Annotated in this window: 194 protein-coding genes, 8 tRNA genes, 1 other RNA gene and 1 pseudogene; 93 read left to right on the top strand and 111 right to left on the bottom strand. The window is 65.5% G+C overall.

Going from position 1 to position 230,686, the window contains the following annotated elements:
* Position 1: 1 nt before the first annotated feature.
* From clpX to BMZ19_RS09685, 6 genes are all read right to left on the bottom strand, one after another.
* Positions 2–1,282 carry an ATP-dependent Clp protease ATP-binding subunit ClpX gene (gene clpX, locus BMZ19_RS09710; RefSeq protein ID WP_090310336.1) on the bottom strand — a complete coding sequence of 427 codons (1,281 nt, stop codon included), beginning with the start codon at positions 1,280–1,282 and terminating at the stop codon, positions 2–4.
* A 108-nt stretch (positions 1,283–1,390) separates the two neighbouring features.
* A complete protein-coding gene (gene clpP, locus BMZ19_RS09705) occupies positions 1,391–2,029 on the bottom strand; it encodes an ATP-dependent Clp endopeptidase proteolytic subunit ClpP (protein ID WP_090310334.1) in 639 nt (212 codons plus the stop codon).
* A gap of 91 nt (positions 2,030–2,120) precedes the next feature.
* On the bottom strand, positions 2,121–3,431 hold the full coding sequence (gene tig, locus BMZ19_RS09700) for a trigger factor (protein WP_090310333.1): 1,311 nt from the start codon (positions 3,429–3,431) through the stop codon (positions 2,121–2,123).
* Between the two features lie 210 nt (positions 3,432–3,641).
* Positions 3,642–3,726, bottom strand: a tRNA-Leu gene (locus BMZ19_RS09695).
* Between the two features lie 51 nt (positions 3,727–3,777).
* Positions 3,778–3,853: transfer RNA gene (locus tag BMZ19_RS09690), tRNA-His, on the bottom strand.
* A gap of 32 nt (positions 3,854–3,885) precedes the next feature.
* Positions 3,886–3,962: transfer RNA gene (locus BMZ19_RS09685), tRNA-Arg, on the bottom strand.
* 274 nt (positions 3,963–4,236) lie between these two features.
* Between BMZ19_RS09685 and folD the strand changes: the two genes are divergently transcribed.
* Positions 4,237–5,091 (top strand): bifunctional methylenetetrahydrofolate dehydrogenase/methenyltetrahydrofolate cyclohydrolase FolD, encoded by an 855-nt coding sequence (gene folD, locus BMZ19_RS09680; protein ID WP_090310331.1) that lies wholly within the window; start codon positions 4,237–4,239, stop codon positions 5,089–5,091.
* 106 nt (positions 5,092–5,197) lie between these two features.
* Here folD and BMZ19_RS09675 read toward each other — a convergent pair whose 3' ends face one another.
* The 9 genes from BMZ19_RS09675 to ppsA form a co-directional block, all read right to left on the bottom strand.
* Entirely contained in the window at positions 5,198–6,184 is a 987-nt protein-coding gene (locus BMZ19_RS09675) for an OmpA family protein (RefSeq protein WP_090310329.1), read from the bottom strand.
* Between the two features lie 105 nt (positions 6,185–6,289).
* The gene (gene sigX, locus BMZ19_RS09670) at positions 6,290–6,880 is read right to left on the bottom strand and encodes an RNA polymerase sigma factor SigX (protein ID WP_090310327.1); all 591 of its coding nucleotides are present in this window, start codon (positions 6,878–6,880) and stop codon (positions 6,290–6,292) included.
* Between the two features lie 102 nt (positions 6,881–6,982).
* A complete protein-coding gene (locus BMZ19_RS09665) occupies positions 6,983–7,807 on the bottom strand; it encodes a mechanosensitive ion channel family protein (protein ID WP_090310325.1) in 825 nt (274 codons plus the stop codon).
* Between the two features lie 3 nt (positions 7,808–7,810).
* Complete coding sequence (locus BMZ19_RS09660) at positions 7,811–8,059, bottom strand: CrfX protein (RefSeq protein ID WP_090310323.1); 249 nt, start codon at positions 8,057–8,059, stop codon at positions 7,811–7,813.
* A 57-nt stretch (positions 8,060–8,116) separates the two neighbouring features.
* The gene (locus tag BMZ19_RS09655) at positions 8,117–9,115 is read right to left on the bottom strand and encodes a zinc transporter ZntB (RefSeq protein ID WP_090310321.1); all 999 of its coding nucleotides are present in this window, start codon (positions 9,113–9,115) and stop codon (positions 8,117–8,119) included.
* 65 nt (positions 9,116–9,180) lie between these two features.
* The gene (rraA, locus tag BMZ19_RS09650; RefSeq protein ID WP_090310319.1) at positions 9,181–9,666 is read right to left on the bottom strand and encodes a ribonuclease E activity regulator RraA; all 486 of its coding nucleotides are present in this window, start codon (positions 9,664–9,666) and stop codon (positions 9,181–9,183) included.
* A 15-nt stretch (positions 9,667–9,681) separates the two neighbouring features.
* Positions 9,682–9,822 carry a hypothetical protein gene (locus tag BMZ19_RS22365; RefSeq protein WP_170847735.1) on the bottom strand — a complete coding sequence of 47 codons (141 nt, stop codon included), beginning with the start codon at positions 9,820–9,822 and terminating at the stop codon, positions 9,682–9,684.
* Between the two features lie 65 nt (positions 9,823–9,887).
* The gene (locus BMZ19_RS09645; RefSeq protein WP_090310317.1) at positions 9,888–10,847 is read right to left on the bottom strand and encodes an alpha/beta fold hydrolase; all 960 of its coding nucleotides are present in this window, start codon (positions 10,845–10,847) and stop codon (positions 9,888–9,890) included.
* Positions 10,848–10,921: 74 nt separating this feature from the next.
* Positions 10,922–13,291 (bottom strand): phosphoenolpyruvate synthase, encoded by a 2,370-nt coding sequence (ppsA, locus tag BMZ19_RS09640; RefSeq protein ID WP_090310315.1) that lies wholly within the window; start codon positions 13,289–13,291, stop codon positions 10,922–10,924.
* 166 nt (positions 13,292–13,457) lie between these two features.
* Here ppsA and ppsR point away from each other — a divergent pair, with 166 nt between their 5' ends.
* A complete protein-coding gene (ppsR, locus tag BMZ19_RS09635; RefSeq protein WP_090310313.1) occupies positions 13,458–14,276 on the top strand; it encodes a posphoenolpyruvate synthetase regulatory kinase/phosphorylase PpsR in 819 nt (272 codons plus the stop codon).
* Positions 14,277–14,342: 66 nt separating this feature from the next.
* Here ppsR and prpD read toward each other — a convergent pair whose 3' ends face one another.
* The 6 genes from prpD to BMZ19_RS09605 form a co-directional block, all read right to left on the bottom strand.
* Positions 14,343–15,827, bottom strand: coding sequence for a 2-methylcitrate dehydratase (prpD, locus tag BMZ19_RS09630; RefSeq protein WP_090310310.1), 1,485 nt, complete (start codon positions 15,825–15,827; stop codon positions 14,343–14,345).
* A gap of 140 nt (positions 15,828–15,967) precedes the next feature.
* The gene (gene prpF / locus BMZ19_RS09625) at positions 15,968–17,146 is read right to left on the bottom strand and encodes a 2-methylaconitate cis-trans isomerase PrpF (RefSeq protein WP_090310308.1); all 1,179 of its coding nucleotides are present in this window, start codon (positions 17,144–17,146) and stop codon (positions 15,968–15,970) included.
* 111 nt (positions 17,147–17,257) lie between these two features.
* Positions 17,258–19,861 (bottom strand): Fe/S-dependent 2-methylisocitrate dehydratase AcnD, encoded by a 2,604-nt coding sequence (acnD, locus tag BMZ19_RS09620; protein ID WP_090310306.1) that lies wholly within the window; start codon positions 19,859–19,861, stop codon positions 17,258–17,260.
* A gap of 78 nt (positions 19,862–19,939) precedes the next feature.
* Positions 19,940–21,067 (bottom strand): bifunctional 2-methylcitrate synthase/citrate synthase, encoded by a 1,128-nt coding sequence (gene prpC / locus BMZ19_RS09615; protein WP_090310305.1) that lies wholly within the window; start codon positions 21,065–21,067, stop codon positions 19,940–19,942.
* Between the two features lie 88 nt (positions 21,068–21,155).
* Positions 21,156–22,067 carry a methylisocitrate lyase gene (gene prpB / locus BMZ19_RS09610; protein WP_090310303.1) on the bottom strand — a complete coding sequence of 304 codons (912 nt, stop codon included), beginning with the start codon at positions 22,065–22,067 and terminating at the stop codon, positions 21,156–21,158.
* Entirely contained in the window at positions 22,064–22,786 is a 723-nt protein-coding gene (locus tag BMZ19_RS09605; protein WP_090310301.1) for a GntR family transcriptional regulator, read from the bottom strand. Before BMZ19_RS09605 ends, prpB begins: the two co-directional genes overlap by 4 nt.
* Before the next feature lie 275 nt (positions 22,787–23,061).
* Between BMZ19_RS09605 and rloA the strand changes: the two genes are divergently transcribed.
* The 4 genes from rloA (at position 23,062) to pabB (ending at position 27,569) form a co-directional block, all read left to right on the top strand.
* Positions 23,062–23,592 (top strand): retropepsin-like aspartic peptidase RloA, encoded by a 531-nt coding sequence (gene rloA, locus BMZ19_RS09600; protein ID WP_090310299.1) that lies wholly within the window; start codon positions 23,062–23,064, stop codon positions 23,590–23,592.
* Between the two features lie 5 nt (positions 23,593–23,597).
* Positions 23,598–25,124: an osmotic stress tolerance membrane protein RloB gene (rloB, locus tag BMZ19_RS09595; RefSeq protein WP_090310297.1), complete on the top strand. Its 1,527-nt coding sequence runs from the start codon at positions 23,598–23,600 to the stop codon at positions 25,122–25,124.
* Between the two features lie 4 nt (positions 25,125–25,128).
* Positions 25,129–26,115, top strand: coding sequence for an alpha-L-glutamate ligase-like protein (locus tag BMZ19_RS09590; RefSeq protein WP_090310295.1), 987 nt, complete (start codon positions 25,129–25,131; stop codon positions 26,113–26,115).
* Between the two features lie 101 nt (positions 26,116–26,216).
* Positions 26,217–27,569, top strand: a complete 1,353-nt coding sequence (gene pabB, locus BMZ19_RS09585; RefSeq protein WP_090310293.1) for an aminodeoxychorismate synthase component I — start codon at positions 26,217–26,219, stop codon at positions 27,567–27,569.
* Between the two features lie 56 nt (positions 27,570–27,625).
* On the opposite strand, the gene thrH is transcribed toward pabB, so the two are convergent.
* Positions 27,626–28,243 carry a bifunctional phosphoserine phosphatase/homoserine phosphotransferase ThrH gene (thrH, locus tag BMZ19_RS09580; protein ID WP_090310291.1) on the bottom strand — a complete coding sequence of 206 codons (618 nt, stop codon included), beginning with the start codon at positions 28,241–28,243 and terminating at the stop codon, positions 27,626–27,628.
* Positions 28,244–28,478: 235 nt separating this feature from the next.
* On the opposite strand from thrH, the gene BMZ19_RS09575 reads away from it, so the two are divergent.
* Together BMZ19_RS09575 and BMZ19_RS09570 are read left to right on the top strand one after the other, a co-directional pair.
* Entirely contained in the window at positions 28,479–29,216 is a 738-nt protein-coding gene (locus tag BMZ19_RS09575; RefSeq protein WP_090310290.1) for a phosphoadenylyl-sulfate reductase, read from the top strand.
* 176 nt (positions 29,217–29,392) lie between these two features.
* Positions 29,393–29,575 carry a PA1571 family protein gene (locus BMZ19_RS09570; protein ID WP_090310288.1) on the top strand — a complete coding sequence of 61 codons (183 nt, stop codon included), beginning with the start codon at positions 29,393–29,395 and terminating at the stop codon, positions 29,573–29,575.
* Here BMZ19_RS09570 and pdxB read toward each other — a convergent pair whose 3' ends face one another.
* Positions 29,576–30,718, bottom strand: a complete 1,143-nt coding sequence (gene pdxB, locus BMZ19_RS09565) for a 4-phosphoerythronate dehydrogenase PdxB (RefSeq protein ID WP_090310286.1) — start codon at positions 30,716–30,718, stop codon at positions 29,576–29,578.
* A gap of 127 nt (positions 30,719–30,845) precedes the next feature.
* Between pdxB and BMZ19_RS09560 the strand changes: the two genes are divergently transcribed.
* The gene (locus tag BMZ19_RS09560; RefSeq protein ID WP_090310284.1) at positions 30,846–32,231 is read left to right on the top strand and encodes an MATE family efflux transporter; all 1,386 of its coding nucleotides are present in this window, start codon (positions 30,846–30,848) and stop codon (positions 32,229–32,231) included.
* 22 nt (positions 32,232–32,253) lie between these two features.
* Here the strand turns inward: BMZ19_RS09560 and tusA are convergent, their stop codons facing one another.
* On the bottom strand, positions 32,254–32,493 hold the full coding sequence (gene tusA, locus BMZ19_RS09555; protein WP_090310282.1) for a sulfurtransferase TusA: 240 nt from the start codon (positions 32,491–32,493) through the stop codon (positions 32,254–32,256).
* A 139-nt stretch (positions 32,494–32,632) separates the two neighbouring features.
* Between tusA and acnA the strand changes: the two genes are divergently transcribed.
* Complete coding sequence (acnA, locus tag BMZ19_RS09550) at positions 32,633–35,305, top strand: aconitate hydratase AcnA (RefSeq protein WP_090310280.1); 2,673 nt, start codon at positions 32,633–32,635, stop codon at positions 35,303–35,305.
* A gap of 72 nt (positions 35,306–35,377) precedes the next feature.
* Here acnA and BMZ19_RS09545 read toward each other — a convergent pair whose 3' ends face one another.
* Positions 35,378–36,022, bottom strand: coding sequence for an alpha/beta family hydrolase (locus BMZ19_RS09545; protein WP_244517148.1), 645 nt, complete (start codon positions 36,020–36,022; stop codon positions 35,378–35,380).
* 117 nt (positions 36,023–36,139) lie between these two features.
* Here BMZ19_RS09545 and ccoN point away from each other — a divergent pair, with 117 nt between their 5' ends.
* The 11 genes and pseudogenes from ccoN to fnr all read left to right on the top strand — a co-directional run bounded on the left by ccoN (position 36,140) and on the right by fnr (position 47,200).
* Entirely contained in the window at positions 36,140–37,582 is a 1,443-nt protein-coding gene (gene ccoN, locus BMZ19_RS09540; RefSeq protein WP_090310276.1) for a cytochrome-c oxidase, cbb3-type subunit I, read from the top strand.
* Entirely contained in the window at positions 37,582–38,193 is a 612-nt protein-coding gene (ccoO, locus tag BMZ19_RS09535) for a cytochrome-c oxidase, cbb3-type subunit II (RefSeq protein ID WP_090310275.1), read from the top strand. The genes ccoN and ccoO overlap by 1 nt, the downstream gene beginning before the upstream one ends.
* 6 nt (positions 38,194–38,199) lie before the next feature.
* Positions 38,200–38,382, top strand: a complete 183-nt coding sequence (locus tag BMZ19_RS09530) for a cbb3-type cytochrome oxidase subunit 3 (protein ID WP_090310273.1) — start codon at positions 38,200–38,202, stop codon at positions 38,380–38,382.
* Positions 38,379–39,293 carry a cytochrome-c oxidase, cbb3-type subunit III gene (gene ccoP, locus BMZ19_RS09525; protein WP_090310271.1) on the top strand — a complete coding sequence of 305 codons (915 nt, stop codon included), beginning with the start codon at positions 38,379–38,381 and terminating at the stop codon, positions 39,291–39,293. The genes BMZ19_RS09530 and ccoP overlap by 4 nt, the downstream gene beginning before the upstream one ends.
* Positions 39,294–39,529: 236 nt before the next feature.
* Positions 39,530–40,948 (top strand): cytochrome c oxidase accessory protein CcoG, encoded by a 1,419-nt coding sequence (ccoG, locus tag BMZ19_RS09520; protein WP_090310269.1) that lies wholly within the window; start codon positions 39,530–39,532, stop codon positions 40,946–40,948.
* 14 nt (positions 40,949–40,962) lie between these two features.
* Positions 40,963–41,469: a FixH family protein gene (locus tag BMZ19_RS09515; RefSeq protein ID WP_090310267.1), complete on the top strand. Its 507-nt coding sequence runs from the start codon at positions 40,963–40,965 to the stop codon at positions 41,467–41,469.
* Positions 41,470–41,477: 8 nt separating this feature from the next.
* Positions 41,478–43,911, top strand: a pseudogene (locus tag BMZ19_RS09510) (heavy metal translocating P-type ATPase); the annotation flags it as partial.
* A 52-nt stretch (positions 43,912–43,963) separates the two neighbouring features.
* Positions 43,964–44,197, top strand: a complete 234-nt coding sequence (ccoS, locus tag BMZ19_RS09505; protein ID WP_090310263.1) for a cbb3-type cytochrome oxidase assembly protein CcoS — start codon at positions 43,964–43,966, stop codon at positions 44,195–44,197.
* Positions 44,190–44,906 (top strand): sulfite exporter TauE/SafE family protein, encoded by a 717-nt coding sequence (locus tag BMZ19_RS09500; protein ID WP_090310261.1) that lies wholly within the window; start codon positions 44,190–44,192, stop codon positions 44,904–44,906. The genes ccoS and BMZ19_RS09500 overlap by 8 nt, the downstream gene beginning before the upstream one ends.
* A gap of 79 nt (positions 44,907–44,985) precedes the next feature.
* Positions 44,986–46,368 carry an oxygen-independent coproporphyrinogen III oxidase gene (gene hemN, locus BMZ19_RS09495; RefSeq protein WP_090310259.1) on the top strand — a complete coding sequence of 461 codons (1,383 nt, stop codon included), beginning with the start codon at positions 44,986–44,988 and terminating at the stop codon, positions 46,366–46,368.
* 88 nt (positions 46,369–46,456) lie between these two features.
* Positions 46,457–47,200: a fumarate/nitrate reduction transcriptional regulator Fnr gene (gene fnr, locus BMZ19_RS09490; protein ID WP_090310258.1), complete on the top strand. Its 744-nt coding sequence runs from the start codon at positions 46,457–46,459 to the stop codon at positions 47,198–47,200.
* A gap of 100 nt (positions 47,201–47,300) precedes the next feature.
* Here the strand turns inward: fnr and recR are convergent, their stop codons facing one another.
* The 4 genes from recR to ffs all read right to left on the bottom strand — a co-directional run bounded on the left by recR (position 47,301) and on the right by ffs (position 50,738).
* Positions 47,301–47,900, bottom strand: a complete 600-nt coding sequence (recR, locus tag BMZ19_RS09485) for a recombination mediator RecR (RefSeq protein WP_090310256.1) — start codon at positions 47,898–47,900, stop codon at positions 47,301–47,303.
* Between the two features lie 175 nt (positions 47,901–48,075).
* The gene (locus BMZ19_RS09480; protein WP_090310254.1) at positions 48,076–48,402 is read right to left on the bottom strand and encodes a YbaB/EbfC family nucleoid-associated protein; all 327 of its coding nucleotides are present in this window, start codon (positions 48,400–48,402) and stop codon (positions 48,076–48,078) included.
* A gap of 9 nt (positions 48,403–48,411) precedes the next feature.
* Positions 48,412–50,427 carry a DNA polymerase III subunit gamma/tau gene (gene dnaX, locus BMZ19_RS09475; protein WP_090310252.1) on the bottom strand — a complete coding sequence of 672 codons (2,016 nt, stop codon included), beginning with the start codon at positions 50,425–50,427 and terminating at the stop codon, positions 48,412–48,414.
* A 214-nt stretch (positions 50,428–50,641) separates the two neighbouring features.
* An RNA gene (ffs, locus tag BMZ19_RS09470) (signal recognition particle sRNA small type) lies at positions 50,642–50,738 on the bottom strand.
* Positions 50,739–51,046: 308 nt separating this feature from the next.
* On the opposite strand from ffs, the gene BMZ19_RS09465 reads away from it, so the two are divergent.
* The 17 genes from BMZ19_RS09465 (at position 51,047) to BMZ19_RS09385 (ending at position 75,131) form a co-directional block, all read left to right on the top strand.
* Entirely contained in the window at positions 51,047–53,974 is a 2,928-nt protein-coding gene (locus BMZ19_RS09465) for a hybrid sensor histidine kinase/response regulator (protein WP_090310250.1), read from the top strand.
* Positions 53,975–55,619: 1,645 nt separating this feature from the next.
* Complete coding sequence (locus tag BMZ19_RS09455; protein ID WP_090310247.1) at positions 55,620–56,162, top strand: polysaccharide biosynthesis/export family protein; 543 nt, start codon at positions 55,620–55,622, stop codon at positions 56,160–56,162.
* A gap of 31 nt (positions 56,163–56,193) precedes the next feature.
* Complete coding sequence (locus BMZ19_RS09450) at positions 56,194–58,452, top strand: GumC family protein (protein WP_212633211.1); 2,259 nt, start codon at positions 56,194–56,196, stop codon at positions 58,450–58,452.
* A 37-nt stretch (positions 58,453–58,489) separates the two neighbouring features.
* Entirely contained in the window at positions 58,490–59,215 is a 726-nt protein-coding gene (locus BMZ19_RS09445; protein WP_090310244.1) for a tyrosine-protein phosphatase, read from the top strand.
* 117 nt (positions 59,216–59,332) lie between these two features.
* A complete protein-coding gene (tviB, locus tag BMZ19_RS09440; protein WP_090310242.1) occupies positions 59,333–60,610 on the top strand; it encodes a Vi polysaccharide biosynthesis UDP-N-acetylglucosamine C-6 dehydrogenase TviB in 1,278 nt (425 codons plus the stop codon).
* 34 nt (positions 60,611–60,644) lie between these two features.
* On the top strand, positions 60,645–61,700 hold the full coding sequence (locus tag BMZ19_RS09435) for an NAD-dependent epimerase/dehydratase family protein (RefSeq protein ID WP_090310241.1): 1,056 nt from the start codon (positions 60,645–60,647) through the stop codon (positions 61,698–61,700).
* A complete protein-coding gene (locus tag BMZ19_RS09430) occupies positions 61,697–62,878 on the top strand; it encodes a lipopolysaccharide biosynthesis protein (RefSeq protein ID WP_090310239.1) in 1,182 nt (393 codons plus the stop codon). The genes BMZ19_RS09435 and BMZ19_RS09430 overlap by 4 nt, the downstream gene beginning before the upstream one ends.
* 37 nt (positions 62,879–62,915) lie before the next feature.
* Positions 62,916–64,355: a hypothetical protein gene (locus tag BMZ19_RS22360; RefSeq protein ID WP_170847734.1), complete on the top strand. Its 1,440-nt coding sequence runs from the start codon at positions 62,916–62,918 to the stop codon at positions 64,353–64,355.
* Positions 64,352–65,518 (top strand): glycosyltransferase, encoded by a 1,167-nt coding sequence (locus BMZ19_RS09425; RefSeq protein WP_170847733.1) that lies wholly within the window; start codon positions 64,352–64,354, stop codon positions 65,516–65,518. The genes BMZ19_RS22360 and BMZ19_RS09425 overlap by 4 nt, the downstream gene beginning before the upstream one ends.
* Positions 65,519–65,528: 10 nt before the next feature.
* The gene (locus BMZ19_RS09420; RefSeq protein WP_090310237.1) at positions 65,529–66,878 is read left to right on the top strand and encodes a phenylacetate--CoA ligase family protein; all 1,350 of its coding nucleotides are present in this window, start codon (positions 65,529–65,531) and stop codon (positions 66,876–66,878) included.
* Positions 66,879–67,031: 153 nt separating this feature from the next.
* The gene (locus BMZ19_RS09415) at positions 67,032–68,159 is read left to right on the top strand and encodes a glycosyltransferase family 4 protein (protein ID WP_090310235.1); all 1,128 of its coding nucleotides are present in this window, start codon (positions 67,032–67,034) and stop codon (positions 68,157–68,159) included.
* Positions 68,156–68,749, top strand: a complete 594-nt coding sequence (locus BMZ19_RS09410; RefSeq protein ID WP_090310233.1) for a sugar transferase — start codon at positions 68,156–68,158, stop codon at positions 68,747–68,749. Before BMZ19_RS09415 ends, BMZ19_RS09410 begins: the two co-directional genes overlap by 4 nt.
* 53 nt (positions 68,750–68,802) lie before the next feature.
* Positions 68,803–69,813 carry a GNAT family N-acetyltransferase gene (locus BMZ19_RS09405; RefSeq protein WP_170847732.1) on the top strand — a complete coding sequence of 337 codons (1,011 nt, stop codon included), beginning with the start codon at positions 68,803–68,805 and terminating at the stop codon, positions 69,811–69,813.
* A 75-nt stretch (positions 69,814–69,888) separates the two neighbouring features.
* Entirely contained in the window at positions 69,889–70,860 is a 972-nt protein-coding gene (locus tag BMZ19_RS09400) for a polysaccharide deacetylase family protein (RefSeq protein WP_090310230.1), read from the top strand.
* A complete protein-coding gene (locus BMZ19_RS09395) occupies positions 70,860–71,639 on the top strand; it encodes a formyl transferase (RefSeq protein WP_090310228.1) in 780 nt (259 codons plus the stop codon). Before BMZ19_RS09400 ends, BMZ19_RS09395 begins: the two co-directional genes overlap by 1 nt.
* A 189-nt stretch (positions 71,640–71,828) precedes the next feature.
* The gene (locus BMZ19_RS09390) at positions 71,829–73,004 is read left to right on the top strand and encodes a DegT/DnrJ/EryC1/StrS family aminotransferase (RefSeq protein ID WP_090310226.1); all 1,176 of its coding nucleotides are present in this window, start codon (positions 71,829–71,831) and stop codon (positions 73,002–73,004) included.
* A 99-nt stretch (positions 73,005–73,103) separates the two neighbouring features.
* Complete coding sequence (locus tag BMZ19_RS09385) at positions 73,104–75,131, top strand: acyltransferase family protein (protein ID WP_170847731.1); 2,028 nt, start codon at positions 73,104–73,106, stop codon at positions 75,129–75,131.
* Between the two features lie 61 nt (positions 75,132–75,192).
* Here BMZ19_RS09385 and BMZ19_RS09380 read toward each other — a convergent pair whose 3' ends face one another.
* The 3 genes from BMZ19_RS09380 to BMZ19_RS09370 are packed head-to-tail and all read right to left on the bottom strand — an operon-like array spanning position 75,193 to position 80,048.
* The gene (locus BMZ19_RS09380; protein ID WP_090310223.1) at positions 75,193–76,374 is read right to left on the bottom strand and encodes a DUF1501 domain-containing protein; all 1,182 of its coding nucleotides are present in this window, start codon (positions 76,372–76,374) and stop codon (positions 75,193–75,195) included.
* A gap of 1 nt (position 76,375) precedes the next feature.
* Positions 76,376–77,953: a DUF1800 domain-containing protein gene (locus BMZ19_RS09375; RefSeq protein WP_090310220.1), complete on the bottom strand. Its 1,578-nt coding sequence runs from the start codon at positions 77,951–77,953 to the stop codon at positions 76,376–76,378.
* A 43-nt stretch (positions 77,954–77,996) separates the two neighbouring features.
* The gene (locus BMZ19_RS09370; RefSeq protein ID WP_090310218.1) at positions 77,997–80,048 is read right to left on the bottom strand and encodes a polysaccharide biosynthesis protein; all 2,052 of its coding nucleotides are present in this window, start codon (positions 80,046–80,048) and stop codon (positions 77,997–77,999) included.
* 236 nt (positions 80,049–80,284) lie between these two features.
* Between BMZ19_RS09370 and rfaH the strand changes: the two genes are divergently transcribed.
* The 24 genes from rfaH to BMZ19_RS09265 all read left to right on the top strand — a co-directional run bounded on the left by rfaH (position 80,285) and on the right by BMZ19_RS09265 (position 104,788).
* Entirely contained in the window at positions 80,285–80,812 is a 528-nt protein-coding gene (gene rfaH, locus BMZ19_RS09365) for a transcription/translation regulatory transformer protein RfaH (protein WP_090310216.1), read from the top strand.
* A gap of 254 nt (positions 80,813–81,066) precedes the next feature.
* On the top strand, positions 81,067–82,530 hold the full coding sequence (locus BMZ19_RS09360; RefSeq protein WP_090310214.1) for an MBL fold metallo-hydrolase: 1,464 nt from the start codon (positions 81,067–81,069) through the stop codon (positions 82,528–82,530).
* Positions 82,531–82,641: 111 nt separating this feature from the next.
* Positions 82,642–83,217, top strand: coding sequence for a hypothetical protein (locus BMZ19_RS09355; RefSeq protein WP_090310212.1), 576 nt, complete (start codon positions 82,642–82,644; stop codon positions 83,215–83,217).
* 95 nt (positions 83,218–83,312) lie between these two features.
* Positions 83,313–84,473 (top strand): outer membrane beta-barrel protein, encoded by a 1,161-nt coding sequence (locus BMZ19_RS09350; protein ID WP_170847730.1) that lies wholly within the window; start codon positions 83,313–83,315, stop codon positions 84,471–84,473.
* Between the two features lie 75 nt (positions 84,474–84,548).
* Positions 84,549–85,088 (top strand): polysaccharide biosynthesis/export family protein, encoded by a 540-nt coding sequence (locus BMZ19_RS09345; protein ID WP_090310210.1) that lies wholly within the window; start codon positions 84,549–84,551, stop codon positions 85,086–85,088.
* A 3-nt stretch (positions 85,089–85,091) separates the two neighbouring features.
* Positions 85,092–87,335, top strand: coding sequence for a GumC family protein (locus tag BMZ19_RS09340; protein WP_090310208.1), 2,244 nt, complete (start codon positions 85,092–85,094; stop codon positions 87,333–87,335).
* 185 nt (positions 87,336–87,520) lie between these two features.
* Positions 87,521–87,943 carry a nucleotidyltransferase substrate binding protein gene (locus BMZ19_RS09335; RefSeq protein WP_090310206.1) on the top strand — a complete coding sequence of 141 codons (423 nt, stop codon included), beginning with the start codon at positions 87,521–87,523 and terminating at the stop codon, positions 87,941–87,943.
* The gene (locus BMZ19_RS09330; RefSeq protein WP_090310204.1) at positions 87,940–88,251 is read left to right on the top strand and encodes a nucleotidyltransferase domain-containing protein; all 312 of its coding nucleotides are present in this window, start codon (positions 87,940–87,942) and stop codon (positions 88,249–88,251) included. The genes BMZ19_RS09335 and BMZ19_RS09330 overlap by 4 nt, the downstream gene beginning before the upstream one ends.
* Before the next feature lie 14 nt (positions 88,252–88,265).
* Positions 88,266–88,991 carry a tyrosine-protein phosphatase gene (locus BMZ19_RS09325; RefSeq protein WP_090310202.1) on the top strand — a complete coding sequence of 242 codons (726 nt, stop codon included), beginning with the start codon at positions 88,266–88,268 and terminating at the stop codon, positions 88,989–88,991.
* A 70-nt stretch (positions 88,992–89,061) separates the two neighbouring features.
* Positions 89,062–89,748, top strand: coding sequence for a hypothetical protein (locus tag BMZ19_RS09320; protein ID WP_139214654.1), 687 nt, complete (start codon positions 89,062–89,064; stop codon positions 89,746–89,748).
* Between the two features lie 261 nt (positions 89,749–90,009).
* The gene (locus tag BMZ19_RS09315; RefSeq protein ID WP_280142150.1) at positions 90,010–91,401 is read left to right on the top strand and encodes an undecaprenyl-phosphate glucose phosphotransferase; all 1,392 of its coding nucleotides are present in this window, start codon (positions 90,010–90,012) and stop codon (positions 91,399–91,401) included.
* A 109-nt stretch (positions 91,402–91,510) separates the two neighbouring features.
* Entirely contained in the window at positions 91,511–92,650 is a 1,140-nt protein-coding gene (wecB, locus tag BMZ19_RS09310) for a non-hydrolyzing UDP-N-acetylglucosamine 2-epimerase (RefSeq protein ID WP_090310198.1), read from the top strand.
* Positions 92,647–93,744 carry a glycosyltransferase gene (locus BMZ19_RS09305; RefSeq protein WP_139214653.1) on the top strand — a complete coding sequence of 366 codons (1,098 nt, stop codon included), beginning with the start codon at positions 92,647–92,649 and terminating at the stop codon, positions 93,742–93,744. The genes wecB and BMZ19_RS09305 overlap by 4 nt, the downstream gene beginning before the upstream one ends.
* The gene (locus BMZ19_RS22110) at positions 93,735–94,961 is read left to right on the top strand and encodes a polysaccharide biosynthesis protein (protein ID WP_139214652.1); all 1,227 of its coding nucleotides are present in this window, start codon (positions 93,735–93,737) and stop codon (positions 94,959–94,961) included. Before BMZ19_RS09305 ends, BMZ19_RS22110 begins: the two co-directional genes overlap by 10 nt.
* Entirely contained in the window at positions 94,946–95,881 is a 936-nt protein-coding gene (locus BMZ19_RS22105; protein ID WP_170847729.1) for a nitroreductase family protein, read from the top strand. The genes BMZ19_RS22110 and BMZ19_RS22105 overlap by 16 nt, the downstream gene beginning before the upstream one ends.
* Positions 95,878–97,134 carry a polysaccharide pyruvyl transferase family protein gene (locus BMZ19_RS09300; protein ID WP_090310193.1) on the top strand — a complete coding sequence of 419 codons (1,257 nt, stop codon included), beginning with the start codon at positions 95,878–95,880 and terminating at the stop codon, positions 97,132–97,134. The genes BMZ19_RS22105 and BMZ19_RS09300 overlap by 4 nt, the downstream gene beginning before the upstream one ends.
* 4 nt (positions 97,135–97,138) lie before the next feature.
* Positions 97,139–98,335, top strand: a complete 1,197-nt coding sequence (locus BMZ19_RS22100) for a hypothetical protein (RefSeq protein ID WP_139214650.1) — start codon at positions 97,139–97,141, stop codon at positions 98,333–98,335.
* 1 nt (position 98,336) lies between these two features.
* Positions 98,337–99,464 (top strand): DUF1972 domain-containing protein, encoded by a 1,128-nt coding sequence (locus tag BMZ19_RS09295; protein ID WP_170847728.1) that lies wholly within the window; start codon positions 98,337–98,339, stop codon positions 99,462–99,464.
* Positions 99,465–99,478: 14 nt separating this feature from the next.
* A complete protein-coding gene (gene rfbB / locus BMZ19_RS09290; protein WP_090310191.1) occupies positions 99,479–100,546 on the top strand; it encodes a dTDP-glucose 4,6-dehydratase in 1,068 nt (355 codons plus the stop codon).
* Between the two features lie 123 nt (positions 100,547–100,669).
* Complete coding sequence (gene rfbA / locus BMZ19_RS09285) at positions 100,670–101,548, top strand: glucose-1-phosphate thymidylyltransferase RfbA (RefSeq protein ID WP_090310189.1); 879 nt, start codon at positions 100,670–100,672, stop codon at positions 101,546–101,548.
* The gene (rfbC, locus tag BMZ19_RS09280; protein ID WP_090310186.1) at positions 101,545–102,087 is read left to right on the top strand and encodes a dTDP-4-dehydrorhamnose 3,5-epimerase; all 543 of its coding nucleotides are present in this window, start codon (positions 101,545–101,547) and stop codon (positions 102,085–102,087) included. Before rfbA ends, rfbC begins: the two co-directional genes overlap by 4 nt.
* Positions 102,088–102,089: 2 nt before the next feature.
* The gene (gene rfbD / locus BMZ19_RS09275) at positions 102,090–102,965 is read left to right on the top strand and encodes a dTDP-4-dehydrorhamnose reductase (protein WP_090310184.1); all 876 of its coding nucleotides are present in this window, start codon (positions 102,090–102,092) and stop codon (positions 102,963–102,965) included.
* Between the two features lie 102 nt (positions 102,966–103,067).
* Complete coding sequence (locus BMZ19_RS09270; RefSeq protein ID WP_090310182.1) at positions 103,068–104,444, top strand: phosphohexomutase domain-containing protein; 1,377 nt, start codon at positions 103,068–103,070, stop codon at positions 104,442–104,444.
* Entirely contained in the window at positions 104,441–104,788 is a 348-nt protein-coding gene (locus BMZ19_RS09265) for a VanZ family protein (RefSeq protein WP_090310180.1), read from the top strand. The genes BMZ19_RS09270 and BMZ19_RS09265 overlap by 4 nt, the downstream gene beginning before the upstream one ends.
* A gap of 45 nt (positions 104,789–104,833) precedes the next feature.
* Here the strand turns inward: BMZ19_RS09265 and BMZ19_RS09260 are convergent, their stop codons facing one another.
* The gene (locus BMZ19_RS09260) at positions 104,834–106,189 is read right to left on the bottom strand and encodes an O-antigen ligase family protein (RefSeq protein ID WP_090310178.1); all 1,356 of its coding nucleotides are present in this window, start codon (positions 106,187–106,189) and stop codon (positions 104,834–104,836) included.
* A 113-nt stretch (positions 106,190–106,302) separates the two neighbouring features.
* Between BMZ19_RS09260 and BMZ19_RS09255 the strand changes: the two genes are divergently transcribed.
* The 3 genes from BMZ19_RS09255 to BMZ19_RS09245 all read left to right on the top strand — a co-directional run bounded on the left by BMZ19_RS09255 (position 106,303) and on the right by BMZ19_RS09245 (position 107,854).
* On the top strand, positions 106,303–106,659 hold the full coding sequence (locus BMZ19_RS09255) for a VanZ family protein (RefSeq protein ID WP_244517145.1): 357 nt from the start codon (positions 106,303–106,305) through the stop codon (positions 106,657–106,659).
* 199 nt (positions 106,660–106,858) lie between these two features.
* The gene (locus BMZ19_RS09250; RefSeq protein WP_090310176.1) at positions 106,859–107,254 is read left to right on the top strand and encodes a group II truncated hemoglobin; all 396 of its coding nucleotides are present in this window, start codon (positions 106,859–106,861) and stop codon (positions 107,252–107,254) included.
* Positions 107,255–107,521: 267 nt separating this feature from the next.
* Complete coding sequence (locus tag BMZ19_RS09245) at positions 107,522–107,854, top strand: hypothetical protein (protein WP_090310174.1); 333 nt, start codon at positions 107,522–107,524, stop codon at positions 107,852–107,854.
* Between the two features lie 91 nt (positions 107,855–107,945).
* Here BMZ19_RS09245 and BMZ19_RS09240 read toward each other — a convergent pair whose 3' ends face one another.
* The gene (locus BMZ19_RS09240) at positions 107,946–109,115 is read right to left on the bottom strand and encodes a p-hydroxyphenylacetate 3-hydroxylase oxygenase component (RefSeq protein ID WP_090310172.1); all 1,170 of its coding nucleotides are present in this window, start codon (positions 109,113–109,115) and stop codon (positions 107,946–107,948) included.
* Positions 109,116–109,610: 495 nt separating this feature from the next.
* On the opposite strand from BMZ19_RS09240, the gene msrB reads away from it, so the two are divergent.
* Entirely contained in the window at positions 109,611–110,129 is a 519-nt protein-coding gene (gene msrB / locus BMZ19_RS09235) for a peptide-methionine (R)-S-oxide reductase MsrB (RefSeq protein ID WP_090310170.1), read from the top strand.
* Between the two features lie 2 nt (positions 110,130–110,131).
* Positions 110,132–110,806, top strand: coding sequence for a peptide-methionine (S)-S-oxide reductase MsrA (gene msrA, locus BMZ19_RS09230; RefSeq protein WP_090310168.1), 675 nt, complete (start codon positions 110,132–110,134; stop codon positions 110,804–110,806).
* 6 nt (positions 110,807–110,812) lie between these two features.
* Here the strand turns inward: msrA and BMZ19_RS09225 are convergent, their stop codons facing one another.
* Positions 110,813–111,649 carry a CvfB family protein gene (locus tag BMZ19_RS09225; protein WP_090310167.1) on the bottom strand — a complete coding sequence of 279 codons (837 nt, stop codon included), beginning with the start codon at positions 111,647–111,649 and terminating at the stop codon, positions 110,813–110,815.
* Positions 111,650–112,068: 419 nt separating this feature from the next.
* On the opposite strand from BMZ19_RS09225, the gene BMZ19_RS09220 reads away from it, so the two are divergent.
* The 4 genes from BMZ19_RS09220 (at position 112,069) to BMZ19_RS09205 (ending at position 114,458) form a co-directional block, all read left to right on the top strand.
* Entirely contained in the window at positions 112,069–112,278 is a 210-nt protein-coding gene (locus BMZ19_RS09220) for a cold-shock protein (protein ID WP_090310165.1), read from the top strand.
* A gap of 95 nt (positions 112,279–112,373) precedes the next feature.
* The gene (locus BMZ19_RS09215; RefSeq protein ID WP_090310163.1) at positions 112,374–113,381 is read left to right on the top strand and encodes an MsnO8 family LLM class oxidoreductase; all 1,008 of its coding nucleotides are present in this window, start codon (positions 112,374–112,376) and stop codon (positions 113,379–113,381) included.
* A gap of 176 nt (positions 113,382–113,557) precedes the next feature.
* A complete protein-coding gene (locus BMZ19_RS09210) occupies positions 113,558–113,743 on the top strand; it encodes a hypothetical protein (RefSeq protein ID WP_090310161.1) in 186 nt (61 codons plus the stop codon).
* 4 nt (positions 113,744–113,747) lie between these two features.
* Positions 113,748–114,458: an rRNA pseudouridine synthase gene (locus tag BMZ19_RS09205; RefSeq protein ID WP_090310159.1), complete on the top strand. Its 711-nt coding sequence runs from the start codon at positions 113,748–113,750 to the stop codon at positions 114,456–114,458.
* A gap of 19 nt (positions 114,459–114,477) precedes the next feature.
* Here BMZ19_RS09205 and BMZ19_RS09200 read toward each other — a convergent pair whose 3' ends face one another.
* The 10 genes from BMZ19_RS09200 to smc all read right to left on the bottom strand — a co-directional run bounded on the left by BMZ19_RS09200 (position 114,478) and on the right by smc (position 128,246).
* A complete protein-coding gene (locus BMZ19_RS09200) occupies positions 114,478–115,629 on the bottom strand; it encodes a PQQ-dependent sugar dehydrogenase (protein WP_244517144.1) in 1,152 nt (383 codons plus the stop codon).
* Entirely contained in the window at positions 115,626–116,015 is a 390-nt protein-coding gene (locus BMZ19_RS09195) for a DUF488 domain-containing protein (RefSeq protein WP_090310157.1), read from the bottom strand. Before BMZ19_RS09195 ends, BMZ19_RS09200 begins: the two co-directional genes overlap by 4 nt.
* A gap of 54 nt (positions 116,016–116,069) precedes the next feature.
* Positions 116,070–116,390 carry a PA3694 family proteiin gene (locus BMZ19_RS09190; protein ID WP_090310155.1) on the bottom strand — a complete coding sequence of 107 codons (321 nt, stop codon included), beginning with the start codon at positions 116,388–116,390 and terminating at the stop codon, positions 116,070–116,072.
* A 46-nt stretch (positions 116,391–116,436) separates the two neighbouring features.
* Entirely contained in the window at positions 116,437–117,729 is a 1,293-nt protein-coding gene (locus tag BMZ19_RS09185; RefSeq protein ID WP_090310153.1) for a flavohemoglobin expression-modulating QEGLA motif protein, read from the bottom strand.
* Positions 117,730–117,742: 13 nt separating this feature from the next.
* Positions 117,743–118,294: a hypothetical protein gene (locus BMZ19_RS09180; protein ID WP_090310151.1), complete on the bottom strand. Its 552-nt coding sequence runs from the start codon at positions 118,292–118,294 to the stop codon at positions 117,743–117,745.
* Positions 118,295–118,434: 140 nt separating this feature from the next.
* A complete protein-coding gene (gene lysS / locus BMZ19_RS09175; RefSeq protein WP_090310149.1) occupies positions 118,435–119,940 on the bottom strand; it encodes a lysine--tRNA ligase in 1,506 nt (501 codons plus the stop codon).
* A gap of 131 nt (positions 119,941–120,071) precedes the next feature.
* A protein-coding gene (prfB, locus tag BMZ19_RS09170; RefSeq protein ID WP_139214649.1) for a peptide chain release factor 2 occupies positions 120,072–121,167 on the bottom strand; the annotation gives its coding sequence in 2 pieces (ribosomal slippage) (positions 120,072–121,094 and positions 121,096–121,167; 1,095 coding nt in all).
* A gap of 81 nt (positions 121,168–121,248) precedes the next feature.
* On the bottom strand, positions 121,249–123,621 hold the full coding sequence (gene ligA, locus BMZ19_RS09165; protein ID WP_090310145.1) for an NAD-dependent DNA ligase LigA: 2,373 nt from the start codon (positions 123,619–123,621) through the stop codon (positions 121,249–121,251).
* Between the two features lie 69 nt (positions 123,622–123,690).
* Entirely contained in the window at positions 123,691–124,611 is a 921-nt protein-coding gene (zipA, locus tag BMZ19_RS09160; protein ID WP_090310142.1) for a cell division protein ZipA, read from the bottom strand.
* A 146-nt stretch (positions 124,612–124,757) separates the two neighbouring features.
* Positions 124,758–128,246: a chromosome segregation protein SMC gene (smc, locus tag BMZ19_RS09155; RefSeq protein WP_090310140.1), complete on the bottom strand. Its 3,489-nt coding sequence runs from the start codon at positions 128,244–128,246 to the stop codon at positions 124,758–124,760.
* A 502-nt stretch (positions 128,247–128,748) separates the two neighbouring features.
* On the opposite strand from smc, the gene BMZ19_RS09150 reads away from it, so the two are divergent.
* From BMZ19_RS09150 to BMZ19_RS09145, 3 genes are all read left to right on the top strand, one after another.
* Positions 128,749–129,501 (top strand): response regulator transcription factor, encoded by a 753-nt coding sequence (locus BMZ19_RS09150; protein WP_170847727.1) that lies wholly within the window; start codon positions 128,749–128,751, stop codon positions 129,499–129,501.
* 160 nt (positions 129,502–129,661) lie between these two features.
* Entirely contained in the window at positions 129,662–129,796 is a 135-nt protein-coding gene (locus BMZ19_RS22790; protein ID WP_280142149.1) for a hypothetical protein, read from the top strand.
* Between the two features lie 76 nt (positions 129,797–129,872).
* Positions 129,873–130,721, top strand: coding sequence for an ion transporter (locus BMZ19_RS09145; RefSeq protein WP_090310136.1), 849 nt, complete (start codon positions 129,873–129,875; stop codon positions 130,719–130,721).
* Positions 130,722–130,800: 79 nt separating this feature from the next.
* Here BMZ19_RS09145 and BMZ19_RS09140 read toward each other — a convergent pair whose 3' ends face one another.
* Positions 130,801–131,643, bottom strand: a complete 843-nt coding sequence (locus tag BMZ19_RS09140) for a hypothetical protein (RefSeq protein WP_090310134.1) — start codon at positions 131,641–131,643, stop codon at positions 130,801–130,803.
* A 199-nt stretch (positions 131,644–131,842) separates the two neighbouring features.
* Here BMZ19_RS09140 and guaD point away from each other — a divergent pair, with 199 nt between their 5' ends.
* Entirely contained in the window at positions 131,843–133,153 is a 1,311-nt protein-coding gene (guaD, locus tag BMZ19_RS09135; protein ID WP_090310132.1) for a guanine deaminase, read from the top strand.
* Positions 133,154–133,227: 74 nt separating this feature from the next.
* Here the strand turns inward: guaD and ccmI are convergent, their stop codons facing one another.
* The 14 genes from ccmI to BMZ19_RS09065 form a co-directional block, all read right to left on the bottom strand.
* Positions 133,228–134,430: a c-type cytochrome biogenesis protein CcmI gene (gene ccmI, locus BMZ19_RS09130; protein ID WP_090310130.1), complete on the bottom strand. Its 1,203-nt coding sequence runs from the start codon at positions 134,428–134,430 to the stop codon at positions 133,228–133,230.
* Positions 134,427–134,984 (bottom strand): cytochrome c-type biogenesis protein, encoded by a 558-nt coding sequence (locus BMZ19_RS09125; RefSeq protein ID WP_090310128.1) that lies wholly within the window; start codon positions 134,982–134,984, stop codon positions 134,427–134,429. The genes ccmI and BMZ19_RS09125 overlap by 4 nt, the downstream gene beginning before the upstream one ends.
* Positions 134,981–135,523: a DsbE family thiol:disulfide interchange protein gene (locus BMZ19_RS09120; RefSeq protein ID WP_090310126.1), complete on the bottom strand. Its 543-nt coding sequence runs from the start codon at positions 135,521–135,523 to the stop codon at positions 134,981–134,983. Before BMZ19_RS09120 ends, BMZ19_RS09125 begins: the two co-directional genes overlap by 4 nt.
* Entirely contained in the window at positions 135,520–137,493 is a 1,974-nt protein-coding gene (locus tag BMZ19_RS09115; RefSeq protein ID WP_090310124.1) for a heme lyase CcmF/NrfE family subunit, read from the bottom strand. Before BMZ19_RS09115 ends, BMZ19_RS09120 begins: the two co-directional genes overlap by 4 nt.
* Positions 137,490–137,972 (bottom strand): cytochrome c maturation protein CcmE, encoded by a 483-nt coding sequence (gene ccmE / locus BMZ19_RS09110; RefSeq protein ID WP_090310122.1) that lies wholly within the window; start codon positions 137,970–137,972, stop codon positions 137,490–137,492. Before ccmE ends, BMZ19_RS09115 begins: the two co-directional genes overlap by 4 nt.
* Positions 137,969–138,145, bottom strand: a complete 177-nt coding sequence (gene ccmD, locus BMZ19_RS09105) for a heme exporter protein CcmD (RefSeq protein WP_090310120.1) — start codon at positions 138,143–138,145, stop codon at positions 137,969–137,971. Before ccmD ends, ccmE begins: the two co-directional genes overlap by 4 nt.
* The gene (locus BMZ19_RS09100; RefSeq protein WP_090310117.1) at positions 138,142–138,885 is read right to left on the bottom strand and encodes a heme ABC transporter permease; all 744 of its coding nucleotides are present in this window, start codon (positions 138,883–138,885) and stop codon (positions 138,142–138,144) included. The genes ccmD and BMZ19_RS09100 overlap by 4 nt, the downstream gene beginning before the upstream one ends.
* Positions 138,886–138,920: 35 nt before the next feature.
* Complete coding sequence (ccmB, locus tag BMZ19_RS09095; protein WP_090310115.1) at positions 138,921–139,592, bottom strand: heme exporter protein CcmB; 672 nt, start codon at positions 139,590–139,592, stop codon at positions 138,921–138,923.
* Complete coding sequence (gene ccmA, locus BMZ19_RS09090) at positions 139,585–140,232, bottom strand: cytochrome c biogenesis heme-transporting ATPase CcmA (protein WP_280142148.1); 648 nt, start codon at positions 140,230–140,232, stop codon at positions 139,585–139,587. The genes ccmB and ccmA overlap by 8 nt, the downstream gene beginning before the upstream one ends.
* A gap of 175 nt (positions 140,233–140,407) precedes the next feature.
* Positions 140,408–141,250, bottom strand: a complete 843-nt coding sequence (locus BMZ19_RS09085; RefSeq protein WP_170847736.1) for a P-loop NTPase — start codon at positions 141,248–141,250, stop codon at positions 140,408–140,410.
* Positions 141,251–141,282: 32 nt separating this feature from the next.
* On the bottom strand, positions 141,283–142,755 hold the full coding sequence (locus BMZ19_RS09080; protein WP_090310111.1) for a sigma-54-dependent transcriptional regulator: 1,473 nt from the start codon (positions 142,753–142,755) through the stop codon (positions 141,283–141,285).
* A 164-nt stretch (positions 142,756–142,919) separates the two neighbouring features.
* Positions 142,920–144,275 carry an MFS transporter gene (locus BMZ19_RS09075; protein ID WP_090310108.1) on the bottom strand — a complete coding sequence of 452 codons (1,356 nt, stop codon included), beginning with the start codon at positions 144,273–144,275 and terminating at the stop codon, positions 142,920–142,922.
* Positions 144,276–144,398: 123 nt separating this feature from the next.
* Positions 144,399–145,742, bottom strand: coding sequence for a glutamine synthetase family protein (locus tag BMZ19_RS09070; protein ID WP_090310106.1), 1,344 nt, complete (start codon positions 145,740–145,742; stop codon positions 144,399–144,401).
* Positions 145,743–145,843: 101 nt separating this feature from the next.
* Complete coding sequence (locus BMZ19_RS09065; protein ID WP_090310104.1) at positions 145,844–150,709, bottom strand: NAD-glutamate dehydrogenase; 4,866 nt, start codon at positions 150,707–150,709, stop codon at positions 145,844–145,846.
* Positions 150,710–150,869: 160 nt separating this feature from the next.
* On the opposite strand from BMZ19_RS09065, the gene BMZ19_RS09060 reads away from it, so the two are divergent.
* The 11 genes from BMZ19_RS09060 (at position 150,870) to BMZ19_RS09010 (ending at position 165,640) form a co-directional block, all read left to right on the top strand.
* On the top strand, positions 150,870–151,835 hold the full coding sequence (locus BMZ19_RS09060; RefSeq protein ID WP_090310101.1) for an AAA family ATPase: 966 nt from the start codon (positions 150,870–150,872) through the stop codon (positions 151,833–151,835).
* Positions 151,836–151,842: 7 nt separating this feature from the next.
* Positions 151,843–152,790, top strand: coding sequence for a DUF58 domain-containing protein (locus tag BMZ19_RS09055; protein ID WP_090310099.1), 948 nt, complete (start codon positions 151,843–151,845; stop codon positions 152,788–152,790).
* Complete coding sequence (locus BMZ19_RS09050; RefSeq protein ID WP_090310098.1) at positions 152,787–153,290, top strand: DUF4381 domain-containing protein; 504 nt, start codon at positions 152,787–152,789, stop codon at positions 153,288–153,290. The genes BMZ19_RS09055 and BMZ19_RS09050 overlap by 4 nt, the downstream gene beginning before the upstream one ends.
* A complete protein-coding gene (locus tag BMZ19_RS09045) occupies positions 153,283–154,293 on the top strand; it encodes a vWA domain-containing protein (RefSeq protein WP_090310095.1) in 1,011 nt (336 codons plus the stop codon). The genes BMZ19_RS09050 and BMZ19_RS09045 overlap by 8 nt, the downstream gene beginning before the upstream one ends.
* Positions 154,290–156,050, top strand: coding sequence for a tetratricopeptide repeat protein (locus tag BMZ19_RS09040; protein WP_090310093.1), 1,761 nt, complete (start codon positions 154,290–154,292; stop codon positions 156,048–156,050). Before BMZ19_RS09045 ends, BMZ19_RS09040 begins: the two co-directional genes overlap by 4 nt.
* 8 nt (positions 156,051–156,058) lie before the next feature.
* The gene (locus BMZ19_RS09035) at positions 156,059–157,744 is read left to right on the top strand and encodes a BatD family protein (protein WP_090310424.1); all 1,686 of its coding nucleotides are present in this window, start codon (positions 156,059–156,061) and stop codon (positions 157,742–157,744) included.
* Positions 157,745–157,880: 136 nt separating this feature from the next.
* A complete protein-coding gene (locus BMZ19_RS09030; protein WP_090310091.1) occupies positions 157,881–159,215 on the top strand; it encodes a purine-cytosine permease family protein in 1,335 nt (444 codons plus the stop codon).
* 113 nt (positions 159,216–159,328) lie between these two features.
* On the top strand, positions 159,329–160,504 hold the full coding sequence (locus tag BMZ19_RS09025) for a hypothetical protein (protein WP_090310089.1): 1,176 nt from the start codon (positions 159,329–159,331) through the stop codon (positions 160,502–160,504).
* 220 nt (positions 160,505–160,724) lie between these two features.
* Complete coding sequence (gene capB, locus BMZ19_RS09020; protein WP_090310087.1) at positions 160,725–162,470, top strand: caprolactamase subunit beta; 1,746 nt, start codon at positions 160,725–160,727, stop codon at positions 162,468–162,470.
* Between the two features lie 21 nt (positions 162,471–162,491).
* The gene (capA, locus tag BMZ19_RS09015) at positions 162,492–164,576 is read left to right on the top strand and encodes a caprolactamase subunit alpha (protein ID WP_090310085.1); all 2,085 of its coding nucleotides are present in this window, start codon (positions 162,492–162,494) and stop codon (positions 164,574–164,576) included.
* A gap of 98 nt (positions 164,577–164,674) precedes the next feature.
* Complete coding sequence (locus tag BMZ19_RS09010) at positions 164,675–165,640, top strand: AraC-like ligand-binding domain-containing protein (RefSeq protein ID WP_090310083.1); 966 nt, start codon at positions 164,675–164,677, stop codon at positions 165,638–165,640.
* A 167-nt stretch (positions 165,641–165,807) separates the two neighbouring features.
* On the opposite strand, the gene BMZ19_RS09005 is transcribed toward BMZ19_RS09010, so the two are convergent.
* From BMZ19_RS09005 to glaH, 4 genes are all read right to left on the bottom strand, one after another.
* Positions 165,808–166,251 carry a GNAT family N-acetyltransferase gene (locus BMZ19_RS09005; RefSeq protein WP_090310081.1) on the bottom strand — a complete coding sequence of 148 codons (444 nt, stop codon included), beginning with the start codon at positions 166,249–166,251 and terminating at the stop codon, positions 165,808–165,810.
* A gap of 116 nt (positions 166,252–166,367) precedes the next feature.
* Positions 166,368–167,735: an aspartate aminotransferase family protein gene (locus BMZ19_RS09000; RefSeq protein WP_090310078.1), complete on the bottom strand. Its 1,368-nt coding sequence runs from the start codon at positions 167,733–167,735 to the stop codon at positions 166,368–166,370.
* A 40-nt stretch (positions 167,736–167,775) separates the two neighbouring features.
* Positions 167,776–169,005, bottom strand: coding sequence for an L-2-hydroxyglutarate oxidase (lhgO, locus tag BMZ19_RS08995; RefSeq protein WP_090310075.1), 1,230 nt, complete (start codon positions 169,003–169,005; stop codon positions 167,776–167,778).
* Between the two features lie 229 nt (positions 169,006–169,234).
* Positions 169,235–170,209 carry a glutarate dioxygenase GlaH gene (gene glaH / locus BMZ19_RS08990; protein WP_090310072.1) on the bottom strand — a complete coding sequence of 325 codons (975 nt, stop codon included), beginning with the start codon at positions 170,207–170,209 and terminating at the stop codon, positions 169,235–169,237.
* A 178-nt stretch (positions 170,210–170,387) separates the two neighbouring features.
* Between glaH and csiR the strand changes: the two genes are divergently transcribed.
* The 4 genes from csiR to BMZ19_RS08970 all read left to right on the top strand — a co-directional run bounded on the left by csiR (position 170,388) and on the right by BMZ19_RS08970 (position 173,910).
* Positions 170,388–171,095 (top strand): DNA-binding transcriptional regulator CsiR, encoded by a 708-nt coding sequence (gene csiR, locus BMZ19_RS08985; protein ID WP_090310069.1) that lies wholly within the window; start codon positions 170,388–170,390, stop codon positions 171,093–171,095.
* Between the two features lie 149 nt (positions 171,096–171,244).
* Entirely contained in the window at positions 171,245–172,801 is a 1,557-nt protein-coding gene (locus tag BMZ19_RS08980) for a diguanylate cyclase domain-containing protein (protein ID WP_090310067.1), read from the top strand.
* Positions 172,802–172,841: 40 nt separating this feature from the next.
* Positions 172,842–173,162 (top strand): hypothetical protein, encoded by a 321-nt coding sequence (locus BMZ19_RS08975; protein WP_090310065.1) that lies wholly within the window; start codon positions 172,842–172,844, stop codon positions 173,160–173,162.
* A 301-nt stretch (positions 173,163–173,463) separates the two neighbouring features.
* Entirely contained in the window at positions 173,464–173,910 is a 447-nt protein-coding gene (locus BMZ19_RS08970) for an SRPBCC family protein (protein ID WP_090310062.1), read from the top strand.
* On the opposite strand, the gene BMZ19_RS08965 is transcribed toward BMZ19_RS08970, so the two are convergent.
* From BMZ19_RS08965 to BMZ19_RS08940, 6 genes are all read right to left on the bottom strand, one after another.
* Positions 173,911–174,627 carry an ABC transporter ATP-binding protein gene (locus tag BMZ19_RS08965; RefSeq protein WP_090310059.1) on the bottom strand — a complete coding sequence of 239 codons (717 nt, stop codon included), beginning with the start codon at positions 174,625–174,627 and terminating at the stop codon, positions 173,911–173,913.
* Positions 174,624–175,499, bottom strand: a complete 876-nt coding sequence (locus BMZ19_RS08960; protein WP_090310056.1) for an ABC transporter ATP-binding protein — start codon at positions 175,497–175,499, stop codon at positions 174,624–174,626. Before BMZ19_RS08960 ends, BMZ19_RS08965 begins: the two co-directional genes overlap by 4 nt.
* Positions 175,496–176,773: a high-affinity branched-chain amino acid ABC transporter permease LivM gene (gene livM, locus BMZ19_RS08955; protein WP_090310053.1), complete on the bottom strand. Its 1,278-nt coding sequence runs from the start codon at positions 176,771–176,773 to the stop codon at positions 175,496–175,498. The genes BMZ19_RS08960 and livM overlap by 4 nt, the downstream gene beginning before the upstream one ends.
* Before the next feature lie 2 nt (positions 176,774–176,775).
* Positions 176,776–177,690 (bottom strand): ABC transporter permease subunit, encoded by a 915-nt coding sequence (locus tag BMZ19_RS08950; RefSeq protein WP_090310050.1) that lies wholly within the window; start codon positions 177,688–177,690, stop codon positions 176,776–176,778.
* A gap of 140 nt (positions 177,691–177,830) precedes the next feature.
* A complete protein-coding gene (locus tag BMZ19_RS08945; RefSeq protein WP_090310046.1) occupies positions 177,831–178,955 on the bottom strand; it encodes a branched-chain amino acid ABC transporter substrate-binding protein in 1,125 nt (374 codons plus the stop codon).
* Between the two features lie 216 nt (positions 178,956–179,171).
* Positions 179,172–180,395: a benzoate/H(+) symporter BenE family transporter gene (locus tag BMZ19_RS08940; protein WP_090310043.1), complete on the bottom strand. Its 1,224-nt coding sequence runs from the start codon at positions 180,393–180,395 to the stop codon at positions 179,172–179,174.
* Between the two features lie 132 nt (positions 180,396–180,527).
* Between BMZ19_RS08940 and BMZ19_RS08935 the strand changes: the two genes are divergently transcribed.
* Positions 180,528–181,418: a LysR family transcriptional regulator gene (locus BMZ19_RS08935; RefSeq protein ID WP_090310039.1), complete on the top strand. Its 891-nt coding sequence runs from the start codon at positions 180,528–180,530 to the stop codon at positions 181,416–181,418.
* Here BMZ19_RS08935 and BMZ19_RS08930 read toward each other — a convergent pair.
* From BMZ19_RS08930 to BMZ19_RS08865, 14 genes are all read right to left on the bottom strand, one after another.
* Positions 181,384–181,692 carry a hypothetical protein gene (locus tag BMZ19_RS08930; protein WP_090310036.1) on the bottom strand — a complete coding sequence of 103 codons (309 nt, stop codon included), beginning with the start codon at positions 181,690–181,692 and terminating at the stop codon, positions 181,384–181,386. The two genes, BMZ19_RS08935 and BMZ19_RS08930, sit on opposite strands and share 35 nt — an antisense overlap.
* Positions 181,685–183,346 carry a hypothetical protein gene (locus tag BMZ19_RS08925; RefSeq protein ID WP_090310033.1) on the bottom strand — a complete coding sequence of 554 codons (1,662 nt, stop codon included), beginning with the start codon at positions 183,344–183,346 and terminating at the stop codon, positions 181,685–181,687. The genes BMZ19_RS08930 and BMZ19_RS08925 overlap by 8 nt, the downstream gene beginning before the upstream one ends.
* Before the next feature lie 2 nt (positions 183,347–183,348).
* A complete protein-coding gene (locus BMZ19_RS08920; protein WP_090310030.1) occupies positions 183,349–184,500 on the bottom strand; it encodes a VWA domain-containing protein in 1,152 nt (383 codons plus the stop codon).
* Positions 184,493–186,898: a DUF5682 family protein gene (locus tag BMZ19_RS08915; RefSeq protein ID WP_212633210.1), complete on the bottom strand. Its 2,406-nt coding sequence runs from the start codon at positions 186,896–186,898 to the stop codon at positions 184,493–184,495. The genes BMZ19_RS08920 and BMZ19_RS08915 overlap by 8 nt, the downstream gene beginning before the upstream one ends.
* Positions 186,882–187,994, bottom strand: a complete 1,113-nt coding sequence (locus BMZ19_RS08910; RefSeq protein WP_090310028.1) for an ATP-binding protein — start codon at positions 187,992–187,994, stop codon at positions 186,882–186,884. The genes BMZ19_RS08915 and BMZ19_RS08910 overlap by 17 nt, the downstream gene beginning before the upstream one ends.
* On the bottom strand, positions 187,994–190,867 hold the full coding sequence (locus BMZ19_RS08905; RefSeq protein WP_090310025.1) for a DUF4132 domain-containing protein: 2,874 nt from the start codon (positions 190,865–190,867) through the stop codon (positions 187,994–187,996). The genes BMZ19_RS08910 and BMZ19_RS08905 overlap by 1 nt, the downstream gene beginning before the upstream one ends.
* Positions 190,868–191,128: 261 nt before the next feature.
* Complete coding sequence (locus tag BMZ19_RS08900) at positions 191,129–194,182, bottom strand: DUF4132 domain-containing protein (RefSeq protein ID WP_212633209.1); 3,054 nt, start codon at positions 194,180–194,182, stop codon at positions 191,129–191,131.
* Positions 194,183–194,576: 394 nt separating this feature from the next.
* Positions 194,577–195,683: a saccharopine dehydrogenase family protein gene (locus tag BMZ19_RS08895; protein ID WP_090310022.1), complete on the bottom strand. Its 1,107-nt coding sequence runs from the start codon at positions 195,681–195,683 to the stop codon at positions 194,577–194,579.
* Between the two features lie 170 nt (positions 195,684–195,853).
* Positions 195,854–198,511: an aminopeptidase N gene (gene pepN / locus BMZ19_RS08890; RefSeq protein ID WP_090310018.1), complete on the bottom strand. Its 2,658-nt coding sequence runs from the start codon at positions 198,509–198,511 to the stop codon at positions 195,854–195,856.
* An 11-nt stretch (positions 198,512–198,522) separates the two neighbouring features.
* Positions 198,523–199,353 (bottom strand): DUF2797 domain-containing protein, encoded by an 831-nt coding sequence (locus BMZ19_RS08885; RefSeq protein ID WP_090310015.1) that lies wholly within the window; start codon positions 199,351–199,353, stop codon positions 198,523–198,525.
* On the bottom strand, positions 199,353–199,616 hold the full coding sequence (locus BMZ19_RS08880; protein WP_090310012.1) for a YeaC family protein: 264 nt from the start codon (positions 199,614–199,616) through the stop codon (positions 199,353–199,355). Before BMZ19_RS08880 ends, BMZ19_RS08885 begins: the two co-directional genes overlap by 1 nt.
* Before the next feature lie 29 nt (positions 199,617–199,645).
* Positions 199,646–200,512 carry a rhomboid family intramembrane serine protease gene (locus tag BMZ19_RS08875; RefSeq protein ID WP_090310009.1) on the bottom strand — a complete coding sequence of 289 codons (867 nt, stop codon included), beginning with the start codon at positions 200,510–200,512 and terminating at the stop codon, positions 199,646–199,648.
* Positions 200,509–201,480, bottom strand: coding sequence for a metallophosphoesterase (locus BMZ19_RS08870; RefSeq protein WP_090310420.1), 972 nt, complete (start codon positions 201,478–201,480; stop codon positions 200,509–200,511). The genes BMZ19_RS08875 and BMZ19_RS08870 overlap by 4 nt, the downstream gene beginning before the upstream one ends.
* 2 nt (positions 201,481–201,482) lie before the next feature.
* Positions 201,483–202,370 carry an NAD(+) kinase gene (locus BMZ19_RS08865; RefSeq protein ID WP_090310006.1) on the bottom strand — a complete coding sequence of 296 codons (888 nt, stop codon included), beginning with the start codon at positions 202,368–202,370 and terminating at the stop codon, positions 201,483–201,485.
* Positions 202,371–202,474: 104 nt separating this feature from the next.
* Between BMZ19_RS08865 and BMZ19_RS08860 the strand changes: the two genes are divergently transcribed.
* A complete protein-coding gene (locus tag BMZ19_RS08860) occupies positions 202,475–203,434 on the top strand; it encodes a DUF1853 family protein (protein ID WP_090310418.1) in 960 nt (319 codons plus the stop codon).
* A gap of 13 nt (positions 203,435–203,447) precedes the next feature.
* Here BMZ19_RS08860 and BMZ19_RS08855 read toward each other — a convergent pair whose 3' ends face one another.
* The 19 genes from BMZ19_RS08855 to leuC all read right to left on the bottom strand — a co-directional run bounded on the left by BMZ19_RS08855 (position 203,448) and on the right by leuC (position 223,863).
* Positions 203,448–204,362, bottom strand: coding sequence for a 1-aminocyclopropane-1-carboxylate deaminase/D-cysteine desulfhydrase (locus BMZ19_RS08855; RefSeq protein WP_090310003.1), 915 nt, complete (start codon positions 204,360–204,362; stop codon positions 203,448–203,450).
* A gap of 29 nt (positions 204,363–204,391) precedes the next feature.
* Positions 204,392–205,777, bottom strand: a complete 1,386-nt coding sequence (locus BMZ19_RS08850) for a chromosome partitioning protein ParA (protein ID WP_090310000.1) — start codon at positions 205,775–205,777, stop codon at positions 204,392–204,394.
* Between the two features lie 599 nt (positions 205,778–206,376).
* A tRNA-Asp gene (locus tag BMZ19_RS08845) sits at positions 206,377–206,453 on the bottom strand.
* Between the two features lie 103 nt (positions 206,454–206,556).
* Positions 206,557–206,633, bottom strand: a tRNA-Asp gene (locus BMZ19_RS08840).
* Positions 206,634–206,677: 44 nt separating this feature from the next.
* Positions 206,678–206,753, bottom strand: a tRNA-Val gene (locus BMZ19_RS08835).
* Positions 206,754–206,865: 112 nt separating this feature from the next.
* Positions 206,866–208,077 (bottom strand): O-succinylhomoserine sulfhydrylase, encoded by a 1,212-nt coding sequence (locus tag BMZ19_RS08830; protein WP_090309997.1) that lies wholly within the window; start codon positions 208,075–208,077, stop codon positions 206,866–206,868.
* A 124-nt stretch (positions 208,078–208,201) separates the two neighbouring features.
* Positions 208,202–209,707: an amidophosphoribosyltransferase gene (purF, locus tag BMZ19_RS08825; RefSeq protein WP_090309993.1), complete on the bottom strand. Its 1,506-nt coding sequence runs from the start codon at positions 209,705–209,707 to the stop codon at positions 208,202–208,204.
* Positions 209,708–209,732: 25 nt separating this feature from the next.
* Positions 209,733–210,260, bottom strand: a complete 528-nt coding sequence (locus BMZ19_RS08820; protein WP_090309991.1) for a CvpA family protein — start codon at positions 210,258–210,260, stop codon at positions 209,733–209,735.
* A gap of 80 nt (positions 210,261–210,340) precedes the next feature.
* Positions 210,341–210,916 carry an SPOR domain-containing protein gene (locus BMZ19_RS08815; protein WP_090309988.1) on the bottom strand — a complete coding sequence of 192 codons (576 nt, stop codon included), beginning with the start codon at positions 210,914–210,916 and terminating at the stop codon, positions 210,341–210,343.
* 30 nt (positions 210,917–210,946) lie between these two features.
* A complete protein-coding gene (gene folC / locus BMZ19_RS08810; RefSeq protein WP_090309986.1) occupies positions 210,947–212,239 on the bottom strand; it encodes a bifunctional tetrahydrofolate synthase/dihydrofolate synthase in 1,293 nt (430 codons plus the stop codon).
* Positions 212,236–213,132, bottom strand: a complete 897-nt coding sequence (gene accD / locus BMZ19_RS08805; RefSeq protein ID WP_090309983.1) for an acetyl-CoA carboxylase, carboxyltransferase subunit beta — start codon at positions 213,130–213,132, stop codon at positions 212,236–212,238. Before accD ends, folC begins: the two co-directional genes overlap by 4 nt.
* Before the next feature lie 265 nt (positions 213,133–213,397).
* A complete protein-coding gene (locus BMZ19_RS08800) occupies positions 213,398–214,018 on the bottom strand; it encodes a phosphoribosylanthranilate isomerase (protein ID WP_090309980.1) in 621 nt (206 codons plus the stop codon).
* A gap of 86 nt (positions 214,019–214,104) precedes the next feature.
* Positions 214,105–214,956 (bottom strand): tRNA pseudouridine(38-40) synthase TruA, encoded by an 852-nt coding sequence (truA, locus tag BMZ19_RS08795; protein WP_090309976.1) that lies wholly within the window; start codon positions 214,954–214,956, stop codon positions 214,105–214,107.
* A 2-nt stretch (positions 214,957–214,958) separates the two neighbouring features.
* On the bottom strand, positions 214,959–218,150 hold the full coding sequence (locus tag BMZ19_RS08790) for a motility hub landmark protein FimV (protein WP_090309973.1): 3,192 nt from the start codon (positions 218,148–218,150) through the stop codon (positions 214,959–214,961).
* A gap of 135 nt (positions 218,151–218,285) precedes the next feature.
* On the bottom strand, positions 218,286–219,278 hold the full coding sequence (locus BMZ19_RS08785) for an aspartate-semialdehyde dehydrogenase (protein ID WP_090309970.1): 993 nt from the start codon (positions 219,276–219,278) through the stop codon (positions 218,286–218,288).
* 181 nt (positions 219,279–219,459) lie between these two features.
* Complete coding sequence (gene asd / locus BMZ19_RS08780; protein ID WP_090309965.1) at positions 219,460–220,572, bottom strand: aspartate-semialdehyde dehydrogenase; 1,113 nt, start codon at positions 220,570–220,572, stop codon at positions 219,460–219,462.
* Positions 220,573–220,632: 60 nt separating this feature from the next.
* Entirely contained in the window at positions 220,633–221,715 is a 1,083-nt protein-coding gene (leuB, locus tag BMZ19_RS08775) for a 3-isopropylmalate dehydrogenase (protein WP_090309962.1), read from the bottom strand.
* Positions 221,716–221,779: 64 nt separating this feature from the next.
* Positions 221,780–222,427 (bottom strand): 3-isopropylmalate dehydratase small subunit, encoded by a 648-nt coding sequence (gene leuD / locus BMZ19_RS08770; RefSeq protein ID WP_090309959.1) that lies wholly within the window; start codon positions 222,425–222,427, stop codon positions 221,780–221,782.
* A gap of 11 nt (positions 222,428–222,438) precedes the next feature.
* Positions 222,439–223,863 (bottom strand): 3-isopropylmalate dehydratase large subunit, encoded by a 1,425-nt coding sequence (gene leuC / locus BMZ19_RS08765; protein WP_090309957.1) that lies wholly within the window; start codon positions 223,861–223,863, stop codon positions 222,439–222,441.
* A gap of 123 nt (positions 223,864–223,986) precedes the next feature.
* On the opposite strand from leuC, the gene BMZ19_RS08760 reads away from it, so the two are divergent.
* Positions 223,987–224,874, top strand: a complete 888-nt coding sequence (locus BMZ19_RS08760; protein ID WP_090309954.1) for a LysR family transcriptional regulator — start codon at positions 223,987–223,989, stop codon at positions 224,872–224,874.
* Positions 224,875–224,979: 105 nt separating this feature from the next.
* Here the strand turns inward: BMZ19_RS08760 and BMZ19_RS08755 are convergent, their stop codons facing one another.
* The 8 genes from BMZ19_RS08755 to BMZ19_RS08720 all read right to left on the bottom strand — a co-directional run bounded on the left by BMZ19_RS08755 (position 224,980) and on the right by BMZ19_RS08720 (position 230,686).
* A complete protein-coding gene (locus BMZ19_RS08755) occupies positions 224,980–225,960 on the bottom strand; it encodes a tRNA dihydrouridine synthase (protein ID WP_090309951.1) in 981 nt (326 codons plus the stop codon).
* A gap of 95 nt (positions 225,961–226,055) precedes the next feature.
* Positions 226,056–226,499 carry an acyl-CoA thioesterase gene (locus BMZ19_RS08750; protein ID WP_090309947.1) on the bottom strand — a complete coding sequence of 148 codons (444 nt, stop codon included), beginning with the start codon at positions 226,497–226,499 and terminating at the stop codon, positions 226,056–226,058.
* Positions 226,496–227,146 (bottom strand): bifunctional 4-hydroxy-2-oxoglutarate aldolase/2-dehydro-3-deoxy-phosphogluconate aldolase, encoded by a 651-nt coding sequence (locus BMZ19_RS08745; RefSeq protein WP_090309942.1) that lies wholly within the window; start codon positions 227,144–227,146, stop codon positions 226,496–226,498. Before BMZ19_RS08745 ends, BMZ19_RS08750 begins: the two co-directional genes overlap by 4 nt.
* A gap of 2 nt (positions 227,147–227,148) precedes the next feature.
* A complete protein-coding gene (gene edd, locus BMZ19_RS08740; RefSeq protein ID WP_212633212.1) occupies positions 227,149–228,960 on the bottom strand; it encodes a phosphogluconate dehydratase in 1,812 nt (603 codons plus the stop codon).
* Between the two features lie 127 nt (positions 228,961–229,087).
* A complete protein-coding gene (locus tag BMZ19_RS08735) occupies positions 229,088–229,771 on the bottom strand; it encodes a 6-phosphogluconolactonase (protein WP_170847725.1) in 684 nt (227 codons plus the stop codon).
* A 70-nt stretch (positions 229,772–229,841) separates the two neighbouring features.
* Positions 229,842–230,249, bottom strand: coding sequence for a bacteriohemerythrin (locus tag BMZ19_RS08730; protein WP_090309933.1), 408 nt, complete (start codon positions 230,247–230,249; stop codon positions 229,842–229,844).
* Positions 230,250–230,495: 246 nt separating this feature from the next.
* Positions 230,496–230,571, bottom strand: a tRNA-Glu gene (locus BMZ19_RS08725).
* A gap of 39 nt (positions 230,572–230,610) precedes the next feature.
* A tRNA-Ala gene (locus BMZ19_RS08720) sits at positions 230,611–230,686 on the bottom strand.

Genomic DNA, 230,686 nt, shown 5'->3' with positions numbered 1-230,686 from the left:
CTCACGCCTCTGGCGCGGCCTTGGCAGGTAGCTCGCTGCTCTCGTAAATCAGCAGCGGCTTGGAGGTCCCTTCGATCACGCTCTCGTCGATGACCACCTTGCTGACGTCGGTGGCCGAGGGGATCTCGTACATGGTGTCCAGCAGGATCCCTTCGAGGATCGAACGCAGACCACGGGCACCGGTCTTGCGCTCCAGGGCCTTGCGTGCCACGGCATGCAGGGCATCGGTGCGGAATTCCAGCTCGACGCCTTCCATCTCGAACAGGCGCGCGTACTGCTTGGTCAGTGCGTTCTTAGGCTCGGTGAGGATCTCCATCAGGGCCTTCTCGTCCAGCTCCTCGAGCGTGGCGATCACCGGCAGGCGACCGACGAACTCGGGAATCAGACCGAACTTGACCAGATCGTCCGGCTCCACCTCGCGCAGCGCCTCACCGACCTTCTTGCCGGTATCCTTGCTGCGCACCTCGGCGTTGAAGCCGATGCCGCCCTTGGTCGAACGGCTCTGGATGACCTTCTCCAGACCGGCAAAGGCACCACCACAGATGAACAGGATATTGCGCGTATCGACCTGCAGGAATTCCTGCTGCGGATGCTTGCGCCCACCCTGCGGCGGTACCGAGGCGACGGTGCCCTCGATCAGCTTGAGCAGGGCCTGCTGCACCCCCTCACCCGAGACGTCGCGGGTGATCGAAGGGTTATCCGACTTGCGCGAGATCTTGTCGATCTCGTCGATGTAGACGATACCCATCTGGGCCTTCTCCACATCGTAGTCGCACTTCTGCAGCAGCTTCTGGATGATGTTTTCCACGTCCTCGCCCACATAGCCGGCTTCGGTCAGCGTGGTCGCATCGGCGATCGTGAATGGCACGTTGAGCAGGCGCGCGAGAGTCTCGGCGAGCAGGGTCTTGCCCGAGCCGGTCGGCCCGATCAGCAGGATGTTGCTCTTGCCCAGCTCGACATCGTCCTTCTTCTCTTTCTGGCTGAGACGCTTGTAGTGGTTGTACACCGCAACCGCCAGAACCTTTTTCGCACGCTCCTGACCGATCACGTACTGATCGAGGATGCTGCTGATTTCCTTGGGCGCCGGCAACTTGTTGGCGTTGCTCTCAGCCTGGGCCTCCTGCACCTCCTCACGGATGATGTCGTTGCACAGGTCGACGCACTCGTCGCAGATAAAGACCGAGGGACCAGCGATCAGCTTGCGTACTTCGTGCTGGCTCTTGCCGCAGAAGGAACAGTAAAGCAGTTTGCCGGTGTCCTCGCCGTTGCGGGTGTCTGTCATTCGATCAATCCAATCCGGTAGGCATGAACACAAGATGGAGACAATCGCGGGCTTTTTCAAGCCCGCGAAACGGCCGGTAACATCCCGGCCTGGGGCATGCAGGGGTTGTCAGACGGGCAGCTGGCGCTTGTTCAGCACCTGGTCGATCAAGCCGTACTTGACCGCGTCCTCGCCACTCATGAAGTTGTCGCGATCGGTGTCGCGGGCGATCACGTCCATCGGCTGGCCGGTGTGCGTCGACAGGATGCGATTCAGGCGATCACGAATGGTGAGAATCTCGCGGGCATGGATCTCGATATCCGAAGCCTGGCCCTGGAAGCCACCCAGCGGCTGGTGGATCATCACCCGCGAGTGCGGCAGGCAGTAGCGCTTGCCGGCGGCACCCGCCGTCAGCAGCAGGGAGCCCATGCTGCAGGCCTGACCGATGCAGATGGTCGAGACGTCCGGCTTGATGAACTGCATGGTGTCGTAGATAGACATGCCCGCAGTCACCGAGCCGCCCGGCGAGTTGATATAGAGATGGATATCCTTGTCCGGGTTCTCGGCCTCGAGGAACAGCATCTGGGCCACCACCAGGTTGGCCATGTAGTCCTCGACCTGGCCGACCAGAAAAATCACCCGCTCCTTGAGCAGGCGCGAGTAGATGTCGTAGGCACGCTCGCCGCGCGCCGACTGCTCGATCACCATGGGTACCAGGCCGCCGGCGGCCTGCACATCGAACTGCGACTCAAAAGAATTGCGGAACATTCTGGCTCACTCCCTATATCAATCGTGTCCTAGAGACGCATAAGCCAGCTCTGAGGCTGGCTTATGGAGGACTCTACAAGTGCAGTGGGCTTTACTCGGCTTTCGGAGCTTCCGCCGGCTTCACCGCATCCTCGTAGGAGACCTGCTTGTCGGTGACATTGGCCTTTTGCAGGACAGTATCCACGACTTGTTCCTCCAGAACAACCGAGCGAACCTCGTCCAGCTGCTGGGCGTTCTTGTAGTACCAGGCCACGACCTGCTCCGGCTCCTGATACGCGGAAGCCATTTCCTCGATCAGCTCGCGCACGCGGGCTTCGTCCGGCTTGACTTCGAACAGCTTGACCACTTCAGCGACGATCAGACCCAGCACCACGCGGCGCTTGGCCTGCTCTTCGAACAGCTCGGCCGGCAGTTGCTCGGGGTTGATGTTGCCACCGAACTGCTGCACAGCCTGCACACGCAGACGGTTGACCTCGTTACCGATCAGCGCCTTCGGCACCTCGACCGGGTTGGCCGCCAGCAGACCTTCCATCACCTGGTTCTTGACCTTGGACTTGATGGCCTGGCGCAGCTCGCGCTCCATGTTCTTGCGCACTTCGGCGCGGAAGCCGTCGACGCCGCCTTCCTTGACGCCGAACTGGGCGAAGAACTCTTCGTTCAGCTCCGGCAGCTTCGGCTCAGCAACCGCGTTGACGGTAACGGTGAACTCGGCAGCCTTGCCGGCCAGATCCAGGTTCTGGTAGTCCTCGGGGAAGGTCACGTTCAGCACGCGCTCTTCACCGGCCTTGGCACCGACCAGCCCCTCTTCGAAGCCCGGGATCATGCGACCGGAACCCAGCACCAGCAGGGTACCCTGGGCACTGCCACCAGCGAAGGCTTCGCCATCGATCTTGCCGACGAAGTCGAGGTTCAGCTGATCGCCATTCTGTGCTTCGCGCTCGACAGCCTCGAAACGGGTGTTCTGCTTGCGCAGGATCTCGAGCATGTTATCGACGTCGGCATCGGTCACGTCAGCCTGCAGACGCTCGACAGCGATGGTCTCGAAACCGGCAACCTGGAACTCGGGGAACACTTCGAAGGTGGCGACATACTCGAGCGCTTGGCCTTTTTCAAAGGCCTTCGGCTCGACGGACGGTGCGCCAGCCGGATTCAGCTTCTCCTGCACCACGGCCTCATAGAAGGTGGCCTGGATCAGGTCGCCCAGAGCTTCCTGACGAGCGGAGTCCTCGTAGCGCTGGCGAATGATGCTCATCGGCACCTTGCCGGGACGGAAACCTGCGATCTTGGCGCGACGGGCGGTCTGCTGCAGACGCTTGTTGACTTCGGTCTCGATGCGCTCGACGGGCACGCCAACGGTCATGCGACGCTCGAGAGCGGAGGTGGCTTCAACAGAAACTTGCATGGATGATCCTCGTTGCACAGACAAAGCCGGCCCTGCCGGCCCCATAAATAGGGCATGCATTCTATTAGGTGATCACACAGAAGTCACCCGGCGGGCAACAGAAAAGGCACAGACCAGGAAACGACTGGGAGGCGACATCCCTAAGGCGCTACGGGAGCGCCTCGGCGATGCTGGCCTGGACACCCGAATACGGATGCAGCGACCGAATGATGGTGCGGACGGAGAGACTCGAACTCTCACACCTTGCGGCACTGGAACCTAAATCCAGCGTGTCTACCAATTCCACCACGTCCGCGCTATTGGAGCAGAAACGAAAACGCCAGGCTAGGCCTGGCGTTTCGGAATATGGGGTGGACGATGGGAATCGAACCCACGACACCAGGAGCCACAATCCTGTGCTCTACCAACTGAGCTACGCCCACCATATTGCATCACTTGTGCCAGACAGCCTCATTGGCGCGCCCGGCAGGACTCGAACCTGCGACCATCCGCTTAGAAGGCGGATGCTCTATCCAGCTGAGCTACGGGCGCGTTTGTGGCTGCAACCCACTAGCCGGATTCGAAGAGCTTTATCTCTCCTCGAGGTGGCTAATCACCGAGCTTGCCTTTGCTTTCGTTTGGGGCTTTGCTCGTCAAGCGGGGCACATGTTATCCATGAGTCTTCTTCCCGTCAACGATTTTTTTGAAAATTTTCAAGCACATAGGTAAGGCCGCCGGATTTGCGCGCCGGCTGCCTTTGCCCGACCGCCGCCCCGTGCGAGAATGCCCCACCTTTTTAACTGACTCTCACGGTTCTCCAAGCGTCATGACCGCACAACTGATCGACGGTAAAGCCATCGCCGCCCGCCTCCGCCAACAGATCGCCCAGCGCGTAGCCGAGCGCCGCCAGCAAGGCCTGCGCATTCCCGGGCTGGCCGTCATTCTGGTCGGCAGCGATCCAGCCTCCCAGGTTTACGTCGCCCACAAGCGCAAGGACTGCGAGGAAGTCGGCTTCCTTTCCCAGGCCCACGACCTCGACGCCAGCACCTCCCAGGAAGAACTGCTCAACCTGATCGACCGACTCAACGCCGATCCGGCCATTGACGGCATTCTGGTGCAACTGCCGCTGCCCGCGCACCTGGATGCCTCGCAACTGCTCGAGCGCATCCACCCAGACAAGGATGTCGATGGTTTCCACCCGTTCAACATCGGCCGCCTGGCCCAGCGCATGCCGGTTCTGCAGCCCTGCACACCAAAAGGCATCATGACCCTGCTGCACAGCACCGGAGTCGACCTGCACGGTCTGCATGCCGTGGTCGTCGGCGCCTCCAACATCGTCGGCCGCCCGATGGCGCTCGAACTGCTGCTGGCCGGCTGCACCACCACCGTGACCCACCGCTTTACCCGCGACCTGCCCAGCCACCTGAGCCAGGCCGACATAGTGGTGGTGGCCGTCGGCAAGCCCGGGCTGGTCAAGGGCGAGTGGATCAAGGAAGGCGCCATCGTCATCGACGTCGGCATCAACCGCCAGGCCGATGGCCGCCTCGTCGGCGACGTCGAATTCGCTCCCGCCGCCGAACGCGCCAGCTGGATCACCCCGGTACCGGGCGGGGTCGGCCCGATGACCCGCGCCTGCCTGCTGGAAAACACCCTTTACGCCGCAGAGCAGCTGCACGACTGACACTCTTCCACGCGACTGGCGCCCCTGCAACGGAGCGCCAGCCGAAGAAGCAAAAATAAAAAAACCCGGCCTAAGCCGGGTTTTTTTTCGAAGCCGATCTAGCCGATTACTGCTGGACCTGAGCTTCCACTTCCGCTTCCACGCGACGGTTCACTGCGCGACCAGCGTCGGTAGCGTTGTCAGCCACCGGACGGGACTCACCGTAACCTACCGAGCTGACGCGAGCATCGGCAACACCGTACTGGTTGACCAGCACGTCACGCACGGCAGCGGCGCGACGCTCGGACAGCTTCTGGTTGTAGGCATCGGTGCCGACGGAGTCGGTGTGACCTTCAACGGTGGTGGAGGTCTGCGGGTACTGGTTCATGAACTCAGCCAGGCTCTGGATGTCGGCGTAGCTTTCTTCCTTCACCTTGGACTTGTCGAAGTCGAACTTCACATCCAGCTCGACGCGCACGACTTCCGGAACCGGCTCTTCAGCCACCGGAGCCGGCTCTTCGACCGGAGCTGCTGCGACCGGAGCCGGAGCCGGAGCCTGGCCACCACCGAAGTTCAGACCGACGCCCACGCCCGCCATCCACTCGGAGTCGCCCTGGTCGATGTTGTGCATGCCATCGATGCCAGCCTTGGCGAAGACATTCTCGGTGAAGTAGTACTTCACGCCCGCACCGAGGTTGGCGAAGGTGCTGTTGTTGCGACCGCTGCGATCAGGCTGACCGATGCTCTGGTGAGCGGCGCCAGCGGAAAGGTAGGGACGCAGGCCCACACCCGGGGTACCGAAGTGATAGACCGCATCGAGGGAGCTCAGGCTGCCCTTGATGTCCTTGTGGCCGCCACCAGCAACCGGATCGTCGGAGGTCACGTCGCTGTAGACACCATGCGACAGATTGAGGGAAACGTCGTCGGTCAGGAAGTAACCGATACCGGCACCGTAGAGCTCGCCTTCGTCTTCGAAGCCGCGCTGGCTATCGCTCAGGTAGTGCTTGCCGAAAGCTTCCACCTCGACTGCGCCCTGGCCTTGGGCCAACGCACCAATGGAAGAAGCGGCAACCAGAGAGCCAATGACTACACTCAAAGTGTTTTTCAGTTTCATCCGTTAAATCCCCAGCGAGAAAATTTGTTAGCTGCCCTGATATGACACGCAGCTAGGTCTTAAGTTTAACACGCGCCTGCCAAACCATAGAATTTTCTCCGCGACTCATTCCACAGTTGTATCGGCAAACTTCTCGCGCAGCCGATCAAGAGCGCGCTTGTAGCGCATCTTGGTGGCACTCAAGCCCATGTGCATGATGTCGGCGATCTCCTGGAATTCGAGCTCGGCCACAAAGCGCAAAACCAGAATTTCCCGGTCAATCGGATTGACATGCACCAGCCAGCGGTCAAGGCCGCCCCGCTCCTCCGTCTTCGGCGTCTTCTCTTCGGAGGCTTCCTCCTGGGGGTCGAGACTGAGCGCATCCAGCAGGCGCCGCTTGCGCCGTTCCTTGCGGTACTGGGTGATGCATTCGTTGTAGGTGATGCTGTACAGCCAGGTCTTGAACTTCGACTTACCCTCGAAGTTTTTCAGCCCGTAGAGGACCTTGAGCATGACTTCCTGACACACATCATCGGCGTCGCGGTCGTTGCCCAGATAACGCGCGCATACATTGAACAATGTGCGCTGGTAGCGGCGCATGAGTTCTTCGTAGGCGCGAGTGACATGAAACAGCTCCACACGAGCATGCTGCACGAGCTCCTCATCGGTGAGCTCGTGGGCGTCGTAGCGCTGGTACAGGGAGTGGGGCTTGTTCAAGCGAGGCAGACCGGCTGCGGATCGGATAAGGACAACCTGCGCCTGGCGCAGGTGCCGGGATGACCGCTTAATCTAGCAGAAATGGAGGGGAAAAGCCCCGCCTCAGCGACTGACAACCCGTCGCGTCAGCAGCAGGCGATTACACAGCGTAACCAGCTTACCGTCGTCGGTCAGCAAGATGGTCTTGACTGTACCGATCTCTTCGATCACCCCCTCAACATCGCCAACACGAATCTGCTGGCCGACTTCGTACAGCTCGCGCAGGTAGATGCCGGCAATGATCTGCCCGACCACCTCGCGACTGCCCAGGCCCAGCGCCAGCGCCAGCGCCAGTCCGACCGAGGCCAGCACGATGGCAATCACGATATTCAGCAGGTCGGTCTTCACCTCCAGCTGGCCGATGGCCACTGAGATACTGATGATGATCACCAGCCCCTGAGCGATCCGCCCGAGGCTGCTGCCGTACTCGAGCCCGACCCCATCCGCCGCGCCGCGCACCAGCCGGCCAGCCAGTTGCGCCAGCAGCACGCCGGCCAACAGGACCAGCGCAGCGCCAAACACCTTGGGCAGATAGAGCGCGAACAGGTCGAGCGTCGCCGAAACCCGCTGCAGACCAAGCGACTCGGCGGCCGACACCAGGAACACCAGCAGCACGAACCAGTAGATGATCTTGCCGACCAACGTGGACACGGGCGCACGAACTCCACCCCGCTCGAGCAGCTTGGTCAGCCCCGCCCCCGCCATCAGCCGGTCCAGGCCGATCTTGGCCAGCAGCTTGGAGAACAGCGCATCGAGCAGCTTGGCGACGATGAAACCGAGCAGCGCCACCACCAGCGCGCCCAGCAGATTGGGGATGAAACCGGCCAGCTTGCTCCACAGGGTGCTCATGGCGCTCAGCAGGCTTTGCGTCCAGATATCGAATTCCATGTTTCATTCAGCCTTATGCGCTTGCTGCGCAGCGGGATGCAGTCGACGGGTGGCCGGCACCTTGCGTGCGGTGCCGCTATCGAGGCCGATCATCAGCGCCTCGAACCAGTGCCCCAGCAGAGCGAACAGATCGCCGGCGCCGGTCTGACGATTGGCGGCCTTGAGCACGCGATCCAGTCGGGCGCTGTCAGCCGACTCGGCCGGGGCGCCCCTGAGCAGATCACGCAGGGATTCTTCGAAGGGATCGTGCATGTGTCGACCTCTTGCGGTGTGTCAGTTCAAGACGCCACGGCCACTGAGCGGGTCACATCAGAGCCAGCGCAACCGGCGAAACAACCACCACTGGAACGCCGCCATACCGCCGATCAATACACAGGCGACCACGAAGCCATACGGATGCTCGGAGCCTGGAATACCGCCGACATTGATGCCAAGCAAGCCGGTCACGAAGCTCATCGGCATGAAGAAGCCGGTGACGATGCCGAGCATGTACATGGTGCGATTCATCCGCTCGGTGACCCGCCGATGCTCGGCCTCCTGCAGCAGGCTTACCCGCTCGCGCACCAGATCGAGTTCCTCGAGGTGACGGGTCAGCCGATTGTGCAGCTCGTTCCAGTAGTCGGTGTCATCGGTGACGAACCAGGGCAGCGGGGTGCGCACCAGTTGCGCATAGATCTCCCGTTGCGGGGCCAGGTAGCGACGCAGACTCGCCGCCTGCCGACGCAGGGTCAGCAGCAACTGGCGGTCGGGCATCTTCTTTTCATTCTGCTCGAGGGCATCCTCGAGATCGTCGATCTGCTCGGCAACACCTGCGACCAGCAGATCCACGCCATCGGTCAGCGCCTCGGCGAGAAACAGCATCACTTCCGAGACCGTCTTCGGCCCTTCGCCGCTCTCGAAGGCGTCGCACAAGGCCCCCGCCGCCTTGACCGGGCGCATGCGCAGGGAAATGACCTGGCGGGCATCGGCATAGATCCGCAGCGCCACCATGTCTTCCGGCGCAGCACCGGGGTTGAGGTTGACCCCGCGCAGAAAAAGCAACAGGCGCTCCCGACCCAGCGGCACCAGTCGCGGCCGGGTCGCCTCCTCCAGCAGCAGATCGCAGGCGAACTCGTTCAAACCGCTGGATTCGCGCAACCACTGCTGCGCCTGCGGCACGCTGCGGTCCCAGTGCAGCCAGAGGCTTTCCTGCGGACGCAGGTCGAGCACCTCCAGCTCGTTGCGCTGGATCCTGCGCGCACCACCCTCGCCGTCCAGCACGAAACCGTAGACCAGCCCGCGCTCGTTGCTTCCCTCGTAAGACTGCATGGCCTCTCCAGCCGCACCGGCGCCCTCCGGCACGCGCACTGCAGGCCGAAGGAGACCGCACCCGGTTACTCGGGCATCTTCAGCTCTTCGTGGGCAACGATGATGCCGTTGTTGTCGGCATAGATGTAGTGGCCCGGCGTGAAGGTCACGCCAGCGAAGGTGACTTCGACGTTGAGGTCGCCGATACCGCGCTTTTCGGTCTTCATCGGATGGGCGGCCAGGGCCTGCACGCCGAGATCGGTCTGCGCGAGCACGTCCACGTCACGGACGCAGCCGTACACCACAATGCCTTCCCAGCCGTTCTTCGCCGCCTTCTCGGCCAGCATGTCGCCGAGCAGGGCACGCCGCAGCGAGCCGCCACCATCGACCACCAGCACCTTGCCACGACCATCCAGCTCGACCTGGTCCTTGACCAGCGAGTTGTCCTCGAAGCACTTGATGGTGACGATCTGGCCACCGAAGGAGTCGCGGCCGCCGAAGTTGCTGAACATCGGCTCGACAACGTCGACATAGGGGTAGGCATCGCACAGATCGGGGGTCACGTATTGCATGTCAGGTTCCTTGCGTTAGAGATCGACGCTGATGCGGTCGCCGTAGTCCGGCGACAGCCGCAGCAGCGGCGAACGGACAGCATTGATGGCACGACCACTCACCCGCTGGCAGGCCATGCCGTGACGCGGCGCTCCCGGCCACAGCGAGCAGGCCATCGTCCTGTCGATCCTAGCCAGATCTGCACGGAGTGGAAACTAGGCAAACGTATGGGATGGCCTGTTCAACGCCGCTCCGGCAGCCGCTGATGGCGCAACCAGTACTCCAGCAGCGGCCAGACCTCGTTGTGGGCGTTGCCTCCCAGCAGCATGGCGGCCCGCCCATAATCCTCGGCAAAGCCTTCAGCGCGCCCCAGGCAGAGATACTCGCGCAGCGGCGAGCCAAAGCGCTCGAGCAACTGACGGCAGGCCGCGGGCGGAGCGCTGCGGTCCGCCGCACCGGCCAGCGCCAACACCGGAATCGTCACCTCGACCAGGCCCGCCGCCCAGTCCTGGCGCCCCTCGCCGAAGCGGCCGAACCAGCGCAGGTTTTCGCGCACCATCCCCGCCGGCTCCTCCTCGTAGCCCTCCCCCGGACCCACCCAGCCGGCAACCACCTGCTCGCGCCGGCGCAGCAGCAGGCGCGCCGCCCAGATCAGTGGTGGCAGCTCGAGCACCCCGTGCAAGCGACTGATCTGGCTGCCGCACAGGGTCAGCGAGGCCAGCTGCGCCGCTGCCAGGTACCCGCCACCCAGCGCCGCCGCCAAGACCAGCCCGCCCTGCGCGTGTCCCAGCCAGTGCGCCGGAGCGGCACACTGCTCGCCGACGAAAGCGGCAATCGCCGGCAGATCGTAGCGCGCATAGTCGGCCACCCGGTTGTCGCGGTACAGCCGATTGCGCGGCGACAGGCCATGACCGCGCATTTCCGCCAGCCAGACGTCGAAACCCGCGCGCGCCAGCCAGGCACCCAGACCCTGCCCACCCGTGGTGTACCAGACGCGCCGGTTGGCGAAGCTGCCATGCAGCAGCACCACCGGCACACCGCGCGCACCGTCATGCCCGGCCCGACCCAGACGAGTCAGGGCCAGCTCGACCGACGGGTCGGGACTGTTGTTGGGCTTGAGGAGATAGACGTCTTCGGTCAGGTCGCCGCGCAACTCGGCGCTGATCAGGGCGACGGGAAAGAGTTTGCTGCTGCTCTGCATGCTGTTCTTTTTTCTATTACACACAAAAAAGGGCGGGATTGCCCCGCCCTCTTGTTACCTGCTCAGAACGACTGTCAGGCCTGGCCTTCCGCCAGGAAGAACCAGGTATCGAGCACCGAGTCCGGGTTCAGCGACACACTGTCGATGCCCTGCTCCATCAGCCAGCGGGCCAGATCCGGATGGTCGGACGGGCCCTGACCGCAGATGCCGATGTACTTGTCGGCCTTGCGGCAGGCCTGGATGGCGCTGGACAGCAGCTTCTTGACCGCCGGATTCCGCTCGTCGAACAGGTGGGCGATGATCCCGGAGTCGCGATCCAGACCCAGGGTCAGCTGGGTCAGGTCGTTGGAGCCGATCGAGAAGCCGTCGAAGAACTCGAGGAATTCCTCGGCCAGCAGCGCGTTGGACGGCAGCTCGCACATCATGATCACGCGCAGGCCGTTTTCGCCGCGCTTGAGGCCGTGGCTGGCGAGCAGGTCGATGACCTGCGAGGCCTCGCCCAGGGTGCGCACGAACGGGATCATGATCTCGACGTTGGTCAGGCCCATCTCGTTGCGGACCTTCTTCATCGCCCGGCACTCGAGCTCGAAGCAGTCACGGAACGACTCGCTGATGTAGCGCGAGGCGCCACGGAAGCCGAGCATCGGGTTCTCTTCTTCCGGCTCGTACAGCTTGCCACCGATCAGGTTGGCGTATTCGTTGGACTTGAAGTCCGACATGCGCACGATGACCTTCTTCGGCCAGAAGGCCGCGGCCAGGGTACTGATGCCCTCGACCAGCTTCTCGACGTAGAAGCCGACCGGGTCGTCGTAGCCGGCGATGCGCTTCTCGACGCTGTCCTTGATCTCCGCCGGCAGGCTGGCGAAGTTGAGCAGCGCCTTGGGGTGCACGCCGATCATGCGGTTGATGATGAATTCCAGACGGGCCAGGCCGACGCCCTCGTTGGGCAGCTGGGCGAAGTCGAAGGCACGGTCCGGGTTGCCGACGTTCATCATGATCTTGAACGGCAGATCGGGCATGGCGTCCACCGAGTTCTGGCGGATGTCGAAGCCCAGCGCACCTTCGTAGATCAGGCCGGTGTCGCCTTCGGCGCAGGACACGGTGACCTGCTGGCCGTCCTTGAGCACGCTGGTGGCGTTGCCGCAGCCGACCACTGCCGGAATGCCCAGCTCGCGGGCGATGATCGCCGCGTGGCAGGTACGCCCGCCACGGTTGGTGACGATGGCGCTGGCGCGCTTCATGATCGGTTCCCAATCCGGGTCGGTCATGTCGGAAACCAGCACGTCGCCCGGCTGCACCTTGTCCATCTCGGCGATGTCGTGGATCACCTTGACCGGACCGGCGCCGATGCGCTGGCCGATGGCACGGCCTTCGACCAGTACCTTGCCCTTTTCCTTGAGCAGGTAGCGCTCCATGACATTGACGTTGGAGCGGCTCTTCACGGTTTCCGGACGGGCCTGGACCACGTACAGCTGACCGTCGTCGCCATCCTTCGCCCACTCGATGTCCATCGGACGACCGTAGTGCTTCTCGATGATCAGCGCCTGCTTGGCCAGTTCGGTGACTTCGGCATCGCTCAGCGAGAAACGGGCGCGATCGGCGCGATCGACGTCGACCACCTTGACCGACTTGCCGGCCTTGGCCTCGTCGCCGTAGACCATCTTGATCGCCTTGCTGCCCAGGTTGCGGCGCAGGATGGCGGGACGGCCGGCTTCGAGGGTCGGCTTGTGCACATAGAATTCGTCGGGGTTCACCGCGCCCTGCACCACGGTCTCGCCGAGACCGTAGGCACCGGTGATGAACACCACGTCACGGAAACCGGACTCGGTATCCAGGGTGAACATCACCCCGGCGGTACCGGTTTCCGAACGCACCATGCGCTGCACGCCGGCGGACAGGGCGACCAGCTTGTGGTCGAAGCCCTGGTGCACGCGGTAGGCGATGGCACGGTCGTTGAACAGGGAGGCGAACACTTCCTTGGCCGCGCGGATCACGTTGTCGACGCCGCGGATGTTGAGGAAGGTTTCCTGCTGGCCGGCGAAGGAAGCGTCCGGCAGGTCTTCGGCGGTGGCGGAGGAGCGCACGGCCACGGCCATGTTCGGGTTGCCGGCGGACATCTCGGCGAAGGCCTTGCGGATGTCGGCATCCAGTTGGGCCGGGAACTCGGCGTCCATCACCCACTGACGGATCTGCGCGCCGGTCTTGGCCAGGGCGTTGACGTCGTCCACGTCCAGCGCGTCGAGCGCGGCATGGATACGGTCGTTCAGGCCGCTCTGATCGAGGAAGTCACGGTAGGCCTGGGCCGTAGTGGCGAAACCGCCGGGTACGGAAACACCCGCGCCGGCGAGGTTGCTGATCATCTCGCCCAGGGAGGCATTCTTGCCCCCTACGTGCTCGACGTCATGGTTGCCGAGCTTATCGAGGGAAACTACGTACTCTGCCAAGGTGACTTCTCCCCTAAGGTGTGTGCAGAAACCGCTTTTCATTCGAACCCGTGCTTGTGGCCGGGCCCGGGAAAATAAGTAAAAATGCCGTCAAGACGGCGGAGGGCCAAACACAGCCACTCCATAATTGTCGGGAATGATTCCCATCTTCTAGACCAGGGCGCCCATGAAACGCACCGCTTTCTTCATTTCCGACGGCACCGGTATCACCGCCGAGACGCTTGGCCAGAGTCTGCTGGCGCAGTTTGAAAACATCAACTTCCACAAACTGACCCGACCATACATCGATACGGCGGAAAAAGCGCAGGCCATGGTACAACAAATCAATGCAGCTGCCGAGGCAGACGGGGTGCGGCCGATCATCTTCGACACCATCGTCAACCGCGACATTCGCGAGGTGCTCTCGCACTGCAACGGCTTCATGGTCGACATCTTCTCGACCTTCCTGTCGCCACTGGAACAGGAACTGGCCTCGCACTCCTCCTACACCGTGGGCAAGTCGCACTCGATCGCCCACAACCCCAACTACATGGAGCGCATCGACTCGGTGCACTTCGCCCTCGACAACGACGACGGCGCGCGCACCCACTACTACGGCAAGGCCGACCTGATCCTGGTCGGCGTGTCGCGCTGCGGCAAGACCCCGACCTGCCTGTACATGGCCCTGCAGTACGGCATCCGTGCCGCCAACTACCCGCTGACCGAAGACGACATGGAGCGCCTGCAACTGTCTGCCGCGCTCAAGGAACACAAGAGCAAGCTGTTCGGCCTGACCATCGATCCTGACCGCCTGGCGGCGATCCGCAACGAGCGCAAGCCCAACAGCCGCTACGCCAGCTACGCCCAGTGCGAGTTCGAGGTGCGCGAGGTGGAAAACCTGTTCCGCCGCGAGAACATCCCCTTCATCAACTCCACGCACTTCTCCGTGGAAGAGATCGCCGCCAAGATCCTGGTGGAAAAGGGTGTCGAGCGGCGTCTCAAGTAACAGCCCCGTTCGCACGCCCCCTCACAAGGGACCCGGAAAACTCCGGGTCTGTTTTTGTCTTGCCCATCAGATCACCCACAGATCCATGAAGCGGTTGACCGCAGTGGCCTCGAGGGCAGCCTGGTCCTTGCACAGCGCGAAGATCCGGGCGCAGCGCTGCGCCGGGAAGCGGGTCGCCAGGTTGGCCTTGAACTTCTCCTCCAGCAGCGGGATGCCCTCTAGGCGGCGGCGACGATGGCCTATCGGGTACTCGACCGCCACCTGCTCGGTGCTCGAACCATCCTTGAAGAATACCTGCACGGCGTTGGCGATGGAGCGCTTGTCGGCCTCCAGGTACTCGCGGGTGTAGTGCTCGTCCTCGACGATCACCATCTTGTCGCGCAGCTCGTCGATGAGCGGATGGGCGGCGTGGAAGTCATCCTCGTAGTGCTCGGCGACCAGATTGCCGAAAGCCAGCGGCACGGCAGTCATGTACTGGATGCAGTGGTCGCGATCGGCCGGGTTGGCCAGCGGGCCAACCTTGGAGATGATGCGGATCGCCGACTCGTGGGTGGTGATGACGATCCGGTCGATGTCGTGCAAGCGATCCTTGACCTGCGGGTGCAGCCTGACCGCCGCTTCACAGGCGGTCTGCGCATGGAATTCGGCCGGAAAGCTGATTTTGAACAGCACGTTCTCCATCACGTAGGTGCCGAAGCCCTGCGGGAAGCTGAACTGGCGCTTGCCTGCCGGCTTGAGGGCCAGATCCTTGTTGGTGTGGCTGAACAGCACATCGTAGAAACCCCACTGCGGCGCGGTCAGCACGCCCGGGATACCCATCTCGCCACGAATGGCGATGTCGGCCAGGCGTACGCCTCGACTGGAGGCATCGCCGGCAGCCCAGGACTTGCGCGAGCCGGCATTCGGCGCGTGACGGTAGGTACGCAGTGCCTGGCCGTCGACGAAGGCGTGCGACAGGGCGGACAGCAGCTGCTCGCGGTTGGCGCCCATCAGCTTGGCGCAGACGGCGGTGGAAGCCACCTTGACCAGCAGCACGTGGTCGAGGCCGACACGGTTGAAGGAGTTTTCCAGCGCAATCACACCCTGGATCTCGTGGGCCATGATCATCGCTTCCAGCACGGTGCGCATGGTCAGCGGGGCCTCGCCCCGGGACACGCACTGCTGCGCAAGATGGTCGGCCACGGCAAGGATGCCGCCGAGATTGTCGGACGGATGGCCCCACTCGGCCGCCAGCCAGGTGTCGTTGTAGTCCAGCCAGCGCACGCTGGCGCCGATGTCCCAGGCCGCTTTGACCGGATCGAGACGGAAACTCGTGCCCGGCACGCGCGCGCCATTGGGCACAACGGTGCCCTCGACGAGCGGGCCGAGGTGCTTGCTGCACTCGGGAAAGCGCAAGGCCAGCAGACCGCAGCCGAGAGTATCCATCAGGCAGTTACGGGCAGTGTCCAGCGCCTCGGCAGACTCGATCCGATAGCTCAGTACGTAGTCGGCAATGTCCTGCAGGACCTGGTCGTAGTCGGGGCGAATGTTCAGATCAAAGGTGGCAGACATCTTGGTGCGTCCTCCTTCGGCGGGGGCGGAGAAAAATCAGCCCCCTGGCTGATAACCCCGTACGCATCCTGGCAACGAGCGTTTCGCTGGGAGGGCGTCCGGGGAACCAGAGGCAACTCAGGATTCAGCAGTAGCACACCTCAGAAGGTATCGCCCGGCACACGTACCCAGCCTTCCATCAGCACGCGGGCGCTGCGGCTCATCACCGCCTTGGTTACCGTCCACTCACCGTTGACGATCTCAGCCGCCGCACCGACCCGCAGGGTGCCAGACGGATGGCCGAAGGTCACCGCTTCGCGCTGGCCGCCACCGGCCGCCAGGTTGACCAGGGTGCCCGGCACCGCCGCCGCCGTGGCGATGGCCACCGAGGCGGTGCCCATCATGGCGTGATGCAGCTTGCCCATCGACAGGGCGCGCACGCAGACGTCGATGTCGCTGGCCGCCACGGTCTTGCCGCTGGAGGACACGTAGTCGGTGGCCGGCACCACGAAGGCGATCTTCGGCGTGTGCTGACGGACGACCGCTTCGGAAATATCCGCGATCAGGCCCATCTTCACCGCGCCGTAGGCACGCATGGTCTCGAAGCGCGCCAGCGCCTCGGCATCGCTGTTGATGTCCTTCTGCAGCTCGGTACCGGTGTAGCCGATATCGGCGGCATTGACGAAGATGGTCGGAATGCCGGAGTTGATCAGAGTGGCCTTGAAGGTGCCGACGCCCGGCACTTCCAGCTCGTCCACCACATTGCCGGTGGGGAACATCGAGCCTTCGCCGTCGGCCGGGTCCATGAACTCGATCACCACCTCTGCGGCCGGGAAGGTCACACCATCCAGCTCGAAATCGCCGGTTTCCTGCACCTCACCGTTGGTGATCGGTACGTGGGCGATGATGGTCTTGCCGATGTTCTTCTGCCAGATGCGCACGGTGCAGATGCCGTTGTGCGGAATGCGCGCGGCATCGACCAGACCGCCAGCGATGGCGAAGGCGCCGACCGCAGCGGTCAGGTTGCCGCAGTTGCCGGACCAGTCGACGAACGCCTTGTTGATCGCCACCTGACCGAACAGGTAGTCGACATCGTGATCAGGCTGCTCGCTCTTGGCGACGATCACGGTCTTGGAGGTACTGGAAGTCGCACCACCCATGCCGTCGATCTGCTGGCCGTACGGATCGGGGCTGCCGATCACGCGCAGCAGCAGCTGGTCACGCGCCGCGCCCGGCACCTGGCAGGCTTGCGGCAGGTCCTGCAGACGGAAGAACACACCCTTGCTGGTGCCGCCACGGATATAGGTGGCCGGAACCTTGATCTGGGGTAGATGAGCCATGGGAGTCTTGTCCTCATGAAACCGTGCTGCCGTACGGCAGCACAGGAAAGAAAATGCGCGGGACTGCCCGCCGCCCTGCCCTACGGCACAGGGCGGCGGGCAGCCGCGGGGTCAGGCCTGGCCGAGGAAGTCCTTGGCGAAGCGCTGCAGTACGCCGCCGGCCGCGTAGACCGAGACCTCTTCGGCGGTGTCCAGACGGCAGGTGACCGGCACTTCGACGCTTTCGCCGTTCTTGCGCTGGATGACCAGGGTCAGGTCGCAGCGCGGCGAGATGTCGCCCTTCACGTCGAAGGTTTCGGTGCCGTCGATGTTCAGGGTCAGGCGGTTGACACCCGGTTTGAACTCCAGCGGCAGCACGCCCATGCCGACCAGGTTGGTGCGGTGGATGCGCTCGAAGCCTTCAGCGACGATGGCCTCGACCCCGGCCAGACGCACGCCCTTGGCGGCCCAGTCACGCGAGGAGCCCTGACCGTAGTCGGCACCGGCGATGATGATCAGCGGCTGCTTGCGCTCCATGTAGGTTTCGATGGCTTCCCACATGCGCACGACCTGGCCTTCCGGCTCGATGCGCGCCAGCGAGCCCTTCTTCACCTTGCCGTCGACCACGGCCATCTCGTTGACCAGCTGCGGGTTGGCGAAGGTGGCGCGCTGGGCGGTCAGGTGGTCGCCGCGGTGGGTGGCGTAGGAGTTGAAGTCCTCCTCCGGCAGGCCCATCTTGGCCAGGTACTCGCCAGCGGCGCTGTCGAGCAGGATGGCGTTGGACGGCGACAGGTGGTCGGTGGTGATGTTGTCCGGCAGCACGGCCAGCGGACGCATGCCCTTGAGGCTGCGCTCACCGGCCAGCGCGCCTTCCCAGTACGGCGGACGGCGGATGTAGGTGGACATCGGACGCCAGTCGTACAGCGGGCTCTTGGCCTCTTCCACGGCGCCCAGGTCGAACATCGGGATGTAGACCTGCTTGAACTGCTCCGGCTTCACCGAGGCGGCGACGATGGCGTCGATTTCCTCGTCGCTCGGCCACAGATCCTTCAGGGTGATCGGGTTGCCGCTCCGGTCGGTGCCCAGCACGTCCTTCTCGATGTCGAAGCGCACGGTACCGGCGATGGCATAGGCGACCACCAGCGGCGGCGAAGCGAGGAAGGCCTGCTTGGCGTACGGGTGGATACGGCCGTCGAAGTTGCGGTTGCCGGACAGTACGGCGGTGGAGTACAGGTCGCGGTCGATGATTTCCTGCTGGATCTGCGGGTCCAGGGCGCCGGACATGCCGTTGCAGGTGGTGCAGGCGTAGCCGACGATGCCGAAGCCGAGCTTTTCCAGTTCCGGCAGCAGGCCGGCGTCTTCCAGGTACAGCTTGGCGACCTTGGAGCCCGGGGCGAAGGAGGTCTTCACCCACGGCTTGCGCACAAGGCCCAGCTCGTTGGCCTTCTTGGCCAGCAGACCGGCGGCGACCACGTTGCGCGGGTTGGAGGTGTTGGTGCAGCTGGTGATGGCGGCGATGATCACCGCGCCATCCGGCAGCAGGCCTTCGGCCTCTTCGGCACGGGCAGCTTCCAGCTTGGCTTCGTCGGCAATGCCACGCTCGTGCAGGGCCGAGGTCGGCAGGCGACGGTGCGGGTTGGACGGGCCAGCCATGTTGCGCACCACGGTGGACAGGTCGAATTCCAGCACGCGCTCGTAGTCGGCGCCAACCAGCGCATCGGCCCACAGGCCGGTGGTCTTGGCGTAGTTCTCGACCAGGGCTACCTGCTCCGGCTCGCGACCGGTCAGCTTGAGGTAGTCGATGGTCTGCTGGTCGATGTAGAACATCGCCGCGGTGGCGCCGTATTCCGGGCACATGTTGGAGATGGTCGCGCGGTCGCCGATCGACAGGCTGGCCGCACCCTCGCCGAAGAACTCGACGTAGGCACCGACCACGCGCTCCTTGCGCAGGAACTCGGTCAGCGCCAGCACGATGTCGGTGCAGGTGATGCCGGGCTGATGCTTGCCGCTCAGCTTGACGCCGACGATGTCGGGCAGGCGCATCATCGAGGCGCGGCCGAGCATCACGGTTTCCGCTTCCAGGCCACCGACGCCGATGGCGATCACGCCGAGGGCGTCGACGTGCGGGGTGTGGCTGTCGGTGCCGACGCAGGTATCCGGGAAGGCGACGCCTTCGCGGGCCTGGATCACCGGCGACATCTTCTCCAGGTTGATCTGGTGCATGATGCCGTTGCCGGCCGGGATCACGTCGACGTTCTTGAACGCGGTCTTGGTCCACTCGATGAAGTGGAAACGGTCCTCGTTGCGACGATCCTCGATGGCGCGGTTCTTGGCGAACGCCTCCGGGTCGAAGCCCGGGGCTTCCACGGCCAGCGAGTGGTCGACGATCAGCTGGGTCGGCACCACCGGGTTGACCTTGGCCGGGTCACCGCCCTGCTCGGCAATCGCATCGCGCAGGCCGGCCAGGTCGACCAGTGCGGTCTGACCGAGGATATCGTGGCAGACCACGCGGGCCGGGTACCACGGGAAATCCAGGTCACGCTTGCGCTCGATGATCTGCTTCAGCGAGTCGGTCAGCATGGTCGGATCGCAGCGGCGTACCAGCTGCTCGGCCAGCACACGGGAGGTGTACGGCAGCTTGTCGTAGGCACCCGGCTGGATGGCTTCGACGGCCGCGCGGGTGTCGAAGTAGTCCAGCTGGGTACCGGCCAGGGCTTTGCGATATTCAGTATTCATGGGGCGGAGACTCACGCGGATAACGATCGTTTGAGGAACCGGCAGGAGAGCCCCTTGTAGGGGCTCTCCCGTTCCAGATCAGCGCTGCGCCAGCGGCGGCACGGCGCGCGGCTCGACGCCGATGTACTCGGCACTCGGGCGGATGATGCGGTTGTTGGCACGCTGCTCGAACACGTGGGCGGCCCAGCCGGTGACCCGCGAGCAGACGAAGATCGGGGTGAACAGCTTGGTCGGGATGCCCATGAAGCGGTAGGCCGAGGCGTGGTAGAAGTCGGCGTTGGGGAACAGCTTCTTCTGTTCCCACATGACGGTGTCGATGGCCACGGACACCGGGAAGATCACGGTATCGCCCACTTCGTCGGCGAGCTGCTTCGACCAGACCTTGATCACCTCGTTGCGGGGGTCGGACACGCTGTAGATCGCGTGGCCGAAGCCCATGATCTTGTCCTTGCGCGCCAGCATGGCCAGCGTGCCGGCAGTGGCCTCCTCCGGCGAGGAGAACTTCTCGATCATCTCCATCGCCGCCTCGTTGGCGCCGCCGTGCAGCGGACCACGCAGGGTGCCGATGGAGGCGGTAACGCACGAGTACAGGTCGGACAGGGTCGAGGCGCACACGCGACCGGCGAAGGTCGAGGCGTTGAACTCGTGCTCGGCATAGAGGATCAGCGACACATTCATCACCTTGCGGTGCAGTTCGCTGGGCTTCTTGTCGTGCAGCAGGGCGAGGAAGTGGCCGCCCAGGTCGGCTTCGCCGGTGACGCAGTCAATGCGCACACCCTGATGGCTGAAGCGGTACCAGTAGCACATGATCGCCGGGAAGGCGGCGACCAGGCGGTCGGTGATGTCGCGTTGCTCGTCGAAGCTGTGCTCCGGCTCCAGGTTGCCGAGCATCGAGCAGCCGGTGCGCATCACGTCCATCGGATGGGCGTCGGCCGGAATGCGCTCGAGCACTTCTTTGAGTGCCTGCGGCAGGTCACGCAGGCCCTGCAGGCGCTGCAGGTAGGCATCCAGCTGGGCGGCAGTGGGCAGTTCGCCGTAGAGCAGCAGGTAGGCGACTTCCTCGAACAGACAGTCCTTGGCGAGCTCGCGGACATCATAGCCGCGATAGGTCAGACCGGCGCCTTCCTTGCCTACGGTGGACAGGGCAGTCTGTCCGGCAATCTGGCCACGCAGCCCGGCACCACTCAGAACTTTTGCTTCAGCCATTGTTGTGTTCCTCTTTATTGAATTTCTTGGCGGATACAGCAGCTTCAAACGGGAGCCTCACGCTCAAGGCTCGAATTTCCCAACGGTTTCAGCAGTCGCGCTTCGGACCCAGCTTGCCCTGACCCTTCTGGGCGAACAGCTGGTCGAGTTTCTGCTCGTAGTCGTGGTAGCCGAGGAAGTCGTACAGCTCGGCGCGGGTCTGCATGATCGGCACCACGTCCTTCTGGGTGCCCTGCTCACGGATGGCCTGATAGACCTTGAGCGCGGCGGCGTTCATCGCCCGGTAGGCGCCGCAGCAGTACAGGATCATGTCCACGTCCACCGAAGCCAGCTCGTCGCGGGTGAACAGCGGGGTGTGGCCGAACTCGGTGATGTTGGCGAGGATCGGCACGCCGACCGCCTTGCGGAACTCCTTGTACATCGCCAGCTCGGTCATCGCCTCGGGGAAGATCATGTCGGCACCCGCCTCGACGTAGGCGCAGGCGCGGTCGATGGCAGCCTGCAGGCCCTCACCGGCCAGGGCGTCGGTACGCGCCATGATCACGAAGCTGTCGTCGCGACGGGCATCGACGGCGGCCTTGATGCGGTCGACCATCTCCTCGGTGCTGACCACTTCCTTGCCCGGACGATGGCCACAGCGCTTGGTGCCGACCTGGTCCTCGATGTGCACGGCAGCCACGCCGGCCTTCTCGAACGAGCGGATGGTGCGGGCGATGTTGAAGGCGCCGCCCCAGCCGGTGTCGATGTCGACCAGCAGCGGCAGGGTGGTGGCGTCGGTGATGCGGCGGGCATCGATCAGCACGTCTTCCATGGTGCTGATGCCAAGATCGGGGATGCCCAGCGAGTTGGCCGCCACGCCGCCGCCGGAGATGTACAGCGCCTTGAAGCCGGTGGCTTCGGCCATGCGCGCGGCATAGGCGGTGATCGCACCAGCGATCTGCAGCGGGGACTCGCTGGCGACGGCTTCACGGAACTTCTGGCCGGGGGTCTTGTGGCTCATGACTTACCTCGTTGCGGGGTGTTCTTGTGGGTCGCGTCCTGGAAGTGACGCGCGACGTTACGCTTGGAGGCCGCGATGTGGCGGCGCATCAGCAGCTCGGCCAGTTCGCCGTCACGGTCGGCGATGGCATCGAGAATGCGGTGGTGCTCGACGAAGGCCTGGCGCGGCCGGTTCGGGGTGGTGGAGAACTGGATGCGGTACATACGCACCAGCTGGTACAGCTCGTTGCACAGCAGGTTGCTGAGCGTCTGGTTGCCGCTGCCCTGGATGATGCGATAGTGGAAGTCGAAGTCGCCTTCCTGCTGGTAATAGCCGATACCCGCCCGGAACGCCTCGTCGCGCTGGTGGGTTTCCAGCACCTGGCGCAGCTCGTCGATCTCGTCCAGGGACATGCGCTCGGCCGCCAGGCGGCAGGCCATGCCTTCCAACGACTCGCGAATCTCGTACAGCTCGATCAGTTCGGCCTCGCTGAGCGATACCACGCGCGCACCGGCATGTGGCACCCTGACCAGCAGGCGCTGCCCCTCCAGGCGGCGGATCGCCTCGCGCAGCGGGCCGCGACTGATGCCGTAGGCGCGCGCCAGCTCGGGCTCGGAGATCTTGCTGCCCGGAGCGATGTCGCCACGCACGATGGCCGACTGGATGCGCCGGAACACATGATCCGAAAGGGTGCCGGACTCATCGTCCACAATGGGAGCTTCTGCTAGCGCGTCCATCATAATTGTCGACACATCTCAGGGTTTGATGGGTAAAAAACTAGGGCAGTGCTCGATTAATGTCAAACCCCCTTAGACGATTGTCGACAATCGGCCCGAAAGGCTGTCGGGCGGCCATGATTCTTGCTAGCTCCACGCGCCGCCCCAAATCCCGGCGCCAAGCCCCCGCCGCGACTGTCGCCGGGCTATCGGCTGCATGCTAGAATGCCGCCATTTGAACGGCAGCCAACCGCTGCCCTCGCCTCCATGGCCCCATCACGCTTCATCACCCAGGACCTATGAGACTCAAGCCCCTTGTCTTGCTACTCAGCCTGCTGATGCCCTGCGGCCTTAGCCTTGCTGCCGAAAAAAACGTTTACGGCCTCAACGAATATGCCAGCCTTCCGGAACTCGACGACGTTCTGGCTGCCAAACTCGACACCGGCGCCAAGACCGCCTCGCTTGGCGCCCGCAACATCAAGCGTTTCAAGCGCAACGGTGATACCTGGGTCCGCTTCAACATCGGCAGCGACGACACCGCACCGATCGAGAAACCGTTGGCGCGGATCAGCAAGATCAAGCGGCGAGCCGGCGATTTCGACCCTGACGAAGGCAAAACCTATACTGCGCGGCCGGTGATCGAACTGGATGTCTGCATGGGCAACACGCTACGCACCATCGAAGTGAACCTGACCGACCGCAGTGCGTTCCAATACCCGCTCCTGATCGGCTCCGAGGCCCTCAAACGCTTCGGTGCCCTGGTCGACCCCAGTCTCAAATACGCGGCCGGCAAGCCCGGCTGTTCCAACGCTGCACACTCGGACGAGTAACCTCGATGCGCTCCCTCACTTTGCACCTGAAAGTCCTCATCGCCATATTGGTGAGTCTGGGCGTGGCGATCACCGCCTACCAGATTTTCGTTCTCGGCATCCCGGTCACCGAGGCGGAAACCGACAACGTCTGGAACATCGACGCCAAGGTCGACTTCCAGGCCAACCCGCGCGATCCGGTCAAGGTGCAGATGTTCGTACCGCCGCTGGTTCAGGACTTCGTCAGTCTCAACGAGAGCTTCATCTCCAACAACTACGGCGTCAGCGTCAATAATGTCGACGGCAACCGCCGCGTGACCTGGTCCGCCCGCCGCGCCAGCGGCCCGCAGACTCTTTACTACCGCATGGTGCTGACCCAGCGCTTTGCCGCGGAAAAGCCCCTGGATAAAGGGCCGATCTACCGCGAGAGCCTGCCGATCGCCGGCCCCGAGCAGATCGCCGCCGAGGCCCTGCTGGCGCCCATCCGCCAGCATTCGGCCGACGTCGAGACCTTCATCAGCGAGACCATCAAGCGCGTCAACAACCTCAACGACGACAACGTCAAGCTGCTGCTGGCCGGCGACACCTCGGTCACCAATCGCGCTCGGGTGATCGACCTGCTGCTGTCCATCGCCCACGTGCCGCTGGAGCGGGTCAACACCATCCGCCTGATCGCCGACCAGCCCCAGAGCCCCGAGCTGTGGCTGCGCAGCTTCAATGGCGAGAACTGGCTGTACTTCAACCCCGACAATGGCCAGCAGGGCCTGCCGCGCGACCGCCTTATCTGGTGGCTGGGTGACGGCGAACTGGTCAAGGTCGACGGCGGCAAGCAGCCGCAGGTCAGCTTCACCCTCAACACCAGCGAGCTGAACGCCATCCGCCTGGCCAAGCAGTCCGACGCCTCGGCCGATTCGGGCTTCCTCGAATACTCGCTCTACGGCCTGCCGCTGCAGACCCAGCAGACCTACCAGATCATGATCATGATCCCGATCGGCGTGCTGGTGATCCTGATCCTGCGCAACCTCGGCGGCCTGCAGACCCTCGGCACCTTCACCCCGGTACTGATCGCCCTCGCCTTCCGCGAGACCCAGCTGGGCTTCGGCATCATGCTGTTCACCATCATCACCGCGCTGGGCCTGTCGCTGCGCTCCTACCTCGAGCACCTCAAGCTGCAGATGCTGCCACGCCTGTCGGTGGTGCTGACCTTCGTGGTGGTGCTGATCGCGGTGATCAGCCTGTTCAGCCACAAGCTCGGCCTCGAGCGCGGCCTGTCGGTGGCGCTATTCCCGATGGTGATTCTGACCATGACCATCGAACGCCTGTCGATCACCTGGGAAGAGCGCGGCGGCGGCCATGCCTTCAAGGTCGCCGTCGGCACCCTGATCGCCGCCACCCTGGCGCACCTGCTGATGAGCGTTCCGGAGCTGACCTACTTCATCTTCACCTTCCCGGCCGTGCTGCTGATTCTGGTGGGCTTCATGCTGGCGATGGGTCGCTACCGCGGCTACCGCCTGACCGAGCTGTTCCGCTTCAAAGCCTTCCTCAAGGATTGATGCCATGTTCGGTCTGATCAAAACCTGGAAGGCCCTGCACGCCAAGGGCATCATGGGCATCAACCGGCGCAACGCGGACTACGTGCTGAAGTACAACAAGCGCAGTCTGTATCCGGTGGTGGACGACAAGATCCTCACCAAGGAGCGCGCCATCACCGCCGGCATTCACGTGCCGGAGATGTACGGCATCATCTCCACCGAGAAGGAGATCGAGAAGTTCGACGAGATCATCGCCGGACACAACGATTTCGTGATCAAGCCGGCGCAGGGCGCCGGCGGCGACGGCATCCTGGTGATCGCCGACCGCTTCGAGGGCCGCTTCAAGACCGTCTCCGGCAAGATCGTCAGCCGCGACGAGATCGAACAGCAGCTGTCCAGCATCCTCTCCGGCCTGTACTCGCTGGGCGGCGGCCGCGACCGCGCGCTGATCGAATACCGGGTCACCCCCGACCCGATCTTCAAGAGCATCAGCTACGAGGGCGTGCCGGACATCCGCATCATCGTGCTGATGGGCTACCCGGTGATGGCCATGCTGCGCCTGCCGACCCGCCAGTCCAACGGCAAGGCCAACCTGCACCAGGGCGCCATCGGCGTCGGTGTCGACCTGGCCACCGGCATCACCCTGCGCGGCACCTGGCTGAACAACAAGATCACCAAGCACCCGGACACCACCAACGCGGTGGACGGCGTGCAGCTGCCCAACTGGGACGGCTTCATGAAGCTGGCTGCCGGCTGCTACGAGCTGTGCGGTCTGGGTTACATCGGTGTCGACATGGTGCTCGACCAGGAGAAGGGACCGCTGATCCTGGAGCTCAACGCCCGCCCGGGCCTGAACATCCAGATCGCCAACGACTGCGGCCTGACCCATCGCGCCCATGCCGTGGAAGAACGCCTGGCCGAACTGAAGGCCAAGGGCATCGAGGAAACCCCGGAGCAGCGCGTGCGCTTCTCCCAGGAGCTGTTCGGCCATATCAAGCCGGTCGAGCTCTGATCCACTGCGGGCGCCTACCAGGCGCCCGCTTCTCCACAACCCCACGCATCCTGCCCCGCCCCTGCGTTAGAATCCCGGCTTGCGATCGTTCGAGCCTAGCCATGCCCACCTGCTGCGTTCACCTCCTGCCCTACCACGCCGATCCCCGCGCGCGCTTCGCCCTCGTGCGGGCCGCTCCCGGCGCCTGTCTGCTGGACGGCGGTCGACCAGGCGCCGATCGCGGCCGCTTCGACCTGTTCAGCGCCTGGCCCGAGCAACACTTGCAACCGGCCGCCAACGAGAACGGCCGGGCATTCCTCGCCCGCTGCCGAACGGCTCTCGCCGGCCTGGGCCGCGCCGAGGCGCCGGAGCACTGCGAGCTGCCGTTCACCGGCGGCCTGCTCGGCTACCTCGGCTATGACTTCGGCCGCCGCCTGGAGCGCCTGCCCGCGCAGGCGGTCGCTGACCTGCAACTGCCCGAGGCCACCTTCGGTCTGTATGCCTGGGCACTGGTCAGCGATCACCAGCGCCAGACCTCGCAGCTGGTGTTCCACCCCAGCCTGCCCGAGCAGCGCCGTGGCGAGCTAATCGCCTTGTTCGAGGCGCACGGCACGCCCGCCACGCCCGGCGAGTTCCGTCTGCTGACGCCCTTTGCCGCCGACCTCGACGCCGGCCAGTATCGGGCCGCCATCGAACGCATCCAGGCCTACATTCGCGCCGGCGACTGCTACCAGGTGAACTTTGCCCAGCGCTTCCAGACGTCCTGGCAGGGCGACCCGTGGGCGGCCTACTGCGCCCTGCGCGACGCCTGCCCGACTCCCTTCGCCGGCTATTTAACCCTGGACGACGGCGCGATCCTCAGCCTGTCGCCGGAGCGCTTTCTCAGCGTGCACCAGGGGCAGGTCGAGACCCGGCCGATCAAGGGCACCCGGCCGCGCGGCCGCGACGTCGCCGAGGACAAGGAACTGGCCGCCGAGCTGCTGGCCAGCCGCAAGGATCGCGCGGAAAACCTGATGATCGTCGACCTGCTGCGCAACGACCTCGGCCGCAGCTGTCGCATCGGCTCGGTGCGGGTACCGGAACTGTTCGCACTGGAGAGCTATCCCAACGTGCACCACCTGGTCAGCGCAGTGACCGGCGAGCTGGCTCCCGATCTGGACGTCTTCGACCTGCTGGCCGGCAGCTTCCCCGGCGGCTCGATCACCGGCGCGCCGAAGATCCGCGCCATGCAGATCATCGACGAACTGGAGCCGACCCGGCGCTCGATCTACTGCGGCTCGCTGCTGCACATCGACAGCCGCGGCGAGATGGACAGTTCGATCTGTATCCGCACCGTATTGCTGCAGCATGGCCAGGCCAGCTGCTGGGGTGGCGGCGGCATCGTCATGGACTCCGAGTGGCAGGCCGAGTACGAGGAGTCGAAGACCAAGGTGCGCGTGCTGCTGCAGACCCTGGAGCGACTTTCCGGTTTCTAGGCGCCAGAAACGACAAGACCCGCACGGGGCGGGTCTTGTCACGGTACAGCTGAGGCTTACAGGCTCAGCTCGCGCACCGAGGCCTTGAGGAACTCGCGCTTGAGATCCTCGTAGGTGTGCACCGCCGGGAACTGCGGGAACTCGCGGATCACGTTGTCCGGCGCATGGAACAGGATGCCGGAGTGGGCTTCGCTGAGCATGGTGGTGTCGTTGTACGAGTCGCCGGCGGCGATCACCCGGTAGTACAGGCTCTTCAGGGCGATGACCGACTGACGCTTGGGATCCTTCTGGCGCAGCTGGTAGTCCACCACACGATCGGTCTCGTCGGTGATCAGCTTGTGGCACAGCAGGGTCGGGAAACCGAGTTGGCGCATCAGCGGCTGGGAGAACTCGTAGAAGGTGTCGGAGAGGATCACCACCTGGAAGCGCTCGCGCAGCCAGTCGACGAACTCCACCGCGCCTTCCAGCGGCTGCAGGGTGGCGATCACTTCCTGGATGTCGCGCAGCTTCAGGCCGTGCTCGTCCAGGATGCGCAGACGCTGCTTCATCAGCACGTCGTAGTCGGGAATGTCGCGGGTAGTCGCCTTGAGCGCGTCGATTCCGGTTTTTTCGGCAAAGGCGATCCAGATTTCCGGGACCAGCACACCCTCGAGATCAAGACAGGCGATTTCCACAGGGCACTCCTCGATTGAACAGGCAGAAATTGAGGCGGCACTCTAGCGAGTTGACCGGCGAGGCGCAACGCGGCGCGCCCCTGGGCGCCGAAAAAGCCGGGTGCACGCGACGAACCGCGACGACCTCATATTCCCAATGGTTAGCACTCCAGCACAATTTGGTTATTTCAGCGCATAAACACCTTGCTGTTACCATCGCAGCAACGCATTAGCCCCGAATCGACCGGACACCCCGATGAGCCAGACTTTCGATGTTGCCGCCCTGGCGGCCGCCTACGCCGACAAATCCCCGCAGGAAGTGCTCAAGCTCGCCTTCGAGCATTTCGGCGACGACCTGTGGATCTCCTTCAGCGGCGCCGAGGACGTGGTGCTGGTGGACATGGCCTGGAAGCTGAACAAGAACGTCAAGGTATTCAGCCTGGATACCGGCCGCCTGCACGCGCAGACCTACCGCTTCATCGAGCAGGTGCGCGAGCACTACGGCATCTCCATCGAGGTGCTGTCCCCGGATCCGCGCCTGCTCGAACCGCTGGTGCGCGAGAAGGGCCTGTTCAGCTTCTACAAGGATGGCCATGGCGAGTGCTGCGGCATCCGCAAGATCGAGCCGCTCAAGCGCAAGCTGGCCGGCGTCGCCGCCTGGGCCACCGGCCAGCGCCGCGACCAGAGCCCCGGCACGCGCAGTCAGGTCGCCGTGCTTGAAGTGGACGGCGCCTTCTCCACGCCCGACAAGCCGCTGTACAAGTTCAACCCGCTGGCCAACATGAGCAGCGCCGAGGTGTGGGGCTACATCCGCATGCTGGAGATCCCCTACAACCCGCTGCACGAGCAGGGCTTCATCAGCATCGGCTGCGAACCCTGCACCCGCCCGGTGCTGCCCAACCAGCACGAGCGCGAAGGCCGCTGGTGGTGGGAAGAGGCCACCCACAAGGAGTGCGGGCTGCACGCCGGCAACCTGATCGCCAAGGACTCCTGATCGGCAAGAGCCAAGGTCGTGCCGCATGGGGCGTTGGCCGCTGGCTCCGCAAAGCCCGGCCGCCGCAACGGCCGGGCTTTCTGCCCTTGGCGGCCTGCATATCCACCGCGGCTGTAACCACTGTTTAATCTGAGCGGCCTAGACTGCCTGGCATCGGCAGATCAGGAGAGACCGCCATGCACCGCGAACAACAGCCGCAATCCAGCACCACCCAGATCGCACGGAAGCTGCGTCACCTCAACCTCGGCGCGATCATCGACGCCCAGGGCCGGGAAATTCCGATCACCGAGCAGATGATCCTGCAGGCCTGCCGCCAGCTGGAGCGCGATGCCCAGCCGCGCCGCCGCCTGTTCGGCTGATCAGACCAGCTGTACGCCCAGCGCCGCCAACTGGCGGCGCAATTGTTTGGCCTCCCCCGTCACCCGTACCCGCAGCTCAGGCAATTCGCGGCGCATCGGGTAGTGCTTGCGCAGGGCATCGAAGCCCGTGCGGCGTGCCTCGGCATCACCGAGCAGGCTGCGCCGGAAGGCGGCATCGTCCAGGCGCGGGTCGTAGACGGCACGGCAGACCGTGGCCAGCGCCCAGACCGGATCGGCCTGCTCGTGCAGCACCAGCTCGCTCAACCAGGCCGGGGGCAGCAGCTGGGCCAGATTGACCGCTGGCGCCTCGCCACGCCACGCGCAGAAGGCCTGATAGATCTGCTCGGTACCGCGCAGCTTGCCATCCAGGCTGTAGCCGGCGATGTGCGGGGTGGACAGACGGCACAGCGGCGCCAGCTCGGCATCCACCTGCGGCTCGCCCTCCCAGACATCCAGCACCGCCTCAAGATCGGCACCGCCCTGCAGGTGGGCCTTGAGCGCGGCGTTGTCGACTACCGCGCCGCGGCTGGCGTTGATCAGCCAGCAGCCGGGCTTGAGTTGCGCCAGCCGCGCCGCGTCGAGCAGATGCCAGGTGGCATCGGCCCCGTCGCGGGTCAGCGGGGTGTGCAGGCTGATCACGTCGCAGCGGCGGATGATTTCCTCCAGAGCAACGAATTCGCCGCCCTCGCGCGCCTGGCGCGGCGGATCACAGACCAGCACGTTCCAGCCCAGACCACGCAGCAGCTCGACCAGCCGGCCGCCAACCTGACCGGCGCCGACCACGCCGTAGGTACGCGCCGCCAGATCGGTGCCATGACGCTCAGCCAGGGCCAGCAGCGCGCCGAGCACGTACTCGACCACGCCGCGGGCATTGCAGCCCGGGGCGCTGGACCAGGTGATACCCGCCTCGGCGAAGTACGCCAGGTCCAGATGATCGGTGCCGATGGTGCAGGTGCCGACGAACTTCACCGCCGAGCCCTCCAACAGCGCCCTGTCGACGCGGGTCACCGAGCGCACCAGCAGCACATCGGCGTCGGCCACGGCGGCGCGGTCGATGGCGCGGCCGGGCAGGCGGCGGATCTCGCCGAAGGAGGCGAAGAAGGGATCGAGCAGCGGGATGTTTTCGTCGGCCAGCAGGCGCATGGGAGTGTCCGTCGGAAGGTCGGGAAGTTGCCGCCACTTTACCCCATCGGCACGATCGGCGCGGCCCTGAGCTGGCCCCATTTCGGTGCACGGCGTAGACTGGTCAGCTGTTTGTCGAGGTCTGTCGATGTCCGCCCTGCTCGCTTCACTCGCCCCCTCCCGTAGCCGCCGCAGCCTGGACGAAGTCAAGGCGCTGCTCGCCCTCGCCGGCCCGATCATGGTCGCCCAGCTGGCCAACACCGCCATGGGCTTTGTCGATACCGTGATGGCCGGCCGGGTCGGCCCGCGCGATCTGGCGGCCGTGGCGCTGGGCAACTCGATCTGGGTTCCGATGCTGCTGCTGATGGGCGGCATCCTGCTGGCGACCACCGCCAAGGTGTCACGCAAGGTCGGGGCCGGGACCTACGTCCTGATCGGTCCGCTGGTGCGCCAGGCGCTGTGGCTGGCGCTGACCATCGGCCTGATCGCCGCCGCGCTGCTGCTCTGCGCCGAGCCGATACTGGTGCTGATGCAGGTGGAGGCCTCTCTGCGTACGACGACCATGGGCTACCTGCAGGCCGTGGCGCTCGGCTTTCCGGCCCTGGCGCTGTATCAGGTACTGCGTGGCTTCAGCGACGGCCTGGGCAGCACCCGGCCAACCATGGTTATCGGCCTGCTCGGCCTGCTGCTGAACATCCCGCTCAACTACATCTTCATCTACGGCAAGCTCGGCCTGCCGGCCATGGGCGGCGTCGGCTGCGGCTGGGCCACGGCCCTGGTGCTGTGGTTCATGCTCGGCGCCATGCTGTGGTGGGTACACTGGGCGCCGGTCTACCGCTCCAGCCAGCTGTTCGAGCGCCTGGAATGGCCGCAGTGGCCGGAGATCCGCACGCTGCTGACACTCGGCCTGCCGATCGGCATCGCCATCTTCGCCGAGGCCAGCATCTTCTCGGTGATCGCCCTGCTGATCGGCAGCCTGGGCGCCAGCGTGGTGGCCGGGCATCAGGTGGCGCTGAACTTTTCCTCGATGGTGTTCATGATCCCGTACTCGCTGGCCATGGCCACCACGGTAAGGGTCGGCCAGGCGCTGGGACGCGGGGCGCCGCGCGATGCGCGCTTCTCCGCCGGCGTGGCGATGGCCACGGCGCTGGTCTATGCCTGCCTGTCCGCGAGCCTCATGTTGCTGCTGCGCGCGGACATCGCCCGGCTGTACACCCCGGACACCGAGGTGCTCGCCGTGGCCAGCGCGCTGCTGATGTACTCGGCGCTGTTCCAGTTCTCCGACGCCATCCAGGTCACCGCCGCCGGTGCCCTGCGTGGCTACCACGACACCCGTGCGACCATGCTGATCACCCTGCTGGCCTACTGGGGCATCGGCCTGCCGATCGGTTACAGCCTGGGCCTCAGCGAGCTGCTCGGCCTGCCCAGCGGCCCGGCCGGACTGTGGCAGGGCCTGGTGATTGGCCTGACCTGCGCCGCCGTGCTGCTCGGCGTGCGCCTGCAGCGCATTGCGCGGAGCGCGGTACGGTCCTAACGGGAGCGCGCAGCAGCCGCCCTCAGTCGGCCTTCTTGCGAATCCAGTACAGGTAGGTACCCGCCTCTTCCTGCTGCTCGAGCAGCTCGTGGCCGAGGAACAGGCAGAACTTGGGGATGTCGCGACGGGTCGAGGGGTCGGTGGCGATTACCTTGAGCAGGCCGCCGGCTGGCAGGTCGCGCACCTTGTTGTGCAGCATCATCACCGGTTCGGGGCAGTTGAGGCCGGTGGCATCGAGAATGGCGTCGGGTTGCTGGGACATGGGGAACTCCGCGTGACAGGCCGGCATTGTCGCGCAAAGCGCCGGCGCGGCCAACCGCACGGCAGCCGGCGAGAGGACGGACTAGGCTTGTGAATCAGCCCGCGCCGTCCGCCGCGCATCCCGACTGGAGGACACCAGCATGTCCCACCCGGACAGTTTCAACTGCCGACGCAACCTTGAGGTCGACGGCCGCACCTACCAGTATTTCAGCCTGCCCGACGCCGCGCGCAACCTCGGCGATATCAGGCAACTGCCCGTCTCGCTCAAGCTGCTGCTGGAGAACCTGCTGCGCTGCGAGGACGGCCGCAGCGTGACCGCCGCCGACTGCCGGGCGGTGGTGGAGTGGCTGCACAAGCGCAGCTCGGAGCAGGAAATCCAGTTCCGTCCGGCGCGCGTGCTGATGCAGGACTTCACCGGCGTGCCCGGGGTGGTCGATCTGGCCGCCATGCGCGATGCCATGGCCCGCGCCGGCGGCGATCCGCAGAAGATCAATCCGCTGTCGCCGGTGGACCTGGTGATCGACCACTCGGTGATGGTCGACCGCTTCGCCGACCCCAGCGCCTTCGCCGACAACGTGGCCATCGAGATGCAGCGCAACCACGAGCGCTATGCCTTCCTGCGCTGGGGCCAGCAGGCCTTCGCCAACTTCCGGGTGGTGCCGCCGGGCACCGGCATCTGCCACCAGGTCAATCTGGAGTACCTCGCCCAGGTGGTGTGGAGCCACGACGACGACGGCGCCACCCTCGCCTATCCGGACACCCTGGTCGGCACCGATTCGCACACCACCATGATCAACGGTCTGGGCGTGCTCGGCTGGGGCGTCGGCGGCATCGAGGCAGAGGCGGTGATGCTCGGCCAGCCGCTGTCGATGCTGATTCCCGAGGTGGTCGGCGTGCGCCTGGTCGGCAAGCTGCGCGAGGGCGTCACCGCCACCGACCTGGTGCTGACCGTCACCGAACTGCTGCGCAAACGCGGCGTGGTGGGCAAGTTCGTCGAATTCTACGGCCCCGGCCTCGACAACCTGCCGCTGGCCGACCGCGCCACCATCGCCAACATGGCCCCGGAATACGGCGCCACCTGCGGCTTCTTCCCGGTCGACGGGGTCACCCTCGACTACCTGCGCCTGTCCGGCCGCGAGCCGCAACGCATCGCCCTGGTCGAGGCCTATTGCAAGGCCCAGGGCCTGTGGCGCGAGGCGGGCGACGAGCCGACCTTCAGCGACAGCCTGACCCTGGACCTGGCCAGCGTACAGCCCTCGCTGGCCGGACCGAAGCGCCCGCAGGACCGCGTCGCCCTGGAGGACATCCGCGCCCAGTTCGACCTGCTGCTGGAGCTGAGCGGGCGCAAGGCCGAGCTGGACACCGACTTTGTCGTCGCCGGCGAGCACTACGGACTGCACCACGGCGACGTGGTGATCGCCGCCATCACCTCCTGCACCAACACCTCCAACCCCAGCGTGCTGATGGCCGCGGGGCTGCTGGCCAGGAAGGCGGTGGAGCTCGGTCTGAGCCGCAAGCCCTGGGTCAAGTCGTCGCTGGCGCCAGGCTCCAAGGTGGTCACCGACTACCTGGCCAAGGCCGGCTTGACGCCCTACCTCGACCAGCTCGGCTTCAACCTGGTCGGCTACGGCTGCACCACCTGCATCGGCAACTCCGGGCCGCTGCCGCCGGCCATCGCCGACTGCGTGAGCGCCAACGACCTGATCGTCAGCTCGGTGCTGTCCGGCAACCGCAACTTCGAGGGACGCGTGCATCCGCAGGTCAAGGCCAACTGGCTGGCCTCGCCGCCGCTGGTGGTGGCCTTCGCCCTGGCCGGAACCACGCGCATCGACCTGACCCGCGAGCCGCTGGGTACCGGCAGCGATGGCCAACCGGTGTATCTGCAGGACATCTGGCCGAGCGATGCCGAGGTGGCCGCGGCGGTCGGCACGGTGGCGGAGGCCATGTTCCGCCACCATTACGCCGATGTATTCAGCGGCGATGCCGCCTGGCGGGCGATCGCCGTCAGTCCCGGCGCCACCTACCCCTGGGATCCGGCCTCCACCTACATCAAGCACCCACCGTTCTTCCAGCATATCGACCAGCCCGCGGCAGCGCTGGCCGACATCGAGAATGCGCGCGTCCTCGCCCTGTTCGGCGACTCGATCACCACCGACCACATCTCCCCGGCCGGCAGCATCAAGCCCAGCTCGCCGGCCGGCCTCTACCTGCAGGGCCTCGGCGTGGCACCGGCCGACTTCAACTCCTATGGCGCACGCCGCGGCAACCACGAGGTGATGATGCGCGGCACCTTCGCCAACATCCGCATCAAGAACGAGATGCTTGGCGGCGAGGAAGGCGGCAATACCCTGCACCAGCCGTCCGGCGACAAGCTGTCGATCTTCGACGCCGCCATGCGCTACCAGGCCGATGGCGTGCCGCTGCTGGTGATCGCCGGCAAGGAGTACGGCACCGGCTCCTCGCGCGACTGGGCGGCCAAGGGCACCAACCTGCTCGGGGTCAAGGCGGTGATCGCCGAAAGCTTCGAGCGCATCCACCGTTCCAACCTGGTCGGCATGGGCGTATTGCCCTTGCAGTTCGTCGCCGGGCAGAACCGCCAGAGCCTGGCGCTCAACGGCAGCGAACGCCTGAGCATCCACGGCCTGGCCGCCGGGCTCAAACCGCGGCAACGTCTGATTGTGGAGCTGCTGCGCGCCGATGGCACCGAGGAGCGCTTCGAGGTGCTGTGCCGCATCGATACCGCCATCGAGCTCGACTACTTCAAGGCCGGCGGCATCCTCCACCACGTGCTGCGCCAGCTGCTGGCCGGCTGAGTCCAGCCACGCGGCACGGTCACTTTCCCGCATAGGGAGCGCCATGCGCAGCGAGCGAGCCGCCTGACACCCCTACGCTGGCCTCACCGGGCCGCCAAGGAAGGCGGCGACTGCCTCGGCCGTGCGCTGCAGATGCTGGGCATGGGTGAAACCGGAGGCCTTGAGCGGCTTGAGGTCGTGATCGGCCGACTCCAGCCACAGCAGCCGGATCGCCGGCGAAAGGCTGTAGCCGGCGACCCGCTCGCGGTTTCCCAGTGCATCGCGCTCGCCCTGCACGATCAGGGTCGGCGTGCGCAAGGCGGCCAGATGCTCGACCCGCGGCTTCTCCGGCTTGCCGGCGGCATGGAACGGATAGCCCAGGCAGACCAGTGCGGTCGGCGCCAATTCGTCGGCCAGCAGGCTGGCCATCCGTCCGCCCATCGACTTGCCGCCGATGGCCCAGCTACCCGGCTCACGGGCATTCACCTCACGCCAGACCTCGCGCCAGCAGTAGAGCAGGCGCGCCTGCGGATTGGGCGGCCGCTTGCCGCCATCCCGGCGCCGGTCGGCCATGTAGGGGAACTCGAAACGCACCACACGCACGCCGCACTCGGCCAGCCGCACGGCCATCTCGTTCATGAACGGACTGTCCATCGGCGCACCGGCGCCATGGGCCAGGATCAGCCGTACATGCTCCCCGGCGACCGGCCCTGACCACAAAAGTTCGGAAAAACTCATGCAAAAAACCTCACACGCCCTAGGGCTTTGATTTGTATCAACATCTATCCAGAGCGCTTTATCCATCCTGACGCTGATCTTTCTCCGATCAAGCCCATTAGTCGTGGAACCTCGAAAATGAGCACAGCAAACCTCAGGACTGCTTATAACTACAAGGTGGTCCGCCAGTTCGCCGTAATGACGGTGATCTGGGGGATCGTCGGTATGGGACTCGGCGTACTTATCGCCGCCCAACTTGTCTGGCCGAACTTGAACTTCGACCTACCTTGGACCAGCTTCGGTCGCTTGCGACCCTTGCACACCAACGCGGTAATCTTCGCCTTCGGCGGTTGCGCGCTGTTCGCCACCTCCTTCTACTCGGTACAGCGCACCTGCCAGACCCGCCTGTTCGGCGGTCCGCTGGCCAGCTTCGTGTTCTGGGGCTGGCAACTGGTGATCCTGCTCGCCGCGATCACCCTGCCGCTCGGCTTCACCTCCTCCAAGGAGTACGCCGAACTGGAGTGGCCGATCGACATCCTGATCACCATCGTCTGGGTTTCCTACGCGGTGGTGTTCTTCGGCACCGTCATGCAGCGCAAGACCCAGCACATCTACGTCGGCAACTGGTTCTTCGGCGCCTTCATCCTGGTCACGGCGATGCTGCACCTCGTCAACAACCTGGAACTGCCGGTCAGCTTCATGAAGTCGTACTCGGTCTACAGCGGCGCCACCGACGCCATGGTCCAGTGGTGGTACGGCCACAACGCCGTGGGCTTCTTCCTGACCACCGGCTTCCTCGGCATGATGTACTACTTCGTGCCCAAGCAGGCCGAGCGTCCGGTGTACTCCTACCGCCTGTCCATCGTCCACTTCTGGGCGCTGATCACCCTGTACATCTGGGCCGGCCCGCACCACCTGCACTACACCGCCCTGCCGGACTGGGCCCAGTCCCTCGGCATGGTGATGTCGATCATCCTCCTCGCTCCGAGCTGGGGTGGCATGATCAACGGCATGATGACCCTGTCCGGCGCCTGGCATAAGCTGCGCCACGACCCGATCCTGCGCTTCCTGGTGGTCTCCCTGGCCTTCTACGGCATGTCCACCTTCGAAGGCCCGATGATGGCCATCAAGACCGTCAACGCCCTGTCCCACTACACCGACTGGACCATCGGCCACGTCCACGCCGGCGCGCTCGGCTGGGTTGCCATGGTGTCGATCGGCTCGCTGTACCACCTGCTGCCGAAAGTCTTCGGCCGCAAGGAAATGCACAGCATCGCCCTGATCAACACCCACTTCTGGCTGGCCACCATCGGCACCGTGCTGTACATCGCCTCCATGTGGGTCAACGGCATCGCCCAGGGCCTGATGTGGCGTGCAGTCAACGAAGACGGCACCCTGACCTACTCCTTCGTCGAAGCGCTGGAAGCCAGCCACCCGGGCTTCCTGGTTCGCGTGATCGGCGGCGCCTTCTTCCTCACCGGCATGCTGCTGATGGCCTACAACGTATGGCGCACCGTGAGTGCCGCCAAGTCGGCTGAAATGACTGCGGCCGAGCAGTTCGTGGTTCAAGGAGCCCATTGATGAACAAGCACGAAATCATCGAGAAGAACATCGGCCTGATGGCGCTGCTGATGGTTCTCGCCGTCAGTATCGGCGGTCTGACCCAGATCGTTCCGCTGTTCTTCCAGGACGTGGTCAACGAGCCGGTGGAGGGCATGAAGCCCTACACCGCGCTGCAGCTGGAAGGCCGCGACATCTACATCAAGGAAGGCTGCGTGGGCTGCCACTCGCAGATGGTGCGTCCGTTCCGCGCCGAAACCGAGCGCTACGGCCACTACTCGGTCGCCGGTGAAAGCGTCTACGACCACCCGTTCCTGTGGGGCTCCAAGCGTACCGGTCCGGACCTGGCCCGCGTCGGCGGCCGCTACTCCGACGACTGGCACCGCGCCCACCTGTACAACCCGCGCAACGTGGTGCCCGAATCGAAGATGCCCTCCTACCCCTGGTTGGTGGAGCACAAGCTGGACGGCAAGGACACCGCCTCCAAGATGACGGCGCTGCGTACCCTGGGCGTTCCCTACACCGAGGAAGACATTGCCGGCGCCCGCGACGCGGTCAAGGGCAAGACCGAAATGGACGCGCTGGTCGCGTACCTGCAGGTCCTCGGCACCAGCCTCAAGAACAAACGGTAACGCGCCATGGATATCGGGACTCTGCGTGGATTGGGTACTGCCATCGTATTTATCGCCTTCGTGGTGCTGCTGATCTGGGTATTCGGCCGCTCCAAGAAGAGCTTTGACGAAGCGGCCAACCTGCCCTTCGCCGATGAGCCCAAGTCCGAAAAGCGTGAAGAAGAAGCTTCCAGGAGTAAGCACGAATGACCAGTTTTTGGAATTGGTATGTCACCATACTCAGCCTCGGCACCATAGTGGCGCTGACCTGGCTGCTGTTGGCGACCCGCAAGGGCCAGCGTCCGGACACCACCGACCAGACGATGGGGCACACCTTCGACGGCATCCAGGAGTATGACAACCCGCTGCCCAAGTGGTGGTTCATGTTGTTCATCGGCACCGTGGTGTTCGCCCTCGGCTACCTGGTGCTCTACCCGGGCCTGGGCAACTGGAAAGGCGTCCTGCCGGGCTACGAGGAAGGCTGGACCGGCGTCAACCAGTGGAAGAAGGAAATGGCCCGCGCGGACGAGCAGTACGGTCCGCTGTACGCCAAGTACGCCGCCATGCCGGTGGCCGAAGTGGCCAAGGACGAGCAGGCCCTGAAAATGGGTGCCCGCCTGTTCGCCTCCAACTGCTCCGTCTGCCACGGCTCCGACGCCAAGGGTGCCTACGGCTTCCCGAACCTGACCGACCACGACTGGCTGTACGGCGGCGAAGCCGACACCATCAAGACCACCATCATGGGCGGCCGTCAGGCCGCCATGCCGGCGTGGAAGGACATCCTCGGCGAGGAAGGCATCAAGAACGTCGCCGGCTACGTGCGCAGCCTGTCCGGCCTGAAGAATCCGGAAGGCATCGACCTCGCTGTCGGCCAGAAGACCTTCGCCACCAACTGCGCCGTCTGCCATGGCCCGGAAGGCAAGGGCGTGCAGGCCATGGGCGCCCCCAACCTGACCGACCGCACCTGGCTGTATGGCTCGGGCTTCGCCCAGGTCCAGCAGACCCTGCGCTATGGTCGTAACGGCAAGATGCCGGCGCAGAAGGACATGCTCGGCAACGACAAGGTCCACCTGCTGGCGGCCTACGTGTACAGCCTGTCGCAGAAGGCTGCGCAGCAGTAAAACCTTGCTGCAGGCCAGAACGCCGCTTTCCGGTTACCGGAAAGCGGCGTTCTCATTTGTGGGGACATGAAACGACACAACCTGCCCTCGCCAGATACCCCACGAGGTATTGCGCGACCACCCGTCGCATGCACACCCAATCCATTAGGCGTACCATTGCAGGGAAGGTGAAATGAACCCGATCGGTTACGACTGGTTGGGGGCGCCTACTTCTCCAGCTGTGGTAGAGACGACCGATGAGCGACAAGATCCCCGTTCAGGATGTAACCCCTCCCTCCCCTGCCAAAAAAGGCGAAAGTGTCGATCTCTACGCCAAGCGCGAGCAGATCTACACCAAGGCCTTCACCGGACTGTTCCGCAATATCCGTCTGGTCAGCGGTGCCTTTCTGTTCCTGATGTTCTTCGGCACCGCCTGGCTCAACTGGGGTGACCGCCAAGCCGTCTGGTGGAACCTGCCGGAGCGCAAGTTCTACATCTTCGGCGCCACCTTCTGGCCACAGGACTTTATGTTGCTGTCCTGGCTACTGATCATCTGCGCCTTCGGCCTGTTCTTCATCACCGTGTTCGCCGGCCGCGTCTGGTGCGGCTACACCTGCCCGCAGAGCGTATGGACCTGGGTGTACATGTGGGCGGAGAAGGTCACCGAGGGTGACCGCAACCAGCGCATGAAGCTCGACAAGCAGCCGATGAGCACCGAGAAATTCCTGCGCAAGGCCGCCAAGCACTCCATCTGGCTGGGCGTGGCCCTGCTAACCGCACTGACCTTCGTCGGTTACTTCACCCCGATCCGTCAACTGACGGTCGACCTCTTCACCTTCAACATCGATGGCTGGGCGCTGTTCTGGGTCGGCTTCTTCACCCTGGCCACCTACGGCAACGCCGGCTGGCTGCGCGAGCAGGTGTGCATCCACATGTGCCCCTACTCGCGCTTCCAGAGCGTGATGTTCGACAAGGACACCCTGATCGTCTCCTACAACGAGAAGCGTGGCGAGCGCCGCGGCCCGCGCAAGAAGGATGCCGACTACAAGGCCATGGGTCTGGGCGACTGTATCGACTGCAAGATGTGCGTGCACGTCTGCCCGACCGGCATCGACATCCGCAACGGCCTGCAGATCGCCTGCATCGGCTGCGCCGCATGCGTCGACGCCTGCGACAGCATCATGGACAAGATGAACTACCCCAGGGGTCTGGTCGGCTACACCACCGAGCACAACCTCAACGGCCACAAGACCCATATCGTCCGCCCGCGTCTGATCGGTTACGCCATTGCCCTGCTGATCATGACGGGCGCCTTCGCCACCGCGCTGTACATGCGCCCGCTGGCCGAACTCGACGTCATCAAGGACCGCGTGCTCTACCGCGAGAACGAGGAAGGCCGCATCGAGAACGTCTACACCCTGAAGATCATGAACAAGGATCAGCGCGACCACGTCTACACCATCGACGTCTCCGGCCTCGACGGTCTGGTCTTCGAAGGGCGTCGCGAGGTCAAGGCAGTGGCGGGCGAAATCCTCTCCGTCCCGCTGGAGCTGTCCATCGATCCGGAGCAACTGCCTTCCAGTACCAACGAGATTCTCTTTACAATTCAGGCCGCCGACATTCCCGGCAAAACCTTCGACGCCGAAAGCCGCTTCATCGGCCCAAGCGTCCGCTGATATAGAGAGTGAACATGCAACAGCCCGAGATCACCAGCCGCTGGTACAAGCAGTTCTGGGCCTGGTTCGTCATCGCCCTTCTGGCCATCTCGGTGGTGCTGGGGGTGTCGCTGGTGATCCTGTCGGTGCGCACGGCCGATACCCTGGTCGCCGACAACTACTATGACGTCGGCAAGGGCATCAACACTTCGCTCAAGCGCGAGCAGCTGGCCAAGCGCCTCGGCATGCAGGCCAGTCTCGTTCTCGACGAGCACACCGGCACCGCCGAGTTGCGCCTGAGCGGCATCAGCCAGCCGAGCCAACTGGTGCTCAACCTGATCTCGCCAACCCAGCCGGAGCGTGACCGCCGGATCATTCTCCAGCCGGCCGACGGCGAGGCCGGGCTGTACCGCGGCCAGATGCAGGACGCCGTCAGCGGCCGTCGTTTCGTCGAGCTGCTCGGTAAGGAAGGCGGCGAAGACTGGCGCCTGTACCACGAGATCGTTCTCGAGGACCGTCGCCCCGTGCAGCTGCTGCCCTGACCTGCGTCATGGCCACGCCCCTGCCCTGCTTCCACTGCGGGCTGCCGGTTCCCGACGGCAGCCCGTATCACGCCCAGGTGCTCGGCGAAGCACGCGCCATGTGCTGTCCCGGCTGCCAGGCAGTGGCCGAGGCCATCGTCGCCGGCGGCCTGGAAGGTTACTACCGCCACCGTAGTGAAACCGCCGCCAATCCCGAAGCCCTCCCCAAGGCCCTGGCCGACGAGCTGGCGCTGTACGACCGCGAGGACGTGCAGCAGGGGCTGGTCAGCCATGCCGGCGAGCAGGCGGAAACCTGCCTGCTGATCGAAGGCATCAGCTGCGCCGCCTGTGGCTGGCTGATCGAGCACCACCTGAAGAAGCTGCCCGGCGTCAGCGAGGCCAACCTCAACCTGTCCAATCACCGCCTGCAGGTGCGCTGGAACGATGCCAGCCTGCCGCTCAGCCAGTTGCTCGCCGAGCTGCGCCGGATCGGCTATGCCGCCCATCCCTACCAGGCGGATGCCGCAGCCGAGCAGATGCACCGGGAAAACCGCAAGGCCATGCGCCAGCTCGGCGTCGCCGGCCTGCTGTGGATGCAGGTGATGATGGCGACCATGGCCACCTGGCCGGAATTCAACCTCGATCTCAGCGCCAGTTTCGATGCCATCCTGCGCTGGACCAGCCTGTTCCTCACCACGCCCATCGTCTTCTACTGCTGCGGCCAGTTCTTTCGCGGCGCCCTGCGCGACCTGCGCACCCGCCACCTGACCATGGACGTCTCGGTATCACTGGCCATCGGCGGCGCCTATGCCGCCGGTCTGTGGTCGACCATCACCGGCCAGGGCGAGTTGTATTTCGACGCCGTGGGTATGTTCGCCCTGTTCCTGCTCGCCGGACGCTATCTGGAGCGCCGCGCCCGCGAGCGCACCGCCCAGGTCACTGCCCAGCTGGTCAACCTGCTGCCGGCCTCCTGCCTGCGCCTGGACGAACAGGGCCACAGCGAGCGCATCCTGCTCAACGAACTGCAGCTGGGCGACCAGGTGCTGGTGCCGCCCGGCGCCGTGGTGCCGGCCGACGCGCTGATCCTCGCCGGCCAGTCGAGCATCGACGAGTCGCTGCTCACCGGCGAATACCTGCCGCAGCCACGCAGCGCCGGCCAACAGGTCACCGCCGGCACCCTGAACGTCGAAGGCCCGCTGACCGTGCGGGTCGAGGCGCTGGGCAACGACACCCGCTTGTCCGCCATTGTCCGCCTGCTCGAGCGCGCCCAGGCCGACAAGCCGCGCCTGGCCCAGCTCGCCGACCACGTGGCGCAGTGGTTCCTGGTGGTGGTGCTGCTCACCGCCGCGGTGATCGGCCTGGTCTGGTGGCAGATCGACAGCGAACGGGCATTCTGGATCGTCCTCGCCCTGCTGGTCGCCACCTGCCCCTGCGCGCTGTCGCTGGCCACCCCGACCGCGCTGACCACCGCCACCGGCAGCCTGCACAAGCTCGGTCTGCTGGTCACCCGCGGCCATGTGCTGGAAAGCCTCAACCAGATCGACACCCTGATCGTCGACAAGACCGGCACCCTCACGGAAGGGCGCCTGACCCTGCGCGAGGTGCGCGTGCTCGGCGCGCTGGACAGCCAGACCTGCCTGAGCCTAGCCGCCGCTCTGGAAAGCCGCTCGGAACACCCGATCGCCCGCGCCTTCGGCCGCGCCCCGCAGGCTGCCGAAGGCGTGCACAACGAGCCTGGCAAGGGGCTGCAGGGCGAAGTCGGCGGGCGTCGCCTGCGCATCGGCGAGCCCGGCTTCGTCTGCCAGCTCGGCGACCAGCCGGCACCGGCCATGCCCGATGAACCCGGTCAGTGGCTGCTGCTCGGCGACGAGCAGGGCCCGCTCGCCTGGTTTCGCCTCGACGATTGCCTGCGCAATGACGCCCACCAGCTGGTCGACGCCGCTCACCAGCGTGGCTGGCAGGTCCTGCTGCTCTCCGGCGACAGCTCGCCGATGGTCGCCAGCGTGGCCAGCGAACTGGGCATCGATGACGCCCGCGGCGGCCTGCCCCCGGATGCCAAGCTGGCCGTGCTGCACCAGCTGCACCAGCAGGGCCGGCATGTGCTGATGCTCGGTGACGGCGTCAACGACGTGCCAGTATTGGCTGGTGCCGATATCAGCGTGGCCATGGGCAGCGCCACCGACCTGGCCAAGACCAGCGCCGACGCAGTGCTGTTGTCCAACCGCCTCGATAGCCTGGTGCAGGCGTTCGACGTCGCCAAACGCACTCGCCGCATCATCGTCGAGAACCTGGCCTGGGCCGGCCTGTACAATGGCCTGGTGCTGCCATTCGCCGCCATCGGCTGGATCACCCCCGGCTGGGCCGCCATCGGTATGTCGCTCAGTTCGCTGGTGGTGGTGGTCAACGCCCTGCGCCTGAGCCGGGTGACCGGCAGCAGCCAACCGGTGGCCACCGCCATCGGCCATGTTCCCGAAAACCTGGCCGCCACCAGCCGCACCTGACCCGGAGTCTTGCGATGTCTGCACTCTACCTGCTGATCCCGGTTGCCGTGGTGCTGGTCGGCCTGGCCATCTGGATGTTTTTCTGGGCCGTGGACAGTGGCCAGTATGACGACCTCGACGGCCCGGCCCACAGCATCCTGTTCGACGACGAAGACCCCAAGCACCAGGCCGGCATCGACGAGGCCAGCGCCAGCAAACCGGCCGGCGACGCCCCGGAGCCAGCCGACCGGGAACCGCCGCGTGACTGACCTGCTGCCCCTGCTGGCCTCGGCACTGATTCTCGGCCTGCTCGGCGGCGGCCACTGTATCGGCATGTGCGGCGGCCTGATGGGCGCGTTGACCCTGGCGATCCCCGCCGAGCAGCGCCAGCGCCGTCTGCAGCTGCTGCTGGCCTACAACTTCGGCCGCATCGCCTCCTACACCGTCGCCGGCCTGCTGGTCGGCGCCGCCGGATGGGCCGTGGCCAGCGGCCCGGCGGCCACCGTGCTGCGCGGCATCGCCGGCCTGCTGCTGATCACCATGGGGCTGTACCTGGCCGGCTGGTGGAGCGGCCTGACCCGCATCGAAGGACTCGGACGGATCCTGTGGCGGCGTATCGAGCCGCTGGCCCGTGGCCTGCTGCCGGTGCACAATGCCCCTCGCGCCCTGTTGCTTGGCGCCCTGTGGGGCTGGCTGCCCTGCGGCCTGGTCTACAGCACCCTGCTGTGGGCGGCCAGCCAGGGCGATGCCTTCGACAGTGCGCTGCTGATGCTGGCCTTCGGCCTCGGCACCCTGCCGGTGCTGCTCGCCACTGGCCTGGCCGCCGAGCGCCTGACCGCCCTGCTGCGCCGCCGTGGCGTGCGCATCGCCGGCGGCCTGCTGGTAATCCTGTTCGGCCTGTGGACCCTGCCCGGTCCCCACCAGGCCTGGCTGATGGGCCACGGCGGCGGTCACACCAGCGCACAACCCGCACACTGAAGCGGTTGATGCAAATCAACACCCCTCCAACGCCCGGACTCTAGACTGCAACGCAAGTCTGATAATCCGGGACATCCGCATGCTCGACGCCATCCGCTGGGATACCGACCTGATCCGCCGCTACGATCTGGCCGGGCCACGCTATACCTCCTATCCCACCGCCGTGCAGTTCCACGACGGCATCGGTGCATTCGACCTGCTGCATGCCTTGCGTGACAGCGCCCAGGCCAAGCGTGCTCTGTCGCTGTACGTGCACCTGCCGTTCTGCGCGCACATCTGCTACTACTGCGCCTGCAACAAGGTCATCACCAAGGACCGCGGGCGCAGCGCGCCCTACCTGCAGCGCCTGCTGCGCGAGATGGAGCTGGTCAGCCGTCACCTCGATCCCGATCAGGTGGTCGAGCAACTGCACTTCGGCGGCGGCACACCGACCTTCCTCAGCCACGACGAGCTTCGCCAGCTGATGGCCGGCCTGCGCCAGCACTTCAACCTGCTCGACGACGACAGCGGCGACTACAGCATCGAGATCGACCCCCGCGAGGCCGACTGGGCCACCATGGGCCTGCTGCGCGACATTGGCTTCAACCGCGTCAGCCTCGGCGTGCAGGACTTCGACCCGGCCGTGCAGCGCGCGGTCAACCGCCTGCAGACCCTCGAGGAGACCCGCGCCATCCTCGAGGCCGCACGCACCCTGCAGTTCCGCTCGGTCAACATCGACCTGATCTACGGCCTGCCGCTGCAGACTCCCGACTCCTTCGCCAAGACCGTCGACGAAGTGATCGCCCTGCAGCCCGACCGTCTGTCCGTATTCAACTACGCCCATCTGCCCGAGCGCTTCCCGCCGCAGCGCCGGATCAACGCCGAGGACCTGCCCAGCCCGGGCACCAAGCTGGAAATGCTCCAGCGCACCATCGAGCAACTGACCCGCGCCGGCTATCGCTACATCGGCATGGACCACTTCGCCCTGCCCGACGACGAGCTGGCCATCGCCCAGGAAGAAGGCACCCTGCAGCGCAACTTCCAGGGCTACACCACCCACGGCCACTGCGACCTGATCGGCCTGGGCGTCTCCTCGATCAGCCAGATCGGCGACCTCTACTGCCAGAACAGCAGCGATATCGGCGACTATCAAAACACGTTGGACAACGGCCAGCTGACCACCCGCCGTGGCCTGCACTGCAACAACGACGACCGCATCCGTCGTGCCGTGATCCAGCAGCTGATCTGCCACTTCAGGCTCGACTTCGCCGCCATCGAGGAGCAGTTCAACATCGATTTCCGCGGCTACTTCAACGACATCTGGCCGACTCTGGAGAGCGCCGCCAGCGACGGCCTGATCCGCCTCGACGAACAGAGCATCGACATCACTGCCGCCGGCCGCCTGCTGGTACGCTCGGTGTGCATGTTGTTCGACAGCTACCTGCCGCTGCAGAGCACCCAGCGCTTCTCCCGCGTCATCTGAGCCAAATGGTCGCGCTCACGCACTGGCAGCACCCGGCGGGCTGGGGTACCCTTGCCAACAATTTAGTTGTGTAGGTAAGGACCCCACCATGACAGCCGGCCAAGACACCATCAAGGCGCGCAACCTGCCGCAAGCACACTGCAAGGAATGCAGTCTCGCCCCCCTGTGCCTGCCGCTGTCGCTGAACCTCGAAGACATGGACGCGCTGGACAACATCGTCAAGCGTGGCCGGCCACTAAAGAAGGGGGAGTTCCTGTTCCGCCAGGGCGACACCTTCACCTCGCTGTTCGCCGTGCGCACCGGCGCGCTGAAGACCTTCAGCGTCACCGATGGCGGCGAAGAGCAGATCACCGGTTTCCACCTGCCCAGCGAGCTGGTCGGCATGTCCGGCATGGACGCCGAGGCCTATCCGGTTTCCGCCCAGGCCCTGGAAACCACCTCGCTGTGCGAGATTCCCTTCGAGAAGCTCGACGAACTGTCCGTGCAGCTGCCGCAACTGCGTCGCCAGCTGATGCGCATGATGAGCCGCGAGATCCGCGACGATCAGCAGATGATGCTCCTGCTGTCGAAGAAGACCGCCGACGAGCGCATCGCCACCTTCCTGGTCAACCTTTCCGCCCGCTTCCGCGCCCGCGGCTACTCGGCCAACCAGTTCCGCCTGGCCATGTCGCGCAGCGAGATCGGCAACTATCTGGGACTGGCGGTGGAGACCGTGTCGCGAGTGTTCACCCGCTTCCAGCAGAACGGCCTGCTGCAGGCCGAAGGCAAGGAAGTGCAGATTCTCGACTCCGTCGAGCTGTGCAGCCTGGCCGGTGGGCGCCTGGAGGGCTGACCTTCCCGCTCCGAGTCAAGAACGCCCGGGTCAGCGTGCTGCCCCGGGCGTTTTTGCAACTGCTGGCTTGCGATGGCGGGACACGCCGCGAGGTCAGCCCTCAGAGCCCGATCGGCCTGCGTCCGGCCATGGCATGGGTCAGGGTGCCGCCATCGACCATTTCCAGCTCGCCGCCCAGTGGCACCCCATGGGCGATGCGCGATACGGTGAGGCCGCGCGGCGCCAGCATCTGGGCGATGTAATGGGCGGTGGCCTCGCCCTCCACCGTGGGATTGGTGGCCAGGATCACTTCGCTGAAGGCGCCCTGCGCGATGCGCTCTTCCAGCTCCGGGATGCCGATGGCCTCCGGGCCCAGGCCGTCCAGCGGCGACAGATGGCCCTTGAGCACGAAATAGCGGCCGCGATAACCGGTCTGCTCAACGGCAAACACATCCATCGGCCCCTCCACCACGCACAGCAACGTATCGTCGCGCCGCGGATCACTGCACTGCGGGCATAGCCCGTCCTCACTCAGGGTGCGGCACTGCCGGCAATAGCCGACCCCCTCCATGGCGCGGGTCAGCGCCTGCGCCAGGCGCAGGCCACCGCTGCGGTCGCGCTCGAGCAACTGCAGCGCCATGCGCTGGGCGGTCTTCTGCCCCACTCCAGGCAGAATGCGCAGGGCGTCGATCAACTGGCGAATCAGGGGGCTGAAGCTCATGGGGAGGAACTCACGGAAAGACTGGGAGACGACACCCAACCCAGTAGGAGCCAGCTTGCTGGCGATTCGTTCGGCATGAAAAAACGCCAGCAAGCTGGCTCCTACTGCAGGGCATGGAGCGAGGGTGCCCTCACCCGGCCCTCTCCCGCTGTCGGGAGAGGGCGAGAGATGCCGATCAGAACGGCATCTTGAAGCCCGGGGGCAGCTGCATCCCGGCGGTCATGCCGGCCATCTTGTCCTGATTGTTCTGCTCGATCTTGCGCACGGCATCGTTCACCGCCGCGGCAATCAGATCCTCGAGGATCTCCTTGTCTTCCTGCATCAGGCTGTCATCCAGGGAAACGCGCTTGACGTCATGGCGACCGGTCATCACCACGCTCACCAGACCGGCACCGGACTGACCGGTCACCTCGGCGTTGGCCAGCTCTTCCTGCATCTTCTGCATCTTTTCCTGCATCTGCTGGGCCTGCTTCATCAGCCCGGCCATGCCACCTTTCATCATGGGATCACCTCAATTTTCCAGGGGTACGATAGTGCCGTCGCGGATCACCGCGGCGAATTGGTCCATCATCTGCCGAACCAGCGGGTCGGCATGAATCGATGCCTCGGCCTCGCGCTGCCGCTCGCCGCGCTGGCGGGCAGCGGCCTGAGCCGGGGTTTCCTGCTCGGGCCGGACGATATCGATCTGCAGAGTCAATGCACGTCCATGATAGCTGCTCAGCGCATCGCTCAGGCGACGCTGCTGACTGGCGTTGAACAGCGCACTCTGCCCCGGGTCCAGATGCAGATGCCAGCGATCGCCGTCCACCGCCACCAGCGTGCAGTTGGCCGCGATGCTGGCGGTCATGCCGGCCAGACCGAGCTTGGGAAATAGCTCCAGCCATTCGGCGGCCAGGCCGGTGGCCGGCATGGCGGCAGGCTGCGGCTCTTCGACAGGCGGGGCTGCAGGTACTGCGTACTCGTCGACTGGCTGCATGCTTTCCAGATAGGCATAGGCATCCACGTCGATCGCGTCGTAGTCGTCGCCGTCATCGGCCGGCTCCTCCGCGGGCTCCGCCGCAGCCGCCTCCGCATGGCCCATGGCGATATCGTTGGCGACCGTTGCGGGCAGCGCGGCGACCACCTCCTGCGGAGCGGGCTCGGCAACACGGGGGTTAGCCACCACCTCGCTGCATACCGGGGGGGCGGCAGGTGCCGTGCTCGGCCGCGGCACTGGCGCAGCGGTATCCCAGGGCACATCCACCGGCTCGACCGGGGCGACCGGGGCGACCGGCGCAGCCTCGCGAGCAACCGGCTCGACAAGTGGCAGACGCGGAGCGGGAGGCTCGGCAACAGGTAGTGCGGCCCGTTCAGCCGCAGGTCCGGCCACCGGCGCCGGGGAATCAGTCGTGGCCTGACTGATCCCCGTCGGCTTTAGCGGTGTATCCGGCGCCCTCGCCGCATCCGCTGGTCGGAAGGCCAGCATGCGCAGCAGTACCATCTCGAAGCCGCTGCGCGGATCCGGAGCCAGCGGCAGGTCGCGTCGACCGATCAGCCCCATCTGGTAATAGAACTGTACGTCTTCGCCCGGCAGGGCGCCGGCCAGCGCCAGCACCCGGTCGCGATCACCCTGGCCGTTGTCCACCGCATCCGGCAGGACCTGGGCGATGGCCACCCGGTGCAGCACATTGAGTATCTCGGCCAGCACCCCGGCCCAGTCCGGCCCCTGTTCGGCCAGATGACGCACCGCCTCGAGCAGCGCGCGCGCGTCACCCTCCAGCAACGCCTGCAGCACGCCGTAGACCTGGCCATGATCGAGGGTGCCGAGCATCGCCCGCACATCGGCAGCCAGCACCTTGCCCTCGCCGAAGGCAATCGCCTGATCGGTCAGGCTCATCGCGTCGCGCATCGAGCCGTCAGCAGCGCGGCCGAGCAGCCACAGCGCATCCACCTCGAAGGGGATCTGTTCGACGCTCAGCACGTGGCTGAGGTGCTCCACCACCCGCTCCGGCGGCATGTTCTTCAGGGAGAACTGCAGGCAGCGCGAAAGGATGGTGACCGGCAGCTTCTGCGGGTCGGTGGTGGCGAGCAGGAACTTGACGTGCGGCGGAGGTTCTTCGAGGGTCTTGAGCAAGGCGTTGAACGAGTGCGTGGAGAGCATGTGCACTTCGTCGATCAGGTAGACCTTGTAGCGCCCGCGGCTCGGCGCGTACTGCACGTTGTCGAGCAGTTCGCGGGTGTCCTCGACCTTGGTGCGGCTCGCGGCGTCGACCTCGATCAGGTCGACGAAGCGCCCCTCGTCGATTTCCCGGCATACCGAACACTCGCCGCAGGGTGTCGAGCTGACACCCTGCTCGCAGTTCAGGCACTTGGCCAGGATGCGCGCGATGGTGGTCTTGCCCACCCCGCGGGTGCCGGTGAACAGATAGGCATGGTGCAGGCGCTGATTGTCGAGCGCGTTGATCAGGGCCTTGAGCACATGGGTCTGGCCGACCATTTCACGGAACGAGCGCGGACGCCACTTGCGGGCAAGGACCTGATAACTCATCGAATCTGTTCGCTGCGACTGTTAAGCGTGGGGCGTCATGCTAGCGAAGCGCGGGATAAATTGCACCCGACCTCGAGACGAGGGACCTGGAGCTGTGGCAAACCTGCGAACTGGATCTGCGCACTGACATGCCCCTTGCAGGCTCGGTGCGGACTGCCGCGCCTGGGGCGGGCACCCCGGGAAGCGAGTTTTCCAGGGGCAGAAATGGAGATGGCCCCGCCAGCCACACTCCGGCACACGATGTCACCGCTGTGGCTGCTCCCTTCCGGGCCTGACCAGGTTGACGGCTAATCGTTGCGGAGGGACCGACAGGGCCACCATAACGTACCCGCCTTGCAGCGAGCGGGGCCATTGTAGCGACTCGCGCCCAAGTTACAACCCGGCAAGCGAAAAACAGCCGCTCGGGCTCGCCAGCCGGCATTTCCACCAAGCAGAAAGACCTCACCGAAGGCAACATGACGGAATTCAGTTATGCAAATTACGTCACAAAACTGACGCTTTGAATTATCATAAACGCATAAAGGCATCCGCCAGCCCGCAAAGGTGGTGCGCCACGAACTGAAAAAGCGATTTTCTTGCCTGCGCAGCCCCCAACCCAGAGCGCTCGAGACCCCTAGGTATGCAGGAACACCCGAAAACCTCCCTCCGCGGCTGGATGTGGCGAGCATTCGTACAAAGCGCGCTGATCCCGCTGGTACTGGTCGAAACCGTACTGATCGCCGCCTACCTGCTGACCAACAGCTCGATCCGCGAAGCGCAGATCGACCACCTGCGCGAAACCGCCCTGAGCGATCTGCAGACCGCCGCCCAGCAGGAAGCCCAGCTGGTCAGCGAGCGCCTGGCCACCATCGGCAAACTCACCGACCTCTATCGCGAGCAGGTCGGCAGCGTCCTGCTGCGCAAGGAATACCTGGTCGACGAACTCGAGCGCCAACGCCACGCGCGCACTCCGGATGGCGTGCTCTACACCAAGACAGATGACGGACGCGCCGCCTCCTTCTATGCCAACAGCACCCCGGCGGAGCAGCAGGACCTCGACCGCGTCCTACGCCTGGCCCAGCTCGACCCATTGATGAAAAGCCTGCAGGCCTCCAACAAGCTGATTGCCTCGCTCTACTTCAACACCTGGGACAGCTACAACCGGATCTATCCGTGGTTCTTCACCCCGGAGCAGTACCCGCACGACATGGTCATCCCCGACTACAACTTCTACTATCTGGCCGACGCCCGCCACAACCCGCAGCGCAAGGTGGTCTGGACCGACATCTACGTCGACCCGGCCGGACATGGCTGGATGATGTCCGCCTTGGCGCCGGTCTACCGCGGCGACTTCCTGGAAGGCGTGGCCGGCCTCGACATCACCGTCGACAGCATCCTCAAGGAAATCGCCGGACTACAGGTGAGCTGGAACGGCTACGCCATGCTGGTCAGTGGCGAGCTGAACATCATGGCCCTGCCGCCACAGGGCGAGCAGGACTTCGCCCTCGCCGAACTGACCGAGCACTCCTACGACGAAGCCATCCGTCAGGAAATCTTCAAGCCGGCCGACTTCAACCTGGCCAAGCGCGTGGACAGCGCCCACCTGGCCCAGGCCATCAGCCGCAGCCAGACCGGCATCGAGTCCCTCAACCTCGACGGCCAACCGAAACTGGCCGCCTGGGCGACCATCCCGGAAACCGGCTGGAAACTCATCACCGTGGTCGACGAGGCGGCGATCTTCAGCAAGACCAACGCCCTCGCCGCCCGCTACCAGCAGATCGGCTACCTGCTGATCGCCGGCATGGTCCTGTTCTACCTGCTGTTCTTCGCCGCCATGTGGCTGCGTTCGCGCCAGCTCAGCCACCAACTGCAGCAACCGATGAACGGCGTCACCGGCATGATGGCGCAGATTGGCCAGGGCCACTGGAGCCCTGCACGCGCGCATTCGGACATCACCGAACTCGACCAGATGGCCACGGCCGCCGCCGCCATGGGCGAACAGCTGGCCCATAGCGAAACCACCCGCCAGCAGGCCCAGGGCCAGCTGGAACTGGTGCTCGACTCCACCACCGAAAGCCTCTGGACAATCGACCTCGTCCGGCGCAGCGTCCATATTCAGGGCCGCTTCATCGAGCGTTTCGGCCTGAGCGGGCCGGACATGGCGCTGGACAGCTTCTACGCCCGGGTTCACCCCGACGACGTGGAAGCCGTCATCATCTGCCACGAACACCCCGAGCAGCGCCCTGGCGACGATTACACCATTGAATACCGCTTCAGCGACCACAGTGGCATCTATCACTGGCTGCTCAGTCGAGGTCGCGTGGTCAGCAGCGACGGCGACGGCCATATCCAGCGCCTGGCGGGCACCCACGTCGACATCGACGTCCTCAAGGCCTCCCAGGAAGCCCTCCGCGAGGCCAGCCAGCAGGCCCAGGCCGCCAACATCGCCAAGACCCGCTTCCTGTCGAGCATGAGCCACGAGCTGCGCACCCCGCTCAACGCCGTGCAGGGCTTTGCCCAGATGATCCAGCTGGAGCTGCTCGACCGCCCGGAAGAGGCCGGCCTGAGCCAGTACGCCGGCGAAATCCTCGGCGCCAGCAACCACCTGTGCATGCTGGTCGACGACATCCTCGACCTGGCCCACATCGAAGCACAGAAGACCAGCGTGAGCCTGGAAACCGTCGACGCCCGGCAGATCATGAGCGAGTGCATCGAACTGGTCCGCCCTCAGGCCCGGGAACACCACCTGCACCTGGAAACCCACCTGCCCGAAGGCAGCCTGCTGGTTCGCGCAGAGCCGCGCCGGCTGCGCCAGACCCTGCTCAACCTGCTGAGCAATGCGGTGAAATACAACCGTCCGCACGGCCACATCTCGCTCAGCTACAAGACCACCCCGACCAGCCTGCGGCTGATCGTCGAGGACACCGGTTTCGGCATCAGCGAAGACAAACAGGCCCTGCTGTTCAAGCCGTTCCAGCGCCTCGGCCATGAAAACAGCACGATCAAGGGCACCGGCATCGGCCTGGTCCTCAGCCGCGAACTGGCCGAACTGATGAACGGCAAGCTCGGCTTCAGCAGCGAGCCGGGTATCGGCAGCACCTTCTGGATCGAACTCCCGTTCAGCCCGACCCTGCAAAGGGAAACGACCCAAGGGAGCCCCGCACAAAACCATGGCGCCCCGCCGCTGCGCATCCTCTACGTGGAGGACGACCACGCCAGCCAGGTCCTGGTGCAAAAGGCCCTGGCGGACATCGGCGATGTCGACGTGATGGAAAACGGCCTAGAGGCCCTGCACTGGGTCACCGAGAACCCGCCGGAACTGCTGCTGCTCGACATCGACCTGCCGGACCTGCAGGGCGACAGCCTGCTGCGCAGCCTGCGCAAGCATGCCCGCACCAGCGAGCTGCCGGTAATCATCATCAGCGCCGGGGCGCTGCCGGAAGACCTGGCCATGGTCAGCGACCTCAACGTCGCCAGCTACCTGACCAAGCCGCTGAAGATCCAGCTCCTGCGGGATGCGGTGTTGCGGATCGGCATTCAGCGCCATATCCCCACCAGCATCCAGTAGCGGTTTACCGGCACAAGCTCCGAGGGATACCTGCCATTGGTGAAAGAACGAATGCTATATGCCAAGGCACATAGCATTCCATTTTGTATGCTTGGCGAGACTGAAACGCACATGGGCGATGCCACTACAACATAAGCTCCACATACTCATGACACGCGATACGAATTTATTTTTTCAAGCCAATCAACAGCTTGAGTGCGCATCTAAAAAATTGCCCGCGCCGCGCAGCGATCACCAGACCAAAGACAAAATCAACACCAGAAGATAATGAAAAATAAACAAGCCCCTACAGCAACCCACAGCAAAGGGCCGAAACCAACAAATCTCAGCCACAAAAAATCAATCAAAAAAAAAAACAACGCAATCAACAATACGGTGAAAACACCAAACAACCCACACCATAAATCCGTATCACTTGAAAACAAAAAACCAGAACTCCATCCATACTTTATTCTATAAAAAACATATCCAAGACAAAGTCATCCGCACAATTCGCCGAGTGCACGACGAATGCACAAGCGCAAACAAGCCTTGCGCCAGTGCAGCGGCCAACCTCTGGTTTTCAATGCAAAAAACCGGATACGCAGGCGCAACTACCCCACCTATTCAAAGCTCATCCCTGAAGCCTGATCGGAAGTCCAGGCAGACTTCATTGCCCCTCGAGCGACACCCTCATCCCCTTCCCCTCACATATCCGTGCGTCCAAACAGAATAGCCCACTGCGCGTCAAAAAATGGACCAATCGTCAGCTCGAGCACAAAACCCAAACACAGCAACGTCGACTTTACGACTCAAAAAGCCGCACTACACTCCGTCCATAGGCACACCACCCACTATTCCCTGATGGGCAAGTCGTCCAACCCAAATAACTCTCGCACTCAAGAAACAGCGAAAAATCTTGTGGCGGTAGCGTGCCTGAATGACGTTGTCAAATAGCAACCACCGGGTAACCGACCAAGTGCAGCGCCTCATTCGAGTCATGACCATCGCCCGCTGCCGACATACATCACGGCCCGCGCACATACCGCTTGTCGCGTGTTATCTAGCGCGCCAGCAGCGCATGAGAATTGATGATCTAGCCTTCAGATGACCGTCTGGTTTGCTCGCGAGGACATTCGATATGCGCAAGACTCTGAACACTCTATCCCTGGCACTGGCGCTGACCGCACCCTTGGCGCTTGCGGCCCCTGCAGCGCCGAGCGACCTGACGGCAGCGGGCAGTTTCCTCCTCGCCGCCAACAACGAGAAGGCCAATACCCAAACGAGCCAAGGCACGCCGGCAACACCAGCCACGCCAGCCAATCCGGCTACACCGGCGAGTCCGGGCTCACAAGGCACTCCCGCGACTCCCGCGACTCCGGCCACCCCGGCGACTCCGGCAATGCCCAAAGCAAGCCGAAGCTGACGTGGACAACCGTAGAGTTGATGGCCACAGGGGCGGCCAGTAAAGCTGGCAGCCCCCCCTCCCACAGACGAATGCAAAGCGAGGACGATATCGACAAGATCAGCTCCACCTGCTTCAGACCACATCGTATTGAGATCACCAGCAATTCCGGCCAGTAACTCCAGCAGTCGATGCAGCAAGTTTTCGGGAGCTGACGACAGCTCTGTTCACGACCTGGCTTCAACAGGGAGACCGTGCCTCATGATTCTCCGCCATTACATTCTGACTCTGTGCCTGAGCCTGCTCCTTCCGCTCAGCAGCGGCGTGCTGGCCGAAACCGACTCCACCTACAAGTTGGCCTCGGGTGATGTCATCAGCATCAGTGTCTTCGGCGAGCCAGACCTGAGCTTCGCAGAGGTCCGCCTCAACGATGCGGGCATCTTCTCCTACCCATTCCTCGGCGACGTGCGGGCTGGAGGCAAGATGGCTTCCGAGATCGAGCGCACCCTCACGGAGCGTCTCAAGGGTAGCTATCTGATCGATCCCCGGGTGTCGGTCAGCATTCTCAAATACCGCGAGTTCTTCATCAGCGGCGAAGTGAAAACCCCTGGTGGCTATGCCTTCCAACCAGGTCTGACCCTTCGCCGTGCCGTGGCGCTGGCAGGCGGCCTGACCGAACGCGCGTCGGAAAACCGCATCACCATCATCCGCGACCAAGACCCCGAGCGCAGGCCGGAACCCGCCACACTCGACACCTTGGTGATGCCGGGCGACACCATCACCATCGACCAGGGTTTCTTCTGATTCTTTTGAGCAGGGGCTCCCAGAAATGGACATGACTGTCAGTGCCAGAGAACGCAACTGGATTGCCCAGCGTCTGGCAAATGACGCTCCAGACATACTGCAGATATGGCAGATCCTCTGGCGGCGCAAGTGGAGCATTCTCGCACTGGTGCTCATCGTCATGATGGTGACTGCGTTGGGGACCTTCGTCATAACCCCAACCTACCGCGCCACCAGCACCCTGCTGATCGAGCACAAATCAGCCAACGTTGTCTCCATCGAACAAGTCTACGACCCCGAAGGTATGGGTAACGAATATCTGCTGACCCAGTTCGAGCTGCTCAAGTCTCGCGCCCTCGCTGAGCGCGTGGTCAAGAAATTGAACCTGACCACACATCCCGAATTCGACCCACGCCAGCAGCCAGAACCACTAATCGACATTGGCGGCCTGCTGGCCAGCTTCAGCATCGGCGAGGCCATTCCAGTCATCCTGCCGGAAGACCTGGAAGAAGGTGTCGACCCGACCGAAGCGAAGATTTTCGACGAGGTCACCAAGACCTTCATGAAGCGCGTCAGCATTGCACCACTCGGCAAGAGCCAGCTGGTCCAGTTGCAGGTCGAAATGGCCGACCCGCGCATGGCAGCCAAAGCTGCCAACGCCATGGCCAACGGCTTCATCGAGGGCCAGCTGGACGCGACCATGGAGATGTCCATGACCGCTACCAACTGGATGAACACCCGCATGCTGGAGCTGCGCACCAAGCTGAAGGAGGCCGAAGACAAGCTGCAGGCATTCCGTGAGAAGGAGAACCTGGTGGACATTGGCGGCGTCTCGACGATCAACGCCGCAGAACTGTCGGCCACCAGCGACCGCATGATTGACGCCCGCCGCCAGCGCGCCGAAGCGCAGAGTCAATACCGTCAGGTGGAGTCCATGCGCCGTGGTGGCTGGGCAAAGCTTGCCACCATCCCGGCGGTCCTCGGCCACCCGCTCATCCAACAGTTCAAGGCCGATGAAGCGAGGGCCCGCGCCAAGGTCGATGAGCTCTCCAAACGCTACGGTGACCGCCATCCGGCACTTGAGGCCGCGCGCTCAGACCTCAAAGCAGCCTCGGCCAGTCTGCGCGGCCAGGTCGAACAGATCGTCGCCGGCATTGAGCGCAACTACCAGCTGGCGGTAGCCAACGAGAACTCGCTGCAGGCCTCGGTAGATGCCAACAAGGCACAGATCCAGAAGATCTCCCGCAAGGAGTTCCAGATCCGCGAATTGCAGCGCGAAGTGGAGGCCAACCGCGCCCTGTACGACACCTTCATGACTCGCCTGAAGGAAACGGCAGCCACCTCCGACCTGGAAACCGCCAACGCCCGAGTGGTTGACCAGTCCGTCGTGCCTACCCAGCCCATCAAGCCGCAGAAGAGCCTGATAATTTCCATGGCCGGCATCCTCGCCCTGATGGCCGGTATCGGCCTCAGCCTGCTGCTGGAGATGCTCAACAACACTTTCAAGGGTGCCGAGGAAGTCGAAGCCAAGCTCAACCTGCCGGTACTGGGCATCCTGCCGCTGGTCAAGAACAAGCATCGTAGCCAGATCGCCAGCCTGTTCAGCAGCAACGAGGACAAGAGCTTCAGCGAGTCTATCCGCACCATCCGCACCAGCCTGGTGCTGTCCGGGATGAGCGACCCTCACCGCATTCTGGTGGTCACTTCCTCCATCCCCGGCGAAGGCAAGAGCACAGTGGCCGCCAACCTGGCCTACGCCTTCGGCCAGATGGAGAAGGTGCTGCTGGTCGACGCCGACCTGCGCCGCCCGACCCTGGCCAAGAATTTCAAGTTTCCAGTCGGCACCCCAGGTCTGGCCAACCTGATCGCCGGCACCGCCAAGGTCGATGAATGCATCAAGACCATCGAAGGCATCGACATGCTGTGCGCCGGCGCCGTGCCACCGAACCCGTTGGAGCTGTTGTCCTCGGAGCGCTTCACCAAGCTTATCGAGCAGCTGAAGGACAGCTACGACCGGGTAATCATCGACTCGCCACCGATTCAGGCCGTCAGCGACGCCACAATTCTGGCCATCCATGCCGACGCGCAGATCTACGTGATCAAGTCCGAGTCGACTTCAGTACCGCTGGCCAGGAGAGGCGTCGGCCAGTTGCTGCAGAGCAACTCTCCAGTGACCGGTGTGGTTCTCAACCAGGTGGACATCAAGAAAGCACAGAAGCATGGCTATCACTACGGCGGCTACTACGACTACTACGGTTACACCAACCCGCAGAAAACGGATGCACAGACCACCCAAGGATCAAAAGCCTAGCCCGGTGTTCGGGCCCTGAAAATCCAGGATCAGTCCCATGATCGACCTGCACAACCACCTGCTGCCCGGCATCGACGACGGGGCACCCGACCTCGAAACGGCGTTGCAACTGGCACGCATGGCCGTCGAGCAGGGCATAACCCACCTGGTCTGCACCCCGCACATACATCCCGGCCGCTACGACAACACCATCGCCAGCATCGCAGCCGCTCGGGAGCTGCTGGTGACCGGCCTGCAGGAGGCCGGCATCCCGCTTCAGATCGCCGCCGCCGCCGAAGTGCGCTACGGCACGGAACTGATGCTCGGCATCGAGCAGGGCACCCTGCCCTTCCTGGGAACATGGCACGGCAAGCGGGTGATGCTGCTCGAGCTGCCCCACAGCGAGGTGCCTTTCGGCGCCGAGCGCCTGACCGAGTGGTTGCTGCAGCATGACGTCATGCCGATGATCGCCCACCCAGAGCGCAACAAGGGTGTCATGGCCTGTCCGCGAAAGCTGAAGCCGTTCCTCGAACAGGGCTGCCTGCTGCAGGTGACCGCCGGCGCAGTAGCCGGCCACTTCGGCGAGCCCGCGCGGCTCATCGCCCATGCCCTGCTCGAATACGGGCTGGTCACCATCCTCGCCAGCGATGCCCACAACATCCAGCATCGCCCTCCCGCGCTAGCCGAGGGCATGGAGCACGCTGCACGCATCGTCGGCGATATCCAGGCCGAACGCCTGGTTATCGATACCCCGTGGAAGATCGCCCACGAACATTTCTCCTGAACCGCACACGCGCAGCTGTCCAGGCGAAAACCGAGAGAGCACGGACGACGCGTCACCAAGACACGCGAACCAAGGATGGTCCCAGACCCACCACAGGCCCCTATCTGGACGACCACCATGCATACGCCGGACGACATCAAACTCGCCATCATCGGCCTCGGCTACGTCGGCTTGCCGCTCGCCGTTGAATTCAGCAAGCATCGCCCGGTGACGGGCTTCGACATCAGCCAGGAGCGCATCGCCGCGCTCAGGGCCGGTCACGATGCCACCCTGGAGGTCTGCAACGAAGAGCTGAAGGACGCCCGCAGGCTGACCTATAGCGCGGACCTCGACGACCTTGCCGCCTGCAATGCGTTCATCGTCACCGTGCCGACCCCGATCGACGAGCACAAGCAGCCCGACCTCACCCCGCTGGTGAAGGCCTCGCAGACCATCGGCAAGGTGCTCAAGCAGGGCGATATCGTCATCTACGAATCCACCGTTTACCCCGGCGCCACCGAGGAAGTCTGCGTGCCGGTGCTCGAGCAGGTGTCTGGCCTGCGCTTCAATATCGACTTCTTCGCCGGCTACAGCCCCGAGCGCATCAATCCTGGCGACAAGGAGCACCGCGTCACCACGATAAAGAAGGTCACCTCCGGCTCGACTCCCGAAGTCGCCGACCTGGTCGACGCGCTATACAGCCAGATCATCAGCGCCGGCACCCACAAGGCCAGCAGCATCAAGGTCGCCGAGGCCGCCAAGGTCATCGAGAACACCCAGCGCGACCTCAACATCGCCCTGATCAACGAACTGGCGATCATCTTCAACAAGATGGGCATCGACACCGAAGAGGTGCTCAAGGCCGCCGGCACCAAGTGGAACTTCCTGCCCTTCCGCCCGGGTTTGGTCGGAGGACACTGCATCGGCGTGGACCCTTACTACCTGACCCACAAGGCGCAGAGCATCGGCTACCACCCCGAGATCATCCTCGCCGGCCGCCGCCTCAACGACGGCATGGGTGCCTATGTGGTGTCGCAGTTGATCAAGGCCATGCTCACGCGACGGATCTGCGTCGAGGGAGCCCGCGTGTTGGTCCTCGGCCTCGCCTTCAAGGAAAACTGCCCGGACCTGCGCAACACCAAGGTGGTCGACATCATTCGCGAGCTGGGCGAATACCACATCAATGCCGACGTCTACGACCCCTGGGTCAGCATCGAGGAGGCCCGGCACGAATACGGCATCACCCCGATTGCCGAGCCGGCCATCGAGGCCTATGACGGGATCATCCTTGCCGTTGCCCACGGCGAATTCCGCAGCCTGGGGGCCGCCAACATCCGCAAGTACGGCAAGGCCGAGCATGTGCTCTACGACCTCAAGTACCTGCTGGCCCCGCAAGAGTCGGACTTGCGTCTGTAACCGCCCTGCGCCTGGATGCCACGGAGCAGCCAATATGACCAGCTACCCAACCCTACAGCACAAGCTCACCACGGCCCCACGAACCTGGCTTATCACCGGGGTAGCCGGCTTCATAGGCTCCAATCTGCTGGAAGCCCTGCTCGGGCTCGACCAGCGGGTGGTGGGACTCGACAACTTCGCTACCGGCCATCAGCGCAATCTCGACGAAGTACGGCTCGGGGTAACCGCCGAGCAATGGGCGCGCTTCCGCTTCATCGCAGGTGACATCCGCAACCCGTCAGACTGCCGGATGGCCTGCGAAGGTGTTGATCACGTGCTGCACCAGGCGGCTCTCGGCTCGGTGCCCCGCTCGATAGATGATCCTGCCGCGACCAACGCCACCAATATCGGCGGCCATCTCAACATGCTGATTGCCGCACGCGACTGTCGGGTGAAAAGTTTCGTCTATGCCGCCAGCAGCTCCACCTACGGAGACCACCCCGGACTGCCCAAGGTGGAGGATGTGATCGGCAGACCCTTGTCGCCCTATGCCGTCACCAAGTACGTCAACGAGCTGTATGCCGAGATATTCGCCCGGACCTACGGCTTCGCCAGCATCGGACTGCGCTATTTCAACGTGTTCGGAAAACGCCAGGATCCGAACGGCGCCTATGCCGCAGTGATCCCGAGGTGGACCGCGGCAATGATCAATGGCGAGGATGTCTTCATCAATGGCGATGGCGAGAGCAGTCGCGACTTCTGCTTCATCGAGAACACGGTGCAGGCCAACCTGCTGGCCGCCACGACCACGGACGAATCCGCCCGCAACCAGGTATACAACATCGCCGTTGGCGAGAGGACGACACTCAACCAGCTGTTTGCCGCCCTGAGGGACAGCCTGAGGAACAGCGGCATCACCTATTCCAGCACTCCCATCTACCGGGATTTTCGCCCTGGCGACGTCCGGCACTCGCTGGCGGACATAGACAAGGCCCGCAAGCTGCTCGCCTACGCGCCCCAGTTCGACATTCGGGCCGGCATCGAAAGGGCAATGCCTTGGTACGTGAACTTCCTCCGCGCCACCCAGCCGCTGAAAAGGCACACGGCATGAGTCTGAAGAGGGAAGCACTCTTCCACATCTGCGGATCGATCGCCTATGCCCTGGCGCAGTGGTCGGTGCTGGTGCTGCTGTCCCGGCTGATCTCCATCGAGGCCGCCGGCGAGTACGCCTATTACCTGGCGCTGTTCACCCCGGCAGCCATCCTGACCACCTTCGGGATCAGGAACTCGGTCGCCTCCGACCGGGAGCGGGAGCACTCCCTCAGTAGCTACAGGCGAGCCCAGCATGCGGGCCTGCTGCTGCTGAGCGCCTACTACCTGGTCATCCTGCTGGCCACCGACGGCGATGCCGCGATAGCCAGTCTGGTCTTCCTGATCAAGCTGGCGGACAACCTCTCGGAACTCTCCTACGGCACCTGGGTGAGAACGGGCGGGCTGCACCGCTATGGCATCTCCAAGATCGCCAAGCTGGCGCTGTTCGCCGCCCTGTTCCTCGCGCTCCTGGCGCTGGGCATCCGCGACCGGGCCATGCTCTTCGCCTACCCGGCGGCGACGCTGATCGTCTACTTTCTCTACGACAGGCGCCAGGAGGAAGTGGAGGATCCGCGCGACACGGGGCTGCTGAACATCATCAGGAGCGGCACACCGCTGGCGCTCGGCTCGTTCGTCGTCAGCCTGAACTCGAGCATCCCGCGGATATCCATCAACCACATCCTCGACGAACAGGCACTCGCCGAGTTCGTGATGCTGACCTACTTCATCGCCTTCGCGACCCTGCCGATCACCTCGCTCTGCCAGGCGATCATCCCGCGGATCACCATGCAGGGCGCGCCGAAACGGGTCTGGTGGTTCCTCATCGCCTACTCGAGCGGCTACCTGGCCTTCATGATGCTGCTTGCCAACCCGCTGATCGACTTCATCTACAAGACGCGCATCGAGTACCCCTATCACGTGCTGGCCATGATCGGTATCGCCGGCGGGCTGCACTTCATGTCCACCCTGTCGAATGCGGTCCTGGTGGCCAATCGGCAGTTCCAGCAGATCCTCGTGGCCGCCCTGCTGTCGACCCTCGCGGCGCTGATCGCGAGCCCGCTGCTGATCATGCAGTTCGCCCAGACCGGCGCCGCAGCAGCCTACCTGGCATCATCGCTGACCCTGTTCATCTTCAATGCACTGTACGCCAGCCGGCAGCAGCGCAAGCCTTCCGCGCCGCTGGACTCACCGGCCTGAAACGCCCTGACTCGAACCTCGCACAGGGATGCCGAAATTGAAAACGAACCCCATCAACCAGGCGATTTTTGCCGGACTGGCGACGACCACCGCCTGCCTGCTGTACGGCGGGCTGCAGGCGGTCAACTTCTTCCCGCAGATCGCCATTACCAGCACGATCCTGTTCTTCATTATCTTCCGCAGCGTGGCCCAGGGCGGTTCCATCTTCCATCCCGCGCCGCTGGTAGCGCTGGTCCTGCTGTGGGGCCTGGCCATCTCGCCGCTGGCCAGCATCGTGTGGGAGAAGTTCATCCTCTACGCGCCGAAGAACATCGAGTGGGAGCCCTGGCTGATCCATACGTCCTGGATCTATACCGCCTGCGCCATCGCCCTGCTGACCGGCATCCTGCTGGGCTCCGACAACAATCTCGAGCCACTGCCGGCCTGGGAGGTCAACCGGAGCATGCTCCCCGTCGTCTCGCTAGCCTTCCTCACCTTCACCCTGCTGGTCCAGGCATACATCTTCGTCAGCTTCGGCGGCGTATATGGCTACCTCGTCGAGTGGACCGAACAGAAAGAGTCCTTCAAGGGGCTGGGCTCGATATTCATGCTGGCCGAAGCCTTTCCAATCCTGCTGCTCATCTCGTTCGTGCTCTTCACCGACCGGGAGAAGGTGCGCGAGAGAATATGGCTGGTGTATGGCCTGCTGATCGCCTTCTTCCTACTCAAGCTGCTCTTCGGCGGCTTCCGCGGCAGCCGCAGCAACACCATCTGGGGCATATTCTGGGCGGCCGGGATCATCCACCTGGTCTACTTCAAGCTCAAGCTCAGGCACTATCTGATCGGCACGGCCTTCCTGATGGCCTTCATGGTCAGCTATGCGGTCTACAAGAGCTTCGGCGTCGAAGCGTTCAGCGGCGAGTACACGGTCGAGGATTCTGGGAGATTCGATGGCAACCCCATCGCAAGCATACTCCTCGAAGACTTCTCTAGATCCACGGTACACGCCTACATCCTCCACGAGTACTTCGACTCGGACAGCTACAACGTCAAGCTGGGCGCCACCTACCTGAACTCGCTGTTCAAGGTGATGCCATGGATGGACAACCCATTCCCGGATTCGAAGAATACGGCGGGGGCCGAGCTTTTCTACGGCAGAACCATCGACCCGGTACTGTCCTACGGGCGAATACGCAACAGCCGCGTGTTCGGACTCTACGGCGAAGGGCTGCTCAACTTCGGCCCGGCCCTGCCCATCCTGCTGTTCATCGGCGCCGGCATGCTGATCGGCAAGATCGACAGCTTCTGCCTGCGGCTCAAGGCCGAGGATCCGCGAACCCTGCTGATCCCCTTCATCGCCAACGGCTGCCTTGTGCTGATACTTTCCGACTCCGACAACCTGGTCTTCTTCATCATGAAGAACGGCTTCATGGCCTTCCTGATGATCTTCCTGATTTCCATAAGACCGAAGCCCATCACAAGCATGACTCCGTCATGAAAAAACTATCGCGCGTTGTCTTTGCCTATGACGGCGGATTCGCCAAAGCTGCCGACGGCAAGGTTTACTCTCAGGGAGGCTTCCCGGCCGAGAACTGGGGCCGCTACCTCGAGTTTGCCGAAGAACTCATCGTCACCGCGCGCATGCATGACGAAGAGTCGGCTGCCGGCGTGCTTTCTTCGCGTGATCGGGTTGCCTTCGTCAGGGTGCCCAGCATCTCCTCGCCGACACATGTCCTGACCAACAGACCCCTGGCCCGGGAAATACTCGAGCGCGAGATAGGCCTGGCGGACCATTTGATCGTCAGGCTGCCCAGCGAAATCGGCCTGCTGGCCATCAGGATCGCCAGAAGGCTTGGCAAGAAGTTTTCCATCGAACTGGTTGGCGACCCACTGACCGCCCTGGCCCATCACAAGAAGCTCTATGCAAGACTGTATGCGCCGCTGCTTTCCCTGAGAGTCAGGCGGGCCATAGCCCGATCGCAAGCCTGCATATACGTCACCCGAAGAACGCTCCAGGCACTCTACCCATGCACCGGCCTGTCCGCTTCGGCATCGAACGTGAATATAACCCTTGCCCCCTGGTCGGACGTTCAGGAAGTCCTGCGAATAAAGCTCAACAAGCAGAGGAAGAGCTTCGGCCTGATCGGCTCGATGGTGACCAACTACAAGGGCGTCGACATTGCCATAAGAGCCCTGAGCCTGCTGATCGGCAAGGGCCATGACTGCGAGCTGCACATACTCGGATCCGGCGATCACGCCCACCTTGAGGATCTGGCAGGCAGCCTGGGAGTAGCGGAAAAGGTCTACTTCGATGGCACCAGAAATTCGTCGCCCGAGGTTCTCGAATGGCTCGATCAGCAAACTTTCTATCTCCAGCCGAGCCGCTCGGAAGGATTGCCCCGCTCGCTGATCGAAGCCATGTCGCGGGGACTGCCATCGGCCGGTAGTGACAGGGGCGGGATTCCGGAACTTCTACCCGAGTCGTTCATCTTCGCGAACATGGAGCACACCGGGCTGAGCGCCATAATGGAAAGACTGCTCGAACTCCAGCCAGACGAATACCTGAAGGCAGGACGAAACGCCTATGAAACTGCAGCAATCTACGAAAGAAAAAACCTTGACGAGATAAGGTACAACTTCTGGAAAGAATCACTGATCTAACAGGTGAATCATGACAGCGCAAGAAATCATCCAGCAAATCCTTCCGATGCCGATCCAGAATATCGCCATCAGCCTCTACAATACCAACCTGTACCGCAAGCGCCATGCTGGCATATACGCCAGCATGCGCGAATTTTATGAAAACTGCTCAAGACTCAGCGCGAGCGAGATCCATGCAGAACAGCAAAGGAAGCTTGCGGCCTTTCTGAAATATGCTACGGAAAGCTCCGCATGGTACGCCCCCTGCAAGGGACTGGAATTGAAGGACTTCCCGATACTGGAAAAACGGGATGTCATGGAGAATCTCGACAGGATAGCGACCATCAAGGAAAGCCAGGCCATCGTCAACCTGACCGGCGGAACCACCGGCTCATCGATGAAGGTGCTATACACCCACGCCGACATGCAGGAGCGCTTTGCCCTCATCGACACCTTCCGGGCAACCTACGGATATTCTCTTGGAAAAAGGGTAGCGTGGTTCAGCGGAAAGAATTTGATCCAGGAAAGAGACCTGACTCGCGGCACATTTTTCCGTGACGACCATATCAACCATATCCGCTTCTTCTCCACATTCCATATCTCCGAAAAGAACTTCGATGCCTACTGGCGAGCCCTCACGGAGTTCGATCCGGAATACATAGTCGGCATCACCACCTGCGTCTACGATCTGTGCCGAATGGCATTGGAGCGCAACCTCGAGTTCAAGGGTCATCTGAAAGCCTACTTCTCTACCGCGGAAACAGTCTTGGACGTGCAGAAAGAAGTCCTGGAGAAGACTTTTGGCTGCCCGCTGGTCGACCAGTACGCCTCATCCGAGGGAGCACCTTTCATATTCCAGTGCCTTCACGGCTCCATGCATATCCACCCGCTTTCGGGGATCTTCGAGGTCATCGACGAGAACATGCGCCCCGCCCGCGAGGGCGAAATCCTGGTGACCTCGTTCACCACCCATGGCACACCGCTGATCCGCTATCGAATCAAGGACAGGATCAGGCTTGCCCCGGATGACTTCGCCTGTTCCTGCGGGTCTTGCTTCCCGGTGGTCGAACACATCGACGGCCGCTCAACCGATTTCGTTCTCTCCGTTGATGGCGGTCGCATTGCCTCCGGCAACATCAGCAACTGCACAAAAGGCGTCGAAGGCATTCAGTGCTTCCAGCTCTTGCAGGAAAGGCACGACGAAGTAACCGTCAAGATGGTCTGCTCAAACCGTTTCGATACGCTTCAGGAGGCGAAATTCACGAACGCGCTCCATCAGCGCCTGGGAGCAGACATGAAGATCGTCATCGTCCGGGTTCCGGAAATCCCCAGGGAACGTAGTGGGAAGTTCAGGATACTGAAGAACTCCATGGCCATCTGAGCCAAACAAGATCGACACCGTACTCAGCAGCTTCATCGCATCTTTTTTCCCCCTAAAAATCACTCGAGTCCGCCAGACAAGCCACGGTGACTTGAATTTCAGTCATTGGGACCGGCTTGGCTATGCCTCGGCCCCCAAACGGTCTGAACGCGCATGAAATTCCTCCTGCTCGCCAGCTACCCCGAATCGCTGCTCTCCTTTCGCGGCCCGCTACTGGATGCCTTGCTCGCCCAAGGCCATAACGTGCATGTGGGAGCTCCGGAACTGAGGCTGGGAAGCCCGATCGCCCAGAAGCTGGAGGCCCGGGGCCTGCAGATTCACAGCATCCCCATGCAGCGCACCGGCACCAATCCGCTCACCGATCTGGTCACCCTCCTCCACCTGCACCGGTTGATGCGGCAAATACACCCGGATTGTGTGCTGGGCTACACCATCAAGCCCGTGATCTACGGCTCACTGGCGGCCTGGCTGGCCAGCGTTCCCAATCGTTTTGCCCTGATAACCGGGCTGGGTTACAGCTTCCAGGGACAGGGCAACGACGCTGATGAACGGGCACTACTGCGCTCGCTGGTGCAATGGCTCTACGGGTTGGCGCTGAACCATTCGCACAAGGTGTTCTTCCAGAACCCGGATGATCAGGCCCTGTTCCGCATGCAGCAGATTCTCTCCCCCACGGTCCCGTCGTTCGTGGTCAACGGCTCCGGCGTAGATATCGACGAGTACACCCCCGCCCCGCTGCCGCCAACCCCGCGTTTTCTCATGATCGCCAGGCTGCTGGCTGACAAGGGCGTGCGTGAGTACGTTGCCGCGGCACGTCTGGTGCGCGCCCGGCATCCCGAGGCCCTGTTCAGCCTGGTTGGCTGGATCGACGAAAACCCGAGCGCCATCGCACGGGCGGAGCTCGACGCCTGGCAGGCGGAGGGCGTCATCCGTTACCTGGGCAAGCTCGACGATGTACGCCCCATCATCGCCGACTGCAACGTCTACGTTCTGCCCTCTTACCGCGAAGGCACTCCGCGCACGGTGCTGGAGGCCATGGCCATGGGACGCGCGATCATCACCACCGACGCCCCCGGCTGCCGCGAGACGGTGATCGACGGAGACAACGGCTTCCTTGTGCCGGTGAAGGCAGTAAGCGAGCTGGCCGCGGTGATGATGCGCCTTGTCGAAGATCCGGACCTTGCCGCGAGAATGGGTCGTCGCTCGCGGCTGATTGCCGAGGAAAAATACGACGTGCGCCGCGTCAACGCGGTGATGCTGCGGGAGATGGGCATCCGATGAGCAAGCGCCTGTTCGACATTGTCGCCGCCGCCTGCGGCCTGCTGCTGCTCGCACCGGTCATGGCCATCATCGCCTGGCAGACCGGCCGCCGGCTCGGCTCGCCGGTGCTGTTCCGCCAGTGGCGCCCTGGGCGCAACGGCGTGCCCTTCGAGATCATCAAGTTTCGCACCATGCGCGATGCCGTGGATGCGCGCGGCGAGCCGCTGCCGGATGGCGAGCGCATGACGCCCTTCGGCAGCTTCCTGCGCGCCAGCAGCCTGGATGAACTGCCGGAGCTGTGGAACGTGCTGAGGGGCGACATGAGCCTGGTCGGCCCTCGGCCTCTGCTGATGGAGTACCTGCCGCTCTATAGCCAGGAGCAGTTTCGCCGCCACAGTGTCCGCCCCGGCGTCACCGGCTGGGCTCAGGTCAACGGCCGCAATGCCCTGAGCTGGGAGGAGAAGTTCCACCTGGATGTCTGGTACGTCGACCACCAGTCGTTCTGGCTGGACCTGAAGATCCTCGGCCTGACACTGCACAAGGTCCTGGCGCGCGAGGGCATCAGCGCCCAAGGCGAAGCGACCATGCCGAAGTTCACCGGCTCCAAATGACACAGCCCGCAGAACGTGGGCGCTCTGAAATCTCAGCCTGGAACCACCACGCAATGAAGATCAACGAGCTCACCGGCAAGAACGAGTGGGAGGAAGCGCTATTGAAGGCATCCTGCCACGACTTCTATCACACCTGGGATTTCCACCAGATCTCTCGCCAGAATGGCGAAGGCGATCCGCGGCTGTTCGAGGTGCGCGCACAACATGGCGGCATTCTTTTCCCCCTGCTGTCGCGCCCTATTGCGGGCTCGTCGCTGCGCGACCTGAGCTCGGTCTACGGCTACCCCTCGCCGCTGACCTACGGGCTGATCAACCGCGATGAGGTGCCTGGCCTCTGGGATGCCCTGCTCTCGCACCTGTTCCAGCGGGGCTATGTCAGCCTGTTCTCCCGATGCCACCCCTTCCTTACCCCCGAGATCCTCGGCGAGGACGCCTACTCCCACTGCGGTCGTGTCGTCGTCATCTCCCTCGACCGCTCCGAGCAGGAGCAGCGCAACGAGTACCGTACCAACCACAGGCGGGACATCAGCAGGCTGGAACAGCTCGGGGTGGTCTGCCAGCCGGAAAGTTCGGCGCGCAGCCTGGCCGACTTCATGGCCAACTACGAGGCGACCATGCGCTCGGTTGAAGCCGCACCCTATTACTTCTTCCCGAAGAGCTACTACCAGGGGCTGCTGGCGGCAAGATCCTTCGATACCCGCGTCTATTCCTGCACCCTCGGGGACAGGGTGATCTGCAGCGGCATATTCGTGTTCTGCGGGCAATTCGTGCAATACCACCTCGGCGGCACGGCTCCGGGCTTCGCCCATCTGGCGCCAACCAAGCTGATGTTCGACACGGTGCGAAAGGATGCCTGCCGCATGGGCTACAGGCATTTCTGCCTCGGTGGCGGCCATGGCAGCCAGGAGGACTCCCTGTTCCGCTTCAAGGCCGGCTTCTCCAGCGAGACCTGCGACTTTCGCGTGATCCGCAAGGTCATCAACCCCGACGAATACCAGCGGCTCTCCGCCAGTGTCGCCATCGAAACCAGCTATTTCCCCAGATACCGGGCTGCACTTCACTGAACCCGCCAGGGCGGACATGCAGGCGATTGACAGCGGCATCTACAAGGCCTGGGCCTGCAAGACCGGGAGACTGCCATGCCAGAAGGAATCTTCACCGTGTCACTCGACTTCGAGCTGTACTGGGGCGTCAGGGACAAGCGGAGCATCGAGCAATATCGGCGCAACCTGCTCGGCGTAAGGCAGGCCGTGCCCGCGATGCTGGGGGTGTTCCGCGAGCACGACGTCCACGCGACCTGGGCAACGGTGGGCTTCCTGTTTTTCGACAGCAGGGAAAACCTGACGCAGAACCTGCCTCGCCTCCTGCCCAGCTACGCGCAGAACGTGCTCTCACCCTATCCCTACATCCAGTCGAGCGACTGCCTGGAAGCAGCCTACCATTTCGCTCCCGACCTGCTGGACATGATCGCAGCCTGTGCCGGACAGGAGATCGGAACCCACACCTTCTCCCACTATTACTGCCTGGAGCAGGGCCAGACCCTCGAGCAGTTCGCCGCGGACATCAGCGCCGCCGTCGCCACAGCTCGGGCCAGGGGGCTACCCACGACAAGCATCGTTTTCCCCCGCAACCAGTGGAACCCGAGTTATCTGGCCACCTTGAACCAGTTTGGCATCCGTTGTTACCGCGGCAACGAACAGAGCTGGATCTACCAGGCCAGCGCAGACGCACAGGAAACCCGCCTGCAACGCGCCCTTCGTCTGCTCGATGCCTACCTGAACCTGTCAGGGCACAATACCTATCAACTCGCCGAGTGCATGAGGGCCCCCCCTTTCAACTTGCCGGCCAGCCGCTTTCTGCGCCCCTACTCGAAGCATCTGGCAAAGTTCGAATGGCTGCGTCTGCGCCGCATCAAGGCAGCCATGAACGATGCGGCCATCAACGGCAAGCTGTTCCATCTGTGGTGGCACCCCCACAATTTCGGCACCAATACCGCCCAGAATATCCATTTCCTGACCCGGATCGCCGAACACTACCGCGACCTTAACTGCAGATACGGAATGCGTTCGCTGAACATGGGCGAGATTTGCCGGCTAGGGAGCAACTCTTGATGGAAACCCCACATGTCCGGGTCACCATGCTGTGCGGCAACGGACGCTCCTCGCGAATCCTCTACAACAGCCTGGCAAAACTCCCCGGCGTGCGGATCGAGCGCATCATTCTCGAGGACAGCCCATCAGCGCTCGCACTGCTGCGCGGCAGGATTAGAAAGCTGGGCGCCGCCAAGGTAGTCGGACAACTGCTGTTCATGGCCTACAACAGGCTGCTCAGTCGGGCCTCCACCGAACGCATCCACCAGCTGATGGCCGATTACGGAATCAGCGATGCAGCCTTTCCCGCCGAAGTCCTCAGCAGGGTCGACAGCATCAATAATCCCAGAACCATCGAACTGCTGGAGGCGGCCAGGCCCGACGTGGTGATCGTCAACGGCACCCGCATCATCTCGGCCAGCATCCTGGCAGCCATCTCATGCCCAGTGATCAATACCCACATGGGCATCACCCCTCGCTATCGCGGGGTGCATGGTGGTTACTGGGCACTGGCCCGGGGCGATCGGGAAAACTGCGGAGTTACCGTGCACCTGATCGACCCAGGCATAGATACCGGTGGAGTGCTCTACCAGGACACCATCCACCCGGAAAGCCGCGACAACTTCAACACCTATCCCATTCACCAGTTGGCCAAGGCAATCCCCCTCGTCAAGGCAGCCCTCGACGATATTCGGCACAACCAGATACAGGTCAAACCAGGCGTTCTTCCCTCCATGCTGTGGTCGCATCCGACGCTGCTCGAATACCTCGGCAACTGGGTCAGGAGCGGGGCGAAATAACCAGTCCCCCACCTCAGCCCCACCCTCGCCTTGTCTGGCGAAGCAATTTTCCCTCCATAAGCACTCGCCGCCATAGGCAAAGCAACCAACCGAGAGGAGCACCATCAGGGTTTCAGCATCATTATTCGAAAAAAACCACGAACAAGGACTCAGCACAGCGTTCAATTGAATATTGCGGAGCAGGTCATCATGTTGAATACCAGCTTTTCACCATGGCCATGCTTCACGGAAGAAGAGGCAAATGCGGTACGCGATGTCATCCTGTCCAACAGGGTCAACTACTGGACCGGCGAGGAATGCCACCAATTCGAGAAGGAATTTGCCGAATGGGCCGGTGCCGAATACGCCATCGCCCTGGAGAACGGCACCGTAGCGCTGGACGTGGCGCTCAAGGGACTGGGGATAGGCACGGGCGACGAGGTGGTGGTGACGCCCCGCACCTTCCTCGCCTCGGTATCCAGCATCGTCAATGCCGGAGCGGTACCGGTGTTCGCCGAGGTAGACCGCGAATCGCAGAACATTACCGCGGAAACCATCCGCGCCGTGCTGACACCGCGCACCCGTGCAGTGATCTGCGTGCACCTGGCCGGTTGGCCGTGCGACATGGACTCGATCATGACGCTGGCCGCCGAGCACGACCTCAAGGTGATAGAGGACTGCGCCCAGGCCCATGGTGCCCAGTACAAGGGCCGCTCGGTCGGTACGATCGGCCATGTCGGCGCCTGGTCGTTCTGCCAGGACAAGATCATCAGCACCGGCGGCGAAGGCGGCATGGTCACCACCAACAGCCGCGAGCTGTGGTCGACCATGTGGTCGCTCAAGGACCACGGCAAGAGTTGGGAGGCGGTGCACCAGCCCCATTCCACCCCGGGCTTTCGCTGGCTGCACGAACGCTTCGGCACCAACTGGCGGATGATGGAGGTGCAGGCGGTGATCGGCCGCATCCAGCTGCGCCGCCTCGACGCCTGGCATGCACGGCGCCTGGCCAACGCCGAGCGCATCTGGAACTGCGCCCGTCAGCTGCGCGGCCTGCGTACCCCCAGCGTTCCCGCCGACCTCGTCCACGCGGCCTACAAGTGCTACCTGTTCGTCGAACCGGGGCAGTTGGCCGTCGGCTGGGACCGCGACCGCATCCTCGGCGAGATCAATGCGCGCGGCGTGCCATGCTTCTACGGCTCCTGCTCCGAGGTCTACCTGGAAAAGGCCTTCGACAACACCAACCTGCGCCCGACCGAACGCCTGCCGGTGGCCCGCGAACTGGGCGAGACCAGTCTGATGTTCCTCGTCCACCCGACACTGACCAACGCGGAAATCGACAAGACCTGCGCGGTGCTCACCGCAGTCATGGACGAAGCCGCCTACTGACCGCATCGTGCGCCGAGTAGGCGGTCTGGCGCACTCCTGCCGCTCCTGCGAAAGTCAACCCAGAGGTTAGCCATGCTCAAGAGCAGACCCAGCGCAACGATGAAATGGACCGGAGACAGCGATGCGCGCGCCAGCGCCTCCACGCAGAATACCTACCGCGACGACATCCAGGGCATCCGGGCGATCAGCGCGATTCTGATCGCCGTTTACCATATCTGGATCAACAAGGTGTCCGGAGGCGTGGATGTGTTCTTCGTGATCTCCGGCTTCCTGATGGCCGGCGTGCTGATCCGCCAGATCCAACAACACGACCGGATCAGGCCGCTGATCTTCTGGGGCAACCTGATCAAGCGCATTGCCCCTTGCGCCTGCACGGTACTGCTGACCACGCTGGCCATCGGCTACTTCATTGTCCCCGAACCGCTATGGAGTCAGCTGATCCGGGAAATCCTGTTCAGCGCGCTAAACCTGGAGAACATCGCCCTGATGCACTCTTCGGTCGACTATCTGGCTCGCGAGCTTCCGCCCAGCCCGGTCCAACAATTCTGGGCGCTGTCCACCCAGGTGCAGTTTTATGCACTGTTGCCGCCGGTGCTGATGCTGGCTTTCTGGATCGCCCGGAAGACAAGCCCGGCCTCGCGCACGCCGCTACTCCTGACAGTCGGACTGGTGATCCTGGCTTCCCTGCTCTACTCGATCGTGACGACCGCCCGCGAGCCGGTATCCTCCTACTTCAACCCGGCAGCACGGGTCTGGGAGTTCTTCGCTGGCGTGCTGCTCGCCCTGCTACTGCCGCGCATCCGCATCGCCGACGGGCTACGCCACCTGTTCGGCCTGCTCGGGCTGGCTACCCTGCTGCTGTTCGGCTTCCTGGCCCCCCATGATGCCCAGTTCCCCGGCTACATCGCGCTGATCCCGGTGGCCGCCGCCGTCGCGCTGATCATCACCGGCAGCGGCCCGGTCCAGTCCGTCGCCAACCGCTGGCTGGCCAGCCGTCACCTGTCCGGCCTCGGCAAGATTTCCTTCGGCATCTACCTCTGGCACTGGCCGCTGCTGGCCTTTTCCCTGGAATACACGGGCACCAGCCGCCTCGGCCTGCTCCACGGCCTGCTTATCATTGCACTGGCGATAGTACTGGCGATGGCGACCCACAGGTTCGTCGAGGAGCCGATCCGCAACCACCGATACGCCTCGCGTCGGGTGTGGGTGCCCTATTTCATCGGCCTGCTGCTGCTCAGCCCGGTACTGGCCAGCGCCGCCACCTGGAATTACTACATTCGCAACGTTGTGGCCGAGGAGAAAGGCAGCAACGCCCGGCTGATCGGACCCGAGGACTTCGCCCCAGCGCAGGTGCAAGCCAGGACAGGCCAGCTATCCGAAGCGCACCTGATCACCGCCAAGATGATCCTGCCAGCCTCCTATCAGGGTAACTGCCATCAGGAGATCACCCGCCCCGAGGTGGTCTCCTGCGCCTACGGCGACACCCAAGCCACGACCACCGTGGCGCTGGTTGGCGGCTCGCATGCCACCCAGTGGCTACCGGCCCTTGACCGCATCGGCAAATCCAACGGCTTGAGGGTTCTCAACATCACCAAGAAGGAATGCCCGTTTGGCGCCACCGAGGGCGGCCATCCCTCGTGTGCCGAGTGGAACCGCCGCCTGATCGAAACCCTCGCCGACCTCCGCCCGCAGGTGGTGATCACCAACTCGACCAGCACCACCAACCCGAAGATCCTCGAGTACGTGCCACCGACCTACCTGGATCAGTGGCAACGCCTTGAGCAACTGGGCATCCCGGTGATCGGCATACGCGACAACCCCTCGCTCGGCTTTGACCCGTCGACCTGTGTGGCTCGCCACCGGGATGACCTGCTGACCTGCAGCAAGCCGCGCGCCAAGTCGCTGGCCGAGCGCGACCCGGCGCTCGAGTACCTGGATGAAATCGGCAACTTGCATACAGTGGACATGAGCGAGTTCCTGTGCACCGCTGAGCAGTGCCTGACCGTCACCCATGACTTCCTCATGTACCGGGACGGACATCACCTCAACCCGCGCTACGTGCTCGCCCTGACTGGCCGGCTGCAGGAGCGACTGGCCCAAGCGGTGCCGGAACTCTTCACGCGCTGAAGTCTGCGGACTCCACGCTGACCCGGATGCCGATTCAAACGAAACGAGCGGGAAGCTGCATTCAGCTTTCGAGGCGCTGTCTTGGCCTGTCGGGGAAGATCCGATCGAGGGCAGTGTCGGATAGGTTGAAGCAGTCCTGCATTGTGCTGGACAGCGCATCTCTCCAGTCGAGAAGCACCGGGAGATCACGGCCCTCTTGCAGATGGGCGGTGCCCAAGCCATCGAAGCCAGACAGCATGCGGCCGCCGCGCACTGCGCCACCGGCCAGCAGCAGCAGGCCGCCATGACCATGATCGGTGCCGCCAGTTCCGTTTTCGCGCACCGTGCGACCAAACTCACTGCAGACCAGGACGCGTGTTTTTCGCCACTCGCTGGCGCCCAGCTCTTGGCGCAGGGCGACAACCCCCTCGCCCAAGGAGGCCAGTGCACGGGCCAGAAGGTCCTCCTGGTCGGCGTGGGTATCGAATCCGGCCACATCAACGAAGGCCAGGCGCAAACGCGGATTGTGGCGCAGAACTCGAGCCATGTTCCGCGCCATCCGCGCAAAGCGGGAAACAGCTGCGGCCCCTCGGCCTGCGGAGCGCTCCATGCTGCCGTCGGCCAGAGCGGAGGCAACGGTCGCTTCGGTAGCGATCGCCTGCTCCAAGGCCTCGCCAGTAGGTTCACCCGCATGCGCCTGGCGAAGAGCCTCGAGAAGGCGACCGGAGGGCAGGTTGAAGCTGCTCGACTCGAGCGGTGCAATTTCCGGCATCGCCGCGCCCTGGAAAGCCAGGGGTATTCCGCTGGTGAAGCTAATGGCGTCGTGCTTTTCGCCCAGCTCGCTGGCGGCACGCGACATGAAGCCGGATGGGCCTCGAGTGCGTCCGGTGCCCAGCTCGAAGATATCCTGCGCCTGGAAATGGCTGCGGCTCTGATCGATGGTGCCGGCACAAGGTGAGAAAGCCAGCTCGCCCGCCTGGAAGAGTTCGGCCAAGGCGGTACAGGAGGGATGCGCCGCGAAGCCGCTATCCCCCAATGGAACTCCCTGGGCCAGCACGGCACGGGTCAAGGTTGGGCGCAGCAAGGCCAGCTGCGGATCCGCTACGGGAGAAAAGGCGAACAGCCCATCGAGGCCGCCACGCAGGAAGATGACCAACAGGCGGCCCGTGTCTTCGCCCCCTCCCTGCCAAGCCCAGGCACGTCCCAGCGACAAGCCGCCGCAGGCCAACGCTGCCTTCAGGAAATCGCGTCGATCGATTGGCATATCAACGCCTCATGAACTCGGGAGAAGACAGCAGCAAGGTGCTCTTCTCGACAGAAGTCAGCCCGCGGAGCGAGCGCCGTGTCATCACGCGAGGTTCCCCGATCGCCTGCTCGATCCGCAGTCGATCGGCCGTGCAACCCGATGGTTGTTCAAGTTGTCGACGGGAGGGACTGCCGGTCGTCCCCGGCTGTTCGAACTGCACCCGTCCCCGGGCTACGTCTCTGGCGAAGCGGATACGTTGCGCCACTGTCAGCGGAGACAACCAATCCTTTTCCTGCGTCCCGTAGCCATCGGGCGTGGTACGTCGCATCGGCAGTTGGTCCATCTTGCTGACTGCGGCGAACAGCGCCTGAGAGTTGCTGACGGGCAGATCCCCACACACCGCACGGGCCACCGACAGCACATAGTCGATGGGCTCCTTGAACTTGTTCGGAGCCTGTAGAGAGGCACGGAACGCTGGCGACTCGAATAGCGCGAAGAGGGTTGCCGAGATCCGACCGCCGCTGTTGCGGAAGGCATCGGTCATGGCTACCACGACCTCCACTGGCGGAGAATCGTCGAGAAAGCGTTGGGCCAGCTTGGTGGCGACGTGCCGGGCAGTCGACGGATGCTCGGTCATCAGCTGCAAGGCACGATCTATTTCCGCCAGACCTTCGCCGGCCGGAAAATCCTTGCCCAGAAAGCGCTTGGTGCCGAAATCATGGCGGCGAGGGTCGAACAGGAAATAACCGCGGCGCACTGCACCCACTTGTGCCAGCTCCTGCGCAGAGACATCGGCGCGATAGACATCCGAGCCGGTGATGATACGGGCCAGGGCCTGTACGTCTCGCTGGTCATAGCCGCCGTCGACCCCCAGGGTGTGCAGTTCCAGCAGCTCGCGGGCCAGGTTTTCGTTGATGCCGATCCGTTTGCCGCGGCTAATTGCGTGGCGACCAAGCCTGGAGTCCGGGGCCAGCGATTGATCATTGTCGAGATAGATCTGCATCGCGGGGTGGAAGAAGCTGGCGCGCAGCAAGGCCTCGAAGGAATCGGCCTGCATTGCATCGGCCATGCTGCGGATATAGTCGCCTACCAGCAGTTTGTTCCGCCCTTTACCGGCAAACACCGAAAAATGATTGAGCCAGAACGACAGCAACGCCTCATGTCCCGGATTGTCGCTGTTGGCCATCACCAGCAGACGACGCTCGACCTGCAGGCGGCCATAGTCGCTGAAACGCTGGTTCATCGCCAGGCGACCCGGGATATCCCCCGCAGGGGGGATCGCGTTGCCACCAGGACCGTAGCGGCTCCAGACGGTATCGAAGGGATCCCCGGCCAGTTCGTCCGCCAGTGCGTCGACTGGCGCGGGCAGCGCCGATGTCTCGCGAATCGCTCGCATCAGGTATTGGCGAGGCGTCTGCCCGGTTGTCGCGGCAAGCGTGAGCGGTGTCGGGCCATAGCCGAAGCGGGAGAGCATGGCTCTGGCCTGCACTTCGCTCATCGGCTGGTCCAATGCGACGGGGGCGGCAGCCAGCTCCAACGCCTGCAAGCCAATCAGGGCAAGCAATAGCTGAAGGAAGTGCAGGAGGTTTTTGCCCATCGCAACCGCTCTCTCCGTCAGCCTCGGTTTTCAGAGATGTCCATCAGGGGCGATTGCCGCTCACCAACATGGCCGCCCTGCGCACTTCGGGCGCCGCCGGTTCGTTCACCTCGTCCTGGCAGTGCAGCCAGTCGACATTGGCATCCGGGGTATAGCCGCTGACGATCCGGCACAGCAGTTCACGCACGTGCGGGTAGTCGTCCACGCGGATCGCCTGGACCATCTCGACCATCAGCGCCTTGAGCTCCTCCCACGGCATGCAGGCCTCGTTGGCACGCATGATCATCGGATGCTCGGTAGGCAACACGTTGTCACCGATCAACAACTCCTCGTACAACTTCTCCCCTGGGCGCAGGCCGCAGAACTCGATGTCGATGTCGCCATTCGGGTTCTCCGCCGAGCGCACCGTCAAACCGGAAAGATGCACCATCTTCTCCGCCAGCTGAGCAATCTTCACCGGCTCGCCCATATCCAGCACGAACACGTCTCCGCTTTCCCCCATCGAGCCCGCCTGGATCACCAGCTGCGCCGCCTCCGGAATGGTCATGAAGTAACGGGTCATTTCCGGATGCGTCACGGTAATCGGCCCGCCGCGCTTGAGCTGCTCGCGGAACAGAGGAATCACCGATCCGGATGACCCCAGTACGTTGCCGAAGCGCACCATGATGAAACGGGTGCGATTGGGCTGCGCCGGCAGGCCAGGTTCGCCGTACAACGCCACCGACGCTTCGTGGGCCAGGCCCTGCAGCACCAGCTCGGCCATGCGCTTGGTGCTGCCCATCACATTGGTCGGACGCACCGCCTTGTCGGTGGAAATCAGCACGAAGTTGCGCACCCCGGCACGCAGAGCCGACTGGGCGGCATACAACGTCCCCAACGTGTTGTTGAGCACCCCTTCGGCCACATTGTGCTCGACCATCGGTACATGCTTGTAGGCCGCGGCATGATAGACGGTGTCCACTTTCCAGCTCTGCATCACCTCGAGCATACGTACCGGATAGCGAACCGAGCCGAGGGTCGCCACCAGCTGCACCGGCAGGTTGGCCTGACGGATACGCTGCTCCAGCTCGAGCTGGATGCTGTACAGGTTGAACTCCGAATGATCGAAGAGGATCAGCACCGTGGGCTCGCCATCGAGGATCTGCCGACACAGCTCGGCACCGATCGAGCCGCCAGCGCCGGTCACCATCACCATCTGGCCTCGGATGCACCGCTCCAGCAGTTCGGTCTTGGGCGCCACCGGATCGCGACCGAGCAGATCGGCGATGTCGACGTCCTTCAGGTCCTCGACCTTGACCCGACCGCTGGCCAGATCCGCGATATCCGGCATCGAGCGCACCGCCAGGGGATAAGACTGGAGCATGTTCAGAATCTCGCGGCGACGCGCACGGGAAGCCGATGGAATCGCCAGCAGGACCTCCTCGGCGCCGGTTTCCTTCAGGATGCGCTCGAGCAGGCTCGGCGGATACACCGGCAGGCCGGCAATCACCCGATGGGCCAGTTGCGGGTCATCATCGATGAAGGCCACCGGGCGCCGGGCACGCCCCATGCTCAGCGCATGGGCCAGCTGGTTGCCAGCCAGACCGGCCCCATAGATCGCCACCTTGGGCAAGCCGGCATGGCTCTTGTACGAGCGACTCCGCAGGTTGTACCAGTCCCCCGTGAAGTACTGACGCATGGCGATGCGCAAGCCACCGATCAGCAGCAGACTCAGCAACCAATAGTTGAAGATCACCGCAGGCGGAATCACCCCACCCGTGATGCCACGGAGGAAGACCAGCAAGGCCAGCAGCAACGCAGAAAGGGTCACCGCCTTGGTGATCGTCAACAGCGCCGCGTTGCCGAGGCGGCGCATCACTGCCCGGTACATCCCCAGGCGAATGAACAATGGCAAGGCCACCGCCGGTGCGGCCAGAAACAACCAGACATGGCTGGTGAACGGTTGAATCAGGCGCGCGTCATCCAGGCGCACATAGAAGGCAAGCCACAAAGCCAGCCATATCAGCGGGACATCCACCGCAACTTGCAACAAACGCTTCCTGGCAGGGGATAGCGTCAACAGACGCTGGCGTAGCGAACTCCGATTCCCGCTCATGAAAACCACCTTTGCCCACACAGAGGAGAAGCCTCCAAGGGAACGGTAGCCCACCTGAAGTCATTTTGCCGCCACGCACAGCAAAACCAAAACCAGCAAAAACAACATACGTCAACAAACCGACAAAGGATGCACTGGATGGCACAATCCTTGAAAATGATGCAGATTGAGCCAGACGGCGCATATCAGAGCGCCGCCATCAACCCGAAAGGCAAAGGCAAGGACGGAAAGATCGCATGAGCAGCAGCCTCACGCCGGAACAGCCACAGAATCGACAGCCGCACGCCTGGTATCTGGTCCAGTGCAAGCCGCGCCAGGACGAGCGCGCCGAGGAAAACCTGCTCCGCCAGGGCTACACCTGCTACCGCCCGCGGCACAGTCGCGAACGCCTGCTGCGGGGGCAAAAGCAGCTGGTCGAGGAATCCCTGTTCCCCGGTTACCTGTTCATCCAGCTCAGCCAGCTGGACAACTGGGCCCCGCTGCGCTCCACCCGCGGCGTCAGCCGGGTGGTCGGCTTCGGCAACCAGCCGCTGGCCGTCAGCCCAGAGCTGATCGAACGCCTGCAGCAACGCTGCAGCGCCCCCACCCCCAGCCCGCTGCTCGAGTCCGGCGACAAGGTACGCCTCAACAACGGCCCTTTCGCCGAGCTGGAGGCCATATTCCTGTCGATGGATGGTAACGAAAGGGTGGTATTGCTGATGAACATCCTGCACCGCGAACAGAAAGTCCGCGTGCCGCTGTCAAGCATCCAGAAGGCTGAATAAAGGGAAAAATGCTTACAGACAAAAGATTGTCACACACGGCACAATAATAGAGATTTTGAATATAGACCCAGGGACCGGGCGCACCAGCAAGTCCCTTTACAACATCTGCCCTCAGCCCTGTGCCCGCCCAGCGCACACAGGGCTGAGCTGTGTACGCGAAAAACACGTTCTCAGGATCCGACGGAAAATCCTGGGGCGGTAGCGTGCCTGAAAAAAACTGCGGCACCACTGGACACTGTTAACGGACTGACACCATGGCCTACCCGCAAATCCTGCATCACGGCGCCGCCCACGGCGTTACCGGCTCCTGCCACCAGCTGCTGATGGATCAACAGCATAGCCTGCTGATCGACTGCGGGCTGTTCCAGGGCGCGGAAACCTCGTCCGACGGCCTCAGCAATGCCAGCCAACTACAGGTCGACTTCGATACCAGCAACATCAGGGCGCTGATCGCCACCCATGTGCACGTCGATCACATCGGCCGACTACCCCAGCTGCTCGCAGCCGGCTTCAAGGGGCCGATCCTGTGCAGCGAGCCCTCGGCCAAGCTACTGCCGCTGGTGCTGGAAGACGCCTTCCGGCTCGGCATCAGCCGCGACGCCAAACTGCTCGAGCGCTACCTCAAGCTGATCGAAACACGCACCATTGCCCTGCCGTACAAGACCTGGTTCAAGATAGTCGACAATCCGCAACTGCACGCACGCATCCGCCTGCAACGTGCCGGGCACATCCTCGGCTCGGCCTACGTCGAATGCGACCTGCACTATCGTCAGAGCGGGGAGAAAAAACGCATCGTCTTCTCCGGCGACCTCGGCTCGACCCACACCCCGCTGCTGCCGGCGCCGAAGTCGCCCTGGCAGGCCGACACTCTGATCCTGGAGAGCACCTACGGTGATCGCGCCCACGAGTCTCGCGCCACCCGCCGCAAGCGGCTGCAGGGCGTGCTCGAAAAAGCCCTGGCCGACAACGGCACCGTGTTGATCCCGGCCTTCAGTATCGGCCGCACGCAGGAGTTGCTGTACGAACTGGAAGACATCATCCATCGGATGAAGTTCGATAGCGCAGACTCCCCAGCGTCGCTGGCGGAACAGGCGACGAGCTCAAAAACAACCCACTGGCCCAATCTGCCGATCATCCTCGACTCGCCGCTGGCCAGCCGCTTCACCGAGGTCTACCAGCAGTTGCAGCCGTTCTGGGACAAGGAAGCACTCAAGCGCGTCGGCCAGGGTCGCAACCCGCTCAAGTTCGCCAACCTGCTCACCGTCGACAGCCACAGCGACCACCTGAGCATGGTCCGCCACCTGGCACAGAGCGCCCGCCCGGCCATCGTCATCGCCGCCAGCGGCATGTGCAGCGGCGGGCGCATTGTCGATTACCTCAAGGCCATGCTCGGCGACCCGCGCCACAACGTGCTGTTCGTCGGTTACCAGGCCAAGGGCACGCCCGGCCAGATCATCCAGCAGTACGGCCCGCGCGGCGGCTACATCGACCTGGATGGCGAGCGCATCGACATCCGCGCCGGCATCGAAACCCTCGGCGGTTATTCGGCACACGCCGACCAGCAGGGTCTGGTCAACTTCGTGACCCGCATGCGCCACTGGCCCAGCGAAATTCGCCTGGTGCATGGCGAGGATGGCGCCAAGGTGCAACTGGCCCAGGCTTTGCAACAGCGTTACCACCACCATGAGCGGAGCCTGACGATTCATACCGGCCTGTAGAAAAAAACCTCCAAGCCGATAAGTCATCTCAGCGCGCTGAACAACCATCAAACACCCCCCTTGCCAGAATTACGGCAAGGTCAACTGCTGCAAATAACGAGGACGTTAAACATGCGCAAAACCCTTACTGCACTTTCCATCGCCCTGGCGCTGGCTTCCGGCCAGGTCATGGCCGACCAGAACACCGTCGGCGCCATGCGCTCGGCCGGCATCGCCCTGACCCCGGCACAGACCCAAGCCCTGGCCACCGCTGAGGGCGAAGCCCTGGTAGCAGCCATTGCCGCCGTGGTCGCCGCCAATCCGGAAGCTGCTGCTGCCATCGTCGCCGCTGCCGTTGCCGCCAACCCGGCTCAGGCTTCCGCCATCACTGGTGCTGCCGTTGCCGCAGCTCCGGCTCAAGCTGCCGCCATCACCAGCGCCGCCGTTGCCGCCGCTCCGGCTCAAGCCGCCGCCATCACCAGCGCCGCCGTTGCCGCCGCTCCGGCACAAGCTGCCGCCATCACCAGCGCCGCCGTTGCCGCCGCTCCGGCTCAAGCCGCAGCCATCAGTGCCGCCGCTGCAGCCGCATCCACTGCCTCCACCGGCGGCGCTGAAGGCGGTGGCGCAGGTGGTACCACCACTACCACCAACACCTCCAGCACCCCGTCCGGCTCCGGCGGCGGCGGCGGTACTGCCAGCGCCAACTGATCCGCCTGGCGGACTCAAGGACACCGATGGCGGCCCGGCGTGGCCGCCATCCTGGTAATCACCCCCTGCCCATGGCAGGAAAGGAACCGTTTTCAATGAGCAAGAAACTGCACATCAGCCTGCTGGCGCTGGCCGTGACCGCCGCCAGCAGCAGCGCACTGGCCGTCGAGGCCATGAGCATCAAGCTGGCCGACGGCCTCGAGTTCACCCCGACCCTGAAGGTCAGCGAGAGCTACGACGACAACTTCCGTGAAGTGGAAAGCAACGAAGAGTCGTCGTGGATCACCACCATTGCGCCGACCTTCACCCTGGGTGCCGAGGGCCGCAAGAGTGCCTACAAGCTGAGCTACAGCGCGGTCAGCGACACCTTCCACTCGAGCCATGAAGACAACAACACCGACCATCACCTCACCGCTGATGCCGGCATGGAGTTCAACGACCGCAACCGTCTGAAGCTGAACGCCGGCTATCACGACGTGGAAGAGACCGCTGGTCTCGACCAGAAGCTCGAGAACGACATGTACAACACCAAGAACGTCGGTGGTGTGTACACCTTCGGTGCCGAGAGCGCTCGCGCCCAGATCGACCTCGGCGCCAACTACGAGGAGCTGCGCTACACCAACAGCAACCGCCTCAACGCCGACAAGGAGCGTGACACCACCGCGCTGAAGAGCACTTTCTACTACCGCGTCGCGCCGAAGACCAAGGTCCTGCTGGAAGGTCGCCATACCGACTACGACTACGTCAGCAACGATCGCCTGAACAGCACCAACATCGGCCTGCTGACCGGTGTGACCTGGGAAGCAACGGCCAAGACCACCGGTACCGCCAAGTTCGGTCATGAGAAGAAGGACTTCGACGACTCGAGCATCGGTGAAAAATCCGGCGGCATGTGGGAAGTCGGCGCCACCTGGGAACCGCGCACCTACTCGCGCTTCAGCCTGAACACCCGTCAAGGCTTCGACGAAGGTGACAGCGGCGCCTCGACTATCAAGACCCAGACCACCACCCTGAGCTGGAACCATGACTGGGCCGAGCGCCTGAGTTCCAACGTCAGCTACACCCGCATGGACCAGGACTACCAGGACATCGAGCGCGAAGACCAGATCGACACCTTCGGCATCGGCCTGACCTACGAAATGCGTCGCTGGCTGGACGTCGGCCTCGGCTACAAGTACTCCGAGAACGACTCCGACGCCGCCAACGAAAGCTACGAGCGCAACATCTACGCCCTCAGCTTCACTGCCAGCCTGTAACTCGCGCAACAACAGGCTTCGGGGGGGTGGCGCCCCCCGCTTCTGTACCCGACCTCACATGAGAAACCAAGCCACATGGTCATCCGTTACTTCTTCCGCCTGATCCTGGGCCTGCTCCTGCTCAACAGCAGCGCTGCGCTGGCTGAAAGCAACTCCACCTACAAACTGGCCTCGGGCGACGTCATCCGCATCAACGTCTTCGGCGAGAAGGACCTCAGCATCGAGGAAATCCGCCTCAACGATGCCGGCATCTTCTCCTACCCCTTCATTGGCGACGTGCGTGCCAAGGGCAAGACTGCCGCCGAAATCGAGCAACTGCTCACCGAAAGCCTGAAAGGCGACTACCTGGTCGACCCGCGCGTCTCGGTCAGCGTCCTTACCTACCGCGAATTCTTCATCAGCGGCGAAGTGAAAGAGCCCGGCGGCTACCCGTTCCAGCCCGGCCTGACCCTGCGCCGCGCCGTGGCCCTGGCCGGCGGCCTCACCGAACGCGCCTCCACCGGTCGCATCAGCATCATCCGCGACCAGGACGCCAGCCGCACCCCCGAACAAGCCACGCTCGACACCGTCGTGATGCCCGGCGACACCATCACCATTGACCAGGGTTTCTTCTAAATAATGGAAAGCAACGCCCAAATTAACGAGCGCAGCCTGATCGCCCAGCGCCCGGATGAAGACGACGACGAGATCGACCTGCTGCAGCTGTGGCAGACACTCTGGCGCCGCAAGTGGAGCATCCTCTCGCTGTTCGTGGTGGTGGTACTGGTCGCGATCCTTGCTGTCCTCAGCCTCACTCCGATCTACCGCGCCGGCGCCACCCTGCTGATCGAGCAGAAGGCCGCCAAGGTGGTGTCCATCGAACAGGTCTACGGCCTGGATGGCACCGGCAACGAATACCTGCAGACCCAGTTCGAACTGCTCAAGTCCCGCGCCCTCGCCGAGCGCGTGGTCAAGCAGCTCAACCTGACCACCCACCCCGAGTTCGACCCGCGCCAACAGCCCGAGCCGCTGATCGACATCAAGGGCCTGCTCGCCAACTTCAAGTTCAACCAGGTCGTCCCCGCCACCCTGCCGGAAGACCTCGAAGAAGGCGTCGACCCTGTCGAAGCCGAGATTTTCGATGAGGTCACCAAGGCCTTCATGGAGCGCATCAGCGTCGCTCCGCAAGGCAAGAGCCAACTGGTTCGCGTCGAAGTCGAGATGGCCGATGCGCGCATGGCCGCCAAGGCCGCCAATGCCCTGGCCAACGGTTTCATCGAAAGCCAGATGGAAGCGACCATGGAAATGTCGCTGACCGCCACCAACTGGATGAACAGCCGCCTCGGCGAACTGCGCAACACCCTGAAGACTGCCGAAGACCGGCTGCAGGCCTTCCGAGAGAAGGAAAACCTGGTCGACGTCGACGGTGTGTCCACCATCAGCGCCGCCGAACTGTCGCTGACCGGCGACCGCATGATCGACGCCCGCCGCCAGCGCGCCGAAGCACAAAGCCAGTACCAGCAGGTGCAATCCATGCGTGGCGGCGGCTGGGAAAAGCTTGCCACCATCCCCGCGGTCCTCGGCCACCCGCTGATCCAGCAGTTCAAGGCCGACGAAGCCAAGGCCCGCGCCAAGGTCGACGAACTGTCCAAGCGCTACGGCGCGCGCCACCCGGCCATGGAAGCCGCCCGCTCCGACCTCAGCGCCGCTTCCGGCAGCCTGCGCGGCCAGGTCGAGCAGATCGTCGCCGGCATCGAGCGCAACTATCAGTTGGCCGTCGCCAACGAAAGCTCGCTGCAGGCCTCGTTCAACGCCAACAAGTCGCAGATCCAGGACATCTCGCGCAAGGAGTTCAAACTGCGCGAACTGCAGCGCGAGGTGGATGCCAACCGCGCCCTGTACGACACCTTCATGACGCGTCTGAAGGAAACCGCCGCCACCTCCGACCTGGAAAGCGCCAACGCCCGCGTGGTCGACCAGGCCACCGTGCCGAGCGAGCCGGTCAAGCCCAAGAAGAGCCTGATCGTCGCCATCGCCGGTCTGCTCGCCCTGTTCGTCGGCGCCGGCCTGACCCTGCTGATCGAAGCGCTGAACAACACGTTCAAGAGCACCGAGCAGATCGAGAGCAAGCTCAACCTGCCGGTACTGGGCATCCTGCCGCTGATCAAGAACAAGCAGCGCGGTGAAGTCGCCCACCTGTTCAGCAACAACGGTGACAGGAGCTTCAGTGAATCGATCCGCACCATCCGCACCGGCGTGGTGCTGTCCGGCATGGACGATCCGCACAAGATCCTGGTGATCACCTCCTCGATCCCCGGCGAAGGCAAGAGCACCGTGGCCGCCAACCTGGCCATGGCCCTCGGCCAGATGGAAAAAGTCCTGCTGATCGACGCCGATATGCGCCGCCCGACCTTGGCGAAGAACTTCGACTTCGCGGTCGGCACGCCCGGCCTGGCCAACCTGATCGCCGGCACCGCCAAGCTGGAAGAGTGCATCAAGCACGTCGAAGGCATCGACATGCTCAGCGCCGGCGCCGTACCGCCGAACCCGCTGGAACTGCTGTCCTCGGCGCGCTTCGAAAAAGTGCTGGAGTTCCTGCGCAGCAAGTACGACCGCGTGGTCATCGACTCCCCGCCGACCCAGGCAGTCAGCGACGCCACCGTACTGGCCACCCATGCCAACGCGCTGCTCTACGTGATCAAGTCCGAAGCCACGCCGATCCCGCTGGCGCAGAAAGGCGTCGGTCAACTGCTGCAGAACAACGCCCCCGTCACCGGCGTCATCCTCAACCAGGTCGACATCAAGAAGGCGCAGAAGCAGGGCTACAGCTACGGCGGCTACTACGACTACTACGGCTACAGCAACGACGCCCAGAAAGCCTAAAGCCAGCCAGACGCAACACCCCAAACCCTCCCCTCTCCCGCCCGCGGGAGAGGGGCCGGGGGTGAGGGAAAACCGAATCACAAACGAATGTGCTTCCACACGCAGAGGAGCATATTCATTTGCGATCCACACGAAGCCACCCCGGTATACACTCCATACCGAACTCACCACCGCAAGCTTCCAACATGAACAACCCCGACATCCGCTGGCAACAACGCCTCGACAACTTCCGCAAGGCCTTGGCCCAGCTGGACGAGGCCATGCAACTGATGCAGCAGCGTGAACTGTCGAAACTGGAAAAACAGGGTGTCATCCAGGGCTTTGAATACAGCTACGAGCTAGGCTGGAACACCCTAAAGGACTTCCTCGTCTGGCAAGGCATCGACGGTATCGTCGGCTCGCGCGACACCATCCATGAAGCCTTCAGCAAAGGGCTGATCAGCGATGGCCAAGGCTGGATGCACATGCTCACCGACGGCAACCGCACCTCGCACACGTACAACGAGGAAACCGCCGAAGCCATCCTGCACAACATCCGCCAACAGCATCACCCATTGCTCAAGGCGCTGGAGCAAATCCTGTCCGCGCGTGTCGAGCCGACTCGATGAACCTCGACAGCACGGGCCTGCCGGAAAACGCCATCCAGTCCATCCGCCAGGTTCTCAGCCTGTTCCCAGCAGTCGAACAGGCCATCCTCTATGGCTCACGGGCCAAGGGCAGCTACCGCCCCGGCTCGGACATCGACCTGACCCTCAAGGGCGAGCAACTGACCTACCAGAACTTGCTGGATATCGAACTGGCCCTCGACGACCTGCTGCTGCCCTGGAAGATCGACCTGTCACTCCACCAGCATCTCGACAACCCCGCCCTGCTCGAGTACATCGCCCGAGTCGGCAAGACTTTCTATACGCGCTGAAGCCCCAATCGACAATGATCGACCTGCACAACCACCTGCTCCCCGGTATCGACGACGGCGCGCCCGACCTGGAAACCGCCCTGCAACTCGCGCGCATAGCCGTGCAGGACGGCATCACCCACCTGGTTTGCACCCCGCACATCCACCCCGGCCGCTACGACAACGACCGCCACAGCATCCATAACGCCCACCAGCAGTTCGTCCGCGGCCTCGACCAAGCCGGCATTGAGCTGCGGGTCAGCTGGGCCGCCGAAGTGCGCTTCGGCATGGAGTTGATGGCCAGCCAGGCCGAAGGCAACCTGCCCTTCCTAGGCCGCTGGCAGGACAACAAGGTGCTGCTGCTGGAGTTTCCCCACAGCGAGATCCCCTTCGGCGCCGAGCGCCTCACCCGCTGGCTGCTACAACGCAACATCGTGCCGATGATCGCCCATCCCGAACGCAACAAGGGCATCATGCGCACGCCGAGCAAACTCAAGCCCTTCCTCGAACAGGGCTGCCTGCTGCAGGTCACTGCCTCCTCGGTGGCCGGCCACTTCGGCGAAGCCGCCCAGGACATCGCCCACAGCCTGCTGGAGCAGGGTCTGGTGACCATCCTCGCCAGCGACGCCCACAACGTGCAGCACCGCCCGCCCCGCCTCACCGAAGGCATGGAACACGCCGCCCGCATCGTCGGTGATACCCAGGCCGAACGCCTGGTCAAGGACACCCCCTGGCTGATCGCCCAAAGCCACTTCGCCTGAATCCCCTATGACAACTACCACCGCCCTCCCCAGCCGGCGCCGTTCGCGCTCGCGCAGCGATTCGCAAAGCGTGAAACCGCTCACACAGCGCCTCGCCCTCCTCCTGGCCCTCGCCCTCAGCCTGCCCCTGCTCTACGGCGGCGGCTGCCTGCTACTCGCCGCCATCGCCAGCTACCAAACCCAGGCCTTCCTCGACGACTGGAGCGCCAAACGCAACGAGCCCAGCCCCCAGGCCTGGCAGATCGCCCACGCCGCCGCCCAACGCGCCGTCAGCCTGTATCCCGGCAGCAACGGCGAAGCCCTCGAACGCCTCGGCCGCGTCCTGCAGTGGCAACAGTTCCGCCACCCCTTCGGCGCCGCCGAGGCCGAACAGTCCCGCCGCGCCGCCCTCGAGGCCTTCCGCTCCGCCAGCCAGGCGCGGCCAACCTGGCCGCACAACTGGGCCGCGCTCGCCTACGCCAAGCTCTACCTGCTCGAATTCGACCATGAATTCGCCCACGCCCTGCAACAGGCCCAGGCCCTCGGCCCCACCCGCGTCGAGATCAACCGCAGCCTCGCGGAAATCGGCCTGATCGCCTGGCCGAGCCTGACCGACGAGCAGCGGACCGCCACTCTCGAAGCAGCCCGGCGCACGATCCGCTACAGCCGCAAAGAGGCACAGAACCTGCTGACCATCGCCCAGCGCACCGGGATGAGCGAAATCCTGTGCCAAGACATCGATACCGCCACCCGGAATGAGCAGAAGATCTGCCAGTAACCGCAACCAGCAACTCGAACCTACGTAGGGTCAGCCTCTACGCGGCGTAACCCAGCAAACCTGCCGCTCACCTCACACAGGCTCAGGATGATGCCCAAGACCTCCACCGCCCCCCAGCCCACGCCTCGGGCTGCGCAGCGCAGAGTCGCAGCCGCGCATAGCCTATCGCCACATAACCCGCATCCCTCTCGCCCACACCCCCTGCACGGGGACGCCCAACTCCAGGGCAGTAGCGCTCCCTTCCAGAGCAAGGCCCAACACGTGACCCGCAGATCCGACACTACCCTTCCCGGCGGCCGCGGCCTGACCTTCTGGGGCCAATGGCTGATAGGCATCAGCCTGACCACCCTGCTCCTCGGTGCCCTGGCCATCCTCAAGACCGGTGATATGGGCACCCAATACCGGGTCCTCGCCGTGTTCGCCCTGCTCGCCTCGGTCCCCGCCTACGCCCTGCTACGCGTCTACCACAAACAGCACGGCTACCTCACCGGCCTGACCCGCCTGCTCGGTGGCTGGCTGCTGCTGCTCGCCGCCCTCACCGTGGTCGCCTTCATCACCAAGACCAGCGAACTGTTCTCCCGCGAAGTCACCCTGACCTGGGCGCTGCTCGGCTTTGCCCTGCAGGCCGGCAGCTACCTGCCGCTACACCACGTCTCGCGCCGCTATCACCAGCAACTGCAGAGTGACCGCACCTCGCTGATCGTCGGCACCGGCGACCTCGCCCTCGAGCTTGCCGACCAACTGGTACGCAACCAGCACGAACCGGTGGTCGGCCTGATTGCCTCGGACAGCGCCGAACTGCCGAGCAACAGCCTCTACCCCATCCTCGGCGGCCTCGAGCACCTGCGCGCGCTGATCGCCGAGCACAACATCCGCCGCCTGTACATTGCCCTGCCGCTGGCCGAGGCCGAACAGATCGAAGGCCTGTACATCGACCTGCTCGATGCCAGCGTCGACGTGGTGTGGATTCCCGACCTGGCCAGCATGATGCTGCTCAACCACTCGGTGAGCGACATCGGCGGCCTGCCAGCCATCCACCTCAACGAAAGCCCGCTCACCGCCTATCCTACCGCCGCGCTGACCAAGGCCGCCCTGGATCGCATCCTCGCCCTGCTGGCCATCATCGCCTTCAGCCCGCTGATGCTGGTGATCGCCATCCTGATCAAGCGCTCTTCCCCCGGCCCGATCCTGTTTAAGCAGCAACGCCACGGCTGGAACGGCCAGGTGATCAAGGTCTACAAGTTCCGCTCCATGCGCATGCACGACGACCGGCAGGTCAAGCAGGCCACCCGCGAAGACCCGCGCATCACCCCCATCGGCCGCTTTATCCGCCGCACCTCCATCGACGAACTGCCGCAATTCTTCAACGTGCTGCAGGGCCGCATGTCCCTCGTCGGCCCGCGCCCGCACGCCGTGGCGCACAACGACTACTACACCGGCAAGATCGACGCCTACATGGCCCGCCACCGCATCAAGCCCGGCATCACCGGCCTGGCGCAGATCAGCGGCTGCCGCGGCGAGACCGAAACCCTCGACAAGATGCAGAAGCGCGTCGAACTCGACCTCGCCTACATCAACAACTGGTCGGTGTGGCTGGATATCAAGATTTTGATCAAGACACCGCTGAGCTTGCTGTCCAAAGACATCTACTAAAGTCCGCAGCCCCTCCCTAACCTTTCTTGTGGGGCGCGCGCCCTCGGGCGAACGCAGGCCAACGACCTGCCAAGAAATGAAATCACCAAGCATTCTGGAATAAGGCCTCATGAAAACCCTCTGCGTCTTCGGCACCCGCCCCGAAGCCATCAAGATGGCGCCACTCGCCCTCGCTCTCGCCGCCGACGAGCGCTTCGACGCCAAGGTATGCGTCACCGGCCAGCACCGCGAAATGCTCGACCAAGTACTCGACCTGTTCGCCATCCAGCCGGACTTCGACCTCAACATCATGAAGCCCGGCCAGGACCTGACCGACATCAGCACCGCTATCCTGCAAGGGATGAAATCGGTATTCGCCGAGTTCAAGCCGGACATAGTGCTTGTCCACGGCGACACCGCCACTACCTTCGCCGCCAGCCTCGCCGCCTACTACCAGCAGATCCCGGTCGCCCACGTCGAAGCCGGCCTGCGCACTGGCAACCTGTACTCGCCGTGGCCGGAAGAAGCCAACCGCAAGCTCACCGGCGCCCTGGCCAACCTGCACTTCGCCCCGACCAGCAACTCCCTGCAGAACCTGCTCAACGAAGGCATCGCCCACGACAACATCGTCGTCACCGGCAACACCGTCATCGACGCCCTCCTCGATGTGGTCAAGCGCTTGGATCAGGATCAGGAACTCTATGCCAAGGCTGCCGCTCCAGCAGCCTTCCTCGATCCCTCGCGCAAACTGATCCTAGTAACCGGCCATCGTCGCGAAAGCTTCGGCGGCGGTTTCGAGCGCATCTGCCAGGCGCTGATGGAAGTCGCCCAGCAACACCCAGATGTCGACATCGTCTACCCCGTACACCTCAATCCCAACGTGCGCGAGCCGGTTAACCGCTTGCTCTCCGGTATCAGTAACATCCATCTGATCGAGCCGCTGGACTACCTGCCCTTCGTGCACCTGATGAGCCGCGCCCACATCATTCTCACCGACTCTGGCGGCATCCAAGAAGAGGCCCCGTCCCTCGGCAAACCGGTACTGGTGATGCGCGACACTACCGAGCGCCCCGAAGCAGTAAGTGCTGGCACAGTAAAATTAGTAGGGACCGAGGTTAAAACCATTATCCGAGAATTGAGCAGCCTACTGCTCGATAGTCACGTCTACCGCACTATGAGTGTTGCCCACAATCCTTATGGCGATGGAAATGCATGCAATAGAATCATAGAGGAAATTTACAAGAAGCATTCAAAGGAAAAAACAAAGTGAAGACGCATATTTTTAGAAGCTTACCGCTAAAGGCAGACTCTAGAACAACCCGAAACCAGCAAATCTTCAGCAACGGGAAGAGCCAGACATACACATGGGAAAAAAGCGGGGGAAAAACGGACAGCACAATATCCTTCCCGTACTCTAAATCTGGAGGGAAACTACAAAAAGGAATTAAGTTTTTTTTATTCTCAATCTGGGTCCCAATCCAAGTTCTAAAGCATGCCAAAAAAAGCGATAAAGTTGTTTTTATGGATTTGGAAACAGCTGCACTCGGATTACTTGCAGCAAAAATAAAACGCACAGAATCAATATTCGACATTGTCGACCCATTCGCGCAAACAAAAATAAAAAGCAAAACAATCCAAAAACTACTAGATAAAATAGAGATATATATTGCAAGGCACTTTGACAAGGTCATAATCCCACACCAGTCACGAATAAAATATTATTCCGACAGAGGGATTTCCACCAATCGAATCCCCAAAATGCACATCATAGAAAATGTGCCACTTTTACAAGATGGCAACCACCCCAAAAAACCTAATAGAGAAATAATTACTATCGGTTATTTTGGAACATTAGATAATGAAAGCAGAGGAATCGAGTGGCTCATTGAGTTCTGCAAAAGAATGAATGGCAAATACAATCTGTTAATTGCCGGAGGAGGTGCCATGCAAAATAAAATACAGGAGTTGAGCCACAGCAACACTAACATAGAATTCCTTGGCCCATACTCTGCACTTCAGATACCAGAACTCTATTCAAAAATTGACTTCACATGGGCTTACTACACCCCCAAAATTGAGCTTCATAAATATGCGGCACCCAACAAATTTTATGAGCACATATTTTTCAAAACCCCGATAATAACATCTTCATGCATTCCTCAGAACAAAGAAATTGAAAGCCTAGGCAGCGGGATCAAAGTAAATGCCGAAGATTTCTCCGCAAGTGAAATGGAGAAACTAGACAGACTAATAAGCGAAATACAGAGCAAGAAAAACGAAATACATAATAGGCTTGAAATCCACTGGAAAGAAAACTACGAAATCTATTATGAAACCATAAAAAGATCTGAAGTATGCGCATAATCCTCAGAGCCTCATCGCTGTTTCTTTCAAGACTTCTCTCCATTGCAGGTTTTTTTTTACTCTCGTACATAATGAGCGAAGAGGACTTTAAAGATTACGCCTTTTATTTCTCACTTTGGCAAATATCCTCCCAAATAATAGGGCTTCAAATAGCCTTCACATTATTCAGATACAGCTACAGCGATGCATATAAAAAAGCCATATCTGAAATAGCTTCAAATATAAGCATAATCGCACTCGCAATATCAGCATCAACCATTTTCGCAATCACGATTACCAGCAACTTATTCTTGGCCTGCACTGGAATGGCGATGATTTTCTCGCTATTCAATATGGCTACAGAGTTCTGCAGGTCTCAAAGAGAAGAGTCACATGTATTTCTATGCTTCGCCATACCTGGAATATCGATGGCAGGCATCTTCGGAGTCTTCTTCATATTAAAAGATGAACCTTCAAGAAACCTCATAATATGCGCGGAAATTGCGGCACACACAATTGCAACGATAATAGCCTGTAAGATTTCAGGAGTCAAAAGCAGATTCAGTATAAACAATCTAGCATCCAGCATAGCCACAATCATCCCTGCATGGAAAACAGTTTCACTCCCCCTGATACCAAACAACATAATATGGTACTTATATTTTAATCTCCCCCAAATACTAATGTACTCCAAGATATCAAGCCCAGACCTATACAACAAACAGGCCATAACTCTCAGAGCGATTGTAGCTCTTTCAACAATCGCTTCAACGGCATCCCTCATCACACAAAAGCCTCTAATAAATATCTACGAAAAGTCTCCTTACGAGTACCAAAAGCTCAAATCAAAAATAACAGCAAAATGGCTGCCAACCTTGCTACTAGTATGCATAGCACTATCAATATTTATCAGCCATATTGATACGAGTTTTTTTAATTCTGATAACGAAGTTATACAGCACCTTTCGCGCAATATAATTTGGCTTTCCATATCCTTCTGGCTTTTTTTCTCAAACTACACAACCGCACACTTTTTTATCGCCGAAAAAAATACAAAATCAGCCGCAAAAACCATGCTAATTGGATTCTTTGTATATATTTCATCAGGAATTCTTCTGCATACTGCTGGAGTCTCGCTGACCGAGATTCCAATTTACACAATAACAGCCGCCTTGAGTACAACTTTGATTTTCAGATATACCATGACGGCAGGAACATGCAAATGCTCAAAAATATAGCAAAGAAAATACTTCCCCAAAAAACATATAACCTTCTACGAATGAGACCAAGATTTGCACTGCTTAGCGGGCATCTATACAGCAAAGTAAAGTACATAAACAGCCTCAGCTGGAAAAGCGATCCTGATAACAGAGGCGACATACTTAGCATCGTAAGAAAACAAGCACATATTATAGATAAAGGCTTACAGTCTCCCAAGCGAACTCCAGGTCATAGCTTGGAGCTTTCGCATTATCTTAAGAAAAATCTTGAGAAAATAAATCATGAAATAAGTCCACACACTTCTCAGTGGGCAACTGCAATTTACAACCACCATCAGAGCCTTCAGCGGGGACAGCTTTCCGAAAGAGACTACAGCAACTTTCCGTTTGAGAATGAAAACTCCATTTCTTACGAAAAACTTCTTGCATCAATAAAAGAAAGGCGAACAATCCGCCACTTCGAAGAAGGAGAAACACCAACCCCTAAAGAGATCAAGAGGGCTCTGACTGGTAGCATCTGGGCTCCATCAAGTTGCAACAGACAAACCATTGTCAACTTCTTTACTTGTAATGATAACCTCGCCAAAAAATGCGCGTCTTTTAACAAAGGCGCAACCTCAATATCCGGAACCTTCGCATTTATTAGCGTATGCTACGATACACGCTCTTATCATCTTCCCCAAGAGTCGCTCACAGGCATGATTGATGCTTCCTTAGGGTTTCAAAACTCTCTTTTACTATTCCACTCCTTGGGTCTTGGAGCATGTGTCCTGAACTGGTCACATGCCGATGAGCACGAAGAAGCCGAACTTCGGGAAGCGTTAGAAATCCCCAGGCACTGCCAGATCGCATTTAATGTGATCATTGGCAAGCCTAAAAACGGCGCCCCAATCCCAGGAAAAAAATCAGCAATGGAATACATGGTGGAAGTTAAATGAAGGTACTCATTCTCAATCACTGCTCCCACAACAAAGGAGACAATAGCGTTTTATACTATTTGAGCGGCGCGATTGCTTCCGAGGCTGAGCGATCTACGCAGATAAATTTATCTTCCAGCGATGGGAGTTTACCTTTTTGGTGGGAACACAAAAACTCCCAAGCTTGTTATTGGCCTGGAGGGAGCATATTCAAATCCCCTAACTCGTCCACTCTAGAAAATACATTCAAACGATTGAACTTTCTATTCCATAGAAAAATATCCTACAAAGCATTCATTTCCCTCTACTCAAATAGAATGGATCGACCTGCGAAGGCTTTAGCCACAATTTTATTTGGCAAAAAAATCAAATCTCTTATAAAAGAGGCGGATTTCGTTTTTTGCACTGGAGGACATCACATATCTAATGTCCTAGAGAAGGACTGCATAAATCCTCAACTAATTTCACTGGCGCTTGCAGACCTCTACCAGAAGCCTCCTATATTATGGTCTCAATCTATTGGCCCCTTCAATGGCGCTCCAAGCTATGCGATAAAAGCGATAGGCAGAGTATTCAACTCTTGCAAAAAAATATATGTCAGAGACAATTTAAGCATAGAGTGCGTAAAAAAAATATCAACCACCCCACCTATCGAAACACCGGACAGCGTCTTCCTATCAACAAAGATGGAGCTTGAGAAGAGCCCTGAAAGCAAGACGATAGTTTGCGCAATATACACTGCAGGTATAAACGACCAAGACTATATTAAAAGATACTCTGAATCCTGGAAAAGTGTAGCTTTAGAATTGGTCAGCAAAGGCTACAATGTAAAATTCATCCCAATGCAGTACAAGGGGTTTGGCGGGGATGAAAGGGACGTCTTGAGGAAGCTTATCGCGACGTGTTCAACCGACAAAATAACCTATATAGACGAAGACTTTTCTCCTAAAGAGACAATAACTGAATTCTCTAGATCCGCATGTGTAATAGGACATAAAACCCACTCCGTGATATACGGTCTTGCTCTTGGAGTGCCTACGGTGGCCATTGCATATCATGAAAAAACAAATTACTTTATGTCATTGTTTGGGCTAGAGAAACAGTCTTTCCCAGAAATCATTGGCTATGAAAAGGAGATCGTAGCGGCTGTAGGTGCAGCAGTATCCGGCGAGGCAAGCCCCTCAGCAAAAATTAGCTTAGCCTTCGCTAAAGATCTTGAGAAAAAAATAACAGAATCACTAAAACCACAATCGCAAAAGAACAACCAATTGTAAGCATATGCTCACCATAAACAAGCCGAGAACCACTCTGCTATTCTTTGTCGTCTGCTGCTTTGCGAATATAGCAGCAGCTCTTCTAATTCACTTTATAGGCCCATCAGCATCTGTAGCAATAGCTCTAAAAGACATCGCCCTATTCTCGATAATCGCCTTATCACTGGTGGCATTCCGAGTAAACCATAAAGACATAATATACATATCCTTGATTGCTGCGTACGCGGCGGTTTTCCTTATAATCTCAGCAAACAATGAAACCCCGCCAATAGCAGCTCTCTCAGGCCTTCGTCAAATAATAACAGTCTTCTTGATAATATCTCTCGGAGCACTCCTCTCAAGCAAAACAAAAACAACACAAGAAAATACAATAAAACATATATTGGCAGTGGGCGTGATCATAGCATCTATAGGCGTGATTGAACGGTTCACTCATTTGTGGTCGCCATTTATCAGGGAGTACTTCGAGCTAAAGAACATCGGCGTTCTATCCATAGGGTATCCATTTGTTCTTATAGAGCCACTACCTGTTTTCAATGAGTTTAACGGAGTGACCGGTTTTTTGCGGGCATCATCGACCTTCTTAGATCCAGTGAACTTTGGGCATGCGATGGTTTTCTGGTTTTTCCTCTCCAGCATAATGGGCCTCAAGAGGCTAAAATACTTATTTTTGCTCTCCGTAATAATATCTTTCTCTAAAGCCGCAATCTTCCAGCTGATACTAATAGCTCTATACAGATCAAGAATCTCTTTCGCTCTGAAGATTTCTCTATGCTTAGCTGCCACTGTAATAGGATTGACCTTCATAGCAACACACGCAGGTTTTGATTCACACTTCAGAGGCCTTGTGAATAGCATTGGCAGCCTATCAGTTTTCGGGAAAGGGCTCGGGGAAGCCGGCAATGTTAGTGCAATGTATGCGACAAACGACTCTGGCATCGGAGATAGCTTTATAGGTGCGTTAATTGGGCAAGTTGGCATTGCCGGCACCCTGATATGGAGCATTCTTTTAGCTTATCAACTCAAGCAGGCGTTAACTATAAATAGCACTATTCCACTAATTCTGATCACACAAGTAGCTCTTGGATTTCTTTCTGAAAACTCATTTAACTTTTTATCAATTATGCCCGCAGCGTTCTTCTGCGGCTATATCGCAAGATCCAAAACACCCATTCAAGCTCTAAACATGCCAAGCAACTAAAATGACCAACAAAAGCTCTATATCGCGCAATCTATACATCCTTGGCACACGTGGAATACCTGCACAGCATGGTGGCTTTGAAACCTTTGCAGAGCAACTTTCTATGTACTTGAAATCCAAGGGATGGCGAATCCACGTATATTGCCAAGAAGACGGCAAGGGACCCATAAGAACATCTGAATGGAATGGGATAAGGCTAATCAAAATACCGACCAGCCAGCCAGGAGCTATTGGTACAATTATTTTTGACCTCAAGAGTTCAATTAACGCCTCAAGCAAAAAAGGTTTGATTCTTACCCTCGGATATAACACTGCGATATTCAATGTACTGCAGCGCATAAAAGGGCAGAAAAACCTAATCAATATGGATGGCATTGAGTGGCGCCGCGACAAATGGGGGCTTATTGCTAAAATCTGGTTCTGGCTGAATGAGCGGATGGGTTGCTGGGTCGGTAACCATCTGATCGCCGACCATCCCAAAATAAAGGATCACCTTGCGACTCGCGTCAGTGCCAATAAGATCACCATGATTCCCTATGGTGGCGATGAGGTAACCAGTGCTGATGCGTCCCTGCTAACGCCTTACAACATCCAACCGGGTGGGTTCTCCGTTATTATTGCGCGTCCAGAACCGGAGAACTCTTTCTTAGAAATGGTCAGGGCCTTCAGCCAGGTTCCGCGTGACCATCGACTGGTGGTACTCGGCAACTTTAAGCCGGACAGCAATCCATTCCATCGCCAAGTTATGGATGCAGCCAGCGACGAGGTTATATTTCCCGGAGCCATATATGAAGCTCCAGTAGTTCAAGCCCTCCGTTTTTATAGCCGTTTTTATCTACACGGCCACCGTGTCGGCGGTACAAACCCATCACTGGTCGAGGCTTTGGGTGCAGGTTGTGCCGTAATTGCCCACGACAATCACTTCAACCGCTGGGTAGCGGGCCCCGAGGCCGTCTATTTCAAAGACGAAACGGCTTGCGCTGATCTGTTCGACCGAATGCTGATAGATGATGCTGCCGTCGTACGGATGAAAGCAGCCAGCCGCGTACGATTCCATGAGCGCTTCACTTGGGACCTAGTTTTACGTGAGTACGAAGAACTGCTGACCCGGTGGTATCCCACCAAATAATCAAGAGTGTCTTTATGAGTTCCCGAATTCTCGTCACCGGTGGTGCCGGCTTCATCGGCTCGGCCGTGGTTCGCCACCTGATCCTGAATACTCCCTACGAAGTCGCCAACCTCGACAAGCTGACCTACGCCGGCAACCTGGAGTCGCTGGCCACGGTGGCCGACTCGCCGCGCTACCGTTTCTATCAGGTGGATATCTGCGATGCCGCCGCGCTGGATAGGGTATTCGCAGAGTTCCGTCCGGATGGGGTGATGCACCTGGCGGCCGAGTCGCACGTCGACCGCTCCATCGACGGCCCGAGCGACTTTATCCAGACCAACATCGTCGGCACCTACACCCTGCTGGAAGCGGCGCGGCGCTACTGGAACGGCCTGGCTCCCAAGGTGAAAGAAGCCTTCCGCTTCCACCACATTTCCACCGACGAGGTGTACGGCGACTTGGAAGGCACCGACGACCTGTTCACCGAAACCACGCCCTACGCGCCCAGCTCGCCCTACTCGGCGTCCAAGGCCAGCTCCGACCATCTAGTCCGTGCCTGGCAACGCACCTACGGGCTGCCGGTGCTGGTCACCAACTGCTCGAACAACTACGGGCCGTTCCATTTCCCCGAGAAGCTGATCCCGCACGTGATCCTCAACGCCCTCGCCGGCAAGCCGCTGCCGGTGTACGGGGACGGCGCGCAGATCCGCGACTGGCTGTATGTGGAAGATCACGCCCGGGCGCTGGTCGAGGTGGTCACCCGTGGCCAGGTGGGCGAGACCTACAACATCGGCGGCCACAACGAGAAGCGCAATCTCGAGGTGGTGGAAACCCTCTGCGACCTGCTGGAAGAGCTGGCACCGAACAAGCCGGCGGGTGTCACGCAGTATCGCGACCTGATCACCTTCGTCAGGGATCGTCCCGGCCATGACCTGCGCTATGCCATCGATGCGTCGAAGATCGCGCGCGAGCTGGGCTGGGTGCCGCAGGAAACCTTCGAGTCGGGCATCCGAAAGACTGTGCAGTGGTACCTGGACAACCGCCAGTGGTGGCAGCGGGTGTTGACTGGTGACTATCGCCTGGGGAGGCTGGGCGAGTCCTGATACGCGGGGTTGCGTAGGAGCATTACAGATCAAGAGCTTCGCCCCGGGCGGGCCTCCTACAAGAGCGCGGCGGGCCTCGATTGTGGCTGTCGGCTTCATCTTATTTTGAAGGATTTTTTTGACGTGAAAGGCATCATTCTCGCCGGCGGTTCCGGCACCCGTTTGCACCCGATCACCCGTGGCGTGTCCAAGCAGCTGCTGCCGATCTACGACAAACCGATGATCTACTACCCGCTGTCGGTGCTGATGCTGGCCGGAATCCGCGAGGTGCTGATCATCTCCACGCCGGAAGACCTGCCCAACTTCCGCAAGCTGCTGGGCGACGGCTCCGCGTTCGGCATTGCGCTGAGCTATGCCGAGCAGCCTTCGCCGGACGGCCTGGCCCAGGCGTTCCTGATCGGCGAGGAGTTCATCGGCGACAGCAGTGTGTGCCTGATCCTAGGCGACAACATCTTCTACGGTTACGGCTTCAGCGCCATGCTGCGCGAGGCGGCCAGCCGCGACAATGGTGCGACCGTGTTCGGCTACCACGTCAGCGACCCGGAGCGTTTCGGCGTGGTGGAGTTCGACACCGCCGGCAAGGCGATTTCCATCGAGGAAAAGCCCAAGGCGCCCAAGTCCCACTACGCGGTCACCGGCCTGTATTTCTACGACAACTCGGTGGTCGAGATCGCCAAGCAGGTGAAGCCATCCCCGCGAGGCGAACTGGAAATCACCGATGTGAACAATGCCTATCTGCAGCGCGGCGACCTGCACGTGAGCCTGCTCGGCCGCGGCTTCGCCTGGCTGGACACCGGCACCCATGATTCGCTGATGGAGGCCAGCCACTTCGTGCACACCATCGAGGCGCGCCAGGGGCTCAAGGTCGCCTGCCTGGAGGAAATCGCCTACCACCAGGGCTGGCTGTCGGCCGAGCAACTGGCACGCCAGGCCGAAGCGCTGAGCAAGACCGGCTACGGTCAGTACCTGCGGCGCCTGCTGACCCAGGAGGCGGCCCAATGAAGGTCATCGAAACGGCGCTGCCGGGGGTGCTGATCATCGAGCCGAAGGTGTTCGGCGATCAGCGTGGTTTCTTCATCGAGACCTTTCAGGTCGAGCGCTATCGCGAGGCGGGCATCACCCTGCCCTTCGTGCAGGACAACCACTCGCGCTCGCCGCGCGGGGTACTGCGCGGCCTGCATTTCCAGCGCACCCGCCCCCAGGGCAAGCTGGTCAGCGTCAGCCGCGGCGCGGTGTATGACGTGGCGGTGGACATCGACCCGACGTCGCCGACCTGCGGCCAGTTCGTCGGTGTCGAGCTCAGCGACGACAACCATCGCCAGCTGTGGATTCCGCCAGGTTATGCCCATGGTTTCTGCGTGATCAGCGACATCGCCGACTTCCAGTACAAGTGCACCGACCTGTACTTCCCCGCGGATGAGGGCGGTCTGCTGTGGAACGATCCGGACGTGAACATTCCCTGGCCGGTAGAGGCGCCGCAGCTGTCGGCCAAGGATCAGCTGAATCCGACCCTGCGCCAGCTGCTGGGCAAGGAAGGGTGAGCATGCGCGTACTGATCACCGGTGCTCGCGGCCAGGTCGGCCACGAGCTGCTGCGCCTGGCTCCCGAGGGCTTCCAGGTCCACGGTCTGGGCTCGACCGCGCTGGATATCGGCAACGCCGCCCAGGTGGCGAAAGTCGTCGCAGAGTTCCAGCCGCAGCTGATCATCAACGCCGCGGCCTATACCGCGGTGGACAAGGCCGAAAGCGATGCGGAGCGCGCCTGGGCGGTGAACCGCGATGGCGTGGCCAACTTGGCGATTGCCGCCGAGCGGCTGGGTATTCCTGTATTCCACATTTCCACCGACTACGTGTTTGCCGGCGATGCCCGCGAGCCGTACCGGGAATCCGACCCTGTCGGCCCCACCGGGGTATACGGCGCCAGCAAGCTGGGCGGCGAGGTGATGCTGGCGGCCAATTGCAGCCGGAACATCATCCTGCGCACCAGCTGGGTGTTCGGCGCGCACGGCAACAATTTCGTCAAGACCATGCTGCGCCTGGGCCGCGAGCGCGAGGAGCTGGGCGTGGTGGCCGATCAGCACGGCTGCCCGACCTCGGCGGCCAGCATCGCCCGCGCACTGTGGACCCTGGCGGTGCAATACCGTGACCACGGCGCGCTGCAGTGGGGGGTGTATCACTACGCTGGCACGCCGGCCTGTACATGGCATGAGTTCGCCCTGGAGATTTTCCGCCAGGCGCATGAACTGGGGCTGCTGGAGCGCGTGCCCGTCGTGCGCGCCATCGCCACGACTGACTACCCGACTCCGGCCACCCGCCCAGCGTGGTCGGTGCTGGATTGCAGCAAACTGCATGAAGCCCACGATATCGCCCAGGCAGACTGGCGCGAGGAATTGGGACTGGTGCTGCGCGAGCTGGCCTGATGGTTTTGGCGGGCCTGCGGCCCGTACCGCCGTGATCGACAGCTCCGGCAACCCGATCTCCATCATCAACCCATGCGGCAGGACGCCGCCGAAGTACCTCTCATGACAACTCTGACCTGCTTCAAAGCCTATGACATTCGCGGCCAGCTGGGCCGCGAGCTGAACGAGGACATCGCCTACCGCATCGCCCGCGCCTACGCCGAATGGCTCAAGCCCGGTACGGTGGTGCTCGGCGGCGATATCCGTGAAACCTCGCCGGCCCTCAAGAAGGCGCTGAGCCGCGGCCTCTGCGAAGCTGGCGTGAATGTGCTGGATCTGGGCATGACCGGCACCGAGGAGGTGTATTTCGCCACCTGGCACCTGGGCGCCGACGGCGGTATCGAGGTCACCGCCTCGCACAACCCGATCGACTACAACGGCTTCAAGCTGGTTCGCGAGGGCTCACAACCGATCAGTCGTGACACCGGTCTGGAACAGATCCGCCTGCTCGCCGAGAAGGCCGAGTTCGCTGCACCGGCGGCGGTGCAGGGCGAACTGCGTCAAGTGGATTGCCGCCAGGCGTTCGTCGAGCATCTGCTGTCCTACATCGACTGCAGCACGCTCAAGCCGCTGAAGCTGGTGGTCAATGCTGGCAACGGCGCCGCCGGTCCGGCACTGGATGCCATCGAGGCGGCGCTCAAGGCCCGCGGTGTGCCATTCGAACTCATCAAGATCAACCACCAGCCGGACGGCAGCTTCCCCAACGGCATTCCCAACCCGATGCTGGAGGACAACCGTGCCGCCACCCGCGACGCGGTACTGGCCCATGGCGCCGATCTGGGCATTGCCTGGGATGGCGACTTCGACCGTTGCATCCTGTTCGATGAGCAGGGTCAGTTCATCGAGGGTTACTACATAGTCGGCCTGCTGGCCGAGGCCTTCCTGCACAAGGAAGCCGGCGCGCGCATCATCCACGACCCGCGTCTGACCTGGAATACCCTGGACATCGTCGAGGCCAACGGCGGCGAGCCGGTGCAGTGCAAGGCCGGCCATGCCTTCATCAAGCAGCGCATGCGCGAGGAGAACGCCATCTACGGTGGCGAGATGAGTGCGCACCACTACTTCCGCGACTTCGCCTACTGCGACAGCGGGATGATCCCCTGGCTGCTGGTGGCCGAGCTGATCTGTGTCCGTAACCAGTCGCTGTCCAGCCTGGTCGGCGAGCGGATCGCCGCCTTCCCCTCCTCCGGCGAGATCAACCTTAAGGTCGCCGATGCCGCCGCGGTCATCCAGCGCATCGAGTCGATCTATGTCGGCGATGCCGCGCAGGTCGACTACACCGACGGCCTCAGTGTGGAATTCGCCGAGTGGCGCTTCAACCTGCGCGCCTCCAACACCGAGCCGGTGATCCGCCTTAATGTGGAAAGCCGCGGCGATGCGCCACTGATGCAGGCCAGGACGGCCGAGCTGCTGGCCCAGATCGGCGGCGTTCCGGGTTGAGGCTGCTGCTGTTCGCTGTCTGCTCGGCGCTGCTGTCCTACGGCATATTCCGCGCCGAGTCGCCCCCCGAGCTGTTCGAACATTCGGACAAGGCCCTGCATCTGCTGGCCTTCGGTGCCCTGGCGCTGACCGCCCGCCTGGCCTTCCCCCAGGCTAGCGGTTGGCTGTTGTGGAGCGGGCTGCTGGCGCTGGCCCCCTTGCTTGAGTGGCTGCAGAAGTTTGTGCAGCCGGCCCGGCAGTTCAGCGAACTGGATATCGCCGCCAATCTGCTTGGCGTGCTGCTGGCCTGGTTGGCCTGGTATATCTGGCAGGCATCACGCCAACATCGGCTGCCCTCGCAGTAGGCAACCGTCCGGCTGCCTACTGCCCTCCCCGAACCCTTCCCGAACTCACTCGCCGAGGCTGTCCTTGCGCCGCGGATTGCTGTGCCGATTGGCCAGCACCGCGATGGCGCAGAGCACCACCAGGGTCGCCGCGTTGGCCGGAATCTGCAGGTTGAAGTCGGTCAATGAGTGAATGGCGATGGCGATGATGCCCACCGCCGCGCCGAAACCGACGCCGCTGCGATACAGCGATTCCCGCCGCCACAGCGCCTGCAGCGCCCGCCACAGGGCCAGCAGCACGAAAGCCAGCAGCGGCAGGCAGCCGAGCAGGCCGTACTCGATGGCGAACTGCAGGTAGTCGTTGTGCGCGTGGTCGAAATGCAGGCGGATGTCCTCGCCCGGGTATCTGGGGAACACCGACTCGAAGCTGCCGGCACCCTGCCCAGTCAGCGGCTTGTCCTGCGCCAACGGGATCGCGTAGCGGAACACGTCGTCGCGCACCTCGTTAGCCTGCTGCACCACCTCGCCGGCCACCACCACGTCGGTCAGGCGGGTGTTCAGCATGCGGTCCTTGAGCCGCTCCAGGCCGAAGTACTGGCTGATCACCAGTACGTCGATGAGCAGGATGCTGGCCAGGATCAGGCCATTGCGCAGTCGATTGTCCTTGTCGCGCAGGACGAAGATGCCGCCGATGACCATCAGCGCGGTGAAGAAGGCGGCGTTGCCACCGCGCGAATGGGTCATCACCAGGGCGATGACCATGACCACCAGAGCCAGGCGCAGCCGTGCCTTGGCACCCATGAGCATTTCCAGCAGGTTGACCCAGCGGAACGGCCGCCCATCGCGCAGCGCCAGCAGCAGGCCGATACCGCAGGCCAGGGTGATCTCCAGATAGCCTGCCAGGTGGTTGCGGTTGACGAAGGTGCCGGTGGCATCACCGGTGTAGCTGGTCTTGGCGGTGAGCAGATGCCATTCGATCCCCGACAGGGTCATGAATGCGCCATGGAAAGCCTGGAAGGTGCCACTGACCACTAGCGTGCCCAGCAGCCAGGTCAGGCGCTTGCGGGTATGGAACAGGCTGACGATCAGCAGGAACAGCAGGCTGTAGGCGATGCCCAGCATCAGGTATTGGAAGGTGGCGCCGACATCGACGGTCAGCCCACCCAGCCACTGCACCGCCACCCACGCCTGAGCAGCCAGCAACAGGCCGAACATCGGCAGGGCCGGCTGGAGCGCCTTGCTCTCGGACAGCCGATTGCGCAACAGCGCCAGGCTCCAGATGCCGGCCAGCACGCCGGTCAGCGCGACAAATAGCCCGACCGCCCACTCGCGGTTGCTGCCCAGCGGCAGAGGCAGCCACACCAGCAGGACAAGGACCGAAGCGATCAGGAATCGCTCGAGGCGATTGGAAGTCTGGTGCATTGTGCGGGATCATCCGTGCTTGGCCACCTCAACCTGTCGGTGGGCAGCTATCGTCTCAGAAAGGGACGGCAGTATAAGGAACATCCTTTTCTCCACCAACCGAATGGCACGCAATGCTTTATCGTATCCCCCGGACTGTCTGGCAATTGGCGTTCGTCATCTGCCTGGTGAGTGTCCTGACCCTGGCGCTGATGAAAAACCCCTCCGCGCTGCTCAACACCGGATGGGACAAGGGTAACCACGTCCTGGCCTTCACCGTGCTCACCTTCCTGGGCCGCATGTCATTTCCCGCCCAGCGTGTCCTGCTGCTCCTTGGCTTGCTGGCCTACGGTGCGCTGATCGAAAACCTGCAATTCATGACTGGCTACCGCTTCAGTGAATACCAGGACCTGGTGGCAGATGTGGTCGGCATGGTGCTGGGCTATCTGCTGGCGGTACCGGTGATGCGTCGATTGCAGGAGCAGTCTTGAGCCATTGATGGCGGGCCTGCGGCTCGCATCGCCGCGAGGTCGCGCCTCCTGCAGGTCTGGCGTGCCCCATGCTCTTGTGGGAGACCCGACCTCGGGGCGAAGCTCTTGGGCTGTTCCGACCACTGACCCAGGTCAATTCCCCAGCGCTGCACTCAGGCAAGATCAGCCACTTTCCGAAGAAAACTGGCGGAGTGCAGCCATGAACAACACCCCTTACCAACTGCTCGGCGGCGAAGATGGCGTGCGCCGTCTGTGCGAGGCCTTCTACGACTGCATGGAGCAACTGCCGGAGGCGGCGGACATTCGCCGCATGCATGGCGAGGATCTGTCGGGGATTCGCCAGAAGCTGTTCGAGTTCCTCTCCGGCTGGCTGGGCGGCCCGCATCTGTATGCGCAGAAGTACGGCTCGATCTGCATGACCGGCCCGCACCGTCCCTTTGCCATCGGCCCGAAGGAGCGCGACCAGTGGCTGCTGTGCATGGACCGCGCGCTGGAGCAGGTCGGCGCCAGCGAGGAGGTCAAGACGATGCTCAAGCAGCCGCTGCAGGCCATCGCCGACATGATCCGCAACCGCGAGACATCCGCGTCCGCCTGATGGCGAGTGCCGGCCAAAGCCCCGCTCTATGCGGGGCTTTTTTTCGCACGCAGGAAAGCGCTCCTGTCATGCAAAGTTCATCTAACTGCAGGCTTTTCCACGACATAGATCAACAAACCACTGACCTTGGCTGCCTAAGCTGGCTCCACAGGTCGCAGCAAGATCCCGCCGAATGTGGCGAGGTTGCCTCTGCAAACATGCCGCCGTGCAAGCCTGCATCCGCCCCGTGCGACCGTGATCCGCCATCGACAAGGAAGGCCCGCCATCATGAAGACTCGCTCCCTCTCCTCCCTCGCTCTCCTGCTGGCCGCCCTGGCCAATACCGCCATTGCCGGCAACGCCATTGAAGGCACCTACGCCATGACCATGGAGGCCATGGGCGTCCAGGTCAGGAGCGCCACCGTCGAGCTGACCCCGCAGTACATCCGCGAGGGCGACAACACGACGGCGATCAGCACCTGGGAGCACAGCGGCGACTACGTGACCGCCCGCGACAAGCACGGCGCCGCCCTGCTGCACGCGCGCATCGAGGATGGCGGCGACAGGCTGATCCAGCAGATCGAGGGCATCGGTACCGCCACCTTCACGCGCATCGACTGACCGCTCAGCCCGCCACACTCGCTGGCGGGCTGGCACCAGACAGCAAAAGGGGGTTGCCTCGCGGCAACCCCTTTCTTCGTTACTGGCCGACTCAGACCATGGTCGGGTCCGGCTCCAGCCCCATCAGCTCGCGGCCGAGGATCTGCGCACAGACGTCGTAGTCGGTGTAGGCATGCGCGCCGGTCATGTGCGAGTCGCGGAACAGGCGCTGGATTTCGCTGTTGTCGAACCAGCTGGTGGCGCCGGCAGCCTCGAACAGGCGGTCGACGGCGGCGATGCACATCTTCACGGCGTAGCCCTGGTTGGTACGCCAGTAGGCCAGCTCGGCACGGGTCGGGAACTGATGGCGCTCGCCAAATTCGGCGTGCTCTTCCCAGGTCTTCTCCATGAAGGCGCGGGCGGCGGCAACCTGATGGGTCGACTCTGCCAGACGCATCAGCGCCGGGATGGAAGCACCCACGTTGGCTCCGGTGTAGGCCCGCACGCGGTTCTGCTGCTTTTCCTTGAACGCGGCCAGCATGCGCTCGGCGACGCCGAGGCTGATGGCGGCGAAGCCGCAGGCAAAGTACGGACGGTACGGGGTGTGGAAGATCTTGCTGTCCGGGTACAGATCGCGGCCGGCGGAGCGGCCTTCCATCATGTCCTTGGCCGCCTGGATGCGGTAGTTGGGGATGAAGGCATTCTTGATCACCAGGGTCTTCGAGCCGCTGCTGCGCATGCCGACGGCGTACCAGTCGTCGCGGATCTCGTAGTCACTGCGCGGCAGTACGCCGAAGCTGTAGACCAGCTCGCCTTCGGCATTCTTGCGGCGCATGCCGACGATGGCCCACTCGGCGTGGTCGCAGCCGCTGCTCCAGCCCATCTCGCCGCTGAGCAGCACGCCGCCCTCGGTTTCCTCGATGGTGCTGAACGGTGCGATGCTGCTGCTGGCGGTGGCATCCGGGTTTTCGCCCCAGATCTCGTCCTGCAGTTGCTTGGGGAACATCGCCAGCTGGTGGCTGTGGGTGCACAGCAGGCTGAACGCCCAGGCAGTACCGCCGCAGGCGCCGGCCAAGGCAGCCACGCAGTCGGTGAACTCGGGCAGGGAGATTTCCAGACCGCCGTATGCCTTAGGCTGGAAAACACGATGCATACCGATGCTCTTCAGCAGGGCGATGTTCTCGTCCGGCACCTTGCGCTCAAGCTCTGCCCGGGCGGCGTTGGCTGCGATGGCCGGCAGAATGGTTTGCAGCTTCTCGAGCATGGGATTCGGTCGTTTCATGGCGATATGTCCAGGCAGATACTTATTGTGTGGGTACTGTCGATGCACGTAGTGGACCCGAGGCTCCGGGATGCATGGGCAACAGCAGCCACCCATTCAGTTTGGTCGACTTGCGGGCAATGCGCCCGACCGGCCAGCGGTCCGTGGGGGCATTATGGGGGCGTAATCCTGCGGACAGAATGCATCTTTCATGGACAATATTGCATTTTTCATGGAAATCCATTGTTGCCACATGAGCCTTAATCGCCCCGAAAAAGCCAAGATGACCACCAAACAAAACAATAAGTCATTGTTTTTTAAGAAATAATTTCCAAGCACAGGTTTAAGCCAGCAGCGCGCGATGTAATTTTCGTGGCCCAGCACCCAGGCAGGCACAATTCTCGACCAAGCCGTCCAGCGATGCCCCATCAGCGGACGAATGAGCACGCCGGCTGTAACGCCAGAAGGCGACGTCTGTCTAATCTTCGTACACCACCCATGCATGGGAGAGCGACCATGAAGCGACGACTTCTGCTCCAGGGGCTGGCCCTGTTGCCGGCCTGGGCGCTGCTCGGTAACCACGTGCGGACGGCGCTGGCGGCTTCATCCGCCACGCTGACACCACTGGCCAAGCCGGCCAGCGAATGGCGTCCGCTGCTCTCGGCGGCGGCGTGGCGCGTGCTGTTCGAGGGCGACACCGAACCGGCGGGCAGCAGCCCGCTGAACGACGAGCACCGCGACGGCACCTTCGTCTGCGCGGCCTGCTACCTGCCGCTGTTCGACAGCCGGCACAAGTACGACAGCAAAACCGGCTGGCCGAGCTTCACCCAGCCGCTCGACGAGGCCCATGTCGGCCGCAAGCGCGATTTCAAGCTGATCTGGCCACGCATCGAGTACCACTGTGTGCGCTGCGGCGGACACCAGGGTCACCTGTTCGACGACGGCCCGCCGCCACGGGGCGAGCGCTGGTGCAACAACGGTCTGGCACTGCGTTTCGTGCCGCGCGCCGAACCTCTGCCCGAATTGAGGAGCTGACGATGATTCGCCCGATTGCCAGGCCGCGGCCATGCGCCGGCCGTTTGCACTCCCTGCTGCTGGCGCTGCTGGTGGCGGTAGCGATGGAAGCGGGCCTGCCCCAGGCCCTCGCGGCCGACAGCCCGGCAACGACCAGCACGGCCGACGCCCCGGCGGCCACGGCGATTTTCGCCGGCGGCTGCTTCTGGTGCATGGAGTCGGATTTCGACAAGGTACCGGGGGTGCTGTCCACCACCTCGGGGTATACCGGCGGCAGCCTGGCCAACCCGACCTACGAGCAGGTGTCGGCGGGCGGCAGTGGCCATATTGAGTCCGTGCTGGTGCGCTTCGACCCGGCGCAGACCAGCTATGCCAAGCTGCTGGCGGCCTTCTGGCCGAACATCGACCCGCTGACCGCCACCGGCCAGTTCTGCGACATCGGCTCGCAGTACCGCAGCGCGATCTTCTATCGCAGCCCCGAGCAGCAGCGCCTGGCCGAGGCGTCGAAGGCCCAACTGCAGGCCTCGGGACGCTTTGCCAAACCGGTCGTTACCGAGATCCTCCCCGCCGGCACTTTCTATCCGGCCGAGGAATACCATCAGGACTACTACCGCAAGAACCCGCTGCGCTACCACTTCTATCGCACCCGCTGCGGTCGCGATGCGCGCCTGGAGGAGCTGTGGGGGAAAAAGCCGTGAGCAGGCTCAGGGCAGCTCGATGCGCTCGTCGCGGATCACGATCAGCCCCTGCTTGTACAACCCGCCGATGGCCTTCTTGAAGTTGCCCTTGCTCACCCCGAACAGCTTGGCGATGAGTTCCGGCGGACTCTTGTCGCTTAGCGCCAGGCTGCCGCCCTCGGCGCGCAGTCTGGCGAGGATCTGCTCGCCCAGGCTGTCGGCGGCGCCCTGGCCGATGGGTTGCAGGCTCAGGCTGATCTTGCCGTCCGCACGGACTTCGCGGATGTAGCCGGTTTCCTGCATGCCCACGCGCAAGAACTTGAACAGCTCGTTCTTGTGGATCAGCCCCCAGTGCTTGCCGTTGACGATGGCCTTGAAGCCGAGGTCGGTGCGCTCGGCGACCAGCAGCTCGACCGCCTGCCCGGGCTTGTAGTTGGGCTGGGTGTTGTCGAGGTAGCGATCCAGCCGCGCGGTGGCGGTGATGCGCCGGGTGCGCGGGTCGAGGTAGACGTGCACCACGCAGTAGTCGCCAACCTGCAGCGGGCGCTTTTCCTCGGAATGCGGCAGAAACAGGTCCTTGGGCAGGCCCCAGTCGAGGAACAGGCCGACATGGCTGATCTCCACCACCTTGAGGCTGGCGAAGCCACCGACCTGGACCTTGGGTTTCTGCGTGGTGGCGATGATGCGGTCTTCGCTGTCCAGATAGACGAACACGTTGAGCCAGTCGCCGATCTCGCACGGCTCGCCGGCGGGGATGTAGCGCCGCGGCAGGAGTATTTCGCCGTCCGGACCACCGTCCAGGTAGAGACCGAAGTCGGTGTGCTTGACCACCTGCAGAGAATTGAAACGCCCGATCAGTGCCATGTCGCTTACCTTGATTGCCAGGGTCGGCATTCTAGCCGAGATCGCCGGGCAAGCAGCGACCCGTCGGCGGGCCAATCGCCGCCGAGGCAGGCGTTTTTTTCGCCAGACACCCTGGCGCGTTCTCGCCGCTGCGCCGAGCGATGGCAAGTCATTGATTGCAAAGAAAACACAGCGCACGGCAAGGTGAGACGCGCCCCCCGCCAGCCGCGCACAGCCGACGGGAGGCGCAGGCAGCATGCAGAAAGGATTTGCACCGCGGGAAATTACCGCGTAGGTTATTCCCACTGTTTGCTTGTGTCATCGTAATCGACTGGTTTAGATCTTGATCCAATCATATTTCGGTTTTCCTGGCTCCTTGCACTCAGTCCTGACTTCGGGCAATTCCGCGGTCGTATCCATCACTGTTCAAGGAGACATCCATGTCTAATCGCCAAACCGGTACCGTCAAGTGGTTCAATGATGAAAAAGGCTTCGGCTTCATCACTCCCCAGAGCGGCCCGGACGTATTCGTTCACTTCCGCGCCATCAAATCCGACGGCTTCAAGAGCCTGAAAGAAGGTCAGGAAGTTTCCTTCCTGGTCGTGAATGGCCAGAAAGGTCTGCAAGCTGATGAGGTGCAGGTGATCTGATCACCCTGCCCTGATTGGCCAAAAGCCCCGCCACGTGCGGGGCTTTTGCATTCTGGCGCCCACTGCGCCCCTGCCGCTTGTTGCGAGACCCTGCCATGACGCTGAAACTCACCATCGTCGACCAGACGCCCGTCCACGGCGATCTGCCCGCCCGCGAGGCGCCCAACAGCTCCGTGGCCCTGGCCCGCGCCTGCGACGAGCTGGGCTACTACCGCTACTGGCTGGCCGAGCACCACAACAGCATCCAGTTCGCCAATCCCTGCCCGGAGATCATGGTCGCGCGCATCGCCAGCGCCACGCAGAACATGCGCATCGGCAGCGGCGGCGTGATGCTGACCCACTACAGCCCGTACAAGGTGGCCGAGGTGTTCCGCATGCTCGCCAGCCTGTTCCCCGAGCGCATCGACCTCGGCATCGGCCGCGCTCCCGGCGGCACGCCGCTGTCCTCCGCCGCCCTCGCCGCGCCCTACGAGCAGTTGGAAGAAGACACCTTCCCGCAACAGGCTGCCGAGCTGTGCGCCTTTCTGCGCAACGAGTACCCCGAGCGCCACCCCTACCGCAAGCTGCACTGCCTGCCGGACGATGAGCCGGTACCGCAACTGTGGATGCTCGGCTCCGGCGGCGGCAGCTCGTCGCTGGCCGGCTACCTGGGCATGGGCCTGTCGGTGGCCAAGTTCATCTCTCCGCAGGCCTGCTCGCCGGCGATCTTCGACAACTACGAGCGCCACTTCCAGCAGGCCGGGCACCAGCACAAGCCGTCGCGCATGCTGGCGTTGGCGGTGATCTGCGCGGAGACCGAGGAAGAAGCCAAGCGCGTTGCCAGCACGGCCGCCTGGCGCAAGATGATGACCGGCCGCGGCGCCCGCGAGCCGCTGCTCAGCCCCGAGGAAATCGACCAGCGCCGCCGTCAGCTGAGCCCCAGCGACCTGGCCGAGCTGGATGCCACCCGCGACGCCATGGTGGTCGGCACGCCCGAGCAGTGCTGGGAACAGTTCCACGCCCACGCCCGCGACTACCAGCTCAACGAGCTGGGCCTGGTCACCGTCACCCACAGCTTCGAGAGCCGCCTGAACAGCTACCGCCTGCTGGCCCGGGAGCTCTGAGCAAAGGAGTCCCGAGCAAAGGAGCCCTGAGCAAAACCGGCGAAAATCGCGATTTCCGGGATTTTCGCCGGGCATTTCCCGGCAAATACTTTCCAGATCCTGCCGGACTGAGCAAAAAATGATCGCCATTTCATGTATAATGACTGGCCTTTTCACCTTTAGGCAGGAGAATCACCATGCAAAGCAAACCCAGCGCCTCCAAGCAGAAGGTTGCCCCCGTCCCCTCCGCCGAAGCCCGTCAGGCGCTCGAAGAGCAGATGGCGGCGTTCCTCAAGGCTGGCGGTGAAGTCCAGCAGATCCCCCGTGGCGTCAGCGGCCAGGTGTACGGCAGCACCCGCCAGATCACCATTGGCAAGAAGTGACCCCATGAGCGAACCCGTCCGCCTGTCCAAACGCCTCGCCGAACTGCTGCCCTGCTCGCGCCGCGAGGCCGAGCTGTACATCGAGGGCGGCTGGGTGACGGTGGATGGCGAGGTGGTCGAGGAGCCGCAACTCAAGGTTCAGGAGCAGGCCGTCGCCCTGCGTCCCGGTGCCCGTGCGGAATCCCAGCCGCCGATCACCCTGATCCTGCACAAGCCGGCCGGTCATGACGCCGAGCAGGTCAGCGAGCTGGTCGAGGCCGCCAGTCGCGCGCCCGACGACGCCTCCGGCGTGCACCTGCTCAAGCGCCACCTGCAACGCCTGAGCGTTCCGCTGACGCTGGAGACCGAGGCCTCCGGCCTGCTGGTGCTGACCCAGAACTGGGGCGTGATCCGCAAGCTGACCGATGACTTCAGCAAGATCGAGCAGGAATACATCGTCGACGTCGCCGGCACCCTGACCTCGGAGCAGCTCAAGCAGCTGCAGTTCGGCCTCACCTACCGCGGCCGGCCACTTTCGCCGTGCAAGGTCAGCTGGCAGAGCGAAACCCGCCTGCGCTTCGCCCTCAAGGCACCGCAGCCGGGACAGATCGCCCACGTGTGCAGCGCCGTTGGCCTGCAGGTGCTCAACATCCGTCGCATCCGCATCGGCCGCGTGGCCATGGCCAAGCTGCAACCAGGTCAGTGGCGCTTCCTCGGCGCCAACGAGCGGTTTTGAACTACGGCCTGAAGAACTCCTAATTCGCCTGCAAACCGACTCGCAACAGCTTGCCGTTGCTCTCGTCGGTCAGCACGTACAGGTAGCCGTCCGGCCCCACTCGCACGTCGCGAATGCGCGCATCCAACTCCTCCAGCAGGCGCTCCTCGCCCACCACCTGGTCGCCATCAAGTTGCAGGCGGATCAGCGCCTGCTGGACCAGTGCACCGATGAACAGGCTGTGTCGCCAGGCCGGAAAACGCTCGCCATCGTAGAAGGCCATGCCGCTGATCGCCGGTGATTTGGTCCACACGTGGTGCGGCGGCTCGGTGCCCGCCACCCGCTCGCCCTGTGCCTCGGGAATCGGCAGCCGACTGTAGTTGATGCCATGGGTGGCCAGCGGCCAGCCGTAGTTGCGCCCGGACTGTGGAATGTTGATTTCGTCGCCGCCGCGCGGACCATGCTCATGGACCCACAGTGCACCGGTCCACGGATTGAGCGCCGCGCCCTGCGGGTTGCGGTGCCCGTAGGACCAGATTTCCGCCCGCGCGCCGGCCTGGCCGACGAAGGGATTGTCCCCGGGAATACGCCCGTCCGCCTGCAGGCGCACCACCTTGCCCTGCAGCTTGTCGAGCTCCTGCGCGGTGGGCCGCTGACCGTTCTCGCCGAGGGTGACGAACAGGTAGCCGGCGCGATCGAACACCAGTCGCGAACCGAAATGGATACCGCTGGACAGCTTGGGCTGCTGGCGGAAGATCACCTGGAACCCCTCCAGGCTGTCCATCTTGTCGGACAGCCGGCCGCGGCCGACTGCACTACCGGCCCGGCCATCCACCCCCTGCTCGGCATAGCTCAGGTAGACCAGACGATCTTCGGCAAAGCGTGGCGACAGGGCGACATCCAGCAGGCCACCCTGCCCCCGAGCAAACACCTCCGGCACGCCGGCCAGTGGCGCGGACACTACGCCCTCGGCCGTCACCCGGCGCAGACGCCCGGGACGCTCGGTGACCAGCATGCCCTCACCGCCCGGCAGGAAGGCCAGGGCCCAGGGATGCTCCAGTCCGCTGGCGACTTCCTGCAACTCCAGCGGGCCATGCGCACTGCCTGGTCCGGGCGCGGCCTGGGCTGCGCTCAGCAGGCTGGCGATCAACAGAGCGCCACAGTGGCGCATCAGGATCGTCGCAGTCTTCATCGAGCCTCCCCGTGGCCGGCATCCGCTGGCGCCGCATCAGCCAGCTGCTCGCCGAGAAACTCGGCAAGCACGCGCGCGTTGTTGAACTGCTCGTCGTGGGCCGCATACAGCAGGGTCAGTGTGCCGCGGCCAGCGCGCTCCAGAAGCGGCAGCCAGAGCGCTGGCTGGGCTGCCAGCTCGGCGCGATAAGCCGTGCGGAACTCGGCGAAACGGCCCGGCTCATGGGCGAAGGCCTGACGCACGCCATCCGAGGGCGCCAGTTCGCGCAGCCATTCATCCAGCGGCAGGCTGGCCTTGCTGCAACCGCGTGGCCACAACCGGTCCACCAGCACCCGATAACCGTCGTCCGCCGTCGCCGGCTGATAGACCCTCTTGCAGACAATCACTGCCCTGCCCTCGCACACTACTGGTCCAGGCAAGGATAGCCCAGCAGCAGGACCTCACTCGGCCGGCGCGGCCTCGGGCAGGATGCAGCGCACCGCGCGCTTCTTGTTGTCCACCAGCACCCCGGTCAGCCCCTTCTGGTTGACGTCGAACAACACCAGCACGCCGTCGATGCAGTGGGCGACCTGGTCGGCCGGCTTGAGCGAGACCTTGTAGTCCTCGCCGGGAATGGTCTTGAGCATGGTGTAGTCGGCCAGCAGCAGCGCGTCCTCGGGCTTGGCGATGTGCAGGTAACCGTAGTAGCCGAGCAGCGCGACAGTCGCGGCGACGCTGCCGATGCCGGTGAGGATCAGCGGAATGGGATTGCGTTCGCTCATGGGAGTCCGAAAAAGTCAGGGGAAGGGACCAACGGGCCAAGGCCCGTCAGAGAATGTTGGCATAGTCGGCCTCGACGCGATCGAGGCTCAGATGGTTGAGGAAGTTGGAGAAGCACATCCAGGCCGACAGCGCATTGAGGTCGCTGAACTGCGGCGGCAGGTACTTGGGCGGCACCACCAGCCCCTCGTCGACCAACTGACCCAGGGTGCGCATGTCCTCCAGGGTGGCCTTGCCGCAGAACAGCAACGGAATCTGCTCCAGCTTACCCTTGCGCACGGCGAGCTGGATGTAGTTGTAGATCAGGATGAAGCCCTTCAGGTAGGACAGGTCCTTGGTGAACGGCAGGCCGTCCGGGGTCGAGCCACGGAACACGCGGATGCTGTTGGAGTAGCTGTCCTCCGCCGTGTAGCCCTGCTCGCGATAGAACTGGAAGATCTGCAGGAAATCCGCGCCGTCCTCGGCCATGTGGATGGCGCGGGTGCGGTTGGTCAGCTTGCGCAGCCGGGTCGGATAGGAGGTGAAGGAAATCACCTCCATGAGGATGGCCAGCCCTTCCTGGGTGATGGTCGAGGACGGCGGGCCCTTGGCCAGGAAGGTGCAGACCGGCTGGTTCAGCCCGTTGAGCGTGGTGCCGACATGCACCAGGCCTTCGTGCACTGCCAGAGCGCGGATGTCGCGCTGGTTGAACAGGGCATCGGCGCGGATCTTGATGTAGTCAGCGCCCGCCGCCGCATCGGCGAGGATGCCGTCGGACTCGAACACCCGCACCACCGCCTCGTCGCCGAACACGCCGTTGAGCTGGCCCTGCAGCATGGCCACCGCATCGCTGGCATTGATGGTCTTGGGTTCGTCCTTGAGGTCGCTGCGGTCGGCGATGTTGTCCAGGTAGGTGGAGAACATCACGCCCAGATCGGCCAGGGTCGGGTCGCCGGCATGGAAGGCATCGGACGCCGAGCCATACAGCTCCTGGGAGATCAGCCCGAAATCGGCGGTGCCGCGCGCCTCGAGCATGCGGATCACCATGCGGTATTCCTTGCACATGCGCCGCATGATCTGCCCGACCGGGCTGAACTGGCCGAGCTGGCGGGTGATGTCGCGCTCGATCTGCTGGAACTGCTGCTTCTTGTCGTCGGGATCGAAGGACAGCGGGCGGCTCTGGTAGTAGGCCCGATCCACTGCCGGCAACTTGTGCCCGCGTCCCTTGAGGAAGCCCTCGCGGATGCCGTCATCCCACTTGATCGCATCCAGCACGCGGATCGGCGTCTGAGCCTCGACCAGGCGGTCGGACAGCGCACGGATGGTCTGGTGGTATTCGGTATTTGCCTTGCTGCGGCTCATCGCCCCGTCCTTGTCACTCGGTGACCCGCGTGAAACGGGCGACCTCGCTGAACACATCGCTGTTGGCCTGATCGTCGAGGAAGGCGTAGACCGTGGCCAGCGGACTGGAGATCAGCACGCCGTCGCCCTCGTCGGTCTCGACCGTCTGCCCCGCGAGCTGCCCCTTGGCCAGCACATCCTGCAGCTGCTCGATGTCCAGGCTGTAAAGCACCAGTTCGTCGTCATCGGTCAGCTCGAAGCCGCCGAAGGCGAAGTTGCCGCCGAGGCGCTCGGGCGCCGCCACCGACAGGTACCAGCGGCGGCCGTGACGGGCCACGGTGAAGGCGTAGTCGCGCGCCTTGGCACGATTGTCCAGACGCTCGCGCCAGGCCAGGGCGTGATAGCGGCCATCGGCCTGACGAGTGATCTCGAGGAAACGCTCCTCGCCCCACTCGTCCATGCCGGCCCAGGTGCCGAGCAGGTGTTTCGGTGCCGTTTCCCCGACGGGGATCGGCTCCTTGAAGGTGGCCAGGCAACCGTCCAGCAGCAGGAAGGACAGCACAACAAGCACACGCATTGCGTTCATCGAGCACTCCTTGTTTCGACTGAAAGTCCTGCAGCCAGAGCAGCGGCCAAAGCAGGTGGTGACGCAGCACGCGAGCGCCGCGCTACCGGGTTTGACCACGGCAGGCGGCGCCTGATTCACCGTGCGCTCACAGCAGCATCTTATTGCTCGGCACGCATGTGCGGGAACAGGATCACGTCACGAATCGAAGGTGCGTTGGTCAGCAGCATGACCAGACGGTCGATGCCGATGCCTTCGCCAGCGGTCGGCGGCATGCCGTACTCAAGGGCGCGCACGAAGTCGGCGTCGAAGTGCATGGCCTCGTCGTCGCCGGCGTCCTTGTCGCGCACCTGGGCGTGGAAGCGCTCGGCCTGGTCTTCGGCGTCGTTCAGCTCCGAATAGGCGTTGGCGATCTCGCGGCCGCCGATGAACAGCTCGAAGCGGTCGGTGACGCTCGGGTCCGCGTCGTTGCGGCGCGCCAGTGGCGACACTTCGAACGGGTACTTGGTGATGAAGGTCGGCTGCTCCAGCTTGTGTTCGACCAACTCCTCGAAAATCATCACCTGCAGCTTGCCCAGGCCCTCGAAGCCGAGCACCTTGGCGCCGGCCTTTTTGGCGATGGCACGGGCGGTGTCGATGTCCTGCAGGTCGGCGGCGGAGATTTCCGGGTTGTACTTGAGGATCGAGTCGAATACCGACAGACGGGCGAACGGCTCGCCGAAGTGGAACAGCTTGTCGCCGTAGGGCACGTCGGTGCTGCCGAGCACGGCCATGGCCAGCTCGCGGAACAGCTCCTCGGTGAGGTCCATGTTGTCTTCGTAGTCGGCGTAGGCGTGGTAGAACTCGAGCATGGTGAACTCGGGGTTGTGCCGGGTCGACACGCCTTCGTTGCGGAAGTTGCGGTTGATCTCGAAGACCTTCTCGAAGCCACCGACCACCAGGCGCTTGAGGTACAACTCCGGCGCGATGCGCAGGAACATCGGCATGTCCAGCGCGTTGTGGTGGGTCTCGAACGGCTTGGCCGCGGCACCACCGGGGATGGTCTGCAGCATCGGGGTTTCCACTTCGAGGAAACCGCGGTCGTTGAGGAAGTGGCGGATGTGGGCGATCACCTGGGAGCGCACGCGGAAGGTCTCGCGCACCTCCTCGTTGACGATCAGGTCGACGTAGCGCTGGCGGTAGCGGGTCTCGGTATCGGTCAGGCCGTGGAACTTGTCCGGCAGCGGACGCAGCGACTTGGTCAGCAGGCGGGCTTCCTGCATGTCGACGTACAGGTCTCCTTTGCCGGAACGGGCCAGCACGCCGCTGACGCCGACGATGTCGCCCAGGTCCCAGTGCTTGATCGCTTCGAGGGTCTCGGCCGGTAGGGTCTTGCGGTTGACGTAGAGCTGGATGCGCCCGCTGGTGTCCTGGAGGACCATGAACGCGCCGCGGTTGAGCATGATGCGCCCGGCCACGCTGACCTTGATCTGCTGGGCTTCCAGCTCAACCTTGCTGGCCTCGACGTACTGCTTCTGCAGCTCGCCCGCCTGGCTGTCGCGGCGGAAGTCGTTGGGGAAGGCAATCGCCTGGCTCTCGCGCACGGCGGCAAGCTTTTCCTTGCGCTGGGCAATCAGCTTGTTCTCTTCCTCGTGGATGGCGTGCTCGTTCAGCGGTTGTTCGCTCATGGTCGTCTGTTTCCGTCACTGATTCGTTCCCTCTCCCCGCCGGGGAGAGGGTTAGGGAGAGGGGTGGTGCCGGGGCCGCTGCCAGCCCCCTCACCCCCGCCCTCTCCCCCGCAGGGGAGAGGGAGTAAAGATCAAAGGCCCTGCTTCAGGCTGGCTTCGATGAATTCGTCGAGATCACCGTCCAGCACCGCGTCGCAGTTGCTCTCCTCGATGCCGGTGCGCAGATCCTTGATCCGCGACTGGTCGAGTACGTAGGAGCGGATCTGGTGACCCCAGCCGATGTCCGACTTGGTGTCTTCCAGCGCCTGGGCGGCAGCGTTACGCTTCTGCACTTCCAGCTCGTACAACTTGGCCCGCAGCATCTTCATGGCGGTGTCGCGGTTGGCGTGCTGGGAACGCTCGTTCTGGCAGCTCACCACGGTATTGGTGGGAATGTGGGTGATCCGCACCGCCGAGTCGGTGGTGTTCACGTGCTGGCCACCGGCACCCGAGGAGCGGTAGGTGTCGGTACGCAGATCGGCCGGGTTGATGTCGATCTCGATGTTGTCGTCGATTTCCGGCGAGGCGAACACCGCGGTGAACGAGGTGTGGCGACGGTTGCCGGAGTCGAACGGGCTCTTGCGCACCAGACGGTGCACGCCGATTTCGGTGCGCAGCCAGCCGAAGGCGTACTCGCCCTTGATATGCACGGTGGCGCCCTTGATGCCGGCGACTTCACCAGCGGACAGCTCCATGATGGTGGCTTCGAAACCGTGCTTGTCGGCCCAGCGCAGGTACATGCGCAGCAGCATGTTGGCCCAGTCCTGAGCCTCGGTGCCGCCGGAGCCGGCCTGGATGTCGAGATAGGCGTTGTTGGCGTCCATCTCGCCGCTGAACATGCGGCGGAACTCGAGTTTCTCGAGGATCTCGCGCAGGCGCTCGACTTCGCTGGCGACGTCGTTCACCGCGTCTTCGTCGTTTTCCTCGACGGCCATGCTCAGCAGATCGCTGGAGTCGGCCAGGCCGCTGGCCAGTTCGTCGAGAGTGTCGACGAACTGCGCCAGCTGGGCGCGTTCACGGCCCAGATTCTGCGCGTATTCCGGATTGTTCCAGACGTTCGGGTCTTCCAGCTCACGATTGACTTCGGTCAGGCGGTCATGCTTCTGATCGTAGTCAAAGATACCCCCGAATAGTCTGGGTGCGGCTGGTCAGGTCCTTGATGCTGTTCAGGATCGGATTGATTTCCATGGCTGGCGTCACTCGCGGGCAGAACTGGAGAAAAGCGCAAAAGTATACGCCAGTCGGGACGTGCTGGCAGCAAGATGGCGATCAGCCGCCGTACTGCGCCAGCAACTCGAGAAACGCCTGCTCGTCCAGCACCCTGACCCCCAGCTCGCCGGCCTTGGCCAGCTTGGAGCCGGCGCCGGGGCCGGCGACCACGCAGTGGGTCTTGGCCGACACCGAACCGGCGACCTTGGCGCCCAGCGCTTCCAGCCGCGCCTTGCCCTCGTCGCGACTCATCGCCTCGAGGGTGCCGGTCAGTACCCAGGTCTGCCCGGCCAGCGGCAGGCCGGCCACCACCTTCTTCGCGCTCTGCCAGTGCATGCCGAACTCGCGAAGCTGCGCCTCGATGGTGCGAGCCTTGTCGGCATTGGCCGGCACGGCGAAGAACTCGCGCAGGCCTTGGCGAGCCTTCTCGGAAAGCCCCTTGGTTACGTTCAGGCTCAGCCAGTCCTGGCTGAGGGCGATCACTCCCTCGAGACTGCCAGCCGCTTCGGCGAGATTCTTCGCCCCGGTGGCAGCGATCCCGGCAATGTTCAGCTTGTTGAGCAGCTCGGCGAGGGTGGCGCAGGCGGCGAACTCGGCGTGCAGCTCGCCCTCCTCCTGCAGTTCGACGCCCCGTTCGCGCAACTGAGCAATCACCGTGCGATTGTGTGCGTCCTCGAAGAAGCTGTGGATCTCGTGGGCGACCTCCAGACCGACGTCCGGCAACCAGGTCAGCACCTCGGGCAGCGCGGCCGCGATGCGCGTCAGCGAACCCAGGGCACGGGCCAGCAGCTTGGCGGTTTCCTCGCCAACATCGGGGATACCGAGGGCGAAGATGAAGCGCGCCAACGGCGGCTGCCGGCTCGCCGCGATGGCCGCCAGCAGGTTGCGGGTGGACAGCTCGGCGAAACCTTCCAGCCCCACCACCTGCTCGAAGCTCAGGGTGTAAAGGTCGGCCGGCGACTTGACCAGCTCCACGTCCACCAGCTGCTCGACGATCTTGTCGCCGAGGCCATCGATGTCCATGGCGCGTCGCGAGACGAAGTGGATGATCGCCTGCTTGAGCTGCGCCTGGCAGCTCAGGCGGCCGACGCAGCGATAGATCGAACCCTCGCTGAGCGAGGCCTTGCCCTTGCTGCGCTTGACCAGCTGGGTGCGCTCGACGTGGGAGCCGCAGATCGGGCAGGACTGCGGAATCGCCACTGGCCGCGCGTCGGCCGGACGCCGCTCGAGCACCACCTGCATGACCTGCGGAATCACGTCGCCGGCGCGGCGGATGATCACCGTGTCGCCGATCATCAGCCCCAGGCGCGCCACCTCGTCCATGTTGTGCAGGGTGGCGTTGGACACGGTGACGCCAGCCACCTGCACCGGGCGCAGGCGCGCCACCGGGGTCACCGCACCGGTGCGGCCGACCTGGAACTCGACGTCGAGCAACTCGGTCAGCTCCTCCTGGGCGGGAAACTTGTGGGCGATAGCCCAGCGTGGCTCGCGGGCGCGAAAGCCCAGCTCGCGCTGCCAGTCGAGGCGGTTGACCTTGAACACCACGCCGTCGATCTCGTAGGCCAGGCTGTCGCGCTTGGCGCCGATGACGCGGTAGTAGGCCAGCGCCTCGTCAACGCCGCGCGCCAGCTGCAGTTCGTGGCTGATCGGCAGCCCCCAGCCCTTGAGGGCCTCGAGAATGCCCGTGTGGGTGTCCGGCAGCTCACCCTCGAACTGACCGATACCGTAGGAGCAGAACTCCAGCGGGCGGCTGGCGGTCACCTTCGGGTCGAGCTGGCGCAGGCTGCCGGCGGCGGCATTGCGCGGATTGGCGAAGGTCTTGCCGCCGGCCTCGATGGCCCGCGCATTCAGCGCCTCGAAGCCGGCGCGCGACATGAACACCTCGCCGCGCACCTCCAGCACGCGCGGCCAGCCCTCGCCGTGCAGGCGCAGGGGGATGTTGCGCACGGTGCGCACATTGCTGCTGATGTCCTCACCGGTACTGCCGTCGCCACGGGTGGCGCCACGCACCAGCACACCGTTCTCGTAGAGCAGGCTGACCGCCAGGCCGTCGAGCTTGGGCTCGCAGGCGTATTCCACCAGGGCGCCGGCGCCGAACAGGTCGCCGGCCGGCAGCAGCTCGCCCAGCCCCTCGCGTACCCGACGGTCGAAGTCGCGCAGGTCGTCTTCCGCGAAGGCGTTGCCGAGGCTGAGCATGGGAATCTCGTGGCGCACCTGGCCGAACGCACTGAGCGCCTCGGCACCGACCCGCTGGGTCGGCGAATCGAGGCTGACCAGCTCGGGATGCGCCTCCTCCAGCGCCTTCAGCTCCTTGAACAGACGATCGTATTCGGCATCCGGCACGCTCGGCTCGTCGAGCACGTAGTAGCGATAGTTGTGCTCGTTGATGGCGACACGCAGTTGCTCGATGCGCTGGGCGGCAGTACTGGTCATGGGGCTATTCCGTAAAAACAAAAAAGCAGCCCTGCGCCATGCGCAGGACTGCTTTCTGGATCGACTGTATCAACGCTTGTGCATCAGCGCCCGACGTTCGAACTCGACGATGCGCTGACGGTAATGCTCGATGGTCTGAGCCGTCATCACGCTGCGCTGCTCGTCCTTCAGCTCGCCATCCAGCTCGTGGGATAGCTTGCGCGCTGCCGCCACCATCAGGTCGAAGGCCTGCTTGGGATGGCGCGGGCCCGGCAGACCGAGGAAGAAGCTGACCGCACGGGTGGTGAAGGTATCGATATTGTCCAGATCGAAAGTGCCGGGCTTGACCCCGTTGGCCATGGAGAACAGCACCTCGCCATTGCCGGCCATGCTCTCGTGGCGATGGAAGATGTCCATGTCGCCGAATCGCAGGCCGCTTTCCAGAATGCTCTGCAGCAGCGCCTGGCCGCGGAAGCCATGGGGGTCGCGGGCGACCACGCTGATCACCAGCACTTCCTGCGGCTTGGGCTGGTCACGCACGGGCGCCGGCTTGGCGCTCGCCGGGGCCTTGTCGCCGGCCTTGTCCACGATTTTTTCCGACTTCTCGACGACCTTCTCGACCGTCTTCTCGCGCGGCTTGTCCTGGCCCTTGCTGCGCGGCTCCTCACTGCGTTCGTCGACGGAGCTCAGGCGCTCGGCAACGGCAACCGGCTCGTCCAGCTCGAGGTCCAGATCGCCCGCCAGTGGTTCGTCACGGCGCGAGCTGCGCAGGGCCGACTCAGGCAGGTCATGCTCGTCCAGCGAAGGCTCCTGGTGCTTGTTGATCACGCGCGAGGGACCCAGCAGCTCCGGGTCGTCGTCGCCGTCGTCCGCCAGGTTGGCGGCGTTGCGGTCGAGCTTGAGCTTCAGGCGCCCCTTGCTCCCGCGCATGCGGCGCCAGCCATCGAACAGGATACCGCCGATCACCATGATACCGATGACGATCAGCCATTCGCGCAAACCGATGTCCATGAAAGACACATTCCCCTAATCAGAATCCGGGCATATCAATTGATTGCTCAGCCACTCCACGCCGGTTTGACCCGTTTATATACCGGAGCAGCTTGTAATAGCCCATAAATTAACATGCCGACACGAACTATACACCGTCAGTCTTGTCACGCCTCAGCCAACGCTACCGCTTCTTCCACATTGACCGCCACCAGCCGCGAACAACCGGGTTCATGCATGGTCACCCCCATCAACTGATCCGCCATTTCCATGGCGATCTTATTGTGGGTGATATAGATGAATTGCACCTTCTCCGACATCTCCTTGACGAGCCTGGCATAGCGGCCGACGTTGGCATCGTCCAGTGGCGCATCCACTTCGTCGAGCATGCAGAACGGCGCCGGATTGAGCTGGAAAATCGCAAACACCAAGGCTAGCGCAGTAAGCGCCTTCTCGCCGCCGGACAAAAGATGGATGGTGCTGTTCTTCTTGCCTGGCGGGCGCGCCATGATCGCCACCCCTGTATCGAGTAGATCTTCGCCGGTAAGTTCCAGATAGGCCTGACCACCGCCGAAGACCTTGGGGAAAAGCGCCTGCAGACCGGCATTGATCTGATCGAAGGTATCCTTGAAGCGGTTGCGGGTTTCCTTGTCGATCTTGCGGATGACGTTTTCCAGGGTTTCCAGCGCCTCGACCAGATCGTCGTTCTGCGCATCCAGATAACGCTTGCGCTCGGACTGTTGCTGGTATTCGTCGATGGCCGCCAGATTGATCGGGCCGAGGCGCTGGATGCGCGCGACCAGCTGCTCCAGCTGACTTTCCCACTCGCGCTCGCCGGCCTCCTCGGGCAGGTTGGCCAGCACCGTGGGCAGGTCGTAGCCATCTTCCGTCAACTGATCCTCGAGGGTCTTGCGCCGCACGCTGAGGGTCTGCCAGTCGAGCCGCTGCTGCTCGAGCTGGCCACGCAACAGCTGCGCCTGCTGCTCCGCCGTGCCGCGGCGCTTCTCGGTCTCGCGCAGCTCGCGGTCGGCGTCATCCAGGGCCAGGCGCGCCAGACGCATTTCCTCGTCCACCTGCATGCGCCGCTCGAGCAGCTCCTCGAGACGCAGGCGCTGCTCGAGCAGCGGCTCGTCGCCCTCCTCGAGGTTGAGGCTGAGCTGCTCGCAGCGCTCGACCAGGCGGGCCGACTGCAGCTCCAGGCGCTCCAGCGCCTGGCGGGTGGAGTCGTGCTGGGCGCGCAGCGAGCCGATGCGCACGGCCAGCTGATGGGCGTGATCCTTGTGCTGCCGGGCTTCCTGGCGAACGCAGTCGAGGCGCTCGCGCAGCGCATCGCGGCTGGCCAGCAGCTGCTCGCGCTGCTCTGTATCGCTGGCCATGGCGTCCAGCGCGTCCTGCAGATACAGGCGCGACTCGCCGAGCTGCTCCACTTCCAGGGCACGCTGCTCGGCCTGTTCGGCCAGCTCTTCCTCCAGGCGGCGACGGCGCAGGGCCAGCTGCTCGTGGCGCGCCTGATTAGCCGACAGCCGAGCCTTGAGCTCGCCCAGCAGCCGGCTTTCCTCCTGGATGCGCCGGCGTTGCTGCTCGCGCATCTCCTCCTCACGGAGCTGCTGCTCGCGCAGCTGCTGCAGGCGCTCGTCCAGTCCAGCCAGGGCCGCCTCCAGCTCTTCGCGCTCGGCCGTAAGGCGCTCCAGCTCCTGGCCGCGGGCCAGCAGGCCGCTTTGCGCTTCGCTGGCGCGGCGCACGCGCAGGAAATGCCGGCCGACCCAGTAGCCGTCACGACTGATCAGGCTGTCGCCCTCGGCCAGGCCGGCACGCCCCGCCAGCGCCTGGTCCAGCGATTCGACCGCGCGCACGCGGGCCAGCCAGGGGGCGAGATCGACCGGCGCCTGCACCTTGTCCAGCAGGCTGGCGGACACCGGCGCGGCGCCTGCGCGGGCACAGGCCAGGCGCAGCTCGCCCTGGGCGAAGTCGTCCAAGGCCAGGTCGGCGAAGTCGTCGAGCAGCACCGCCTGCAGATCGGCGCCGAGCACGGCTTCCACCGCCAGCTCCCAACCCGGCTCGACGCGCAGGCCTTCGGCCAGGCGCGGGCGTGCGCTCAACTGCTGCTCGCGCAGCCACTCGGCCACCCCGGCGCCGGGGTCCAGCGCCGCCTGCTGCAGCGCTTCCAGCGAGGCGATGCGGCCGTTCAGGCGTTGCAGCTCGCCCTGGGCCTGCTGCTGCTCGCGACCGGCCTGCTGCAGCTCGTCGCGCAGCTGCTGCAGACGCTCGGCCAGCTGTTCCTCGCCCGCCTGCAGGCTTTCCAGCGCCAGCTCGCCCTCGGCCAGCTGCTCGGCGAGCTCTTCCATCTGCGCCGCCGCCGGATCGTCGGCCAACTGGCGGCGTTCGTCCTCGAGGCGGCGCTGGCGCTCGACCAAGCGTTCCAGACTCTGCTCCAGCTGCTGGATGCGCGCCTGCTGCACCTCCGCCTGGCGGCGCGGCTCGGCACTGCGCTGGTTGAAGCCGTCCCACAGCTCCTGCCAGGCCTGCATGGCGCCTTCCGCGGCCTCGAGGCCGGCGGCGCCTTCCTCGGCGGTGGCCTGCGCCAGCTCCTGCTCGGGCTCGAGCAGCTCCAGCTCCTCGGCCAGGCTGGCCAGCTGGGCGCGATCGCTACCCAGATGGGCGGCGGTTTCCTCGCGCGCCTGTTCGGCTTCGCGCAGGTCGTCCTGCAGCTGGCGCAGGCGCTGCTGGCCGTGCTGGATGCTCTGCTCGATACGCGCGATGTCGCCGCCCACCGAGTAGAAGCGCGCCTGGACCTGATTGAAGGCTTCCGACAGCTCGTGATGACCGTCGCGCAGGCGCTCGATGCCGGCGTCGGCATTGCGCTGTTCGGCGATCAGCGCCTCCATGGCCACTTCCTGATCGCCGATCACCGCCTGGCGCTGGCGCGCCAGCTCGTCCAGCGCCAGCCAGCGCAGCGCCGCCAGCTGGGCCTTGAGCTGGCGCTCCTCGGCCTTGTACTGCTGGTACTTCTCGGCGGCCTGGGCCTGGCGCTGCAGACGCTCGAGCTGGCGTTCCAGTTCCTGGCGCAGGTCGGCCAGGCGCTCGAGATTTTCCTGGGTACGACGGATGCGGCTCTCGGTCTCGCGGCGGCGCTCCTTGTACTTGGAGATGCCGGCGGCTTCCTCGATGAAGTTCCGCAGATCCTCGGGCTTGGCCTCGATCAGCTTGGAGATCATCCCCTGCTCGATGATCGAGTAGCTGCGCGGACCGAGGCCGGTGCCGAGGAAGATGTCGGTGATGTCGCGGCGCCGGCACTTGGTGCCGTTGAGGAAGTAGGTGTTCTGCCCTTCGCGGGTGACCCGGCGACGGATGGAGATTTCCGTATAGGCCGCGTATTCGCCGAGCAGGCTGCCGTCGCTGTTGTCGAACACCAGCTCGATGGAGGCCTGGCTGACCGGCTTGCGGGTGTTGGAGCCGTTGAAGATGACGTCGGTCATCGACTCGCCGCGGAGGTTCTTCGCCGAACTCTCGCCCATCACCCAGCGCACGGCGTCGATGATGTTGGACTTGCCGCAGCCGTTGGGCCCCACCACCGCCGCCATGTTGCTCGGGAAGTTCACCGTGGTCGGATCGACGAAGGACTTGAAGCCCGCCAGGCGGATGCACTTCAGACGCATGGGGCAGGCCTCCGGGCGCGGCGCGGCGGCAACGCGGCAAGATCCGGCTGCAGGGAATGGAAGATCGGCGAGGCTCCGCTGGCGGACTGGAAAATCATGGGCGGGAGTCGGTCACGGGTTGCGCGGCGCGGCAGTCTAGCACAGGGCCAGCGCGGCAATCCTCCGACGGGCCGCCCTGCGATCGGCATCTGCCGCCGTGTACGCGCACGCGGGGGCGATCAGAAAAGAAAAGGCACACCAACCGGAGGGCTTCCCGACGAAGCGTAAACACATTACCTTGACGATAACCCAGACATGGACATGGCGCCCACAGCTCCGGCGACAGATTTCAGGCAGGGAACTCGCTCGCTCCACGCAGCCCTTGTTGCCGACATGGTATGGCGCCATGACACCTGCGGCGTATCGTCCCGGTCATGCCGGAAACCCGACGCTCGACCAGTCGCCCCTTCCCCGGGGATACGGAATGAGACATCGCCACGACAACGGAGGTCTGCTTCGAGCCATGGTCATCACCTGCTCCCCCGAGCCGAAGAGTGCCTCCGGTGCCTCTGGCCACGCACACCCGGTGACCCTGCGTGTGCTGGTGCTGGAGGCCGATCGCGTGCAGCGCGAAACCATCGTCGAGGCCCTGGCCCGGCACGGCTACTCGGTCGCCGGCGGAGGCACTGCCGATGCGTTGTATGAGTTGCCTGCCGGCACCCACTTCGATATCGCCCTGGTCGATCAAGAGCTGCCGGGCGAGGACACCCTGAGTCTCATGGCCCGCCTGCGCCAGATCCAGCCGGACATCGGCATCGCCCTGCTCAGCGCGCGGCACAATCTTGACGACCGAATCGCCGCGTACCGGCACGGCGCAGACCTCAGCCTCGGCAAGCCGGCCGAGCCTGCCGAGCTCTGCGCCGCCCTGGACGCGCTGGGACGCCGGCTGAAGGTCAATCCCGCCGCGGGCGGCGGCGGACTGACACTCGAACTGGCGAGCTGCCTGCTGCATGTGCCGGGGGGATCACTCAGCCTGCGCCGCCAGGAAGTCGAGGTCCTCTATGCGCTGGCACTCGCGCCCGGCAATTTCCTGGAAAGCTGGCAACTGCTGGAACGCCTGGGCAAGCCACTGGACATCTACGGCAAGGCCCAGCTCGAGGTGCTGATCTCGCGCCTGCGCAGCCGGCTCAAGTCCTTGCCGCCCGGCAGTAACCCGATCCGCGCCGAACGCGGCCGCGGCTATCGACTGACCCTGGCAATGCAGGTGCAGCGGTAGCACACGCCTCGGGAATCGCAAGGTTTTGCAAGCCTTGTTCACATAAAAACTGTTAAAACGATCACAAATGCTCTCGAGCAAGCCGGGCACGGCGACGGGGGCAAGACAGCGTCAGAGAGTGACGAACACGCCTTCACCCAGCCGATTCGGAGGCCTCGACATGCGAGCTCAAGCCACCCGCAACAACCCGCACCGCGATGAGCAGGTTGAAATCATCGGCTGTGTCGTGTCGCTACTTCTCTGTCTGGCCATCCTGGTCGTTCTGTACAGCACCCCCTGGAGCATGTTCCGCTAACCTGTCGGTATTGGGCCTGCCAGCTGCGCCCCCTCCTGCCGACGGCCCGAACTCCCCCCTGCCCAGGAACGCTGTCATGATCGCCAGTACGCCGCCTCAGTCTCTGCGCGAACGCCTGTACGTGATCATCTTCCACAGCGATACGTTGGCCGGGCGCCGCTTCGACGAACTCCTGCTGCTGACCATCCTCGCCAGCCTGGCAGTAGTGATGCTCGACAGCGTTGCGCCGATCCGCGAACAGTACAGCACACAACTGACGCTGCTCGAATGGGTCTTCACCGCCCTGTTCGCGGTCGAGTACCTGCTGCGCCTGTACTGCGCACCGAAACCGCTGCGCTACGCCTTCAGCTTCTACGGGCTGGTCGACCTGCTGGCCGTGCTGCCCGGCATCCTCGCGCTGATCTTCGCCGATGCCCAGTACCTGATGATCATCCGCGTGGTGCGCATGTTGAGAGTGTTCCGGGTACTCAAGCTGGCGCCCTACCTGAGCCAGGCGAACTTCCTGCTGGTGGCCCTGCGTGGCAGCCGACAGAAGATCACCGTGTTTCTGCTGACCGTCTCCACCCTGGTCATCGTCTTCGGCACCCTGATGTACGTGATCGAGGGACCCAGCCATGGCTTCACCAGCATCCCCACCAGCATCTACTGGGCGGTGGTTACCCTCACCACCGTCGGCTTCGGCGACATCACCCCCAAGACGCCGCTCGGCCAGGGCCTGGCGAGTCTGATCATGATCACCGGCTACTCGATCATCGCCGTGCCCACCGGCATCTTCACCGCCGAACTGGCCAACGCCATGCGCGGCGGCAGCGACGCGGGCCTGCAGCGCCACTGCCCGAGCTGCGACAAGCCGAGCCACGAGGCTGGAGCCAGCTTCTGCAGCCGCTGCGGCAACCCGCTGTTCCCGAAACAAGGCGGGGACTGAACGCAACAAGGCGCGGCGACCTGCGTCGACGCGCCTTGTTGCATGCCTGCAAGCCCGCAGCGGGCCGCCGACAACAGGGTCAGCGTTCGCCACGGCCCTCCCATTGCCGCCCGCCCTGCCGCTCCTGCTGCGGGCGCGACTGGCTGCGCCGCTCCTGGCCGCCGTCCTGCCGGTTCGACTGGATCACCGTGCGCCGCTCCTGGCGCTGGCGGGGTTCGCTGCCCTGCTGGCGTGATTCGTGGCGCCGCCCATCACCCCACTCCTGCGCGCGGTGTTCCTCTCGCGGCTGCCGCCACTGCGGCTGCTGACGCCCCTCGAAGCGCTGCTCGACCTGCCGGCGCTGCTGCTCGAAACGCTGCTGCTGGCTCTGCCGCTCCTGGCGCTCGAAGCGCGGTTGTTGCCACTGCTGCCCCTGGCGAAGGTCGCGGCGCTCGTCGGAGCGACCATGCAGAGCCTCGCGGCGTCGCTCCTGCTCGCTCTGCCCGCGAAAATCCCGCAGGTCGCGTTGGTCGCGTTGGTCGCGATAAGCACGACGCTCCGAACGGTCGTCCCGATGGTCCCAGTACCGGTCGGGAGTGCGCCGGTCATCGTAGTGGCGCTGCGCCGGACGATGTCGCTGTCCCAGCCGCGACGGCACATGACGGTGCTCGATCACCCGCCACGGACCATTGAAACGCGGCCCCGACGACCAACGATCGCCGTACCAGCGGTAATAGGTGTGGTCGTGGTAGTAGAGGTACGGGGAACCCACGTTGATATACACCCGCAGGTCGTCATCCCAGCGCCAGTGGCCATGGGACGGCGGCGGATAATGCCCCCCGTAGCGCGGATAGTCGTGATAACCACCATCACCCGCCGAAAGGGTGCAGGCCGTCAGCGGCAGGATCAGAACGATCAGTATCCCAACAGCGAAGCGCCTCATTTGCCAGCCTCCACAACAGGACGTAGCCTGCCTGAACATTGATGGTCAACACTCCGGGGTGAAAGCCGGGGCAGTTGCGTCGTCGCAAGATGACAAGACGACGCTTACACCTATCAGACAGCGCACCGCGGTACTGGTTGCAAGCGTAGCCACGCGCCACCACAACACCGTGTCCGCGTTCACAAGGAAGCCCGTCGCCATGTCTGCTCGACCCCAGGCCTATCGCGCCGCCCTGCTCTACAGCCTGGACGATCCCGCCAGCGTCGGGGTCGCCGCCTCCTACCGCCATCTCGAGGACGGCCTGCTGCTGGTCGAGGAGGGTCGCATTCGCGCCCTGGGTCCGGCGGCCGAACTGCTGCCGGGCCTGGCGCCGACGGTCGAGGTGCGCCACTGGCCCGATGCGCTGATCACCCCCGGCTTCATCGACACCCACATCCACTACCCGCAGACCGGCATCGTCGGTGCCGGCGGCGAGCAACTGCTCGACTGGCTCACCCGCCACACCTACCCGACCGAGCTGCGCTTCGCCGACCGCGACTACGCCGGACAGGTGGCGCGCTTCTTCGTCGGCGAACTGCTGCGCAACGGCACCACCAGCGCGTTGGTGTTTCCCACCGTGCATCCCGAGTCGGTGGACGCCTTCTTCGCGGTGGCTGCCGAGCTGGATCTGCGCATGCTCTGCGGCAAGGTGCTGATGGACCGCAACGCCCCGCCGGCGCTGTGCGACACCCCGGCCAGCGGCTACGAACAGAGCCAGGCGCTGATCGAGCGCTGGCATGGCAGAGGCCGTCTCGGCTACGCGGTGACGCCGCGCTTTGCCGGCAGCTGCAGCGACGAACAGCTGCACCTGGCCGGACGCCTGCTGCGCGAACATCCCAGCGTACACCTGCACACCCATCTGGCCGAAAATCGCCGGGAAGTCACTTGGGTACGCTCGCTGTTTCCCGAACGCAGTAGCTATCTGGACGTCTACGCCCACCATGGCCTGCTCGGCCCGCGCTCGCTGTTCGCCCACGCCATCCACCTCGGCGATTCCGACTGCCGGCAGCTGGCCGCCAGCGGCGCGGCGGTGGCGTTCTGCCCCACCTCCAACCTGTTCCTCGGCAGCGGCCTGTTCGATCTCGGCCGCGCCGAGCGACTGGGTCTCAAGGTCGGCATGGGCAGCGACATCGGCGCCGGTACCAGCTTCTCGCTGCTGCAGACTCTCAATGAGGCCTACAAGGTCGAGCAACTGCAGGGCCGCAGCCTCGATCCGTTCAAGGCCCTGTACCTGGCCACCCTGGGCGGCGCCCGTGCGCTGGGCCTGGACGAGCGGATCGGCAGCCTGGCCCCCGGTCACGAGGCCGACTTCGTGGTATTGGACTGGAATGCCACGCCGCTGCTGCAGTTCCGCCTGCAGCACACCACCAGCTTGGCGGAGCGCCTGGCGGTGCTGCTGACCCTCGGCGACGACCGCGTGGTGCAGGAAACCTTCGTCGCCGGGGTGTCGCGGCATCGCCGCGAGGGCTGACGGATCGCGGCTGAGCAGCCGCGCCAGGAAAATGCCCGGCCCACCCGATGCCACGGGTGGACCGGGGAGCAGAGCTACTTCTGCTCGGCCTGATCGATCACCAGCACCTGCTCGCCCGCCTCGGCGGTCTTCAGCACGGCGCTCTGGCCGATCCATTCGCCGGCCATCGGGCTGCCGGCACGGGAGATGCGCGCCACCAGCTGGATCTCGGCGAAGTTGGACAGCTTGAGCTGCGGCATCATCGCGTCGGCATCGGACAGACTGACCTCCACCGGCAGGTCGGAGACCTTCAGACGCTTGGCCGCCAGCGGCATCGGCGGGCCGGAGGCGGCGCGGGCGAAGATGAACAGGCTGTCGTCCGGCTGCACCTTGTCGGCCAGTTGCGGGGCCAGGCTGACCTTGACCTTGAGCTGCACCGCCGCCACCGTGACAGGGGCCTCCGGCACCTGCTCGCCGCGGGCGACCAACTGCTCGCGGGCACGCTCGATGCCGCCCTGGATCGCCTCGCGCGACGGATCGTTGGGCTCCAGCACGCCGACCAGGCGCTGCCAGTAGCCCATGGCGTCGGCGAAGCGCTGCTCCTCGAAGGCGGCGATGCCGAGCAGGCCGAGGGTGGTGACCTCCTGCGGATCGAGCTTGAGCGCTTCCTCGCTGAGGCTGCGCACCTGCGCGGTGAACTTCTGCCCTTCGGCGAAGTACAGCGCCTGCGCCCACTGGCCGAGCAGCTCCGGCTGGCGACCGGCCACCTCGGCGGCGCGGGCGAAGGCCTTTGCGGCGTCCTGGGGACGCTGCTGGGCCATGTAGGTGCGGCCGAGGAAGTACCAGGCCTCGGCCTGATCCGGCTGCAGGCGAACCGTCTCCTCCAGGCGCGCAGTCATCTCCTCGATGTTCTGCGGCGCGGTGGCCAGCTCGCTGCGCAGCTTAAGCGCATCGCTGGCGCCCCAGTGCAGATACAGGCCGAGACCGGCCAGCGGCACCAGCAGGGCCATGACCAGCGGCAGCCAGCGGCCCAGCACGCGACGCGTGCCTTCGGCCTGCTCGGCATCGGCCAGCAGCTCGCGGGCGGCCTCGCTGCGGCCGGCATCCAGCTGGGCGGCATCCAGCGCGCCGGCGGCATGCTGAGCGTCCAGTTCGGCGATGCGCTCCTGATACAGGGCGACGTTGAGGGCGGTGCGGTCTTCCTCGGCCTGGGCACGGCGGCCACGCAGCAGCGGAATCAGCACGAAGGCGAGCGCTGCCAGCAGCAGCACTCCGGCGGCAAGCCAGAAAGCGGTCATTTATCAGCCTTGGTGTTGTCGACAGAGCTCTGGTCGCCAGAGTTCTTGTGAACAGAATTCTTCAGCAGTTGGTCAAGGCGCGCACGCTCCTCGGCGGAGAGATCGCTGCCGGCATTGCCGGACGCCGCGGCCCCACCAGGCGCAGCGGGACGCCGACGGCGCAGGACGATCAGCGCCAGCACGCCCAGGCCGCCGCCGAGCATCAGCCAGGGGCCGTACCAGAGCAGCCAGGTGCGGGCGTTGACCGGCGGGTTGTAGCGCACGAAGTCGCCGTAGCGGTCGACCAGATAGTCGACGATCTCGTCGTCGCTCTTGCCCTCGCCGAGCATGCGGTGGATCTCGCGGCGCAGGTCCATGGCGATCGGCGCGTCGGAGTCGGCGATGTTCTGGTTCTGGCACTTCGGGCAGCGCAGCTCCTCGGTGAGGGTGCGGTAGCGGGCGCGGTCACCGTCGTCCTTGAACTCGTAGGTGTCGATGGCCGCCTGGGCGCCCAGCGACAGGCTCAGGCCCAGCAGGCCGGCGCCCAGCCAGCGCTTGCTCAGCAGACGCTTCATTGGCCAGCCTCGTCGAGCAGTTCGCGGTATAGCGGCGCCAGTTGCTCGCGCCAGACCCGTTCGTCGATGGCGCCGACGAACTTGTGGCGGATGATGCCGTCCTTGTCGATCAGGAAGGTTTCCGGTGCGCCGTAGACGCCCAGGTTGATGCCCAGACTGCCCTGCGGGTCCTCGACGTTGAAGCGGTAGGGATTGCCCAGCTCGGTCAGCCAGCGGCGTGCGGCGTCGCCGTCGTCCTTGTAGTTGATCCCATAGACCGCCACGCCCTGTCCGGCCAGGCGGTTGAGCATCTGGTGCTCGGCCCGGCAGGTGGGGCACCAGGTCGCCCAGACGTTGACCAGCGCCGGCTGCCCCTTGAAGTCGGCGGTGCCCAGGCTGCGCGCCGGGTCCTCCAGCGATGGCAGGGAGAACGCGGGCAGCGGCTTGCCGATCATCGTCGAACCGATATCTTTCGGATCCAGCGAGAGGCCCTTGTAGAGAAAGCCCGCCAGCACCAGGAAGCCGACCAGCGGCAGCAACAGCAACAGACGTCGATTCATGCTCGAGCTCCAGTCATGCCCAGGGCCTCGCGGGCCTTGGTGGTCACCTTGACCCGGTAGCGACGGTCGAGGGCGGCGAGGAAGCCGCCGAGGCCCATCAGCAGGCCGCCCAGCCAGATCCAGCGCACGAACGGCTTGACGTGCAGGCGCACGGCCCAGGCGCCGTCTTCCAGCGGCTCGCCGAGGGCCACGTAGAGGTCGCGGGTGAAGCCGGCGTCGATGCCGGCCTCGGTCATCGGCATCTGCTGCACGGTGTACAGGCGCTTCTCCGGATGCAGCACGGCGATCTCGCGGCCGTCCTCCAGCACATGCACGGTGGCGCGGTCAGCGCTGTAGTTGGGGCCTTCATGGTGCTGGGCGCCGTCGAAGACGAACTGGTAGCCGCCCACCTCGACCGACTCGCCCGGTGCCATGCGCAGGTCACGCTCCAGGGCGTACTGGCTGGACAGCACCACGCCCAGGGCGCACACGGCGATGCCCAGGTGGGCGATCTGCATGCCCCAGTAGCTGCGCGACAGACCGGCGATACCCTTGACCAGCCCCTTGTGGCGGGTCTTGCCGTGCAGGTCGCGCAGGCCGGCGAGCACCACCCAGGCGGCCAGCAGGCAGGTGGCCAGCACCGCCCAGTGGAAATCGCCGAACAACCAGGCGCCGAGCAGGCCGAGCGCGCCACTGGCGATCAGCACCGGCATCAGCATGCCGCCCAACCACTGCAGCGGGGTTTCCTTCCAGCGCACCAGCACGCCGACGCCGAGCGCCAGCATGAGGATCGCCATCAGCGGCAGGAACAGCGCGTTGAAGTACGGCGGGCCGACCGACAGCTTGGCGCCGGTCAGCGCATCCAGCACCAGCGGATACAGGGTGCCGAGCAGGATCGTCGCGCAGGCCACCACCAGGATCAGGTTGTTGGCCAGCAGCAGGGTCTCCCGCGACCACAGGCCGAAACCGACGACGCTCTTGACCACCGGGGCGCGCAGGGCGAACAGGGTCAGCGAGCTGCCGACCACGAACAGCAGGAAGATCAGGATGAAGGTGCCGCGCTCGGGATCGGCGGCGAAGGCGTGCACCGAGGTCAGCACGCCGGAACGCACCAGGAAGGTCCCCAGCAGGCTCAGCGAGAAGGCGGCGATGGCCAGCAGCACCGTCCAGCTCTTGAACACGCCACGCTTCTCGGTCACCGCCAACGAGTGGATCAGCGCGGTGCCGACCAACCAGGGCATGAACGAGGCGTTTTCCACCGGGTCCCAGAACCACCAGCCGCCCCAGCCCAGTTCGTAGTAGGCCCACCAGGAGCCGAGCACGATGCCGATGCCGAGGAAGGCCCAGGCGACGATGGTCCACGGCCGCGACCAGCGCGCCCAGGCGGCGTCGAGACGGCCGCCGAGCAGCGCAGCGATGGCGAAGGCGAACACCACCGAGAAGCCGACGTAGCCCATGTACAGCATCGGCGGGTGGACGATCAGGCCGAAGTCCTGCAGCAGCGGGTTGAGGTCGCGACCATCCGCCGGCGCGTTGGGCAGCAGGCGCTCGAAGGGGTTGGAGGTCACGATCAGGAACAGCAGGAAGCCGACGCTGATCATGCCCATCACGCCGAGCACGCGGGCCAGCATCACCTCCGGCAGCTGGCGCGAGAAGATCGACACGGCGAAGGTCCAGGCGCCGAGGATCAGCGCCCACAACAGCAGCGAGCCCTCGTGGGCGCCCCACACCGCGCTGAACTTGTAGAACCACGGCAGCGCGCTGTTGGAGTTCTTGGCCACGTAGGCCACCGAGAAGTCGTCGACCAGGAAGGCCTGGGTCAGGCACAGGAAGGAGAACAGCAGGAAGGCGAACTGCCCCCAGGCAGCCGGCTGGGCCAAACTCATCCACTGGCGATCGCCACGCCAGGCGCCGACCATCGGCAGGGTCGCCTGCACCACGGCCAGGCACAAGGCGAGGATCATGGCCAGGTGGCCGAGTTCGGGGATCATTGCCCACCTCCCATCTTGCCGCCGGCACTGGCCGGCATGGCGCCTTCGGGCTGCTTGCCGCTTTCCTTCAGCGCCTTGGTCACCTCGGGCGGCATGTAGTTCTCGTCGTGCTTGGCCAGCACCTCGTCGGCGACCAACACGCCGTCGGCATTCAGGCGGCCGAGGGCGACGATGCCCTGCCCTTCGCGGAACAGGTCGGGAAGGATGCCGCGGTAGCGGATGGTCACATCCTGGGCATAGTCGGTCACCACGAACTGCACGTCCAGCGAGTCGGCCGAGCGGCTCACCGAGCCTTCCTTGACCATACCGCCGGCACGGATGCGCGCATCCTGCGGCGCCTCTCCAGCAGCGATCTGCGTCGGCGTGTAGAACAGATTGATGTTCTGCTGCAACGCACTCAGCGCCAGGCCCACAGCGACGCCGACCCCGGCGAGGATCCCGAGGATGATGAACAGGCGTTTCTTGCGTAGCGGATTCATGGCTTGCTCTCCCGGCGCAGACGGCGCGCCTCGTCTTGCAGGTAACGGCGGCGCGCCAGGATCGGCAGCGCGACGTTCAGGGCCAGGACCGCCAGGCTGATGCCGTAGGAGGTCCAGACGTACAGGCCATGCTTGCCCATGGCGAGAAAATCGGCGAAGGACTCGAAACTCACAGGCTACGCTCCACTTCGGCTTTGACCCAACTGGCCCGCGACTCGCGCTTGAGCACCTCGAGGCGCATGCGCAGCAGCAGGCTGACGGCGAAGAAGCAGTAGAAACCGAGCACCATGATCAACAGCGGCACCCACATCTCCGCCGGCATCGCCGGTTTCTCGGTGATCTTGAAGGTGGCCGGCTGGTGCAGGGTATTCCACCAGTCCACCGAGTACTTGATGATCGGGATGTTGATCACCCCGACGATGGCCAGCACCGCGCAGGCCTTGGCGGCGCTGTCGCGGTTGCTGATCGACTGGCCGAGGGCGATCACCCCGAAGTAGAGGAACAGCAGGATCAGCATGGCGGTCAGCCGGGCATCCCAGACCCACCAGGCGCCCCAGGTCGGCTTGCCCCACACCGCGCCGGTGAGCAAGGCGACGAAGGTCATCCAGGCGCCGATCGGCGCGGCGCACTGCAGGGCGACGTCGGCCAGCTTCATCTTCCACACCAGGCCGACCACCCCGGCCACCGCCAGCATGACGTAGCAGGACTGGGCGAGGATCGCCGCCGGCACGTGGATGTAGATGATCCGGAAGCTGTTGCCCTGCTGGTAGTCCGGCGGCGCGAAAGCCAGGCCCCACACCGTGCCGACGCCGATCAGCAGCGCCGCCGCCAGGCTCAGCCAGGGCAACCAGCGACCGCTGATGTCGTAGAACCATTTGGGCGAGCCCAGCTTGTGAAACCACGTCCAATTCATAGAAACCGCCTTGAAACTGCTGCGCGTATGTTCACTCATTCGCCGACGCTGATGGTCAGGCCGGCGGCGATGGCAAAGGGAGTCAGGGTTACCGCCAGGGCGGTGAGGCTGGCTAGCCACAACAGCTGGCCGACCGCCGGCAATCCTTGCAGAGCCGCCTGCAACGCCCCGCTGCCGAGAATCAGCACCGGGATGTACAGCGGCAGGATCAGCAGCGCGAGCAGCAGGCCACCGCGCTTGAGACCGACGGTCAGCGCCGCGCCGACCGCGCCGAGCAGGCTGAGGATCGGCGTGCCGAGCAGCAGGGAGAGCAGCAGCACCGGCAGGCAGCGCGCCGGCAGGCCGAGCATCAGCGCCAGCAGGGGCGCCAGCAGGACCAGCGCCAGACCGGAAAACAGCCAGTGTGCCAGCACCTTGGCCAGCACCAGAAGGGGCAGCGGGTGCGGCGAAAGGACCCACTGCTCGAGCGAGCCGTCCTCGAAATCGCTGCGGAACAGGCCGTCCAGCGACAGCAGCACGGCGAGCAGCGCGGCGACCCACACCAGCCCCGGCGACAGGGTTTCCAGCAGCTTGCTCTCCGGCCCCACGGCCAGCGGGAACAGCGCCACGACGATGGCGAAGAACACCAGCGGGTTGAGCAGCTCGGCCGGGCGACGGAACAGCAGGCGCGCCTCGCGGCTCAGCAACTGGGTGAACACGTTACTCATCGGCGGTGCTCCCGGCCTGGGCCAGGTCCAGCTCGCGGTAGCCGGCCGGCTTGCGCGTCAGGCTATGGTGGGTGGTCAGCACCACCATGCCGCCCTGCTCGCAGTGGCGGGCCAGATGCTCCTCGAGCTGGGCCACGCCGTGCTTGTCGAGAGCGGTGAAGGGTTCGTCGAGGACCCACAGCGGCGGCGCATCCAGGTACAGGCGCGCCAAGGCCACGCGGCGCTGCTGGCCGGCGGACAGGGTATGGCAGGGCACATCCTCGAAGCCGCGCAGGCCGACCGCCTCCAGCGCCCGCCAGATCGCCTCGCGCGATTCGGGGGTATGCAGGGCGCACAGCCAGGCGAGGTTTTCCTCGGGACTGAGCAGGCCCTTGATGCCGGCGGCATGGCCGACCCACAGCAGGTTGCGGGTCAGCTCGCCACGCTGCTCGGCCAGCGGTTTGCCGGCCAGGCGGATCTCGCCTTCGGTGGGCTGCATCAGCCCGGCCAACAGGCGCAGCAGGCTGGTCTTGCCGCTGCCGTTGGGGCCGGCGATCTGCAGCATCTCGCCGGCGTGCAGGGCGAAGTCGAGCCGCTCGAACAGCATGCGCAGGTCCCGCTCACAGGCGAGCGCAACAGCTTCGAGAAAGGGACTGGTCACTGCATGGCTACCCGTCGGCGGAGCAATCGAAAGCGGCGACCGGGGCGTGCCCCAGCCAGGTCGGGGCGCATTATACATGGCGTCCCAGAGGGCCGGAGATCGTATTTTCGACAGCTTATGACGGGCTTAAGGATGAGCTGCGACCGACTGTCGCAGCTCATCCACAAGGCTGAAATCAGCCGCCGAGCCGCGGCATCGCCTGCGCGGCGATCATCTGCTCGACGAAGAACTCCAAGTGACCGCGCGGGTTGGCCGGCAGCGGCCAGCCGTCGACCTTCTCGGCCAGCGCCGCGAAGGCCAGGGCGGCGCGACTGCGCGGCAATATCTCGAGCAGCGGACGCTGGCGCTGCACCGCGCGGCGCAGGGCGTCGTCGAAGGGAATCGCGCCCACATAGTCCAGCACCACGCCGGCCAGCGGCTCGCTGAGGCGCAGCAGACGCTCGTGCAACGCCCGGCCTTCCTGCTGGGCGAAGGTCATGCTGACCAGCAGGCGGAAACGGGTCATGCCGTATTGCTCGTTGAGGCGCCGCAGCAGGACCAGCGCATCGGCCTGGGCCGCCGGCTCGTCGTTGACCACCAGCAACGCCTCGCTGGCCGCCTGCAGCATGCTCGATACGCCGAGACCGATGCCCGGCGCGGTGTCGATCAGCAGCACATCCGGCAGCTCCGGCAGCTCGCTGAAGGCGCGGATCAGGCCGGCCAGTTGACGCGCACTCGGCTCGGCCACCGCGCCCGCCGCGGCCGAACCGGCGATCACCTGCACGCCGCCCGGTCCGCCCAGCAGGGCATCGGCCAGACGGCAGCGCCCGGCCAGGACGTCCTGCAGCGTGTGCCGCGGGGTCAGACCGAGCGCGGTATCGACGTTGGGCAGGGCGAAACTGGCATCCAGCAACATCACCCGCCGCCCGCGCGCCGCCAGCGCCCAGGCGAGGTTGATCGCCGTCTGGGTCTTGCCGACGCCGCCCTTGCCGCTGGCGATGGCGATCACCTGCACGGGCCTGGGCAGAGCCTTGGCCAGGCCCACACGCGCTCCCACAGACTGGCAGCCCACTAGAGTTCCCCTTCCTCGTCGTCGCGCCGGCCCATGCCGTATTTGCGCATCTTCTCCACCAGCGTGGTACGCCGCACCCGCAGGTGCTCGGCGGCGCGCGCCACCACCCCGCCGGCATCATCCAGCGCCTGCTGGATCAGCGAACGCTCGAGGCTGTTCAGGTAGTCCTTGAGATCCAGGCCACCGACCGGCAGCAGCGCCGGCGCATCCAGCCCCGGCAGGCTGCCTTCCGCCAGCCCCCGCGATTCGGCGGCCTCGCCATACGAGCCGTCGCTCTGGCGCGCTGTCTCGTCGTCGATATGGCGAAACTTCTTCGGCAGCTCGGCGACGCCGATCACCCCGTAGGGATGCATGATCGCCAGGCGCTCGACCAGATTGGCCAGCTCGCGCACGTTGCCGCGCCAGTCGTGGCGACACAGCGACATCAAGGCCGCCGAACTGAAGCGGATCGAGCCGCGCTTCTCATGTTCCAGGCGGGCGATCAGCTCGTTGATCAGCAGCGGGATGTCTTCGACCCGCTCGCGCAGCGGCGGCAGCTCGATGGAAAACTGGTTGAGGCTGTAGTAGAGATCGTCGCGCAGGCTGCCCTCGGCCACGCGCTGCTCCAGGTCGTGCCGACTGGCCGCGATCACCCGCACGTCGATCGGATGCTCTTCCTCGCTGCCGAGACGCTTGAAGCGGCCCTCCTGCAGCACCCGCAGCAGACGCACCTGCAGGTCCGCCGGCAGGTCGGCCACCTCGTCGATGTACAGCGTGCCCCCCGCCGCCAGTTCGAGGCGCCCCTTGTGGCTGGAGATGGCGCCAACGAAGGCGCCGGGCTCGTAGCCGAACAGCTCGCTCTCCACCAGCTCGGGAGCGATCGCCGTGCAGCTGAACGGCACGAACGGGAACTCGCGGCGACCGGAGTGGTAATGCAGGTTGCGCGCCACCACCTCCTTGCCGGTGCCGGACTCGCCGAGCAGCAGCACGCCGACCTCGGTGCCGGCCACCTGCTGCATCTGCTGGCGCACCTGCTGGATCACCCGACTGGTGCCGACCAGGCTGCGGAACAGGTTGGATTCGCGCTGCAACCCCCGCTCGCGGGCGACGTCGAACACCTGCTGGTAGACCTGGGCGCGATGCAGCGAGTCGAGCAGCTGGTTGTAGCTCGGCGGCATGTCGAGGCGCGCCAGCACGCGGCGGCGCAACGCTTCCGGCCAGTCGGCCGTGGCCTGCTCGCCGATCAGCAGCAGCGGCAGATTCTCCGTCGGCGCGCCCAGCTGCTTGAGCAGGCGCGGGGCGCCGCCCTTGCTGTCGACCTGGCCGAGCAGCACGCAGGACAGCTGATGGGACTCCAGCGGGGCCAGCACGGCGGCGCAGTCGCTGCTGCTGCAGCTGCTGCATGGCTCGCCGAGAAAATCCAGGATTACCGCCAGGTCATGGCGGCGTTGCAGGTTGTCGTCGATCAGCAGGATTCGGGATTCACGCCACATGATTGCTCGGCTTGAGACTGGCTGGAGAGGCTGCCGGGGCGCGTCTTGTTCACGGCGTTCGGCAGGTGCACTCGAAGAGTGCACGCAGTAAAGCCAAAAGGCTGGCGTCAGTCAATTTTATGACATGTTTTTCGCCTTGCCGCTGCCATTCTTGCGAACTCGCTCTATTCCGGGCCTCGTGTTCCGTCAGCCGCGACGGGCGCAGCCGGCGATGCGCCGTCGGCGTCAGATTCCGGTGGCGGCTCGGCCGCCGGCTGGGCCTCGCCCTGCATCTGCTCCTGCACCACCGCCTCGTCGACGCGCGGATCGAGGGCCACCGACAACGGCGAGCCGGCCATCGCCACCGGCACGGCGACGTGGCCGAGCGGTGCCTCGTCGACCCGGTGCAGGCCGCGCACGTCCTGCGGGCGCACCCGCCACACCAGCACCAGCGCGCAGGCGCCGATGAACAGGTACAGCAGCCGCGGCACCCCCCGGTTCATCAGCTCGCCGGCAACCAGCGGACCGATGCAGGCGCCGACGCCGAACACCACCAGCAGCATCGCCGACAGGGCGACGCGGCGCTCCTGCTCGACGTGGTCGTTGGACAGCGCCACGGCCAGCGGATAGAGGGCGAACAGCAGCAGACTGACGACAAAACCCACGGCCAGCATCATCGGCAGCGGTGGCCGCGGCAGCAGGCCCAGCGGCAGCACGGTGAGCACCAGGGCCACGGCGATCAGGCGGATCAGCAGGCTGCGGTCGAAGCGGTCGGACAGCCTACCGAGCGGTGCCTGCACCACCAGGCCGGCGAACACGCAGGTGGTCATGAACAGACCGACCTCGCGGGTATCCAGCCCCTGGGCCTGGGCGTAGATCGGCCCGAGACCGTAGAAGGCGCCGATCGCCAGGCCGGCCATGGCCACCGTGGTCAGCGACTGCGGCACTCGCCGCAGGAAGAAGAGCGGCTCCAGCGGCGCCGGCGTGAGCGGCGCGGGGTGGATGCTGCGGGTGGTCGCCACCGGCACCAGGCACAGCGCGAAGCACAGCGCCACCATCAGCAGCGGTTCCAGACCGAGGCCGGGGCGCAGCACCAGCACCAGTTGACCGAGCGCAAGGCCCAGGTAGCTGGCCGTCATGTAGATCGAGAACACCCGGCCGCGCTTGCGCGGCTCGGCCTGCTCGTTGAGCCAGCTCTCCACCACCATGAACTGGCACATCATGCTCAGACCGATGAGAAAGCGCAGCGGCAGCCAGGCGCCGATCCACTCGAACAGACCATGGGCGATCACCGCGGCGGTCACCACCCCGCCGGCGGCGACATAGGCGCGCACGTGGCCGACCTGGGCGATCAGCCGATGACCGAACTTGCCGCCCAGCACCAGCCCGGCGTAGTGGGCGGCCATCAGCCAGCCGGCCTGACTGGCCGCGCCCGCGGCGGCCAGACGCAGGGCCAGGTAGGTGGTCAGCAGGCCGGAGCCGAGCAGCATCAGCAGGGTGGCGGTGTACAGCGAGGGGAAAGCGAACATCGAACGGGGCATGCATCCTCCAGAGGCAGCCGGCCAGTGCCGGCGGTTCGGCCCTCAGGCCGGTGATCCGTGGCTCCCCCGCAGGCCTCGCGCGACAGTCCGGGTCTGGTTCCGACCGGCGTCAGCCGCGTCGGTTCACAACTGCGGCGCCAGCACGCGCCGCTCCCAGGGGGTGATCTCCTCGAGGAAGCTGGCCAGCTCCAGCGCCTTGCTGGCCAGGTAGCCGTCGACGAACTCGTCGCCGAACAGCTCGCGGGCCAGGCTGCTGCGCTGCAGGCGATGCAGCGCCTCGTTCATGCTGCTGGGCAGGCGCAGGGCGTCCGGCACCTGGAATTCGCCGCGCGCCGGCAGCGACGGATGCAGGCCGCGCACCAGGCCGTAGAGGCCGGCGCCGAGGCTGGCGGCCAGGGCCAGGTAGGGGTTGGCGTCGGCGCCCGGCAGACGGTTCTCCACCCGTCGCGCCTCCGGGCCGCTGGCCGGGATGCGCAGGCCGGCGGCGCGGTTGTCGTAGGCCCAGCAGACGTTGTTCGGCGAGGCGTAGGGATGGGCCAGGCGATGGTAGGAGTTGACGTTCGGCGCCAGCAGCAGGGTCAGCTCGGCTAGTCCCGCCTGCAGGCCGCCGATGAACTGGGCGAAGGCCGGCGTCGCCTCGCCGTCGGCAGCGCTGAACAGGTTGCGCCCGGACGCGTCGACCAAGCTCTGGTGGATGTGCATCGAGCTGCCCGGCACGCCGCCGAGCGGCTTGGCCATGCACACCGCGATCAGCCCGTGCTGGAGCGCCACCTCGTGCAGCAGGTGCTTGAACAGGAAGGTCTGGTCGGCCAGCTGCAGGGCATCGCCGTGGGGGAAGTTGATCTCGAACTGGCTGACGCCCATCTCGTGCATGAAGGTGTCGCGCGGCAGGCCGAGCGCCGCCATGCAGCGGTAGACCTCGGCGAAGAACGGCCGCAGGCCGTTGCTGGAAGCCACGGTGAAGGCCGAGGCACCGACTTCGCGGCGCCCGTCCAGGCCCAGCGGTGGCAGGAAGGGTTCGCGCGGGTCGGGATTGGGGGCGAAGATGAAGAACTCCACCTCGGTGGCCACCACCGGAGTGATCCCCAGCGCCGCGTAGTCGGCCAGCACCCGGCGCAACAGGCCGCGGGTGGACAGCCCGCAGGGCCGGCCGTCGACCTCCAGCGCATCGCAGATGGCCAGCGCGCGCGGCGGCTCGCTCCACGGCAGGATGTGCACCTGTTGCGGATCGGCGTGCAAGGCCAGGTCGCCGTCGTCGCCGCCGTAGAAGCTCGCCGGCGGATAGCCGCCCATCAGGCACTGCAGCAGCACGCCGCGCGCCAGCTGCAGGCGGCGCCCGGAGAGGAAGCCCTCGACCGTCATCGTCTTGCCACGCGGGATGCCGTTGAGGTCCGGCGTCACGCACTCGATCTCCTCGACCGCCGCCAACCGTTCGGCGAACAGCAGCAACTCTTCCGGGCTTTTCATCATCGCAATCCTTTCATGGGCCGACCCGCGCCACGCCGCAGGCCGGCTGCCCAACGCAGGCGTACAAAATTCTCACCACTCGTGCAGAATTTCAAGCGCCGTCACGGAGTGCACACACCGCGCTGGGCACTCTGCGCCAGATCCTGCAGCTCGCGGTTGGCCACCGCGTACACCGCGTAGTCGCTGCCACTGGCGGCGCGCAGCTCGGCGAGCAGGTTGCGCCAGCGCGCCACCAGCGGCTGGTTCTGGGCCAGCCACAGGGTCAGCCGATTGTCGATTTCCAGCGGTCCCTCGGCCATCTGCAGCACCGCGATGGTGATCGCCCGCTGCTGCCAGTCGAGGTCGTCGCGCAGCGATTCGCGGGCCAGCGCCTGCCAGTTGTTCTCCACCGGCAGGGCGTTGAGCTGCTGCAGGTACCAGCCCAGCTCCAGTTCGGCGCCGATGCCGAAGTAGCAGGCGGCCACCCGCATCGGCGGCTGCCCGGTGACATCGGCCGCCTCGATGATCGGCAGCAGGGTGTACAGGTGGCTGCAGCCGGCCAGCCGCCGGGCCAGCTCGGCCGGCACGCCGGCCTCCGCCAGTTCCTCGCGGCGCAACTGGCAGGCCTCGCGGGCCGGGCCTTCGAGCAGCTCCTCGAGGTTCGCGGTCAGCTCGCTGACGCAGGGCGCGAAGTGCTCGACGTCGCGCGCCAGGTCCAGCTCGGTACGCCGGTTGCGCAGCAGCCAGCGGGTGGCGCGCCGGCCCAGGCGCATCAGCTCCTCCATCAGCCCCAGCTGCAGCTCGGCATCCACCCGGTAGTCGAGCGCCTCGATCTGCTGCCAGTAGTTCGGCAGGTCGAACAGGTCGCGCACCACCACCCAGCCGCCGGCGATGTGCGCCGCCGACAGGCCGGTGGACTCGTTGAGGCGCTGAACGAAGGTCACCCCCATGTGGTCGACCAGATCGTTGGCGATGCGCGTGCTGACGATCTCGCGGCGCAGGCGGTGATGCTCCAGAGCGGCGGCGAAGCGCTGCACCAGCAGCGGCGGGAAGGCGTCGTGGAGTTCCTCGCACAGGTAGGCGTCGTCCACCAGCGGCGAATGCAGCAGCGATTCCTTGAGGTCGAACTTGCTGTAGGACAGCAGCAGCGCCAGCTCCGGGCGGGTCAGCGCCTGGCCCTGGGCGCCCCGCGCGTTCAGTTCGTCATCGGCAGGGAGAAACTCCAGGGCGCGATCGAGCCGGCCGCGGCTCTCCAGATCCGCCATCAGCCGGCGGTACTCGCCGAGCCGGCCGCGGGTATGCCGCTGCGCCAGCGACAGCGCCTGGGCCTGCCGATAGCTGGTGGTCAGCACCAGCGTCGCCACCGCCTCGGTCATCTCGCGCAGCAGCGCGTTGCGCTGCTGGAGGGTCAGCTCGCCGGCGCGCATCACCTCGCCGAGGAGGATCTTGATGTTGACCTCGTGGTCGGAGCAGGTCACCCCGCCGGCATTGTCGATGAAGTCGGTGTTGCAGGCACCGCCGTGCAGGCAGTACTCGACGCGGCCGAGCGGGGTCAGGCCGAGGTTGCCGCCCTCGCCCACCACCTTGCAGCGCAGCTCGCGCCCGTCGACGCGCAGGCCGTCGTTGGCCTTGTCGCCGACCTCCATGTGGCTCTCGCGGCTGGACTTGACGTAGGTGCCGATGCCGCCGTTCCACAGCAGGTCCACCGGCGCGCGCAGCAGTGCGCTGATCAGCTCGTTGGGCGCCAGCCGCTCGGCGTCGATGGCCAGCCGCGCACGCACTTCGGGACTGATCTCGATGCTCTTGGCGCTGCGCGGGAACACCCCGCCCCCGGGCGAGATCAACGCGGCGTCGTAGTCCGCCCAGCTCGAGCGCGGCAACGCGAACAGCCGCTGGCGCTCGGCGAAGCTCGCCGCCGGGTCGGGATCGGGGTCGAGGAAGATGTGCTGGTGGTTGAAGGCGCCGACCAGCAGCAGCTGTTCCGAGCGCAGCAGGCCGTTGCCGAACACGTCGCCGGCCATGTCGCCGATGCCGACCACGCTGATCGGCTCCTGCTGCACGTCGACGCCGCGCTCGCGGAAATGCCGCTGCACGCCGACCCAGGCGCCGCGCGCGGTGATGCCCATGCCCTTGTGGTCGTAGCCGGCCGAGCCGCCGGAGGCGAAGGCATCGCCGAGCCAGAAGTCGTAGTCGGCGGACAGCGCATTGGCGATGTCGGAGAAGCTGGCGGTACCCTTGTCCGCCGCCACCACCAGGTAGGGATCGTCCTCGTCGTGGCGCACCACCTGCGCCGGCGGCACCACCCGGCCCTCCTTGAGGTTGTCGGTCAGATCCAGCAGGCCGCTGATGAACAGGCGGTAGCAGGCGATGGCCTCGGCCTGGATCTCGTCGCGGGTACCGCCGGCCGGCAGGCGCCGCGGCACGAAGCCGCCCTTGGCGCCGACCGGCACGATCACCGCGTTCTTCACCTGCTGGGCCTTGACCAGGCCGAGCACCTCGGTGCGGTAGTCCTCCTCGCGGTCCGACCAGCGCAGGCCGCCGCGCGCGACCTTGCCGCCGCGCAGATGCACGCCCTCGACCCGCGGCGAGTAGACGAAGATCTCGTAGCGCGGCACCGGCCGCGGCATCTCGGCGATCTGCTGCGGATCGAGCTTGAAGCTGAAGTAGTCCTTGGCACCGCCGTCGGCGGCGTTCTGGTAGAAGTTGCTGCGCAGGGTGGCACGGATCAGCTCCAGGTAGCGGCGCAGGATGCGGTCCTCGTTGAGCACCTGGACCTGCTCCAGCGCGCCGAGGATGGCCTGCTCCAGACGCTGCTGCTTGTCCGCCAGCTCCTCGGCGGACAGCTTGCGCGCCAGGTAGAAGCGGGTCTTGAACAGGCGCACCAGTTCGCGGGTGATGTGCGCATGATTGTTCAGGGTCGCGGCGATGTAGCCGAGATCGAAGCCCAGGCGGATCTGCTTGAGATAGCGCCCGTAGGCGCGCAGCAGCGCCGCCTCGCGCCAGGGCAGGCCGGCGTTGAGCACCAGGCGGTTGAAGCCGTCGTTCTCCGCCGCGCCGCGGACGATGTGAATGAAGGCGTCCTGCAGGGTGTCGTTGAGCTGCTGCAGGTCGACGCTGAGGCCTTCGGCGTAGGTGAAGCTGTAGTCGTGGATCCAGAACTCGCGGCCGTCCTGACGGCGCAGGCGGAACGGGTACTCGCCGTACACCCGCAGGCCGAGGTTCTCCAGGATCGGCAGCAGGTCCGACAGCGGCAGCGGGGCGTCGGCGTGGTAGATCTTGCAGTGCAGCAGCGCATCGTGCTGCAGCGACGGCTGGTAGAAACTCATCACCAGCGGCCGCTCGGCCGACAGGCTGAGCAGGTGGCGCAGGTCGACCACCGCCAGGTGCGGTTCGAAGCGTTCGCGGTAGCCCGCCGGAAAACCGCCGGCGAAGCTGGCCAACAGGTCGGTGCCCTGGGCCTCGCCGAAACTTTCCACCACCAGGCTGGCGCATTCGTCCTGCCAGCTGCGACAGGCCTGGATCACCTCCTGCTCGAGCCGCTGCGGGTCGACCTGTACGGGCTGATGCGGATCGACGCGCAGGATGAACTGCACCCGCGCCAGCACCGACTCGGAGAACCAGGTCCAGAACTCGCAGTCGCTGGCCGCCAGGCGCTGACGCAGCACCCGCTCGATCCGCAGGCGCGTCTCGGTGGAGTAGATCTCGCGCGGCACGTAGACCAGGCAGTAGCAGAAGTGCCCATAGGGATCGCGGCGCAGGAACAGGCGCAGTCGGTTGCGCTCCTGGATCTGCACTATGGCCACCGCGGTGGCGCAGAGATCCTCGACCGGGGTCTGGAACAGATCGTCGCGCGGCAGCACCTCGAGCACCTGCTGCAGGCTGCGCCCCAGGTGGGTGAGCGGATCGAATCCGGAGCGCTGGATCACCTCGTCCACCTTGCCGCGTACGCAGGGAATGCACCGCGCGCTCTCGGTATACACCGCGGAGGTGTACAGCCCCATGAAGCGGCACTCGCGCAGCAACTGGCCGTCGGCGTCGAACTGGCGCAGAGACACGAAGTCCGGGTAGGCCGCGCGATGCACCCGCCCCGGCTGGTCGGCCTTGGCGAACGACAGCAGACAGGGCGTGCGCAGCCAGGCCAAAGCCTGCGGCGATACCCAGCGCTGCGCCGCCGGCAACTCGTGGCGCAGGCGCCGCGACAGTCCGAGCAGCGAGGCCTCGTCGTAGACGATCAGCCCGCTGCCGTCGGCCTGCGCCTCGACCTGGAACTCCTCGTAGCCGAGGAAGGTGAAGTGGTCATCCAGCAGCCAGTCGAGGAAGCCGCGCACCTCGGCACAATCCTCGACGTGCGCCGCCAGGCAGGCCGACTCCAGAGTCGCCAGCAGCGCGTCCACCCGCGCGCGCATCGCCGCGAAGTCGGTCACCGCCAGGCGCACCTCGCCGAGCACCTCGCGCAGCGCCTTGACCAGCATGTGCTGCTCGCCAGCACTGGCGCAGCGGTCGATCTCCAGGCTGATCAGCGCCTCGCGGCTGGCGGTTTCGTCCAGCGCCCCCGGCGCGAGCAGCTCGAGCAGGCCGCCCTGGGCGTCGCGGCGCAGGCCGAGCACACAGCTCTGCAGGCTGTGGATGGTATGCCCGCGGCGGCGCAGTTCCAGCTGCAGCGAGTCGACCAGGAATGGCATGTCGGCATGCAGCACCTGCAGCACGCTGTGCGGCGACTGCCAGCCATCGCGCTCGTAGTCGGGGCTGAACAGATGCACCTGGGCGACGTCCGGATCGAAGCGCCCGAGCATACGCCAGGCCGACAGGCAGCAACCGGCCAGATCGGCCAGGCGTCGCTCGCCCAGCTCGTCGAGCGCCACGCTGGCGAAGAACTGCCGGGCGAACAACGCCACCTGCGCCAGGCCTGCTTCGCCGACCTGGCGCTCGAGCAACACCTGCAGCTGGCGGTGGAACTCGTCCCGGTCCGCTGCGCTGAAAAAGGCCATGGGCACGCTCCGCTGAATGAGGTGATCGGGTGACCGGCACGCATCGGTTCACGCTGCCGGCACGCCCCCTCATCACAAGTTAGTCGAGGCAGGGGCAGATGCATTAAAGTTGATACCCCGTCCGGCCCAAAAAGCCGGCCATTCCCTGCCGAGCCCCGACATGCCCCATCGTGACGCGCTGATCGCCCTGCGCCAGTACCTCTCCAGCCAGATCCTCGGCCAGGAAAAGCTGGTCGAACGCCTGCTGATCGCCCTGCTCGCCGACGGCCACCTACTGGTCGAGGGCGCCCCGGGGCTGGCCAAGACCAAGGCGATCAAGGATCTGGCCGCCGGCCTGGAAGCCGAGTTCCACCGCATCCAGTTCACCCCCGACCTGCTGCCGGCGGACATCACCGGCACCGAGATCTACCGTCCGGAAACCACCAGCTTCGTGTTCCAGCAGGGACCGATCTTCCACAACCTGGTACTGGCCGACGAGATCAACCGCGCCCCGGCCAAGGTGCAGTCGGCACTGCTCGAGGCGATGGCCGAGCGCCAGGTGAGCATCGGGCGCAGCACCTACAACCTGCCACCGCTGTTTCTGGTCATGGCCACGCAGAACCCGATCGAGCAGGAGGGCACCTACCCGCTGCCCGAGGCGCAGCTCGACCGCTTCCTGATGCACGTGAAGATCGGCTTTCCGGATGCCGCGGTGGAACGCAAGATCCTCCACCAGGCGCGCGGCGAGGCGATCAGCGGCGAGACCCAGCCGGAGCCGGAGCAGCGGGTCAGCCAGGAGGCGATCTTCACCGCCCGCAAGGAAATCCTCGGCCTGTACATGGCCGACGCGGTGGAGGAGTACCTGATCCAGCTGATCATGGCGACCCGCACGCCGGCGCGCTTCGACGCCGAGCTGGCCGAGTGGATCTCCTGGGGCGCCAGTCCGCGCGGCTCCATCGCCCTCGACCGCTGCGCGCGCGCCCATGCCTGGCTGGCCGGCCGCGACTTCGTCAGCCCGGAGGATATCCAGGCGGTGCTGTTCGATGTGCTGCGCCACCGCATCATCCTGTCCTTCGAGGCCGAGGCCGCCGGCATCGACCAGGACCGCGTGATCCAGCGCATCCTCGACCTGGTCGCGGTCGCCTGAGCCCGCCATGCATACCGACACGCTGCTGCCGGGGGTGATGGTCAGCCTCGCCGAACTGCTGGACATGCGCCACCGCCTCAGCGAGGTGCAGCTGTTCTCCAGCGCCCTGCGGCGCAGCCCGCTGATCGGCCTGCACCATTCGAAGCTGCGCGGCCGCGGCGTCGACTTCGACCAGGTGCGTGTCTACCAGGCCGGCGACGACGTGCGCAACATCGACTGGCGGGTCACCGCACGCACCCAGGAGCCGCACACCAAGCTGTTCCACGAGGAGCGCGAGCGTCCTGTATTCCTGCTGATCGAGCAGAGCCCGCGGCTGTTCTTCGGCAGCGGCCAGTGCTTCAAGTCGGTGCTCGCCGCGCAGACCGCCGCGCTGTTCGGCTGGGCCGCCCTGGCCCACAACGACCGCATCGGCGGTCTGGTGTTCGACGACAGTCACTGCACCGAGGTGCGCCCGCGGCGCAGCAAGCAGAGCCTGCTGCAGCTGCTCGGCCGCCTGGTCAAGGCCAACCAGGCGCTGGCCGCGCCCGACGCGACCGAGGTGGCCGGCGACGGCCTCGGCCTGGCCCTGCGCCGCGCCCGCGAGGTGCTGCGCCCGGGCAGCCTGGTGCTGGTGATCTGCGACGAGCGGACCCTGCTGGACAGCGGCGAACAGCAGTGCGCCCTGCTGGCCCGCCACTGCGACCTGATCCTGCTGCCGCTGTCCGATCCCCTCGACCACGCGCTGCCGGCCGCCGGCCTGCTGCGCTTTGCCGATGCCCATGCCCGCCTCGAACTGGACACCGGCGACGCCGAGCTGCGCCAAACCTGGCGCGAACGCGGCGAGGCGCGCCGGCAACGCTGGCAGCGCATGGCGCAGAAGCTCGGCGTGCTGCTGCTGCCGCTGAGCACCCAGCGCGACCTGATCGAGCAACTGCGCGAGCACACCCTGCCGCAGCATGCGGGGCAGCAGGCATGAACCCGCTCGAGCAGCTCGCCGCGCCGATTGCGCCGCCGCCGCCCGGCTTCTGGCCGCCGGCCCCCGGCTGGTGGCTGCTGGCCGCCCTGCTACTGGCCGCGCTGCTGCTCTGGCGCCAGCGCGCCCGTTGGCGGGCCTGGTGGCAGCGCCAGGAAGCCCCGCCACCCGCTGCCGAAGCGCTCGACCCGCAGCGCCAGGCCGCCCTCGACGAGCTGCAGCGCCTGCCGCGCCCCTACGACCGCGCCCCGGCCGGCCCCTGGCTGCAGGCGATCAATGCCCTGCTCAAGCGCCTGTGCCGCGTCCACTATCCCGACAGCCACAGCCATACCCTGAGTGGGCGGGCCTGGCTGGCGTTTCTCGACAACCGCTGCCCGGCCGCCGGCCTGACCCGCTGGATGATCCTGGTGGAAGGCACCTACCGCGCCGACTGCCGGCTCGACGACAAGGCGATCAACGGCCTGCAGCAGGCCGTGGAAACCTGGATCCGCAAGCATGCTTGAACTCGCCTGGCCCTGGGTCTTCCTGCTCCTGCCGCTGCCCTGGCTGCTGCGCCTGCTGCTGCCGCCGGCCGACAGCGGCGAGGCGGCGCTCAAGGTGAGCTTTCTCGACGAGCTGGAAAGCCTCGCCGGACGCCGTGCCCGTCCGCGCCTGCCGGGCTGGCGACGCCAGGCGCCGTTCAGCCTGCTCTGGCTGCTGCTGCTGCTCGCCGCGGCGCGCCCGCAGTGGCTGGGCGAACCGCTGCCGCTGCCCTCGAGCGGGCGCGACCTGCTGCTGGCGGTGGATGTATCCGGCTCCATGGACTATCGCGACATGCAGTGGCAGGGCGAGCTGGTCAGCCGCCTGACCCTGGTCCAGCGGCTGCTCGGTGAGTTCATCGAGGGCCGCACCGGCGACCGCCTCGGCCTGATCCTGTTCGGCAGCCAGGCCTACCTGCAGACGCCACTGACCTTCGACCGCCACAGCGTGCGCAGCTGGCTGGACGAGGCGGTGGTCGGCATCGCCGGCAAGAACACCGCCATCGGCGACGCCATCGGCCTGGCCGTCAAGCGCCTGCGCCAGCGCCCTGCCGACAGCCGGGTGCTTATCCTGATCACCGACGGTGCCAACACCGGCGGCGAGGTGGCCCCGCTGACTGCCGCGCGCCTGGCCGCCGGCGAGCGGATGCGCATCTACACCATCGGCATCGGCGCCGATGCCGACCAGGCCGGCGCGATGGGCCTCTATGGCCTCAACCCCGGCCTCGATCTGGACGAGCCGCTGCTGCGCGAGCTGGCCGAAGTCAGCGGCGGCGAATACTTCCGCGCCCGCTCGCAGGACGAGCTACGGCGCATCGCCGCCACCCTCGATCGCCTCGAGCCGGCGGCCCAGGCGCCCACCACGGTGTACCAGGTCCGTCCGCTGTACGCCTGGCCGCTGGCCGCAGCCATGCTGCTCAGCCTGCTGCTGGTCGCCCACGAACTGTGGCCGCAGGTGCCGCTGCGCCTGCGGCGGAGGCGGCCATGAGCGACCTGCTGCCCCATCTGGCCCGTCCCGCCTGGCTGTTGCTGCTGCCGCTGGGCGGCTGGCTGCTCTGGCGCCTGTGGCACCGCGAGCGCCGCCTCGGCCGCTGGCAGGCGCTGCTGCCGGCGGCGTTCCAGCCCTGGCTGCTGCAGGGCGGCCGCCACCGGCAGAGCCGGCTGGCCTGGCTGCTGCTCGGCCTGGCCTGGCTGCTGGCCCTGCTGGCGCTGATCGGCCCCGGCTGGCAACGCCTGCAGCAGCCGGCGCAGCTGCGCAGCGACCCACTGGTGGCGATCATCGAGCTGACCCCGCAGATGCTCGCCGCCGACCTGGCGCCCAATCGTCTCGAGCAGACCCGGCGCAAGCTGCTCGACCTGCTCGCCGCACGCGGCGAGGCGCAGACCGCCATCGTCGTCTACGCCGGCAGCGCCCATGTGCTGGTGCCGCTGTCCGACGACCTGGCCACCGCGCAGAACCTGCTGGGCGCCCTGACCCCGTCGCTGATGCCCGCGCCCGGCCAGCGTGCCGACCTGGCCGTGCAGCGTGCCCTCGCCCTGCTCGACCAGGGCGCCAACGGCCAGGGCCGCCTGCTGCTGCTCAGCGGCGCCCTCGACGCCGCCGAGCAGAGCGGCATCCGCGCCGCCCTGGCGGGACGCGACAACCAGCTGCTGCTGCTCGGCGTCGGCACCCCGGCCGGCGCCCCGGTGCCGCTGGAAGATGGCGGCTTTCTGCGTGATGCGGCCGGCAGCATCGTCCTGCCACGACTGCACGGCGAGCAGCTGGCCGCCTTCGCCGCCAGCCTAGGCGGCAGCTACAGCGCCCTGCGCCTGGACGATGGCGATCTGGCCGACCTCGGCCTGCTGGCCAGCCGTGGCGCCCGCCGCGAGGCCGCGCCGGCCATGCAGCCGCTGGCCGGCTGGGCCGACCAGGGTCACTGGCTGCTGCTGCCGCTGCTCCTGCTGGCCGCCTGCGCCGGCCGCCGCGGCTGGCTGTTCGCCCTCGCCGCCCTGCTGATCACACCGCCACCGGCCATGGCCCTGGACTTCGCCGATCTGTGGTGGCGCGACGACCAGCAAGGCCGCCGCCTGCTCGAGGCCGGGCGCCCGGCGGAAGCCGCGCAGCGCTTCAGCGATCCGCAGTGGCGTGGCCTGGCCCACTACCAGGCCGGCGACTACGCCGCGGCGGCCGAAGCCTTTGCCCAGGGCACGGACGCCACCGCCCACTACAACCGCGGCAACGCCCTGGCCCGCGGCGGCGAGCTGGAAGGCGCGCTGGATGCCTACGAGCAGGCGCTGCGCGAGGATCCGCAGCTGGAGGTGGCGCGCCATAATCGCGAGTTGGTCGCGCAACTGCTGCTCAGCCAGGCGCAGGCCGCCGCGCAGGCTGCCGCCGAAAGCGAGCGCGAGGAGCGCGACGCGGCGGAATCCGCCCGCGCGGCCGCCGGCGAGCGCAGCGCTGCCAGTCAGCATCCCGCCCAGACGCCGAGCGACAGCCGACGCGAAGAGGGCCCACCGGCACAGGAAACGCCGGCGGCCAGCATTCCGGCCAGTGACCCCACGGCAGGCGCTGGCGAGGAGCAGGCCCCCAGCACGGAGGCGCCCCGCCAGACGCCCGCCGAGCCCGAAGCGGCGCCGCCCCCCGAGCGCGGCGAACAGCGCCAGGCCCTGGAGCAATGGCTGCGCCAGATCCCCGATGACCCGGCCGAACTGCTGCGCCGCAAGTTCTGGTACGAGCAGCAACAGCGGCAGGAACTCCCCCGATGAGCGCGTCCATGCACACCCCGGTCACCACCCTGCCCATCCGCCGCTGGCTGCGCGCCCTGCTCTGCCTGGCGGCGGCATTCGCTCTGCTGATCACCAGCCTCGCCAGCCAAGCCGCCGAACTGCGGGCGCGGGTCGACCGCAGCGAACTGGCCGTGGGCGAAATCGTCGAGCTGACCCTGGAGAGCGACGACCCGGTGCTGTTCGGCCGCCCCAACCTGACGCCCCTCGAGGAGCAGTTCGAAGTTCTCGACACCCGTCTGCTGACCCGCCAGGGTGATGACGGCGAGTCGGGCGACCTGAACAGCCGGCTGGTCATCGGCCTGCAACCGCGCGTGGCCGGGCAGCTGCAGATTCCCTCGCTGCAGATCGGCGAGGCGCGCTCGCCGGCCATCACCCTGCAGGTCAGCGAAGCCAGACCGGTCGCTGCCGCGCAAAGCCTGGCACCGGTCTTCGTCGACGCCCAGCTCGATCAGGACAGCGTCTACGTACAGGCCCAGGCCATCCTCACCCTGAGCGTCTACCACTCGCTGGCGCTGTACGACGACAGCCAGCTGAGCCCGCTGGAAATCGCCGAGGCGCGCGTGGAGCCTCTGGGTTCGCAGCGCACCTACGAGACCCTGATCGGCGGCGTGCGCCACGGCGTGATCGAAACGCGCTATGCGCTGTTTCCCCAGCAGAGCGGCGAGCTGTCGATTCCCGCCCTGCTGTTCAGCGCCACCGCCCTCGATCCGCAGGCGACCAGCCAGCAGCCGTTCGGGCCGCGCAGCGGGCGGCCGGTGCAGGTGCGCTCGCCGGCGCTGACCCTGCAGGTGAAGCCCAAGCCAGCCGACTACCCGGCCGGCGCGCCCTGGCTGCCGGCCCGGGTGCTGAACCTGAGCGAGCACTGGAGCCCGCCGGCGGACAAGCTGCAGGTCGGTGATTCGCTGACCCGCAGCCTGCTGATCCGCGCCGAGGGGCTGGCCAGCTCGCAGCTGCCACTGCTCGAACCGCGCATCCAGGAGCCCTGGCTGCGCCGTTATCCGGAGCAGCCGCGGCTGAGCAACCGCGAGGGCGAGCACGGCTTGATCGGCAGTCGCGAGGAAAGCAGCGCCCTGGTGCCGACCGCCGCCGGGCGCATCGAGCTGCCGGCGCTGGAAGTGGTGTGGTGGAGCACCGTCGAGGACCGCCTGATGCGCAGCCGTCTGCCGGCCCACACCCTGGAGGTGGAGGAGAACCCGGCACTGGTGGTGGAGGCCGCACCCGTGGTGCCGAGCGCGCCGCGGGCAGTCGAGGTCACCCTGTGGCCGTGGCAGTTGTCCACCGCTCTGCTCGGCCTGACCACCCTGCTCGGCTTCGGCCTGTGGTGGCGCGCGCGGCGCCTGCCGGCGGTGGCCCGCGCCGCCGCCAGCGGCCCCAGCCCGCGCACCCTGCAGGACGACCTGCGGCGCGCCTGCCAGAGCAACGACCCCCACGCCACCCGCCAGGCGCTCGACGCCTGGGCGCGCCAGCAGCCGGAAACCCTCGCCGACATGGCCGCGCGCTACGTGCCGCTGTCCGACGCCCTCGACGGCCTCAACGGCGCGCTGTACAGCGAAACCGGCCATTCCTGGCAGGGCGAGGCACTGTGGCAGGCCATCGGCAGCCTGCCCCCCGCCCATCACCTCGCCAACGGCGAGCCACCGGCCGGCTCGCTGCCACCGCTGTATCCGCGCTGATTCCGGCGCGGCAAGCGCCGCGCAGCAGCAGTGCACCCCTCGACAAAAGCCCGGGCCCGCAACAGCAAGCCCGACCGCGCCGATTTTTCTACTGTCATGACCTCTCGTTTCTTCCAACAACAACAAGAGATCTGTCATGGCCGGAAAACCTGCAAACCAGTATTCGGGGACCGATAGCGCGGTACCCCTCGATCAACGCCTCAGCCGCAGCTCGCTGACCATGGCCTGGTGGGGCATCTGCAGCGCGATGTTCTACCTGGTGGTCGGCGCCGCCCTGGCGATGGGCTTCGGCACGCGCAACGCGATCGTCGGCCTGCTGCTGTCGGTGGTCTGCTACGGGGCGATCAACGCGGTGATCAGCCGCTACGCCATTGCCAGTGGGCTGTCGGTGGCGCAGTTCTCGCGCCGGCTGTTCGGCCGCGCCGGCGCCGCCCTGGCGACCCTGCTGTTCAGCGCCACCGCCATCTACTACGCCGCCTTCGAGGGCTCGGTGATGGCGGTGGCCCTCAACCACTACGCCGGCGCGGTGAGCCTCGAGCAGGCCTACCTGATCGTGGTGGTGTACAGCGTGCTGCTGATCTTCGGCCACGCCATGCGCTGGCTGGACAAGCTCAACGGCGTGCTGCTGCCGCTGTACCTGCTCGGCCTGCTGGCGACCCTGCTGATGGCGGTCGGCGAGCACGGCTACTCCTCCGCCTGGCTGGATCTGGTCCCGGCGGGCGGCGCGGTCGAGTACGGCTGGTGGAACTGCTTCACCTACTTCATGGGCGTCTGGGTACTGATGATGTACACCTGGGACTACGCCCGCTTCGGCCGCCCCGAGGACAGCGACTACCACGCGCGCTTCAACTTCGGCATGCCGTTCTACGCGGTGGCCTTCCTGCTCAACGGCCTGGCCGGGATCTTCCTCGCCGCCACCATCCCCACCGAGGGCGGTGTCAGCGAGGTGTCGGTGGTGCTGTCGATCGTCCAGCTGATGGGCATCTGGGGCCTGCTGTTCGTGTGGGTCACCCAGACTCGCATCAATACCGGCAACTTCTTCCTCGGCGCGACCAACCTGCAGGCGCTGTGCACCGGCCTGGGCCTCGGCCGCGTGCCCTACATGGCCTGGGCGGCGCTCACCGGGCTGGTGGTCTACCTGCTGATGCGCTTCGACGTGTTCAGCTACATCCTCCAGGCTCTGGCCTGGCAGAGCATCTTCATCGTCGCCTGGGTGGCCATCGCCCTGGCGCACATTCTCGCCGCGCGCGGCGCGCCGCCGGCCGACGACACCAGCCTGCCGGCCTTCAACGCCCGCGGCCTGCTCGCCTGGTTCGCCGCCGCGGCCACGGGCATCGTCCTGCTCAAGGTCGGCGACGCCAGCCTGGCCACCTTCGCGGCGCCGGCCACCTTCGTCGTCGCCTTCGCCGGCTACCGGCTGCTGTCCGCCAACCGCCGGCGCGCCTGGTCAGCCAGCACCGACAGCCTCTGAGTCCGGCGCAGGCGCCCGCCTGCCCGACTCCCTCCCCGTTTCGGAACGCGCCGCCCCCCGGCAGCGCGTTCCGGTGTGCCCGAAAAAACAACGACAACACCCGGAGACACCTCATGCGTCACCCGCTTTCCCGCCGCACCACCCTGCTGCTGTGGCCGCTGCTGGCCGCCTTTGCCCTGCCGGCCAGCGCCGTGCAGGTCACCGACAACCTCGACCTCGGCGGCGCCATCCGCGCCCGCCTGGACTACGATCCCGACCGCGATCTCTCCGAGTTCGGCTTCGACACCGCCTTCCTCACCGCCGCCTACACCTCGGACAGCTGGATCGGCGCGGCCAAGTACCGCTTCTACGGCAAGCACTACCCGTTCGACTACACCGACGAGGTCGGCGACATCTCCTTCGCCGAGTACGCCTGGCTGGGCTACCGGTTCGACGCCGACCACCAGGTCCAGGCCGGCCTGATCCCGGTGCCGTTCGGCCTGCAGCCCTACTACGGCAGCACCTTCTTCGAGACCCTGGGCAGCGTGATCGGCATGGAGGACGCCCAGGACATCGGCATCAAGTACACCCAGCAGAGCGGCGCGTGGAACCTGCAGGCGGCCTGGTTCGCCATGCCGGCCGAACAGGGCCACGGCACCAGCCGCGGCGGCACCACCTACGGCACCGGGGTGGCCAGCGCCGACGCCTACGTGGTCGACGGCAGCGACAACCACGAGAAAGACATCCTGGTCGCACGTCTGGCACGCAGCCTGGAGCTGGGAAGTTGGACCTCGGAGATCGGCGTCTCGGCGCTGACCTCAACCCTGGAGAACCAGGACACCGGCGACGACGGCCATCGCCACGCCCTGGCCCTGCACTACCTCGGCACGCACGGCCCCTGGGGCGTGCAGATGCTGGCGGCACGCCAGGAAATGACCCCGGAGAATCCCGGCAGCGACAAGCTGGTGACCTTCGGCAGCTTCGACGGCACCTTCAACGTCGCCGCCAAGGGCAACCTCTACGTCGCCGACCTCAGCTATACGCTGCCCGGCGAGTACGGCTGGCTCTCCGGGGTCAAGCTGTACGCCAACTACAGCCACTTCACCAAGGACGTCAGCGGCTTCGAGGACTCGCAGCGCTTCATCGCCGGCAGTTCGTTCACCTTCGGCCCGCTGTGGATCGCCCTGGAATGGCTGCACGGCAAGCACGATCCATACATCGGCGGCGGCAGCTACACCCAGAGCCTCGGCGCCGGCGGCAGCGACCGTTGGGAAAACCAGCTGTACAGCAACATCGGCTACTACTTCTGAGCCGCCGTATCGCTACCCGATAGTCCCCTGTTCAGGCCAGCCTCGCGCTGGCCTTTTTTTTTCGTCCGCGCCCGCCGCCGTGACCCACGAACGAGTGCACGCAGACGCAAAAACCGGTGCGCCCCACGACAAGCCCGGGCGCCGCGCGCCGCGTAGCTTGTTGAGCAGGGCGGCGCCTCCCACGGCGCCCCTGTCCGACAACAACAAGATGTGGTGACCCATGAGTACAGTAGATCCGATCACCCTGGCGGTCGTGCGCGGTGCGCTCGAAACGGCCCAGCGCGAGATGACCCTGACCCTGGAAAAGACCGGCCGGTCGAGCGTGTTCAACCTGGCCCACGACTATTCCAACGCCCTGTTCGACCACTTCCCGGAAATGATCCTGCAAGGCCAGGACATCCCGATCCACCTCGGCTCACTGATCCCGGCGATGAAGTGCGTGGCCGAGTTCTTCGCGGGCGACATCGCCGAAGGCGACGTGATCTATCACAACGACCCGGCCTACAAGGGCAGCCACATCCTCGACTGCTGCATGTACAAACCGGTGTTCTACCAGGGCGAGCTGGTGTTCTGGACCGTGTGCAAGGGCCACCTCACCGACATCGGCGGCCCGGTGCCGGCCGGCTACAACCCGGACGCCAAGGAGATCTACGCCGAAGGCCTGCGCATTCCGCCGGTCAAGCTGTGGACCAACGGCAAACGCCGCGAGGACGTGTTCAACCTGCTGCTCACCAACATGCGCGCCCGTCCCTACCAGGAGGGCGACATCAATGCCCAGTACGGCGCCTGCTGCGTCGGCGAGCGCCACCTGCTGGAGCTGGTGGCCAAGTATGGCGTCGAGCAGGTGCGCGCCTGCATCGCCGAGCTGAAGAACATGGCCGACCGCCACATGCGCGCCCTGCTGCGCGACGTGCCGGACGGCCACTACAGCGGCACCGCGATCCTCGAGGACTCCGGCCACGGCCTCGGCGAGCTGGCGATCACCGCCCACGTGGAAATCCGCGGCGACGAGGCGCACGTGCGCATCGACAGCCCGCCCCAGGTGCCCTACTTCATCAACTCCTACGAGGGCAACTCGGTGTCCGGGGTCTACCTGGGCCTGATGATGTTCGCCCAGGTGCCGCCGCCCTACAACGAAGGCCTGTACCGCTGCGTCAGCGTCGACCTCGGGCCCAAGGGCACCCTGTGCAACGCCGAGGAGCCGGCGCCGCACGTCAACTGCACCACCACGCCGATGGAAACCCTCGCCGACGCCGTGCGTCTGGCGCTGGAGCAGGCCGCGCCCGAGCGCGTCACCGCCTCCTGGGGCCACGCAAGCGGCATCAACATCGCCGGCCACGACCCGCGCCGCGGCGGCGACGAGTACGTGACCATGGTGCTCGCCTCGATCATCTCCGGCGCCGGCGCCAACAAGGTGATGGACGGCTGGCACGCCTGCGGCCCGCTGTGCTGCTTCGGCGCGCTGATGAGCGGCGACATCGAGCTGCTCGAGTACTCCTACCCGATCGTCATCCACCGCTACAGCCTGATGAGCGACAGCGGCGGCGCCGGCGAGCTGCGCGGCGGCTCCGGCACCCGCCTGGAGATCGAACCGCTGGAGCACGAGATGACCGTGGTCGGCTTCGGCGAGGGCCGCCAGCTGGCCACCGCCGGCGCCGCCGGGGCACGCAACGCGCTGATCGAACCCAAGCTCGGCCGCCTGATCCACCGCCGCGCCGACGGCGAGGAAACCCACTACATCCAGAACCCAGTGCTGACCGTGCGCCCCGGCGAGCGGGTGATCAACGTCAATCCCGGTGGCGGTGGCTACGGCGACCCGCTGCGCCGCCCGGTCGCCGCGGTCCTCGACGACCTGCGCAACGGCCTGGTCTCCGCCGAGGGCGCGCGCCTCGAGTACGGGGTGATCGTCGACGCCGACGGCCATCTCGACGAAGCCGCCACCCGCGCCGCCCGCGCCCCCCACTGAGCACTGCTGAGGAACATCGACATGCGTAACCAATATCGTCTGGGCATCGACGCCGGCGGCACCTTCACCGACTTCATCCTCGCCGACCGCGACGGCGGCGTGCAGCTGTTCAAGGCGCCGTCCACCCCGCAGGACGGAACCCTCGCGATCCGCGCCGGCCTGGCGCAGATCGCCGACGCCGTCGGCCGCTCGCCGGCCGAGATCATTGCCGACTGCGACCTGTGCATCAACGGCACCACCGTGGCGCTCAACGCGCTGATCGAGCGCACCGGGGTCAAGGTCGGCCTGCTGTGCACCGAGGGTCACGAGGACAGCCTGGAGATCCGTCTCGGCCACAAGGAGGAAGGCCACCGCTACGACGCCCACTACCCGCCGGCGCACATGCTGGTGCCGCGCCACCTGCGCCGCCCGGTGGGCGGGCGCATCCTCAGCGACGGCCGCGAGTACAGCCCTCTGGACGAGGCCGCGGTGCGCGAGGCCATCGAGTACTTCCGCGCCGAGGGCGTCGAGGCGGTGGCGATCTCCTTCGTCTGGTCGGTGCGCAACCCGACCCACGAGCAGCGCGCCGCCGAGATGGTGCGCGCTGCCCTGCCCGGGGTGTTCGTCTGCACCGGCGTCGAGGTGTTCCCGCAGATCCGCGAATACACCCGCACCTCGACCACCGTGGTCAACGCCTACCTGAGCCCGGTGATGGCGCGCTACGTCGAGCGCATCGACACGCTGTTCGAGGAGCTCGGCGCCCAGCAGCCGGTGCGCTACTTCCAGTCCAACGGCGGCCTGGCGCCGGGCGGCATGATGCGCGAGCGCGCGGTCAACGCGATCAACTCCGGCCCGGCCTCGGCGCCGCAGGCCGGTCTGTCGGTGGCCAAGCCGTTCGACATCGACAACGTGATCACCGTCGACATGGGCGGCACCTCGTTCGACATCACCCTGACCAGCGCCGGGCGCACCAACTTCAGCAAGGACGTCGACTTCCTGCGCCAGCGTATCGGCGTGCCGATGATCCAGGTGGAAACCCTCGGCGCCGGCGGCGGCTCGATCGCCCACCTCGACGAGTTCGGCATGCTCCAGGTCGGCCCGCGCAGCGCCGGCGCCAAGCCCGGCCCGGTGTGCTACGGCAAGGGCGGCACCGAACCCACGGTGACCGACGCCAACCTGGTGCTCGGCTACCTGCCCGACGGCGCCCTGCTCGGCGGCAGCATCCGCCTCAACCGCCAGGCGGCGCTGGACGCCATCCGCAGCAAGATCGCCGACCCGCTGGGCATCAGCATCGAGCGCGCGGCCTACGGCATCACCACCCTGGTCAACCTGAACATGGTCAACGGCATCCGCCGCGTGTCGATCGAGCGCGGCCACGATCCGCGCGACTTCGCCCTGATCGGTGCCGGCGGCGCAGCCGGCCTGCACGTGGTGCGCCTGGCCGAAGAGATCGGCATCCACACCGTGCTGATCCCCAAGGTCGCCTCCGGCCTGTGCGCCTTCGGCCAGATCCTCTCCGACATGCGCTACGACCAGCTGACCACCCTGCCGATGCGCCTGGACGCCGGCCACGCCGACCTCGCGCAGCTCAACCAGGCGCTGGCCGAACTGCGCGGCAAGGGCCTGGACAACCTACGCGACGACGGCTTCGGCGCCGACGCCATCGAGTGCCACTACACCCTGGAGATGCGCTACCTCGGGCAGATCCACGAGTGCAGCGTGGAGCTGGCCAGCAGCCGGCTCGACGAGCAGGGCCTGACCGCGCTGTGCGACGCCTTCCACCAGCGTCACCAGTCTCTGTATTCCTACAGCGAGCCGGGCAGTCCGGTGGAACTGGTCAACCTGGAGTGCTCGGTGATCGGCCGCCTGCCGCGCCCGCCGTTGCCCGAATTGCCGCTGCCGACCGAGGTCGGCGAGCCGGTCCCGTCCAGCCTGCGCAAGATGCTGTTCAGCGCCGACGGCGAGTGGCAGCCGACCGCGGTGTACGACGGCAACCGCCTGCAGCCGGGGCAGACCATGCAGGGCCCGTGCGTGATCGAGGAAAACACCACCAACATCGTCATCCCGCCGGGCTGGCAGGCGAGCCTGACGCCATCCGCCACCTACCGGGTGACGCCACGGACTTGACCACCCGGTCACCCAGGCCAATGATGGCGAAATAACGGCGCGGCAGGGATTTCCCTGCCGCGCTGTCCTCAGAACAACGATAATTGTGAGGACGGGCCATGGCACATCAACTCTCCACCCGGTATTGGCCGCAACACGAGCGGCAACCGCGCTGGGCAGAAGCTATCGGCAACACCTACTTCCCCCTGACCCTCGAATTCAATCCGGGCGCCAGCTTCCAGGGCAGCCTGCGCATCTGGGACACGCCCAGCACCCCGCTCACCCTCTCGCGCCTGCGCTCCAGCCAGCTCGCCTACTCGCGCAGCAAGGCCCAGGTCAGCCAGGATCCGGAGGCCTGCTACCTGGTCACCGTGCCGCGGCAGACCGAGGTGCACTTCGAGCAGGACGGCCGCGAACTGCGCTGCCAGCCAGGCGGCTTCATCGTCGAGCGCGGCGATGCGCCCTACCGCTTCCACTACGCCGCCGACAACGATCTGTGGGTGTTCAAGCTGCCCGAACGCGCCCTGCACGGCCAACTGCGCGGCGCCGAGCGCTACACCCGCTTCTGCTTCGACGCCCGCCGCGGCCTCGGGCGGATCTTCGTCGAGCAACTCGGCCTGTGCGCCGCGCGCTTCGACGAGTGCGATCAGGCGGCCCGCCACCTGCTGCTCGAACAGGCCATGACCACCCTGCTGATGGCCCTGCGCCAGGACGAGCGGGTGCTCAACAGCGAGACCTCGACCCTCGCCGCGGTGCACCTGCAGCGCGTCGAGCAGTACGTCGAGCGCAATCTGGCCAACCCCGAGCTGGCCCCGCCACAGATCGCCGAGGCCTGCGGCCTGTCGCTGCGCTACCTGCACAAGCTGTTCGCCGCCACGCCCTACACCCTCGGCGAGTGGGTCCGCCTGCAGCGCCTGGAGGCCGTGCACCGCCAGCTGCGCGACCCGCACTGCCACCTGTCGATCGGCGAACTGGCGTTCCGCTGGGGCTTCAACGACCAGGCCCAGTTCACCCGCGCCTTCCGCCAGCAGTACGGCTGCACCGCGCGGGAGGTGCGTGGGGGGTTGCAAAAGCGTGCGGACTGAGGGCAACGCTCAATGAAAAACCGCGCCATGGGAGGGCGCGGTTCCGGTTCGCAAGGGTCGATGACTCGCCAACGGTTTGTAAACCAGAGCCCCGAACAGCGCCAGTAGATTGCTACCAGTGACACACCCAGGACTTTCGTGATCAGCCACCCCACTCAAGGGCAGGGCTACCCGCCGATCTTCTTGACGAAGTGGTGGCAGCCGATCTGGTAGTGGTGGCGCATGTACAGGCGATGGGCCGCCGCCCGCTCCCGGCCGACGCCGGAGTCCAGATGCACGGCGCTGCAGCCCAGGCGTGCCGCCTCGGCTTCGGCCCACGCCATCAGGCGGTCGCCGAAACCCCGCCCGCGCCACTCGGGCAGGGTGGCGATGTCGACGATGTACAGCGACTTGCCCAGCCACAGCGAGTGCTGGATGCGGTAGCCGAGCACGGCGGCGGCCGCGGGCGAGTCGTCGCCGAAGATGCCGACCAGCTGGTAGCCGTTGGGCCGCAACTGCTGGTCGATCACGCGAACCATTTCCTCCGGCACGTAGTGCGGCCAGAGCTCGCGCAAGGCGTCGACCGCGCTGGCGGTGTTGTCTGCCGTGATCGGTACGACCTGGATGTTCAAGGGGACCTCCTTTTCGGGTTGCGATCCGTGGTTCGGGCAGGCTCCTGACTCGACGCCAGCCGCTTGCTGTGTCCGCTGACGCAAGAGGGCCGGCTTGCGCCGGCCCTCCTCTCAGCTCACTTGGCCCACTGCGCCGTGTCTTCCAGCGCGCGTTCGAAGCGTTCGAGCAGCAGGCCCATCTCCTGCTCGTCGATGATCAGCGGCGGGCAGAAGGCGATGGCGTCGCCCATGGCGCGGGTGATCAGGCCGTGCTGCTGGGCGCGGCCGGCCAGGTAGCGGCCGAGGGTGCCGGTAGCCTGGTACGGCGTCTTGCTGTCCTTGTCGCCGACCAGTTCGACCGCGGCGATCAGGCCGCAGCCGCGTACCTCGCCGACCAACGGGTGGTCGGTGAAGCGGCGCAGCGCGGCGTGCATGCGCTCGCCCATCGCCGCGGCGTGGGCGATCAGGTTGTCCTCCTCGATGATCTTCAGGTTCTCCAGCGCCACCGCGGTGGCTACCGGGTGGCCGCTGGCGGTGAAACCGTGGCCGAGGGTGCCGAGGCTGCCGCTCTGTTCGGCGATGGGCTGGTACACGGCGTCGTTGATCAGCACCGCGGCGATCGGCTGGTAGGACGAGGACAGCTGCTTGGACACCACCATGATGTCCGGCCGGATGCCGAAGGTCTGGCTGCCGAACATCTGGCCGGTGCGCCCGAAGCCGCAGATCACCTCGTCGGCGATCACCAGGATGTCGTACTTGCGGCACACCTGCTGGACCTTGGTCCAGTAGGTGTGCGGCGGCACGATCACCCCGCCGGCGCCCATCAGCGGCTCGCCGATGAAGGCGGCGATGGTCTCCGGGCCCTCGGCGAGGATGGTCTGCTCCAGCTCGGCGGCCAGGCGGTCGGCGAACAGCTCCTCGCTCTCCCCCGGCAGGGCGTTGCGGTAGTGGTGTGGACAGCCGACGTGCAGGAAACCCGGCAGCGGCAGGCCGAAGCCGCGGTGGTTGGCCGGCAGGCCGGTGAGGCTGGCGCTGGCCACGGTGATGCCGTGGTAGGCGTTGGTGCGGGCGATGAACTTGTTCTTTTCCGGCTTGCCGAGGGCGTGGTTGCGGAACCACACCAGCTTGACCACGGTGTCGTTGGCCTCGGAGCCGGAGTTGGTGAAGAACACCTTGCTCATCGGCACCGGCGCCATCTGGATCAGCTTCTCGGCCAGCTCGATACTCGGCCGGTGCGCCTTGTGGCTGAACAGGTGGTAGAACGGCAGGGTTTCGAGCTGCTGCTGCGCGGCGCGGATCAGGCGCTGGTTGCTGAAGCCCAGCGCGGCGCTCCACAGCCCGGACATGCCCTCGATGTAGTCCTTGCCCTGCTCGTCGAAGACGTACACGCCTTCGCCGCGCTCGATGATCAGCGGACCCTGCTCCTCGTGCTGGCGGGCGTTGGTGTAGGGATGCAGCTGGTACTGGACGTCTTTTTCGCGGAGCGAGGAAGCGGGCTGGGTCATGACGCACTCTCCATGGGATAGGGGCAAGGCATTCAAGGCTTCAGGCGGTCTGGCGCTGCCTGTCGAAGCCGGGCAGGTCGGCGAGCTGGGCGTCGATCTGCTCGATGATGTAGGCACCAATCGGGATCGCCGAGGTGGCCGCCGGCGACGGCGCGTTGCACACGTTGACGCTGCGCCGCGTGTTGCGGAACAGGAAGTCCTCGATCAGCTTGCCCTCGCGGGATACCGCCTGGGCGCGCACGCCCGCCGGGTAGGGCTTGAGGTCCTTCAGCTCGATGCTCGGGCAGTACTTGCGCACTTCCTGCAGGTAGCCGCGCTTGAACAGCGAGTTGCGCATCTCCACCAGGCCGGGGCGCAGGTTGTTCTTCAGCACCCTGAGGATGCCTGGGTCGGTGAGCATGGCGAAGGTGTCGGAGAGCGAGATGTCGCGCTTGCGGTAGCCCTCGCGCTTGAGCGCCAGCACCGCGTTGGGGCCGACCGTCACGGTGCCGTCGATCATCCGCGTCAGGTGCACGCCAAGGAACGGCATCGACGGGTCGGGGATCGGGTAGATCAGGTGGTTGACGATGCGGTTGTGCTCGGCCGGCAGCAGGTAGTACTCGCCGCGGAACGGGCAGATGCTGAAGCCGGGATCGAGGCCGAGCATGCGCACCACGCGGTCGGCCATCAGCCCCGAGCAGGAGACCATGAAGCGGCTGGTGAACTCGCCGGCGCTGGTCTTGACCAGCATCTCGGTGGGACGTTCGTCGAGGCCGATCACCTCGACGCCGTAGCGGATCTCGCCGCCGCGCATCTGGAACTCACGGGCCATGGCCGCGGTGACCTCGGCGTAGCTGACGATGCCGCTGGACGGCACGAAGATGCCGCCGATGCCGGTGATGTTCGGCTCGCGCTCGCGCAATGCGCCGGCGGACAGCCACTCGCGCTCCAGGCCGTTGGCTTCGGTGCGCTCCCACAGCGCCTGCATGCGCTGCATTTCCAGCTCGTTGGTGGCGACCAAGAGCTTGCCGCACTCGTCGAAGCAGATGCCGTGCTCGGTGCAGAATTCCTTGGTCGCCCGGTTGCCGGCCAGGCAGAAGCGCGCCTTGAGGCTGCCGGGGGTGTAGTAGACACCGGCATGGATCACGCCGCTGTTGTGACCGGTCTGGTGGCGCGCCGGCGCGGATTCCTTCTCCAGCAGCAGCATCCGGCTGTCGGGATAGGCGCGGAGCAGTTGCATGGCGGTGGACATGCCGATGATGCCGCCGCCGATGATGATGAAGTCGTACACCTTGTCTGCCCTTCTTGAATGGTGGTTATGGGGCACGCGAGGGCGGCGCACGCGGATCTCCGCCCTCGCGAATGGCGATCAGAGCCGTAGAGGCTGCTCACGATCTCGCGAGCTAGAGCCAGGCAAGGCGAAATCGGTTGAGGAAGCGGAGTTTACGAGTGGTAAATGAGCATTCCGAAACCGATTTCAACGCAGCATGGCCGACGCGCAGCAGATCGTGATCAGGCTCTTACTGACGCGGCTGACGCAACACCTTCTTGTGGGTGAAGTAGCCGCGCTGGCGCATCAGCTCGCGGCGCAGCCCCGAGTGGGCGATGAAGCGGTCGCGGCCGTGCAGCCAGCTGTGGTTGTTGATCAGCAGGAAGCTGCCCACCGGCACGCGTACCGACAGCTTGGCCGCGCTGCCTTCGATGGAGTCGCACAGGTCGGCCAGCCAGTTGCCTTCCTCGAAGTTCTTCGGCTGCACGAACTGGTCGATGTAGCTGATGATCGGCCGCCCGGCGACGTCGGTATCGAACACCGCGTGGTAGATGTCCTTGGCGACATTCTTGCTCGGCGGTGCGCTCCAGCGCATTTCACGGCGCGCCAGCGGGTGGGTGTAGAAGCGCTCGAGGTCTTCCCAGTCGTCCAGGTGCAGCAGCAGCGAGTTGCCACCTTCCATGTTCTGCTCGTCGATCTTCAGCATCAGCACGTAGTCGGTGTCCTGCTCGACGAAGGTGCCATCGGTGTGCAGCTCCATCACCCGGTGCGCCTGGCGCAGGTAGCTGTCGGAGTTGTCCTCGTTCTGCACCACGAAGCGCGCGTAGTACTGGCCGCTCATCGCGTCGTAGTTGGAGCGGCCGAACAGGTGGGCCACGGCGGTGGTGAACTTGACCATGTCCTCGGCCTGCGCCACCGAATCCAGCCCTTCCGGGGTGATCAGCAGGGCCCCGGTATCACGGTCGGCCAGGGTGTCGATCAGCAGTGGCTGCAGGGTGTTGCCGCACAGCTCGTCGAGCAGGCGCGCGCAGCGAAAGCGCAGGAACGACTTGTACTCCAGCGCCTGCACCGGGTATTCGGCGACCGCGGCGAGGAAGGCCTCGACGATGCTCTGCGGGAAGGTCAGCTGCAGCAGGCGCGGCGAATACGGCGAAGGCGCCAGGCTGAAGCCCTGCGGCTCGAGCGGCTGGACGACGGAAGGCTTGAGTTGGACAACGCTGGTCATGGCGGGCGCTCCTGGACAAGGCGACAATTGAATGAGACGTTCTTGTTTAATGTCGGCGTAAATTAAAAATATCGACATTTTTATCGGGTGTCAAAAATTTCCAACATATGCGGACAAAAGGAGTATCCCGCCCGTCATTGGGTATGATGTCCGCGCACCACGAGGAAGGACGGCGACCATGGAAACCCTTGTTTCCCAAGAGAATCTGGCGATCCGCGGGCACGAGCTGCTCAAGCGCGACATCATTCGCGGGGCGTTCAAGCCCGGCGAGAAGCTACTGATGAGCGGATTGAAGGAGCGCTACGGGCTGGGGGTCGGCCCGCTGCGCGAGGCGCTGTCGCAGCTGGTGGCCGAGCGTCTGGTGGTGGCGATCAGCCAGCGCGGCTATCGGGTGGCGCCGATGTCGCTGGGCGAACTGTTCGATATTTACGACGCCCGCGCCAATCTGGAAGCGATGCTGCTCGGCCTGGCCATCGAGCGCGGCGACGACGCCTGGGAGGCGGAGATCCTCGCCCGCGCCCACACCCTGACCAAGGTGGTCGAGGTGCGCAACGCCGAGGAGCAGCTGAGCCTGTGGGACGCCCGCCACAAGGCCTTTCACACCGCCATCGTCGCCGGCTGCGGCTCGCCGCACCTGCTGCAGGTGCGCGCCTACCTGTTCGACCAGGCCGAGCGCTATCGCCACCTGTGGCTGCAGCACACGGTGTTCTCCGAACAGGCGCTGGAAGCCAAACGCCGCGAGCACGCCGCCCTGATCGAGGCGATCCTCGCCCGCGACAGCGCCCGCGCCTGCAACCTGATGCGCGAGCACCTGATGGGCCCGGTTCCGATCATCACCGAGCTGATGCAGGCCCACGGCACCGCTGCCGGCCAGCCGGCCGCCTAGGCGACCCGCGGCGCCCATGGCATAGTTCGCATCATCAGGAAGGTGAACGGCTTCACGGAATTCGGCCGAACCAGCAATCTGCCGTGCGAGTCGGGATGGTCACCATGGGACGCAGGAAGTCGCGGGCTGCGGAAACATACTGTTGGCGAATGCTACTCACGGGCAGCCTGGGCATCGGCATTGCCCTGTTTTCCTACGTCTACGGTACGGCCCTCGAGCGCGACCTGGAGACCCGCGAGTTCCAGCGCCTCGCCCAGGTGCAGTACCAGAACACCCAGGAACTGCTGCGCCGCTCGACCCAGGTGCTGCTCGCCTTCCGCGGCTTCTTCGCCGCCTCGCAGCAGGTCGAGCGTGACGAGTACGCGCGCTTCGCCGGCGAAATCCTCGCCCACTACCCGGAAATCTACGCCATCCACTGGGCGCCGAAGGTCGCCCCGGCGCAACGGGCGGCTCTGGAGGCCGAGATCCGCACCTTGCAGGCGGCGCCCGTGGGCATCTTCGACGCCGACGCCCGGGGCAAGCATCTCTCCCCTGCCCCCGCGCGCGCGCTGTACTTCCCGGTCCAGTACGCCGAACCTTACGCCGCCAACCGCAAGGTGGTCGGCCTCGACACCCTGGGGCGCTCGACCAATCAGACTGCCATCCGCGCCGCGGCGGCCAGCGGCGAGCAGCAGCTCACTCCGGTGTTCCCACTGATCCAGGACCCCGACGGCCCACTGGCGACCGCGCTCTATCAGCCGGTGTTCGCGACCGGCCTGCCGACCGCCAGCGCCGAGCAGCGCCAGCAGGCGCTGCAGGGTTTCCTGATCCTCCTGCTGCGGCCCAGCCTGCTGGTCCAAGGACTGCCCTTCGGCGAACGCAAGGTCGCCGTGCGCCTGTACGACCGGCAGGACGCGCAGCTGGTGGCCATCCATCCGCGCGGCGCCAGCCTGCTGGCGCCGGCGGAAAACGTGGTGCATCACGAGCTGCAGGTGCCCGGTCGCACCTGGGTCATGGAGTTCGTGGCCAGCGCAGGCTTCGGCGAGAGCCTGCACATCCAGCCCGTGCTGCTGATGCTGTCCCTGCTGCTGCTGACCGGGGCCAGCCTGGTCTTCCTCGACCGCTCCCACCGCAGCGCCCTGGCCCTGCAGGAAGCCAATCGGCAACTGCTGCGCCGCCAGCTGGAGCTGGACGATCTGGCCCACTACGACCCGCTGACCGGCCTGCCCAACCGCCTGCTGCTCTACGACCGCATCGGCATGGCCCTTGGCGCACAGCGCCGGCAGGGCGGCAGCCTGGCGGTCTGCGTGCTGGACCTGGACGGTTTCAAGGCGGTCAACGACCGCTTCGGCCATCCGGCTGGCGACATCGTGCTGTGCGAGGTGGCTCGCCGACTCCAGGCGCTGGTGCGCGCCAGCGACACTGCGGCGCGCCTGGGCGGCGACGAATTCGTCGTGGTGCTGCCGGGCATGGCCGCGGACACGACCATGCAGCAGTTCGTGCAGCGCCTGATCGCCCGGCTGGGCGAGCCCATCTCTCTCGCCGACGACGGGCCGCAGGTGCAGGTATCGACCAGCATCGGCATCGCCTTCGCCGACGGCCAGCAGGGCGTCGATACGCTGATCCACCAGGCAGATATCGCCATGTATCAGGCCAAGCACGCAGGCAAGGGCTGCTATCGAATTTTCGGCGCGACTGCTGTCTCAGTTGAACAGGCCAGCGTCTGACGCCACCCCAGCCTGCCCTTCGGCTCGCGGAAACGACCTGATGACAAAACTGCTGCTCACCCTCCTCGGCCTCTGCACTCTCGGCCTGTGCGCTACTGCCTTCGCCGACCACGAACGCTACGACGACCGGCGCTGGTGGCGGAACGGCTGGGAAGGCGAGCGCAAGGAGGAGTTCCGCGATGGTCCCTGCCGGGTGAAGCTCGAATCCAAACGCGACGAGTTCAAGCGCGAGATCAAGTGCAAGGACGGTCGCGGCGCCTGGTGGCGCGGCGAGTGGAAGGACGAGTTCCGCGACGGGCGCTGCCGGGTCAAGCAGGACGTCAAGCGCGACGAGTTCAAGGAAGAGGTGAAGTGCGACTGAGCATGGAAAGTGTCGAGCCGGTCCCTCGGCGCTTTCTGACTGGTTCGAGATCGGCCCGTTCAGCTCGCACACGGTCAGGTCGATGCACGCCGACGTGTCCTCGCCCTGCTGCGCCAGCTGGAGGCCGGCAGTGACGAGGAACGCGATCCGGTAAGGATCGAATAAGGCCAATCATCCAAGTTCCGACAAAGTACAGGGCGGCGCGCAGGCAAGGGCTATCCTCAATCCACTCGCCCCAGCCCCGCGCCTGAGACGCAGCGACTGGGCAAACTCCAGCCACCGCCAGCACGAGGCCCCGAGCATGCCGACCCACACCGTCCGACTGCACCGCGTACTGCGTGCGCCGCCCGAGCGCATCTATCGCGCCTACCTCGACCCCGAGGCGCTGACCAAGTGGATGCCGCCGCACGGCTTCACCGCCAAGGTGCATCAGCTGGATGCCCGGGTCGGCGGAACCTACCGGATGTCGTTCACCAACTTCAGCACCGGGACAGTCCAGAGCTTCGGCGGCGAGTACCTGGAGCTGGTGCCCAACGAACGCATCCGCAACAGCGACAGCTTCGATGATCCGCAACTGCCCGGTGTAATGCAGACGACGGTCTCCCTGAAGGCCGTGTCCTGCGGCACCGAGCTGAGCATCGTTCAGGAGGGCATCCCCGAGGCCATCCCGGTCGAGGCGTGCTATCTCGGCTGGCAGGAATCGCTCCTGTTGCTGGCGCAGCTGGTCGAGGCGGAGATTCCCGACTAGTCAGTGCCCGCCCAGATAGGCGCTCCTCACCTCGGCGTTGCCCAGCAGCTCGGCGCCCGTGCCGCTCAGGCGGATCTCGCCGTTGACCAGCACGTAGCCGCGGTCGGACAGCTTGAGCGCGTGGTTGGCGTTCTGCTCGACCAGGAACAGAGTCATGCCGCCGGCTGCCAGTTCGCGGAGGATCTGGAAGATCTGCCTGACCACCAGCGGTGCCAGGCCCAGCGACGGCTCGTCGAGCAGCAGCAGTTTCGGCCGGCTCATCAGGGCGCGGGCAATGGCGAGCATCTGCTGCTCGCCGCCGGAGAGGGTCATCGCGCGCTGGTTGCGCCGTTCGAGCAGGCGCGGGAACAGCTCGAACATGCGGCGCAGATCCTCGTCGGCATGCCGGTCGCCGATGGTGATGGTGCCCATCAGCAGATTCTCCTCGACGCTCATGTCGGGAAACACCCGCCGCCCTTCCGGGGACTGGGCCACGCCGCTGGCGGCGACATGGTGGGCGGACTTGCCGGTGATGTCCTCGCCGCGCAGGAGGATCTGTCCGGCGCTGACGCGCGGCTGGCCGAAGATCGACATCAGCAGGCTGGACTTTCCGGCGCCGTTGGCGCCGATCAGGCACACCGTTTCGCCCTCGGCGACCTGCAGGCTGACCTGGCGCAGGGCCTGCACCGGCCCGTAGTGGAGATCGACGTCGCGGAACTCCAGCAGCGGCACGCTCATGCCGGCTCCTCCTCGTCGGCACCGAGGTAGGCGGCGATCACCTTCGGGTCGTTGCGGATCGCCGCCGGAGCGCCGGCGGCGATCACCTCGCCGTGGTCGAGCACCACGATGTGGTCGGAAATGCCCATCACCATGCCCATGTCGTGCTCGATCAGCAGCACGCTGAGGTCGTGCGTCTCGCGCAGAGTGCGGATGATGGCGCCGAGCGCGGCGGTCTCGGCCGGATTGAGGCCGGCGGCCGGCTCGTCCAGGCAGAGCAGCTGCGGGCGGGTGCACATGGCGCGGGCGATCTCCAGGCGGCGCTGCTGGCCATAGGACAATTCGCCGGCCAGGCGGTTGGCGCAGTCGACCAGATCGACCAGCTCCAGCCAGTAGAAGGCCTGCGCCAGCGCCTGCTCCTCGGCGCGGCGAAAGCCCGGGGTGTCGAACACGCCGGCCAGCAGGTTGCGGTTCAGCCACAGGTGCTGGGCCACCAGCAGGTTCTCCAGCACCGACATCTCGCGGAACAGGCGGATGTTCTGGAAGGTGCGCGCCAGGCCGGCGCGATTGACCCGGTGGGCGCCGCCGAACAGCTTGAACCACAGGCGGCTGGCGAACTGCCGCGGCCGCACGAAATCGCCGGGCCGAAACGGCTCGCCGAGCACCTGCAGCACGTCGGTGGGCCGGTCGCGGGTGTACAGGCGGATGCTGCCGCCGCTGGCGCGGTAGAAACCGGTCAGGCAGTTGAACAGCGTGGTCTTGCCGGCGCCGTTGGGACCGATCAGCGCGGTGATCGAGTGGCGCTGCACACTCAGGCTGACGTCGTGCAGCGCGCGGATGCCGCCGAACTGCATGGACAGCTGCGCGACGCTGAGCACGTGCTCCCCGGTCATGGCGCCACTCCCGGCCGTGGGGCGAAGCCGCGGCGGCTGATGCGGATCAGCCCGCGCGGACGCCAGATCATCATCAGCACCATGAGCATGCCGAACAGCAGCACGCGGTAGTCGGCGAAGCTGCGCAGCAGCTCCGGCGCCACGGTCAGCACGAAGGCGGCGAGCACCACGCCGACGGTCGAGCCCATGCCGCCGAGCACGACGATGGCGAGGATCAGCGCCGACTCGAAGAAGGTGAACGACGACGGGTTGACGAAGCCCTGGTAGCTGGCGAAGAACACCCCGGCCAGTCCGGCGGTGGAGGCGCCGAGCATGAACGCCGAGAGCTTGACCAGCACGTGGTTGAGGCCCAGCGCCCGGCAGGCGATCTCGTCCTCGCGCAGCGCCTCCCAGGCGCGGCCGATCGGCATGCGCGTCAGCCGGGTCTTGACGTGCAGCACCAGCAGCACGGTGAGCAGCAGCACCGCGTAGATGAATACGAACTTGAGGTTGGGATCGTAGGCGATGCCGAGGAGCTCGTGGATCGGCACGCCGCCCTCCTTCGCCCGCCGGCCGAACTCCAGGCCGAGCAGGGTCGGCGCCGGCACCGGCATGCCGTTCGGCCCTCCGGTGAAGGACAGCCAGTTGTTCAGCACCAGGCGGATGATCTCGCCGAAACCGAGGGTGACGATGGCCAGATAGTCGCCGTGCATACGCAGCACCGGGAAGCCGAGCAGCGCCCCGGCCAGCGCGGCCAACAAGGCCGCCAGCGGCAGCACGCTCCAGAAGCCGAGGCCCAGGTACTCGTAGCCCAGCGCCAGGCCGTAGGCGCCGATGGCGTAGAAGGCCACGTAGCCCAGATCCAGCAGCCCGGCGAGGCCGACCACGATATTCAGGCCGAGGCCGAGCAGCACGTAGATCAGGCCGAGGATGACCACGGTGAGCAGGTACTTGCTGGCCAGGAACGGGAACACCAGCGCCGCCAGCAGCACCAGCGGGATGACCCAGCGCAGCCGCGAGCGATGCCCCGGCGCCAGCACGTGGACACCTGCGCCGCTGCCCTCGAAACGCTGCATCCAGGTCCGCCCCGTTGCCGTCTGCAGGAACAGGCTGAGCAGCAGGCGCCCGAGCATCACCGTACCGACGATCCAGGCGACCCGCTGCGGCTGCAGATTGAAGCGGTAGCCGTCGAGCACCACGCCGACGATGGGGCCGAACACCACCAGGGCGATCAGCCCGGCGAACAGGCTGTCCAGCAGCGCGTGGCGCAGGTTGAGAGTGGACGCGGCAGGCATGCTCACACCTTCGCCACCTGGGGCCGGCCCAGGAGTCCTTGCGGGCGGAAGATCAGGATCAGCACCAGCAGCGAGAAGCTGAACACGTCCTTGTAGTCGGTATTGACCAGGCCGGAGAACTGCGCCTCGGCGACGCCGAGGATCAGCCCGCCGAGCATCGCTCCGGGCAGCGAGCCGATGCCGCCGAGCACCGCGGCGGTGAACGCCTTGATGCCGATGACGAAGCCGGCGTAGAAGTCGAAGGTGCCGTAGTTCATGGTGATCAGCACACCGGCCAGCGCGGCCATGGCGGCGCCGATGACGAACACCGCACTGATCACCCGGTCGGTGTCGATGCCGAGGATCTGCGCCATCTTGCGGTCCTGCTGGGTGGCGCGGCACATGCGACCGAGGCGAGTGCGGTGGATCACCCAGGTCAGCGCGGCCATGCCGGCGAAGGCGGCGACCAGGATGAACACCTTGGTGTAGCTGATCTGCAGGAAGCCCTCGCCGATGGCGACACGGAAGGCACCGTCGAGCAGGGTCGGCACGCCCTGCTGGCGCGCGCCCTGGCTGATCTGCACGTAGTTCTGCAGGATCAGCGAGATGCCGATGGCGCTGATCAAGGGCGCCAGCCGGGTGGAGTTGCGCAGCGGCTTGTAGGCGATGCGCTCGATCACCCAGCCGTACAGGCCGGTGACGCAGACGGTGAACAGCAGGGTGCCGAAGATTAGCAGCGGAAAGGACTCCAGGCCGAAGAAGCTCAGCAGCGCCAGACCGATGGCCGACAGGTAGGCGCTGATCATGTACACCTCGCCGTGGGCGAAGTTGATCATGCCGATGATGCCGTAGACCATGGTGTAGCCGATGGCGATCAGCCCGTAGACCGCGCCGAGGGTCAGGCCGTTGATCAGCTGTTGCAGGAAGATGCCGTCCATGCCTCGATCTCCGCGGGTGGGCGCGCCGCAGGGGAAAACGACCACAGGCCGTTTTCCCCGTGCATCGATTGGGGTGGAAAACCGCTGCGCGGGTTTCCCCCCCTATGGATTGGAGCCGCCCGGCGTCTGCCGGGCGCCGATCACGGCAGCTGGTGATACTTGCCCTGATCGTCCCACTGGTAGAGCACGTAGTCGCTGACCTTGAGGTCGCCCTTGCGATCCCACGCCTTGCTGCCCATCACGGTCGGCACCGAATGGCTCTTCAGCCAGGCGCTGGCCTCCTCCGCGTCGTTCGAACCGACACCGTTGAAGGCCGCCGCCATGGTCTGCAGCGAGGCATAGGCGTACAGGGTATAGCCCTCCGGCTCGTAGCCGCCGGCACGCAGCTTCTCGACCACCGCCTGGCCATCGGCGATCTTGCGCGGGTCGGCGCCGAAGGTCATGTAGGCGCCCTTGACGTACTGCGGGCCGCCGGCGGTGGTGACCAGCTCGTCGGTGACCACGCCGTCGCCGGAGACGAAGTGGGCGGTCAGGCCCTGCTCGCGCATCTGCCGCAGCAGCGGACCGGCCTCCGGGTGCAGGCCGCCGAAGTAGACTACGTCGACATTGGCGCCACGCAGCTTGGTGACCAGCGCGTTGAAGTCCTTCTCGCCGCGGGTCAGGCCCTCGTAGAGCACCTCGGTGACGCCGCGCTCGTTCAGTCGCGCCTTGGCCGCATTGGCGATGCCCTGACCGTAGGTGTCCTTGTCGTGGATGATCGCCACCCGCGCGCCCTTCAGGGTGTCGACGATGAAGTCGGCGGCGACCTGGCCCTGCTGGTCGTCGCGACCGCACATGCGGAACACCACGTTGAGGCGCCGGTCGGTGACCACCGGGTTGGTCGAGCCGGGAGTGATCATCAGCACAGCCGCCTCGTCATACACCGCGGAGGCCGGGATGGTGGAGGAAGAGCAGAAATGGCCGATCACCCCGGCGACCTTGTCCTGGTCGACCAGGCGGTTGGCCACCGCCACCGCCTGCTTCGGCTCGCAGGCGTCGTCGCCCTTGACCAGCTTGATCGGCTCGCCGTTGATGCCGCCGGCGGCGTTGATGTCGGCCGCCGCCTGGCTCGCGCCGCGCCAGTACTGCTCGCCGATCGCCGCACTGGGGCCGGTGTGCGGGCCGGCCACGCCGATCAGTATCTCGGCCTGAACCACGGAAGACAGGCCCAGCGCGGCGGACACCGCGAGGGCGAGAAAGCCTTTTCCTGCAATCTTCTGCGACATGGGGGTGCTCCTGGAGATGGGGATGGTCGCTCCCGGCGAGCGACAGGCGTCCGGCGGCAAGGGGTGCGCCATGCCGTCCTTCTGCGCAATCGGCATAACGCACACCACCTCATATCTTTTTAGCCTATGCCGGGCCATGTCGCCGCTGCCACGAGCCGATTTCGCCAAGCTGCCCCCAGCGCGCAGCATGCTGCCTACCCGTCATCCTGCGACGGCTCAATCCTTGCTCGGCACCCCCAGAGCGGCGGCCGGGGCTTTGCGCGGCAGCCAGCCCGACTTGTGCAGAACCACATAGGCCAGCGAGCCGAGCACCACGCCCCAGAACGCCGAGCCCAGGCCGAAGAAGCTCATGCCCGAGGCGGTGGCCAGGAAGGTGATCATCGACGCCTCGCGGTGCTCAGCCTCGTGTACCGCCCCCATCACGTTGCTGGTGATCGCGCCGATCAGCGCCAGCCCGGCCAGTACGGCGACGAAGGCCTTGGGCATGGAGGTGAACAACAGGATGATGGTGCCGGCGAAGCAGCCACCCAGCAGGTAGAACACGCCGTTGGCGATCCCCGCGACATAGCGCTTGTCGGGGTTGTCGTGGGCATCCTTGCCGGTGCACAGGGCCGCGGTGATGGCAGCGATGACGATGGTGATGCCGCCGAAGCAGGCCACCGCCAGCGAGGCCAGACCGGTGACGGCGATCAGCGGCTTGGCTGGGGTGTGGTAGCCCGAGCTGCGCAGGATGGCCATGCCGGGCAGGAACTGCCCGGTCAGGCTGACCAGCACCAGCGGGATGGCCAGGCTGAGGGTGGCGCTCCAGGTCCACTCCGGCGCGATGAACAGCGGTGCGGCCAGGCTCAGCTCGATGCCCTGCAGGTTGCTGTCTTCCAGGCCGACGGCCAGGGCCACGCCGACGATCAGCAGCAGCACCAGGCAATAGCGGGGAAACAGGCGCTTGAGCAGCAGGTAGGCGCCGATCATGCCGAGGGCCAGGGCCGGCATGCTTTCCACCGCCTTGAACGCGCCCACGCCGAACTGGAACAGGATGCCGGCCATCATCGCGCAGGCGATGCCCTTGGGGATGGCCTGCACGATGCGGTCGAAGTAGCCGGAAACGCCGATCAGGAAAATGATCACGGCCGCAGTGATATAGGCGCCCACCGCCTGATTGAGGCTGAGTTCGGGGAACAGGGTGACCAGCAACGCCGTGCCGGGCGCCGACCAGGCGGTCACCACCGGTACCTTGAGCCACCAGCTGAGCAGGATGCCGGACAGCGCCGCGCCGACGGAGATGGCCCAGACCCAGGAGGTCATCATCGCCGTGGAAACCTCGGCACTCTGCGCGGCCTGGAAGAAGATGATCAACGGCCCTGAGTAGGAGATCAGTACGGCGAGAAAGCCGGCCGTGACTGCCGAAATCGAAAAATCCTGCTGGATCGTGCTGCGCTTCATTCTGGGCTCCAACCAAACGTGCCGGCCGGCGCATGGGGCCGGCGATGCTGCAACCTTATTGTCAGCCCATGAATTGATAAAGCCGGCAAAACTGGCAACACTGTTCGGAATCAAAGAACAATTGGATCATCCATGGACCGTTTGCAGGCAATGCAGCTGTTCGTGCGCATCGTCGAACTCGGCAGCTTCAGCAAGGCGGCCGAGCAGCTCGGCATGTCGCGCGCTTCGGCGACCGCACTGGTCAAGCAGCTGGAAAGCCACCTGGGCGCACGCCTGCTGCAGCGCACCACCCGTCAGGTCAGCGCCACCCTCGACGGGCGCTCCTACTACCAGCACTGCCTGAGCATCCTCGCCGAGATCGAGGAAGCGGAAAGCGTGTTTTCGCGCAGCGCGCAGCACCCGCGCGGGCACCTGAAGGTCGACCTGCCCGCCTCGCTCGGCCGACTGGTGGTGATCCCGGCGCTGCCGGAGTTCTATGCGCGCTACCCGGAGATCAGCCTGGAAATCGGCATCGGCGATCGGATGATCGACCTGGTGCGCGAAGGGGTCGATTGCGTGGTGCGCATCGGCGCGCTGGACGATTCCACCCTGGTCGCCCGCCCCCTGCCGCCGCTGCCCCAGGTCACCTGCGCCAGCGCCGGCTACCTGGCCCGCCACGGCCTGCCAACCAGCCTCGACCAGCTCGAAGGACATCGGGGCGTCGATTACCTGTCGGCCACCAGCGGCCGCCTGCAGCCGCTGGAGTTCGGCGTCGACGGACAAGTGGTGACACGTACCCTGCCGGCCTGCCTGGCGGTCAACAACGGGGAGTCCTACGTGGCGGCCTGCGAGGCGGGGCTGGGTATCGTCCAGGTGCCGCACTATCACGTACAGCGCCAGCTGGCCGCCGGCAGCCTGGTCGAACTGCTGCCCCAGCACCGCCCGCCGCCGCTACCGATGACCGTACTCTACCCCCACCACCGCCACCTGACGCCGCGCCTGCGGGTGTTCATCGACTGGCTGGTGGAGCTGTTTCAGGGCTGAGCCCCGCCACCGCCTCCAAGCGCCGCGCCGTGGCCACCCACGCCACCAGGTCGAGCAGCGCCCGTGCCCGCGACGACAGCGCTGCCTGCTCGTCGAGCGCCAAGTCCAGCAGACGGCACACCGGCGCCCAGCCGAGCAGTTCGCCCTGCGCGCGCCAGGCGTGGCCCTCGGCCAGCAGGGGGTGACCGGCGCAGGACAGACCGGCGGCCTGCACGCGGGCGAGCCAGTGCTGGCCGGCGTCCAGCCAGGCCTGAAGGTTGTCTTGCTCAGGCATGAGAAACTCCTCGGGAAGCCGCGAGCCGGGGCGCGCTCAGGTGCAGCAGGCCGGGCGCGCCGGCCCAGCGCACGCTGATCGGCGCGAGGACGACGAGCCCGCCCTGCTGGCTGAGGCGGCCGAACACCTCGCTCGGCACGCGTCCTGCCGCCAGGCCGGCCTGCAGCTGGCGGCAGGCCAGGCCCTGGAAGCCGGCCAGCTCGCCGCGCAGGGTGAAGGGAATGCCGCTCGGGTCGCCCAGCGGCAGCGACCAGCGCTGCAGGGCGCGGTCGACCTGTAGCGCGCCGACCGCGCCGACCGCCAGCCGCACCAGTTGCTGCGGCGGACGCTGCCAGGGGTCGGCGCGCAGGCGCTCGCCGAGGCCCTGCAGCGGGGTCGCCAGATCGTCCGCCGGGCAAGCCGGCGCCACGCCGTCGGCAACGCTCAGGCGGGTGCCGTCGCGGGCGGACAGGCGGCCGTCGGCGCTGGCCCAGCCGCACTCCAGGCGATGGCCGCGCTGCAGCAGCGCGGGCACGGCGATACCGGCCAGCCGCGCCTGTTCGAGCGCCGCGGCGGGCTGCCATTGCGGATCGAGGTCGCGAGCGCGCGACTCCGACCAGCTGAAATAGCGCCCGCTTTCCGGCGCATGGAAATACACGGAAAAGCCACGCTGGCCGGCCAGGGTTTCCCACACTTCGGCACCGACGCCGTGCAGCAGCAGGCCGCCGAGGCGCCGGTAGCTGCGCCGGTGCACCCCGGCCAGTTCGGGGAACGGCCGCGGCATCGGCTCCCGGCGCAGACCGCGGGCCAGCACCCAGACTGCCGCCAGTGCATCCGGCAGACGCTCGGCGGCGCCGCCGCGGCGGACCTGGTCGTCGCGCAGCAGCTGCACCAGCCCCTGCAGGGTCGCGCCCAGGCGCGGCAGGTCAGCCTGGCGCAGCTCGGTGGCCAGCGCCTCGCCCTGGTCGACGAAGGCCGGCCCGACCCCGGCGCAGCCCTGCAGCACCAGCGCGACCAGCCAGTCCTCCAGCTGCGCCAGGCGCGCCCGCGCCGGCGCCTCCAGACCGAGCGCTGGCAGTTGCGGGATGGCCGAGCCGGCCGCCTGGCGCGCCTGCAGCACCACCAGCGCGCGGTGCGCGCAGCTCGCCGCCTTGCAGGTGCAGGTGGCCGCCGCCAGCCCGCCGGCGCGGGGGACGCGCACGGTGGCTTCCTCCGGGTCGAGCAGTTGGCCGACCAGGCCGGTATCGCCCTCCTCCAGTTCGGCCTCGAAACTGCGCGCCAGCCATTGCAGGGCGCGGCGGGTGGCGGCGGCGCCGAAGGCCTGTTCGATGCTCGCGGCATCACCGTCCAGCCAGGGCGTAGCCGGCGCTGGCGGCTCGGCCGCTGCATCGCCGGCAGCCGCTTGCGCCACCAGCCGCTCGCGCAGGCCGAGGAGGAAGGCGCACAGGTGGTGACAGGGGCCGAAGGCCGGGCAGTCGCAGGCCAGCGCGGCGAAACCGACGCCGCCCAGGCGCTGGGTATGGCCTTCGATGTTGGCCGCGGCGGCGTCCGCCGCCAGCGTCCACTGCCCGCTGTCGCAGGCGGCCAGCGCCTTGGCGCCGCGCTTGAGCAAGCCCTTGTTGGCCCAGTCGGCGATGGCGGCATCGTCGAGGGCATATAACCATTGCTGCAGCATGTTCAGCGTCCTTGCATGGTGTTGGCCAGCCAGTCGACCAGATGGTCCGGGGTCATCGCCGCCATCTGCACGCCGCGCGCGACCAGTTGCTCGGCCATCGCGCGGTCGTAGTCGGGATGGGCGCGGCGGTCCAGCGCGGCCAGCGCCAGCACCTGGACGCCGCTGCCGACCAGGCGCGCCGCCTCGCCGAGCACCCGCGCCGCATCGTGGCCTTCGTAGAGGTCGGAGATCAGCACCACCACACTGCGCCGCGGTACTTCCACCTGGGCGAACGCCGCGGCCAGCGCCGCACCGATGTTGGTGCCGCCGCCGATCTGCGCGCCCATCAGCAGGCGCTCCGGCGCCTGCAGCTGGCTGCTGGCGTCGACCACCTCGTCGGCGAACAGCAGCAGGCGGGTACGCACCGCGCTCAGGCGGGCGAAGATGCCGGCCATCACCGCGCAGTGGATCACCGACTCGCTCATCGAGCCGCTCTGGTCCACCAGCAGCCACAGGTGCCAGGGCAGCCGACGCTCCTCGCGCGGATGGAAGAACAGTCGCTCCAGCACCAGCTCCTCGGTTTCCAGCTGATAGTGGGGCAGGTTGTGGCGCAGGGTGCGCGCCCAGTCGAGATCGGCCAACCGCGGCCGTCCGCCGCGGCCGTGGCGGCGGCGCTTGGGGGCGAAGGCGGCGCGCATCCGTGGCGCCAGCTTCGCCTCCAGTTGCTCGACCACCCGGCGGATCAGCCGCAGCGCCTCGGCATGCACCACCGCCGGCAGGCGCTCGCGCAGCGCCATCAGCGTCTGCACCAGCTCGATGCTCGGCGTAGCCTGGGCCAGCACCTGGGGATCGGCGAGCAGGCCGCTCATCCGGTAGCGGTCCAGCGCATCGCGCTGCAGCACCTCGGCCGCCGAGCGCGGGAACAGCTTACGCACCTCGCCCAGCCAGCGCACCGCGCCGGGATCGGGACGGCCGATACCGCCGTAACGGTCCGCGTCTTCGGCGCCGCCCTCGCGGCGCTCGAACTCGCGGCCGTAGAGATATTCCAGGGCAGCGTCGCGGCGCTGGTCGCCGTCGTCCAGCACACTCGCACCGCCCTGCTCGCCCCCCAGCGCGGCCTCGGCCTCGGCGCCGAGGATCAGCCGCCAGCGGCGGCGTACGATCGAATCAGTCATCGAACCCCCAGTGTTGCAGCACCGTCGCCACCTGGGCGGCCAGCGCCTGGCTGCGGCGCAGCGTTGCCTCATCCGGCACCCGCGCGGCCAGCAGCGCCGGCGCCTGTTCGCGGCCGACCAGTAGCTGTGCGAAGGCCTGCAGCTCGCGGCGGGTGAGTTGGCTGAAGGCCAGCCGCAGCGCGGGCAGGCCGTCGAGAAACTCCTCTTCGCTCCACGCTGCGATGCGCGCCGACAAGGTGAGTACCGTGGGCGGATGGCCGAGCAGCCAGCCACGAGCGATGCGCAGGAAACCCTGCAGGTATTCGCCCATGGTCTGCGGCGCGGTATGCGCCAGCCCCAGCGCCGCGGCCAGCGCGAGGTCGGTATCGGTGGCCGACCAGCGCCCGGCCATGGCCAGCACCCCGGCGGCGGCGCCGCGCACCGGCGCCGGCACGTCGGCCTCGTGCAGCGCGCCACAGGCGTCGAGCAGCAGCGGGCCGTCGGCCCAGGCGGCGGCGCGGCGCACCATGCCGTGCAGATCGGCCAGGGCATCGACCGCCGCGGCCGCGTGCGCGGCATCGCCCTGGCCCAGCGCCGGCAGGCGCAGGCAGGCCTGGGCGAAGGCGCGCGCCAGCAGCGGTTGCAGGCGCGCCAGCCCCACCCCGCCCAGCGCGTTGCGCGCCTCATAGGCCAGCGCCAGGCGGCCGGCGGCCTGGGCCAGGGCCAGCGCGTCGAAGCTGCGTTCGAGCCACAGCGCCACCGCATCCAGCACCCGCTCGGCCAGCGCCTCCAGGCCCATCACCAGCACTTCCAGCACCAGCGCCGCCGGGTTGCCGGCGCTCGGCGGCGCCAGCAGTTCGAGCAGGCGGTTGACCGCCGCCTCCTCCAGGCTGGCGCCGTAGCGCGCCGCCTCGGTCAGCGCGGTGGTGGTTTCCAGGCGCCAGGCCAGCTCCCAGATTTCGCGCACCCGGGCCAGATCGGCACCGGCGACGAAATCCGGCCCGGCCAGGCGCTGGGCGTAGGGAATGCCGAGAAAGCGCAGGCGCTGCAGCCCCCGGGAGATCTCGCGGTGCCGGGCGCTGCGGTAGATGTCCAGCTCCTTGCGCTGCGCGCCGCCCAGCCGCGCCGGCAGCCGGTAGCGCGTGCAGAAGCTCTGCACGTCGACCAGCAGCGGCGCCAGCGGCGCATTGGGCGGCAGGCGGCCCGACGCACTGCCGCCGAACAGCTCGGCGAGGGCGCCGGCGAACAGCCCGACATCGTCGGCGTCCTTGACCAGGGTGGCCTGCAGGGCTTCGGCCAGCTCCGCCCGACCGCCGCGCCAGCCGCGCAGCGCCGCCAGACGGCCGGCCATGGCCACCGCCTCGCGGGCATCCGGCAGGGTGACCGGCAGCCCCTGCTCGCGCAGCAGGTTGGCCAGCCGCGCGGCCAGCGCCGGCCAGGTGGCCCGGTAGGGCTGCGCGGCGCCGCGCTCCCAGGCCTGCCACACCGCCTGGTAATAGCCCGGCGCCGGCAAGCCGGCGGCGTAGCCGCTGGCGCGCGCCAGCCGCTCCAGGCTGTAGGCGATCAGATGGGCACCGACCTCGCAGCTGTCCTGTCCTGCGCCGCGCGGCACCGCTGACGGCGCGCTGGCGAAGCCCAGCGCGGCGAGCGTCTCGCCCACGCTGGCCGACATCCGCTCGCCGAGGCCGGCGAGGAGGCCCGGCACGTGGTAGCCGCCGCAGACCACCAGGCAGCGCCGCCCCTCGTCGAGCGCGGCGCACACCTGCGCCGCCATGTGCGCCTCGCGGGCAGCGTTCTCGGCGTCGTCGCCCTCCCCGCGCGCGCGCAGCAGCAGGCTGAAGGCGAGCAGATCGGCGAAATAGTCCGCCGCCGTCGCCGGTTCGACGCCGGACTCGAAGTGGCGGTCCCACCACTCGTCGAAGTCGCGGCAACCGGCGTCCTCGATCAGCCCGGCGAGCACGTCCGGCGCCTGCCGCGGCGGCTCGGCGTCCAGCGTCGGCTCGGGTGCGGTGGCGAAGAACTCCAGTTGCGCGGACAGTCCCAACCGCGCGCCGTAGGGCAGGTCGATGAAGCGCACCGCCGCGCCCAGCCCGCCGGCCGCGCGCAGCGCCACCCACTCCGGCGAGAACTCGGCGAAGGGGATGTAGCCGCGACAGCGCAGCTCGTCTTCGCCGCGACCGACCGCAGCGTGCAGGTACACCGCCAGCGGCGGCTGCGCCTTGGCGTGCTGCAGCGCCGGCAACAGGGCGTCGAGTTCCTGCGGACCTTCGATCAGCAGGGTGTCGGGGGCGAACGCCTCGATCAGCGCGCGCAGGTGGCGGGCGCAGCGCGGGCTGTGGTGGCGCACCGGCGCCAGCCGCAGGTTCGCCATGGGCGCCAGCAGGTGCAGTGCCTGCGCCGCCTCAAGCACCCTGGCCACCGGCGACGAAGTCCTGCCAGTCCTCGCTGCCGGCCCGGCGCCGGGCGACGATGCGCAGGTACTCGGCGAAGCGCCGGCGATCCTCGTCGTCGTCCTTGATCGCCGTGCCCACCAGGTAGCGCGCCAGATGCGCCGGGCGCAGGCGCTGCTCGCCGAAGTACCAGCAGTCGGCGGCCGCGTTGCAGGCCACGCTGATCGCCTCGGCAGTGGACAGCACGGTGCCGGGACGCTCGATGGCGGTGCCCTCGACCATGCCGGCGCGCAGCTCGTGAAACGCGGTGGCCAGCAGGGTCAGCACCTGCGGCAGCACTTCGGTGCCGATGCGCTGGGCGACCAGCTCGCGCGCCACTTCCTCGCCGATCAGCCTGGCCTGTGCCTCGATGCCGTCGAGCGGGCGCATGGTCTCGAAGTTGAAGCGGCGCTTGAGCGCGGCGGACATCTCGTTGACCCCGCGGTCGCGCAGGTTGGCCGTGGCGATGACGTTGAAGCCGGGCCGGGCGAGCAGATACGGCTGCACGTCCTTCAGTTCGGGGATGTGCAGCAGCCGCTCGGACAACACCGGCACCAGGCAGTCCTGCACCTCGGTGACGCAGCGGCTGATTTCCTCGAAGCGCAGCAGGCCGCCGCCGGCCATCGCCCGGTGCAGCGGCCCCGGCACCAGCGACGCCGGGCCGGGGCCGTCGCGCAGCAGCAGCGCGTAGTTCCAGCCGTAGCGGATCTGCTCCTCCACCACCCCGGCGCCGCCCTGCACGGTCAGCGTGCTGTCGCCGCTGATCGCCGCCGCCAGCAGCTCGGAGAGCAGCGACTTGGCGGTGCCCGGCTCGCCCACCAGCATCAGCCCGCGCTGGCCGGTCAGGGTGACGATGGCGCGCTCGACGAGCGCGTCGTTGCCGTGGATCTTGCGGGCGATGCGTCGGTCGCGTCCGCTGCCGAGGATGAAGGTGCGCACCGCGCGCGGACTCAGGCGCCAGCCCTCCGGGCGCGGACCGTCGTCGGCCTCGCGCAGCGCGGCAAGCTCCTCGGCGTGAGCCAGCTCGGCGGGCAGACGCTGGGCCGGCTGCGTGGTTTCCGGGGTTTTCGCGGATCGACTGGCCATCAGGCCTCTCCTTTTGCCGGGGCGGCCTTGGCGGCCATTGCCTGCAACTGGCCCATCAGGGTGGCCTGCAGCGGCTTGGGCAGGTCGGCGGGCGGAATGACCCGCCAGCGCCTGTTTTCATCGCGCTGGCGAGTGTCGTAGACCGTCAGATGCTCGATGGCGACTCGGTTGCCCAGGTCCATATATGGCATGTAGCGATCATGGTGCAGCTGGATATACAGCTGGGCGGCGGGCAGGTCGAGGCTGTGTTCGTAGATGCCAGGGCCATCGCCGACCGGGCCGGGCCGATAATTCCACTTGCCGAGCAGACCGGACAGCGCGCCCTGGGTTATCTCCAGCGGAGCGGGCGGATGCAGTTCATTGCCCTGGCACTGCGCCGGGACGGGCAGTTGGCATGGCGCCCCCACCTGCTCCACCAGCGAGGTGAGTTCGTAGTCGTCCAGATAGCTCTGCCAGGCCTCGTGCTCGCCGGGCTCGGCGCTGGCCGGGTGCCACAGGCTGATGGCCGCGTCCGCCGGCAGGCTGACCGGATCGTCATTGACATCCACCAGGCTGAAGTCCTCGGCGATGCGAAAGCTCAGCGGCGTGCCCTCCACCCGCCAGATCAGACTGCGGCCGACGATGCGCAGCAGCGGATGCTGCACGAACAGGCGCTGCCAGCGCACAAGCGGCCAGCTCTTGCCGGTCATCAGCGCCGCCTGCAGGCGCGGCCCCTGCTGCTTGAGCACCGCCTTCAGGCCGCTGGCGAGGGTCTTCAACCGGGCGCTGGCGGCCTCCCACTCGGGTTTCAACGCGGCATCCTTCACGGCGGGCAGGCTCTTCGACGCCTTGCCCTTGTCGTTGACGATCCGCAGCGACAGATCGCCCTGCAGTTCGACGCGGTAGCTATGCGGGCCGACCGCGAGCGTGACGCCCTCGCCCAGGCCGAAGTCGGGGGTCAGCTCGTCGTGCAGCTCCGCCAGACCGAGGCCGCGGCGGCGGGCGGCCTCACCCAGAGTGTCCTGGGTGGCCTCGATGACCAGATCCTTGAGCCTGCGCGAGGACGACAACTCCAGCACCCGCGCCAGCGCGTATGGGGTGTCCAGCGCGCCGAGCTGGCCGACCGCGACCACCGCGCGCTGCTTCTTCGGCTTGCCCCAGGCGAGGATCGCAGCCACCAGAGTGTCGACAACCCGGTCGTCGGCATTGCCCGCCACCAGCTTGAGCGCCCAGCGCTGCCTGGGATCGCCGTCGAGGGCGACCCAGGCCTGCGTCAGCGCCAGGGACAGACGGGCGCGGTTTTCCGCGGGGATGGCAGCCAGCAGTTGCTTCGCCAGCGGCGACAGCTCGCCTTCCGCGGTGGCCGCCAGGTGCAGAAGTACCCGCGTCGCATGCTCGGAGAGCGGCGCAAAGAGGGCCAGCAGCTCCGGGGCGTCGTATTGCTTCACCGCCGCGGCGATGCGTTTCACCCCGGCGGCCTGGGCTTCGAGGGCCTGCAACGACGCCGGCTCGGCGGCACCCGCGCCCGAGGCGAGCAGCCCCTGCGCCTGCAGACGGGCCTGCAGCACACTGGCCGACCCCGCATCCAGCCCGCCCCCCGCCAGCAGCTCGACCAACAGGGATGCCGCCGCCGGATCGGGATGGGCCAGCAGAAGGTCGCGGCAGGCCAGTTGCAGGTTCTTGGTGCGCACCGTCAGCCAGCCGGTCGCGGCGATCTCGTCGGGGCTCAGCACCTGCGCGGCCCGGGCCATCGCCTCGCGCAGGGCCTTGGAGCTGCTGCCCGCCAGCACCTTGCCGAGCTGGGGCAGCAGGCTCCTGAAGCGCTCGGCCTCCAGCAGCGGCAGGATGCCGGCGAGCTTGGCCGCGGGTATTTCCAGGACGGCATCCGGGCGGGCGGCGAGCAGCGGCTGCAAGACCTTCAGGTAAGCGCCGGGCTTGGGCGCCTTCACGATGCCGGGCAACAGCAGGGGCAGCAGTTCGGGGTACTGCTCGGCCCAGATCTTTTCCGCGATGCCCACGTCGAACAGGTAAGGACGCTCGCTCAACTGGCGCACGAAGGTCGCCGGATCCTGGCGAACCAGGCGGTCGAGCTGGGCCAGGAAATGGGCTTGGGGCCTGCGCTCGGCGTAGCTCAGCAGCGCCTGGGCCAACTCGCCGCGTCGCGTCTCGTCGGCACCTTGTGCCCAGCGCAGCGCAATCAGCTCCGGGTCGTCGTGCACCGGCTCCAGATCGTAGAGCTGCGGATGACGCTCGAAAAAGGCGTGCCACGGCGCCCAGCGCTGGCGGGTCGGCTTGCGGTAGTGACGCCAACGGTAGGAGTTGACGACATCCCGGTAAAGCGCCCCCCCCTGCTCGGCCAGGGCGAGCAGGTCCGCGTCGTCCAGCGTCGCGATGAGCGGCCCCCAGACGTCGTCGGGGTAGTCGGTCGGCTGCAGGCCGGCCGTCGTGCGGACCTCATGCAGCCACTCGATCAGCGAGAGCACCTCCTCCCGCGGCATGCCCTCGTACCAGAACCAATAGTACTGCTTGCGGAACAGGCCGAGCACTTCCCAGGACGGCCTGTCGCCGCTTCCGGCCAGCCAGTCCCGCGCCATCGCCTGCATTTCCCGGGACAGCTCACGGCCGCGCCGGGCATCGCCCTCGAGCAGCACACCGCGAGGCACAGTCAGGCGGGCGAGCTCCAGCCACAGGTCGGGGTCGCGCCTCCAGGGCGCCTGCTCGTCGTTCAGGCGATACAGGGAGTAAAGGGTGCCGATGAAATCGGCTACCTCGTCGGCGCGGCCGTTACGCAGGCGTTCGACGAGGATGCCGGCGAAGGCGGAGAAGTCGAAGGTGTCGCCCACCTGCGCCAGGAGTTCGGCCAGCGGGGCATGGGTGCAATCGCGTTCGCTCATGTTCGTTCCTGATCCTTGGGAAATGGCGGGGCCGCCGCTCCTCGCGGTCAGCCCTGCTCTCGATGCGGAGGTCGTTTCCTACTCCTCGTACAGGCTGACCACCTCACTCAGCTGCGCATGGGCCGCCGCCGGCGGGTTGTGGCGCTCGGCGCAGGCCAAGACACGTTTGAAGATTTCCATCAGTCACTTCCTTGCTTGCTTCGGAAACATGGAGAGGTTGCCGGTCGGCCCGTGCTGTAGCACGGGCCGGGGCCGGCCTACTCATTTGGTCTGCGCTTCGCTGGCCTTGGCCTGCAGGGCGCGGATCTGCCACATCAGCGTGGCCTGCAGCGGTTTGGGCAGATCGGCGGGTTTGATCCAGGCCCAGCCCTGGCTGAGGTCGCGCACCATGAAGCACTCGATCTCCACCGGAGTGCCGATGTCCATCCACGGCGGGAAGTAGCCGTGGTGCAGCTCGATGCTGAGTTCCAGCGCCGGAAGACGCCAGGTGTGCTCGTTGATGCTCGGGCCGTCGCCCACCGGGCCGGGGCGGTAACCCCACTTCTTCGCCAGGCCGGCCAGTTGCTCCTGCGCCACCACCAGTCCGGGCGGGGCGAGCAACTGCTCGTCCTTGAACAGCTCGGCCGGCGGCAGCTCGGCGCAGGCGCCCAGCTGGTCGACCATCGGCTCCATCTCGTAGTCGGCGAAATAGGCCTGCCAGGCCTCCAGCTCGCTCGCCTCGGCGGTGGCCGGGTGCCACAGGCTGACACTGCAGCCCTCGGGCAGACCGAGCACCTCGTCTTCCACGTCCACCAGCGAGAAGTCCTCGGCGAGGCGGAAGCTGCTGCGCGCCAGCTCCGGCGCCTCCTCGGCGCGCCAGATCAGGCTGCGGCCAACGATGCGCAGCAGCGGGTGCTGGACGAACAGGCGCTGCCAGCGCGCCAGCGGCCAGCGCTTGCCGGTGACCAGCGCGGCGTACATGCGCGGCGCCTGCTGCTTGACCACGGTCTTCAGGTTGCTCGCCAGCCCCTTCAGCTTGGCGCTGGCGGCTTCCCACTCGGGCTTGAGTGCGACGTCCTTCACCGCCGGGATCGACTTGGCGGCCTTGCCCTTGTCGTTGACGACGCGCAGCGACAGGTCGCCCTGCAGCTCGACGCGGTAGGCGTTGGGACCGACGGTCAGCGTCAGCCCCTCGCCCAGGCCGAAGTCCGGGGTGAGTTCGTCGAACAGTTCGGGCACGCTCATCTGCCGGCGCCGGGCGGCGGCGCGCAGGGCCTGGCGGGCGCTGCTCACCACCATGTCCTTGAGCTTGCGCGACTCGGCGATCTCCTGCACGCGCAGCAGCGCATACAGGGTATCGACCTCGCCGAGCTGCTCGGTGGCGGCGGCGGCGCGCTGCAGGCGCGGCTTGTTCCAGGCGTTGATGGCGGCGACCAGTTGGTCCACCACCCGGTCGTCGGCGTTGCCCGGCAGCAGCTTCAGCGCCCAGCGGAGCTTGGGGTCGCCGTTGCTGGCGATCCAGACCTCAGCCAGCGCCAGCGCCAGGCGGGCGCGGTTCTCCGCCGCTATCGGGGCCATCAGCTTGTCGACCAGCGGCGGCAGGCCTTCCTCGGCGGTGGCGGCCAGGTGCAGCAGCACGCGGGCGGCGTGCTCGGACAGCGGCGCGCAGAGGGCCAGCAGTTCGGGACTGTCGTAGTGCTTCACGCTGGCGGCGATGCGCTTGACGGTGGCGGCCTGGGCTTCGACGGCGGCCAGCGCGGCGGCGGGGTCGGCGGCCGGCGCGGCCTCGCCCGAGGCGTTTTCGGTCGGACCGGCGGCGCCCTGCCCGAGATGTTGCAGCCGCTCCTCGACCATGCTGGCCGAGGCCGCATCGAGCTTGCCGCCGGCCAGCAACTCGGCCAGCAAGGGCGCGGCGGTCGGGTCGGGATGGGCGAGCAGAACGTCGCGGCAAGCCAGCAGCAGATTCTTCGGCGGCTTGCGCAGCCAACCGGCGGCGACCAGATCGGCAGGGACGAAGCGGGCGGCTATCCCGGTCAGCGCGTCGCGCAGCGCCTTGGAGCTGCTGCCCGCCACCACCTTGGTGAGCACCGGCAGCGTGGCTTTCAGGCTCGCGGCGTCGAGGGTCGGCAGCAGATAGACCAGCTCCTTGGTCGGCACCTGGGTCAGGTCGTCCGGGCGGCTGGCAACGAGGTGGCGGACGATGCGCCGGTAGCGGCTGGCCTCGCAGTCGTTCTCGCAGCGCGAGGCAATCGCCGGCAGCATCAGCGGCAGCAGCTCGGGGTACGGCTCGGTGCACACCTTCCAGGCGAGGTTGAAGCTGATGTCGTAGCGCCCCCACTCGCGCAGCTGCGCGACGAAGGGCTCGGCGTCCTCGCGCACCAGGCGGTCGAACACCGCGAAGGTGTATTCGCGCTCGGCCCGGTCGTGGTAGCTGAGACAGCTGAACAGCTGATCGGCCAGTTGTTGGCGTCGCTCGGCACTGGCCCCCGACCAGCGCAGCTCGATCAGGCCGGGGTCGCGGAAGGCGTTGTCGTCGTAGAGTTCGGGATGAAGGGCGAAGAATGCGTGCCACGGCGCCCAGCCGTGCGGTGCGGGTACGTCCTCGACCCGCTTGCGGTACACCTCCAGCACGTCCTTGCACAGGCGCCCGCCGCGCTCGGCCAGCGCGATCAGATCGGCCGCTTCGCCCAGCCCTCCGATGAAGGGATACCAGCCGGTGTTGTAGTCGCTGCCGACTTCCGCGCGCAGGGCGAGCGCCCACTCGATGTGCGCCAGGCAATCCTCGCGCGACATTTCCGGATACCACAGCAGGGGCAGGATACGCGCCAGCACCAGGCCTACACACTGGTGGCCCGGCAGCTGCTCGGCGCGGGCACGGGCCAGCCAGCCGTCGGCCAGAGCGCGCAGCTCAACGGCCAGTTCGGGGCTGCGCCGGGGGATCTCGCGAGAGCAGTGGTACAACTGGCCGCGTGGAATCGTCATGCGGGCGAAGGCCAGCCAGGTCTCGGTGCTCGCCAGCCAGGGCGCGTCGTCGTTGCTCAGGTGCGACAGGATGTTGAGGCAGCGCTCCTCGCAGGTGCGGAAGAATTCGGCCACTTCCGCGGTCCGGCCGTCCTGCACCCGCTCGGCGAGGATGCGGGCGAAGGCCGCGCGCTCCAGCGTGTCGTCGATACGGCGATACAGCTCGGCCAGCGGCGCCTGGGCCGGGTCGAGTGCCGGCAGGTTGGCCCGGGCCTGGCGCTCGGCTTCCTCTTCGGCCTCGATTTCCGCCATGGTGCGGACCAGCAGGTCCACCAGTTGGTCTTCGTCGTTCACGTCGATTGCTTCTTTGCTCATAAACACTCCTTGTGTCGATCAATGAGCGGCCGGTGATGGCGCTTATTCCGAAGTTGTCAGGTTGCTCTCGTCGCCGCCTGACAGCACGTCAAGTAACGGAAAAGCGGCGGGAGACGGCTGGAAGATGGGGGAGTGAGAGAAAGGCAGGCGCAGAGCGCACCCTGGGGGTTCTGGAGTTGCGGCCCTCGCATGCGTCCCTGCCTGAGGCTCTGGTTGGAGAGGCTGCATTTTGCAATTGCCGCCGGGCGATTGGCAGGCTCCAGACTGTGCGCTGGTGCACAACTCGTTGCGCTTACCTCCCGGAGGGCATCGAAATCCATAGGGAACTCGCTCTCCACCAGCCGCGGGCTGTCGTCCCAGGCAACCCGGTGCGCCGGCGGGCAATCAGAAGGACCTATCGAGAGTCGCCCTCCTCCAGCTCGGTGGTGATGCCCCAGCGCCGGAACTCCGGCTCGAACGCGTCCAGCTCCAACAGGCCGATGCAGGCAAAGGCACCGCTGGCAGGCGGACCGCTGGCGGCCATCCGCAACGCCAGCAGCACCGCCGCCATGCAGGGGATTTCCGGGCCGTTGCCGTCCGGTGCGGTCAGATGCCAGGTGACATAGCCCGGCGAGCCATCCGGGCGCCGGCCGCTGACCCGGACCATCATCCCGCCGCGGTCGCCGCCGAAACGGTCGAGATAGCGGCGTGTGAAGACTTCCAGCCGGGGCGCATAGCACTCCAGCGGCAAGCCGACGCCCAGCCGACGAAGCCCCGCCAGCCCCCACAGGACGAGATGCTGGACACGCAACTCCAGAGCGGCACGAAACTCGATGGTCTTGACCGTGGGGTAGCGCTGCGCGAACAGCGCGAGGTCGGGAATGTCGCAGGCCGCGCCCCAGCGCGTGCCCAGCCCGGCGAAGCGGATGGCGCGCAGATCATGCCAGCCATAGACCGTCCGCCAGGCGCCGTTGCGCAGACGCGGAAACGGCTTGCCGGCGTAGCTGAGCACCGCGCGCATGGTCGCCACGCCCCGCGGCGCCTGCTGGCCTGGCGCAATCGCCACGCTGATGCCGTCGATACTCGCAAACTGCTCGGCCAGGCGGTCCACCACCGCGGACGACAACGCCGGCACCGTGCTCGCCCCGGAAATGAGGCATACCCCGTCCGTTTCGGCCCTGGTGGCCATGGCCGCGGGAAAATCGGCAACGAAGTCACGACCATCGGCGATATCGATGTAGTGCACGCCCGCTGCGCAGCAGGCCTCGGCCACCCGATAGCCCTGCTGCTGGAAAGGCCCGGCGCAATGGATCAGCAGGTCGACCCCGAGGTCCAGCAACTGCCGCGGAAAATCGGCCGCGTCCATATCCAGCCGCACCAGCCGTACCGGGCTGTCAGCGAACGGCGTGTCGGCAGGCAGGCTCCGCGAGCCGGCCAAGACCTCCATACCTGGCTCCAACGCCAGCCGTTTACAGATCCGGGCACCGAAGTTGCCGAGACCGCCCAGCACGAGTACGCGCATTGATCATCCTTGAGTCAATTGCCATCACAGGAGCGGCCACGCGAGCGGCCTCTCCCATCACACCGCCGGTCCTGCAACCACCACCCAGTCCAACTCCTCGTTACCCGGCGGAACACTTGCCAACGATCCAGAACGGTGACAAGCCCCCGAGTGACTCTGGAGAGCCCGGCTTACGCCAGGCTCTTGCTCACCACCTCGAACACATCGCTGGACAGCTCGCCGCTGGCCAGGATGCGCTCCAGCTCGGAGCGCATCAGCGCCTGGCGGGCGCTGTCGAACTTGCGCCAGCGGGTCAGCGGGGTCAGCAGGCGGGAAGCGATCTGCGGGTTGAGGGCATTGAGGGCGATGATCTGGTCGGCGAGGAAACGATAGCCGGCGCCGTCGAGGCGGTGGAAGTTGACGTGGTTCTGGTTGGCGAAGGCGCCGATCAGCGCACGCACCTTGTTGGGGTTCTTCAGAGTGAAGGCCGGGTGGTGCATCAGCGCCTCGACCCGCTCCAGGCCGCCCGGCAGCGGGCTGCCGGCCTGCACGCTGAACCACTGGTCCATCACCAGGGCATCGTCCTTGAAGTAGTCGGCGAACTTGGCCAGCGCGCCGGCCTTCTCCGACTCGAACGGCGAGTTGACCAGCACGGCCAGTGCGGACAGGCGCTCGGTCATGTTGTCGGTGTGCTGGAACTGGTCCTCGCAGACGTCCACCACCTCGTCGCTGGCGGCCAGCATCAGGTAGGACAGGGCGATGTTCTGCAGGCTGCGCCGGGCGATCTGCGTGGCGTCGGCGGCGTAGGGCGTCGTGCGCGAGGCCTCGCGGCAGGCCTGGTAGCGCGCCCACAGCAGGTCGAACAGCTCGCGGGAGATCTCCTGGCGGGCGAACTCGCGGGCGGCGTGGATGGCATCGACGTCGGCCACCTCGCTGAGTTCGGCCAGGTAGGCCTCGGCCGGCAGCGAGAGCATCTCGGCGACCATCGCCGCATCCAGGCTTTCATCGGCCAGCACGCTGCGCAGCGCGGTGATCAGGCGGGCATCGAGGCTCAGCGCCTCGTCGCGCTGGTGCTGGTCGACCAGCTCCTGCAGCACCTGCACGGCGAGCTGCTGGCCGGCTTCCCAGCGGTTGAAGCCGTCGGAGTCATGCTGCATGAGGAACATCAGCTGATCGCGGCTGTAGGGGAAGCTCAGCTTGACCGGCGCGGAGAAGCCGCGCAGCAGCGAGGGCAGCGGCTTGTGGGCGACATCGGCGAAGGTGAAGCGCTGCTCGACCTCGTTCACCGCCAACACGCGGGAGGTGCCGTCCGCCGCGGCCTCGCCGGCCAGGCGCAGCGGCAGCTCGTTGCCGTGGGCGTCCAGCAGGCCCATGGCCACCGGGATGACGAAGGGTTGCTTGTGCTCCTGACCCGGGGTCGGCGGGCAGCTCTGGCGGAAGGTCAGGCTGTAGGTGTGGGCGACCGGATCGTAGGCCTCCTCCACCACCAGGCGCGGGGTACCGGACTGGGTGTACCAGCGCTTGAACTGGGTCAGATCGACGCCGCTGGCGTCCTCCATGGCCTTGATGAAGTCGTCGCAGGTCACCGCCTGGCCATCGTGACGGTCGAAGTACAGATCGCTGCCATTGCGGAAGGCCTCGGCGCCGAGCAGGGTGTGGATCATGCGCAGCACTTCCGCGCCCTTCTCGTAGATGGTCAGGGTGTAGAAGTTGGAGATCTCCATGTAGGCGTCCGGGCGCACCGGGTGGGCCATCGGGCCGGCGTCCTCGGCGAACTGCTGGGTGCGCAGGAAGGCAACGTCTTCGATGCGCTTGACCGTGCGCGAGTTCATGTCGGCCGAGAACTCGGCGTCGCGGAACACGGTGAAGCCTTCTTTCAGGGACAGCTGGAACCAGTCGCGGCAGGTGACGCGGTTGCCCGACCAGTTGTGGAAGTACTCGTGGGCGACCACCGCCTCGACGCGCTGGTGGGCGGCGTCGGTGGCGGTTTCCGGGTGGGCCAGCACGCAGCTGGAGTTGAAGATGTTGAGGCCCTTGTTCTCCATGGCCCCCATGTTGAAGTCGTTGACCGCGACGATCATGAAGATGTCCAGGTCGTACTCGCGACCGTACACCTCCTCGTCCCATTTCATCGACTTCTTCAGGCTGTCCATGCCGTGCTGCAGCTTGCCGATGTTCTCCGGCTCGACGTAGATGCGCAGGGCGACGTCGCGGCCGCTCATGGTCTTGAAGCTGTCCTCGATGCACCACAGGTCGCCCGCGACCAGGGCGAACAGGTAGGCCGGCTTCATGAACGGGTCCTGCCAGGTCGCCCAGTGGCGGCCTTCCTCTTCGTGGCCGCTGGCGATCAGGTTGCCGTTGGAGAGCAGCACCGGGTAGTCCTTCTGCAGCGCACTGAGCGTGGTGGTGAACTTGCTCATCACGTCCGGGCGGTCGAGGTAGAAGGTGATCTTGCGAAAGCCCTCCGCCTCGCACTGGGTGCAGAACATGCCGCTGGACTTGTACAGGCCCTCCAGCGCGGTGTTGCTTTCCGGGTGGATACGCACGCTGCTGTCGATGACGAACTCGTCACGGCTCGGCTGCAGGGTCAGGTGGCTGTCGCCGAGCTGGTAGTCGCCCTCGCCCAGCGGCACGTCGTCCACCGCCAGCGACAGCAGCTCGAGCTGCTGGCCGTCCAGCACCAGCGGCGGCAAGCCGCTGCCGGCCGCCGGGTTGCGGCGCATGACCAGTTGCGCATGGACCAGGGTGTGGTCCTCGAACAGCTCGAAGGTCAGGTGGGTCTCGTCGATCAGGTAGTCGGGGGCCCGATAATCCTTGAGATAGACAGTCTTCGGTTGTTCGCTGCGCATATCTGGCTTCCTTAGAGTTGCTGCACGGCCAGCTGGTAGGCCGTGTACTTGCGAATGTTGATCACGCCGGTATCGAAGATCAGGTACTGGCCCTTGATGCCCTGCAGTGTGCCCTCGACCAGCGGGTTCTTGTCCAGATCGAAACTGACGATCTTGGCCGGATAGGCCGCGACCGGATAGCGCATCTCCACTACCTCGGCATCCGCCAGCGGCTGGATCGCCTGCAGGCCGAAGCGCTGCTGCAGCGCCTCGAGGCCCTCGGCACAAGTATCGAACAGTTGCTCGCGCACTGCCGGCAGATCGACCGGTGTGGCGTCGCCCTTGAGCAGCGCGCGCCAGTTGGTGCGGTCGGCCACCTGGCTGCGCAGCAGGTCTTCGACCAGGCCGGACTGCAGGCGGGTGGCCACGCGCAGGATCGGCAGCGCCTGGCTGGCGCCCTGGTCGAGCCAGCGGGTGGGCAGCTGGGTGGCGCGGGTGATGCCGACCTTCACGCCCGATGAGTTGGCCAGGTAGACCACGTGGTCGGTCATGCAGAACTGCTCACCCCAGCTCGGCTCGCGGCAGGTGCCGGCATCGTAGTGGCACTTCTCCGGGCTCATGATGCAGCTGTCGCACTGCGCCAGCTTGGTCATGCACGGATAGCAGTAGCCCTGGGCGTAGCTCTTCTTGGTGCGCCGCCCGCAGTGGCTGCAATGGATGGCGCCGAGGAACTCCAGGCGCAGGGTCTTGCCTATCAGCGGGTTGACCGCCACCTCGGCGTCACCCAGGCGCAGGCTGTACTGCACCGGGGCCCCCAGGCGCACCGCCATCTTGGTCAACGCGCCACGTCCGAGTTCGCTCATCAGTGCAGGGTATCCGAGGACTTGAACAGGATGTTCGGCACTTCGAAGGACTTGGAGGTGCACTCCTGCGGGCCCATGTAGCCGGTGCGTTGCTCTTCCGGCAGATTCTGGATCTCCCAGGCGATCATCGCCTGCAGGGTCAGTTCCTTCTGCTCCTGGGTGAGCTTGCGTCCGTCCGGCCACTTGCCGATCTCCACGGCGAGCTTGAGGCTCTGGTAGATCTCGGGGGTGATGTTTTCGATCATTTCGGCAAAGGACGCCATGGCGTGTCTCCCAGGAAGAAAGTTTGATTTTAGCGCCGCCGACGCGCCAGCAGGCCGCCGAGCACGCCGGTGACGCAGCCGATCAGCAGGCCGCCGACGTGGGCGGCGTTGGCGATCTCGCCAAAGCCCAGCGCGCCGATCAGCCCGCTCAGGCAGACCACCAGCCAGATCAGCATCATGCCGACCACTCCGGGCGGCAGACGGAAATGCCCATTGGGCGCCAGCCGCTGGAACAGCCAGCAGTGGCCGAGCAGACCGTAGAGCACACCGGACAGGCCGCCGAAGATCGCCGGCCCGCCGAACACGAACTGCACCAGGTTGGACACCAGGCTGAACAGCAGGGTCAGCGCCAGCAGCATCAGACTGCCCTGGCGCCCCTCGATGCGCCGGCCCAGCTCCCAGAACCACAGGCTGTTCATCGCCAGGTGCAGCACGCCGAAATGCACCAGCATGGGGCTGAACGGCCGCCACCACTGGCCGGCGGCCAGGCTGTCGGCCAGCGGCAGGAAGTAGGCGTAGTCGCCCTCGACGCGAAAGTCGGTGAAGGTCAGCCAGCTGATCAGTTGCAGGTTGTCGCCGAACCAGCTGGCCAGCGCGACGGCGAAGGTGGCCAGCAGCACCAGCGCGGTCACCGGCAGCGCGAGCAGCCTGGCCAGCACGGCGTGTCCGGTCGAGCCCGCGGGAGCTGCCGGCAGTCGATCGCTGCCGGCGATGCCGGCCGGGTATTGGGCATACAGCTCGCGCACGCGCTGGGCGAGCGTCTCGTCCGGCACCCAGAGCACCTGCTCGCCGGACTCCTCGCTGACCCGGTGCGGCACGCCGAGGCGCTGCAACAGCGCGACGAAGGCACCGAGGTCGTCATTCAGGGGCAGGCGCAGGGCCGCCACCGGACTCACGAGTCGGCCTCCTGGCGCTTGACCTCGACCCAGAAGAACTTGTCGGGGTCCATACGGGTTTCCTGATCCAGCCGGTAGGCCACCAGCTTGCCGCGGCGCACCGCGCTGTAGTCGAGGCAGGCCAGGTTGGGGCGCAGCGGCGCCGGCGTGCCGTTGCACCAGTAGTGTCCGACGAACAGCATCGGCTCGTCCTCGCCGTAGCGCAGCAGCGCGGCCTTCTGCGCGTTGCTCAGCGGCAGGTTGGCCACCTCCTCGGGCAGCGCGTCGGGCTGGAAGACGATGTCGCCGTAGGTCTGCGGATCGCTCTCCCAGAACTTGGTACGGAATACCGAGCGGATGAAGCCGTCGTGGCTGGTCAGGGTCACGCCACGCGGCAGCGGCATGTCGAGGCCGCGCAACAAGCGCTGCATGCAGTGGGCGGCGAAACTGTCGGGATCGCCGGCCTGCTGGACGAAGGCGCGGTCGATGCGGCCGTCCGGGTGATCACGGCGCAGTTGCTGGATCGCCTCGGCATCCCAGCAGGCATGCACCAGGCGGAAGCGTTCGGCGTCGACGAACAGCGGCAGCTTGTGGAACCAGGCGAGGAAGTCATGCCAGTCGCCCGGATAGTCCTCGAACTGCGCCAGGGTTTCGCGAATCAGCCGTTCGTGACGCGGGTTGTGCTCGCGGGCAAACTCGCGGCCGCTGCCCGGCAGTGCCGGCGTGGTCCAGCCGAGGGCATACCATTCGTGGTTGCCCATCAGGCACAGCGCCTCGCCGGCCTCGACCATGTCGTGAACCAGGTGCAGTGCCTCGCGGATGTGCGGGCCACGGTCGAGGATGTCGCCGAGGAACAGCGCCATGCGCTGCGGATGACGCCAGACGCCCCCTTGACGACGATAGCCGAGGCCGGACAGCAGGCGCTCGAGGGCACGCGCACAGCCATGCACGTCGCCAATCAGGTCGTAGCTGCGCGTCGGGTCAAGCAGCACTAGTCGTGCCCTCCGAGGCGACTGCCCCAACCCAGCTTGGTCCGGCAGACTTCGTAGTAGTTGTGGTCGAGCGGATGGATCAGCTTCAGCTTCTGCGCCTTCTTGCGAATGGTCAGGGTATCGCCGGGGGCGCAGGTGAAGTGGTTCTGCCCGTCGCAGGAAACCAGCGGATAGATTTGCATGTCCGAGGCCACCACCACCTTCAGCTCGCTGTTGCCGTCGACCACGATCGGCCGGCTGGACAGGGTGTGCGGATACATTGGCACGATGACGAGGGCATCCAGCTTGGGATGCATGATCGGCCCGCCGGCCGACAACGAATAGGCGGTGGAGCCGGTGGGGGTGGCGACGATCAGGCCGTCGGCCTTCTGGCTGCAGACGAACTGGCCGTCGATGAACAGCTCGAACTCGATCATCCGCGTCGACTTGCCCGGGTGCAGCACCACATCGTTGAGGGCATCGCTCTGGCCGATCGACTCCTCGCCGCGGCGTACCAGCGCCTCGAGCAGGAAACGGCTCTCCAGCAGGTAGCGGCCTTCCAGCACCTCGCTGACCTTGGTCTCCAGCTCGTCGGGACGGATGTCGGTGAGAAAGCCCAGACTGCCGCGGTTGATGCCCAGCACCGGAGTGCCGTGGCGGGCCATGGCGCGCGCCGCGCCGAGCAGGCTGCCGTCGCCGCCGACCACGATGACCAGATCGCAGATCTCGCCCATCAGCTTGCGCGTGCAGGTCTGCATGCCGTGGCCGGGCAGCACCTCGGCGATGCTCTCCTCGAGAATCACGTGCAGGTGCCGCTCCACCAGAAAGCGCTTCAGACGACGAATGGTGTCCAGCACCTGCGAGCTGCCCAGGCGCCCGATGATGCCGATATTGCGAAAATGCTCCATGGAAACCCTGCCGGCTGCAGACTGCGGGAGGTCGATTATGGGGGAAGCGTGCAGCGCCCGGCAAACCGCGACACTCACGGCGGCCAGCGGCTATGCTGGCCGACATGACGCTCTTCCCGAACCTCGCCCTGCTGCCCCGCCAGCTGCGCCATCCCGCCGTGCGCGATCTGGCCTGGACCCTGTGCAGCTCGCCGCTGCTGGGTAGCCTGGACGGCCTGCAACCGCGCCATCCGCTGCGCGCCAGTGGCTGGGCGACCCGTCCCGAACAGCTGGCGGACTGGCTGCAGGCCCTCGACTGCGATCCCCAGCCGCTGCTCGCGCAGCTGCCGGCGGTCTCCGGCAATCGCCTGGGACGCTACTACGAGGAGCTGTGGCAGTTCGCCCTGCGCCAGGCGCCGGACATCCGCCTGCTGGCGGCCAACCTGGCGGTGCGCGACCATGGCCGCACCCTCGGCGAGATGGACCTGCTGCTGGAGGACCGCGAAGGCCTGCAGCACATCGAGCTGGCGGTGAAGTTCTACCTCGGCCCGTCCGACAGCGACGGCCGGGGCGCCCGCGACTGGCTCGGTCCGGGCCGTCTGGATCGCCTCGACCTCAAGCTGGAGCACCTGCTGCAGCACCAGCTGCCGCTCTCCGCCCGCCCCGAGGCGCGCGCCCTGGTCGAGCCGCTCAGCTCCCGGCCGCTGCAGGCCAGCCTGTGGCTCGCTGGCTACCTGTTCTATCCCTGGCCGTCACCCTGCAGCGCCCCGACCGGCGCCAGCCCGCAGCACTTGCGCGGCCACTGGGTGCAGCGCCGCGACTGGCCCGCCTGGCGGGAGGCCAGCGGCCACCGCTGGCAGCCACTGCCACGCCTGCGCTGGCTGGCGCCGGCGGGCTACCCTGCCGAGGAGTTATGGTCCGATGCGCAGCTGGAGAAATGGCTGGGCGCCCTGCCGGAGGACGCCGCGCCACGCATGCTGGTGGGCCTGAAGGAAGAAGCCGACGGCTTCTGGCAGGAACGGGAGCGGATCTTTCTGGTCAACGATCACTGGCCGCTGCCGGCCAGGATCAGCAGCACGCGCTGAGCCAAGGATCGGCCTAGAACAGCCCGGCCAGCTCGCGCAGACGCGCGTCCAGCGCCCGCCGTCCCTGCAGGCCACCACTGTGTACCGCGACGATGCGGCTACCGCGAGCGATCTCGCCGCCCTGCAGTGCCTCCTGCAGCGCCAGCAGCAGCTTGCCGGTATACAGTGGCTCGAGAGGCACGCCGGTTTCGCGCTCGAAGTCGAGGATGAACCTGGCCAGCGTGGCATCCAGGCGAGCGAAGCCGCCACGACTGGCATCCCGCAGCTGGTAGCCACTCCCCGGTGAGGCACCGGCCTCGGCGAGCAGCCGCTCCACCGTCGCCGCCACGCCGTGATCGGCCGGCACCGCCAGGGTGCCGACCACCGGATGGCGACCCCCTTCGCCCATCACCAGCCCGGCCAGGGTCGTGCCGCTGCCGGCAGCAACCCACAGCTGCTGGTAGTCGGGCCAGCCCAGTGCGGCCAGCCCCTCCTCGATCATCCCCACCAGGTTCGCACAGGAGCGCGCCGCCGGCAGACTCATGCCGCCTTCGGCCACCGGCAGATAGCCCGGATAACGCGCCAGCCAGGGCGTCCAGAAGTCCGCCTGGTGACGGGCACGATAGCCGGCATAACCGAGCCAGTGCAGCTGCATGCCGAAGGCGCGCAGATCGCGGACGGTAGGGGTATCCAGCTCATGGCCACGCAGCAGGCCGACGGTGGCCACGCCGAAACGGGTGCCGGCAGCCGCCAGGGCATGCAGATGATTGGAGTGGGCGCCACCCAGGCTGATCACGCCAGGCGCAGCGAGGCGCCGGGCCTCGGCCAGATGCGGTGCCAGCTTGTACCACTTGTTGCCACTGATCAGCGGATCGATCCGCTCCAGACGCAGCAGCGCCAGCTCCACGCCGGCGCGCTGCAGCCAGCCACAGCGCACCGCCTGCAGCATAGGCGCGGGAGGCCAATCCACAGGCAGTGTCACTGACCGAGCGTGCGCTGCCGGGCACTGCTGCGATGGCGCGCACAGCAGTCCGACTCGCCACTGACAAAGCGGCTGGGCGAGTCGACCCGGTCGATCGGCATACTGCAGCGATTGCCGCTGGGCAGCTGGGCGATGCAGCTCGGCTGCTGGTAGTGAGCCAGCCACTGACCATACTGCGCCTCACTGACGAAACATTTGGCCGCGGCATAGGCCTGCGGATTACGCTGGTAGGCGCCCATGTCCTGCAGAGGAATGGTCAGGTGCCCGGCGCCTGGGTGGTAGGCGACGAACACCACCCCCTGCCCTGCCAGGCGCTCGAGAATCTGCTCGCCGCCTTCGCGCGCCAGGCGGTCGCGCTCCGCGGCCAGTTGGCTGAGTTCGGCACGCAATTGCGCCTCATGGCGGGCCTGGCTGGCGAGCTGGGCATCCTGACGGGCCAGGCGCTCCTGGCTCTCGAGCAGCGCCGCATTGATCCGCGCCTGGGCCTCCTGCTCGAACTGCGCCCGCAAGCCATCAAGCTCGCTGCGTCCGTCCTGAGCCAAGGCCTGCAATTGGCGATCCATGTTTTCGCGTGCCCGCTGGAAACTCTCGGCCTGGGCCGTCAGCCGCGCCTTGAGCGCATCGTTGCGCTGGGCCTGCTCGGCCAAGGTCCGCTCCAGGGTCGCCAGTCGCGCCTGCAGGGCCTGCTCGCGCTGCTCGCCCTGCAGGCGCAGACGGGCCAGTTCCTCCTCATGCTGCTGGCTCAGGCTGCTGATGCGCAGGCGCTGCTGCTTGATCATCTGGGCGGCCTTGAGGCGCTGCTCCTGCTCGGTCTTTTCGGTCTTGCGCGCCGCCTCTTGCGAGCGGATCAACTCGAGGTCGTCGGGCTGCATGTACCACTTGTGTTCGGAGGCCATATGCAGCTTGGCCGGCTCGACCGCCTGGGCCGTCTCGTCCTCGATCAGCACGCCGAGGTTGTTGCGCTTGGCGGCGTCGCGGATCAGCAACAGGTCGTTCTGTGCCGGCGACAGGCTCGGATCCCACAGGTGCATCTGGTGCCAGGACACCGCGCACTGACTGCGGCAGGACAGGCGAATCGGTCCGGAGCCGAGGTCGGGACCGCTGCCGGCACGCTCGGCCAGATGGCGCAGGGGGATGTTCCAGCCGCGGTCGGCTTCCCCCTTGACGCCGAAATCGATGTAGAAGAACACCGCCGCCTTGACCAGCAAACGCGGGTTGATCAACACGAAGGCAGCGCGCACCTGTTGATCGGCGAACTCGGGCAGGTTGACCACCCCATCGAGCAGGGCCTCGAACTCCGGGTAGAGCATTTCCTTGCAGATGCCGCGTTCATTGAAGAACATCACGGACTCCACCATCTGTGGCTTTTTCTGCAGGCTCATCGACTTCCCTCGCACAGGCACTCAGATCCCGCACGGGGCGGGAGCGAACAATTTCTCCGTGGCCTGGCGCACCAATATGCATGGCACCGACCTTTATGGCCGAAAGTCTAGGAGAAAAGCACCGCCGGGCAATGTGAAGGGGTTGGCAGGCTACCGTCCGGCTCGTCGGCCGGACCACTCGTCGCTCGCGAACTGTGACACGGTAGCCCCAGCGCCAGACACGTCCATCAACAAAACCCACGCATGCCCATGGGCAAGGCCCTGCCACGCTCTGGCGCTGGGGCCGATATCTTTGCGCACGGCTCCGCCAGCACTCGACGACAGGCGTGGCGAGCGGGCGGCTAGCGACAGAGGGGGGTACAGCGACGCGGGGTTACAGCTCGGTGGCGTCATCCGCAGGTTCTGGCAGGTCGCGTTCGGCGGCCTGCAGCTCCAGCAGCTCTTCCTGATAATCATCCATAACGGTCTCTCTTCTTGTCTGATGGTGTGCTCGATGATTCGACTACGAGTATCAGGCTAGAGATCGCGGATGACGAAAAAATGAATGTTGCAGAAAGTAAAAAGCCCTCTGGCATGACTGCCAGAGGGCTTTTCGTATATGGCGCAGCGGACGGGACTCGAACCCGCGACCCCCGGCGTGACAGGCCGGTATTCTAACCGACTGAACTACCGCTGCGCGTCGGTTGGACTTGCGTCCGGTACAACTTTACAACCCTTCTGATCGCCGACTGCTTGATTCGTCGATCTCGCACCTGCCCGAGAAGCAGATGCGGAAAATATGGCGCAGCGGACGGGACTCGAACCCGCGACCCCCGGCGTGACAGGCCGGTATTCTAACCGACTGAACTACCGCTGCGCGTCGGCCGGACTTGCGTCCGATACATCTATTCATTGCAAGGTTGGTGGGTGATGACGGGATCGAACCGCCGACCCTCTGCTTGTAAGGCAGATGCTCTCCCAGCTGAGCTAATCACCCTTTCACGTTGCAACGGGGGCGAACTTTACGCATGCATCGACGCTAAGTCAACAGCCCGTAAGGATTTTTTTCATTTCCCGGGTTTCCTGTCCGCCCCCGCCCCGCAGCTCCGTTACAGTGCCGCCAGCCCCAGGGCCAGGTCGGTCTTGAGGTCGTCGAACTCCTCGAGACCGACGGCGAGGCGGATCAGGCTGTCGCTGATGCCGGCCTGGGCACGGGCTTCCGGCGACAGGCGCCCGTGGGTGGTGGTCGCCGGATGGGTGATGGTGGTCTTGGTGTCACCGAGGTTGGCGGTGATCGAGATCATCCGCGTGGCGTCGATGACCCGCCAGGCCGCTTCCTTGCCGCCCTTGACCTCGAAGCCGAGCACGGCGCCGAAGCCCTTCTGCTGACGCTTGGCCAGCGCGTGCTGCGGATGGCTGGGCAGGCCGGCGTAGTAGACGCGCTCGACTCCCGGCTGCTGTTCCAGCCACTCGGCCAGCCCCTGGGCATTGGCACAGTGGGCGCGCATGCGCAGGCGCAGGGTTTCCAGCCCCTTGAGGAACACCCAGGCGTTGAACGGACTGAGGGTGGGTCCTGCGGTGCGCAGGAAGCCGACCACTTCGCTCATCTGCGCGCTGCGCCCGGCCACCACGCCGCCCAGGCAACGCCCCTGACCGTCGATGTACTTGGTCGCCGAGTGGATGACGATGTCGGCGCCCAGAGCCAGCGGCTGCTGCAGTGCCGGGGTGCAGAAGCAGTTGTCCACCGCCAGCAACGCGCCGTTGGCGTGGGCGACGGCGGCCAGCTCGGCGATGTCCACCAACTCGGCCAGCGGATTGGACGGCGATTCGATGAAGAACAGCTTGGTGTTGGGCTTGCAGGCGGCCTGCCAGCCGGCCGGATCGGCCAGCGGGACGTAGTCGACCTCGACGCCGAAGCGCTTGAAGTACTTCTCGAACAGGGTCACGGTGGCGCCGAATACGCTGCGCGAGACCAGCACGTGGTCGCCGGCACCGCACAGGCTCATCACCGCGGCCATGATGGCGGCCATGCCGGAAGCGGTGGCGACCGCCTGCTCGGCGCCTTCCAGCGCAGCGATGCGCTCCTCGAAGGTGCGTACGGTGGGGTTGGTGTAGCGGGAATAGACGTTGCCCGGCACCTCGCCGGCAAAGCGGGCAGCCGCATCGGCCGCACTGCGGAACACGTAGCTGGAGGTCAGGAACAATCCCTCGCCGTGCTCGCCTTCGGGGCTGCGATGCTGCCCGGCGCGCACCGCCAGGGTATCGAAACCCACGCCATCCAGATCACTGTCGAGCCTTCCGGCCTGCCATTCTTGCGCCATTTTCAGCCTCTCCTCAGCGCAGCAGCGCAGCAGGGATCGGCCTCGGGCTCAGACTGTCTGCAGCTGCCGCCAGTTTGGCGCACAGGCAGCGCCCGGCTCGCTGCCGGGCGCTGTCGCGCGTCACTCAGTTGTTGTGCAGATCGATGATGTCGTTGGACACGCCCTGCCCGGCCTTGGCCAGGTCGTTGCGCGCCTGCTCGATGCGATCCAGGTAGGCCTCGTTGACGTCACCGGTGACGTACTGGCCATCGAACACCGCGCTGTCGAACTGGTCGATCTTGATCTTGCCGCCGCCAACCGCTTCCTTCAGATCGTCGAGATCCTGGTAGACCAGCCAGTCGGTGCCGATCAGCTCGGCCACTTCTTCGGTGCTGCGACCATGGGCGATCAGCTCGTGGGCGCTCGGCATGTCGATGCCGTAGACGTTCGGGTAGCGTACCGCCGGCGCCGCGGAGCAGAAGTAGACATTCTTCGCGCCCGCCTCGCGAGCCATCTGGATGATCTGCTTGCAGGTGGTGCCGCGCACGATGGAGTCGTCCACCAGCATCACGTTCTTGCCGCGGAACTCCAGGTCGATGGCGTTGAGCTTCTGGCGCACCGACTTCTTGCGCGCCGCCTGGCCCGGCATGATGAAGGTGCGGCCGATGTAGCGGTTCTTGACGAAGCCTTCGCGGAACTTCACGCCCAGCTTGTTGGCCAGCTCCAGCGCGGAGGTGCGGCTGGTGTCGGGAATCGGGATGACCACGTCGATGTCGTGGTCGGGACGCTCGCGGAGGATCTTCTCGGCCAGCTTCTCGCCCATGCGCAGACGCGCCTTGTACACCGACACGCCGTCCATGATCGAGTCCGGACGCGCCAGGTAGACGTGCTCGAAGATGCACGGCGACAGCTGCGGGTTCTCTGCACACTGGCGGGTCTGCAACTGGCCTTCGGGGGTGATGTACACCGCCTCGCCCGGCGCCAGGTCGCGGATCAGGGTGAAGCCGAGCACGTCCAGCGCCACGCTTTCCGAGGCGATCATGTACTCGACGCCCTCGTCGGTGTGACGCTGGCCGAACACGATCGGCCGGATGCCGTGGGGATCGCGGAAGCCAACGATGCCGTAGCCGGTAACCATCGCCACCACTGCATAGCCGCCGCGGCAGCGCTGATGCACGCCGGAGACCGCGGCGAAGATGTCGTCGGCGGTCGGCTGCAGCTTGCCGCGCACGGCCAGCTCGTGGGCGAACACGTTGAGCAGCACTTCCGAGTCGGAGTTGGTGTTGACGTGGCGCAGATCGGATTCGTAGATCTCGCGCGACAGCTGCTCGACGTTGGTCAGGTTGCCATTGTGCGCCAGGGTGATGCCGTAGGGCGAGTTGACGTAGAACGGCTGCGCCTCGGCCGAGCTGGAGCTGCCGGCGGTCGGATAGCGCACATGGCCGATGCCGATATTGCCGATCAGGCGCTGCATGTGCCGCGTGTGGAACACATCGCGCACCAGGCCGTTGTCCTTGCGCAGGAACAGGCGACTGCCATGGCTGGTCACGATGCCGGCAGCGTCCTGGCCGCGGTGCTGAAGAACCGTAAGGGCGTCGTAGAGCGCCTGGTTGACGTTCGACTTACCCACAATACCAACGATGCCACACATGTGACGCAACCCCTAGAAAGTCAGGCTAAAGCGGAAAGGCCACGCGACCCGGAAGGCCGCCGGCATTGGTCGACTGCTGGAAGAACCCGAGAACCAGATTCTTCGACCAGTCGGCAATCATCAGAAAATCGGGCAGCAGCACCGACTGTTGCCACCAGGGATCCTGCTGCACCGGTGCCAGGCTGAGCAGCCCCACCCCGATCACCACCAGCAGGGCGCCGCGGGCCAGACCGAAGACCATGCCCAGCAAACGATCGGTGCCGGTCAGCCCGGTGGCCTGCACCAGCGCACCGAGCAGGTGGGTCAGCAGCGCGCCGACCATCAGGGTCAGCACGAACAGGATTGCGCAGGCCGCGATCACCCGTGCCGACGGCAGCTCGATGTAGGGCGCGAGATAACCGGCCAGCGCCCCGCCATACAACCAGGCCACCGCGCCGGCAACGACCCAGACCAGCAGCGACAGGGCTTCCTTGACGAATCCGCGGGTCAGGCTGACCAGCCCGGAAACGGCGATCAGCACAATGATGGACCAGTCGACCCAGGTGAATGCCACAATGCTGCTCACTGCCGAAAAGCGGAAATAGAGCGCGAATTCTAACAGAGCCCAGCCCTGCGAGTCAGCCGCGATTGCGCTCAGCGACGCTCGGGCTGGAAGCGCACGACGATCGGGCTGAGTTTGTGCTGGCGGGCGACCTGCTCACGCACCCGGTCGGCATCGGCGCGCTCGAGCAGCGGGCCGACGAACACCCGGTGCATGCCGTCCACCGTACGCACATAGGCGTCGAGCCTCTGGCTGCGCAGCTTGCGCTGCAGCTCCTCGGCGCGCGCACGATTGGACAGGCTGGCCAGCTGCACCGTCCAACTGACCGGCACACCATCGGCATCCAGGCGACTCGGCGCCTGCGATTCGACTGGAGCGACAGTCTGCTGCGGCACCGACTGGGCTGCCGCTACCGGCTCGACCGGCGGGCTGGGCGGTGGCTCATCGGACACCGTCGGAGTGGGCTCAGCCTGCGGCTCGGGCACCAGCACCGGCTCCGGCGTCGCCACCGTCACCTGCGGCGCTGGCGGCATGGGCGGCGCATCGACACGTACCCGGCGCTGCTCGTCCTCGCGATTGAACAGCATCGGCAGGAACACCACCCCCAGTGCGACCAGTACGGCAGCCCCGACCATCCGCTGCTTGAGTCTTCGATCCAGCAAAGCCATCGACTGCTTCTCCCTTATCCCTGGAATGGTCTACGCACCACGGGCAGGCTGATCGATCTGCTCCAGCCAGTGCAAGGCCTCGGCCACAGTGTAGAACGAGCCGAACACCAGAATCTCGTCAGCTTCGCTCGCCTGCCCCGCCAGCGCATCCAGCGCCGCGGCTACCGACGACCAGCCACTCGCACTGGCCCCCCGCGCCTGCAGGGCAGCCTGCAACTCCTCGGTGCTGCGACTGCGCGGGGTCGGCAGAGGCGCCACCGCCCACTGCGCCACCACGCCGAGCAACGGCTCGATCACGCCCGGCAGATCCTTGTCGCCCAGCAAGCCGAATACCGCCAACCGCCGCCCACGCGGCGGACGCTCGGCCAGCCGCCGGGCCAGGTACTGCGCGGCATGCGGGTTGTGACCGACATCCAGGAGCAGGTTCAGTGTACGGCCCTGCCAGGATCGCTGGCGACGATCCAGCCGCCCGGCGATGCGAGTCCGCTGCAGCGCCGCGACCAACGCCGGAGCCTGCCAGGGCAAACCGAGCAGGACGAAGGCCTGCAAGGCCAGCGCCGCGTTCTCCATCGGCAGGTCGAGCAGCGGTAGATCGGTGAACTCCAGCGGCTGACCGACGGCGTCCACGCCACGCCAGTGCCAGAGTTGCTCGCCAAAGGCCAGATCGAAATCGCGCCCGCGCAGGCGCAGCGGACAACCCAGCTGGCGTGCGCGCTCCAGCAGCACCGGCGGCGGATCGAGATCGCCGCACAGCACCGGCTTGCCGGCGCGGAAGATCCCGGCCTTTTCCACCGCCACGCTGTCGCGACTGTCGCCCAGCCACTCGACGTGATCGACGCCGATGCTGGTCACCACCGCCAGGTCGGCATCCACCAGGTTGACCGCATCGAGACGGCCGCCAAGGCCGACCTCGAGCACCACGGCATCCAGCGCCGCGCGCTCGAACAGCCAGAAGGCCGCCAGGGTGCCCATCTCGAAATAGGTCAGCGACGTTTCGCCCCGCGCTGCCTCGACCGCGGCAAAGGCCTCGCACAGGGCGACGTCGCTGGCCTCGCCGTCCGGCAGCTGCACCCGCTCGTTGTAGCGCAGCAGATGCGGCGAACTGTACACACCGACACGCAGCCCGCTGGCACGCAGCAGGCTGGCGAGGAAGGCGCAGGTCGAGCCCTTGCCGTTGGTGCCGGTGACGGTGATCACTCGCGGCGCCGGTCGGCCGAGACCGAGGCGCTCAAGCACCAGACGGGCACGCTCCAGGCCCATGTCGATCGACACGGGATGCAGCTGCTCGAGGTAGCTCAGCCAGTCGGCGAGGCTGCGAGTCATGCGCTGAGCGGTTCGACGGCCAGGGCAGCGGCCGGCGTCGCCTGGTGAGTCAGCTGGGCCAGCAGGCGCGCCAGGCGCGGACGCAGCTCGGCACGATGGATGATCATGTCGATGGCGCCGTGCGCGAGGAGGAACTCGCTGCGCTGGAAGCCTTCCGGCAGCTTCTCGCGTACGGTCTGCTCGATCACCCGCGGGCCGGCGAAGCCGATCAGCGCCTTCGGCTCGGCGACATTGACGTCACCGAGCATGGCCAGACTGGCCGACACGCCGCCATACACCGGATCGGTCAGCACGGAAACGTAGGGAATCCCCTCTTCGCGCAGACGGGCGATCACCGCCGAGGTCTTGGCCATCTGCATCAGGGAGATCAGCGCTTCCTGCATGCGCGCGCCGCCGGAGGCGGAGAAGCAGATCAGCGGGCAGCGCTTTTCCAGGGCGACGTTGGCCGCGCGTACGAAGCGCTCACCGACGATGGCGCCCATGGAGCCACCCATGAAGGAGAACTCGAAGGCACAGGCGACCACCGCCAGGCCCTGCAGGGTACCGCTCATGGCGATCAGCGCATCCTTCTCGCCGGTGTCCTTCTGCGCCGCGGTCAGACGGTCCTTGTACTTCTTGCTGTCACGGAACTTGAGGCGATCCACCGGCTCCAGATCGGCAGCGATTTCCTCGCGACCTTCGGCATCGAGGAAGAAGTCCAGGCGCGTGCGCGCGTTGATGCGCATGTGGTGATCGCACTTGGGGCAGACATCCAGGGTCTTTTCCAGCTCGGGACGGTACAGCACCGTGTCGCAGGACGGGCACTTGTGCCAGAGCCCCTCGGGCACCGTACTTTTCTTCACCTCGGAACGCATGATCGAGGGGATCAGTTTGTCTACCAGCCAGTTGCTCATGCAGTGTTCTCCGTAGGCCCGGACTGGCGCGCAACAGGTGCGCCGCGCAGTTCCCAGAGCAGATTCACGATTGGGCCGCAGTCCGGTGCGACTCGCCCGACAGACTTCGCTGCCGGCACGACGTGCTCCGCGCCACTCGCGACCATGGTGCGTGCGGTCGCCACGGCGCCGTCACGCGATAAACTTTCACCGGCCAAGCCCACGCTTCGCCGGCAACCTCAGGCTAATGGACGGCGGCGCGACGGCCACCGTCACATGAGCGGGCTCAGCCGGCGCGCACCGCCGCGACGAAAGCGCGCACCTTCGCGGCATCCTTGACGCCCTTGCTCGCCTCCACCCCGCCACTGACATCCACGGCCCAGGGGCGCACCTGGCGGATCGCCGCAGCGACATTCTCCGCTGTCAACCCACCGGCGAGGATGATTGGGCAGCCGGGATTTTCCGGCACCAGCGACCAGTCGAAGGTCTCGCCGGTGCCACCCGGCACGCCAGGAACGAAGGTATCCAGCAGGATGCCCGCCGCCTGCGGGAACTCGGCGCAACGCGCCTTGATGTCCTCGCCGGGACGCACGCGCAGAGCCTTGATGTACGGCCGGTGGTAGCCGGCGCAATCGTCTGCCGTCTCGTCGCCGTGAAACTGCAGCAGATCCAGCGGCACCGCCTCGAGGATCTCGTTCAGCTCGTCGCGCGAGGCATTGACGAACAGGCCGACCGTGGTGACGAAGGGCGGCAGCGCGGCGATGATCGCGCGCGCCTGCTGCACCTCGACCGCGCGCGGACTCCTGGCGTAGAACACCAGGCCGATGGCATCGGCACCGGCATCGGCAGCCAGCAGGGCATCCTCGATACGGGTAATCCCGCAGATCTTGCTGCGAACGACTGGCAACGGACAGCTCCCTTGCGGACAAAGTCGCGATGGTAACAAATGCCCGGCGAGCCGTCAGCCAGCCGCCATCCGGTACGCACTGCGCATCAGTCGCCCAGCGCCGACAGGAAATGCGGGCCCAGATAGCGCCGTGGCAACGAGAATTCGTCCGGGTACTCGACCTCGATCAGGTACAGACCATAGGGGTGTGCGGTGACCCCGCCACTGCGCCGATCACGGGCGGCGAGGATTTCCGCCACCCACTGCGGTTCGCGCTCGCCGGCACCGATGGTCATCAGCACACCGGCGATGTTGCGCACCATGTGATGCAGAAAGGCATTGGCGCGAATATCCAGCACGATGAAGCACCCCTGCTCGATCACCCGCAGGTGATGCAGGGTCTTGATCGGCGACTTGGCCTGGCACTTCAGGGCGCGGAACGAGCTGAAATCATGGGTGCCTACCAGCGCCTGCGCCGCTTCACGCATGCGCCCAGCGTCCAGCGGACGGTGATTCCAGGTGACCTCCTCGGCCAGATGCGCCGGACGGATCGGGTCGTTGTAGATCACATAGCGATAGCGCCGCGCCTTGGCGGAAAAACGCGCATGGAAGTGCGCCGGCATCGGCTGCGCCCAAGTCACGCTGATGTCGCCCGGGAGGTTGGCGTTGGCCCCCATTACCCAGGCCTTGAGCGGACGTTCGGCGGTGGTATCGAAATGCACCACCTGGCCACTGGCATGCACCGAGGCATCGGTACGCCCGGCACAGAGCAGCGACACCGGCTCGGCCGCCACCTTGGACAGCGCATTCTCGAGCACTTCCTGCACCGTTGGTACGCCAGGCTCCTGGCGCTGCCAGCCACGATAACGGGCACCCTTGTACTCGACGCCAAGGGCGATTCTGGAAACGCCTGCGGCAGCCACTTCGGCTGCCGCAGGCACTGCAAGTTCAAACGTCATTTTCAGGCAATGCGACCCATCATCTCGCGTGCTTCCTGCTGCTGGCTGGCGCTGCCCTCCTTGAGCACCTCGTCAAGAATATCGCGAGCACCGTCGGCATCGCCCATGTCGATATAGGCACGCGCCAGATCCAGCTTGGTGGCCGTCTCGTCGGTGTCGGCGAGGAAGTTGAAGTCCTCCTCACCGGTCAGGGCCGGGGCCGGCTCGATGACCAGATCGTCGAGCGCCGGCAGCTCGGCCTGCGCCTCAGCCACAGGAGCGGCAGCCAGTGCGTCGACCGCGCCCTCAGTGGAGAGTCCGCTCTGGGCGAGGAACTCGTCGAAGGCAGCATCCAGATCCTGCTCGGCGTCCGTCCCGCTCAACGCCTGCAGCTCCAGTTCCAGCTCATCCAGCTCCGGCAGTGCAGCCATCGCAGGCTCGGCCTGGACGTCGGCAAGCGGCGCGGCTACCGGCTCGTCCAGCTCCAGATCGGCCAGGTCGAGGAGGAAGTCATCGGTCTCGTCAGCCGCCGCCGGCGCAGTCGCCACCGGGGTGTCCAGCACCAGCTGATCCAGCTCGGCCATCAGCGCGTCGTCAGACTGCACACCGGCACTGGCAGTTTCCTGCAGCGGTTCGCCCAGGCTCAGCTGGTCCAGCTCGGCGAACAGATCCTCGTCACTCTGCTCAACGCCGCCCGGCGCAGCCGCCGCTGTCGACAGCGGCTCGTCCAGCGCAAAGTCGAAATCGTCTTCGCCGCTCATCGGCTGCGCGGTGGCCGGCAGCTCCAGCGCCGCCAGATCCAGGTCGAAAGCCAGATCATCACCGGCCGCTGCGGTATCCGCCGCGGCAACCGCGGCAGGCTCGGCTACCGTCAGTTCGAAGCTGGCGAGATCACCGGCCAGCTCACCCTCCAAGCCATCGAGGGTCAGCTCATCGAGTTCCAGCGGCTGCTCGGCGGCACTGCCCGAATTGGCCGCCAACTCGCGCTCAAGTTCGGCTTCCAGATCGTCGAGGCTCAGGTCAAAACCGTCATTCAGCTCGGCTGCCGGCGCGGACGTCTCACCCGGCGCCGCATCGAGGGAAAGATCGTCGAGCGACAGGTCATCGAAGGAAAATTCGTCGTCCGCCTGCTGCTGGCTGGCCACTGCCCCCGACAGTACTTGCGGCTCATCCACCTCGACATCCAGACCATCAACGGTCGCGGCCAGTGCGGCGCCGCCGGCAATGGCCGCGCCGCTGGCCAGAATCTGCGGATAGCGGGCGCGCAGCTGGTCGATCTGCGGCTGGGCACCGCCGATTTCGCCGAGCTCGGTCTCCTGACGGACGAAGCCTTCACGGTCGCCCATCTCGGCATAGACCTCCATCAGCTTCAGGCGCAGGTCGGCGCGCTGCGGCTCCTCGTTCACCGCATTGCTCAGAATCTCGGCAGCCTGGGTAAAGCGACCATAGGTGCTGTACATCTCGGCTTCGCCCAGCGGGTCGGCGCTCGCCAGCGGCGCACCCCCGGGAGCAGTCGGGCTTTTGGCCGACAGCCCCGTCTCGAGCAATTGGTCGGCAGCCGACGTGACAGCGCTCGCCCCAGGCAGCTCACCCACTTCCTGGAACAGCTGGGCTTCCTCCTCGGCCTGCTTGCGCGCCTTGCGACGCGAACCGGCCAGCAGGCCAAGTCCGGCCAGCAAGGCAAGGGCACCACCACCGGCCGCCAGCAGCAGCGGGTTGGCCAGCACTTCGTCTACGAGGCTCGGCTCATACACCGGAGCCGGAGCTACCGGCTGGGCAACAGGCTTGACCGCAGCCGGCTTGGGCGCCTCAACGACCGGGGCGGGCTTGCTCTCGGCGACCACCGGGGTCGCTGCCTCGGCAGCCGGCTCAGCCGCTGGTGCGGGTGTTGCCGCAGCGGCATCCACGGTCTCGGCCTGCGGCTCGCTCTCGAGCGGAGCCTCGACCGCGGCCTCGCCAACAGGCTGGACAGCCGCCGGAGCGACCGGCGTCGGCTCGGCCATGGTGGCCGGAGCGCTGTCAGCAGCAGCCGGCGCGGCGGCATCGGCGGCATCGGCGGCCAGGCCACCCTGCAGCTTGGCCAGTTGTTCGTTCTTCAGTTCGATCAGGCGCTGCAGCTTGTCCAGCTGGCTCTGCAGGTCGCCCAGACGCTCTTTGAGCTCCTGGTTCTCGCGCTGCGAGGTCGCCAGACTCTCCTGGTTGAGCGCCAGCTTGTCGGCCAGCCCCTGGCTATCAGCCGCTGCGCCGCTGTCGCTGCCGCTGGTGGACTTGCCGCTGGCTGCCGAGACGAGGCGCAGGTTGTCTTCGGCCGGTGCCTGGGCCGGGGCATTGCCGGCTTCGCTGCGACGGGTGGCGTCCAGCTGGCGGGCAGCGGAGGCAACCGGCTGCACTGCACGACCTTCGCGCCAGGCGCTGTTCTGCGCCGCCACCTGAGCCAGGGCATCCGCCTGACTGCGACTGCGGATCTGCTGTTCGCTCGGCAGGCGCAGCACCTGGCCGCTCTTCATGCGATTGATGTTGCCGCCGAGGAAGGCCTCGGGGTTGAGATCCTGGATCGCCAGCATGGTCTGGTGCACCGACAGCGCACCGCTCGGGCGGGCACGCTCGGCGATCTCCCAGAGCGTGTCGTCACGCCCGACACGATACTGGTCGCCTTCCAGCCGCGACGGCGCACTGCTCGCTACCGGCGCAGGTGCGGCGGGTTCCGCTACGCTCGGCTGCGGACGACTGACCGGTGCCGGGGCACTGACGCGCGGCGCCAGCGGAGCGGCCTGCGGCAGGCGCGGGGTCGCGGCGACCACGGTCTGCGGCGAATACAGCGGCGGGTCGAGCAGCACGGTGTACTCGCGCAGCAGACGGCCGTTGGGCCACAGCACCTCGATCAGGAAGTTCAGGTAGGGCTCGCGCACCGGCTTGCTGGAGGTGACGCGAATCACGCTCTTGCCGTTGGGCTTGAGCATCGGGGTGAACTTCAGGTCGGTGAGAAAGTACGGACGGTCGACGCCGACCTTGTTGAACTCTTCGACGGCCGCCAGCGAGGGCAGCACCTCGTTGCCACCGAGATCGCGCACCTCGAGCAACTCGATTTCCGCATCCAGCGGCTGGTTCAGGGCTGACTTCAGCGATATTTCTCCCAACCCCAGCGCATGCGCCATGCCGGAGGTCAGCGCCGAAGCGGCGGCGATTGCTAGCACCAGTTTGCGAACCCGAACCATAGCGTTAATCCTTCGTTTCTTCTGTCTCGGCGAGCGAGTCGGTGGCATGACTGGCATCTGCCGCTGTCATGCAGCAGCCCCCGAATATGCGCAGCCAGGATGGACAAAGCCGAAAAAATGTCGGGGCAGTATCTTTTACAGGGTGTGTTTAAGCAACAACTCGGCCAGCTGTACGGCATTGAGTGCCGAACCTTTTCGCACGTTATCTGATGCAATCCACAAATTGAGTTCGCGTGGGTCCTGCAGACCCGGGCGGACCCGGCCGACATACACCAGATCCTGCCCCAGGGCGTCGCCGACCGCGGTGGGATAGTCGCCCTGCTCGACCAGTTCCAGCTCGGCGGCATCGTCCAGGCAGTGGCGGATCACCGGCAGATCGACCGGCTCGTCACAGAGCAGACTGACCGCCAGGCTGTCGCCGAAGAATACCGGCGCCTGCACGCAGGTGACGGCCACCGGCAGCTGCGGAGCCGCCAGCACCTCACCCAGCTCGGCGGCCAGGCGGCGCTCGTCACGGGCATGCCCGTCGGGCATCTCGGCACTGGCCCGCGCCAGCAGGTTGAAGGCGATCTGGCGATCGAACAGCTGCGGCTCCACCGGCCGGGCGTTGAGCAACTGGGCAGTCTGCCGCGCCAGCTCTTCGATGCCATCGCGGCCGCGACTGGACACCGCCAGGCAGGCGGTGACGGTGACCCGCTGCAGACCAAGCACCTGGCGCAAGGCGCCGAGCACGCTGGCCAGCGCCACCACCGCGGGCAGCGGGCTGCGCAGCCAGCGACCGGCGGCCGCCGGCGAATTGACTCCGGCCACCACGCACGGCGCCTGCTGTGCCGACAACGAACCGGTCAGATCGACCAGCGCACAGCCGGCGGACTCGATGCGCGCCAGCTGGATCGGCGCCAGCGGTTCGAGCAGGAACACCAGGGCAACCGTGGCAAAGTCGAAGGTCTCCACGTCGCGCACCCGCAGGTTGCGCTCGCCGAAGGCCGCCACCTGGCTGCCGGCTTCGCCAGCCGACAGTGGGAACAGGTTGCCGACCGGAAACTCGCGCTCGTCGAGGACCATCAGCAGCGTCTCGCCAATCAGCCCGGTGGCACCGATGACGGCGATATCGAAAGTCTTGCTCATGAAGCGGCCTCCTGCGAAATAGGCGCGAACTGTAGCGAGCGGACCGGCACTTGGGTAGTCCGCCGGCCGACGAACGGATCAGTGGAGCCGCGGCCGGCCGGACCGAGCCCCCATGAACGAGCAGACCCGCCGCAGCGGGTCTGATCTTCGAGGCAGCTGAGGCGCAGGGCGCGCCTGCCACTCAGCGCTCCAGCAGGATACGCAGCATGCGGCGCAGCGGTTCGGCCGCCCCCCACAGCAGCTGGTCACCGACGGTGAAGGCGCCGAGGTACTGCGAGCCCATGTTGAGCTTGCGCAGACGGCCGACCGGGACACTGAGAGTGCCGGTCACCGCGGTCGGGCTCAGCTCGCGCATGCTGATCTCGCGCTGGTTCGGCACCAGCTTGACCCACGGGTTGTGCTGGCTGATCAGGCCTTCGATGTCGGCCAGCGGCACGTCCTTGTTCAGCTTGATGGTCAGCGCCTGGCTGTGGCAGCGCATGGCGCCGATGCGCACGCAGATGCCGTCCACCGGGATCGGGCTCTTGTTGCGACCGAGGATCTTGTTGGTCTCGGCCTGCGCCTTCCACTCCTCGCGGCTCTGGCCGTTGGGCAGCTCCTTGTCGATCCACGGGATCAGGCTGCCGGCCAGCGGCACGCCGAAGTTGTCCACCGGGAACTCGGCACTGCGCTGGGTCTCGGCGACCTTGCGGTCGATGTCGAGGATGGCGCTGGCCGGATTGGCCAGGTCATCGGCCACCGCGGCGTTGATCGCGCCCATCTGCTTGATCAGCTCGCGCATGTTCTGCGCGCCGGCTCCGGAGGCCGCCTGATAGGTCATGGCGCTCATCCACTCGACCAGACCGGCTTCGTACAGGCCGCCGAGCGCCATCAGCATCAGGCTGACGGTGCAGTTGCCGCCAATGTAGTTCTTGCCGCCATTGTCCAGCGACTGGTCGATGACCTTGCGGTTGACCGGATCGAGGACGATCACCGAGTCATCGGCCATGCGCAGGCTGGAAGCCGCGTCGATCCAGTAGCCCTGCCAGCCCGCTTCGCGCAGCTTGGGGAATACTTCGCTGGTGTAGTCGCCACCCTGGCAGGTCAGGATCACGTCCAGGGTCTTCAGTTCGTCGATGCTGTAGGCATCCTTCAGCGGGGCAATGTCCTTGCCGATGGCCGGACCCTGGCCGCCCACGTTGGAGGTGGTGAAGAACACCGGCTCGATGAGGTCGAAATCGCGCTCTTCCAGCATTCGCTGCATGAGCACGGAACCCACCATACCGCGCCAACCGATCAGACCTACACGCTTCATCGCAACTACACCTTTTTCGAAAAAGTGGGGCCACCCTCGGCGGGGTGGCGCCCGAACAGCTTACAGATTACGCAGTGCGGCGACTACCGCATCGCCCATCTCGCGGGTACCGACCTTCTGGCAGCCTTCCGACCAGATGTCGCCGGTGCGCAGGCCTTGGTCCAGCACGTTGCCGACCGCACGCTCGATGGCATCGGCGGCTTCGACCTGGCCGAAGCTGTAGCGCAGCATCATCGACACCGAGAGGATGGTGGCCAGCGGGTTGGCGATACCCTTGCCGGCGATGTCCGGGGCGGAGCCGTGGCACGGCTCGTACATGCCCTTGTTGTTGGCGTCCAGCGAGGCCGACGGCAGCATGCCGATCGAGCCGGTGAGCATCGAGGCCTCGTCGGAGAGGATGTCGCCGAACATGTTGTCGGTGACCATCACGTCGAACTGCTTGGGCGCGCGCACCAGCTGCATCGCGGCGTTGTCGACGTACATGTGCGACAGCTCGACGTCCGGGTAGTCCTTGGCCACTTCCTCGACCACGGCGCGCCACAGGCGGCTGGACTCCAGCACGTTGGCCTTGTCCACCGAGCACAGCTTCTTGCCGCGCAGGCGGGCCATGTCGAAGCCGACCTTGGCGATGCGGCGGATCTCGCTCTCGCTGTACGGCAGGGTGTCGAACGCCATGCGCTCGCCGTTCTCCAGCACGCGGCTTTCGCGCGGGCTGCCGAAGTAGATGCCGCCAGTCAGCTCGCGGACGATGAGGATGTCCAGGCCCGCGACGATCTCGGGCTTGAGGCTGGAGGCGCCGGCCAGTTGCGGGTAGAGCAGCGCCGGGCGCAGGTTGCCGAACAGGCCCAGCTGCGAACGGATCTTCAGCAGGCCCATTTCCGGACGCAGCGGACGGTCGAGGTTGTCCCACTGCGGACCGCCGACGGCGCCGAGCAGGATGGCGTCGGCGGCGCGGGCGCGCTCCAGGGTCTCGTCGGCCAGCGGAGTGCCGTACTTCTCGTAGGCCGCGCCGCCCAGCTCGTCGTAGCTCAGCTCGAAGCCCAGCTGGTACTTCTCGTTGGCCAGCTCCAGCACCTTGACCGCTTCGGCGACGATTTCCGGACCGATACCATCACCCGGGAACACCAGAATCTGCTTGCTCATTGCATGTCCTTGTAAATGTCGAACCGCGGCAGCGAGCCCCGCCCGCTCCCGCCGGAAAAGAGGGTTACTTGATCGCGCCGAACAGCCAGGGGCTGCTCTGCTGGTGCCTGGCTTCGAACGCCTTGATCGCCTCGGCATCCTGCAGGGTCAGGCCGATGTCGTCCAGACCGTTGAGCAGGCAGTGCTTGCGGAACGGATCGATCTCGAAGGACAGCACCTTGCCGTCCGGACGGGTCACGGTCTGCGCGGCCAGGTCCACGGTCAGCTGGTAGCCTTCGCTGGCCTCGCACTGCTGGAACAGCTCGTCCACTTCCGCTTCCGGCAGGATGATCGGCAGCAGGCCGTTCTTGAAGCTGTTGTTGAAGAAGATGTCGGCGTAGCTCGGCGCGATGATGGTGCGGAAGCCGTACTCCTCCAGCGCCCACGGCGCGTGTTCGCGGGAGGAACCGCAGCCGAAGTTCTCGCGGGCCAGCAGCACGCTGGCGCCCTGATAGCGCGGGAAGTTCAGCACGAAGTCCTGGTTTACCGGACGGTTCGAGCAGTCCTGGTTCGGCTGGCCGACGTCCAGGTAGCGCCACTCGTCGAACAGGTTCGGGCCGAAGCCGGTGCGCTTGATCGACTTGAGGAACTGCTTGGGAATGATCTGGTCGGTGTCGACGTTGGCGCGATCCAGTGGGCAGACCAGGCCGGTGTGTTGGGTAAAGGCTTTCATTCAGACGATCCTCAGTTCAGCAGCTCGCGCACATCGACAAAGTGACCGGTCACCGCGGCCGCGGCGGCCATGGCCGGGCTGACCAGGTGGGTACGCCCACCGGCGCCCTGGCGGCCCTCGAAGTTGCGGTTGGAGGTGGAGGCGCAGTGCTCGCCACTCTCCAGGCGGTCCGGGTTCATCGCCAGGCACATGGAGCAGCCCGGCTCGCGCCATTCGAAGCCGGCCTCGATGAAGATCTTGTCCAGGCCCTCGGCCTCGGCCTGCGCCTTGACCAGACCCGACCCCGGCACCACCAGCGCCTGCTTGACGGTGGCGGCGACCTTGCGGCCCTTGGCCACCACGGCGGCGGCACGCAGGTCCTCGATGCGCGAGTTGGTGCAGGAGCCGATGAACACGCGATCCAGCTGGATGTCGGTGATCGGCTGGTTGGCGGTCAGACCCATGTACTTGAGGGCGCGGACGATGGAGTCGCGCTTGACCGGATCGGCTTCCTGCGCCGGGTCCGGCACCTTGGCGTCGACCGGCAGCACCATCTCCGGCGAGGTGCCCCAACTGACCTGCGGCTTGATGTCCTCGGCCTTCAGCTCGACCACGGTATCGAAGTGGGCGTCGGCGTCGGACACCAGCCCCTGCCACTGCGCCACGGCGGCATTCCAGTCGGCGCCCTTGGGCGCGAAGGTGCGGCCTTCGACGTAGGCGATGGTCTTGTCGTCCACGGCGACCAGACCGACGCGGGCGCCGGCTTCGATGGCCATGTTGCAGATGGTCATGCGGCCTTCCATCGACAGATCGCGGATCGCGCTGCCGGCGAACTCCAGGGCATGGCCGTTGCCGCCGGCGGTGCCGATCTTGCCGATGATCGCCAGCACGATGTCCTTGGCGGTGACGCCGGCGGGCAGTTGGCCCTCCACATTCACCAGCATGTTCTTCATCTTCTTGGCCACCAGGCACTGGGTCGCCAGCACGTGCTCGACCTCGGAGGTGCCGATGCCGTGGGCCAGCGCGCCGAAGGCGCCGTGGGTGGAGGTGTGCGAGTCGCCGCAGACCACGGTCATGCCCGGCAGGGTGGCGCCCTGCTCCGGACCGACCACGTGGACGATGCCCTGGCGGCGGTCGTTCATCTTGAATTCGAGGATGCCGAAGTCGTCGCAGTTCTCGTCGAGGGTCTGCACCTGCAGGCGCGACACCTCGTCGTGGATCGACTCGAGGCCGCCCTGGCGCTCGGCCTTGGTGGTCGGCACGTTGTGGTCCGGAGTGGCGATGTTGGCGTCGACGCGCCACGGCTTGCGGCCGGCCAGGCGCAGACCTTCGAAGGCCTGCGGCGAGGTCACTTCGTGCAGGATCTGCCGGTCGATGTAGATCAGCGCCGACCCATCGTCGCGCTGCTTGACCAGGTGCATGTCCCAGAGCTTGTCATAAAGCGTCTTGCCGGCCACGGGGAACTCCTCATCGGTTGTTGCTGTATGCCCACAGGGCTTGTGCGGTCGATGCTAGGGACTTGCCTTGGATAACACAAATTCATATTTTTCATGCTTTGGATAACCCCAAGGAATCCGAACATGGACCTGGCCAGCCTCGCCACTTTCATCGCCATCGCCGAAACCGGCAGCTTTTCCGCCGCCGGCGAGCGCCTGCACCTGTCCCAGCCGGCGGTGAGCAAGCGCATCGCCGCCCTCGAACAGCAGCTGGAGGTGCGCCTGTTCGACCGCATCGGCCGCGAGATCAGCCTGACCGAAGCCGGCCGCGCCCTGCTGCCGCGCGCCTGGCAGATCCTCAACGTGCTCGACGACACCCGACGGGCGCTGAGCAACCTCAACGGCGACGTCGGCGGCCGGCTGACCCTGGCCACCAGCCACCATATCGGCCTGCATCGCCTGCCGCCGCTGTTGCGCGCGTTCACCCGCGCCCACCCGCAGGTGGCGCTGGACATCCGCTTTCTCGATTCGGAAGTGGCCTACGAGGACGTCCTGCACGGACGCACCGAGCTGGCGGTGATCACCCTCGCCCCGCACACCGCCGCGCCGGTGCGCGCGGTGCCGGTGTGGGACGACCCGCTGGACTTCGTCGCCGCCCCCGAGCACCCGCTGGCCCACGGCGGGCCGGTGACGCTGGCCGAAGTGGCGCGCCATCCGGCGGTGTTCCCCGGCGAGAACACCTTCACCCACCATATCGTCCAGGGCCTGTTCGAGCAGGCTGGCCTGCGGCCCAACGTGAGCATGAGCACCAACTATCTGGAGACCATCAAGATGCTGGTGTCGATCGGCATCGCCTGGAGCGTGCTGCCGCGCACCATGCTCGACGAGCAGGTGACGCGTCTGCCCCTGCAGGGTATCCAGCTGAGCCGCCAGCTGGGCTACATCGTGCATACCGAACGCACCCTGTCCAACGCGGCGCGGGCATTCATGCAGCTGCTGGATCGAGCGGGGATGGAGAGGCAGGCTCCGTAGACACACCGATCCCTGCGGGAGGCCCGACCTCGGGGCGATGCTCTGGCCCTGCTGGCGGGCCTGCGGCCCGCATCGCCGCGAGGGCGCGCCTCCTACAGGACAGCCTTACGCGGGAATGGTTTCGGGCTGGGACAGCTCCCCCGCACGCAACCCGAACAGCGCGTCCAGCCGCGCGCAGTCGTTGTCGCGACGAATGCCGTCGAACAGCGCCTGCGCCTCGGGATAGCTGCGCGTCAGCATGGCCAGCCACTGCTTGAGGCGGCCCGGCGCGTAGCGCGGCGCGAGCTTCTGCCGCGCCTTGCGCCAGAAGGTTTGCAACAGCGGTTGCAGCTCTGCCCAGCTCAGCGGTTCGGGCTGGCGGCCAGCCTGGGCGGCGGCGATCTGCCGGGCCAGATCCGGACGCGAGACCAGCCCGCGGCCGAGCATGACGTTCTGCGCGCCGCTGATCTCGCGGCAGCGCCGCCAGTCGTCGACCGTCCAGATCTCGCCGTTGGCATAGACGGGGATGTCGACCACTTCCTGCACCCGCGCCACCCACTCCCAGTGCGCCGGCGGCTTGTAGCCGTCGAGCTTGGTGCGTGCGTGCACCACCAGCATGGACGCACCGCCCTCGGCCAGCGCGCGGGCGCAGTCCAGCGCGCCGTCCGGGCTGTCGTAGCCCAGACGCATCTTCGCCGTCAGCGGCACCCCGGCCGGCAGCGTGCGCCTGACCTCGCCGGCGATGGCGTGCAGCAGCTCGGGCTCGCGCAGCAGCACCGCGCCGCCGCGCGACTTGTTCACCGTCTTGGCCGGGCAGCCGAAGTTGAGATCGATCACCGGCGCGCCCAGACCGGCGGCGAAGGCGGCGTTGTCGGCCAGGCAGGTCGGATCGGAGCCGAGCAGCTGCAGGCGCATTGGCGTACCGCCGGCGGTGCGCCAGCCGCTGTCCAGCTCCGGCGCCAGCTTGCAAAAGCTCGAGCGCGGCAGCAGGCGGTCGCAGACGCGGACGAACTCGCTGACGCACCAGTCGACGCCGCCGACCTCGGTCAGCAGCTCGCGGAGGATTTCATCGACCAGCCCCTCCATGGGCGCCAGGGCAATCTGCACAGGGGAAGTTCTCGGAGTAAGACAGGGCCGCGGATTCTAAAGGGATGTGCAGCGCCGGGCGAGCCGCAGACTCGCCTCGTCGTCGGCAATGCCGATCACTTCGCCGCCGGTGCCACCAGCGCACGACCGTAACGCTCGATGAATTCCGCCGGCATGCGGCGCGGCTTGCCGCTGGACAGCTCGATGCAGGCGAAGCGGGTGCGCGCGCGCAGCAGGATCGCGCCATCGGCCGGCCGCCTCAGCTGGAACTGGCGCTGCATGCTCAGCCGGCCGTCCGAGGCGACGATCCAGGTGCCCAGCTGCAGGCGCTCGCCCTGACGGGCGGCGGCCAGGTAGTCGATCTCGTGGCGCACCACCACCATGGCCCGATCGAGCCGGCTGTAGTCGTCGATGGACAGGCCCAGCGACTGCGAGTGCGCCCAGGCGCACTGCTCCAACCAACCGACGTACACCGTGTTGTTGGCGTGCCCGAGGGCGTCGATGTGCTCGGCGCCAACCTCGATCTCCAGCACGAACGGCGCCGGCAGCTCCCAGCTCATGCACCGCGCTCCAGGCTGGCCGACAGCGCGCAAGCCTCCTGGGCCAGCTGGGTGATCTGGTCCCAGGCGCGGGCGCGCACCAAGCTGCTCGGCGCCACCCAGGTACCGCCGACGCAGGCGACATTGGGCAGGCGCAGGAAGGTCGACAGGTTGTCCATCGTGATGCCGCCGGTCGGACAGAAGCGGATGCCGTTGAACGGTTCCTTGAAGCTCTTCAGCATCTTCACGCTGGCGTCGCCGTTGGCCGGGAACAGCTTGAGCGAGCGATAGCCCTTCTCGATGGCGAACAGTACCTCGGAAGGCGTCATCGCCCCCGGCAGGTAGGGCAAGCCGACGGCCTCCGCCGCCGCGGCCAGCCGCTCGGTGCAGCCGGGGCTGACGGTGAACTGCGCACCGGCATCGCGCGACTCGGCGAACTGCGCGGCATGAATCACCGTACCGGCGCCGACCAGCAGCTGCGGCAGCTCCCGACGAATCGCCGCCAGCGCCTCAAGGGCCCGCGGCGTGCGCAGGGTCACCTCCAGCACCTCGATGCCGCCGGCGTACAGGGCGCGCGCCAGATCGACCGCCAGCCCGGCATCCTCGATCACCAACACCGGCAGGACCGGGCGAGCCCGCTTCAGTACGTCATCCATTGTCAGACTCATCTTCATTCCTCCCAGTCCACAATTGAACCGCCCCGGTCGGCAGGTCCCGCCAGCCGCCGCTGCAGATTGAACAATTCCAGGCCGTAACCGACCGCCTGCGCCTGACCCGCTTCGGCGGGCGTACGCGCCGCCCATTCGTCGGCATCGACCGCGACCGCCAGCACGCCACGGACGGCGTCCACTTCGACCAGGTCGCCATCGCGCAGCAAGGCCAGCGCACCACCGGCCGCCGCTTCGGGGGTGACATGCAACGCCGCCGGCACCTGGCCGGAAGCCCCCGACAGGCGACCATCGGTGACCAGCGCCACCTGCTGGCCGGCGGCCTGCAGGTTGGCCAGCAGCGGCATCAGCTTGTGCAATTCGGGCATGCCATTGGCGCGCGGCCCCTGGAAGCGCACCACCAGCACCAGATCGCCGCTCAGCTCGCCGGCCTGATAGGCCACCTGCACCGCCTCCTGGCAGTCGAAGACGCGCGCCGGCGCACACACCTGCCAGTGCGCCGGATCCACCGCCGAAGTCTTCAACTGGGCACGGCCCAGATTGCCCTCGAGCAGCACCATCCCGCCTTCGGGCGCGAAGGGTTCGGCCAGCGGCCGCACGATGTCAGGCACCGGGCTCTGCGCCGGCAGCTCGCGCCAGACCAGCCGATCGCTCTCCAACCAGGGTTCGCAGGCGTAGTCGGCCAGACTCTCGCCGGCCACGGTCGCCACATCGCCGTGCATCAGGCCACCGGCCAACAGTTCGCGGATGATCCACGCCGGGCCGCCGGCGGCCTGAAACTGGTTCACGTCGGCCTTGCCGTTGGGGTAGACCCGCGCCAGCAGAGGCACCACCTTGGACAGCGCGGCGAAATCCTCCCAGAGCAGCTCGAAGCCGGCGGCGCGGGCGATGGCCGGCAGGTGCAGACCGTGGTTGGTCGAGCCGCCGCTGGCCAGCAGCGCCGCCACCGCATTGACCAGCACCCGCGCATCCACCTGACGGCCCAGCGGCAGCCAGCGCTCGCCCTGGCGACTGTTACGCGCCACCAGCCGCGCCGCCTCAGCGGTGAGCAGCGGGCGCAGCGCCGACTCCGGCGGCGCGAAGGCGCTGCCCGGCACATGCAGACCCATGGCCTCCATCAGCAGCTGGTTGGTGTTGGCGGTGCCGTAGAAGGTGCAGGTACCCGGCGCGTGGTAGGCGCCCAGTTCGGCCTCGAGCAGCTCCTCGCGGCTGGCCTCGCCGCGCGCATAGCGCTGGCGTACCGCCGCTTTCTCGCTGTTGCTCAGCCCGGACGGCATCGGCCCGGCCGGCACGAACACCGCAGGCAGATGGCCGAAGCGCAGCGCGCCGATCAGCAGACCAGGGACGATCTTGTCGCACACGCCCAGGTACAGGCCGCCGTCGAAGACGGCGTGGGTCAGACCGATGGCGGCGGCCTGGGCGATCAGGTCGCGGGAGAACAGCGAAAGCTGCATGCCGGGCATGCCCTGGGTGATGCCGTCGCACATCGCCGGCACCCCGGCAGCGAACTGCGCGCTGGCACCGTGCCGGGCCAGCGCGGCCTTGAGCTGCTCGGGGTAGTCGTGCAGCGGCTGGTGCGCCGACAACATCTCGTTGTAGCTGGAGACGATGGCGATATGCGGCGAGCCGCCCTGACGCATGATCAGCTGCGTATCGTGCGGCTGCGCGGCGAGCGCATGGGCCAGATTGGAGCAGCCGACCTCCCGGCGCGGCTCGCGAGCCGCGGCCTCGTCCAGACGCGCCAGGTAGCGCGCGCGGCGCTCGGCGGAACGCGCGGCGATGCGCGCGGTCACCGCCTCGACAACAGGGTGCAGCATGGCGACTCCTCGACTGAAGGCGTGGGAACGCGAGCATGCCGCAGCGCAACAGAACCCGCCCCGTAAGGCGGTCAGTTTACCAGCACCGCGAATACCCGAGTGCGACAGTTGAGCATTCGCGGAATCAGGGTGCCCAGTGCACCTGCAGCCGGCTGCCGGCCTGCCGCACCAGCGCGTGCACCGGCAGCTGGCGGGTATCCGGCCGGTCGGCGAGCACCGCCTCGAGCAACTCGCGCTTGGCGCCGCCGAACACCAGCAGACCCAGCCAGCCGCTGCGCCGCAACAGCGCCAGGTTGGCGGAGAGCCGCACCTGCGGCGCGACCGGCGCCACGCCGACCAATGCCGCCGGCGACGCGTCTTCGGTCAGCGCTGACGCGATTCCGGGCATCCCCGGAAACAGCGAGGCGATGTGACCATCCTCGCCCATGCCCAGCAGCACCGCGGTCAACGGCAGCCAGCCGGCCAGCCGCTCGCCCCAGGCCTGCGCGGCCTCCTCCGGCGTCGCCCCCAGGCGCGGATCGAGAAGCTGCGCCTGGGGCAGGGCCGTGCGCAGCAGCTGCAGGTTGCTGGCCACATCGTCCGCCGCCACCCAGCGCTCGTCGGTGGGGCTCAGCTCGACCCGCGACCAGTCCAGTGCCTCGCCAGCCAGACGGCCCAGCAGCGGCACGGGGCTCTGCCCTCCCGCCAGCAGCAGGCGCGCCCGCCCGCCATCCTGCAGGTCGGCACGCAGGCGCCCGACCAGCACCTGCGCCAGCTCGGCGGCGCAGGTGTCGCGGTCGGGATGCAGATACAGGGAGGGAGAATTCATCAGACAGCTCCACAGGGCGGAATGCCGGCCATGATGCGGCATTCGTCCCGTCGCGCAACAGCCTGCCGGCTCAGTGCACGCCGTTGTCGCGGAAGAAGCTGACGTAGGCCTTGTCGACCTTGAGGATGTGGTGGGTCAGCCACTCGGCGAGCAGATCGAGGGTCTCGCTGCCGGAGATTTCGCCCGCGTCGTGGCGCTGCAGCAGGTCCATGATCTGCGCGGTGAACTTGTCGTGCTGGGCCTTGTGCGCCTCGGTTTCCGGGTAGCCGAGGCGGTGGAAGATCTCCTCCTCGACGATGAAGTGATTCATGGTGTAGTCCATCAACCCCTCCAGCACCTCGCCAATCTCGGCGGCGTCCGGCTCGTCGCTGACCAGGCGATCGAACAGCTCGTTGGTCTTGTCGACCAGCCAGCGATGCTGCTCGTCGATCAGCTCGATCCCGACTTCGAGTTCACTGCTCCATGGCATGAAAGTCATGTCTTCAATCCGTCCCGTGATTCGTTATCGTTTTTTATGAGAATGGCTGCCAGACATTGCGGCGCCGGCCAGCTTATCCCACACGAAATATACGGACAACGCCAGACAAGAACATGATGCACGGCAAGTCGACGTCAGCAACGACTCGTCACGGCAGGCTGCGGAAGCGGAGGAAGTTTTATCGCGGAAAAAACAAAAAGGGCCACTCAATACTGAGTGACCCTCTTGATCCCATAACGGGAAAATTGGCGTCCCCTAGGGGACTCGAACCCCTGTTACCGCCGTGAAAGGGCGGTGTCCTAGGCCACTAGACGAAGGGGACGTAAACCTTCGTACGATCCGCGGGCGAATCGCTGGAAATTGGTGGAGCTAGACGGGATCGAACCGTCGACCTCTTGCATGCCATGCAAGCGCTCTCCCAGCTGAGCTATAGCCCC

The organism is Pseudomonas linyingensis, assembly GCF_900109175.1.
GTDB lineage: Bacteria > Pseudomonadota > Gammaproteobacteria > Pseudomonadales > Pseudomonadaceae > Geopseudomonas > Geopseudomonas linyingensis.
The sequence above is the reverse complement of the archived record's forward strand: the minus strand, read 5'-3'. Positions and strand labels throughout refer to the sequence as shown.

Excerpts from the sequence above, each read along its gene's own strand:
- wecB (WP_090310198.1), top strand. The coding sequence starts at position 91,511 with ATGAAAACCCTCTGCGTCTTCGGCACCCGCCCCGAAGCCATCAAGATG.
- BMZ19_RS09300 (WP_090310193.1), top strand. The coding sequence starts at position 95,878 with ATGAAGGTACTCATTCTCAATCACTGCTCCCACAACAAAGGAGACAAT.
- BMZ19_RS09430 (WP_090310239.1), top strand. The coding sequence starts at position 61,697 with ATGAGTCTGAAGAGGGAAGCACTCTTCCACATCTGCGGATCGATCGCC.
- BMZ19_RS09060 (WP_090310101.1), top strand. The coding sequence starts at position 150,870 with ATGCCCCATCGTGACGCGCTGATCGCCCTGCGCCAGTACCTCTCCAGC.
- BMZ19_RS08900 (WP_212633209.1), bottom strand. The coding sequence starts at position 194,182 with ATGAGCAAAGAAGCAATCGACGTGAACGACGAAGACCAACTGGTGGAC.
- capB (WP_090310087.1), top strand. The coding sequence starts at position 160,725 with ATGAGTACAGTAGATCCGATCACCCTGGCGGTCGTGCGCGGTGCGCTC.
- ccoP (WP_090310271.1), top strand. The coding sequence starts at position 38,379 with ATGACCAGTTTTTGGAATTGGTATGTCACCATACTCAGCCTCGGCACC.
- BMZ19_RS09675 (WP_090310329.1), bottom strand. The coding sequence starts at position 6,184 with ATGAAACTGAAAAACACTTTGAGTGTAGTCATTGGCTCTCTGGTTGCC.
- leuB (WP_090309962.1), bottom strand. The coding sequence starts at position 221,715 with ATGAGCAAGCAGATTCTGGTGTTCCCGGGTGATGGTATCGGTCCGGAA.
- BMZ19_RS08785 (WP_090309970.1), bottom strand. The coding sequence starts at position 219,278 with ATGAGCAAGACTTTCGATATCGCCGTCATCGGTGCCACCGGGCTGATT.
- recR (WP_090310256.1), bottom strand. The coding sequence starts at position 47,900 with ATGAGCTTCAGCCCCCTGATTCGCCAGTTGATCGACGCCCTGCGCATT.
- BMZ19_RS09575 (WP_090310290.1), top strand. The coding sequence starts at position 28,479 with ATGAGCCAGACTTTCGATGTTGCCGCCCTGGCGGCCGCCTACGCCGAC.
- rfbB (WP_090310191.1), top strand. The coding sequence starts at position 99,479 with ATGAGTTCCCGAATTCTCGTCACCGGTGGTGCCGGCTTCATCGGCTCG.
- BMZ19_RS09425 (WP_170847733.1), top strand. The coding sequence starts at position 64,352 with ATGAAAAAACTATCGCGCGTTGTCTTTGCCTATGACGGCGGATTCGCC.
- BMZ19_RS08960 (WP_090310056.1), bottom strand. The coding sequence starts at position 175,499 with ATGACCGGGGAGCACGTGCTCAGCGTCGCGCAGCTGTCCATGCAGTTC.
- folC (WP_090309986.1), bottom strand. The coding sequence starts at position 212,239 with ATGACTCGCAGCCTCGCCGACTGGCTGAGCTACCTCGAGCAGCTGCAT.
- BMZ19_RS09405 (WP_170847732.1), top strand. The coding sequence starts at position 68,803 with ATGAAGATCAACGAGCTCACCGGCAAGAACGAGTGGGAGGAAGCGCTA.
- BMZ19_RS09190 (WP_090310155.1), bottom strand. The coding sequence starts at position 116,390 with ATGAGCGAACGCAATCCCATTCCGCTGATCCTCACCGGCATCGGCAGC.
- BMZ19_RS09515 (WP_090310267.1), top strand. The coding sequence starts at position 40,963 with ATGCAACAGCCCGAGATCACCAGCCGCTGGTACAAGCAGTTCTGGGCC.
- BMZ19_RS09570 (WP_090310288.1), top strand. The coding sequence starts at position 29,393 with ATGCACCGCGAACAACAGCCGCAATCCAGCACCACCCAGATCGCACGG.
- BMZ19_RS08735 (WP_170847725.1), bottom strand. The coding sequence starts at position 229,771 with ATGAATTCTCCCTCCCTGTATCTGCATCCCGACCGCGACACCTGCGCC.
- BMZ19_RS08850 (WP_090310000.1), bottom strand. The coding sequence starts at position 205,777 with ATGAGCCTGCAGAAAAAGCCACAGATGGTGGAGTCCGTGATGTTCTTC.
- clpX (WP_090310336.1), bottom strand. The coding sequence starts at position 1,282 with ATGACAGACACCCGCAACGGCGAGGACACCGGCAAACTGCTTTACTGT.
- asd (WP_090309965.1), bottom strand. The coding sequence starts at position 220,572 with ATGAAGCGTGTAGGTCTGATCGGTTGGCGCGGTATGGTGGGTTCCGTG.
- rloA (WP_090310299.1), top strand. The coding sequence starts at position 23,062 with ATGAGACTCAAGCCCCTTGTCTTGCTACTCAGCCTGCTGATGCCCTGC.
- BMZ19_RS22110 (WP_139214652.1), top strand. The coding sequence starts at position 93,735 with ATGCGCATAATCCTCAGAGCCTCATCGCTGTTTCTTTCAAGACTTCTC.
- BMZ19_RS09410 (WP_090310233.1), top strand. The coding sequence starts at position 68,156 with ATGAGCAAGCGCCTGTTCGACATTGTCGCCGCCGCCTGCGGCCTGCTG.
- BMZ19_RS09455 (WP_090310247.1), top strand. The coding sequence starts at position 55,620 with ATGATTCTCCGCCATTACATTCTGACTCTGTGCCTGAGCCTGCTCCTT.
- BMZ19_RS08905 (WP_090310025.1), bottom strand. The coding sequence starts at position 190,867 with ATGAGCGAACGCGATTGCACCCATGCCCCGCTGGCCGAACTCCTGGCG.
- BMZ19_RS09560 (WP_090310284.1), top strand. The coding sequence starts at position 30,846 with ATGTCCGCCCTGCTCGCTTCACTCGCCCCCTCCCGTAGCCGCCGCAGC.
- truA (WP_090309976.1), bottom strand. The coding sequence starts at position 214,956 with ATGACGTTTGAACTTGCAGTGCCTGCGGCAGCCGAAGTGGCTGCCGCA.
- BMZ19_RS08970 (WP_090310062.1), top strand. The coding sequence starts at position 173,464 with ATGCCGACCCACACCGTCCGACTGCACCGCGTACTGCGTGCGCCGCCC.
- folD (WP_090310331.1), top strand. The coding sequence starts at position 4,237 with ATGACCGCACAACTGATCGACGGTAAAGCCATCGCCGCCCGCCTCCGC.
- BMZ19_RS22365 (WP_170847735.1), bottom strand. The coding sequence starts at position 9,822 with ATGGCCTGCTCGCTGTGGCCGGGAGCGCCGCGTCACGGCATGGCCTGC.
- BMZ19_RS09000 (WP_090310078.1), bottom strand. The coding sequence starts at position 167,735 with ATGACCCAGCCCGCTTCCTCGCTCCGCGAAAAAGACGTCCAGTACCAG.
- BMZ19_RS09250 (WP_090310176.1), top strand. The coding sequence starts at position 106,859 with ATGAACAACACCCCTTACCAACTGCTCGGCGGCGAAGATGGCGTGCGC.
- ccoN (WP_090310276.1), top strand. The coding sequence starts at position 36,140 with ATGAGCACAGCAAACCTCAGGACTGCTTATAACTACAAGGTGGTCCGC.
- tviB (WP_090310242.1), top strand. The coding sequence starts at position 59,333 with ATGCATACGCCGGACGACATCAAACTCGCCATCATCGGCCTCGGCTAC.
- BMZ19_RS08940 (WP_090310043.1), bottom strand. The coding sequence starts at position 180,395 with ATGAAGCGCAGCACGATCCAGCAGGATTTTTCGATTTCGGCAGTCACG.
- BMZ19_RS09645 (WP_090310317.1), bottom strand. The coding sequence starts at position 10,847 with ATGCAGAGCAGCAGCAAACTCTTTCCCGTCGCCCTGATCAGCGCCGAG.
- BMZ19_RS09220 (WP_090310165.1), top strand. The coding sequence starts at position 112,069 with ATGTCTAATCGCCAAACCGGTACCGTCAAGTGGTTCAATGATGAAAAA.
- BMZ19_RS09205 (WP_090310159.1), top strand. The coding sequence starts at position 113,748 with ATGAGCGAACCCGTCCGCCTGTCCAAACGCCTCGCCGAACTGCTGCCC.
- BMZ19_RS09125 (WP_090310128.1), bottom strand. The coding sequence starts at position 134,984 with ATGAAGCGTCTGCTGAGCAAGCGCTGGCTGGGCGCCGGCCTGCTGGGC.
- ccmI (WP_090310130.1), bottom strand. The coding sequence starts at position 134,430 with ATGACCGCTTTCTGGCTTGCCGCCGGAGTGCTGCTGCTGGCAGCGCTC.
- BMZ19_RS09435 (WP_090310241.1), top strand. The coding sequence starts at position 60,645 with ATGACCAGCTACCCAACCCTACAGCACAAGCTCACCACGGCCCCACGA.
- BMZ19_RS09065 (WP_090310104.1), bottom strand. The coding sequence starts at position 150,709 with ATGGCCTTTTTCAGCGCAGCGGACCGGGACGAGTTCCACCGCCAGCTG.
- BMZ19_RS08925 (WP_090310033.1), bottom strand. The coding sequence starts at position 183,346 with ATGCTGCAGCAATGGTTATATGCCCTCGACGATGCCGCCATCGCCGAC.
- BMZ19_RS09225 (WP_090310167.1), bottom strand. The coding sequence starts at position 111,649 with ATGGCACTGATCGGGCGTTTCAATTCTCTGCAGGTGGTCAAGCACACC.
- ccoS (WP_090310263.1), top strand. The coding sequence starts at position 43,964 with ATGTCTGCACTCTACCTGCTGATCCCGGTTGCCGTGGTGCTGGTCGGC.
- BMZ19_RS09330 (WP_090310204.1), top strand. The coding sequence starts at position 87,940 with ATGAACCTCGACAGCACGGGCCTGCCGGAAAACGCCATCCAGTCCATC.
- BMZ19_RS08865 (WP_090310006.1), bottom strand. The coding sequence starts at position 202,370 with ATGGAGCATTTTCGCAATATCGGCATCATCGGGCGCCTGGGCAGCTCG.
- rloB (WP_090310297.1), top strand. The coding sequence starts at position 23,598 with ATGCGCTCCCTCACTTTGCACCTGAAAGTCCTCATCGCCATATTGGTG.
- msrA (WP_090310168.1), top strand. The coding sequence starts at position 110,132 with ATGATTCGCCCGATTGCCAGGCCGCGGCCATGCGCCGGCCGTTTGCAC.
- lysS (WP_090310149.1), bottom strand. The coding sequence starts at position 119,940 with ATGAGCGAACAACCGCTGAACGAGCACGCCATCCACGAGGAAGAGAAC.
- BMZ19_RS08880 (WP_090310012.1), bottom strand. The coding sequence starts at position 199,616 with ATGGCGTCCTTTGCCGAAATGATCGAAAACATCACCCCCGAGATCTAC.
- BMZ19_RS09355 (WP_090310212.1), top strand. The coding sequence starts at position 82,642 with ATGCGCAAAACCCTTACTGCACTTTCCATCGCCCTGGCGCTGGCTTCC.
- BMZ19_RS09240 (WP_090310172.1), bottom strand. The coding sequence starts at position 109,115 with ATGAAACGACCGAATCCCATGCTCGAGAAGCTGCAAACCATTCTGCCG.
- csiR (WP_090310069.1), top strand. The coding sequence starts at position 170,388 with ATGGAAACCCTTGTTTCCCAAGAGAATCTGGCGATCCGCGGGCACGAG.
- BMZ19_RS09390 (WP_090310226.1), top strand. The coding sequence starts at position 71,829 with ATGTTGAATACCAGCTTTTCACCATGGCCATGCTTCACGGAAGAAGAG.
- msrB (WP_090310170.1), top strand. The coding sequence starts at position 109,611 with ATGAAGCGACGACTTCTGCTCCAGGGGCTGGCCCTGTTGCCGGCCTGG.
- BMZ19_RS09010 (WP_090310083.1), top strand. The coding sequence starts at position 164,675 with ATGGCACATCAACTCTCCACCCGGTATTGGCCGCAACACGAGCGGCAA.
- BMZ19_RS08750 (WP_090309947.1), bottom strand. The coding sequence starts at position 226,499 with ATGAGCTGGGAGCTGCCGGCGCCGTTCGTGCTGGAGATCGAGGTTGGC.
- BMZ19_RS08760 (WP_090309954.1), top strand. The coding sequence starts at position 223,987 with ATGGACCTGGCCAGCCTCGCCACTTTCATCGCCATCGCCGAAACCGGC.
- BMZ19_RS09400 (WP_090310230.1), top strand. The coding sequence starts at position 69,889 with ATGCCAGAAGGAATCTTCACCGTGTCACTCGACTTCGAGCTGTACTGG.
- BMZ19_RS09245 (WP_090310174.1), top strand. The coding sequence starts at position 107,522 with ATGAAGACTCGCTCCCTCTCCTCCCTCGCTCTCCTGCTGGCCGCCCTG.
- BMZ19_RS08980 (WP_090310067.1), top strand. The coding sequence starts at position 171,245 with ATGCTACTCACGGGCAGCCTGGGCATCGGCATTGCCCTGTTTTCCTAC.
- BMZ19_RS09530 (WP_090310273.1), top strand. The coding sequence starts at position 38,200 with ATGGATATCGGGACTCTGCGTGGATTGGGTACTGCCATCGTATTTATC.
- ccoO (WP_090310275.1), top strand. The coding sequence starts at position 37,582 with ATGAACAAGCACGAAATCATCGAGAAGAACATCGGCCTGATGGCGCTG.
- BMZ19_RS09415 (WP_090310235.1), top strand. The coding sequence starts at position 67,032 with ATGAAATTCCTCCTGCTCGCCAGCTACCCCGAATCGCTGCTCTCCTTT.
- glaH (WP_090310072.1), bottom strand. The coding sequence starts at position 170,209 with ATGACCAGCGTTGTCCAACTCAAGCCTTCCGTCGTCCAGCCGCTCGAG.
- hemN (WP_090310259.1), top strand. The coding sequence starts at position 44,986 with ATGCTCGACGCCATCCGCTGGGATACCGACCTGATCCGCCGCTACGAT.
- BMZ19_RS09150 (WP_170847727.1), top strand. The coding sequence starts at position 128,749 with ATGGTCATCACCTGCTCCCCCGAGCCGAAGAGTGCCTCCGGTGCCTCT.
- BMZ19_RS09100 (WP_090310117.1), bottom strand. The coding sequence starts at position 138,885 with ATGAATTGGACGTGGTTTCACAAGCTGGGCTCGCCCAAATGGTTCTAC.
- ccoG (WP_090310269.1), top strand. The coding sequence starts at position 39,530 with ATGAGCGACAAGATCCCCGTTCAGGATGTAACCCCTCCCTCCCCTGCC.
- leuD (WP_090309959.1), bottom strand. The coding sequence starts at position 222,427 with ATGAAAGCCTTTACCCAACACACCGGCCTGGTCTGCCCACTGGATCGC.
- BMZ19_RS09260 (WP_090310178.1), bottom strand. The coding sequence starts at position 106,189 with ATGCACCAGACTTCCAATCGCCTCGAGCGATTCCTGATCGCTTCGGTC.
- BMZ19_RS08790 (WP_090309973.1), bottom strand. The coding sequence starts at position 218,150 with ATGGTTCGGGTTCGCAAACTGGTGCTAGCAATCGCCGCCGCTTCGGCG.
- prpB (WP_090310303.1), bottom strand. The coding sequence starts at position 22,067 with ATGAGCCACAAGACCCCCGGCCAGAAGTTCCGTGAAGCCGTCGCCAGC.
- rfbD (WP_090310184.1), top strand. The coding sequence starts at position 102,090 with ATGCGCGTACTGATCACCGGTGCTCGCGGCCAGGTCGGCCACGAGCTG.
- BMZ19_RS09465 (WP_090310250.1), top strand. The coding sequence starts at position 51,047 with ATGCAGGAACACCCGAAAACCTCCCTCCGCGGCTGGATGTGGCGAGCA.
- BMZ19_RS09030 (WP_090310091.1), top strand. The coding sequence starts at position 157,881 with ATGGCCGGAAAACCTGCAAACCAGTATTCGGGGACCGATAGCGCGGTA.
- smc (WP_090310140.1), bottom strand. The coding sequence starts at position 128,246 with ATGCGTCTGAAGTGCATCCGCCTGGCGGGCTTCAAGTCCTTCGTCGAT.
- BMZ19_RS22105 (WP_170847729.1), top strand. The coding sequence starts at position 94,946 with ATGCTCAAAAATATAGCAAAGAAAATACTTCCCCAAAAAACATATAAC.
- pabB (WP_090310293.1), top strand. The coding sequence starts at position 26,217 with ATGCCCACCTGCTGCGTTCACCTCCTGCCCTACCACGCCGATCCCCGC.
- BMZ19_RS09480 (WP_090310254.1), bottom strand. The coding sequence starts at position 48,402 with ATGATGAAAGGTGGCATGGCCGGGCTGATGAAGCAGGCCCAGCAGATG.
- BMZ19_RS09660 (WP_090310323.1), bottom strand. The coding sequence starts at position 8,059 with ATGCACGATCCCTTCGAAGAATCCCTGCGTGATCTGCTCAGGGGCGCC.
- BMZ19_RS08730 (WP_090309933.1), bottom strand. The coding sequence starts at position 230,249 with ATGACTTTCATGCCATGGAGCAGTGAACTCGAAGTCGGGATCGAGCTG.
- rfbC (WP_090310186.1), top strand. The coding sequence starts at position 101,545 with ATGAAGGTCATCGAAACGGCGCTGCCGGGGGTGCTGATCATCGAGCCG.
- BMZ19_RS09145 (WP_090310136.1), top strand. The coding sequence starts at position 129,873 with ATGATCGCCAGTACGCCGCCTCAGTCTCTGCGCGAACGCCTGTACGTG.
- BMZ19_RS09340 (WP_090310208.1), top strand. The coding sequence starts at position 85,092 with ATGGAAAGCAACGCCCAAATTAACGAGCGCAGCCTGATCGCCCAGCGC.
- BMZ19_RS08745 (WP_090309942.1), bottom strand. The coding sequence starts at position 227,146 with ATGAGTCTGACAATGGATGACGTACTGAAGCGGGCTCGCCCGGTCCTG.
- BMZ19_RS09450 (WP_212633211.1), top strand. The coding sequence starts at position 56,194 with ATGACTGTCAGTGCCAGAGAACGCAACTGGATTGCCCAGCGTCTGGCA.
- BMZ19_RS09115 (WP_090310124.1), bottom strand. The coding sequence starts at position 137,493 with ATGATCCCCGAACTCGGCCACCTGGCCATGATCCTCGCCTTGTGCCTG.
- capA (WP_090310085.1), top strand. The coding sequence starts at position 162,492 with ATGCGTAACCAATATCGTCTGGGCATCGACGCCGGCGGCACCTTCACC.
- BMZ19_RS09210 (WP_090310161.1), top strand. The coding sequence starts at position 113,558 with ATGCAAAGCAAACCCAGCGCCTCCAAGCAGAAGGTTGCCCCCGTCCCC.
- BMZ19_RS09350 (WP_170847730.1), top strand. The coding sequence starts at position 83,313 with ATGAGCAAGAAACTGCACATCAGCCTGCTGGCGCTGGCCGTGACCGCC.
- prpC (WP_090310305.1), bottom strand. The coding sequence starts at position 21,067 with ATGGCTGAAGCAAAAGTTCTGAGTGGTGCCGGGCTGCGTGGCCAGATT.
- fnr (WP_090310258.1), top strand. The coding sequence starts at position 46,457 with ATGACAGCCGGCCAAGACACCATCAAGGCGCGCAACCTGCCGCAAGCA.
- accD (WP_090309983.1), bottom strand. The coding sequence starts at position 213,132 with ATGAGCAACTGGCTGGTAGACAAACTGATCCCCTCGATCATGCGTTCC.
- BMZ19_RS08930 (WP_090310036.1), bottom strand. The coding sequence starts at position 181,692 with ATGCCTGAGCAAGACAACCTTCAGGCCTGGCTGGACGCCGGCCAGCAC.
- BMZ19_RS09360 (WP_090310214.1), top strand. The coding sequence starts at position 81,067 with ATGGCCTACCCGCAAATCCTGCATCACGGCGCCGCCCACGGCGTTACC.
- BMZ19_RS09040 (WP_090310093.1), top strand. The coding sequence starts at position 154,290 with ATGAGCGACCTGCTGCCCCATCTGGCCCGTCCCGCCTGGCTGTTGCTG.
- BMZ19_RS08935 (WP_090310039.1), top strand. The coding sequence starts at position 180,528 with ATGGACCGTTTGCAGGCAATGCAGCTGTTCGTGCGCATCGTCGAACTC.
- BMZ19_RS08830 (WP_090309997.1), bottom strand. The coding sequence starts at position 208,077 with ATGGCGCAAGAATGGCAGGCCGGAAGGCTCGACAGTGATCTGGATGGC.
- BMZ19_RS08920 (WP_090310030.1), bottom strand. The coding sequence starts at position 184,500 with ATGACTGATTCGATCGTACGCCGCCGCTGGCGGCTGATCCTCGGCGCC.
- BMZ19_RS09075 (WP_090310108.1), bottom strand. The coding sequence starts at position 144,275 with ATGCCCCGTTCGATGTTCGCTTTCCCCTCGCTGTACACCGCCACCCTG.
- rfaH (WP_090310216.1), top strand. The coding sequence starts at position 80,285 with ATGAGCAGCAGCCTCACGCCGGAACAGCCACAGAATCGACAGCCGCAC.
- BMZ19_RS09255 (WP_244517145.1), top strand. The coding sequence starts at position 106,303 with ATGCTTTATCGTATCCCCCGGACTGTCTGGCAATTGGCGTTCGTCATC.
- BMZ19_RS09655 (WP_090310321.1), bottom strand. The coding sequence starts at position 9,115 with ATGCAGTCTTACGAGGGAAGCAACGAGCGCGGGCTGGTCTACGGTTTC.
- BMZ19_RS08895 (WP_090310022.1), bottom strand. The coding sequence starts at position 195,683 with ATGCGCGTACTCGTGCTGGGCGGTCTCGGCAACTTCGGTGCCCGGATC.
- ccmB (WP_090310115.1), bottom strand. The coding sequence starts at position 139,592 with ATGAGTAACGTGTTCACCCAGTTGCTGAGCCGCGAGGCGCGCCTGCTG.
- clpP (WP_090310334.1), bottom strand. The coding sequence starts at position 2,029 with ATGTTCCGCAATTCTTTTGAGTCGCAGTTCGATGTGCAGGCCGCCGGC.
- dnaX (WP_090310252.1), bottom strand. The coding sequence starts at position 50,427 with ATGAGTTATCAGGTCCTTGCCCGCAAGTGGCGTCCGCGCTCGTTCCGT.
- zipA (WP_090310142.1), bottom strand. The coding sequence starts at position 124,611 with ATGGACATCGGTTTGCGCGAATGGCTGATCGTCATCGGTATCATGGTG.
- BMZ19_RS08855 (WP_090310003.1), bottom strand. The coding sequence starts at position 204,362 with ATGCTGCAGGCGGTGCGCTGTGGCTGGCTGCAGCGCGCCGGCGTGGAG.
- BMZ19_RS22100 (WP_139214650.1), top strand. The coding sequence starts at position 97,139 with ATGCTCACCATAAACAAGCCGAGAACCACTCTGCTATTCTTTGTCGTC.
- BMZ19_RS09050 (WP_090310098.1), top strand. The coding sequence starts at position 152,787 with ATGAACCCGCTCGAGCAGCTCGCCGCGCCGATTGCGCCGCCGCCGCCC.
- BMZ19_RS09035 (WP_090310424.1), top strand. The coding sequence starts at position 156,059 with ATGCACACCCCGGTCACCACCCTGCCCATCCGCCGCTGGCTGCGCGCC.
- purF (WP_090309993.1), bottom strand. The coding sequence starts at position 209,707 with ATGTGTGGCATCGTTGGTATTGTGGGTAAGTCGAACGTCAACCAGGCG.
- BMZ19_RS09140 (WP_090310134.1), bottom strand. The coding sequence starts at position 131,643 with ATGAGGCGCTTCGCTGTTGGGATACTGATCGTTCTGATCCTGCCGCTG.
- BMZ19_RS09545 (WP_244517148.1), bottom strand. The coding sequence starts at position 36,022 with ATGAGTTTTTCCGAACTTTTGTGGTCAGGGCCGGTCGCCGGGGAGCAT.
- BMZ19_RS08975 (WP_090310065.1), top strand. The coding sequence starts at position 172,842 with ATGACAAAACTGCTGCTCACCCTCCTCGGCCTCTGCACTCTCGGCCTG.
- BMZ19_RS09080 (WP_090310111.1), bottom strand. The coding sequence starts at position 142,755 with ATGTGGCGTGAATCCCGAATCCTGCTGATCGACGACAACCTGCAACGC.
- BMZ19_RS09270 (WP_090310182.1), top strand. The coding sequence starts at position 103,068 with ATGACAACTCTGACCTGCTTCAAAGCCTATGACATTCGCGGCCAGCTG.
- BMZ19_RS09345 (WP_090310210.1), top strand. The coding sequence starts at position 84,549 with ATGGTCATCCGTTACTTCTTCCGCCTGATCCTGGGCCTGCTCCTGCTC.
- BMZ19_RS09325 (WP_090310202.1), top strand. The coding sequence starts at position 88,266 with ATGATCGACCTGCACAACCACCTGCTCCCCGGTATCGACGACGGCGCG.
- tusA (WP_090310282.1), bottom strand. The coding sequence starts at position 32,493 with ATGTCCCAGCAACCCGACGCCATTCTCGATGCCACCGGCCTCAACTGC.
- BMZ19_RS09335 (WP_090310206.1), top strand. The coding sequence starts at position 87,521 with ATGAACAACCCCGACATCCGCTGGCAACAACGCCTCGACAACTTCCGC.
- BMZ19_RS09180 (WP_090310151.1), bottom strand. The coding sequence starts at position 118,294 with ATGAACGCAATGCGTGTGCTTGTTGTGCTGTCCTTCCTGCTGCTGGAC.
- BMZ19_RS09665 (WP_090310325.1), bottom strand. The coding sequence starts at position 7,807 with ATGGAATTCGATATCTGGACGCAAAGCCTGCTGAGCGCCATGAGCACC.
- rraA (WP_090310319.1), bottom strand. The coding sequence starts at position 9,666 with ATGCAATACGTGACCCCCGATCTGTGCGATGCCTACCCCTATGTCGAC.
- BMZ19_RS08945 (WP_090310046.1), bottom strand. The coding sequence starts at position 178,955 with ATGTCGCAGAAGATTGCAGGAAAAGGCTTTCTCGCCCTCGCGGTGTCC.
- prpD (WP_090310310.1), bottom strand. The coding sequence starts at position 15,827 with ATGTCTGCCACCTTTGATCTGAACATTCGCCCCGACTACGACCAGGTC.
- livM (WP_090310053.1), bottom strand. The coding sequence starts at position 176,773 with ATGCCTGCCGCGTCCACTCTCAACCTGCGCCACGCGCTGCTGGACAGC.
- BMZ19_RS09590 (WP_090310295.1), top strand. The coding sequence starts at position 25,129 with ATGTTCGGTCTGATCAAAACCTGGAAGGCCCTGCACGCCAAGGGCATC.
- tig (WP_090310333.1), bottom strand. The coding sequence starts at position 3,431 with ATGCAAGTTTCTGTTGAAGCCACCTCCGCTCTCGAGCGTCGCATGACC.
- BMZ19_RS08860 (WP_090310418.1), top strand. The coding sequence starts at position 202,475 with ATGACGCTCTTCCCGAACCTCGCCCTGCTGCCCCGCCAGCTGCGCCAT.
- BMZ19_RS22790 (WP_280142149.1), top strand. The coding sequence starts at position 129,662 with ATGCGAGCTCAAGCCACCCGCAACAACCCGCACCGCGATGAGCAGGTT.
- BMZ19_RS09045 (WP_090310095.1), top strand. The coding sequence starts at position 153,283 with ATGCTTGAACTCGCCTGGCCCTGGGTCTTCCTGCTCCTGCCGCTGCCC.
- BMZ19_RS09200 (WP_244517144.1), bottom strand. The coding sequence starts at position 115,629 with ATGAAGACTGCGACGATCCTGATGCGCCACTGTGGCGCTCTGTTGATC.
- ppsR (WP_090310313.1), top strand. The coding sequence starts at position 13,458 with ATGAAACGCACCGCTTTCTTCATTTCCGACGGCACCGGTATCACCGCC.
- BMZ19_RS09375 (WP_090310220.1), bottom strand. The coding sequence starts at position 77,953 with ATGGGCAAAAACCTCCTGCACTTCCTTCAGCTATTGCTTGCCCTGATT.
- prpF (WP_090310308.1), bottom strand. The coding sequence starts at position 17,146 with ATGGCTCATCTACCCCAGATCAAGGTTCCGGCCACCTATATCCGTGGC.
- BMZ19_RS09215 (WP_090310163.1), top strand. The coding sequence starts at position 112,374 with ATGACGCTGAAACTCACCATCGTCGACCAGACGCCCGTCCACGGCGAT.
- BMZ19_RS08885 (WP_090310015.1), bottom strand. The coding sequence starts at position 199,353 with ATGAGCGAACTCGGACGTGGCGCGTTGACCAAGATGGCGGTGCGCCTG.
- guaD (WP_090310132.1), top strand. The coding sequence starts at position 131,843 with ATGTCTGCTCGACCCCAGGCCTATCGCGCCGCCCTGCTCTACAGCCTG.
- BMZ19_RS09055 (WP_090310099.1), top strand. The coding sequence starts at position 151,843 with ATGCATACCGACACGCTGCTGCCGGGGGTGATGGTCAGCCTCGCCGAA.
- acnA (WP_090310280.1), top strand. The coding sequence starts at position 32,633 with ATGTCCCACCCGGACAGTTTCAACTGCCGACGCAACCTTGAGGTCGAC.
- BMZ19_RS09370 (WP_090310218.1), bottom strand. The coding sequence starts at position 80,048 with ATGAGCGGGAATCGGAGTTCGCTACGCCAGCGTCTGTTGACGCTATCC.
- BMZ19_RS09385 (WP_170847731.1), top strand. The coding sequence starts at position 73,104 with ATGAAATGGACCGGAGACAGCGATGCGCGCGCCAGCGCCTCCACGCAG.
- BMZ19_RS08950 (WP_090310050.1), bottom strand. The coding sequence starts at position 177,690 with ATGGACGGCATCTTCCTGCAACAGCTGATCAACGGCCTGACCCTCGGC.
- BMZ19_RS08965 (WP_090310059.1), bottom strand. The coding sequence starts at position 174,627 with ATGAGCGTGCCGCTGCTGGAGTTCCGCGACGTCGATCTCCACTACGGG.
- BMZ19_RS09295 (WP_170847728.1), top strand. The coding sequence starts at position 98,337 with ATGACCAACAAAAGCTCTATATCGCGCAATCTATACATCCTTGGCACA.
- BMZ19_RS09120 (WP_090310126.1), bottom strand. The coding sequence starts at position 135,523 with ATGAATCGACGTCTGTTGCTGTTGCTGCCGCTGGTCGGCTTCCTGGTG.
- pepN (WP_090310018.1), bottom strand. The coding sequence starts at position 198,511 with ATGCGCAGCGAACAACCGAAGACTGTCTATCTCAAGGATTATCGGGCC.
- ccmE (WP_090310122.1), bottom strand. The coding sequence starts at position 137,972 with ATGAATCCGCTACGCAAGAAACGCCTGTTCATCATCCTCGGGATCCTC.
- BMZ19_RS08910 (WP_090310028.1), bottom strand. The coding sequence starts at position 187,994 with ATGGCCAGTCGATCCGCGAAAACCCCGGAAACCACGCAGCCGGCCCAG.
- BMZ19_RS09420 (WP_090310237.1), top strand. The coding sequence starts at position 65,529 with ATGACAGCGCAAGAAATCATCCAGCAAATCCTTCCGATGCCGATCCAG.
- pdxB (WP_090310286.1), bottom strand. The coding sequence starts at position 30,718 with ATGCGCCTGCTGGCCGACGAAAACATCCCGCTGCTCGATCCCTTCTTC.
- BMZ19_RS09185 (WP_090310153.1), bottom strand. The coding sequence starts at position 117,729 with ATGAGCCGCAGCAAGGCAAATACCGAATACCACCAGACCATCCGTGCG.
- BMZ19_RS09025 (WP_090310089.1), top strand. The coding sequence starts at position 159,329 with ATGCGTCACCCGCTTTCCCGCCGCACCACCCTGCTGCTGTGGCCGCTG.
- BMZ19_RS09070 (WP_090310106.1), bottom strand. The coding sequence starts at position 145,742 with ATGAAAAGCCCGGAAGAGTTGCTGCTGTTCGCCGAACGGTTGGCGGCG.
- BMZ19_RS08815 (WP_090309988.1), bottom strand. The coding sequence starts at position 210,916 with ATGGCTTTGCTGGATCGAAGACTCAAGCAGCGGATGGTCGGGGCTGCC.
- BMZ19_RS09605 (WP_090310301.1), bottom strand. The coding sequence starts at position 22,786 with ATGATGGACGCGCTAGCAGAAGCTCCCATTGTGGACGATGAGTCCGGC.
- BMZ19_RS09445 (WP_090310244.1), top strand. The coding sequence starts at position 58,490 with ATGATCGACCTGCACAACCACCTGCTGCCCGGCATCGACGACGGGGCA.
- ligA (WP_090310145.1), bottom strand. The coding sequence starts at position 123,621 with ATGACCAGTACTGCCGCCCAGCGCATCGAGCAACTGCGTGTCGCCATC.
- acnD (WP_090310306.1), bottom strand. The coding sequence starts at position 19,861 with ATGAATACTGAATATCGCAAAGCCCTGGCCGGTACCCAGCTGGACTAC.
- BMZ19_RS09380 (WP_090310223.1), bottom strand. The coding sequence starts at position 76,374 with ATGCCAATCGATCGACGCGATTTCCTGAAGGCAGCGTTGGCCTGCGGC.
- BMZ19_RS09395 (WP_090310228.1), top strand. The coding sequence starts at position 70,860 with ATGGAAACCCCACATGTCCGGGTCACCATGCTGTGCGGCAACGGACGC.